Here is a 226107-nt window from a genome sequence, read left to right as displayed (position 1 = left end):
CAGAAGGAACTGCACGCGATCATTGAATTCCTGCAGGTTTTCACCCGGCCTGGCCAACCGCTGGTGCTGTTCTTTGACGACCTGCAATGGGCCGACGACGCCACCCGACAACTGTTGGCCCAACTGCTGGCTGAAGCGCCGGCCAACCTGCTGCTGATTTTTACCCGGTGCAACGATACGCCCACCACCAGCGCACCGCTGGCCATACCTGCAACGGTGCGCAGCACCACGCTGAACCTGCGGCCGCTGGCCGTTGGAGCGGTGGCCGAGCTGATTGGCGAGCGCTACCACGTTGCCCCCGAGGAGGCATTTCAGCTAGCCGAACTGGTGCACGACAAAACGGCGGGCAACCCGTTTTTCATCAACCAGATCCTCAGGGCCATGGTCGAGGACCAGCTGTTCATCTTCGACACCCAGGCCATGCGCTGGTCGTGGTGCCTGCAGGCTGTGGCCCGGCACTGCTATTCCGACAATGTGGCCGACCTGATGGTCCACCGCCTGGGGCGCCTGCCGGCACCGCAACGCGACCTTGTGCGGGTCGTCAGCGCGGCGGGCAGCCACTGCGATGAGCGCCTGCTTCGCCAGCTGCTCGCCCAGCCGCCAGGCGAACCGTTGAAAACCTTGATTGGCGCCGGTTTCGTGCAACCGGGCCAGAACGGCTTGGGCTTTACTCATGACCGGGTGATGGAGGCCGCTTATGCACTAACGCCCGAGCACGAGCGCGCCTCGCTGCATGCACGCATCGCCCTGGCCATGCGCCAGGCTTGGCCAGACTACATGCAGGAGGGGCTGTTCGAGCTCGCCAGCCAGCTGCAACGTGCCGCCCCCTGCGGGTTTACAGCGGATGACTGCGAAGCGTTCCTGCAGCTTTTACGCGAGGCCGCATCACGCGCACGCGACGCCGGCGCCTTCGAGCAGGCCGCAGGCTACCTGCACACCGCCGAGCAGTTGCTGCACCACGGCGCCACGCTTGAAAGCCGCGCCACGCATGGCTTTGCCATCGCCTGCATGGCGACGGAGTGCGACATGCAACTGTCACGAACGATCGCGGCCGAGGCACGCCTCACTGAATGCAGACAGCGTGCCCGCTCGGCGTTGCAGCAGGCGCGAGCGTGCCGGCTGCAGGCACTGCTGTATACCTTGCGCGGTGACTATCAGGCAGCCATCGACAGCGCCCTGAGCGGCCTGGACTTACTGGGTATAAGCCCGGTGCGGGGCGTCGACTGGCAACAGGTCGAGGCCAGTCACGCCCATGTACAGGCGTTGGTCGAACAGAAAGGTCGGCATTGCCTGGAGTCGCTACCGCGCACCGAATCGGAGGAAGTGACGGTTGCCACTAGCCTGTTGGCCACCCTGTCATCATCGTTCTTCGTGAAGGATGACATCTGCTTCCTGCACCTGGCCAAGCTGATGGAAATGTCGCTGCTACACGGCGTTGCCCCAGGTAGCACCTACGGCATGGCCTGGTACGGGGTGATGATTGCAGAACGTTTCGGCGCTTACCATGATGGCCATGCCTGTTGCCTGGCCGCGCTCAAGCTGATCGAGCGACACGGTTTCGAAGCTGATTTGACCAGTGCGCTGCTGGCCCTGGACCAGGTCAGCGCCTGGACCTCACCCATGGAATTCGCCCGACGTACCACGTTGGATGCCATCGACTCGGCGCGCCTGAGCGGCGACCTGGCGATGAGCTGCTACGCCTGCAACCATCTGGTATCAGATTCGCTGTTCATGGGCCGCTACCTGCCGGACGTGGTCGAGGAAGTGGCGCAAGGCCTGGCCACTGTGCGTCACCACGGCTACCGCGATGTCGAGCAGATCCTGCAGGCCCAGCAAGCGTTCGTCGCCAACCTGAGTGGCCTGCCCTGCCCGGCCCCGGCCGCCCCCTCCAGGTCGCCCACCACGCGGTTCTTCCAACACCTGTTCGCCGCCATGTGTGCCTTTTACATGGGCAATATCCCGAAGGCCATGCGCGACCTGGCATTGGCCGGTGACAACAGCTGGGCGGCACCGGCGCACATCAACCTGGCCGACTATCATCTGTTCCGCGGCCTGGCCTTGGGCAGCCCCGAAGCCCACGGCAGCCTTGCCGACAAGCTGCGCGAGCTACAGGCCCTGCGCGAGCGCTTCAGCCGCTGGGCCGGCTTCAACCCGGCCACCTTCCGCAGCAAGCAGTTGCTGATCGAGGGCGTCATCGCCAAGCTCGAAGGCGACGGCCTGGGCGCGATCCGCTGCTTCGACCAGGCGCAAATCGCCGCCACCGCTGCCGGTTTCATCCACGAGCAGGCACTGGCCCATGAACAGCTGGCCGAGGTGTGCATCCCCAACGGCCTGATCTCCGGCGCCAACCTGCACCTGCGCATCGCCCGCGACTGCTTCCATATCTGGGGCGCGACCGGCAAGGTGCACCAGCTTGAGACGTTGCATCCGTTTCTGCGCACCCAGCCGGTTCAGGAAACTTATCGCGCCACCCACCAGGCCAGGCTGGACCTCGAAGCCGGCATCGAAGCTGCGCGGGCGCTGTCCGAGGAAGTACTGCTCGAAGGCCTGATCGAAACCCTGATGGGCCATCTGACCCAGCACTCCGGTGCCGATCATGGCGTGTTGCTGATTGTAAGCGGGGCCGAATTCCAGATGGCTGCCCTGGCCCACATCGACGACGCCGGGCTGCACGTGAGCATGGACAACTGCCAGAAGTTCATGACCCAGGCACCGCTGTCAGTCATCAACGCCACCATGCGCACCCGCAAACCGCTGGTGCTCAACGATGCCCTTGATGAGTGCCCTGAGGCCTTCCGCCAACAACTGCAGGCACGCAACGCCCGCTCGGTGCTGTGCCTGCCGCTGGTGATCCAGGGCGTGCTGATCGGCCTGGTGTACCTGGAAAACCGGCTTGTGCCGAACCTGTTCGGCAGTCAGCGCCTGGCCATGCTGGAGATCCTCGCCTCGCAGGCGGCGGTATCGCTACAAACGGCCAAGTTCTACACGCGTCTGGCCGAGGAAAACCAGATCCGCGCACAGATGGAAACTGAGTTGCGCCGCTCGCGTGCGGAACTGGCACGCAGTGCGCACTTGCAGGCGATGAATGAGCTGTCAGCGTCCATCGCTCACGAGATCAGCCAGCCGCTCCTGGGCATCGCCTCCAATGCCGCGGCCAGCCTGCGCTGGCTGAAACGCGCCAAACCCGACCTGGAAGAAGCGATTGCCGGCCTGGAAGATATCCGCAACGACAGCGAACGGGCCGCCAACATCGTGCGGGCGCTACGGTCCCTGGCCAAGCAGTCGCCGATGCAACTCAAGGCGGTGAGGCTGGACGAGTTGATCCGCGAGGTGGTGCGCCTGACCTCGGCCGATGCCGCCAAGGGCAAGGTGAATGTGCAGACGCAGCTACAGGCCGGGGTCTGCGTGACAGCCGACCCGGTGCAGTTGCAGCAGCTGGTGTTCAACCTGATTACCAATGCTCTGGAAGCATTGGCTGGGTATCGCAGTGACGGGGTGCTGAAGATTGGATCGGCGGTGGTCAAGGATGGGGTGGAAATCTGCGTGGACGACAACGGACCGGGGATCGTAGCGGACGAGCGGGAGCGTGTATTCGATGCGTTTCATACCACCAAGACCGGTGGCATGGGGATGGGCTTGGCGATCTGCAGTTCGGTGGCTCAGGCCCACGGCGGGCAGTTGCAGGCGCTGGTGTCGCAGTTGGGTGGATGCCGGATTCGCTTCTTTCTGCCTGTGAGTCACTCATAACCTGTGCCGGCCTCTTCGCGGGTAAACCCGCTCCTACAGTCGGCGCAGCCATGGTAGGGGCGGGTTTACCCGCGAAGAGGCCGATACAGGTTTACATCATCGCGAGGCGAGCGCTGCGTAGCTGTTCATCAGGTTGCGGTAGTTGGGAATACGCTGCGACAGCAGGTTGCCCAGCCCTTCGATATCGTTGCGCCAGTCGCGGTGCAGTTCGCAGGCCACCGAGAACCAGTTCATCATCTGCGCACCCGCCTGGGTCATGCGCACCCAAGCCGCTTGCTGCACGGTTTCGTTGAAGGTGCCCGAGGCATCGGTCACCACGAACACTTCAAAGCCTTCCGCCAGCGCCGACAGGGTCGGGAAAGCCACGCACACATCGGTCACCACACCAGCGATGATCAGTTGCTTGCGGCCCGTGGCCTTGATTGCCTTGACGAAATCTTCGTTGTCCCAGGCGTTAATCTGGCCCGGACGGGCAATGTACGGCGCATCCGGAAACATTTCTTTCAGCTCGGGCACCAACGGGCCATTCGGGCCTTGCTCGAAGCTGGTGGTGAGGATGGTCGGCAGGCCAAAGAATTTGGCGAGGTCGCCCAAGGCCAGCACGTTGTTCTTGAATTCGTTGGGCGAAAAATCCTGCACCAGCGAGATCAGGCCAGTCTGGTGGTCGACCAGCAGCACCACGGCGTCGTCTTTGTTCAGGCGCTTGTAATCGGGTTGGCTCATGGGGGTGACTCCTTGGGTTGGGATAACGGGCCGGCACTGTCCGCAGGGGGTTATACCGGTGGATAGCTTCGGCTTAAGAAAGTACCTGCGCCTGCCGCCAGGCCTTGGGTGGCTGGCCGACCAGGCGGCTGAACGCGCGGGTGAAATGGGCCTGGTCACAAAAGCCGCATTCCAGACTCACATGGGTGATAGGTGCCTCAGTGGCGAGCAAGCGCTTGGCCTTTTCCATGCGCGCCAGCAGGCGCCAGGCTTGCGGCGAAAGGCCGGTGTTGACTTTGAAAGCGCGAGAAAAATGGCTGCGGGTAAGGTTGCATACCGCGGCGATCTCAATGATCGACAACGGGCTGTGCAACATCAGCTCCTTGGCCCGGCGCAGCCGCGCGGGCGTGAGTGCGCCGGGGGTTTGCAGCGGCGCTTCGGGCGTCCCAGGGTACATGGCGACTCTCCTGTTCAATGCAGAAAGTCTCGCCCCCGGCACATGACGAAGTCCTGAGCCAAACCTGAATTATTGTTAATTGTGCGCTGCTGGCCCTGAGCGTTTTGCCGATACCTTAAGATGCGTTTCGTATTCAGCTTCTGGCCGCTACCCGCGGCCGGCATTCAAGGCGACAGAGGTATGCAGGAAAAACCCGCCCACCGCACCGTGGCCATGGTGCTGTTCAACGATGTGCTACTGCTGGATGTCACCGGCCCCATGGATGCATTCGCCATCGCCAACCGGTTCTTGCCAGCAGAACGGCAATATCGGCTGCTGACCTTGGCCGAGGGACAAGCGGTGGTACGCGGCTCATGCGGCCTGAAGGTAGTGGCAGACCGGCGCCTGGAAGACTTGCCGGAAGCCGTCGACCTGTTGCTGGTGCCCGGCGGCCCAGGAGCCTATGCCGTCGCATTGCCAGGGATCGAGCGCTGGCTACCCAAGGCCGTGCGCCAGGCCAGACGCTTCGGTGCCATCTGCACCGGAGTGTTCCTGCTGGGGCGGGCCGGGTTACTCAATGGCTATCGCTGCACCACCCACTGGAATTACGTGGAGCGCCTGGCACAAGCGTTTCCCGAGGCCAAGGTGGAGACCGAGCAGATTTATGTGATGGACCGCTGCCTGATCACCTCGGGCGGTATCACTGCGGGGATCGACCTGGCACTGGCGGTGGTTGCCGAGGACCATGGCAAGGCGCTGGCCCTGGAAGTGGCCAAGGTGCTGCTGGTTGCCCGTCATCGTCAGGGCGGGCAGACACCTTACGGGCCGTTGCTGGCTGCGGTACCACGCGACGACTCGCCGATTGCCCGGGTGCAGGCCTATATAGTCGACCACATCGAGCAGGCGTTCACCGTGCAGAAAATGGCCGAACTGGTGGCCATGAGCGGGCGTAACTTTGCCCGGACGTTTCTGCGGGAGGTGGGAATGACGCCGCTGCAGTACCTGCAGAATGCGCGCATCGACCGCGCGCGCAAGCTGCTCGAAGGCAGCGACCTGCCGTTAAAGGTTGTGGCGGCGCAGTGCGGGTTTGGCAGCGACCGGCATTTGCGCAAGGTGTTCTGTGAGCGGATAGGCATGACGCCGGCGCAGTATCGCACGCAGTTTGGTGGGGGTTGAGCGCGGGCCACTCACACAACTGACCACAGCCACCGTCTCTTTTTTCAGGACAATGTTTCTTCCCGACATCAGATTGTCTAATGCCACCCCAGCCTCCAGAATCGTCGGCCAACCTGTAATAACGCTGCCCCGGCAGCTCATGGAGTAAGAGCCAATGCCACACGAAGGCAGCCTTCTGCAAACTGCAGTGATCTTCCTGCTTGCCGCCGTCCTCGCCGTACCCCTGGCCAAGCGCTTACAACTGGGTGCCATGCTCGGCTACCTGCTCGCCGGTGTGGTCATCGGCCCGCAGGCACTTGGCCTGGTCCACGACACAGAAAGGGTGGCGCACATTTCCGAACTGGGCGTGGTCTTGCTGCTGTTCATCATCGGCCTGGAGCTGTCGCCCAAACGCTTGTGGCTGATGCGCAAGTCGGTGTTTGGTGTCGGCACTGCCCAAGTATTGCTGACCGGCGCGGTTATCGGCGCCATCGCCCTGTTCGGCTTCAGCCAGACGCTGCCCGCGGCCATCGTGCTCGGTCTGGGCCTGGCGCTTTCGTCTACCGCCCTTGGCCTGCAGAGCCTGGCCGAGAACAAACAGCTCAATGCCCCGCACGGCCGTCTGGCGTTCGCCATCCTGTTGTTCCAGGACATCGCCGCGATCCCGCTGATCGCCTTGGTACCACTGCTGGCCGCCACTGGCCCGGACACCAGCAGTGGCGACAGCCTGGAGAATGGCCTGAAGGTATTCGCCAGCATCGCCGTGGTCATCATCGGCGGCCGCTACCTGTTGCGCCCGGTGTTCCGCACCGTGGCTCGCACCGGCCTGCCGGAAGTGTCCACTGCCACCGCCCTGCTGGTGGTGATCGGCACCGCCTGGCTGATGGAACAAGCCGGTATTTCCATGGCCCTGGGCGCCTTCCTCGCCGGCCTGCTGCTGGCAGACTCGGAATACCGCCACGAGCTGGAATCACAGATCGAACCCTTCAAGGGCCTGCTGCTGGGGCTGTTCTTCATCAGCGTCGGGATGGGTGCAAACCTGCACCTGCTGCTGGAGATGCCGCTGGTGGTGCTGGGCCTGACCCTGTTGCTGGTGGCCGTGAAGCTGGTGCTGCTGGTCGGCACCGGTCGCCTGGCCGGCGGCCTGAGCGGCGCCAGCGCGCTGCAACTGGGCATGGTGCTGGCCGCCGGCGGCGAGTTTGCCTTTGTGGTGTTCAAGCTGGGCAAGGACCAGGGCCTGTTCGATACCCAGACCTACGACCTGCTGCTGATGACCATTACCCTGTCGATGGCCATCACCCCACTGCTCATGATTGGCTGCGCCCGTGCCCTCAAACGCGCGCAGCCAGTGCGTGAAGTGCCCGAACATTACAAGGCCATCGACGCCGGCACGCCGCGGGTGGTAATCGCCGGCATGGGCCGCATGGGCCAGATCGTCGCGCGTATCCTGCGAGCACAGAAGATCCCGTTCGTTGCCCTGGAAACCTCGGTGGATGCCATCGAGATGACCCGTATGTTCGAACAGGTGCCGGTGTTCTACGGTAACCCGCTGCGCCCCGAAGTACTGCATGCGGCCAAGGTGGGTGAGGCGGAGTACTTCATCATCACCATCGATGACCCGGAAGCCGCCATTCGTAGCGCTGAACGGGTAAAACGCCTGTACCCGCACCTGAAAGTGCTGGCCCGGGCGCGTAACCGCCAGCACGTACACAAACTGGCGGATGTGGGCGCCGAGCCGATTCGCGAGACATACCACTCCAGCCTGGAAATGGCCCGCCGGGCACTGGTGGGGTTGGGCCTGAGCGATGAACAGGCGGCGGACCGCATTGCACGGTTTACCCAACATGACGAAGAGGTGCTGGAGGCCCAGGGGCAGGTACGTGATGACCGGGCCAAGGTGATGCAGACGGGCAAGGAGGCGCGGGTGGAGCTGGAAAGGTTGTTTGAATCGGATGCGGGTTGAGGCCTTTTGGCGCATGCCTTGAGGGTTGTAGTGCCTGTGAGATCGAGCGCCGCCCGCGCGGCGCATCGCGAGCAAGCTCGCTCCTACATTTGTTTCGGGCCAGTATCGCCTGTGCCTGCGCGCGCGACCGCCCTGTTTGTCCCTCACGATATCGAGGTGAGCGCCAAGGGGACGTGCGCGTCTGCCCCAGGAATAATTGGCCCGAAACAAATGTAGGAGCGAGCATGCCTTGAGGGTTGTAGAGCCTGTGAGATCGAGCGCCGCCCGCGCGGCGCATCGCGAGCAAGCTCGCTCCTACATCTGTTTCGGGCCAGTATTGCCTGTGCCTGCGCGCGCGACCGCCCTGTTTGTCCCCCACGATATCGAGGTGAGCGCCAAGGGGACGCGCGCGTCTGCCCCAGGAATAATTGGCCCGAAACAAATGTAGGAGCGAGCTTGCTCGCGATGCGCCGCGCGGGCGGCGCTCGATCTCATGGGCGCCCAAAAACTATCGCCAGGCACCTGGAAGCCATCCTGCAATTTCCTGACGATCACCTCGCCGCCATTACGCGAACTCACAAAAACCATCACAAATCGTCTAGTTCTCAGCTGGGTCCTACTTCCCCGCGAACCATTTCCTACGTTCACGCCAATCCCAAGGAATTATCCTACACACCGTGTCGACACCCGTCTGATTGTCCGGGGAAGGCCTGCTCTCTAGGCTGACCGGGTCGCTGTCGGTTCAGCGATCGGGTGTGGAAACCCGGCAGGTAATCGGAATGGCAGTTGTCATGGCAGCTGCGCGCGGGAGGCCGAATGGCCTGCCGGGGTTCCGATAGCCCGGATTTCCACCCCGCGTGCAGCCGCCACCCTTCGCGTGGAAACGGATGGTGCCGGCCAACCTCTATCGGAGTTTGGCTATGAAAAAGATTGTCCCCGATCCCCCGCACTGGCGTTGAATCTTGCGCGATCCCTGTGGGAGCGGGCTTGCCCGCGAAAAGGCCGGTACAGCAAACAAAAAAGGCCGGCTCCCTATAGAGAGAGCCGGCCTTTGTGCGCGTTGCTGATGGTTGATTACTTACCCGCAGTCAGCGCGTTATAGCTGGTCATCAGGTTGCGATAATCCGGAATGTGGTTGGAGCAAAGTGCAGCCAGCCCTTCGACATCGTTGCGCCAGTCGCGGTGCAGCTCGCAGGCCACGCCGAACCAGGTCATCAGTTGCGCACCCGCCTGGCTCATGCGGTCATGGGCAGCATCGCGGGTCATTTCGTTGAAAGTGCCGGAAGCATCAGTCACCACGAACACGTCAAATTCTTCCTCCAAGGCCGACAGCGCCGGGAACGCCACGCAAACCTCGGTCACAACACCGGCAATGATCAGCTGCTTCTTGCCGGTCGCCTTCACCGCCTTGACGAAATCCTCGTTGTCCCAGGCGTTGATCTGGCCAGGGCGGGCAATGTACGGCGCATCCGGGAACAGGGCTTTCAGTTCCGGCACCAGCGGGCCATTGGGGCCTTGCTCGAAGCTAGTGGTGAGGATGGTCGGCAGGTTGAAGAACTTGGCCAGGTCAGCCAGCGCCAGCACGTTGTTCTTGAACTTGTCCGGCTCGATATCGCGCACCAGGGACAGCAGGCCAGCCTGGTGGTCCACCAGCAGTACGGCAGCGTCGTCTTTGTTCAGGCGGTTGTAGGTGAATTTGCTCATGGTCTGTGCTCCTAAGGGTTATGAACTTTTCAGCAATCCGGGGTGTTTCGCGTTGATGGGCACAGATTAAAATCATCACCTTTGCGGCGGTAGTTAGCAGAATCTGGCTTTAGCGTTCTGATTTAGGAACGATGGATTTGTAAGGGCTGTGCTGGCCTCTTCGCGGCTAAAGCCGCTCCTACAGGGACCGCGCAGGCCTCGGGCCTTTGGTGTCCTGTAGGAGCGGCTTTAGCCGCGAAGGGCCGGCAAAGGCAACCAAATACCCGGAGACCGATCATTGGAAGACCTCAACTCCCTCTACTACTTCACCCAGGTCGTCGAACATGGCGGCTTCGCCCCGGCCGGGCGGGCGCTGGACATGCCCAAGTCAAAACTCAGCCGGCGAATCGCCGACCTTGAAGACCGTCTGGGCGTGCGGCTGCTGAACCGCACCAGCCGGCACTGCTCGCTGACCGAGATCGGCCAGGCCTACTACAACCGTTGCCTGGCCATGCGCGTGGAGGCCGAGGGCGCGGCGGAAATAATCGAGCGCAACCGCAGCGAACCGCGCGGCCTGGTGCGCATCAGTTGCCCGACCACCCTGCTCAACTCCTGGGTCGGGCCGATGCTGACCCGCTACATGCTCAAGTACCCGCAGGTGGAGCTGTTCATCGAAAGCACCAACCGCCGCGTCGACCTGCTGCATGAGGGCTTCGACATCGCCCTGCGGGTGCGCTTTCCGCCGCTGGAGAACACCGACATGGTGATGAAGGTGCTGAGTAACAGCACCCAGTGCCTGGTTGGCCAACCTCAATACCTGGCGCAACTGCCCAAAGGGTTTGACCCACAGTTGCTGGGCACGCTACCCAGCGTGCATTGGGGCAGTGCCCAGCGCGAGTACCAGTGGGAACTGTTCCAGGGTGAGGACAACAGCCGCAGCATCGTCATCCCGCATACACCACGCATGGTGACTGACGACCTGTTTGCCCTGCGCCATTTCGTGGTGGCCGGAGTGGGGATCGCCCACTTGCCGCGGGTGGCAGTGCGTGAGGATCTGGCGGCGGGACGTCTGGTTGAGCTGATTCCGGACTGGCACCCGCGCTGCGGTATCGTGCATGCAATCTTCCCATCGCGGCGAGGGTTGCTGCCGTCGGTGCGGGCACTGATCGACCATCTGGCTGAGGAATTTGCCATCAGCGACATGGCTTGAGGTCCCGACTGGCTGACCCGGCCTATTCGCGGGCATGCCCGCTCCCACAGGTATTGCACAAGGCTCGGGGCCGGTGGTGGCCCTGTAGGAGCGGCTTTAGCCGCGAAAGGGCCGGTACAGGTAATGCAAATCCCCACCCAGCACACCCTTACAAGACCTTGGGTCTACTCTTCTTCCACACTCCCGGATCATCCCCCGGAGCCCCTCATGATCCGCGCCACTCACGGACCAAGCCGCGCCCTGCTCGCCACCCTCGCCCTCTGGCCGGCGCTCAGCCAGGCCGGTGAACCCGGCTGGTCGCTGCTCAGCCGCAACTATTTCCTGCACAGTGACTTCCGCTCGCCCTCCGGCAGTGGCCAGAACTACCGCCAGGAATGGGCCCAAGGCTTCATCGGCGAGGTCCGTTCCGGCTTCACCGAAGGCACTGTCGGCGTCGGCATCGATGCCCATGGCTTTCTTGGCCTCAAGCTCGACGGCGGCCGCGGCCATGCCGGCACCGGCCTGATGCCGCGCGACAGCGATGGCCGCGCCGAATCCGAGTCCTCCAGCGCCGGTGCCGCGCTCAAACTGCACCTGAGCAACACCCGGCTGCGCTACGGCGAGATGATGGTGGAAACCCCGGTGTTCGACACCGGTGACAAACGCCTGCACCCGGAATACGCCACCGGCTGGCTGGTGGAAAACACCGACCTGCCCGACTGGCGCCTGCAGGCCGGGCGTTTCACTGCCTTCAACAACCAGGACAACAGTTCCACCCACGACGACTTCAGCGGCTACGGCGCCAGCACCCACAACCGGGCCATCAGCCTGGCCGGTGCCACCTTCGCGCCCAACGGGCCGTTCGGCGCCGCACTGTATGCCGGGCAGCTGGAAAACACCTGGCGCCAGGCCTACCTCAACCTGAACCTGGCGGAGGGCAACTGGCGCCTGGACGGCAACCTGTACAAAACCCGCGACACCGGCAACGCCAGCGCAGGGGTGATCGACACCCTCGCCTACAGCCTGCTGGCCAGGTACAGCTTCGGCGCCCAGGCGCTGAGCCTGGCCTACCAGAAGGTCGAGGGCGACACCCCGTTCGACTTCGTCGGCGGCGACTCCATCTACCTGGCCAACGCGATCAAGTACGCCGACTTCAACGGCCCGGGCGAGCACTCGTGGCAACTGCGCTACGACCTGGACTTCGCCACCCTTGGCGTACCTGGCCTGAGCCTGATGGGCCGCTATGTCAGCGGCCGCGGCATCGACGGCAGCCATGCGCCTGCGGGCGGCGCCTATGTGAACCAGTACGGTGACGGCGGCAAGCACTGGGAGCGCGACATCGACCTGAAATACGTGGTGCAGTCGGGGGCTGCCAAGGACCTGAGCCTGTCGTTCTCCCACGTCAGCCACCGCGCCAACCAGGCCCAGGCGGGCGGTGATATCGACCGCATCTACCTGATCATCGAATACCCACTCAAAGGCAGCTTCTGACATGAGTACATCCCCTTCAGGTGCCTGGAGCCCGTTGCGTAACACCACCTTCCGCATGCTGTGGATCGCCACCATCGCCTCCAACATCGGCACCTGGATGCACGAGGTGGGCGCCGGCTGGCTGATGACCACGCTGTCGGCCAGCCCGCTGCACGTGGCGTTGATCCAGGTAGCCGGCTCGCTGCCGATGTTCTTCCTGGCCCTGCCGGCCGGCGCAGCGGCGGACATCGTCGACAAACGCCGCTACCTGTTGCTGGTGCAACTGTGGATGTCTTGCGTAGCGGTTGTGCTGGCGGCCTTGACCTTGCTCGGGATGATGAACGTCACCTTGTTGCTGGTGCTGACCCTGGCACTGGGCATTGGTACAGCGCTGATGATGCCAGCGTGGAGCGCACTGACACCAGAACTGGTGGGCAAGGAGGACCTGGCCAACGCGGTGGCGCTTTCCAGTGTCGGCATCAACGTGTCACGGGCCATCGGCCCGGCACTGGCGGGGGTGGTGGTGAGCATGGTCGGCCCGTGGCTGACCTTCGCCCTGAATGCCATCTCGTTCGCGGGTGTGATTCTGGTGCTGTTCCTGTGGAAGCGCGAGGTGAAGGAACCACTGCTGCCGGCCGAGCGCTTCGTTGGCGCCATGCGCACCGGGTTGCGCTTTGCCCGCAGTGCCAAGCCGTTGCAGGCCGTCATGCTACGCGCGTTGGCGTTCTTTTTCTGCGCCAGCGCCGGCACTTCACTGCTGCCGCTGATCGTGCGTGGCGAGATGCGCGGCACCGCAGCGGACTTCGGCCTGCTGCTGGCGGCCATCGGTATTGGCGCAGTGGCGGGTGCCACCTTGCTGCCGCGCCTGCGTGAGCGCATCAGCCGGGACCGCCTGGTGTTTCTGGCCAGCCTGCTGTATGCCCTGTTCCTGCTGGCCCTGGCGCTGGTGCGCAACTTCTATGTGCTGCTGCCAGCGATGCTGCTCAGCGGCGCGGCGTGGATCGCGGTGCTGTCCAACCTGCAAGTGGCTGCGCAGACTTCGGTGCCAGCCTGGGTAAGGGCGCGGGCTTTGTCGGTATACATTCTGATCTTCTTCGGTGCCATGGCCTGTGGCGGCCTGTTGTGGGGCACGCTGGCCAGCCATGCAACGATCACCTTCAGCCTGCTGCTGGCCGCAGGCGGCCTGGCGCTGGGTACCTTGCTGACCTGCAAGGTGACGCTGCCGGAAACCGAGGCAGAAGAGCTGACGCCGTCGCTGCATTGGCCGGTGCCGGTGCTGAGCGATGACATGGACAAGGAAGTCGGACCGGTGATGGTCACCGTCGAGTACCATATCGCCCCCACCAAGGCCGAGGCCTTCCAGCAGGCGGCGCGAGAGCTGGAAGCGATGCGCAAGCGCAATGGCGCACTGTCGTGGGGGTTGATGCGGGACAGTGCTGATCCGGCGTTGTGGCTGGAGTTCTTCTTCGAGGAATCATGGCTGGAGCATCTGCGGCATCATCATCGGGTGACCCGTGGTGAGCTGAAGATCGAGGCGCGGGTCAGGATGCTGCAGACCGATGGAATTGAAGTGCGAATTCGGCATTTGTTGGCTGGCGGGGAGCATAAGGCTCACCATTGATGCTGGCCTTTGCGGCCCTTTCGCGGGTAAACCCGCTCCTACAGGGACCGCGCAGCCCCTGCAGGCGCGGGCTGGCCCGCGGAAAGACCGCAAAGACCCTGTATACTCGCGAAAAGGCAGCAAAGGCCCCGTAGGAGCGGGTTCACCCGCGAAAGGGCCGGCACTGAAGACACAAAAAAGGGGCCAGTTATTGGCCCCCGTTCTTCAAATCAGCTCACCTTAGAAAGCGAAGCACGAACAGCCCAGCGCCCCCCAGAAGCCCTGGAAGTCATTGACCGGAACACTCGATTTGCGCGCCTTGTCATGGCTGTGGGCATGCACCCCGCACGGCCCCGAGCACTGGTGCACAGCGGCTGCCAACGATGGCGTACCGACACGCCAGTGCCCAGGTACCTTGGTCACCGGCGACCACTCCGGCAGCACCGGCACCTGCGGCGGGCCAAGCTTGTCGAACTCGCCAGCACCGTACACCACCTTGCCATCAACGATGGTCAGCACCGACTCGATGCCCTTGATCGCTTCTTCATCGACACTGAAGAAGTCCAGCGACAATGCTGCCAGGTCAGCCAGCTGGCCCACCTTGATCTGGCCTTTCTTGCCTTGCTCGCTGGAAAACCAGGCGCTGCCCTGGGTGAACAGTTGCAGCGCGGTGTCACGGCTCAAGCCTTCCGGGTACAGCTCCATGCCACCGACCGTCTTGCCGCTGACCAGCCAGTACAGTGAGGTCCACGGGTTGTAGCTGGACACGCGAGTGGCGTCGGTACCCGCGCCCACCGGCACGCCCATTTCAAGCATGCGCTTGATCGGCGGGGTCTGCTCGGCGGCCTTGGCGCCGTAGCGGTCGACGAAGTACTCACCCTGGAAGGCCATGCGGTCCTGGATGGCGATACCGCCGCCCAGCGCACGCACGCGTTCGATGTTCTGCGGGGTGATGGTCTCGGCATGATCGAAGAACCAGGGCAGGCCGTTAAATGGAATGTCGCGGTTGACCTTCTCGAACACGTCGAGCATACGCGTGATCGATTCGTTGTAGGTGGCGTGCAGGCGGAACGGCCAGCGCTGCTCGACCAGGTGGCGCACCACCGGCTCCAGCTCTTCTTCCATGGTCTGCGGCAAGTCCGGGCGCGGCTCAAGGAAGTCCTCGAAGTCGGCGGCGGAGAATACCAGCATCTCACCGGCGCCGTTGTGGCGCAGGAAGTCGGTGCCACTGTGCAGCTTGACGCTGGACGTCCACTTCTTGAAGTCGTCCAGCTCTTCCTTGGGCTTCTGGGTGAACAGGTTGTAGGCGATGCGCACGGTCAGCTGGTTATTGTCGGCCAGTTCCTGGATAACCGAGTAGTCATCGGGGAAGTTCTGGTAGCCGCCGCCAGCATCGATGGCGCTGGTCAGGCCCAGGCGGTTCAGCTCACGCATGAACTGGCGGGTGGAGTTGACCTGGTACTCCAGCGGCAGTTTCGGCCCCTTGGCCAGCGTTGCGTACAGGATCATCGCGTTCGGGCGGGCGATCAGCATGCCGGTCGGGTTGCCGAACTTGTCGCGCTGGATCTCACCACCCGGCGGGTTCGGTGTGTCCTTGGTGTAGCCAACGGCCTTGAGTGCGGCGCGGTTGAGCAACGCGCGGTCGTACAGGTGCAGCAGGAACACCGGGGTGTCGGGTGCGGCCTGGTTGATTTCTTCAAGGGTGGGCATGCGCTTTTCGGCGAACTGGAACTCGTTCCAGCCACCGACCACGCGCACCCACTGCGGGGTAGGCGTGCGCGCAGCCTGGTCCTTGAGCATGCGCAGGGCATCGGCCACAGACGGCACCCCTTCCCAACGCAGCTCGAGGTTGTAGTTCAGACCGCCACGGATCAGGTGCAGGTGCGAGTCATTGAGGCCCGGGATCACCGTGCGTTGCTTGAGGTCAATGATCTGCGTGGCGGCGCCCTTGTGGGCCATGGCCTCGGCGTCGCTGCCCACGGCGATGAAACGGCCGTCCTTGATGGCGACCGCAGTCGCGGTGGGCTTTTCGCGGTCAACGGTGTGCAGTTTGCCGTTGAACAGAATCAGGTCGGCGGTCATGGAACCTCCTTGCGTGGATGCGTGAGCGAAACCGGCTTGGCCGGTAAAAGGCAATGCGGACCAGAGTGCGCCGGCGGCACCGAGCACAGAGCTGGTGGCGAGGAACTGGCGACGGGTCTTGTCGTTGCGATCCTGGGACATGGGCTCCTCCGACTAGGGGCCGGCAGGGGTACTGCGAAGCATGCCGGTTGATGCAAGGCCTGGGCTTGAATGGATGTGCGGTGGGTTGAAGAAGGTTAGTCCTGGTCAAGCTTTTTGCTGCCTGGGCCGGCCTCTTCGCGGGTAAACCCGCTCCTACCACGTCTGCAGGAGCGGGCTCACCCGCGAATGTTTCCCACAATTACCGCTGAAGGAACGCCAGCAGGTCCTCATTCAGTTGCTGTGCATGAGTCACTGCAAACCCGTGCGGCGCCCCGGCATACACCTTCAGCTCGGCGCCGCGAATCAGCTCCGCCGCCTGCTTGCCAGTGGTCTCGAACGGCACGATCTGGTCGTCATCGCCATGGATCACCAACGTCGGCACATCGACCTTGGCCATGTCCGGACGGAAGTCGGTCTCCGAGAAGGCCGTGACACAATCCAGGGTGCCCTTGATCGACGCCATCAGCGCAATGTTCAGGGTCTGCGTCTGCACACCCTGGGACACCTGCTGCCCATGGTTCAGGCCGTAGAACGGCGTGGCGAAATCGGCGATGAACTGCGCGCGGTCTGCACGCAGGCCGGCCTGGATGCCCTCGAACACCGACAGGTCGACACCGTCAGGATTATCGTCACGCTTGCCGAACACTGGCGTCACCGCGCCCAGCAACACCAGCCCGGCCACCCGCTCGCTGCCGTGGCGGGCGATGTAGCGGCTGACATCACCGCCCCCCATCGAGAAGCCCACCAGGGTGACGTCGCGCAGGTCGAGGTGTTCGATCAGCTGGGCAATGTCATCTGCGAAGGTGTCGTAGTCGTAACCGCTCCACGGCTGGCTCGAGCGCCCGAAACCCCGGCGGTCGAAGGCGATGGCGCGGTAACCGCGGCTGGCCAGGAACTCCATCTGCGAATCCCACATGTCGGCGTCCAGCGGCCAGCCGTGGCTGAACAGCACAGGCTTGCCGCTGCCCCAGTCCTTGAAGTAGATCGAAGTGCCATCGCGGGTAACGAACGTGCTCATAGCGGTATCTCCTTGAAAGTTTCCAGGTGAAGGCGTCGGCTCAGCCGCGCAGCCAGTTGGCGCAGCGGCGGGTTACCCAAGGCATGATGTAGAACACCACGGGCAGGATGACGAACAGGTTGACGATCAGGTTGCCGGTAATCACGCCGCCCAGCTGCGGGAAGCGCGCAAACAGCGGCGCCAGCAGTTGCGGGATGACCATGGTCATCGGGCAGATCACCAGGTAGGTCAGCAGTGCCTGCTTCCAACGCGGCGGTTGCGCTGCCGGGGTGCCCGGCGAACTATCAAGCACCTTGTGTTGCAGGCATACGGTCACCACTTCGCGGTTGTCATGGAGTGCGGTGTTCATCGGCGTTCCTTGGGATGAGCTTGCCCGCATTCACTGTGCAACGGCGAACGGGCGGAGGATTGGATGGGTGTGCTGCCCTGCGCGGGCACCGACTCACGGCGCCCGAGGCGGGTCGGCTTACTTGCCAGCGTTGAAAGCGTTGTAGCTGGTCATCAGGTTGCGGTAGTCCGGGATATGGTTGGAGCACAGCGCGGCCAGGCCTTCGATGTCGTTGCGCCAGTCGCGGTGCAGCTCACAGGCCACGCCGAACCAGGTCATCAGTTGCGCACCTGCCTGGCTCATGCGGTCGTGGGCGGCGTCGCGGGTCATGGCGTTGAAGGTACCGGAGGCATCAGTGACCACGAACACGTCGAACTCTTCTTCCAGGGCCGACAGGGCCGGGAAAGCTACGCACACTTCAGTCACAACGCCGGCGATGATCAGTTGCTTCTTGCCAGTGGCCTTCACTGCCTTGACGAAGTCTTCGTTGTCCCAGGCGTTGATCTGGCCAGGGCGGGCAATGTACGGGGCGTCCGGGAACAGGGCTTTCAGCTCTGGCACCAGTGGGCCGTTGGGGCCTTGCTCGAAGCTGGTGGTAAGAATGGTCGGCAGGTTGAAGAACTTGGCCAGGTCGGCCAGGGCCAGCACGTTGTTCTTGAACGCATCCGGCTCGATGTCGCGCACCAGCGACAACAGGCCAGCCTGGTGATCGACCAGCAGCACAGCGGCGTCGTCTTTGTTCAGGCGGTTGTATTTGAAGTTGGTCATGGTCGTTGCTCCTAAGGTTTTGATGTTCAGTCAGCTGGGTGTTTCGCGTTGATGGGAGAAGATTAAAACCATCACCTTTGGAGCGGTAGATAGTGGTTTTTGGCTTTAGCGTTCTGTTCTAGGAACGATGAAGAACGTAATGGGTTGACTGGCCGAATTCCACACGCTGACCAACTGCGTGCTGTAACGGATCGACAAGGAGCAGATGAAGAGTTGTTTGCAGCAGCGTGAAGAGCTGCCGACGGCGTGAGCAAGTTGCAGCGGTTCGGCGACAGAGCCGGGAGTCGTTGTCGCTGCAGAAGCCGGCTTCAATCAAGATGGGCGGCTTCCATGGTTGGTCGCACACGTGAGCCTGTGCTGGCTTCTTCGCGGGTAAACCCGCTCACATGTTCACCACAGACCTCTCAGGCGCTAAACAGGCGCAACTGTCTTGCTCAAAATTTGAACAACCTGCGCGGTCGCCTGTAGGAGCGGGTTTACCCGCGAAGACGGTAGCGGCGGCAACGGTGATCGGCCTTTGGAAATTGGCCAGCAGGCCCGGCCCTTTCGCGGGTGAACCCGCTCCTACACAATGGCCTGCGCCGGGCCACCGATGTGTGCCCCCCGCTCCGCGCGTAGGAGCGGGTTTACCCGCGAAGAGGCCAGCAGCTACAACACAACCCTCAGGCACTGACCCGCGTGGTACAGCGAGAACCCGGACTCGTAGAACGCCGTGCGCAGCGAAGGCGCGCTCACACCGCTCATCGGCGAGAACGGAATGGGCAGGCTGTCCGCCTCGCCCTTGAGCAGGAACTCGGCAAACGCACGCCCGATCACGGTGCCGGTTGTGTTACCCCGCCCGTTGTACCCGGTTACCGCCACCAGCCCCGGCGCCGGCTCGAACAGGCGCATCAGGTGGTCGGGGGTGAAGTCGATGCAACCGGTCCAGTGCATTTCCCACTCGACTTTGCCCAGCTCGGGGTAATAGTGGCTCTGGATGCGGTCGGCCCAGCTACGCACGAACCAGGCTGGCTTGTTGTCTACCCGGCCCAGGCTGCCGAGCAGCAGACGGCCCTGATCGTCGCGGCGAATGCTGCTGAGCACGGTGCGGGTGTCCCACGAACCTTGGCCATGTGGCAGCACCTTGTCGGCTGCAATACCCTTCAGCGGTTTGGAGGCTACCTGATAGTAGTAACCACGGAAGAACTGCTTCTGCAGGTTGCTCCAGTCGCCTTCGGTGTAGGCGCCGGTGGAAATGACCACCTTTTCGGCGCGCACAGCGCCACGCGCAGTCTTCACCTGCCAGCCATCCCCCTCACGCTCCAGGCCTTCGACCGAAGACTGCTGGAAAATCTTGCCGCCCAGGCGCGCCACGGCAGCCGCCAGGCCTTGGGTGTAGCCCATGGGGTTGATGGTGCCAGCACGGCGATCAAGCAGCGCAGCGGAAATCTTGTCGGTACCGCAGTATTCCTGGCACTGGGCGCCGGTCAGCAGCTCGACGTCGGCACCTCGGCGGCGCCATTGTTCGTGACGCGCTTCGAGGTCGGCGATGCCGGTGGCGTTGTGCGCCATGTGCAGCGTGCCTTTGTGCTGGGCCTGGCAATCGATGCCGAGGCGCTCGACCATGGCGAATACTTCAGCCGGGGCTTCGCCAAGCACCTTGTTCAGGCGGCTGCCCTGCTTATGGCCAAGGGTGGCCTCGACGTCGTCGGGGCGGATCCAGGTGCCGGCGTTGACCAGGCCGACGTTGCGCCCGGAGCCACCATGGCCGATCTTCCAGGCCTCTAGCACGATCACCGACTTGCCCTGTTCGAGCAGGTGGATGGCCGCCGACAGGCCGGTAATACCGCCGCCGATCACGCAGACATCGGCCTTGTGCTCACCGGCCAGGGCCTGGGCGGCGACGGTCGGTTTGCTGACGTGTTCCCACAAGCATTGTTGACGCAGTTCGGACATGGCCGGCTCCAGCAATTTGTTCTTGTTGGGGCCGCAGGGCGGCCCATTCGCGGGTAAACCCGCTCCTACAGGGGTCGGTGTCGCTTGTGCGATCCCTGTAGGAGCGGGTCTACCCGCGAACCGGGGGCCAGGCCCCCGGCCATGCAGCATCAATACATCAGTCGAACACGATACCCTGCGCCAGCGGCAGTTCACGCGAGTAGTTCACGGTGTTGGTCTGGCGACGCATGTAGCCTTTCCAGGCATCCGAGCCCGACTCACGGCCACCGCCAGTTTCCTTCTCGCCACCAAACGCACCGCCGATCTCGGCGCCGCTGGTGCCGATGTTGACGTTGGCGATGCCGCAGTCGCTTCCCGAGGCGCTCTGGAAGCGCTCGGCCTCACGGATGTCGGTGGTGAAGATGCAGGACGACAGGCCTTGTGGCACTTCGTTGTTCAGGCGCAGGGCCTCTTCGAAGTCGTCATAGGCCAGCACGTACAGGATCGGGGCGAAGGTTTCGTGGCGCACCACGTCACTTTGCGCCGGCATTTCAGCAATGGCTGGCGAAACGTAGTAGGCGTTCGGGTACTGGTCGGCCAGCTGACGCTCGCCACCAAAGACCTGGCCACCTTCGTCGCGGGCCTTGGCCAGTGCACCTTGCATGGCGTCGAACGACTGCTTGTCGATCAGCGGGCCTACCAGGTTGTCTTTACGTGGGTCGCCGATGCGCACTTTGCCGTAGGCAGCTTTGACGCGGGCAACCACTTCGTCCTTGATAGAGCGGTGCACGATCAGGCGACGCAGGGTGGTGCAACGCTGGCCGGCAGTGCCAACAGCCGAGAACAGGATGCCACGCACGGCCAGGTCCAGGTCTGCGCTCGGGGCCAGGATCATGGCGTTGTTGCCACCCAGCTCCAGGATGCTGCGGCCGAAGCGGGCAGCAACGCGTGGGCCGACTTCGCGACCCATGCGGGTGCTGCCGGTAGCGCTGACCAGCGGTACGCGCGGGTCATCAACCATGGCTTCGCCAGCTTCACGGCCGCCGATAACCAGTTGTGCCAAGCCAGCCGGGGCATCGCCGAAGGCTTTCAGGGCTTTTTCGAACAGCGCCTGGCAGGCCAGGGCGGTCAGAGGAGTTTTCTCGGACGGCTTCCATACCACCGAGTTGCCGGCCACCAGCGCCAGCGCGGTGTTCCAGGCCCACACGGCAACCGGGAAGTTGAAGGCGCTGATGACGCCGACCACGCCCAGCGGGTGCCAGGTTTCACGCATGTGGTGGCCAGGGCGCTCGGAAGCGATGGTCAGGCCATACAGCTGGCGCGACAGGCCAACGGCGAAGTCGCAGATGTCGATCATTTCCTGCACTTCGCCCAGGCCTTCCTGGGTGATCTTGCCGGCTTCGATCGAGACCAGCTCGCCGAGGTCGGCCTTGTGCTCACGCAGCACTTCGCCGAACAGGCGCACCAGTTCGCCACGGCGCGGAGCCGGCACACTGCGCCAGGCTTCGAAGGCGCTTTGGGCCTGATCGATGCGGGCGATGGTCTCGGCCTTGCCGAGCAGTTTCACCGAGGCGATCTGGCTGCCGTCGATCGGCGTGTGAACAGGGTAGTCGCCCTGGGTGTAAGCCTCGGCGGCAACGCCAAGGCGCTCGAGCAATCCAGCAACCATTTGTGCATCTCCTACATCGGTGATGGGGTGGAAAAATGATGTGGATCAGTATTAATCCGATCACATAGGTACAACAAACGACCTTTATTCCGCATATCATTCCTTCAGGTAATGATTTGAGCCGCAGAGACCGCTATGTCAAAACGCCTGGTACCCTCCATGACCGCCCTGCAGTGCTTTGAAGCTGCAGCCCGCCATCTGAGTTTTACCCGTGCTGCCGAAGAACTGCACCTGACCCAGAGCGCGGTCAGCAAGCAGGTGGCGCAGCTGGAGGACATGCTGCGCCACCACCTGTTCCTGCGCATCCGTCGGCGCTTGCAGCTTACGCCGGCCGGCAGCCTGTACCTGGCCGAGGTCAACAAGATCCTCACCCAGGTGGACATGTCCAGCCGCTACGTACTCACCTACGGCGAGCAGACCGAGATATTGAAGGTAGCCACTCAACCGAGTTTTGGCGTGCGCTGGTTGATCCCGCACCTGAAGGGTTTTGGCAAACGGCACAGCAATATCCACCTGGACATTCGCAACGAGATGGAGCCGTTCGCCCTGCTGCAAGGCTCGGCCGACGTGGTGTTCTTCTATGGCCAGGGCACCTGGCCGGGGGCCACTTGCGTGGAGCTGTTCCGTGAGGAGGTGGTGCCGGTGTGTGCGCCAGAGCTTCTGGCCGGACGCAGGCTGGCCGGTGCCGAGGAACTGGCCGAGCTGGTGCTGCTGCAAAGCACCTCGCGGCCGGAGGCCTGGCATGAGTGGTTCCTGGAGCAAGGCCTGCAAAGCGTCAGCGCCTACCACGGGCCGCGCTTCGATACGTTCTATATGGCGTTGAGCGCGGCGCAGGCCGGGTGCGGGGTGGCGCTGGTGCCGCGCTACCTGGCGGCGAAGGAACTGGCCGACGGTAGCCTGGTGGTGCCGTGGAACCATGCGATGCGCAGTGCCGGGGCGCATTACCTGGCGTATGCCGAGCATGCGGCGGAAGTGCCCAAGGTGCGGGCGCTGGTGGAGTGGATCCACGAACAGCTCCAGGCTTGAGGGCCTCTTCGCGGCTAAAGCCGCTCCTACGGGGACCGCGTAGGAGCGGCTTTAGCCGCGAAAGGGCCGTCGAGGTCGATCAAAAAAGGAATGACACACTCACTTTTTTTCGCTTGTGAGCAAAGTGCATTCCCAGCTTTCATGTAAGCGTCCGAACCCAACCAGGAAGCTAGCGATGCCAGCCCACGATTTCGTCAGCCCAGACAGCATCCGCGCGCAGTTCTCTGCCGCCATGTCGCTCATGTACAAACAGGAAGTGCCGCTGTACGGCACGCTGCTGGAGCTGGTGAGCGAAATCAACCAGCAGGTTATGGCCCAGCAACCCGAAGTGGCAGAGGCCCTGCGCTGGACCGGCGAAATCGAGCGCCTGGACCAGGAACGTCACGGCGCCATCCGCGTCGGCACCGCCGAAGAACTGGCCACCATCGCCCGCCTGTTCGCCGTCATGGGCATGCAGCCGGTCGGCTACTATGACCTCAGCTCCGCTGGCGTACCGGTGCATTCCACTGCCTTCCGCGCGGTGCACGAGCAATCGCTGCATGTCAGCCCGTTCCGTGTGTTCACCTCGCTGCTGCGCCTGGAGCTGATCGACAACCCGCAGTTGCGCGAGCTGGCACAGGGCATCTTGGCCAAGCGCCAGATCTTCACCGCCCGCGCCCTCGAACTGATCGCCCAGTGTGAGCGCGAGGGTGGCCTTGACGCCGCGGATGCAGAGACGTTCGTGCAGGAAGCGCTGCACACCTTCCGCTGGCACCAGGACGCTACCGTCACGGCCGAGCAATACCAGCAGCTGCACGACCAACACCGCCTGATCGCCGATGTGGTGGCCTTCAAGGGCCCGCACATCAACCACCTGACCCCGCGTACCCTGGATATCGATGCAATCCAGCTCGGCATGCCGGCCAAGGGCATCCCGCCGAAGGCCGTGGTTGAAGGCCCGCCCACCCGCCGCCACCCGATCCTGCTGCGCCAGACCAGCTTCAAGGCCCTGCAGGAAACGGTCGCCTTCAGCGACCAGCAAGGCAGCAAAGGCAGCCACACCGCACGCTTTGGCGAAATCGAGCAACGCGGCGCGGCGCTGACGCCGAAAGGTCGCCAGCTCTACGACAAGTTGCTCGACGCTACCCGCGCTGCGCTGGGTGGCGCTCCGGCCGAAGCCAATGCCGAGCGTTACATGGCGCTGCTGAAGGCAAACTTTGCCGAATTCCCGGATGACCTGGCGCAGATGCGCGAACAAGGTCTTGCATATTTCCGCTACTTCGCCACCGAGAAAGGCCTGGCCGCACGCGACCAGGAAGGCCGCCCGACCACCCTGCAAGGGCTGATCGACGCGGGCCATGTGCATTTCGAGGCGCTGGTGTACGAGGACTTCCTGCCAGTGAGTGCGGCGGGGATCTTCCAGTCCAACCTGGGCGACGATGCGCAGGCCGAATACGGCAGCAACGCCAACCGCGAAGCGTTCGAAGCCGCGCTGGGGTTGCAGGTACAGGATGAGCTGGCGCTGTATGCGCAAAGCGAGCGCCGGTCGCTGGAGGCCTGCGCACAGGCGTTGAACCTGGGCTCGATATAAAACTGTACCGGCCTCTTCGCGGGCTTGCCCGCTCCCCACAGGTACAGTGTCGGGCCAAGGCATACGATAGACCTGTGGGAGCGGGCGAGCCCGCGAAGAGGCCGGTGCAGGTGATCAAAGACGCGGCAGGATTTCCACATCCGGCAAATCCATCGCCGCCACCTCGTCTTCCAGAAACGCACTCAACCGCCGCAAACGCTCGCCACCCGGGCGTGTACGCGGCCACACCAGGTAGTAATCCATGCCGCTGGGCACCGCGGTGGGCCATGGCAGGCTCAAGCGTTTCTGCGCCACATCTTCGGCCACCATCAGCAAATCGCCCATGGATATTCCGTAGCCACGCGCCGCAGCAATCATGCCCAGCTCCAGGGTATCGAACACCTGGCCACCTTTGAGCGACACCTTGTCGCCAAGCCCCATACGCTCCAGCCATTCCCGCCAGTCACGCTTGTCCACCGTGGGGTGTAGCAGTTCGACAGAAGCCAGCCTGCACACATCCCAGGGTTCCTCGTCGAGCAGGTCCGGCGCGCCGACCGGGATCAACAACTCAGGAAACAGCTTGCGCACCTCCCACTCCGGCGGGAACACACCGTCACTGAGCAAAACCGCGCAATCGAACGGCTCCTGGTTGAAGTCCACATGGTCGACATCCATCCAGGCACTGGTCAGTTGCACCTCATTGCCCGGCTGCAGGTGGCGAAAGCGGCTAAGGCACGCCAGCAACCAGCGCATGGTCAGGGTCGAGGGGGCTTTCATGCGCAGAATGTCGTCTTCACCACGCAAGGTTTCGCAGGCCCGCTCAAACGCCGCAAAGCCCTCGCGCACGCCCGGCAGCAGTACCCGCCCCGCTTCGGTAAGTTGCAGGCTGCGGCCACTGCGCACGAACAGGCGGCAGGCAAAATGCTCTTCCAACGTACGGATATGCCGGCTGATGGCGCTTTGGGTGATAGAAAGCTCTTCGCCCGCACGGGTGAAGGAGCTTAGCCGCGCGGCAGCTTCGAATGCGCGCAGGGCATACAGCGGTGGTAGCTGGCGTGGCATGAGGCACCTGCAATATGGGCGTGTGAGGCAAATCACCGAAAAGCCTATATACATGAGTTCAACTCATGCCAACTATCGTTTTTATCCTTTTGTGCAAAGTTGACCGAAGCCTCAGAATCGCCGTTCGTTGATCACCCAGAATGAAGGACTGCCCCCATGCACGTCGCGCCCACAACAGAACTCAAGGCTTTGCTGCGCCTGGCCGGGCCGCTGATTGCCTCGCAGTTGGCGCACATGCTGATGGTGCTGACCGACACCCTGATGATGGCCCGCATCAGCCCTCAGGCATTGGCGGGTGGTGGCCTGGGGGCAGCCAGCTATTCGTTCGTATCGATCTTCTGCCTGGGCGTGATCGCCGCGGTCGGCACCCTGGTAGCGATTCGCAAGGGCGCCAACGACATCGAAGGCGCCACACGCCTGGCGCAGAACGGCCTGTGGCTGGCCTGGGCCTTGGCGCTGTTCGCCGCGCTGGTGCTGTGGAACCTTGAACCGGTGCTGCTGCTGTTCGGGCAAAAGCCCGAGAACGTGGCCTCGGCTGCGCAATTCCTTACCCTGCTGCCGCTGGCCCTGCCCGGCTACCTGACCTTCATGGCCTTGCGCGGCTTTACCAGCGCCCTGGGCCGCTCGACCCCGGTGATGGTCATCAGCCTGGTAGGCACGGTGCTCAACTACCTGTTCAACGTGGCGCTGATCGAAGGCATGTTCGGCCTGCCCAAGCTGGGGCTGATGGGTATCGGCCTGGTCACTGCGGTGGTGTCGATGGGCATGGCCATCGCCTTGGCGTTGTACATCCGCTGGCACCCAGCCTATGCCGCCTACCCGCTGCGCAAGGGCCTGTCACGCCCATCACTGGCGGCCCTGCGCGAACTGTGGCGGCTGGGCCTGCCGATTGGCGGTACCTACATGGTGGAAGTGGGCCTGTTCGCCTTCGCCGCGCTGTGCATGGGCGTGCTGGGCAGCACCGAGCTGGCAGCGCACCAGATTGCCCTGCAGATCGTGTCCACGGCGTTCATGGTGCCGACCGGGTTGTCGTACGCAGTGACCATGCGCGTAGGCCTGTACTACGGCGCTGGCAACCTGCTGGCGGCACGCAGCGCCGGGCGGGTGGGCATCGGGTTCGGGGCAATGATCATGTTTGCCTTCGCCGCCCTGTTCCTGCTGCTGCCCGAAGCGCTGGTGGGGCTGTTTATCGACCGTAATGACCCGGCCTTTGCCGCGATCTTCCAGGTGGCCGTGCAGTTGTTGATGGTAGCGGCGTGGTTCGAACTGTTCGACGGCATGCAGACGATTGCCATGGGCTCAATCCGAGGGCTGAAAGATGCCAAGACCACCTTCCTGATCGGGCTGGTGTGCTACTGGCTGGTGGGGGCGCCGAGCGCCTGGTTGTTCACCTTTACCCTGGGCGGTGGTGCAGTAGGGATCTGGTGGGGGCTGGCGCTGGGGCTGGCGTGTGCGGCGGTGGCGCTGACCTTTGGCTTTGAATGGCGGATGAAGCGGTTGCTGGGTAAGGCTTGGGCTTCCGGAAAGGCGACGGCTTCGGCCTGACTTGGGGGCCTATTCGCGGGTAAACCCGCTCCTACAGGATTGCGCAGGCTCAAAACTGCGCGGTCCCTGTGGGAGCGGGCGTGCCCGCGAAGAGGCCCTAAAGGACAGCCTCCAACTGGCGGCCGGGCGCCTGCAGCAAATACGCCATCAATTCCTCTATCGGTAGCGGCTTGCTGACCAAAAAGCCCTGCACCTGGTCGCAGCCAAAGCCGCGCAACAACGCCAACTGCTCTTCACTCTCCACACCCTCGGCCACCACCTCGAGGTTGAGGTTGTGCGCCAGGTTGATCATGGCGTGCACCAGCTTGCGGTTTTCTTCACGCATTTCCATTTCCGCAACAAAGCTGCGGTCCACCTTGAGCAAGGTGATCGGCAGGCTGTTGAGGTGCACGAACGAAGAAAACCCGGTGCCAAAATCATCGAGCGAGAAGCGCACGCCCAGGCGACCCAGCGCGTCCATGGTCTGGCGCACCACCTCGTTGCGGCGCATCACCGCCGTCTCGGTCAGCTCGAACTCAAGCCAGCGGGCATCCACACCGTGCTCAAGGATCAGGCGACTCAAGGTGGCCAGTAGCTGGCTGTCCTGGAACTGACGGAAACTCAGGTTGACCGCCATGTGCAACGGTTCCAGACCGCGCTCGCACAGTGCCTGCATGTCACGCAAGGCACGGGAAATAACCCAATAGCCCAAGGGCACGATCAGGCCGCTCTGCTCGGCCAGTGGCACGAACTCGCTGGGCGGCAGCAGCCCGCGCTCGGCATGGCGCCAACGCACCAGCGCCTCCAGGCCAACAATGCGCCCGTCGGCCAGGTTCAGGCGGGGCTGATAGTGCAGCTCCAGCTCGTCGCGGCGCAGGGCGCGGCGCAATTCGCCTTCCAGGTCGGCAAGGCTGCGGGCGTTGCGGTTGATGCGTTCGTTGAACACATGGAAGGTGCAGCCCTGGCTGCTCTTGGCCTGACGCATGGCGATATGCGCGTGCCACATCAGCGGATCGGCGCCGCTCCGTGCGCGAGCATGGGCCAGGCCCAGGCTGCAGCCCAGCAACAGGCTTTCGCCGTCGATCCAGTAAGGTTCGGCCAAGGCCTCGACGATGCGTTCGGCCATCCATTCGGCGCGGTTGGCATCGCGGCGGGTGTCGATCAGCAGGGCGAACTCGTCGCTGCCCAGGCGTGCCAACTGGTCGCCCGCTTCCAGCTGATGCTTCAGCCGTGCCACCACCTGCAGGATCAACCGGTCACCGCACTGGTGGCCGAGGGCATCGTTGACGTGGCGGAAGTTGTCTAGGTCCAGGTGGCCAAGCGCAACACCACGCCCGTCGTTTTCGGCCAGGCGTGCATTGAGCAAAGCCTGGAAGCCCTGGCGGTTGGCGATGCCGGTCAGCGGGTCCTGCTCGGCCAGGCGCTGCAAGGTGGCGACCAGCACCCCACGCTCTCGCACATGGCGCAGTGAGCGGCGCAGGGTATCGGCGCTGAGCTGGTCGCGCACCAGCCAGTCGCTGACAGCGCTGGGCGCGGCCTCAGGCTCGTGGTCAAGCAGCAGGATGGTCGGCAGTTCGCAACGCCCGGCGGCGGGTTGCAAGCCTGGCGTTGCCAGCACGACGGCCTGGCGATCATGACTGAACAGGCTGTCGATCGCCTCCCAGTTTGGCGCAGTCAGTAGCACGGCGCTGCCACCCAGTGCAGGCATGCAGGCTTGCAACAAGGCGGCCCATTCCGGCTCATCGGCCAACAGCAGCAAACGCAGAGGTTCGACAGGCGTGGACAAGCGGGCTCCTTAGGGCTTCACGGTGCAACGAGACTGGCGGGTATGCCACTGCATTCAATGAAAATGATTTTCAATTTTATACATGTTTTTCGGGCGTAGCATCCCGACGTATTTTGTCGTGCATCCTGCGCGAAACAGCACAAACCGGCAAATATGATTTTTTCAGCTACTAGCATTAGTGGCACTAATAGTGAGACGGACAAAAGTCTGACTCAGACGTCAGACGGTCGCGCCACAACGGCCCCATGCCTGTTAGAATGCGCGGCTATTTTCTGGCGACCCCCGGTTTCTAGCATGTCCCGACTCAATCCCCGGCAGCAGGAAGCCCGTGACTATGTCGGCGGCCCTCTTTTGGTGCTCGCCGGTGCAGGTTCGGGCAAGACCAGCGTGATCACGCGCAAGATTGCCCACCTCATCCAGAACTGCGGCATCCGCGCCCAGTACATCGTGGCGATGACCTTTACCAACAAGGCCGCGCGCGAGATGAAGGAGCGGGTTGCCACCTTGCTGCGCCCGGGGGAAGGCCGTGGCTTGACCGTGTGTACGTTCCACAACCTGGGCCTGAACATCATCCGCAAGGAACACGAGCGCCTGGGCTACAAGCCGGGTTTCTCGATCTTCGACGAGTCCGACATCAAAGCGTTGCTGTCGGACATCATGCAGAAGGAATACTCCGGCGACGACGGCATCGACGAGATCAAGAACATGATCGGTGCCTGGAAGAACGACCTTATCCTGCCACCAGAGGCCCTGGAAAAAGCGCGCAACCCACGCGAGCAGACTGCCGCCATCGTCTACACCCACTATCAGCGTACGCTCAAGGCGTTCAACGCGGTGGACTTCGATGACCTGATCCTGCTGCCGGTCAAACTGTTCCAGGAGCACCCTGAGGTGCTGGAGCGCTGGCAAAACCGTGTGCGCTACCTGCTGGTAGACGAATATCAGGACACCAACGCCAGCCAGTACCTGCTGGTGAAGATGCTGATCGGCATGCGCAACCAGTTCACCGTGGTAGGCGACGACGACCAGTCGATCTACGCTTGGCGTGGTGCACGCCCTGAGAACCTGATGCTGCTCAAGGAGGACTACCCCTCCCTGAAGATCGTCATGCTCGAGCAGAACTACCGCTCCACCAGCCGCATCCTGCGCTGTGCCAACGTGTTGATCGCCAACAACCCGCATGCGTTCGAGAAACAGCTGTGGAGCGAAATGGGCGTGGGCGACGAGATCCGCGTGATCCGCTGCAAGAACGAGGAAGCCGAGGCCGAACGCGTGGCCATGGAAATCCTCACCTTGCACCTGCGCACTAACCGCCCGTACAGCGACTTCGCCATCCTCTACCGCGGCAACTACCAGGCCAAGCTGATCGAACTGAAGCTGCAGCACCACCAGGTGCCGTATCGTCTGTCGGGTGGTAACAGTTTCTTCGGCCGCCAGGAGGTCAAGGACCTGATGGCCTACCTGCGCCTGCTGGTGAACCCGGACGACGACAACGCCTACCTGCGTGTGATCAACGTACCGCGCCGGGAAATCGGCTCCACCACCCTGGAAAAGCTCGGTAATTACGCCACCGAGCGCGGTATATCGATGTACGCCGCCAGCGAGGAGCTGGGCCTGGGCGAGCATCTGGACGCCCGCTACACCGAGCGCTTGCAGCGCTTCAAGCATTGGCTGGATGGGGTGCGCCACAAGGTCGCCCTGGAAGATCCGATTGCCGCGCTGCACGAGATGATCCGCGACATCGACTACGAGAACTGGATCCGCCAGCAGACCGCCAGCGACAAGGCCGCAGAGTTCCGCATCAGCAACGTCTGGTTCCTGGTGGAAGCGCTGAAAAACACCCTCGAGAAGGACGAAGAGGGTGACATGACCATCGAAGACGCCATCGGCAAGCTGGTGCTGCGCGACATGCTCGAGCGCCAGCAAGAAGAAGAAGAGAACGCCGAAGGTGTGCAGATGATGACCCTGCATGCCTCCAAGGGCCTGGAGTTCCCGTACGTGTTCATCATGGGCATGGAAGAGGAAATCCTCCCGCACCGCTCCAGCATCGAGGCCGACACCATCGAAGAGGAACGCCGCCTGGCCTACGTGGGCATCACCCGCGCGCGCCAGACCCTGGCCTTCACCTTCGCCGCCAAGCGCAAGCAGTACGGTGAAATCATCGACTGCACGCCCAGCCGGTTCCTCGACGAACTGCCTCCGGACGACCTGGCCTGGGAGGGCCTGGACGATGCGCCGGTCGAGGTGAAGGCCGCTCGCGGCAACAACGCCTTGGCCGATATCCGGGCAATGCTCAAACGCTGATCAACCATTACTCTTTAACTTTGCCGCTGTTAGCGGCCACGGTGGTTTGTATGGCCGATTTGAGCTCACAGATCGGCCATACAGCCCACTATCTACATCGAGGAAATCACAGTGGAAGCACTGCATCAGAAGATTCGCGAAGAAGGCATCGTGCTTTCCGATCAGGTTCTCAAAGTCGACGCGTTTCTCAACCACCAGATCGATCCGGCGCTGATGCAGCTGATCGGTGACGAGTTCGCCCGCCTGTTCGCCGACGCCGGCGTGACCAAGATTGTCACCATCGAAGCCTCGGGCATTGCCCCAGCCGTGATGACCGGCCTGAAGCTTGGTGTACCGGTGATTTTCGCCCGCAAGCACCAGTCGCTGACCCTGACTGAAAACCTGCTGACCGCCTCGGTGTATTCCTTCACCAAGCAGACCGAGAACACCGTGGCCATTTCGCCGCGTCACCTCAACAGCAGCGACCGCGTGCTGGTGATCGACGACTTCCTGGCCAACGGCAAGGCCTCGCAGGCGCTGATCTCGATCATCAAGCAGGCTGGCGCCACCGTGGCGGGCCTGGGTATCGTGATCGAGAAGTCGTTCCAGGGCGGCCGTGCCGAGCTGGATAGCCAGGGCTACCGCGTTGAATCGCTGGCCCGGGTGAAGTCGCTGGAAGGTGGTGTAGTCAGCTTCATCGAATAAGGCCTCACCGCCCCGGCGTAGGAGCGGGTTTACCCGCGAATGCGATATTGAATCTGCCATCGCATTCGCGGGTAAACCCGCTCCTACACGGGGCCAGTGTGCGCAAACGATTATCCTGTCGCCTGTAACCCTGCCAGCAGTAGCCGCTGATAAAGCTCCTCTTTCAACCCTTGCGGAACCTCCAGCCCCATCCGCGCCAAATGCCGCTCATACCCCTCCGGCCCCGGTGCATCCAACGCTGCCTTGCCCAGCTCCAGCACCTCGCTCAGCTTGAACTTGCTCTTCAACCAGTTCAGCGCCCGCAATAGATCCCGTTCCTCGGCCGTAAAGTCCGTGCCCAGCGGGTACTCCGGGAATAACCGCGCATGCCGCGTCCGGATCGCTTCCAGCCGCTGCGGCGTATTGTCGGTGAAGCGAGCGTCCAGCTGAAAGCCCTTGGCCAGCTTGCCGGCCTCTTTTGCCTGCTCGATGAGCCCCTGCTGGAACCGCGAATCGCTCACCGCCAGCAACCGCGCAATCACCTCGCTGTCGGTCTGCCCACGTAAGTCCGCGATACCGTACTCGGTCACCACGATATCGCGCAGGTGCCGGGGGATGGTGCAGTGGCCATAGGTCCAGAACAGGTTTGAGGTCACCTCCCCGCCTGCCTCGCGCCAGCTGCGCAAAAGCAGAATCGAACGTGCGCCTTCCAGCGCATGGCCCTGAGCGACAAAGTTGTACTGCCCGCCCACGCCGCTGAGCACGCGGCCGTCTTCAAGTTGATCGGCCACCCCGGCACCGAGCAAGGTCATGGCAAACGCCGTGTTGATAAACCGCGCATCACGGCGTTGGCGGCGCTTGAGTTCCTCCTGCCCATATAGCTCGTTGATGAAGCTGATACGGGTCATGGCAAACTGCGCGCGCTGCTCCAGCGGCATCTCGCGCAAGCGCTGATAGAACGCTTGCGGGCCGAGGAAAAAGCCGCCGTGCAGTATTGTGCCCTGCTCGTCCGCCGGGCGTCGTAGCAACCCTGCTTCGGCCAGCACCAACAGGCCGTTGACGAACATCTCGCTGCAGCCGTAAAGGCCTTGAGCAAACATCCCCAGCCCCCCTTCGCGTTCGATCAGCGCATGCCAGGGGCCTACATCCAGCTCATCAAGCACGGCTCGGTAGCCTGCGTTGTCACCTTGGCGGGCCAGCAACGCGGCGGCGACTGCATCGCCCATGGCCCCGATGCCGATCTGCAGGGTGCCGCCATCGCGCACCAACGTGCTGGTGTGCAAGCCGATGCAGTGGTCCTGGATGCCGACCGGCATGTTCGGCGTAGAGAACAGCCGGCGCTGCTCCGTTTCATCGATCAGCAGGTCGAATGCCTCCATGCTCAGTTCCGAATCGCCTGGCATATAGGGCAGTTCGGCATGCACCTGGCCCAGCATGAGGATGGTTTCGCCAGCCGCGCGCCGCTTGGCAATCATCGGCAGCAGGTCGAGGGTGATGTCTGGGTTGCAGGCCAGGCTCAGGTGCACGGGCTTTTCAGGGGTGGCGGCTACCAACTGGGCGATCAGGTTCAGGCCCTTGGCGTTGATATCGCGTGCGGCGTGGCTGTAGTTGCTGCTGACGTAGTCCTGCTGCGCCGATTCGCTGTGCAGCAGGCTACCGGGCTGCATGAAGAACTGTTCGACACGGATGTTTGGCGGCAGGCTGTCGTTGCGCAGGTCTGCGAGGTAGCTGAGCTCTTCGTAGTCAGCGAACACTCGCTCGACGAAGGGTTCGAGAAAGCGCCGCTGCAGGCCATTGCCCAGTGGCGGGCGCCCGAGGGAAAGTGCGGTATAGATGGTCAGGCGCCGTTCGGGCAGCTCGCGTACGCGGGCGTAAAGCGCGTTGACGAAGGCGTTGGGTTTCCCCAGGCCCAAAGGCAGGCCCATATGGATATGGGTTGGCAGCCGGGACAAGACCTGCTCGACAGCCTGGTCGATGGAGCAGAGGTGCATCTGGGCCTCCTGAAACATCCACGGGTTCAGGGGTTGGACATAGGGCTGAAGTAATTGGTTGCCTGTACCGGCCCTTTCGCGGGCAAGCCCGCTCCCACAGGATTAACACAACCTTCAGGTCCTGTGGAGTACCTTTGGGAGCGGGCTTGCCCGCGAAAGGGCCGGCCCAGGCAACAAAAAACAAAGCCCGCCATCAACGGCGGGCCTCATGCAATTCAGCTGTAAATCACAGCCCGGACATTTTCTTGATCGCCCCTTTCAGGTCTTCATCCGTACAGTCTGCACAGGTGCCCTTCGGCGGCATGGCGTTGATGCCGGTAATGGCCTTGGCCAGGATGCCATCCAGGCCGCCTTGGTGGTCGGCGCGTTCTTTCCACGCGGCGGTGTCACCAATTTTAGGCGCACCGAGCAACCCGCTACCATGGCAGGCATTGCAGTGCTTGGCGATGATTTCATCCGGCGTCTTGGCTCCCCCGCCACCCGCTGCAGCGGCCACTTCCATGCCTTTGCACTCTTGGCCCTGGACACACACCTGGCCAACCGGCTCCAGGCGTTTGGCGATGTCGTCATTGGTCGCAGCGGTTGCGCTCATTGCCCAGAGGGCGAATACGGCTGCTGGTACGGCCAGCATCTTCTTGATTTGATTCACGCGAACACCCTCATGGTGGCTAATCACGCTCGCGGCCACGGATCGGCGAGCGTTGAAAAGTATAGCGGGAACCCAGAGGCCGTGAAACGACCCCACACAGGAAAGGGGTATTGCCGACTCAATGCACTGCGCTGGATCAAAAGTTTGAAGGCGTCGCCGCACTGATCAGCCGCGCCGGCTGGTCGAACGGGTTGCGAAAGCGGTGCGGGCGGGTGCTTTCGAAGTAGTAGCTGTCGCCCTCTTCGAGAACGAAAATCTCGTTGCCGACCACCAGTTCCAGGCGGCCTTCAAGCAGGATACCGGTCTCCTCGCCGTCGTGGGTCAGCATTTCGGCACCGGTGTCGGCACCTGGCGGGTACACCTCGGTCAGAAAAGCGATGGCACGGTTGGGGTGCGACTTGCCAACCAGCTTCATGGTTACCGCACCGTCCGAGATATCAATCAGCTCGTGGGCCTTGTAGACGATCTGAGTGGGGCTTTCGGGCTCCAGCTCGACCGAAAAAAATTCGACCATGGACATGGGAATGCCGCTCAGCACTTTGCGCAGCGAGCTGATAGAGGGGCTTACGCTGTTCTTCTCGATCATCGAGATGGTGCTGTTGGTCACGCCTGCACGCTTGGCGAGTTCGCGCTGGGACAGGCCCTTGAGCTTGCGGATGGCTTGCAGTCGTTCGCCGACGTCCAAAGCTGGAGCCTCCTGAGACAGTGGGAAAGGGGTGGTTGTGAACGATATCATGGCAATGCCGTTCAGTATTTACAACACACCGCCCCCAACCTGTCCGCTTCAGCGTGTCATTCGCCGATGTAGTCCCGTGGTACTCGCTTCAGGTTGCAGAAGATCTGGTACGGAATGGTGCCCGCATGCGCGGCCACCTCACTGGCCAGCACCTGCTTGCCCCATAGTTCTACCGGGCTGCCGACAGCGGCTTCCGGTACGTCGGTGAGGTCGATGCTGAGCATGTCCATCGACACCCGGCCGATCAGCTGAGTGCGCTTGCCGGCGACCAGCACCGGAGTGCCGTTGGGCGCCTGGCGCGGGTAGCCATCGGCATAGCCCATGGCAACCACACCCACGCGGGTCGGCCGAGGGCTGACGAACTTGGCACCATAGCCCACCGGCTCGCCGGCAGGCAGCTCGCGCACGCTGATCACCCGCGATTGCAGGGTCATCACCGGTTGCAGGCGCGCGGCCTCGGCCTGCGCCACTTCGAACGGCGTGGCGCCGTACAGCATCAGGCCTGGGCGCACCCAGTCGCTGGGCGCTTGCGGCCAGCCCAGCACGCCGGGCGAGTTACGCAGGCTGCATTCGGCGGCCAGGCCCTGTCGGGCAGCTTCGAACACGGCGATCTGCTGGGAGGTGGCGTCAGCGTCCAGTTCATCGGCGCGAGCGAAGTGGCTCATCAACACGATGCGCGAAACCTTGCCACTGGCCAGCAGTCGCTGGTAGGCGTCGTGGTAGTCCTTGGGGTGCAGGCCAACGCGGTGCATGCCACTGTCCAGCTTCAGCCAGACGGTGAGCGGCTTGTGCAGCGGGGTTTTCTCGATGGCTTCCAGCTGCCACAGCGAGTGCACCACGCACCACAGGTCGTGCTCGGCGATCAGCGCCAGTTCGCTGGCTTCGAAAAAACCTTCCAGCAGCAGCACCGGGGCTTTGATACCGGCAGCGCGCAGCTCCAGCGCCTCTTCGATGCACGCCACGGCAAAGCCGTCGGCTTCGGCCTCCAGGGCCAGGGCGCAGCGCACGGCGCCGTGGCCATAGGCGTCGGCCTTGATCACGGCGAGGGCTTTGGCACCCGTCAGTTCACGGGCCAGACGGTAGTTATGGCGCAGGGCCTGGAGGTCGATCAGGGCGCGGGCGGGACGCATGGCGGCTGCCTTATGGTGTTCGGGTTGAAATCGGTGGTGGATTCTTCGCGGGCTTGCCCGCTCCCACAAGTACTGCACAGCTTTCAAAAGCTGTGGTGTTCCTGTGGGAGCGGGCAAGCCCGCGAATGGGCCGGCACAGGCTGTTACTGCTGGTGAGCCGGCGCGCTTTGCCCGTGCTTGGCCACTTCCCGGCTATTGCCATAACGGGAAATATCCAGGCCTTCGGCACTGATCTGCGGCTTCTTGCGCGCAATCAGGTCGGCCAGCAAGCGACCGGAACCGCACGCCATGGTCCAGCCCAAGGTACCGTGACCGGTATTCAGGAACAGGTTGCGGAACGCCGTGGCACCCACGATCGGCGTACCGTCCGGGGTCGCCGGGCGCAAGCCGGTCCAGAAGCTGGCCTGGCTCAGGTCACCGCCGCGAGGATAAAGGTCGTTGACGATCATCTCCAGCGTTTCGCGCCGGCGCGGGTTCAGCGACAGGTCAAAACCGGCGATTTCAGCCATGCCCCCAACGCGGATGCGGTTGTCGAAACGGGTGATGGCAACCTTGTAGGTCTCGTCGAGAATGGTCGAAGTAGGGGCCATGTCGCTGTTGGTGATCGGCACGGTCAGCGAATAACCTTTCAGCGGGTACACCGGGGCCTTGATGCCCAGCGGCTTGAGCATCTGTGGCGAGTAGCTGCCCAGCGCCAGCACATAGCGGTCTGCCGTCTCCAGCTTGCCGTCGATCCATACGCCATTGATGCGGTCACCGGCGAAGTCCAGGCGCTGGATATCCTGGCCGAAGCGGAACTCCACGCCCAGCTTCAACGCCATGTCGGCGAGCTTGGTGGTAAACAGCTGGCAGTCGCCAGTCTGGTCGTTCGGCAGGCGCAGGGCGCCGGCCAGGATATCTTTCACGCCGGCCAGGGCGGGTTCGACGCGGGCAATGCCGTCGCGATCGAGCAGCTCGTAGGGCACACCGGACTGTTCGAGTACGGCAATATCCTTGGCCGCAGCATCGACCTGGGCCTGGGTGCGGAACAGCTGGGTGGTGCCCAGGCTGCGGTTTTCGTAGTTGATGCCGGTTTCGGCGCGCAGCTCGTCGAGGCAGTCACGGCTGTACTCGGACAGGCGCACCATACGCTCCTTGTTCACCGCGTAACGGCTGGCGGTGCAGTTGCGCAGCATCTGTGCCATCCACAGGTACTGATCGACGTCGCCCGTGAGCTTGATGGCCAAGGGGGCGTGACGCTCCAGCAGCCATTTGATGGCTTTGAGCGGTACACCTGGGGCAGCCCAGGGCGAGGCATAGCCGGGCGAGATCTGGCCGGCGTTGGCAAAGCTGGTTTCCATGGCCACCGCCGGCTGGCGGTCGACCACCGTGACTTCGAAACCTTGCCGGGCCAGGTAGTAGGCACTGGCGGTTCCGATTACACCGCTACCAAGTACCAGAACTCGCATCGTTTTATCCCTCACACGCGGCGCGCCGCACACTTTTATTGAAATGGCATGAATGAGCGCAGTATAGGAATTTGAGACCAGTGCAATTCACTATATAAAAGCCTATTATTGGCGAGAATTCTCGGCAAAAACGCCTTTCACGGAGGGGCATCCCCTATGAGAACCCAGCACCAGACCAAGCGTGAACTGGACAAGATCGACCGTAACATCCTGCGTATCCTGCAGAATGACGGGCGTATTTCCTTCACCGAACTGGGCGAGAAAGTTGGGCTGTCCACCACCCCTTGCACCGAGCGGGTTCGCCGCCTGGAGCGCGAGGGCATCATCATGGGCTACAACGCCCGCCTGAACCCGCAGCACCTCAAGGGCAGCCTGCTGGTGTTCGTGGAAATCAGCCTGGACTACAAGTCGGGCGACACCTTCGAGGAGTTCCGCCGCGCGGTCTTGAAGCTGCCCCACGTGCTGGAATGCCACCTGGTGTCGGGCGACTTCGACTACCTGGTAAAAGCGCGTATTTCGGAAATGGCCTCGTACCGCAAGCTGCTCGGAGACATCCTGCTGAAACTGCCGCACGTGCGCGAATCGAAGAGCTACATCGTGATGGAAGAGGTGAAGGAAAGCCTCTGCCTGCCGATCCCGGACTGAGGCTAGACCAGCACCTGGCGGGTGGTGGCAATGAATTGGTGGACCAACTGTTCAGCGGCAGGGTCGATCATCGGTTCAGGGCCACGACCACGCGGGCAGGCCATGCGCGGGGTGGTACCGAACAGCCGGCAGATCATCGGCCGCTCTTCATACACCGTGCAGCCGTTGGGGCCCAGGTGCACGCAGTCCAGGCGCTCCAGAGCAGCGTCCTGCTCCGCCTGGGACTTGCGCGGCAGGCGGGCCATTTCCTCCGCCGAGGTGGTGACCGGGCCGCAGCAGTCATGGCAACCGGGCTCGCACTCGAATGAAGGGATGAGTTCGCGCAGGAAGTGGATCTTGTGGCGGTTACAGGACATGACGGGATACAAGCTGACAAAAGTGATTGGATTATAGGCTTATTCTCGGCTCCACCCGCGAACGAGGATGCAGCCCTCGCTGGTTGCCCGGCCGCGATGGCACAGCTTATCCTCGTCCCCCCTCCATTTTTCAGGGCCGCCCCGATGATCCACAGCGCGCAGCACGCCGCCTCCTATTACGCCGCCAGCAGCGCGCCACACCCCGACCACGCCTTCCTGCAAGGCGAACACAACGCCGACGTGTGCATCATCGGCGGCGGCTTCTCGGGCCTGAACACCGCCATCGAGCTGGCCGAGCGTGGTTTCTCGGTCATACTGCTGGAAGCGCGCAAACTTGGCTGGGGCGCCAGTGGGCGCAATGGCGGGCAACTGATCCGTGGGGTCGGCCATGGCCTGGAGCAGTTTCTCCCGGCCATCGGCGAGGAAGGCGTGCGCACCTTGAAACTGATGGGTCTGGAGGCCGTACAGATCGTGCGCGAGCGGGTGGAAAAGCATGCCATCGCCTGCGACTTGGCCTGGGGCTACTGCGACCTGGCCAACAAACCCGCCGAGCTGCTGGGCTTTGCCGAAGACGCCGAGGAACTGCGCAGCCTGGGTTATGCGCATGAGCTGCGGCTGGTCGGCAAGGACGATATCCACAGCGTGGTCGGCGCCGATTGCTATGTGGGCGGGCTGATCGACATGGGCTCTGGGCACTTGCACCCGCTCAACCTGGCGCTGGGTGAAGCGGCCGTGGCGAGCCGTCTGGGCGTGAAGCTGTTCGAGCAGTCCGAGGTTACCCGCATCGACTATGGCCCTGAAGTGCAGGTACAGACCGCACAAGGCCGAGTACGCGCCAAGACCTTGGTAATGTGCTGCAACGCCTACCACAACGACCTCAACCGCGAACTGGGCGGCAAGGTGCTGCCGGCCGGCAGCTACATCATCGCCACCGAGCCGCTGGGCGAAGAACGCGCACGCACGTTGCTGCCGCAGAACATGGCGGTGTGTGACCAGCGTGTGGCGCTGGACTACTACCGCCTGTCCGCCGACCACCGACTGCTGTTTGGCGGTGCCTGCCACTATTCAGGCCGCGACCCGAAGGACATCGCCGCCTACATGCGGCCGAAGATGCTCAAGGTGTTCCCGCAGCTTGCCGACGTGCGCATCGACTACCAGTGGGGCGGCATGATCGGCATTGGTGCCAACCGCCTGCCGCAGGTTGGCCGCCTGGCCAGCCAGCCGAACGTGTATTACGCCCAAGCCTACTCGGGCCATGGGCTCAACGCCACCCACCTGGCCGCGCGCCTGCTGGGTGAAGCAATCAGTGGCCAGGAAAGCGGGCGCTTCGACCTTTTCAACAAGGTGCCGCACATCACCTTCCCTGGCGGCAAGCACCTGCGCTCGCCACTGCTGGCGCTGGGGATGCTGTGGCATCGCCTCAAAGAGCTGACTTGAGAGCTGTGCCGCCCCTGTAGGAGCGGGTTCACCCGCGAACACCGGCGAAGCCGGTGCCATGCACCGAGCTGCCTGCTTCGCGGGTGGCCTTGCTCCCACATGGACCGCGCAATCTTCCAGGCTTGAGCAAAACCAGGCTAACCCTGTCAGTCCTTCCAGAAGGGTTTCCGCCCTTCGATCCGGGCCTGCTCCCAGCTCAGCCCGACATCGCGCAACTCGTCATCGGTCAGCTGCAGCAACGCCCTGCGGGTATGCCAGCGATGCAGCATCAGCCCCCAACGCCCCAAACCCTCCGGCGCGTTGAACACCTTGGCCTGCTGCCCGGCTTCCAGCTCCTTGGCCAACAGTTGCAAGCGCACATCGCTCATGCCACCCATCACCGCATCCTCCCGTTCAGTTGTTACCGTGGAGAAAGCATGCGCGTCGGCACCGTCAGCAATACAGATCCAATACAGCCTTATTATTCCCATACAGAATTGGCCGACGGCCGACTGAATGCTGTATTTTCGGGCCAACTGTACCGGTCGCTATGCCAATGCAGCGCAGGAGTATGCCGTGACCCTCTACCTGAATCTCGCCGAAATACTCGGCGCCCGCATCGAGCAGGGCCTCTATCGCCCCGGCCAGCGCCTGCCGTCTGTGCGCGCACTGAGTGAGGAGCACGGGGTCAGCCTGAGCACCGTGCAGCAGGCCTATCGCATGCTCGAGGACAGCGGCATGGTCTCGCCACGGCCCAAGTCCGGCTACTTTGTCAGCGACCACCGTCACCTGCCGGCCCTGCCGGCGGTCAGCCGCCCGACCCAGCGCCCGGTGGACATCTCGCAGTGGGAACAGGTACTGGAACTGGTGCGCAGCACGCCGCGCCAGGATGTGGTGCAACTCGGCCGCGGCATGCCCGACATCGACAGCCCTACCCTGAAGCCGCTGCTGCGCAGCCTCGCCCAGTTGAGCCGGCGCCAGGACATGCCTGGCCTGTACTACGACAACATCCACGGCCACCTGGCCCTGCGCGAACAGGTGGCCCGGCTGATGCTCGACTCCGGCTGCCGACTGGGGCCGGCCGACCTGGTGATCACCACCGGCTGCCATGAGGCGCTGTCTTGCAGCATCCGCGCGGTCTGCGAGCCAGGCGACATCGTCGCGGTCGACTCGCCCAGCTTCCACGGCGCCATGCAAACCCTCAAGGGCTTGGGTATGAAAGCGCTGGAAATCCCCACCGACCCGGTCACCGGCATCAGCCTGGAAGCGCTGGAGCTGGCCCTGGAGCAGTGGCCGATCAAACTCATCCAGATCACCCCAAGCTGCAACAACCCGCTGGGCTACATCATGCCCGAGGCACGCAAGAAGGCCCTGCTGAGCCTGGCCCAACGCTATGACGTGGCGATACTGGAAGATGATGTGTACGGCGACCTGGCGTATACCTACCCACGCCCACGCACCCTCAAATCGTTCGACGACGATGGCCGCGTGCTGCTCTGCAGTTCGTTCTCCAAAACCCTCGCGCCCGGCCTGCGGATCGGCTGGGTCGCGCCCGGGCGCTACCTGGAACGAGTACTGCACATGAAGTACATCAGCACCGGGAGTACGGCCAGCCAGCCTCAGCTGGCCATCGCCGACTTCATCGCCGGCGGGCACTACCAACCTCACGTACGGCGCATGCGCAGTCAGTACCAGCGTGGCCGCGACCTGATGAGCGACTGGGTAACCCGCTATTTCCCGGCGGGCACCCGGATCAGCCGGCCCCAGGGTGGCTTCATGCTGTGGGTGGAGCTACCCGAACATCTCGACACGCTTCGGCTGAACCGCGCTTTACTGGAGCAGGGCGTGCAGGTTGCCGTGGGCAGCATCTTTTCGGCCTCGGGCAAGTTCCGCCACTGCCTGCGCATGAACTTTGCCGCCAGGCCAACGCCGCAAATCGAAGCCTCCGTGCGCAAGGTAGGTGAAACCGCCCTTCGTCTACTGGATGAAGAAAGCGCCGACGCGTAACTTTGCGCCGCCCGTCACGGTCAAACCCCTAAAGCCCTTGCTGCACAGGACGGTCCACCCTTGAGACTCCAGCGAGCCTTGCCTCTGCTGCTGGTGCTGTTGCTCGGCCTTGCCGGCTGCACAAGCATCAGTGCGCCCCGCGAAACCAGTCAGGCGCTGCCTGCCAACGACTCGGCCTTTGGCCGCTCGGTATTGCGCCAGGCCGCGCCCTATGGCGGCCGCTCGGGCTTTCGCCTGCTGCCCAACAGCAACGAGGCATTTCGCGCCCGCGCCGAACTGATCCGCAACGCCCAGGCGAGTATCGACCTGCAGTACTACATCGTCCACGACGGCATCAGTACCCGCGCCCTTGTGCATGAACTGCTGCGCGCCGCCGACCGTGGCGTGCGCGTGCGCATCCTGCTCGACGACACCACCAGCGACGGCCTGGACACCATCATGGGCACCCTCGATGCCCACCCGAACATCCAGATCCGCGTGTTCAACCCGCTGCATCTAGGGCGCAGTACCGGCGTTACGCGCGCCCTGGGCCGGCTGTTCAACTTGTCGCGCCAGCACCGGCGCATGCACAACAAGCTGTTCCTGGTGGACAACAGCATGGCCATCGTCGGCGGGCGCAACCTTGGCGACGAGTATTTCGATGCCGAGCCCAACCTCAACTTCACCGACATCGACCTGCTGGGCGTGGGCCCGGTGGCCGAGCAGCTGGGGCACAGCTTCGACCAGTACTGGAACAGTGCCCTCAGCCGGCCGATCACCGACTTCCTCTGGCAGGCCCCGGATGCCAACGACCTGCGTGCCAGCCGCCATCGCCTGGAAGTATCGTTGGCCGAAGCCAGAACCCAGCGCAAGGCCCTGTACGACCGCTTGATGGCCTACCAGTCGCAGCCGCGCCTGGCCGTGTGGCGCAACGAGCTGATCTGGGCTCACGCCCAGGCGCTATGGGATGCACCCAGCAAGGTGCTGGCCGAAGACGAACCGGACCCGCAATTACTGCTGAGCCAGCAACTGGCACCGGACCTGGCTAACGTGCACCATGAGTTGGTCCTGGCATCGGCCTACTTTGTGCCGCGCGAACCGGGGCTGCTGTACCTGACCGGCCGCGCCGACGCTGGCGTTTCGGTGAAGCTGCTGACCAACTCGCTGGAAGCCACCGACGTGCCGGCGGTGCATGGCGGCTATGCACCCTATCGTCGTGCCTTGCTTGAGCACGGGGTGCAACTTTACGAGCTTCGCCGCCAGCCAGGCGACCCCAGCGCAGGGCGATTGAGTTTCCGTGGCAGCTCGGATTCGAGCCTGCACACCAAGGCGATCGTGCTCGACCGGCGCAAGACCTTCATCGGCTCGTTCAACTTCGACCCGCGCTCAGTGTTGTGGAACACCGAGGTTGGGGTACTGGTGGACAGCCCGGAGCTGGCCGAGTACACCCGCGAGCTGGCCCAGCAGGGTATGGCGCCCGCGCTGAGCTATCAGGTGAAACTGATAGGTAACAAACTGGTGTGGGCGACCGAGGACAATGGCCAACGGCACATGCTGACGTCTGAGCCGGGTGGGATCTGGCGGCGGCTCAATGCCTGGATCAGCAAGGCGGTTGGCTTGGAGAAGATGCTGTAGCTGAGATTGCCGAGGGGCCTTGCAGCCCCAAAAACCATCAGGCAGAAACCGGCTCAAAGGCTCCGCGCCGTCGGGTCAATACCACCAACCCCGCAGCCCCGGCCGCCATCAGGAACAGCAACGCATGCCCGCTGATCCACTGGCTCCCCGCACCCGCCAACAACGGCCCGAGCAAACAGCCAATACCCCACAGCTGTGCTACGTGGGCATTGGCCCGCACCAGCTCATCATCGCGGTAGCGCTCACCGATCAGCACCAGCGACAAGGTGAACAAGCCGCCGGCACTGGCGCCGAACAACACCCACAGTGGCCAGATAACCGGTGTGTGCAACAGCAGTGGGATCGCCAGGCTGGACACCAGCAGCGTCACCGCACAGCCAGTGAACAGGGTGCGTCGCGACATATGGTCGGCCAGCGCACCGATGGGCAACTGCAGCACCGCATCACCCACCACCACGGTACTTACCATGAACAAGGCGATTTCGGTGGTGAAGCCCTGCTGCAGGCAATACACCGGCAGCAAAGTGAGGATCATCGCCTCGAACGAGGCGAACAGGGCAATGGCCCAGGCAATTACCGGCAAGCGTCGGCAGAAGCCGAACAAGTCGCCAAAGGTGACACTGCAGGCCTCTGTGCTCGGTGCTCCACCACGCCCTAGCAGAACCAGCGGCGCGGCCAGCAGCAGGCCGGTCGCTGCCCAGAAGCCGAAGTCGTCATCAGAGCCGAGGAAGCCCAGCACCAACGGCCCGGCCAGTTGGCTCAGGGCGTAGCTGCTGCCATACAGCGCCACCAACCGGCCACGCCACTGTTCGACCACCAGTTGGTTGATCCAGCTTTCGCCGAGGATGAACACCACGGTCAGAGACATGCCGATCATCAGCCGCAGCAGCAGCCACAACGGGTAACTAGGCAGCAGCGCGAGCAGGCCAATCGACAGCGCCCCGCCCCACAGGCACAGGCGCATCGCCGAAGGCACACCAACCCAGCCAGCCAGGCGGCTGGCCAGGCTGGCCCCTGCCAGCACACCCAACGCCGGCATTGCCGCCATTACGCCGATGGCGAAGCTGCCGTAGCCCCAGGCCTCCAGGCGCAGGGACACCAGCGGCATGCTCACGCCGAGCGCCAGCCCGACACTGAGCACCGATGCCAGTACGGCGAAGTAGGTACCCCAACGCATTGCAGCCTCCCAGCCAATATTTCTAGAGGCCCATTCGCGGGCAAGCCCGCTCCTGCAACGGTCGCGAAGACCTGCAGGAGCGGGCTTGCCCGCGAAAAGGACCTACTGGATTACAGCTTGATCCAGGTCGCCTTCAGCTCAGTGTATTTCTCCAGCGCGTGCAGCGACTTGTCACGGCCGTTACCCGACTGTTTGAAACCACCGAACGGCGCGGTCATGTCGCCACCATCGTACTGGTTGACCCAGACGCTGCCTGCACGCACGGCACGGGCGGTCTTGTGGGCTTTGGAAATATCCGAAGTCCAGATACCCGCCGCCAGGCCATACGGCGTGTCGTTGGCAATGGCCACGGCCTCTTCGGCGGTGTCGAAGGCAATCACCGACAGCACCGGGCCGAAGATTTCTTCCTGGGCAATGCGCATGGCGTTGGTCACGCCGTCGAAGATGGTCGGCTCAACGTAGGTGCCGCCGGTCTCTTCCAGGGTGCGCTTGCCGCCAGCCAGCAGCTTGGCGCCATCCTTGTGGCCAGCCTCGATGTACGACAGCACAGTGTTCATCTGCTGAGTATCGACCAAGGCACCGACAGTGGTCTGTGGATCCAGCGGGTTGCCTGGTTTCCAGCCTTTCAGGGCCTCTACCACCATCGGCAGGAACTTGTCCTTGATCGAACGCTCGACCAGCAGGCGGGAGCCTGCGGTGCACACTTCGCCCTGGTTGAAGGCGATGGCGCTGGCAGCAGCCTCGGCGGCAGCCTGCAGGTCCGGGGCGTCGGCAAAGACGATGTTCGGGCTCTTGCCGCCGGCTTCCAGCCAGATGCGTTTCATGTTCGACTCGCCCGCATAAACCATCAGCTGCTTGGCGATTTTGGTCGAACCGGTGAACACCAGGGTATCGACGTCCATGTGCAGGGCCAGCGCCTTGCCCACGGTGTGGCCGTAGCCTGGCAGCACGTTCAGCACGCCAGCCGGGATGCCAGCTTCGATCGCCAGCTGGGCGATGCGGATGGCGGTCAGCGGCGATTTTTCGGACGGCTTGAGCACGACCGAGTTACCGGTGGCCAGCGCCGGGCCGAGCTTCCAGCAGGCCATCAGCAGCGGGAAGTTCCACGGTACGATGGCACCGACCACACCCACTGCTTCGCGGGTAACCAGGCCAAGCTGGTCGTGCGGGGTCGGGGCGACTTCGTCGTAGACCTTGTCGATGGCTTCGGCTGTCCAGTGGATGGCATTGGCCGCGCCCGGGATATCGATACTGGAGGAGTCACCGATCGGCTTGCCCATATCCAGCGTTTCCAGCAGTGCCAGCTCTTCGACGTTCTTGCGCAGCAGGTCGGCAAAGCGGATCAACTTGGCCTTGCGCTTGGCGGGGGCCAGCTGCGACCACACGCCGGAGTTGAAGGTGGCACGGGCATTTTCCACAGCGCGGTTGGCATCGGCCAGGTCGCAGCTGGCAACCTTGGCCAGGAAGCGTCCGTCGACCGGGCTCAGGCACTCGAAGGTTTCACCGGATGCGGCATCGGTGTATTCGCCGTTGATGAAGGCACGGCCTTCGATCTTCAGTTGCTGGGCACGTTGTTCCCAGTCCGCACGGGTCAGGGTGGTCATACGAAACTCCTCCTCTTGTTTAGGTGCAACGCCGCACTGAGGACTCACAGGCGTTGTCAGAATTCTGGCCGTGCGCCGAGCGCACACTGGCAAGCGATACCCTAAACCAGCCGGTGTAAACTATCAATATATTTGACACGGAAGGCTCAAAAGCCTACTGATGTTCATTTTATTAAACAACAACAGGAGCCGAACCATGAGTATTGACAGCATCATCGACTTCGCGCAGGTCATCACCGAAGCCGAACGCTACCGCCCGGCTGCAGAGAAAATTCTCAAGGGCGAGCCGGACCAGGCGGTCTACAACCATTATTCCAGCCCGTGCGGGCAGTTTGCCGCCGGCGTATGGGAAGGTGAGGTGGGCCAATGGGTGGTGAATTACACCGAGCACGAATACTGCGAGATCATCCATGGTGTTTCGGTGCTGCGCGACCAGGACGGCGGGTCGAAAACCTTGCGTGCCGGCGATCGGTTTGTCATCCCCGCCGGCTTCAAGGGCACCTGGGAAGTGCTGGAGCCGTGCCGCAAGATCTATGTGATGTTCGAGCAGAAGTAACCGCAGAAGTATCTATGTAGCGCAGGCAGTCCGCAGGCATGCGTGAGGATGGCCCTGCCCATGTCGGGCCATCCAACTTCATCAGGAAGAACACCATGACCAACGAAGAAGTGCTGCGAACCCTTGCTCACCTGGTCGGCACCCCTTACGCGCCAGCGCTCAAAGACACCATCCGCACCCTCACCGGCCGCCCCCGGGTAGTTGGCCCCAACGAGATGTCCACCCGCGAGTACGACGTCGAGCGCATCCAGATCAGGGCCGGCGCCGACTTACTGATCCAGGGCTTCGACTTCAACTGACCCCGCAGCAGACATAAAAAAACCCGCCTCCTTTCGGATGCGGGTTTTTTCAGGTCGCCGATCAATTACTTGATCTTGGCTTCCTTGTACACCACGTGCTTGCGAACAACCGGATCATATTTCTTGATCTCGATTTTGTCCGGGGTGGTGCGCTTGTTCTTGTCGGTGGTGTAGAAGTGGCCGGTACCGGCACTCGAAACCAGACGGATCAATTCACGCATGATGCTCTCCCTTAAACCTTGGCGCCAGCTTTACGGATGTCAACCAGAACGGCGTCGATGCCGCGCTTGTCGATGATACGCATGCCTTTGGCGGAAACGCGCAGACGCACGAAACGCTTCTCGGATTCAACCCAGAAACGGTGGTGCTGCAGGTTCGGCAGGAAACGACGACGGGTTTTGTTGTTTGCGTGGGAAATGTTGTTCCCGGTTACTGGACCCTTACCAGTAACTTGACAGACTCTCGACATGACTCAGCCCTCTAAAACCACATGCCCAACCCGGCATGGGTTGGCCGCTTAATCTCTCAGTCTTTGGCGCCTGGGCGCCGTGATTCTGGAGGTCTTATCGACCGGATCCGCTTATGCGACAGGCCGAGCCCCTAGAAAAGAGCGCTGCTTTATACCAGAAAGACTTGGCTGCAACAACAGTAGATGCACATTGCCGCAAGCCAGAACGCGCCGGGCCAGCATAGCGGCAGGCCCCGCCAGTCGTCGACCGCTCGTCGCAAGATTTGCAAAAAAGGGTGTGGTCATTTGCCGGCGGGCGCACTAGGGTAGGCTTTTTCCAGACTGCACTGGCAGATGGGCCACTGACAGCCAAGGAGCCACCATGCGTGCCGCCGCACTTTCCTTATTGTTCACCTCCCTGTTCGCCGCCGGCGTTGCCCAGGCCGCTCCGCTGAGCGTTTGCAGCGAGGCCAGCCCCGAAGGCTTCGACGTGGTGCAGTACAATTCGCTCACCACCACCAACGCCACCGCCGACGTGCTGATGAACCGCCTGGTGGAGTTCGACGCGGCGCAAGGCAAGGTGGTGCCCAGCCTGGCGACCAGCTGGACGGTGTCGGACGACGGCCTGGTGTATGACTTCACCCTGCGCGATGACGTGAAGTTTCACAGCACCGCCTATTTCAAGCCAAGCCGCAAGCTGAATGCCGACGATGTGCTGTTCAGCTTCCAGCGCATGCTCTACCCGGCCCATGCCTGGCACAAGACTGCGCCGGGCGGCTACCCGCACGCCCAGTCACTGCAGCTGGGCAGCCTGATCAAGGCGATCGATGCACCGGCGCCGAACACCGTGCGCTTCACCCTCAGCCACCCGGACGCCACCTTCCTGGCCACCCTGAGCATGGGCTTCGCCTCGATCTACTCCGCCGAATACGCCGACAAACTGCTGAAGGCCGGCACGCCGGAGAAGCTGAACAGCCAACCGATCGGTACCGGGCCGTTCGTGTTCCAGCGTTTCCAGAAAGACGCCGTGGTGCGCTACCGCGCCAACCCGGACTACTTCGCCGGCAAGCCGGCGGTCGACCCGCTGATCTTCGCCATCACCACCGATGCCAACGTTCGCCTGCAGAAGCTCAAGCGTGGCGAATGCCAGGTTGCCTTGTCGCCCAAGCCGCTGGACATTGCCGAAGCGGGCAAGGACGGCAATCTCAAGGTGGCCACTACACCGGCATTCATGACTGCCTTCGTCGCCATCAACAGCCAGCACCCACCCCTGAACAAGCCGGAAGTGCGCCAGGCCATCAACCTGGCCTTCGACAAGCAGGCCTACCTCAAGGCCGTGTTCGAAGACTCTGCAGTGGCGGCCAACGGCCCCTACCCGCCCAACACCTGGAGCTACGCCAAGGACCTGCCCGGCTACCCGCTGGATGTGAAGAAAGCCAAGGCCCTGCTGGCCAAGGCCGGCCTGGCAGAAGGCTTCAGCACCACCATCTGGACTCGCCCATCGGGCAGCCTGCTCAACCCCAACCCCAGCCTTGGCGCGCAGATGCTGCAAGCCGACCTGGCCAAGATTGGTATCAAGGCGGAAATCCGCGTGATCGAATGGGGCGAGCTTATCCGCCGCGCCAAGGCCGGCGAGCATGACTTGCTGTTCATGGGCTGGGCAGGTGACAACGGCGATCCGGACAACTTCCTCAGCCCGCAGTTTTCCTGTGCGGCGGTCGAGTCAGGGACCAACTTCGCACGCTTCTGCGACAGCCGCCTCGACCAACTGATCAGCGCCGGGCGCACCACCAACGACCAGAGCGTACGCAGCCGGCTGTACCAGCAGGCGCAGACACTGATCCAGCAGCAGGCGCTGTGGGTGCCACTGGCGCACCCGACGGCGGCGACCTTGCTGCGCCAAGGCGTCGAGGGGTACCAGGTGAGCCCGTTCGGGCGGCTGGATTTCAGCAAGGTGACAGTGAGCAAGTAAGTTCTGGAGGGCCCGCCTTGAGGTTTGTGGCGCCTGGGAGATCGAGCGCCGCGCGGGCGGCGCTCGATCTCCCAGGCGCCACAAACCTCAAGACAGGCGCCTGCTACCCCTGACCCCATTGACCTGCCTACGCCACAATCCACCCATGCTCGACCATCGACAACGGCTCCCCATCACCAATGATGATGTGATCCAGCACCCGCACATCGATCAACGCCAGCCCCCGCTTCAACGACAGGGTCAAATGCACATCGTCCTGACTCGGCTCACTGATCCCTGAAGGATGGTTGTGGCACAGGATCAATGCCGCAGCGTTGTGCACCAACGCCCGCCGCACCACCTCTCGCGGATAGACACTCGCCCGATCTATCGTGCCCCTGAACAGGATCTCAAATGCCAGTGGCCGGTGCTTGGTATCGAGAAACAGACACCCGAACACCTCGCTGGCCTCATGCCTGAGCATGGCTTTCAAGTAGCGTCGCACCGCTGCCGGGCTGTCCATGGCAGACTCCCGCTCAATCGACGTTGCAAGGTGCCTGCGGCCGATCTCAAGCAGTGCCTGCAGTTGGCTGTACCTCACCGGGCCCAACCCAAGCTCGCCGACGAAGGCCTCGCGGTCGGCCTCCAGCAACCGGCGCAAGCTGCCGAACTTCACCAACAAGCCTCGCGAAAGCTCCACGACATTACGCCCACGTACGCCTGAGCCGAGAAAAACGGCCAGCAGCTCCGTATCTGTCAGGCTCCCTGCCCCTCGCTGCAACAACTTCTCCCTCGGCCGTTCTTGCGCCGGCCACTCCCTGATATTCATCCCGCCCCTCTGCCTTTGCTGCGGCCCATTTCGGCCGTGTGTTAATCTATTTCGCCTCGTACATGCGACGTTCCGCCGCAGGCATTTCAAACGTCGTCGCCCGCTCTCACTGGAAAAAGGCAAGCCTATGCAGCGGCTGTATCGCAAGCGCATCGTTCTCGGCGTGGGTGGCGGCATTGCCGCCTACAAAAGCGCCGAGCTGATTCGCCGTCTCCTGGAGCACGGCGCGCAGGTGCGCGTCGTCATGACCCGCGGTGGTGCCGAATTCATCACCCCGCTGACCCTGCAGGCGCTGTCGGGCCACCCGGTGCACATGGACCTGCTCGACCCGGCCGCCGAAGCTGCCATGGGCCATATCGAACTGGCCAAGTGGGCGGACCTGGTGCTGATCGCGCCAGCCACCGCCGACCTCATGGCACGCATGGCCCAGGGCATGGCAGACGACCTGCTGACCACGCTGGTGCTGGCCACTGACGCCACCGTCGCCGTGGCGCCGGCGATGAACCAGGCCATGTGGCGTGACCCGTCCACCCAGGCCAACCTCGAGCTGCTCAAGAGCCGTGGCATTCAGGTGTTCGGCCCGGCATCCGGCAGCCAGGCCTGTGGTGACGTGGGCCTGGGGCGCATGCTCGAAGCCGCAGACCTGGCCTGGTGCGCCGCAGAAAGCTTCAAGCGCCAGGCGCTGACCGGCAAGCACGTGCTGATCACCGCCGGGCCGACCCAGGAAAACATCGACCCAGTGCGCTACATCACCAATCATAGCTCCGGCAAGATGGGCTTCGCCTTGGCCGAAGCGGCCGCCGAAGCAGGGGCTCGGGTAACCCTCGTCACGGGTCCGGTGCACTTGCCAACCCCTGACCGGGTCAGCCGTATCGACGTCGTCAGCGCGCGGGACATGCTCGCGGCCTGTGAAGCGGCCATGCCGTGCGACCTGTTCATTGCCTCGGCAGCGGTTGCGGACTACCGCCCAGAAGTGGTTGCCACACAAAAACTGAAGAAAGATCCTACGACCGGCGACGGCATGCTGCTGCAGATGGTGCGCAATCCCGATATCCTTGCCACCATTGCTGGTCGCGCCGACCGCCCGTTCAGCGTCGGCTTTGCCGCCGAAACCGAACACTTGCTCGATTACGCCACGCGCAAGCTCAAGGACAAGAACCTCGACCTGATCGTCGCCAATGATGTGGCCAACCCCAGCATCGGCTTCAACAGCGAAGAAAACGCCTTGACCGTGATCGACCGCCAGCAGCACCAGACTCTCTTCGCGCAGACCAGCAAGGGCAAGATTGCCCGGCAACTGGTCGCCTTCATCGCCGAACGGCTCAACCAGGTTCAATAAGTTACATGCACGCTCTTCAAGCCAAGATCCTCGACCCACGCCTGGGCAACGAATTCCCGCTACCCGCATACGCCACCCCCGGCTCCGCCGGCCTCGACCTGCGCGCCCTGCTCAAGGAAGACACCATCCTCGAACCGGGCCAGACCGTTCTGATTCCTACTGGCCTGTCGATCTACATCGGCGACCCGGGCCTGGCGGCAGTCATCCTGCCGCGCTCAGGCCTGGGCCATAAGCACGGCATCGTGCTGGGCAACCTGGTCGGCCTGATCGATTCGGACTACCAGGGCGAGCTGATGGTGTCGTGCTGGAACCGCGGCAACACGCCGTTCACCATCGCGGTTGGCGAGCGCATCGCCCAGCTGGTGCTGGTACCGGTGGTGCAGGCTCACTTCGACATCGTCGAAGCGTTCGACGAAAGCCAGCGTGGCGCTGGCGGCTTCGGTCACTCCGGCAGCCACTGAGCCGGCAAATGACCGTTCAGGCCAAGGATGGCGAACTCTCTGGCGAAACCACCGTCCAAGCGTTCAGTTTGCGCCTGCCCAGAAAGCCTTTGACTAATGGAGTTTCCAGAGATGAACGACATGGCCCACCTGGTCCCCGCCGCATTGCCCGACAGCATTTTCCGCGCTTATGACATACGCGGCGTGGTCGGCAAGACCCTTCACGCCGAAACCGCCTACTGGATCGGCCGCGCCATCGGCGCGCAAAGCCTGGCCCAGGGCGAACAGCAGGTTTCGGTAGGGCGCGATGGCCGCCTGTCGGGCCCGATGCTGGTGGAACAGCTGATCAAAGGCCTGGTCGATGCGGGCTGCCATGTCAGCGACGTCGGCCTGGTGCCCACTCCGGCGCTGTACTACGCCGCCAACGTGCTGGCCGGCAAGTCTGGTGTGATGCTGACCGGCAGCCATAACCCGTCGGACTACAACGGTTTCAAGATCGTCATCGCCGGTGACACCCTGGCCAACGAACAGATCCAGGCCCTGCTGACCCGCCTGAAAACCAACGACCTGACGCTGGCCCAGGGCCGCGTGGAGAAGGTCGAGATCCTCGACCGCTACTTCCAGCAGATCGTCGGCGACGTGAAGCTGGCGAAAAAGCTCAAGGTGGTGGTGGACTGCGGCAACGGCGCCGCCGGTGTGATTGCACCGCAATTGATCGAAGCCCTGGGCTGCGAAGTGATCCCGCTGTTCTGCGAGGTCGACGGCAACTTCCCCAACCACCACCCGGACCCGGGCAAGCCAGAGAACCTCGAAGACCTGATCGCCAAGGTCAAGGAAACCGGTGCCGATATCGGCCTGGCCTTTGACGGTGACGGCGACCGCGTCGGCGTGGTGACCAACACCGGCAGCATCGTCTACCCCGACCGCCTGCTGATGCTGTTTGCCCAGGATGTGCTGTCGCGCAACCCGGGCGCCGAGATCATCTTCGACGTCAAATGCACCCGCCGCCTGACCCCGCTGATCGAACAGCACGGTGGCCGCGCCTTGATGTGGAAAACCGGCCATTCGCTGATCAAGAAAAAGATGAAGCAGACCGGTTCGCTGCTGGCAGGCGAGATGAGCGGTCACATCTTCATCAAGGAACGCTGGTACGGTTTTGACGACGGTATCTACAGCGCCGCGCGCCTGCTGGAGATCCTCAGCAAGACCGAGCAGAGCGCCGAAAACCTGTTCGCCGCCTTCCCGAACGATATTTCTACGCCGGAAATCAATATTGATGTGACCGACGAGGGTAAATTCAGCATCATTGATGCACTGCAACGCGACGCCGACTGGGGCGAAGCCAACCTGACCACCATCGACGGTGTGCGGGTCGACTACGCCAATGGCTGGGGCCTGGTTCGTGCTTCCAACACCACCCCGGTGCTGGTGCTGCGTTTCGAGGCCGACAGCGACGCCGAATTGCAACGTATCAAGGATGTTTTCCGCACCCAGTTGCTGCGGGTAGAGCCTGAGCTGCAACTGCCGTTCTGACCGACTATCTGTTCCTTACAGGAGCCCTGCATGACCCTCGATCGCGATGCCGCTTCCCATGTAGCCGAGGTTTTGTCCGAAGCACTGCCTTACATCCGCCGCTTTGTCGGCAAGACCCTGGTAATCAAGTACGGCGGCAACGCGATGGAGAGCGAGGAGCTCAAGACGGGCTTCGCCCGTGACATCGTGCTGATGAAGGCTGTGGGCATCAACCCGGTGGTGGTCCACGGTGGTGGCCCGCAGATCGGTGACCTGCTCAAGCGCCTGTCGATCGAAAGCCACTTCATTGACGGCATGCGCGTCACCGATTCGGCGACCATGGACGTTGTGGAAATGGTGCTGGGTGGCCAGGTCAACAAAGACATCGTCAACCTGATCAACCGCCACGGCGGCAGCGCCATCGGCCTGACCGGCAAGGACGCGGAGCTGATTCGCGCCCGCAAGCTGACTGTCAGCCGCCAGACGCCCGAGATGACCACTCCGGAAATCATCGACATCGGCCACGTGGGCGAAGTGGTGAGCGTGAACACCGACCTGCTGAACATGCTGGTGAAGGGCGATTTCATTCCGGTGATCGCGCCGATCGGCGTGGGCGCCAACGGTGAGTCGTACAACATCAATGCCGACCTGGTGGCGGGCAAGGTGGCCGAGGCACTGAAGGCCGAGAAGCTGATGCTGCTGACCAACATCGCCGGCCTGATGGACAAGCAGGGCCAGGTGCTGACTGGCCTGACCACCGAGCAGGTCAACGAACTGATCGCTGACGGCACCATCTATGGCGGCATGCTACCGAAGATCAAGTGCGCGCTGGATGCGGTGCAGGGCGGAGTGAACAGCTCGCACATCATCGATGGCCGCGTGCCGAATGCGGTGCTGCTGGAGATTTTCACCGACAGCGGCGTGGGCACCCTGATTACCAACCGCAAGCCGCGCTGATTGATCGGTTAGCCTGCACTGGCCTCTTCGCGGGTAAACCCGCTCCTACAAAGGGAATCGCCAACCTCGGGTCTGGCGCTGCCCCAATGTAGGAGCGGGTTTACCCGCGAAAGGGCCAGATCAGGCAGCACAAAAAAAGGCGACCCTCTGAAGAAGGTCGCCTTTTTCATTCCTGGGCCAGGATCAGATCCCGTACTGCGCCCGGTAGGCCTCGACAGCCGGCAGGTGCTGTTTCAGCTCTGGGTCATCAGCCAGGAACTCCAGCACCTGGGTCAGCGAAACAATGCTGACCACCGGGATACCGAAGTCGCGCTCCACCTCCTGGATCGCCGACAGTTCGCCATTGCCACGCTCTTCACGGTTCAGCGCGATCAGTACACCGGCGGCCTTGGCCTGCTGGGCGTTAATGATCTGCATGACTTCACGAATGGCGGTACCGGCAGTAATCACGTCGTCGATGATCAGCACGTCACCGGCCAGCGGGGCGCCGACCAGGCTGCCACCTTCGCCATGGTCCTTGGCTTCCTTGCGGTTGAAGCACCATGGCACGTCGAGCTGATGCTGGTCGGCAAGGGCCACGGCGGTAGTCGCCGCCAAAGGGATACCCTTGTAGGCCGGGCCGAACAGCACATCGAACGGGATCTTGCTGTCGACGATGGCGGCGGCGTAGCAACGCCCCAGCTCAGCCAGTGCGGAGCCGGTGTTGAACAAGCCGGCATTGAAGAAATACGGGCTGGTACGCCCCGATTTCAGGGTGAATTCACCGAAACGCAGTACCCCGCGATCGATGGCAAAACGGATAAAGTCGCGCTGATACGGCTGCATGAATAGTCCCGGACACCACGGATTTAGCTAAATGGGTTGAGCTCGGGTATCATACACGCACGAGATTTATGGGGCCATTTATGCGGATCATCAGTGTGAACGTAAATGGCATTCAGGCTGCGGCCGAGCGTGGTTTGCTCAGCTGGCTGCAAGCCCAGAATGCCGACGTCATCTGCCTTCAGGATACCCGCGCCTCGGCCTTTGAACTCGACGACCCAGCTTTCCAGCTCGATGGCTATTTCCTTTATGCCTGCGACGCGGAGGTGCCTGCCCAAGGTGGTGTGGCCCTTTACTCGCGCATGCAGCCCAAGGCAGTCATCACCGGCCTGGGCTTCGAGACAGCCGACCGCTACGGGCGTTACCTGCAAGCAGATTTCGACAAAGTCAGTATTGCCAGCCTGCTGCTGCCTTCGGGCATGAACGGCGACGAAGACTTGAACCAGAAGTTCAAGTTGATGGACGACTTCGCCAAGTACCTGGACAAGCAGCGTCGTAAGCGTCGCGAATACATCTATTGCGGCTCGTTCTACGTTGCGCAGCAGAAGCTCGACATCAAGAACTGGCGTGACAGCCAGCAGTCGCCGGGCTTCCTGGCGCCAGAACGCGCCTGGATGGATGCGATCACTGGCGAGATGGGGTATGTCGATGCCTTGCGCGAAGTCAGCCGTGAAGGTGACCAGTACAGCTGGTGGCCGGACAACGAGCAGGCCGAGATGCTCAACCTGGGGTATCGGTTCGACTACCAGATCCTCACCCCAGGCCTGCGCCGCTTCGTGCGCAACGCCCGCCTGCCGCGTCAGCCACGCTTCTCCCAGCATGCGCCGTTGATCGTCGACTATGACTGGACGCTGACCATCTAAAAGGCCATTGGGGCTGCATTGCAGCCCCAATGGTTATTTGATCGGCCGCCAGATCATCGGGTAGCGATAAGGCTTGCCCTCATTCGCCCGCACCGCCGCAATGATGATCAGGATCATCACGGCCACTGCGAGCATGGCAAACAGCACCAGCCCGATGACCACGAACATCAGCAGGAAGCAGATGAGCCCGGCAATGGTCACGCTGATCTGAAAGTTCAGCGCCTCTTTGCCTTGGGTGTCGATAAAAGGATCTTGCTCGCGCTTGAGGTGCCATAGCACCAGCGGGCCCAGCAGGTGGCCAAGCGGCACTACCAGGCCCAGAAGTGCGGAGAGGTGGCAGAGCATCGCCCATTGCCGCACTTCGGCATTGGGCGGGGGGACCGACAGGTTCGAATCGCTCATGCCCCGCACCTCCTGGGCTGGCTTCAGTCAGCCAGTGCCGCCTGCTGCAGCTCGAAAATCTCGTCCATGCCCTTCTGCGCCAGGGCGAGCATGGCGTTGAAATCTTCCGGCTGGAACGGTGCGCCTTCGGCAGTACCCTGCACTTCGATGAAACCACCGGCGCTGGTCATGACCACATTCAGGTCGGTTTCGGCTGCGGAGTCTTCCAGGTAGTCCAGATCGAGCACGGCTTCGCCTTGGTACATACCTACCGACACGGCAGCGATCATGTGCTTGAGCGGGTTGCCGCCCTTGAGGCCGCCGCGCTTCTTGATCACTGCCAAAGCGTCGCACAAGGCGACCATGGCGCCGGTAATGGACGCGGTGCGGGTACCGCCATCGGCCTGGATCACGTCGCAATCGACGTACAGGGTGATGTCACCGAGCTTGCTCATGTCCAGCGCGGCGCGCAGCGAGCGGCCGATCAGGCGCTGGATTTCCAGGGTGCGGCCGCCCTGCTTGCCACGGCTGGCTTCACGCTGGTTACGTTCACCGGTGGAGCGCGGCAGCATGCCGTACTCGGCGGTCAGCCAGCCTTGGCCCTGGCCTTTGAGGAAGCGCGGTACACCGTTTTCAACGCTGACCGTGCAGATGACTTTGGTGTCACCGAACTCGACCAGTACCGACCCTTCGGCGTGCTTGGTGTAGTTGCGGGTGATGCGGATCGAGCGGAGCTGATCGGCAACGCGACCACTTGGACGTTTCATCTGGGATACCTGTACTGGGACTTTGAATCTGCCGAGCATTATAGAGCCCGTAGCCCAGGGAAGACATGCCTATTGTCGCGCCCGGCACAGCCCGTCGCCTTTTCCTACCCCAGTAGCCACCCGTCGGTAACATAGGTGGATTGGGCGCCACGGCGACACTGCGCTACAATCCTGCGCCTTGCAGCCGAGAGGCTCCCACCGTTCATTCATCTACGCGAGGTACTCCCCATGGTGCACAGCATGACCGCTTTTGCTCGTGTCGAGCGCGCCGGCAGCCAAGGCACCCTGGTCTGGGAGCTGCGCTCGGTCAACCACCGTTACCTGGAGCCGCATTTGCGCCTGCCTGAGGCCCTGCGCGACCTCGAAGGCGGCGTACGTGAAGGCCTGCGCCAGGGCCTGTCACGCGGCAAGGTGGAATGCACCTTGCGCCTCAACGAAGACAGCAACGGCAAACCGCTGAAAGTGGACCGTGAGCGCGCCGCGCAATTGGTTGCCGCCGCCGAGGAAGTGGCCAGCCTGATCAAGCAGCCGGCCCCCCTGAACCCGCTCGAAGTGCTGTCATGGCCAGGTGTGCTGGTGGCCGACACCAGCGACCCACAGGCACTGAATGCCGAAGCCATGGCGCTGTTCGACGAAGCGCTGGCCGAACTCAAGGCCGGGCGCCAGCGCGAAGGCCTGGAGCTGGCCCGGCTGATCAACGAACGCCTGGACAACATGGCCAGCGAAGTCACTACCCTGCGCGCCCTGGTGCCGCAGATGCTGGCGGCGCAGCGGCAGAAGATTCTCGACCGCTTCGGCGACATGCAAGCCGAGCTCGACCCGCAGCGCCTGGAGCAAGAGATGGTCCTGCTGGCCCAGAAAAGCGACGTGGCAGAGGAACTCGACCGCCTCAGCACCCACGTCACCGAAGTACGCCGGGTGCTCAAGGGTGGCGGTGCCGCTGGCCGGCGCCTGGACTTCCTGATGCAGGAACTCAACCGCGAGGCCAATACCCTCGGCTCCAAGGCCTTCGACCCACGCAGCACGCAAGCGGCGGTCAACCTGAAGGTATTGATCGAACAGATGCGTGAACAAGTACAGAACATCGAGTAAGGCCACCCCGACCATGAACCACAGCAGCGGCACCCTCTACATCGTTTCGGCCCCTTCGGGCGCCGGCAAGACCAGCCTGGTCACCGCCCTGACCAAGGACGACCAGCAGATCCGCGTCTCGGTCTCGCACACTACCCGCGCCATGCGCCCGGGCGAGCAGCACGGGGTGAACTACCACTTCGTCGTCCACGAGGAATTCAAGGCGCTGATTGCGCAAGGTGACTTTCTGGAGCATGCTGAAGTGTTCGGCAACTTCTACGGTACTTCGCGCAGCGCGCTGCAGCAGACCCTGGACCAAGGCTACGACCTGATCCTGGAAATCGACTGGCAAGGTGCCCAGCAAGTGCGCAGGCTGATGCCGCAGGCGCTGTCGGTGTTCATCCTGCCGCCAAGCCAGGAGGCGCTTCGCCAGCGCCTGGACGGACGCGGGCAGGACAGCGAAGAGATCATCGCCGGGCGCATGAAGGAAGCGGTCAGCGAGATGGTGCACTACGACGAGTATGACTACGTGATCATCAACAATGATTTCGACGTGGCGCTGGAAGATTTGAAGGCAGTGTTCCGCTCGAATCGGCTGCTGTTGAAGAAGCAGCAGCAGCGTCATGCGGCGTTGCTGAAGCAAATGATCGGCTAAAGATCGATGGGGCTGCATTGCAGCCCTTCGCGGGCACGCCCGCTCCCACGGGTTAATCACTGCCTTGAGGCTTGTGCCGTACCTGTGGGAGCGGGCGTGCCCGCGAAGGGCCGCAAAGCGGCCCCAATTATTTATTCCTGCAGCGGCAAGGTAGCCTGCTGGCGCAGGGTAGCCCCGAGGAAGTACGCCGGCGCACGCATGCGCGACAGGATCATCAGCCCGATACCCAGCACCGAGATGATCGCGGCAATCACGAACACCAGCCCCACCCCACCCACATGCGAGCCGCTGCCGAAGTCCGGCGAGGCGCTGTCGATGGCGGTACGCACGAAGATCACCGACAAGATCACCCCACCCACCAGCGGGCACAGGCCGCGCATGATGAAGTGGCGCAGGCTGTCAAACAGGCTGTCGCGGAAATACCAGACGCAGGCAAACGCGGTCAGCGAATAGTAGAAGCAGATCATCATGCCCAGTGCAGTGATGGTATCTGCCAGTACGTTCTCGCTCAGCGTACGCATGGTCACGTAGAACAGGCCTGCGGCCACGCCGGCGCAGATGGTGGCATAGCGTGGCGTTTGCGAGCGCGGGCAGACGCTGGCGAACTTCTGCGGCACCGCACCGTAATAACCCATGGCCAACAGGGTGCGCGCCGGCGCCACGAAGGTGGACTGCAGCGACGCCGCCGTACTGGCCAGCACGGCGATGGACATCAGGATCGCCAGCGGCCCCATGACCGGGCCGGCCAGGTGGGCAAAGACGTTCTCCTGGATGCGCGGGTTGTTCAGGCCAAGCCCCGTCTCGCTGATACCGGCAAACTGCAAGGTGGCGATGGCGGTGAACAGGTACAGACCAAGGATCAGCATCACCGTCCAGGTAGCGGCCTTGCCCGGCACCTCTTCGCTGCCCACCGACTCTTCACTGACGGTCAGGCATGTGTCCCAGCCCCAGAAGATGAAGATCGACAACGACAGGCCAGCAGCAAAGGCCGAGAAAGACTCGACACCAAACGGGTTGAACCAGGCGAAATCGAACGCCAGTGGTGGAGGCGCGGTGGTGCCGCCGAAAGCGGCGAAAGCAAAGCCGATCAACACCAGCAACTGCAGGGCCACCAAGCCGTACTGCACAGTCATTGTGGTGGCGATACCCCGACAGCAGATCCACACTGCCAAGCCAATGAACACGCAACAGGTAATGATGTTGATCAAAAGATTGTCGGCCAACGCTGCCAGTTCGTGCTTGCCGGTGATCTGCCCAAGGAACAGGTAGAAGAAGTCCACCGCCACCCCTGCCAGGTTTGACAGCACGATCGTGGTGGCAACCACCAGTCCCCAGCCGCCGATCCAGCCGATCATCGGGCCGAACGCACGCGCCGACCAGGTAAACGAAGTACCACTGTCCGGCTCCGCCGAGTTCAGCTCGCGATAGCCCAGGGCCACCAGCAGCATCGGCAGGAAGCCCACAATGAACACGGCAGGCAGGTGGGCACCCACCTCACGCACGGTAGGGCCAAGGGCGCCGGTCAGGGTATAGACCGGGGCGATGGTGGAAATGCCCAGCACCACGCTGGCCAGCAGGCCCAAGCGGCCCTTGGCCAGGCCTTTGCTGCGCTGAGTGTTGCCCGCGTCGGCCGCCACATCGGGTGGGCGACCGGCTTCTGTGTAATTGCTCATGAGTATTTGCCGTAGATTTTGGAATTGTTTTCACAAGCCTTGAGTACAAGGCTCGCTTTCACTCATTGAAAGTTTGCTATCGGGGACGAGTCATCCGAGACCTTCGGCTGACGTCAGAATCATTCCTGCCGTAAGCCCTCCCGTGCTGCGTAGGCAATGCAGGCCTCGCGAAACGCCTGAAACAGACGCAGCGAGACCGGGTTTTCGTTGAAGCGCCATTCCGGGTGCCACTGCACGCCGAGCACAAAGCCCGGCGCCGCCGGCATGGACACCGCCTCAATCAGGCCATCCGGAGCCCGCGCCTCAGCGCGCAGGCCAGGGGCCAGACGGTCGATGCCCTGGCTGTGCAGCGAATTGACTTCGAACTGCGCCGCCAGGCCCAGGCGCTCGAACAACCCGCCAGGCTCAATACTGACCGAGTGGCGAGGGCTGTATTGCACCTCCAGGGGGGCGTCCTCAGGTTCGCGGTGGTCAAGGTAACCAGGCAGTTCCTGCACACGCTGGTGCAGGCTGCCGCCAAGGGATACGTTCAGTTCCTGGTAGCCACGGCAGATGCAGAATACGGGCACCCCGGCGGCAATGGCTGCCTGTAGCAACGGCAGGGTCAGGCGATCACGCGCCAGATCATGCCGGGTACCCGCCACACTGGGGGCGCCATTGTAATGATGCGGCTCGATATTTGAAGGCGAGCCGGTAAATACAATGCCGTGCAGGCTGGCCAGCAGCGCTTGCGAGTCGCTGCCACCATCACGGGCCGGCAAGATCAACGGCAAGCCGGCAAAGCCGGCTGCCTCGACATATTTGTCACCGACCGTGTGCGATGAGTTCTTCCCTACCTGCTGACGGCAGGCGCTGACACCGATCAAAGGGACCGCATTTGCGCTCATGGGCTTACACCGTGTGCAGGTACCAGTTGTACTCGAGGTCGGAAATCGACACTTCGAACTCGGCCAGTTCGCTTTCCTTGCAGGCCACGAAGATATCGATGTAGTCCGGGCTGATGTATTGGTTGAGGACTTCACTGTCATCCAGCGCGCGCAGGGCATCGCGCAGATTGTTCGGCAGGCTTTGCTCCAGTTGCTCGTAGGAATTGCCTTCGATCGGCGCCTCGGGCTCGACCTTGTTGGTCAGGCCGTGGTGAACCCCGGCAAGGATCGCTGCGAGCATCAGGTACGGGTTGGCATCGGCGCCAGCTACACGGTGTTCAAGGCGCACATTGTCGCTGCTGTCGGTGGGCACGCGTACAGCCACGGTGCGGTTGTCCAGGCCCCAGCTCGGTGCATTGGGCACGTAGAACTGCGCACCAAAGCGGCGGTAGGAGTTGATGTTAGGGCAAAGGAAGGCCATTGACGCCGGCATGGTTTCCAGCACGCCACCGATGGCGTGCCGCAGCGTATCGCTTTGCAGCGGATCGTCACTGGCGAAGATGTTCTTGCCAGTTTTCTTGTCCAGCAATGAAATGTGCACATGCAGGCCGTTGCCTGCCTGGCCCGGGTAGGGCTTGGCCATGAAAGTGGTGTCCATTTCATGGTCGTAGGCGATGTTCTTGATCAGGCGCTTGAGCAGGATCGCATAGTCGCAGGCCTTCAGCGGATCAGCCACGTGGTGCAAGTTGACCTCGAACTGCGCCGGTGCGCTTTCCTTGACGATGGCGTCGGCGGGCAGGCCCTGTTCCTTGGCCGCTTCGAGCATGTCCTGCAAGCAGTCGGCGTACTCGTCGAGGTCGTCGATCAGGTACACCTGGGTGGAATGCGGGCGCTTGCCGGAGATCGGCGAGCGCGGCGGCTGCGGGCGGCCGTTGAGGTTGTCCTGGTCGATCAGGTAGAACTCCAGTTCGAACGCGGCGCAAATATCCAGGCCCAGGTCGTCGAACTTGCTCACCACCTGGCGTAGCACTTCACGCGGGTCGGCGAAGAACGGCTGGCCATCCAGCTCGTGCATGGTCATCAGCAGCTGGGCGGTGGGGCGCTTCTGCCACGGCTCGTCCGACAGCGTGCCGGGGATCGGGAAACAGATGCGGTCGGCGTCGCCGATGTCCAGGCCAAGGCCGGTGCTTTCGACAGTGGAACCGTTGATATCAAGGGCAAACAGCGATGCGGGCAGGTTGATGCCCTTCTCGTACACCTTGTGCAGGCTGGCCCGCTCGATGCGCTTGCCACGCACCACGCCGTTCATGTCGGAGATCAGCAGGTCTACGTACTGCGTGTCCGGATGGGCCTGGAGGAAGTCATTCATCTCGCTGGAAGAACTGGCGCACGGGGTTACCGACGTCATGGTGTACATCCTTTGATGTGCTGCGGCGATGTGGGGATACGGCTGGCGCCTCACGGGCGACGATGGTTGCAGCTGTTGTTGTTTTCACTTTCCCATCGTGGGGACTGGTTACCCGACCGGGCGCATTGATTCCGGGGGGCCGTTTCACTATAAAATGGCCCAGACGCAACAGACATTGGCAATTTGGCAAGCAGAGCGTGCATCAATGCAATATCAGATTACCCACGCCGACCTCTCTCTGGTCCTGGCACTGGAACGTGGCCGCTCGCTGGCCAAAGCCGCCGAACTGCTCAAAGTCGACGTTTCGACCGTGTTCCGCTCGATCCGCCGATTGGAGTCGGCGCTGGGCACCGCCTTGTTCGTCAAGAGCCGAAAGGGCTATCTGCCGACTGACACCGCCCAGGCCTTGGCTGAGCAGGCCGAACGTGCCGAGCAGGCGCTGGAAGCGGCGCGCATTGCCATGACCAGTGGCGAGCAAGTGGTCAGCGGCACGGTGCGCCTGACCTGCACCGAGGCGGTGATGCACAGCCTGTTGCTGCCGGCGCTGGCCGAGTTCATGCCCAACTACCCGGCCTTGTCGCTGGAGATGGGCACCTCCAACACCTTCGCCAACCTCAGCCGGCGCGACGCCGATATTGCCCTGCGCCTGACCAACACGCCACCAGAGCACCTGGTGGGCCGCAACCTGGGTTCTACCTCCTATGTAGTCTGCGGCCACCCACAGTGGCGCGAGCGCCTGAGCGAGTCGCCCGCCAGCGCGCCGTGGATCGCACCTGACGACTCGATGCAGGACCACCCTACGGTGGTCTGGCGCAACCAACAATACCCGGGCCTGAGCCCGCGCTACCAGTGCAGCAGCATGTCGACCATCGCCCAGTTGGTCACGGCCGGCCTGGGCGTGGCAGCACTGCCGGACTACATGGTGCATGCGCTGCCCGGGGTGGATGCACTGAGCGGCCCCCTGCCCGGCTGCGACACCCAGTTGTGGCTGCTGACCCGGCCGGATTGCCGGGCGTTGCGCTCGGTGCAGACCTTGTTCGAAGAGCTGACCCCGCGGTTGCGTGACGCGATGCTCTGAGGTTATCGTCAAGCTCATGCACTGAGTGTGTCTGTTCCGGCTCTTTCGCGGGTAAACCCGCCGCTACAAGCTACGCGGTCCCTGTAGGAGCGGGTTCACCCGCGAAGAAGGCATCGCAGAGTTTGCAGGTACCGCCCGGCAAAACAGCGCTTCCCTATTGGCTGGTGAATTTTTATACTATCGAGTCCGCCTGCCCACTAATGGGCTGCACGCCCACCGCAATTGCTACTGAGGAAGACCATGGCCCGCGTAACTGTTGAAGACTGCCTGGAACACGTGGATAACCGCTTTGAGCTGGTCATGCTCTCGACCAAGCGCGCTCGCCAGCTGGCGACCGGCGGCAAAGAGCCACGCGTTGCGTGGGAAAACGACAAGCCAACCGTTGTTGCCCTGCGTGAAATTGCTGAAGGCATCGTCACCAACGAGTTCATCGCCGCTGAAGAGATCGTCACCGAGGATCCGGTGTTCGCCGCGTTCGAGGACGAGAACAACGAGGCTGTCTGATTGATGCCAGGTCGACGTCGTACGGCGCAAGGCCCTCTTCCTCGGCAGGAGGTGAACCCATGCCGGGTATAGAAGCCTTGGCCGAACGGCTGTCGACCTATCTTGGCCCCGAACAGGTCAACCTGGTCCGGCGTGCCTATTTCTACGCCGAACAGGCCCACGATGGGCAACGCCGCCGCAGCGGCGAGCCCTACGTGACCCACCCGCTGGCCGTGGCCAGCATCCTCGCCGACATGCACATGGACCATCAGAGCCTGATGGCGGCCATGCTGCACGATGTGATCGAAGACACCGGCATCGCCAAGGAAGCCCTCAGCCAGCAGTTTGGCGAGACCGTGGCCGAACTGGTCGATGGGGTCAGCAAGCTGACCCAGATGAATTTCGAAACCAAGGCCGAGGCGCAGGCGGAAAACTTCCAGAAGATGGCCATGGCCATGGCCCGCGACATTCGCGTGATCCTGGTCAAGCTGGCCGACCGTCTGCACAACATGCGCACCCTGGAAGTGCTGTCTGGCGAAAAACGCCGGCGCATCGCCAAGGAAACCCTCGAGATCTACGCCCCCATCGCCAACCGCCTGGGGATGCACAATGTGCGCGTGGAGTTCGAAGACCTTGGTTTCAAGGCCATGCACCCGATGCGCTCGTCGCTGATTCACCGTGCAGTGAAGAGCGCACGCGGCAACCGCAAAGAGATCGTCGCCAAGATCGAACACTCGCTGGCCAACTGCCTGGCCGCCGACGGCATCGAGGGCGAGGTCAGCGGTCGACAGAAACACCTCTATGGCATCTACAAGAAGATGCGCGGCAAGCGCCGTGCCTTCAACGAGATCATGGACGTGTATGCCTTCCGCATCATCGTCGACAAGGTGGACACCTGCTACCGCGTGCTCGGCGCCGTGCACAACCTCTACAAGCCGCTGCCCGGGCGCTTCAAGGATTACATCGCGATCCCCAAGGCCAACGGCTACCAGTCGTTGCACACCACCCTGTTCGGCATGCACGGCGTGCCCATCGAAATCCAGATCCGCACCCGCGAAATGGAAGAGATGGCCAACAACGGCATCGCCGCGCACTGGCTTTACAAGTCCAACGACGACGAGCAGCCCAAGGGCAGCCACGCACGTGCCCGCCAGTGGGTCAAGGGTATCCTCGAACTGCAGCAACGTGCCGGCAACTCCCTGGAATTCATCGAGAGCGTGAAGATCGACCTATTCCCGGACGAGGTCTACGTGTTCACGCCCAAAGGCCGGATCATGGAGTTGCCCAAAGGCTCCACGGCCGTCGATTTCGCCTACGCGGTGCACACCGACGTTGGCAACAGTTGCATCGCGTGCCGCATCAACCGCCGCCTGGCGCCGCTGTCCGAACCGCTACAAAGCGGCTCGACAGTGGAAATCGTCAGCGCCCCGGGCGCTCGGCCAAACCCGGCCTGGCTCAACTTTGTGGTCTCCGGCAAGGCGCGCACGAATATCCGCCACGCGCTCAAGCAACAGCGCCGCTCGGAGTCCATCAGCCTGGGCGAGCGCCTGCTGAACAAGGTGCTCACCGGCTTCGACAGCAGCCTGGAGAAAATCCCCCAGGAACGCATCCAGTCCATTCTCGCCGAGTACCGCCTGGAGCTGATAGAAGACCTGCTCGAAGACATCGGCCTGGGCAACCGCATGGCCTACGTGGTCGCGCGCCGCCTGCTGTCGGCCGAAGGCGAACAGCTGCCTGCGCCAGAAGGCCCGCTGGCGATCCGCGGTACCGAAGGCCTGGTGCTGAGTTACGCCAAGTGCTGCACGCCGATCCCGGGTGACCCGATTGTCGGCCACCTGTCGGCCGGCAAGGGCATGGTCGTGCACCTGGAGAACTGCCGCAACATCAGTGAAATCCGCCACAACCCCGAAAAGTGTGTGCAGCTCTCCTGGGCCAAGGACATCACTGGCGAGTTCAATGTCGAACTGCGTGTCGAACTGGAACACCAGCGCGGGCTGATCGCCCTGCTGGCCAGCAGCGTCAACGCCGCCGACGGCAACATCGAAAAGATCAGCATGGACGAACGCGACGGCCGTATCAGCGTGGTCCAACTGGTGGTCAGCGTGCACGACCGCGTGCACCTGGCGCGTGTGATCAAGAAGCTGCGTACCCTGACCGGTGTGGTCCGCATCACCCGCATGCGTACGTAGTCCGCCAACCGCAAGGAGTCATCATGAGCAAAACCGTCATCAACAGCGACAAGGCCCCTGCCGCCATCGGCACCTACTCGCAGGCGATCAAGGCCGGCAACACCGTGTACATGTCGGGCCAGATCCCTCTGGACCCGAAGACCATGGAACTGGTCGAAGGCTTCGAGGCCCAGACCGTGCAGGTGTTCGAGAACCTCAAGGCCGTGGCTGAAGCCGCTGGCGGTTCGTTCAAGGACATCGTGAAACTGAACATCTTCCTCACCGACCTGAGCCACTTCGCCAAGGTCAACGAGGTGATGGGCCGCTACTTCGAACAGCCCTACCCAGCCCGCGCCGCCATCGGCGTTGCCGCGCTGCCAAAAGGCTCTCAGGTCGAAATGGACGCCATCCTGGTCATCGAATGATGCCCTGGTGACGGGCCCCTGCCCGTCACCCTTCTTACTCCGCAAGGTTACCCCGTCATGCGTCAAGCACTGCCCTTCGCGCTGGCAGCCCTGCTACTGGGCGGCTGCACCAGCCACAAACCCGAAGACTTCAACGGCATCTGGATCAACCAGGAAGCAATCACTGCGGCGGTCAAAGCCGGTAGCCTGCGCCAGGCCCTGAATGAGCATGGCCCAGTGTTCGAGTGGAAGCTCGACGTGGCCAATCAGCAAGCCAGCTATAGCAATGGTTTCGAGGCCGCTGACGGCCAGCTGAGCGCCAGTGACAAGCAATGGCAGGCCCGCTTCCAAGGCGGCCAGACCGAGCAGCTTTCGCTCGATGGCGACGAGCTGCTGGCCGTCGACCAGAGTGGCGCCAAGCAAACTTTCGTACGCGCCAAGGCGCCGGCGGCAGCCAATGCACCACTAGGCAGCAGCTTCGAGAAGGCGCTGTACCAGGCCTACCTGGGTGGTAACTGGAAGATCGTCGAAGGCCAGGGCAAAGGTGCCAGCGTGCGCTTCAGCGACACCGGCAACGTCACCGGCCTACCCGGGCCGGACCGCTTCGCCCTGTGCCTGGCGGGTGATTGTGCGACCATGGGTGGCAGCAATGACAGCCTGTGGCTGGAGCGCAACCAGCGTGGTGCACCGTTCATCATCAAGCGCGATGGCGACAAGCTGGAGATTTTCCAGGCAGTGAACCGTGCGCAGCCGGATGAAATGCCGGAGCTGGCAGCCGGCAAGCGTCAGTGGACGCTGGAGCGCACCTGAGATGATGCGCGGCCCCTGTAGGAGCGGGTTTACCCGCGAAGAAGACACCACGGTGGATGGCACGGGCTTCGCCCGTGTTCGCGGGCAAGCCCGCTCCCACAGGGATCGCGCCAGCTTTTAGAAATTGAGCAAGACAGTTGCTCCCACAAGGCATCGCGCCAGTTGCCAGCTAGGCTTTTCCTGCCAGGATCGCGGCGTAGCCTTCCTTGTAGCTCGGATATACCGGCGCCCAACCCAGCGCCCGCGCCCGGGCATTACTGCAGCGCTTGCTGCCGGTACGCCGCACCCGCTGCTCATCAGACCATTCGGTAACCCCCATATAAGCCCGTAGCCAGGCCACCACATCGGCCAGCGGCGCCGGGTCATCGTCGACACCGATGTAGCAATCATCCACTGCCTTGCCATCAGCATCGGCTTGCAGCAGAAACGCCAGCAGGCTGGCGGCATCTTCGGCATGAATGCGGTTGCCATACAGCGGCGGCTCCTCGGCCACGCGGTAACCCTGACGCACCTGGCTCAGCAACCACTCGCGCCCCGGGCCATAGATACCGGTCAGGCGGACCACGCTCGCCGGGATGCCGCTGCCCAATGCCAACCGTTCAGCCTCCAGCATCACCCGCCCGGAATAGCCCTCAGGCTCGGTGGCAGCGCCCTCCTCTATCCACTCGCCGCCCTTCTGCGCATACACGCTGCTGCTGGAGACGAACAACAGGCGACGCGGGCGCTGACCACGCTCGGCCAACCAGGCCAATACATGGCGCAAACCATCAACATAAGCTGCCTGATAACCCTCTTCATCGTGCTGGCTGGCCGCCACGCAATACACCAGGTAGTCCAGCGCCCCCTGTGGCCAGGCCGGCGGCATCGACGGTTCGGCCAAATCTGCGGCAACCGGCTGAACCCCTGCAGGCAGTTGACCGACCGAACGGCGCAGGCCACTCACCTGCCAGCCTTTAGCCAACATCTGCCTGGCCAGCCGCCCACCCACATCACCACAACCCACCACCATCACGGAAAGGTCTGACATCTCTAAACTCCCTAGACCAATTGATCAGCCAGGCCACGCTACACGATAGGCGGCTAGACCATAGGCGAAAAAAGCTACAATATTACTTTTGTTAACAAGAATTACTTGCAATAATGGCCGCCAATTTGTTCTCGGCCTGCATCGAGGCCTTGGAGAACGTTCACTTTTTCTTCATCAGGTCCGGCCAGCATGACACGTACTCAATCTTCCGCTTCGCCAACCCCGTCGCGCGCCTGGCGCGCCATCGCCGCGCTGACACTTAGCCTGGTGCTGGCCCCGGTGGCCATGGCCGATGAGCCAACCACCAACGCCGCCACGCCTGCTGCTGCCACTGCCCCGGCCGCACCCGCTGCTGCCCCAGCCGATGCGCCGGCGCCTGATGCCACTGCCACCAACCCGGCAGATGCACCGGCCGCGGCAGACCCGAGCGTTCAAGCCCTGGTCGAAGACACCTCGCTGGGCATGGCCCATGACCTGTCCCCATGGGGCATGTACAAGAACGCCGACATCGTGGTGAAGATCGTCATGATCGGCCTGGCCATCGCCTCCATCATCACCTGGACCATCTGGATTGCCAAAGGCTTCGAGCTGATGGGCGCCAAGCGCCGCCTGCGTGGCGAAATCGCCCAGCTGAAGAAGTCCACCACCCTGAAGGAAGCCAGCGAAGTCTCCAACAAGGAAGGCACCCTGGCCCATACCCTGGTCCATGATGCCCTCGAAGAGATGCGTCTTTCGGCGAACGCTCGCGAAAAAGAAGGCATCAAGGAACGCGTCAGCTTCCGTCTGGAGCGCCTGGTGCATGCCAGCGGCCGTACCATGAGCAGCGGCACCGGCGTCCTCGCAACCATCGGCTCCACCGCGCCGTTCGTCGGCCTGTTCGGTACCGTATGGGGCATCATGAATAGCTTCATCGGCATCGCCAAGACCCAGACCACCAACCTGGCCGTCGTTGCCCCAGGTATCGCCGAAGCGCTGCTGGCCACTGCTCTGGGCCTGGTCGCGGCAATCCCGGCCGTGGTCATCTACAACGTCTTCGCCCGCTCCATTGCCGGTTACAAGGCGCAGGTGTCCGATGCCTCCGCCCAGGTACTGCTGCTGGTCAGCCGTGATCTGGACCACCAGGGCAGCGAGCGCGCCGCCCCGCACATGGTGAAAGTGGGGTAAGCCATGGGCCTGCATCTCAACGAAGGTGGCGACGACCTCGCCGAAAACCACGAAATCAACGTTACGCCGTTCATCGACGTGATGCTGGTGCTGCTGATCATCTTCATGGTCGCCGCTCCCTTGGCCACGGTCGACATCAAGGTCGACCTGCCGGCCTCAACCGCCAAACCGGCGCCAAGGCCAGAGAAGCCGGTGTTCGTCAGCGTCAAGGCCGACCAGAAGCTGTATGTCGGCGACGACCAGGTGGCTGCACCCGACCAGCTTGGCCCGATGCTCGACGCCAAGACCAAGGGCGACAAGGAAACCACCATCTTCTTCCAGGCTGACAAAGGCGTGGATTACGGCGACCTGATGGAAGTGATGAACAACATGCGCGCGGCCGGCTACCTGAAAGTCGGTCTGGTAGGTCTCGAGACGGCAGCCAAGAAATGATGAAAACGCGCTCTAACATGGCGCGCTACGGTGGCAGCCTGGCGATCGTGCTGGGCGTGCACGTGGTCGCCGTGCTGCTGACGCTCAACTGGTCGGTGCCCCAGGCCATCGAACTGCCCCCGGCAGCGATGATGGTCGAACTGGCACCGTTGCCGGAGCCTGCGCCACCACCACCCCCAAAGGCAGCTCCGCAGCCACCGGCCCCGGTCGAGGAACCACCGTTGCCGAAGCTGGCAGAAGCGCCCAAGCCCAAGATCGCCATCCCCAAGCCGCCCAAGCCGAAGGCCAAGCCCCAGCCGCCCAAGCCCGAGAAAAAGCCTGAGCCGCCGAAGGAAGCGCCACCCACCGAGCAAACGGTGGACGCACCACCCAGCAACACGCCACCGCAGAAGTCCGCGGCACCGGCTCCGAGCATTGCGTCCAACAGCAAAGCACTGCCAACCTGGCAGAGCGACCTGCTGCGCCACCTGGCCAAGTACAAGCGCTACCCGGAAGACGCGCGCCGTCGCGGCCTGCAAGGCATGAACCGCCTGCGCTTCGTGGTCGACGCCGAAGGCAAGGTCGTGTCGTACTCCATGGCCGGTGGTTCAGGCAGTGCCTCACTCGATCGGGCGACCCTGGAAATGATCCGTCGGGCCGGCAAGGTACCCAAGCCGCCACCCGAGTTGCTGAACAATGGCACGATTGAAGTCGTGGCACCGTTCGTCTACTCACTGGACCGCCGCTGAGACTTTTGCTTCTGTCACAATTCGGCAAGTCTGATAACGTGCGTCTATCGATTGCAGCCGCTATGCTGGGCCCGCAACTTCATGGACGCACGTTATGACCCTCACCGAATTACGCTACATCGTCACACTCGCCCAGGAACAGCACTTCGGCCATGCCGCCGAGCGCTGTCACGTGAGCCAACCAACTCTGTCGGTCGGTGTGAAGAAGCTCGAGGACGAGCTTGGCGTTCTGATCTTCGAGCGCAGCAAAAGCGCAGTACGTCTGACCCCGGTCGGCGAAAGCATCGTCGCCCAAGCGCAGAAGGTACTGGAGCAGGCCCAAGGCATTCGCGAACTGGCCCAGGCCGGCAAGAATCAGCTGACCGCCCCGCTCAAGGTCGGCGCCATCTACACCGTCGGCCCCTATCTGTTCCCGCACCTGATCCCGCAGCTGCACCGCGTGGCGCCGCAAATGCCGCTGTACATCGAAGAAAACTTCACCCACGTACTGCGCGAAAAGCTGCGCAACGGCGAACTGGACGCGGTGATCATCGCCCTGCCGTTCAACGAAGCCGACGTGCTGACGCTACCGCTCTACGACGAACCGTTCTGCGCCCTGATGCCTGCCGACCACCCATGGACGGCGAAGAAGACCATCGACACTGCCATGCTCAACGACAAGAGCCTGTTGCTGCTCGGTGAGGGCCACTGCTTCCGCGACCAGGTACTGGAAGCCTGCCCTACCCTGAACAAGGGGGGTGAAGGCTCAAGGCACACCACGGTCGAGTCCAGCTCGCTGGAAACCATCCGTCACATGGTGGCTTCGGGCCTTGGCGTATCGATCCTGCCGCTGTCGGCCGTGCACAGCCATCACTACGCCCCCGGCGTCATCGAAGTGCGCCCGCTGACGGCACCGGCACCATTCCGCACGGTAGCCATCGCCTGGCGCGCCAGTTTCCCCCGGCCAAAGGCCATCGAGATCCTCGCCGATTCGATCCGCCTGTGCTCGGTCGCCAAAAACCCTGCGGAACAACCGGCCTGAGTCATGAGTGAGCTGTCGAAGGTCCCGGTCACAGTACTGAAAGGTGTGGGCGAGGCAATGGCGGAGAAACTCGCCAAGGTCGGCCTGGAAAACCTGCAGGACGTGTTGTTCCACCTGCCCCTGCGCTACCAGGACCGCACGCGCGTGGTGCCAATCGGCCAGCTGCGTCCGGGCCAGGATGCGGTTATCGAGGGTGTGGTCAGTGGTACCGATGTAACCATGGGCAAGCGCCGCAGCCTGGTGGTGCGCCTGGGCGACGGCAGCGGTGTACTGACATTGCGCTTCTACCACTTCAGCAACGCGCAGAAGGAGGGCCTGAAGCGGGGCACCCACCTGCGCTGCTATGGAGAAGCCCGCCCCGGCGCTTCCGGCCTGGAAATCTACCACCCGGAGTACCGCGCGCTGAACGGCAGCGAGCCGCCGCCACCGGTGGAACAGACACTGACGCCGATCTATCCGTCCACCGAAGGTCTTACCCAGCAACGCCTGCGCCTGTTGTGCCAGCAGAGCCTTGCCCTGCTTGGCCCGCGCAGCCTGCCCGACTGGCTGCCTGACGAACTTGCCCGGGACTACCAACTAGCACCCTTGGACGAAGCCATCCGCTACCTGCACAACCCGCCGGCCGACGCCGACCTCGACGAGCTCGCCGAAGGCCAGCACTGGGCCCAGCACCGCCTGGCCTTCGAAGAATTGCTGACCCACCAGCTGTCGCAGCAACGCCTGCGCGAAAGCCTGCGCAGCCTGCGTGCGCCGGTACTGCCCAAGGCCACGCACCTGCAGGCGCAGTACCTGGCCAACCTGGGCTTCCAGCCGACCGGCGCGCAGCAGCGGGTAGCCAACGAAATTACCTACGACCTTAGCCAGCACGAACCGATGATGCGCCTGGTGCAGGGCGACGTGGGTGCCGGCAAGACCGTAGTCGCTGCACTGGCGGCGCTGCAGGCGCTGGAAGCAGGCTATCAGGTAGCATTGATGGCACCCACCGAGATCCTCGCCGAGCAGCACTACATTACCTTCAAGCGCTGGCTGGAACCGCTGGGCATCGAAGTCGCCTGGCTAGCCGGCAAACTCAAGGGCAAGGCCCGGGCCGCGTCCCTGGAGCAGATCGCCAACGGTGCACCCATGGTGGTCGGCACCCACGCGCTGTTCCAGGAGGAGGTAAGGTTCAAGCACCTGGCCCTGGCGATCATCGACGAACAGCACCGGTTTGGCGTGCAGCAACGCCTGGCCCTACGCAAGAAGGGCGTGGCCGGCGAGCTGTGCCCACACCAGCTGATCATGACCGCCACGCCTATTCCGCGCACCCTGGCCATGAGCGCCTACGCCGACCTGGACACTTCGGTGCTCGACGAATTGCCGCCAGGGCGCACGCCGGTGAACACCGTGCTGGTGGCCGACAGCCGCCGCTTCGAAGTGGTCGAGCGGGTACGCGCCGCCTGCGCCGAGGGGCGCCAGGCCTATTGGGTATGCACGCTGATCGAAGAGTCCGAAGAACTCACCTGCCAGGCCGCCGAAAGCACTTTCGAGGAGCTTGGCAGCGCGCTGGGTGAGCTGAGGGTGGGGTTGATCCATGGGCGCATGAAACCGGCAGAGAAAGCCGAGATCATGGCCGAGTTCAAGGCTGGCAACCTGCAGCTTCTGGTCGCCACCACGGTCATCGAGGTGGGCGTGGACGTGCCCAACGCCAGCTTGATGATCATCGAGAACCCCGAGCGCCTGGGCCTTGCACAGTTGCACCAGCTGCGTGGCCGGGTTGGCCGGGGCAGCGCCGTGAGCCATTGCGTGCTGTTGTACCACCCGCCGCTGTCGCAGATCGGCCGCGAGCGCTTGGGGATCATGCGCGAAACCAACGACGGCTTCATTATCGCCGAGAAAGACCTTGAACTGCGTGGCCCGGGCGAGATGCTCGGCACCCGCCAGACCGGTCTGCTGCAGTTCAAGGTCGCCGACCTGATGCGCGACGCGGACCTGCTGCCGGCCGTGCGCGACGCGGCCCAGGCCCTGGTATCACGCTGGCCGGAACACGTCAGCCCGCTGCTGGACCGCTGGCTGCGCCATGGCCAACAATATGGCCAAGTGTGACGCCAGTCCCAGAATGGATCCAGATTTGCTCGCAGGCTGGTTATACTTCGCGTTTAAAAGAATCAGTGGATACGGACCATGACTGAAGTTGCCCTGGACACCGCAACCCCACACGCCCCCTCCGTCATCAGGCTGCTGCTCGACAAACTTGGCGTGCCCTACCGCCAGGTGGTCGAACACCCGCACCTGCCTGCGGCTTCGCGGGTGCAGGCTGTCCTTCTCGACGACGAGGTCGGCGCCCTCATGGTGCTGTTCCCGCAGAGCCACCTGCTGGACCTCAACCGCTTGGCCGAGCTGACCGGGCGCAAGCTGACAGCCGTGTCGGTACCGCGACTGAAGCAGATGCTCGACAAGCACCACCTCAAGGCGCTGCCGGGCATCCCGGCTCTGACCAGCTCGCCATGTCAGTACGAAAAGGCCCTGCTCGACGCCGAAACTGTCTTTATCCAGTCCGGCGAAGCCGGCCTGTTGCTGGAAATCGAACGCGCACACTTCAAGCGCATGCTGGCCAAGGCCAGTGCCAGCAGCTTCGGCCAGCAAGTCGAAGCGATCAGCCCCAACCTCGACCGCCCCGATGACGACACCCGGGAAATCACCAATGCCGTCCAGGCCTTCACTGCCCGACGCATTCAGAAGCGCCTGGAAGAAACCATCGAAATTCCACCGCTCGCCGACACCGCGCAGAAGATCATCAAGCTGCGGGTAGATCCCAACGCCAGCATCGACGATATCACCGGCGTGGTCGAAACCGACCCGGCGCTGGCAGCACAGGTGGTGAGCTGGGCTGCATCGCCCTACTATGGTTCGCCGGGCAAGATTCGCTCGGTGGAAGACGCCATCGTGCGTGTGCTGGGTTTCGACCTGGTGATCAACCTGGCCCTGGGCCTGGCGTTGGGCAAGACCTTGAGCCTGCCCAAAGACCACCCGCAGCAGGCAACGCCATACTGGCAACAGTCGATCTACACCGCCGCGATCATCGAAGGCCTGACCCGCGCCATGCCTCGCGCAGAACGCCCCGAGGCAGGGCTGACCTACCTGGCCGGGCTACTGCACAACTTCGGCTATCTGCTGCTGGCGCATGTGTTCCCGCCGCACTTCTCGCTGATTTGCCGCCACCTTGAGGTCAACCCGCATCTGAACCACACCTACGTGGAACAACACCTGCTGGGTATCAGCCGCGAACAGATCGGTACCTGGCTGATGAAGCTGTGGGACATGCCGGAAGAGCTGTCGACGGCCTTGCGCTTTCAGCACGACCCGGCCTACGAAGGCGAATATTTCGCGTTCCCCAACCTGGTATGCCTGGCCACCCGCCTACTGCGCTTGCGAGGTATAGGCTCAGGGCCGCAGGAAGAGATTCCTGACGAGCTGCTGGAACGCCTGAGCATTACCCGGGACAAGGCCGAGGATGTGGTGAACAAGGTGCTCGAAGCCGAGAACCTGTTGCGTGAGCTGGCTTCGCAGTTCCACGCACCGCATTAAGCATTAACGCATACCCTGTGGGAGCAACTGTCTTGCTCAACTTCTAAAAGCTGGCGCAATCCCTGTGGGAGCGGGCTTGCCCGCGAACACCGGCGAAGCCGGTGCCATGCACCGCGTCGCTTGTTTCGCGGGCACGCCCGCTCCCACAGCATCCCCGTCGGGTTTCAGCCTTTCTTCTTCGGTTTCAGGTATTTCATCAACCCTTGGAACCACATCACCAACGCCGGGTTGCCCTTGATCTGGATGTGCTTGTCCTGAATTCCCTGCATGAACGCCAGCTGCTTGTTACCCGCCTGCATGGTGGCGAAGCCATAGGCGGCGTCCTTGAAAGCAATGGCGAACGCCGGCTGTGAGTGTGCGCCGCCCTTGCTGCTGATGCGCTCATTTTCGACGATGAAGTGCCGGGCGACCTTGCCGTCCAGGGTTTGCATCTGGAATACCAGGTTCTTGCCTTTGAGCTGCTGCTGGAATGCGGGGTTATTACGGCTGGCCCTGGCCATCAACAGCCCCATGGCCCAGAGAAGAAAGCGGAACTTCATCAGCGCGCCTCGAACAAAAAGTGACTAAGGCGCGCAGTTTATCCTTTTCCAGAACTATTTATGCAAGTTAGAAACATCTTGCCTGCAGAAAGCACAACGGGCGCCCCCAGGCGCCCGCTTGGCTGACACTGGGTTGTCAGGGAGCGATTACTTGCCCTTCTTGGCAGGTTTGGCCTCGTTAACTTCATCGCGCAGGTTCTTGCCCGGCTTGAAGGCCACCGTGTTGCTGGCTTTTATCTTGACCGGCTCCCCAGTCTGCGGGTTCTTGCCGGTACGCGCGCCGCGATGACGTTTTTCGAAGGTGCCGAAACCGACCAGGGTCACAGTGTCCTTGTCCAGGGCACCGGTGATGCTGTCGAGAATCGCGTTCAAAACCTGATTGGCCTTTTCCTTGGTCAGGTCCGCCTTGTCGGCGATGACGGCGGCGAGTTCTGGTTTGCGCATAGTGAAGCCTCTTTGACGGAATTCTTGTTGTTATGCCGTGCTGCCTCTGGGAGCAGCGCTCAAGGCACCGCAGGCTCTAATCTGCGGCAGACCGGAGTGAGAATGGCACGAGCTCAGGGGCCGCGCCAGTATCTGGGCGGCCATTGTGCAGGCAACAACAGGATAAATCCGACAGAACGTGCGCTATTTACGCCATAACCGCTGGCAACTGACGATTCAGCGCCAGCTTCTCCATCACCGCCGCCCCGGTAAGGGCGTAGCCCAGCAGTTTGCCGTCTGCATCAAGGCAGAGCACCTTGAGGTCACTGCCCTGCCCCTCTACCTGCCAGATGCCTTCGCAGCCCTGTGGCGCTGGCGAGACCACCAGCGGACAGGCCGGGGTTTTCACGGTGATAGGCATCGGCCCGTAGGAAACGGCCGTCGGTTTGCCGGCCAAGGTTTGCGCCAGCGCCCGGGCACAGCTCATCAGCGGCATCACGTACAGCAGGTTGATGCCATCGACTTCGGCACAGTCGCCAAGGGCGAAGATGTTGGCGTGTGAAGTACGTAGCTCACGGTCTACGCTTACGCCACGGTTGGTCTGCAGGCCGGCCGCGGCAGCCAGGTCGGTACGTGGGCGCAGGCCGATGGCCGAAACCACCAGGTCGCAGGCAATCACACTGCCGTCCGACAGGTGCGCTTCCAGGCCTTGGGTCACCTGCTGCAGGCGGGTCAGCACCGGCCCCAAGTGGAAGCGTACACCCAGGCCCTCCAGCCCACCCTGCACTGCCGCTGCAGCGGCCGGGTGCAGCAGGGTCGGCATGACCTGTTCGCACGGTGCCACAACGTCGACCTTGAAGCCGCCCAGGCTCATGTCGTTTGCGAATTCGCAGCCGATCAGGCCGGCACCGAGAATCAGCACACGCTGCTTGCCAGCGGCGGCCGAACGGAAGCGCGCGTAGTCTTCCAAGTCGTTGATCGGGAACACCAGATGGCCGCCATCACCCTCGATCGGCACCTGCACGGTCTGCGCCCCCCAGGCCAGCACCAGGTCGCGGTACTCCACGGTCTCTTCGCCGATCCACAGCCGCTTGTGGCCCGGGTCGATACCGCTGATGCGGGTATGGGTGCGGATCTCGGCGTTCAGTTGCTCGGCCATGGCGCCCGGCTCAGCCATGCACAGGCCGTCGGCGTCCTTCTGCTTGGCAAAGCCCATGGAAAGCATCGGCTTGGAGTACGAACGACCATCGTCGGCGGTGATCAGCAACAACGGCGTCTGCGCATCGAGCTTGCGAAATTCACGGGCCAGGTTGTAGCCCGCAAGGCCGGTACCGATGATTACCACAGGGGACGTCATGTCGTGCTTTCCTCGATTAACCGATGGAGATCATTTCAAAGTCGCTTTTGCCGACGCCGCAGTCGGGGCACAGCCAGTCTTCAGGCACATCCTCCCAACGGGTCCCGGGGGCGATGCCGTCGTCGGGCCAGCCTTCGGCTTCGTCGTATATCAGGCCACAGACAATACATTGCCACTTTTTCATCAGGTCTATTTCCTCGGTTCAGGCTGGGGCTTGTGCTGCTGACGGTCTCTTCGCGGGTAAGCCCGCTCCTGCAGCGACCGCAAATGGGGCCAGTGCTCAATTCGTGGGGGCTTTGTAACGGCCCTGCCGGCAGTATGCAAGCAGTTGGGGCAATCATGCTAAGCTCGCCGCCTCTCTGGCTGTAACAAAGCATACCGACGTGTCGTACGAATCCCCGCAAGCAGCCGCTGTCGCGTGGCTGCCGTATTCACAACTGGCGACCGACATCGACCAGCCCACCCTTGACTGGCTGTTCGACGAGGGCTCGCTGACCCGCCGCCTGACCCGTCTGTCCATCGATCACTTTTCCGTCACCCCGCTGTTCGAGGGCTGGCAGCCGCTGCGCGATGACGAATGCCAAGCGCTGGGCATCGCTGCCGGCGCCGAAGGCTGGGTGCGCGAGGTGTATCTGCGCGGCCATGGCCAACCTTGGGTATTCGCCCGCAGCGTGGCCAGCCGCAGCGCCCTGGAACGTGGTGGCCTTGACCTGGAAACCTTGGGCAGCCGCTCGCTGGGCGAGTTGCTGTTCTGCGACCAGGCGTTCATCCGTCATCCACTCGAAGTGTGCAGTTATCCACAGGCCTGGCTGCCGTCCGAAGCTGCACATGCAGCGCTTTGGGGCCGCCGCTCGCGCTTCGAGCGTGACGGCCTGGACCTGCTGGTGGCAGAAGTATTCCTGCCGGCATTGTGGCAAGCGGCCAAGGAGGAAAACCGCTGATGTACCTGCAACTGCTCAAGTCGCTCAACCGCCTGCACCCGCGGGCCTGGGACTTCGTCCAGCTCAGCCGCATGGACCGACCGATAGGCATCTACCTGCTGTTGTGGCCGACCCTGTCGGCAGTGTGGATTGCCGGCAACGGGTCACCAACCCTGGCCAATGTGCTCATTTTCGGCCTTGGTGTGGTGCTGATGCGCGCGGCCGGCTGCTGCATCAACGACTTCGCCGACCGCAAGGTGGACGGGCACGTCAAGCGTACCGCCGATCGGCCCTTGGCCAGTGGCCGAGTGCGGCCACGCGAGGCGCTGACACTGTTCGCGATTCTGGTAGGAGTGAGTTTCCTGCTGGTGCTGTGCACCAACAGCCGAACCGTCTGGCTGTCGTTCGGGGCGGTGGCGTTGGCGTTCTGCTACCCGTTCATGAAGCGCTACACCTACTACCCGCAAGTGGTGCTGGGAGCGGCGTATTCGTGGGGCATTCCGATGGCGTTCACGGCGGCCGGTGGCGACCTGCCGGCCAGTGCCTGGCTTCTGTATATCGCCAACCTGCTGTGGACGGTGGGTTATGACACCTACTACGCCATGGTCGACCGCGATGACGACCTGAAGATTGGCGTGAAATCGACCGCGATCCTGTTCGGCGACGCCGATCGCAGCATCATCCTGACCCTGCAGCTGCTGTCGCTGGGCTGCCTGTTGCTGGCCGGTAGCCGCTTCGACCTGGGTGGCTGGTTCCACCTCGGGTTACTGGGTGCGGCGGTGTGCTTTGCCTGGGAATACTGGTCGACGCGCAAGCTGGACCGGGAGTCGTGCTTCAAGGCGTTTCTGCACAATCACTGGGCTGGGTTGCTGGTGTTTATCGGGGTGGTGCTGGATTACGCGTTGCGCTGAGTGTTTTGGGGCCGCTGTGCGGCCCCGGCTATCTCAAGGCTTGGCAACGTGCCAGACGTCCTTCACGCCGTCACCGGTCATGTCGCCGGCCTTCTTGTCCTTGATGAAGGTATACAGCGGCTTGCCGTCGTAAGCCCACTGCATCGAACCGTCGTCACGCGTCACATGGGTCCATTTATCCTTCGGTGCTTCGTCTTCTTTCTTGACCATCAACGGTGGCCAGTTCTTGGCGCAATCGCCATTGCACATCGACTTGCCACCCGCATCCTTGTCAAAGGTGTACAGGGTCATGCCGGCATGATCGACCCACATGCCGTCCTTCTCCATGGCATGGTGGGCCAACGCCACCCCCGGGAGCGCCAGCGCAGTGAAAAGGGCCATCCAGCTCAGCGTATGTCGTGTCATTGGAATCACCATTGTTTCCGGGGGAAATGAGTTCGGGTTGCCATTAAAGCGGCCCTCTGTAGCCTAGTTCAGTCACGGAATGTCGCCAGAACGGCCAACACCCTGTCACACAGCTGCAATAATTCCGTTATCTAATGCGGGCCAAGACACCGAATCCAGGAGAGGTTTTGAGCATGGTAGGCAGGAACATTCTGATCGTCGACGACGAAGCGCCCATTCGCGAGATGATCGCCGTTGCCCTGGAAATGGCCGGCTATGACTGCCTGGAAGCGGAAAACTCGCAACAGGCCCATGCGATCATCGTCGACCGCAAACCGGACCTGATCCTGCTCGACTGGATGTTGCCGGGCACCTCCGGCATCGAGCTGGCCCGTCGCCTGAAGCGCGACGAGCTGACCGGTGATATCCCGATCATCATGCTCACCGCCAAGGGTGAAGAGGACAACAAGATCCAGGGCCTGGAAGTGGGCGCCGACGACTACATCACCAAGCCGTTCTCGCCGCGTGAACTGGTGGCGCGACTGAAAGCCGTGCTGCGCCGCACTGGCCCGAGCGACAGCGAAGCGCCGATCGAGGTCGGTGGCCTGCTGCTCGATCCGATCAGCCACCGCGTGACCATCGACGGCAAGCCGGCCGAGATGGGCCCGACCGAATACCGCCTGCTGCAGTTTTTCATGACCCACCAGGAACGCGCCTATACCCGAGGCCAACTGCTGGACCAGGTGTGGGGCGGCAACGTCTATGTCGAGGAACGTACCGTCGACGTGCACATCCGTCGCTTGCGCAAGGCACTGGGTGAAGCTTACGAGAATCTGGTACAAACCGTCCGGGGCACTGGCTACCGCTTCTCGACCAAGAGCTGATCGAGTTCCAGAGCGCCAAGCTGCACGTCGTTGTACAAGGACCGTCAATTGAACCAGAACTGGCACGCAACCCTGATTCGCCATCTGCTGTTGCTGATTACCGTCTGCCTGATCGGCGGACTGGTAAGCGGCTACTACGGCTGGAGCCTGGCCATTGGCCTGGCGCTTTATCTGGGCTGGACCCTCAAGCAACTGCTGCGCTTGCACGATTGGCTGCGCAATCACCAACCCGACGAAGCACCGCCCGATGGCTACGGCCTGTGGGGCGAGGTATTCGATAGCATCTACCACCTGCAACGCCGTGACCAGCGCGTGCGGGGCCGCCTGCAGGCAGTGATCGACCGGGTGCAGGAGTCCACCGCCGCGCTGCGTGACGCGGTAATCATGCTCGACAGCGACGGCAACCTGGAATGGTGGAACCGCGCCGCCGAGACCCTGCTGGGCTTCAAGACCCCACAGGACGGTGGCCAGCAAGTGACCAATCTGGTGCGCCACCCGCTCTTCAAAGAGTACTTCGAGGCAGAAAACTACCTCGAACCGCTGGAAATCCCTTCGCCGATCAATGATCGCATGCGCGTGCAGTTGCACATCACACGCTACGGCAACAATGAACACCTGATGCTGGTGCGCGATGTCACACGCATCCACCAGCTGGAACAGATGCGCAAGGACTTCGTCGCTAACGTTTCCCACGAGCTGCGCACGCCGCTGACGGTGATCACCGGCTACCTGGAAACCCTGCTGGACAACGTCGAAGACGTGAACCCGCGGTGGAGCCGCGCCCTGCAGCAGATGAGCCAGCAAGGCTCGCGCATGCAAACCCTGCTCAACGATTTGTTGCTACTGGCCAAACTGGAAGCCACCGATTACCCATCGGACAACCAGCCGGTGGCAGTCGATGCCCTGCTCGCCGCCATAAAGAACGACGCCCAGGCCCTGTCCGGGCCGCGCAACCAGCACATCAGCCTGGAAGCTGCGCCCGGCGTGAAGCTGAAGGGCAGCGAGTCGGAACTGCGCAGTGCCTTTTCCAATCTGGTGTTCAATGCAGTCAAGTACACCCAGGACGAAGGCAATATCCGCATTCGCTGGTGGGTCGATGCCCAGGGCGCTCATCTGTCGGTGCAGGACTCGGGGGTGGGCATCGATGCCAAGCACTTGCCACGCCTGACCGAGCGTTTCTACCGGGTAGACTCCAGCCGTGCATCGAATACCGGCGGGACCGGGTTGGGGCTCGCAATCGTCAAGCATGTGCTGATGCGCCACCGCGGCAAGCTGGAAATCAGCAGTGTACCGGGGCATGGCAGCACTTTTACCTGTCACTTTGCGCCAGCACAATTGGCCAACGAAAAGGCTTGAGATTGGCGCTGCTGCGCAGCCCTTCGCGGGAACGCTCGCTCCCGCAGGGACCGTAATAAATCCGCTGCCCTTTGCTTTTACGGTCCCAGCCGCTACATTGGATTCCCCGTGCCAGCAAAAGCTGGCACTTTTTTTCTCTCTATCTCAAAGACGGACCCCGTAAAAACTCCATCATGGACCCTTCCTCTGGTATCAGCCTCACCTCGTTATTCGCCGACTTCGGCATGATCATCTTTGCCTTCCTGCTGGTGCTGCTCAACGGCTTCTTCGTTGCTGCGGAGTTCGCCATGGTCAAGCTGCGCGCCACACGCGTGGAGGCCATCGCCGAACAGCACGGCTGGCGTGGCAACATACTGCGCAAGGTTCACAACCAGCTCGACGCCTACCTGTCGGCCTGCCAGTTGGGCATCACCCTCGCCTCGCTGGGCCTGGGCTGGGTGGGTGAGCCAGCCTTCGCTCACCTGCTGGAGCCATTGCTGGCCTATTTCGGCGTGGACAGCGCCGAGGTGGTCAAGGGGGTCTCGTTCTTCGTTGCCTTCTTCGTCATCTCGTACCTGCACATCGTGGTCGGCGAGCTGGCACCCAAGTCCTGGGCCATCCGCAAGCCAGAGCTGCTGTCGCTGTGGACTGCCGTGCCGCTCTACCTGTTCTACTGGGCGATGTACCCGGCCATCTATCTGCTCAATGCCAGTGCCAACACCATCCTGCGCATTGCCGGCCAGGGCGAGCCTGGCCCGCACCACGAGCACCACTACAGCCGCGAAGAGCTCAAGCTGATCCTGCACTCCAGCCGTGGCCATGACCCAAGCGACCAAGGCATGCGCGTGCTGGCCTCGGCTGTGGAAATGGGCGAGCTGGAAGTGGTCGACTGGGCCAACTCGCGTGAGGACATGATCAGCATCGACGCCCATGCGCCTCTGAAGCAGATCCTGGCCTTGGTGCGCCGCCACAAGTTCAGCCGCTACCCGGTGTACGACGCCGAACGCGAAGAGTTCACCGGCTTGCTGCACATCAAGGACTTGCTGCTGGAGCTGGCTGAGCTGGAGCACTTGCCAGAGACCATCGACCTGGAGGACCTTGCCCGGCCACTCGAACGCGTGTCGCGGCACATGCCCCTGGCCCAGCTGCTGGAGCAGTTCCGTAAGGGCGGGGCGCACTTCGTGCTGGTAGAAGAGGCCGATGGCAAGGTGATCGGCTACCTGACCATGGAAGACGTGCTGGAAGTGCTGGTGGGCGACATCCAGGACGAGCACCGCAAGACCGAGCGTGGCATTCTCGCCTACCAACCGGGCAAGCTGCTGGTGCGCGGCGACACCCCTCTGTTCAAGGTCGAGCGCCTGCTGGGTATCGACCTCGACCACATCGAGGCGGAAACCCTGGCCGGTCTGATCTACGAGACGCTCAAGCGCGTGCCTGAAGAAGAGGAAGCGCTGGAGGTCGAAGGGCTACGCATTATCATCAAGAAGATGAAAGGGCCCAAGATCGTACTGGCCAAGGTGCTGAAGCTGGATTGATGGCCCACTCGGTCAGGGGTTGCCGGCAGTGAAATCCGGCATCCCGCTGATCGGCCTGGCGAAGCGGTAAGGTATCGACTCCAGCGCCAACCCCACATTGCGCTGCACCACAAAATGCAGGTGCGGCCCAGTGCTGTTGCCGGTATTGCCCGACTTAGCCAGCATCTGGCCCTGCCGTACCCGTTGCCCCTCCGCCACCACCACCGAACCGCGCATCAGGTGAAGGTATACGCCCATGGTGCCATCCGGGTGCAAAATCCTGACAAAGTTGCCCGAGGGGTTTGGGCCGCGCCCGCTCTGGCTGTTCTCCGTCTTCACCACCACCCCCTCCCGCGCGGCGATGATGGTGGTGCCTTCGGGCATGGCGATATCCATGGCGTAGCGCCCTTTGGGCCCAAAATGACTGACACGGCCATTGGGGCCCTGAGTGACGCGGAACGGCCCGCCAATCCACGGGAACGCATAGCGGAAGCCCTGGGGCCGCTTGCCCGGGTCACCCATGGCCTGCAGCAGGGTCGAACGGTAGTTCAGCAGCAGCCCGGGCCGCCCCCTGAGCACACTGAGCATCTGCGTGCTGCGCGGCGGCAGCAGCCGGCGCACGATACGCGGGGCATCGCCGCCTTGTGCGTTGACCAGGTTGTCCAGCCGCAACTCTACCTCTACCGGCACATGCAGCTCGTTACGTGCGGAAAAGCTCACGCCACCGTCGAAGGTTTTCGCATTCAGCCGCACTTGGCCTTCGAGCGTTTCGACCATGGGCTCGCGCAGCACCAAGGGCTTGGCGCCGGGGCCAGGCCGGTCGGAATAGGAGATGACACCGGCATCGTCGGTGATCTTGTATAGCGTCACGCCCTGGCTCGACGCTGAGGCCATGAGCAATGCACAGAACAGCAACAGGCGGACGGGCATGATAGTGGCTTTTTGACAGTTATGATCTGTCGAAGCCTAGCAGCGGGTTTTACGGTAGGTATTACAGTTGGTCGGATGGGCGACGCGGGCTTTTGCCAGGAGCACCTTGTGCTGCTCCTGCCAAAAGCATGGCGCGGGGCCGGGGTCAGGCACCAGGGGTAAAGTGCTTCTGCGCAGTGCCGCGGGCGATCAACCGAGAAAGGTAGTCGAGCTTCTGGGCATCCTGGTCGACAAACTTGAACGTCAACTGCAACCAGTCACTGTCTGGTTTTGGCTCCAGCGCCGCGACAGCATGCAGATAGCCGTTCAGGCGAGCGACTTCGGCATTCTCGCCCTGCTCCAGGTCCAGCACTGCACCTTCCAGCACCTGTGGCAGCGCTTCGCTGCGGCGTACCACCAGTAGCGCCTCTTTCAGGCTCAACGCCTTGATCACACATGGCTGCGTACCGCTGGCCAGGCGCAGCTGGCCCTGGCCACGGCCGCTCGGCGCGGGGGCAGAAGGTGTAGGAGCCGCGACCAAAGGCTTGGCCGACGCCGGCGCTGGCGTCGCAACCTTGACCGCTTCCGGCTTGCCTGCGGTCAGCGCGTTCAACGAATCGTTGGCAAACGCCGAATTGGCTCGTGCCGGGCCGATGGCCATCAGGCTGTCGAGCTTGCCGATCTTGGTCAGGGCTTTCTTTACCTTGGTCAGCAGTTGCTCGTTGGTGAACGGCTTGCCTACAAAATCGGAAACGCCCGCCTGGATCGCCTGAATGACGTTTTCCTTGTCACCACGGCTGGTCACCATGATGAACTGCAGATTTTTCAGTGCAGGCTGCTGACGGCACCAGGTCAGCAATTCCAAGCCTGACATTTCCGGCATTTCCCAGTCGCACAGGACCAGATCGAACGCTTCCTTACCGAGCATGGCCATGGCCTTGCGACCGTTGACCGCGTCGTCGATGGCCATACCCGGGAAGGCATTGCGCAGACACTTGCGGACCAGATCACGGATAAACGGGGCGTCATCCACGACCAGCACATTCACTTTACTCATCGATACTCCTTACGAATCCCGTCTAGCCTACTGCCAATGATGGCCACTTGCTACAACCTGGTCACGCCGGGACCTCTTCACATCGTTCGCGGGTGCCTGCCGGCTCTCGACCGCAAACGAAAACGCCCGGGCAAGGCCGGGCGTCGATGCTCGGGAGCAACCTTACTTATCGTCAGATTCGCCCGGAACATTAGCCTTTTCGCCGTTGGCGACAGCAGTGCCCTGCACTTCTGCCGTCATGCGCTTGAGCCCCATGTGGCGCACATCGGTGCCGCGCACCAGGTAGATCACCAGTTCGGAGATGTTGCGCGCATGGTCGCCAATACGCTCCAGCGAGCGCAGCACCCAGATCACGCTCAGCACCCGCGAGATAGAGCGCGGGTCTTCCATCATGTAGGTCACCAGCTCACGCAGTGCGGTCTTGTACTCGCGGTCGATGGTCTTGTCGTACTGGGCCACCGACAGCGCCAGGTCGGCGTCGAAGCGGGCAAAGGCGTCCAGCGCATCACGGACCATGTTGCGCACCTGGTCGCCGATGTGGCGCACCTCGACATAACCACGCGGCGACTCGCCCTCTTCGCACAGCTGGATGGCGCGGCGGGCGATCTTGGTCGACTCGTCACCGATGCGTTCCAGGTCGATCACCGACTTGGAAATGCTGATGATCAGGCGCAGGTCGGAGGCCGCCGGCTGTCGGCGAGCGAGGATGCGCAAGCACTCCTCGTCGATGTTGCGCTCCATCTGGTTGATCTGCTCATCGACTTCGCGCACCTGCTGGGCCAGACCAGAGTCGGCTTCGATCAGCGCGGTAACCGCGTCGTTGACCTGCTTTTCCACCAGCCCGCCCATGGCCAGCAGGTGGCTACGCACCTCTTCGAGCTCGGCGTTGAACTGCTGGGAAATGTGATGGGTAAGGCTATCTTTGTTGATCATCTTTTTGTCCTTTGGTAGCGCGGCCCTGTAGGAGCGGGTTCACCCGCGAACACCGGCAACGCCGGTGCCAGACACCGAGGTGCCTGTTTCGCGAGCGGCGCTTAGCCGTAGCGACCGGTGATGTAGTCTTCGGTCTGCTTCTTCGCCGGGTTGGTGAACAGGGTATCGGTATCCCCGAATTCGACCAGCTTGCCCATGTACATGAACGCGGTGTAGTCCGAAACACGCGCCGCCTGCTGCATGTTGTGGGTCACGATGACGATGGTGTACTTGGATTTCAATTCGTAGATCAGTTCTTCGACCTTCAAGGTCGAGATCGGGTCCAGCGCCGAGCACGGTTCGTCAAGCAGCAGCACCTCTGGTTCAACGGCAATGGTGCGGGCGATGACAAGGCGCTGCTGCTGGCCACCGGACAGGCCCAGCGCCGACTCGTGCAGGCGGTCCTTGACTTCGTCCCACAAGGCCGCGCCCTTCAACGCCCACTCGACTGCCTCATCAAGCACGCGCTTCTTGTTGATGCCCTGGATGCGCAGGCCGTAGACCACGTTCTCGTAGATGGTCTTGGGGAACGGGTTCGGCTTCTGGAACACCATGCCCACACGCCGGCGCAGCTCGGCAACGTCTTCGCCCTTGCGGTAGATGTTGTTGCCATACAGGTTGATGGCACCTTCCACACGGCAACCGTCAACCAGGTCATTCATCCGGTTGAAGGTACGCAGCAGGGTCGACTTGCCGCAGCCGGACGGGCCGATGAAGGCGGTCACACGCTGCTTTGGGATGTTCATCTGTACGTCGAACAGCGCTTGCTTGTCACCATAGAACAGGCTCAGGCCCGGCACTTCGATGGCCACGGTTTCTTCAGCCAGGCGCAGGCTCTGCTTGTTGCGGCCCAAGGCAGACATGTCGATGCCATGGGTGTGGGAATCTTGCTGCATGGTCAACTCCATACGCTATCAATTCGTTTCAAAGGCCCGCCCGGCTTCCGGGCGGCACGCTTGCAATCAGGGTCAGCTGTCCAGCGCCTTGTACTTCTCGCGCAGGTGGTTGCGGATCCACACGGCAGAGAGGTTGAGGGTCGCGATCACCAGCACCAGCAGCAACGCAGTGGCATATACCAGCGGCCGCGCGGCTTCGACGTTCGGGCTCTGGAAGCCGACGTCATAGATGTGGAAGCCCAGGTGCATGATCTTTTGGTCCAGGTGCAGGTACGGGTAGTTACCATCCACGGGCAGCGACGGCGCCAGCTTCACCACACCCACCAGCATCAGCGGCGCCACTTCGCCGGCGGCACGGGCCACGGCGAGGATCATGCCGGTCATCATGGCCGGGCTGGCCATGGGTAGGACGATTTTCCACAGAGTCTCGGCCTTGGTTGCGCCCAACGCCAACGAGCCTTCACGCACGGTGCGCGGGATACGCGCCAGGCCTTCTTCGGTGGCCACGATCACCACCGGCACCGCCAGCAATGCCAGGGTCAGCGATGCCCACAGCAGGCCCGGAGTACCCAGCGTCGGCGCCGGCAGTGCTTCCGGGAAGAACAGGCGGTCAATCGAGCCACCCAGTACGTAGACGAAGAAACCCAGACCGAACACACCGTAGACGATCGCAGGAACACCGGCCAGGTTGTTCACCGCAATGCGGATGAGCCGGGTGACCGGGCCCTGCCTGGCGTATTCACGCAGGTACACGGCAGCCAGCACGCCGAACGGGGTAACGATCACGGCCATGATCAGGGTCATCATCACGGTACCGAAAATGGCCGGGAAGATACCGCCTTCAGTGTTGGCTTCCCGCGGGTCTTCGCTGAGGAACTCCCACACTTTGGTGAAGTAGCTGCCCAGCTTGGTGAAGCCCGACATCGCGTTCGGCCGGATGGCATGCACCACCTTGCTCAGGTTGATTTCCACTTCTCGGCCGTTGGCATCGCGGGCCACCAGGCTGTCACGGGCAAAGGCCTGGTGCAGGCCGGTCAGGCGGTCTTCAATGGCCTTGTAGCGGCTATTCAGTTCGGCACGATCGGCGTCCATGTCGGCCTGTGCGGCGGCATCCAGCTTGCCGTCCAGCTCCAGCTTGCGCGCCTGCAAGCGCAGGCGCTCGAGGCCATGGTTGATGGCACCGATGTCCTTCTTCTCGAGGCTTTGCAGCTCGTTGTTGAGTTGGTTGGCGCGTTTGAGACGGGCCTGCAGTTCGTTCCAGGCGGCAGGCCCCTCGGCGACTACGCGGCCTTCTTCCTTGACGCTGACCAGGTAGCCGTAGAAATTGCCCCACTCGCGGCGCTCCAGGGCCATCAGGTCGGCCGGGTGCTGTTCATCGACCAGCCAGTCGCCGACCACCCAGGTGAAGTCGCTACCATTGAGGTCGCGGTTACCCACCTTGATCAGCTCCCGGGTCATGAACTCCGGGCCTTGGTCAGGCACCGGCAGGCCTGCACCCTTCAGACGAGCTCGGGGTACTTCCTCCTTCTGCACCACTTCACCAATGACGACGTGATCGGCCTGGCCCGGCACCTTGTAGGTGGCCTGGACAAGATCGGCTGGCCAGAAGTGGCCCAGGCCGCGCACGGCGATCACCGCCAGCAGGCCGACAGTCATGATCACGGCCATGGCCACCGCGCCGCCGCTCATCCAGACGCCTGGGGCGCCGCTCTTGAACCAGCCTTTGAGGGAATCCTTTTTCACGGATCGCTACCTTTCTATCAAAGCGACGAGTATTTCTTGCGCAGACGCTGGCGAATCAGCTCGGCCAAGGTGTTCATGACGAAGGTGAACATCAGCAGCACCAGGGCGGCCAGGAACAGCACGCGATAGTGGCTGCCACCGACTTCCGATTCCGGCATTTCTACGGCCACGTTGGCGGCCAGGGTGCGCATGCCCTCGAACAGGTTCATCTCCATCACCGGTGTGTTGCCGGTGGCCATCAGCACGATCATGGTCTCGCCGACCGCACGGCCCAAGCCGATCATCAGCGCTGAGAAGATGCCCGGGCTGGCGGTGAGGATCACCACACGGGTCAGGGTCTGCCAAGGCGTCGCGCCCAAGGCCAGTGAGCCCAGGGTCAGACTACGCGGCACACTGAACACGGCGTCTTCAGCAATCGAGTAGATGTTCGGGATGACCGCGAAGCCCATGGCGATACCGACTACCAGGGCGTTGCGCTGGTCGTAGGTGATACCTAAGTCGTTGGTGATCCACAGGCGCATGTCGCCGCCGAAGAACCAGCTTTCCAGGTGCGGGCTCATGGTCAGGGCGAACCAGCCGGTAAACAGGATGACCGGAATCAGGATCGCCGCTTCCCAACCATCCGGCACGCGCAGGCGGATCGACTCCGGCAGCCGGCTCCAGACAAAGCCGGCCAGCAGGATACCGATCGGCATCAGCAGGAACAGGCTGAACACACCGGGCAAGTGGCCTTCCAGGTACGGGGCCAAAAACAGGCCGGCGAAGAAGCCAAGGATCACCGTCGGCATCGCTTCCATCAGCTCGATCACCGGCTTGACCTTGCGACGCATGCGCGGGGCCATGAAGTAGGCGGTATAGATGGCTGCGGCAATGGCCAGCGGGGCAGCCAGGATCATGGCATAGAACGCGGCCTTCAAGGTACCGAAGGTCAGCGGCGACAGGCTCAGTTTGGGCTCGAAGTCAGTGTTCGAAGCGGTCGATTGCCAGACGTATTTCGGCTCGTCATAGTTCTCGTACCACACCTTGCCCCACAGCGCGCTGAACGAAACCTCCGGGTGCGGGTTGCGCAGGCTCAACGGCAACAACTTGCCGCCTTCTTCGATGATGATGCGGTTGGCGCGTGGCGACAGGGCCAGCGTGCCAGGGCCTTCGGCAGCCTGCTCAACCAGCAGGGTTCGGTGTGCAGTGCTGTGGAACACGCCCAGTTTGCCTTCGGCGTCCAGGGCGATGAAGCCCTTGCGGCGCTCTTCGGCGTCGATCTGCACGATTGGCGCCTTGCCCATCTGGAAGGTACGGATCTGCTTGAAGCGCGATTCGCCATCCGGATCACGGGCCATGAACCATTGGGCCAGCCCCCCCTTGGAGTCACCGATGATCAGCGAAATGCCACCAACCAGCTGGGCGGTGGCGGTAATTTCGGTGTCGGCGCTTTCAGACAGCTTATAACGGCCGTTGAGGCTCTTGTCGCGCAGGCTGAACACATCGGCCGTGGCACGGCCGTTGATCACGTAAAGCCAGTGCTGGCGTGGGTCGATGAAGATATTCTTCACCGTTTCGGTCATTTGCGGCAGTTCGATGCGGTTCTGCTCGGTGGTGACCTCTTCGGTCATCATGTTTTCCGTGCGGGTCAGCTCGACCACCTGCAACTGAGCACCAGTAGAGCCGGCCAGCAGCAGGGTGTCCCCATTGACGTTGACGCTGACATGGTCCAGCGCACGCCCCTGCTCGTCGAGCACGAACGATTGCTCGCCGTACGGATAGTCGATGCCTGGGGTGATGGTTTTCTTGTTGTCCGGGTAGGTGATCTTGTAGGTGTGGTGGAACACCAGGGCCTGACCATTGGACAAGCCCAGTACCACCAGCGCGCTGCCCGGCTGGTCAGTACTGATGGAAGTAACCTGGGTGTCCGCCGGCACTGCCAGATCGACACGCTTGAGTTCGTTACCGGTCTTGGTATCGAAGAACAATGCCTGGCCCTTGTCCGAAACACGCATCCCCACCTGATTCTGCTCTTCAAGCGCGATCATCAGTGGCTTACCGGCATCCTGCTGCAGCCATGTCGGCTCCAGGGCTTTCTTGCTGGTCAGCTCGGCGCCTTGGAACAGTGGCAACACCACATAAGCCAGGTAGAAGAAGATCAGCGTGATTGCCGCCAATACGGCAAGCCCGCCTACCAGTACATACCAGCGGGTCAGGCGATCCTTGAGCGCGCGCATGCGACGCTTGCGTTGCAACTCGGGCGTATTGAAATCAATGCGCACGGGCTGGGAGTTTTGGGTCATGTTGGAATTGGCCAGATCATTCATGCGCACACCCTAGCGGTCCCGTGTGACAAAAACATTACAAAGTGGTGACGCGCGAAAGCCCGCCGCACAGGGAACCTGGCTTCGGACTGGAAATTCGTGGAAGAGGCCGGGCAGCGGCACCGGCCTCTTCTTAATTACTTACTTCTTTGCAACGTTACCGGCGTGCGACAGGCCCAGGTCAGCCAGGGTCTTGTCGACGACTTTGGCTGGCAGCGGGATGTAGCCATCCTTCACCACTACCTGCTGGCCCGCTTGCGACAGCACCAGCTTGACGAACTCGGCTTCCAGCGGGGCCAGAGGCTTGTTCGGCGCCTTGTTGACATAGACGTAAAGGAAGCGCGACAGCGGGTAGGTGCCGTTCAGGGCATTGGCTTCATTGTCTTCAATAAACTCACCGCCGTCTTTCTTGGCCAGGGCTACGGTCCTGACGCTGGCGGTCTTGTAACCGATGCCCGAGTAGCCGATGCCGTTCAGCGAGGAGCTGATCGACTGAACGACCGAAGCCGAGCCAGGCTGTTCGTTGACGTTAGGCTTGAAGTCGCCTTTGCACAGTGCTTCTTCCTTGAAGTAGCCGTAGGTGCCCGATACCGAGTTGCGGCCGAACAGCTGGATTGGCTTGTTGGCCAGGTCGCCGGTCACACCGACGTCGCCCCAGGTCTTGATCTCGGCCTTGCCACCGCACAGGCGAGTGGAGGAGAAGATGGCGTCAACCTGAGCCATGGTCAGGCCCTTGATTGGGTTGTCCTTGTGCACGAACACAGCCAGGGCGTCAACGGCGACCGGGATGGCGGTCGGCTTGTAGCCGTACTTCTGCTCGAAGGCTTGCAGCTCGACATCCTTCATCTTGCGGCTCATCGGGCCGAGGTTGGCGGTGCCTTCGGTCAGCGCGGGTGGCGCAGTAGAGGAGCCGGCAGCCTGGATCTGGATGTTTACGTTCGGATATTCCTTCTTGTAGGCCTCGGCCCACAGAGTCATGAGGTTCGCGAGGGTGTCGGAACCGACGCTGGAGAGGTTGCCCGAAACACCGGTGGTCTTGGTGTAGGTCGGGATCGCAGGATCGACAGCGGCTACCGCGTTGGCGGTTGCAACGCCAGCGGCGGCAAAGGTAAGGGCCGCCATCAAACGCTTCAGTTTCATGCCTTGCTCCTAGCAGGAATATGGGGGTGTTGGATGGAACGGGCCCAAGTATCGGCAGGCCGCATGAATACGATATGACTTGAATATGACAAATAGATGAAAGGCCATCACCAATAATCGGGATGGCCATGGCAAAAATGCTGCCTCAAAGCTCGCGGCGGTCCCTGAACATGATGTACAGAGGCGCCACGCCAGCATCGGGAGGAAACACCACCACGTAGTCGTCGAACTCAACCTGGGACAAGTCCGCAAAACGATCTATCAAAGGTACTTTCGGCATATGGAGGAAGGCGATGCTCGGGGGGCTCGCGAGATCCTTGAGCGCATTCGGCGCGCCGCCCTTCTGCCACAACACGGTCACAGGCGCCTTGCCCTCGCTGGTGAACGCAAAAACCTGCCGCGTGGCATCCCAGCCAGCCGCCCGAACTCGCACGCCTGAGGGGACAACCGCCCCCTGAGTGACTGTCATGACGACATGGGAGTATAGGGTAAACGGCTTGACGCCCACACTAGCACCAAAACTAGTGCTGTGTACTGTTGAGCACAAGCGCACGGGCAATTCCACTTCAGCCCTTTCTGCCGCCAAGGCTGCCCAGTCCAGATCCTCGCCAGAGAACATTTCAACCAGCGGCACCGTCATCGCAAAGCGGGGGTCATCGCTTGGCGTACCCAGCACGAATTCGACAACATCCGCATAGGTGCCGGGGTGTTGGCCTTCTACAGAGGTGGCCTGCCATGCCAGTTCTGCTGCTGCGGAGCGAAAAGTCTTGATCAGATGATGCTGCTGTTGGGCCACCTCACGGCTCAGGCCCTGCGCAGTCAGCAATGCCGGATGCAAACCTGCCGCATGTGCATGCGCCTTTAACGTCAGTGGCCCATGGCCTGGTCCGGTTGCCGTGGTTCTGGCCAGTTGGGCGATACGCGCTTCCAGAGATTCAATCAGCATCACAGCTCGGGCGTACAAGCCAGGGTGGCGCGCTTGTGCCGCTGCCAATGCTTGGGCATGTAGTTGGCTACCTGCCGTGATTTCCTGCAGCACCACGGCCTGTATCGCCGCATTGAGAAACGGCCTGGAAGCATCCCGAACGGCGCCATCCCGAGCGAACCCGACCGACATCTTTAGTCGCTTGAGCTGGCTGACTGCACGCTTGGCCTGGTGCTGGGTGCTTTCCAGTGCACGCAGCGTGGCATGGCTTACGGTCAATTGCTGCTCTGGCGTGCTCGCGACAGGGTCAATGCCTAACTGCTGTTCAAGTGCTGTGAGTTGCAGCGCTGCCTGCTGCTGCGCAGCATGGACCTCTGCCACCAATTTGCGCACTTTCTCCAGGTTTTGGTTGGACGACTGGCTGGCACGCTGCTCGCGGGTCAGGTTCTGCTGGGGCGGTAGCGGCTGCACGGTCTGGCCCAGGAAGGCCGCGCGGCCGTTTTGCCGGTGCCATGCCTTTACCGTTTCAACGATGTAATCGGGAGAGTTGATGTTGCCAGTTTCGTCAGCGTTTGAGTAGAACAGGAGATCGCTGCCGGCGGGGTGGCCGACAATGTTGTTGAAGTGGGCGATCCACGCGTCATGCGAGGGCTTGTCGACATCTGCCTGCCAAATAGCTTCGACCAGACCAAGAAAGGAATGCTCTTCGTACTGACTCAGCTGGGGTCTGAGCTCCATATCCTTACCTCATCATTTATATACGATTGAATATTCATTCGTCAGCTTGCTGCTGAAAATCATCATTACTGCGGTCATAGCCTGTTTGTTTCAACGAAAACATCAGGCCAGTCACATTCATGTTCACACCATATTCAAAGAGGACATATAATTTTTCAAAACCCAAACCCACAAGGTCAAATTTGTCCCAGCCTCCTGACTCACCTAAAGGAAAAGGCTTTTTATGAGGCGCTTTTGACTCAATTGGATCACCTAGAACCTTCAAAGTTGCCTCACGAGTTATACACCTGTTGTAGGGGGCAGGAAGGTCATGCTGATATACCACTTTCAAAACAGGCGTCTTGACAAGTGATATATTCACAGACTCGAAATTTTGATTTTCTGCCCAGAATCTCAACTCCACGCCAGGCAACAAATCCCGATAAACTGATAGTGCCCCCGGGTAAATCTCTATAAATTTACCAGGCGGTAAAACACCATCATCTACAAGCTCACTATGTGACTTGCCAAGGCCCGCCAAATAAGATTCCAGTTCTTTTGCATTCATTTGTAGAGTCCTAGCTTTTGGTGGAGTGCATGCAACTGTTGTCGAGCATTTTCTATGTCGATATCGCTGCAACCATACTCAAGCAACCCAGGCTTCAGGGCATCCATATTATTATCAACGGCTGCACGCAGGTCCGATGCGTCCTTGATCTGTCTAGCCGCAGTATTCCTACCACCGTATGTCTGGCTAAATTTCCTGTGCACTTCGGCAGGGATGACTATACTCGGCGCGGCTTCCAGCAAGGCTTTAATCTCAGGACCGCTCAATCTAGGGTTGTTCTTAATCAAAAAGCGTTCATAGGCTTTTCGTGAAACGATATGATCCACGTCCATCTTGTCATTGATACTTCGCCGCCTCAGGTCTCTAAACCATCCTACCTCAAGCAGCTTTGCCGGCTCGTGGTTGACCAGCCCTGGCTGCGGCAGATCTGTATCGCTACCAAACCCAGGAATTATGGCCCCAATTTCACTTGGATTTTCGCCCGGAAGTATTTCAAGACTTGGCCCCACGGGATCGGTGGGCGCGCCCGGGAGGATTCCCGGTAGCGACGGCGCCACCGGCAAGCGCGTCGGACCGAGCAGTTCTGCACCAGGTGCCACCAGAGGTGTCCAGGTGCGCGTTGGCTGGCCTTGTAAAACTGCCGGGTCAAAGGCCAGTGCCACACTGGAAGCGAACCAGGGCTGAAACGGCTGAACGACTGTCAGCAAGCCCTGGGCATCGGTAGGCCTGTGGATACTCAGTTGGTCGAGGTTATAGAGGCCGGAGCCAACGCCAACGGCAGATAGATGCCGTAGTTCGAACGACTGCCGTGCCCCGCTCCAACTTGCCCTCGGCGCAATAGGAGGAAAACCGCTGAGGATGCGCCGCTGGTTCAGTTCATCGAACTGCCCGAACAACGCCTGCTCCGCTGCGATAGCCCGCCATACCGCACTTTCGAACGCCGGCATATCGGTGAACTGGCGGCCGCGCAGCTGGTTGCCAACCTGTGCCGGCACTGCCACGCCAGCAGCGGCCCCGTTGCCGGACCACCAGTTGCCAGCAACCGCTTGCCCTCTTCCGCTGACCACTCCGGTACCGGCTGGCGGCAGCACGAAAGAGAAATACTGAGGGGGTTGGCCAGGAATACAGACAATGCAGTCGTCAAAGCGCAGGTCCACGCCTGCGCCAACCGGAACCACCTCCGGCGCAAGTGACAGCACTTTCCCCGTCGACCCACCTTCTACCGGCACGGCAGAACCACCGAGGACGATGGATTTGCCAGAGGGCGTGTCGCTCTGGAGTCGGTAGGTTTCGGTCAGAGGATCGAAAACGGCATTTCTGACCCGTACCTCGGGCGCGACCCCGGCGCCTGTCGACGCCACCGCGACACCACTGCCTCCCAGCAGGTGCTCGATCTTTATGCGACTCAAGAGACGGGCCGAACCACCAGCATTGGCGATAGCCTGGAGGTCCTGCCCAGCCTCAACGCCCAGCAGATCAGCACGTACCCCCAGCCCTTCGAGTCGTCGCCGACGCTGGTCGGCAGTCAACTCGCCATCGCCCAGCACCGGGGAGTGCACCATAGCTGTAACCGACAGGCTAATGGCCTGACCGGCGCGGATCGCTGCGACCCTGAACACTTCCTTGGCCGCATTGGCGATGGCCTGCTGGATGGCAGTGGCCACTTCCAACGCTACCTGTGCGCCGCCCTGGGTGAGCAACACACCACCGGCCTGGGCTGCACCAACTGGAGCCGTCAGCGTGGCGGCATCTCTCAGCCGCTGCAGCCGCTGGTCTTCATCCGCCTGTTGCTTGTAGCGAATCCGCGCTTCGCGCTGTTCAGCGTACTGTCGCTGCTGCTCCCGACTTGCCTCCCGCGCCTTCCAGACCTGCTCCTGCGCGGCATGTTCCACCAGCAACGCGGCCGAGCGCTCTGACAATTGCCTGATGGCCTCTTGCAGCAACCGGGCCTCCTGGGATGCCAGATAGGCTGCTTCCCAGTCGCGATGCAGTTGTTGCATCTGCTCTGCGGTCGCCAGGTCTGACAGCCGCGCGGCATAGGCGTCCGCGCTTACACCCTGGTCAGCGAAAGCAGCCGCTCGTGCCTGATACTCGGTCAGCGCGCCTTGCTTTGCCGCAATGAGCCCTTCTGTCTCGTTACGTGCCTTGGTGATCTGGTAGAGCTGCCAGCGTTCGCTACCGTCATATTCTGGGCGCTTGCGTGCTGCATCGATTTCGCCTCGAAGCGCCTGGGTCAACCCCTGAGCCAGGCCTGCGAAGTGGGCGTCAAGCTGCACGCGCCGGTCTTCTCGTGCCTGGCTGTAGGCAGCTACTCGCTGCCGATGAGCGAGCGCTTGCGCTTCGGCGCGTTCAGCCGCTGCCGCGGCCTGGCGTGCTTGTTGTTCGGCCTGCGCCTTGGCCAGCGCAGCAGCGCGAGCTCTCGCCCGCTTTTTCCGGCGACGCCGGCTGGAACCACCAAAGCCACCACCGAAGCCACCGCCGCCGCCAATGCTGAAGAAGCCACCCCCGCCACCGCTTGAACCGGAAGAGCCTGGGGTGATAACAACGTCACCTGTTGAATTGTCGTTAAAAGTGTTCTGAGCCATACAGAGTCTCCTTGTCTGTATGGCCGAACGTTGTGAAAAAGCCGTATGACGCTGCGTTACATATTTATCAACTCATATTTGAAACCCAACCCCTTCTACTTATTCACCAGTACCAAAAAAGAAATTTCTTACTGGTTAGATTGATTCTTCTTACAGAGACAAAAAAAACAGCACACAATGAAACAAATCTGCACTGGCGCAGAAAATCATTAAATGCAACGCTATAGATGAAGCATTTGCCACTTACACTTTAATTATTAGCAGGGAACACCCATGCCTGAAAACATCACTCATGAGAAGACCTTCACCATGCCAACCATTTGGCCAGAGATCCTCATCAAGACACTAATAAAAAAATACCCAAAACTCAGCTTTGCCAAGACCAAAGAAATATTACTGCAAACACCCTCGATCGTTTTGCCCGAAGCCATACTGCCAAAATTCGATTTGGCATTTCACCTCATCAAGAACAAGAGGCATGCCTCAGGCGATCAGCCTGGAGAGATATTGGCTGAGGTCGACCTTTTTTTCACCGCTTTAAAAATAGCTTGGCCGGACAACGCTACACAACTCGAGTGCTCCAAGCAGAAGATAATCAGCCTTTATCAGAACGGGGGATGGGTAGAATGAACCAATCAATAATTGATTCCTGGATAGAGCGACTTGGCCACCCGCACGCGTCATTAGTAACGCTGAACCATTTGCCAGATATACCTCTTGAAGTGGTATTCATGGGGCAAGAATCAGAAACTGCCACTCCTCTGCCCGGCCTCGAACTGGAGTTTTCAACTGAGCCGTTAATTTTGAAGTGCGTGCATGTCAACATGATCAGAACAATCCCTCAGGACCAACCCTATCAAGGCACGCTGCCCGATCGATTACAGGGACTTACAACCAGAAAAGAAGTCACCGAGAGATTCGGCCCTTCGTCCATGTCGCAGCCGCCCTTGCGAATGCCCTCCCCCTTGGGCGATACCGGAGGTTGGGACGTGTTTGCCTGGGAAAACACAAACAACGTCCCCACATTCGTGATGGTCCAATACAACACCGATCTACAGGTTTGCGACTTGGCCTTCTTCAGGGAAGGCATCTGACCTGAAGCTCAACGTTTTTTCGCCAGCAAATAGAGGCCAACGAGCAAGCCGAGAACACACAAGCCAGCCACATAGTAGGCAGGCGCCATCGGGCTCACTTTCAGCAGAGCAGTCACTGCCATCGGCGTCAGCCCACCAAAGATCGCGTAGGCCACGTTGTACGAGAACGACAGCCCGCTAAAGCGGACCACCGCCGGGAATGCCTTGACCATCACATAAGGCACCGCGCCGATCACGCCCACGCACAGGCCGGTCACCGCATACAGCGGGAACAGCAGCTCGGGCCGGGTCGGCAGGCTGTGGTAGAAAGTCCAGGAGCTGGCCAGCAGCAGCAGGCTGCCGATCACGAACACGCGGCCTGCACCAAAGCGGTCGGCCAGACTGCCGGCACCTATACAACCGAAGCTGAGCAACACGATGGCCAGGCTGTTGGCCTTGAGCGAGTCGGTCGGGCTGATGTGGTAGAAGCTCTGCAGCAGCGCCGGGGTCATCAGGATGACCACCACGATGCCGGCTGAAAGCATCCAGGTCAGCAACATCGACAGGATGATCGGGCCACGGTGGTCGCGCAGCACAGCGCGCAGCGGCAGCTCCTCGGCCAGTGCCTTGCGTTGCTGCATTTCGGCGAACACCGGGGTTTCGTGCAGCCAACGGCGCAGGTACACCGAGAACAGGCCGAACACACCGCCAAGCAGGAACGGAATACGCCAGGCGTAGTCAGCCACTTCTTCCGCGCTGTACACGCTGTTGATCAGGGTCGCTACCAGCGAGCCCAGCAGAATGCCGCCAGTCAGGCCGGCGGTCAGGGTGCCGCAGGCATAGCCGGTGTTGCGAGCCGGCACGTGCTCGGAGACGAACACCCATGCGCCCGGTACTTCGCCGCCAATTGCCGCGCCCTGGATCACGCGCATCAGCAACAGCAGGATCGGTGCCCACATGCCGATCTGCGCATAGGTCGGCAGCAGGCCCATGATCAGCGTCGGCAGGGCCATCATGAAGATGCTCAGGGTGAACATCTTCTTGCGCCCGAGCAAGTCACCGAAGTGGGCCATGATGATGCCGCCCAGCGGCCGCGCCAGGTAGCCGGCGGCGAAGATGCCGAACGTTTGCATCAGCCGCAGCCACTCGGGCATGTCGGCCGGGAAGAACAACTTGCCCACCACCGTGGCGAAGAACACGAAGATGATGAAATCGTAGAACTCCAGCGCACCGCCCAAGGCGGACAGTGAGAGGGTCTTGTAGTCGCTGCGGGTCAGCGGCCGCGAAGGCTGCTCGATACTGCTGGGCACGGAAGTCATCGCTCGTTGTTCTCTTTATAGGGCATGCAGGCCGCTTGGCGCACGGCTTCTGGATTGGACACAGGCGAAGATAGCAAATTGCCGAGCTACGCCGAAAGCGATACAAAATCCACACAGATATTCGTGAATGCGCGGTCGTCGCTGGCCGTTATGCCCTATATACTGGCAGATCGTAGGATTAGGTTGCTCCTAACGTGGGATGTTGTGCGAAAACGCCGGTCACTATTGTCAGGCGGTTTCGCAGAGTTTCCCTACGGCCGCCCAGTGAAACGAAATCGGCGTAGTATGTTTCAAGCTGAATCGTTTACCCGGCCTTTGCGCCACACCAACGAAAAGCGTCACGGGTCAGAGGCCCCATCGCATGATTGAGCTCGAACAAGAAGATCCAATCCCGCAAGGCGACCTGGCCTTGCAAATCACCGCATTGCCGCGAGAAACCAACGGATTTGGCGATATTTTCGGCGGTTGGCTGGTTGCGCAGATGGACCTGGCAGGCACGGCCATGGCCAGCCGTGTCGCCGGCGGCCGCGTAGCCACCGTAGCCATCGACCGCATGGCCTTCCTGGTACCCGTCGCGGTAGGTGCACAACTGTCTTTCTATACCCAGACCCTGGAAATCGGCCGCAGCTCGATCCAGATGATGGTCGAAGTGTGGAGCGACGACCCGCTGTCCAGCGAATGGCGCAAGGTCACCGAAGCGGTATTCGTCTTCGTCGCCATCGACGGCAGTGGCCGTACCCGCTCCGTGCCTCGTCGCTGAGCCTCGCTGGCGGTAAACTCATTGCATGTGCCCGGGTCCAAGGCCCACTGGCAATCAATGGGACGAACGCAATGGCTACCTTTCAGGTCGTAACCGAGCAACATGGCGAACTCAACTGCTGGCGTATCAGCAGTGACCGCGCCGAACTCCTGATCGCCCAGCAGGGCGCACAGGTCCTCAGCTACCAGCAGGTAGGCGAACCGCCACTGCTGTGGCTGAGCGACCAGGCCATCTTCCGCCAGGGCAAGTCGGTACGCGCCGGGGTACCGGTGTGCTGGCCATGGTTTGGCAACCTGCAGCGCAACCCTCAGGCTGTCCAGGCCATGTACCAGGGAACACCGGCGCCTGCCCACGGGCTTGCGCGCACGCGTGACTGGAAATTGCTGGGTATCGAGGAAGTGGGCGAGTTCCTGCGGATCGAGTTCGAGCTACCTGAAGCGCGGGGCGACCTGCCTTGTTGGCCTCATGATGTCGAGCTGAAACTGGTGGTGGAGATGGGCGCAGAGCTAAAACTGAGCCTGACCAGCCGCAACATGGGCAATACCCCCGTGACCATCAGCCAGGCCCTGCATAGCTACTTCGCGGTCAGCGATGTGCGCCAGGCGCGGGTCGAGGGTGTCGACGGGCTGGGTTATATCGAGACCCTGGCGGGCTGGGAACAGCGCCAGCAGCAGGGGGCACTGACGTTTGCCGGGGAGACGGACCGGATCTACCTGAACACCCCGCAGACCCTCAGCATCGTCGACCCGCATTGGAATCGGCGGATTACCTTGACCAGCAGCGGCTCGCGCACGGCGGTGATCTGGAACCCCTGGACCGAGCGGGCCAAGGAGCTGGCAGACATGGCGGATGATGGCTGGCAGCGGATGCTGTGCATCGAGACGGCGAATGTGTGGGATGACCTGGTGGAGTTGGAGCCTGGGCGCAGCAGTTCGCTAGGGGTCAGGATTGTCAGCGAAATGATCTGAGTTTTACGGTGCCTGTGCCGGCCTCTTCGCGGGTAAACCCGCTCCTACAGATACCCCGCGGCATGCAAGGCCTGTGGAGGTTCCGTAGGAGCGGGTTTACCCGCGAAGAGGCCAGCACAGCCATTCAAAGATCAGCATCCTCCACTACCCTCACCTTCCCCGCATCCAGCGCATAGGCCGCATCGGCCAGGTCATTGCTGACCTTTTCCACCTTCAGCTTGCCGCTGACCCACAGCGGGGTGTAGATGTCATCGATCTTCAACCCTTTCGGGTAGCGCACCAGTACCAACTGGTTGGGCGGCGGTGGCGGCACATGGATGCACGCACCCGGGTACGGCACCAGGAAGAACAACGTGCTGTTGCCCTTGGCGTCACTCTCCAGCGGTACCGGGTAGCCGCCCAGGCGGATATCCCTGTTGTTCATGGCCGCCACGGTCTTGGTCGAGTACATCACCGCCGGCAAACCCTTGCCCTGCTTGAGGCCGCCCTTGTCAGTGAAGGTGCCCATGGCTTCCGGCGAGTTGTGGTCGATTTCAGGCATTTGTTCGAGTGCCTTCTGGTCCGACTTGGGCATCAGCTCCAGCCAGTCGGTCTCGGGCAGTTCGGCATGGGCCAGGGTACTGGCCAACAGCAAGGGGACGAGGAAAAAGGCACGCATGAAAATGCTCGGCAACTCGAATGAATTGCCGAGCATTCTAACCAGTAATCAGCGTTTCTTGATGAATCCGTAGATCACCAGCAGCACCACGGCACCGACCAGCGCGCCAAAGAAGCCTGCCGCTTGCCCAGCCTGGTATATACCCAGCGCCTGGCCGCCATAGGTAGCCACCAAGGAGCCGGCAATACCCAGCAGGATGGTCATGATCCAGCCCATGCTGTCATCGCCCGGCTTGATGAAGCGGGCCAGCAGGCCGACGATGAGGCCGATGAAGATGGTTCCAATGATACCCATGGCAATCCCTCTGCAGTGAAGTTGGAACAAGCCAAAGCCTAGACGGGCTTCGGCTTGCTGCCATATTCAGAGGGCGTGCCGCTTGCAGAAGTTCGATTCGATGCCCGATCAGTTGCTGATCAGCGCCTCTACTTCGGCAATCTTGCGCTCGAGGGTGGCCATATCAGCGCAGCGCAGGGTGGCGTGTCCAACTTTGCGGCCAACCTTGAAGGCTTTGCCGTAGTGGTGCAGGTGGCAGTCCCCGATGGCGAGAACCTTGTCCACGGCCGGCACTTCACCGATGAAGTTGAGCATCGCGCTCTCGCCCACCTTGGCGGTCGAGCCCAGTGGCAGGCCGGCAACGGCACGCAGATGGTTCTCGAACTGGCTGCACTCGGCACCTTCGATGGTCCAGTGCCCGGAGTTGTGCACGCGCGGGGCGATTTCGTTGGCCTTCAAGCCACCATCAACTTCGAAGAACTCGAAGGCCATCACGCCAACGTAATCCAGCTTCTGCAACACGCGGCCGACGTAATCTTCGGCCAGCGCCTGCAGCGGGTGTGCCTGGCTGGCTACCGACAAGCGCAGGATGCCGCTCTCGTGGGTGTTGTGCACCAGCGGGTAGAAGCGGGTTTCGCCATCGCGGCCACGCACGGCCACCAGCGATACTTCGCCAGTGAACGGCACGAAGCCTTCCAGCAGGCATGGCACGCTGCCCAGCTCGGCGAAGGTACCCACCACGTCTTCTGGCGTGCGCAGCACCTTCTGGCCCTTGCCGTCGTAACCCAGGGTGCGGGTTTTCAGCACGGCCGGCAGGCCGATGCTGGCCACTGCGGCATCCAGATCTGCCTGCGAGAGGATGTCGGCAAAGGCCGGGGTGGGAATGCCCAGGTCGCGGAACATGCTCTTTTCGAACAGGCGGTCACGGGCGATGCGCAGCGATTCGGCGCTGGGGTACACCGGCACGAACTGCGAGAGGAAGGCGACGGTCTCGGCCGGGACGCTTTCGAACTCGAAGGTGACCAGGTCGACTTCGTCGGCCAGCTGACGCAGGTGGTCCTGGTCGCCGTAGTCGGCACGCAGGTGCTCGCCCAGGGGCGCAGCACAGGCGTCCGGTGCCGGGTCGAGGAAGGCGAAGTTCATGCCCAGCGGGGTACCCGCCAAGGCCAGCATGCGGCCCAGCTGGCCGCCACCGATTACACCGATCTTCATGGGTTTAGCCTCAAGCCTGGCGCGGGTCTGGGTTGTCCAGCACGGTGTCGGTCTGTTCCGTGCGGAACTGCTTCAACGCCGCGTGGTACTGCGGGTACTTGGCGCCCAGAATGCTGGCCGACAACAGGGCAGCGTTGACCGCACCGGCACGGCCGATGGCCAGGGTGGCAACCGGCACACCGGCAGGCATCTGCACGATCGATAGCAGCGAATCGACGCCCGACAGCATCGACGACTGCACCGGCACGCCCAGCACCGGCAAGTGGGTTTTGGCGGCGCACATGCCTGGCAGGTGGGCTGCGCCACCGGCACCGGCGATGATCACCTCGATGCCACGGCCCTCAGCCTCCTCGGCATACTGGAACAGCAGATCCGGGGTGCGGTGGGCGGAAACCACCTTCACTTCGTAGGGAATGCCGAGTTTTTCCAGCATATCGGCGGTGTGGCTAAGGGTGGACCAATCGGACTTGGAGCCCATGATCACGCCAACCAGTGCACTCATCGTCGAGCCTCTCCTGCAAGCGCCTTCTGGCGCGCTAAAAGCAACAAGCCACGCAGGTGGGCCGGCGTGGCTTGTCATACGGATTCTGAATCGACCAGTCGGCCGAAGGCGCGGGATTGTAACGTATTTAAAGGCTGGCCGCCCACCCCTACAAGCACATGCCGGATCAAAGGGCAAGCTGTCTCGTGGGACAACTTTTTCCTGCTGCCTCGGGGTCGACGAGTGCTGCACGCTCGCAGCCCTTCCTCGAGCACTTTGGTACGTCTACATGAAAACTCCATGCTTCTTCGCACTTTCGTTTGGTCTGGCACTCAGCATGCAATTGCCTAGTGCTTCGGCAGCCCAAGCGCTCACCGTCACCGTCTATGTGCACGACGACCTGGCCGATATGCACGACGGGCAATTGAACGAAGACTTCTTCCAGCATTGGCTGAACGAAATGCGCAGTTTCAGCCAACATCCCATTGAAGTGATATTTCAACGCAATATAAAACACATAACCGATATTGCTTATGCAGGAATGCCGTCCGAAAAGCTCCTGGATGCTTTCAGCCGGCAGGTGTATGCACAAAAGCGACACCGACTCTACTCTCTCATGGATAAACATCTCCTGCTCACCCGCAACAGCTACGATCATCGCGGCCTGAACTACAACGCCGGCTTGGCCTATTTAAAGCAGAAAACGGCCATTGCCTCTGTGGCCGGATACGGTGCTGCAGCTCATGAAATTGGCCATCTGCTAGGCGCCACCCATGAAGACGCCGAACTGAAGTTCAATGGTTGGGTGTGTGAAACGTACACGCACCCCCGTGTACCGGCACGGTCCAACTGCTACCGCTACAGCGACAGGAATCGTGCAAATATCACTGATTACCTGAAGGAGAATTCAAAGTGACGCTTCACCTTGTGCTCCAGACGACTCCAGCTTGCGCCATAGCAAGCGGACGTTAGCCTTACGCACCAGCGCGCAGCGGTACAGGCGGATTTCCAGCGGCACATGCCATTGGCTACCGCCGCAGATCGCCAGTTCACCGCGTTCGAGCTCGCCACGCATGGACAGGCGCGGCACCCAGGCGATGCCCATCCCTTCCAGGGCCATGCTCTTGAGGCTGTCGGCCATGGCGGTTTCATAGACGGTGGTATACCGCAGGTTGCGCTGGCGCAGCAGTAAGTTGACCGAGCGGCCGAGGAATGCGCCGGCGGTATAGGCCAACAATGGCACGCTGCCCTCGCCTTCCAGGTCGAACAACGGCTTGCCATCGGCATCCACGGCGCACACCGGCAGCATTTCAGTGTTGCCCATGTGCAGTGACGGGAAGATTTCGGCATCCATCTGCAAGGCCGCGTCCGGATCGTAGAACGCCAGCATCAGGTCGCAGCCGCCCTCGCGCAGTGCATGTACGGCATCTCCGACGTTGGTCGCAACAAGGCGGGTGGCGATGTTCAAACCGTCGTTGCGCAACTGGGCCACCCAACGGGGGAAGAAGCCCGACGCCAAGGAGTGTGCCGCAGCGACTTGCACCACTTCGCCCTGCCCGCCTTCAAGATGATGCAAATGGCGGAGAATTTCGCTCAACTGGTCGACAACAGTACGCGCCGTGACGAGAAATAGCTGCCCGGCCTCGGTCAGCTCGATGGGTGTGCGAGAGCGGTTAACCAGTTGCAGGCCCAACGCCGCCTCAAGGCTGCGAATGCGCCGGCTGAAGGCCGGTTGGGTAACGAAACGCCGCTCTGCCGCCTGGGAAAAACTGCGGGTAGCGGCCAGAGCGCTGAAGTCTTCCAGCCATTTGCTTTCAAGGTTCACAAAGCACATCTCCCGGCGTGCACCAAAATGGAACACGCTCGAATATCAATTGGCGTCACATGAAACACTATGCCGTTTGTGCATAGGTTAGCGTGCAATAGCATTGGCCGCAAAAACACCTTCAGGCCTAGGATTGGCGCCATTCCGGCATGTGCCGGGTCAAAATCGAGATGATATACATCATGTCCTCTGCTGCATCGTTCCGCGTCGAAAAAGACTTGTTGGGTACCCTTGAAGTTCCTGCAGATGCCTACTACGGCATCCAGACCCTGCGCGCTGCCAACAACTTCCACCTCTCCGGTGTTCCGCTGTCGCACTACCCGAAGCTGGTCGTGGCCCTGGCCATGGTCAAGCAGGCCGCTGCCGACGCCAACCGTGAGCTGGGTCACCTGAGCGATGCCAAGCACGCTGCCATTTCCGCAGCCTGTGCCCGCCTGATCAAAGGCGATTACCACGACCAGTTCGTAGTTGACATGATCCAAGGCGGCGCTGGTACTTCTACCAACATGAACGCCAACGAAGTCATTGCCAACGTTGCGCTGGAGGCCATGGGCCACCAGAAGGGTGAGTACCAGTACCTGCACCCGAACAACGACGTGAACATGGCGCAGTCGACCAACGACGCCTACCCGACCGCAATCCGCCTGGGCCTGTTGCTGGGTCACGACGCGCTGCTGGCCAGCCTTGATAGCCTGATCCAGGCCTTTGCTGCCAAGGGTAAAGAATTCGACCACGTACTGAAGATGGGCCGTACCCAGCTGCAGGACGCCGTACCAATGACCCTGGGCCAGGAATTCCGCGCCTTCGCCACCACCATGAACGAAGACCTGCAGCGCCTGCGCTCGCTGGCTCCGGAACTGCTGACCGAAATCAACCTGGGTGGTACCGCCATCGGTACTGGCATCAACGCCGACCCTGGCTACCAGGCCTTGGCCGTACAGCGCCTGGCTACCATCAGCGGCCATCCGCTGGTACCGGCTGCCGACCTGATCGAAGCCACCTCCGACATGGGCGCTTTCGTGCTGTTCTCCGGCATGCTCAAGCGCACAGCGGTCAAGCTGTCGAAGATCTGCAACGACCTGCGCCTGCTGTCCAGCGGCCCGCGTACCGGCATCAACGAGATCAACCTGCCGGCGCGTCAGCCAGGCAGCTCGATCATGCCAGGCAAGGTCAACCCGGTTATTCCAGAGGCTGTAAACCAGGTGGCCTTCGCCATCATGGGCAACGACCTGGCCCTGACCGTCGCCGCCGAAGGTGGCCAACTGCAGCTGAACGTGATGGAGCCGCTGATCGCCTACAAGATCTTCGACTCGATCCGCCTGCTGCAACGCGCCATGGACATGCTGCGCGAGCACTGCATCGTCGGCATCACCGCCAACGAACAGCGCTGCCGCGAACTGGTCGAGCACTCGATCGGCCTGGTTACCGCACTGAACCCGTACATCGGCTACGAAAACGCCACCCGTATCGCCCGCGTTGCCCTGGAAAGTGGCCGCGGCGTACTGGAACTGGTGCGCGAAGAGAAGCTGCTGGACGACGCGATGCTCGACGACATCCTGCGTCCGGAAAACATGATCGCTCCACGTCTGGTTCCGCTGAAGGCGTAATCAGGCCGCTGTAAACAGTCTCACCAGGTCGAGGGACTAGACACCTCTCAACCTTTCCAAGGCCCGAGCGCTTGCTTCGGGCCTTTTTTTTGCCTGAAGGTTTTGGGGGCCGCTTTTGCGGGCCTTAGCGACACCAGACCGCGCCTGCAGAGTATGTGGTTTACCTGCAGCCCCGGATATCGGCACACAACTTGCTCCATAATGCGTCCCAGCCCCACGGGATTACCCAGCATGCTGCACAGCCACCTGACCACCCTCAACGCAGTTTCGCTGATTCTCAACGTCTTCCAGGCAGACGGTTGCGAGGCTTCAGCGCTGCTGGCCGGCAGCGGCATTGGCCCGGCAGACCTGGGGCATGCCGATGCGCGCATCACCACCCAGCAGGAGTTGCAGGTTTGCGCCAATGCCGTGGCCCGGCGCAAGGACATTGGCCTGGAACTGGGCCAGCGCATGCATGTGTCGTGCTACGGCATGCTCGGTTACGCACTGCTCTCCAGTGCCACTTTGGGTGACGCATTACGCCTGGCGCTGCAGTATCCGGCACTGCTGGGAACAGTCTTCAAGCTGCGCTTGCTCGACGACGGCCAACGTGTCTGGTTCAGCGCCAGCGATTACCAGGACAGCCCGGCGCTGAGCGCTTTCAACGCCGAGTTCTGCCTGGTGTCGCTGAAAGTCATCTGCGACGACCTGCTTGGCCGTCCGTTGCCGCTGCTTGGCGCACGCTTTGAGCACCCTCGCCCTGGTTACCACGCGCTCTATGCCGGAGCGTTTCAATGCCCGATCGGTTTCGCCGCCGAGGACAATGCCTTTGCCTTCGAACGACGATGGCTGGATATGCCGCTGCCGCTGGCCGACCCGATTACTCACAAAGCCATGAGTGAGCGCTGCCGGCGCCTGAACCTTGAATTCACCGGTCGCCAGGCATGGCTGGGACGGATTCGCCAGCTGCTGGCGCAGCAACTGGACGCAGCCCCCGGGCTGGAAGGGCTTGCGCGGCAGATGAACTGCTCGTCGCGCACCCTGCGCCGGCATTTGCAGGCGCTGGGCTGCAGTTATCAACAACTGCTGGACGAGCTGAGATTCGAGCGGGCCAAGCAGTTGCTGACTGATGAGCAGATGCCCATTTACCGGATTGCCGAGACACTGGGGTTCAGTGAGACGGCCAGCTTCCGGCACGCCTTCCAGCGGTGGAGTGGCGTGGCGCCCAGCCATTTTCGTGGTTGACCTGTCCTGGCCTCTTCGCGGGTAAACCCGCTCCTACAGGGGCGCCCTGGTGGCCATTGTAGGAGCGGGTTCACCCGCGAAAGGGCCGGGCCTGCCGGCCAATGTCCAAAGGCCGTTTACCGTTGCCGCCGCTGCCTTACCCGCGACGAGGCTGGGATAGGTCACCGCCCATCTGGCCATAGACCTTGGCCATATCGATCCCCTTTTGGCCGTTTGCGTCGTTCTCCCCTACTGATCAGCCCGTGACAATGGACCCACGCCAGTCCCAACCGGAGAACAACAATGCTGACGATCTATTCCGATGACCACCGCCTGCACCACGGCCGCTGCGAGCTGATCGATGGCAAGCTGATGCCCTGTTTCGAAATGCCTTCGCGCGCCGACCATGTGCTCGACCAGGTGAAAAAACGCGACCTCGGCGATATCCAGGGCCCCACCGATTTCGGCCGTGCGCCGTTGCTGCGCATCCACAGCGCCGACTACCTGAATTTCTTCGAAGGCGCCTGGGCCCGCTGGGCTGCACTGGGCCACGAGGGTGACCTGCTGCCCTTCACCTGGCCGGCCCGCACACTGCGCCAGGTCAAACCGACCGGCCTGCATGGCGAACTGGGTTACTACAGCTTTGATGCCGGCGCTCCCATCACCGCGGGTACCTGGCAGGCGGCCTATAGTGCTGCACAAGTTGCCCTGACCGCCCAGGCAGCGATTGAGCAAGGCGCCCATGCGGCGTTCGCCCTGTGCCGTCCGCCAGGACACCACGCTGCCGGTGAAGTAATGGGCGGCTACTGCTACCTGAATAACGCCGCCATCGCCGCCCAGGCCTTCCTCGACCAAGGCCGAAGCAAGGTCGCCATCCTTGACGTCGACTACCACCACGGCAACGGCACCCAAGACATCTTCTACAGCCGCGACGACGTGTTCTTCGCTTCGATCCACGGCGACCCGCAGGACGAATTCCCGTTCTTCCTAGGCTATGCCGATGAAACCGGCGAAGGCGCAGGCCAGGGCTACAACATCAACTACCCCTTGCCGGCCGGTAGCGACTGGGCCGCCTGGAGCGCAGCCCTGGAAGATGCCTGCAAGCGCATCGCCAGCTATGACGCCGACGTGCTGGTCATCTCCCTGGGTGTGGACACCTTCAAGGACGACCCCATCTCGCAATTCAAGCTGGACAGCCCGGACTATCTGGAAATGGGCAAGCGCATCGGCCAACTCGGCAAGCCGACCCTGTTCGTGATGGAAGGCGGCTACGCTGTGGAAGAAATCGGCATCAACGCGGTCAATGTGCTGGAAGGCTTCCAGCGCGCCCAGCCAGGAGCCCGATAATGGTCCGACTCAAACGTCTGCTCGCCCCGCTCATCGCTGCCACCCTGTTCGCGGGCGCGCTACACGCACAAGCCGAGCAGCGTACCCTGCGTGTATACAACTGGTTCGATTACATCACCCCGCAGACCTTGACTGCGTTCCAGAAGGACAGTGGCGTCAAGCTGGTGTACGACATCTTCGACACCAACGAGGCGCTGGAGGCCAAGCTGCTAACCGGCAACTCCGGTTATGACGTGGTAGTGCCGTCCAACGTGTTCCTCGCCAAACAGATCGAAGCCGGGGTGTTCCAGCCGCTGGATCGCAACAAGCTGCCAAACTGGAAACACCTGGACCCGGCGCTGATGAAGCTGATCGAAGCCAATGACCCGGGCAACAAGTTTGCCGTGCCGTATATGTACGGCACCGTGCTGATCGGCTTCAACCCGGCCAAGGTCAAGGCTGCACTCGGCGACAACGCGCCGGTGGACAGCTGGGACCTGATTTTCAAGGAAGAGAACATCGCCAAGCTCAAGCAGTGCGGCGTGGCCCTGCTCGACTCGCCGTCGGAGATTCTACCGGTGGCCCTGCAGTACCTGGGCTTGCCGCCGAACAGCGACAAACCGGCCGACTACAAGAAGGCCGAGGCGCTGATGCTGAAGATTCGTCCGCATATCACGTACTTCCACTCCTCGAAGTACATGGCAGATATCGCCAATGGCGACATCTGCGTGGCGGTGGGCTACAGCGGCAGCTTCTCGCAGGCTGCCAACCGCGCCCGCGAGGCGAACAACGGCGTGGTGGTGGACATGCGCCTGCCCAAGGAAGGCGCGCCGATCTGGTTCGACATGCTGGCAATTCCAAAGGGCGCAGCCAACCCGGAGGATGCGCATACGTTCATCAACTACCTGCTGCGGCCAGAGGTCATTGCGCCGATCAGCGACTTCGTTGGGTATCCGAACCCGAACAAGGATGCGACCGACAAGGTGAATCCGACGATTCGCAACAACCCCAACCTGTATCCGACGGCAGAGGCGATGGCCAAGCTGTATACCCTCAAGCCTTTGACACGAAACGCCGAACGGGCCAGGACCCGCGCCTGGACGCGGATAAAGTCCGGTACCTGATATTGAACCTGGGGCTGCTTTGCAGCCCCATTCATTTTCTCCAGACTTTGCGTAGTTTCATCAAGGCCTCGGCTATCTCGCCCTCCGGCACCGCAGCAAAGCCCAACACCAGCCCTGCCCGTTTATCCACAGGCTCCTCGCTGTCCGCCAACCAGAAATTGCTCAGTGGCGTCACCTCCACCCCCACCGACTCGGCCTTGGCCACCAGCTCCTGTTCCCGAGCAAAGTTATCCACATCGACCTTCACATGCAGCCCAGCCGCCACTTCCAGCATTGCGCCCAACCCCGGAATATCCACAGGCCAACCGGCCATGAGCACATCGCGCCGCTTCAACGCCGCCTTGCGCATGCGGCGGATATGCCGCTGAAAATGGCCTCGCGCCATGAACTCGGCCATCACGCACTGGCTGCTGACCTCCGAATGCCGTACCGCCAACGCTTTGCCCTGGCTGAACGCCTGCACCAGACTTGGTGGTAGCACCAGGTAGCCCAGACGCAACGCCGGGAAGGCTATCTTGCCGAAAGTACCGACATACAGCACCCGCCCGTGCCGGTCGAGCGCCGCCAGCGGCGCCAGCGGGGCACCGCTGTAGCGATACTCGCCGTCGTAGTCGTCCTCGATGATCCAGCCGCCACTGCGTTCAGCCCAGGCCAGCAATGCCAGGCGGCGCGCAAGGCTCATGGTCACCCCGGTCGGGTATTGGTGCGCAGGCGTGACATAGGTCAGCCGACAATCCGTCAACTGTTCGAGCCGGTCGCAGTCCAGCCCGTCTTCATCCACAGGTACGCCAACCACCCGCCCCCCCGCAAGCGTGAAGGCATGCGCGGCCGCCCGATAGCCTGGGTTTTCCACAGCCACACCGTCGCCCGATTGCAGCAGCAACTGTGCACAAAGGCTGATGGCCTGCTGCGCACCGCTTGTGATCACAATTTGTTCAGCTGTGCAGTTCAGCCCCCGCGAGCGGCGTAAATAGGCCGCAATCAGATCACGCAAAGCCGGTTCACCTGCCGGGTCACCATAGCCCAGTTGCGCAGGGGACGGGTTGCGCCAGAAACCCGCCTGTAGCTTGGCCCATACGTCAAACGGGAACAGGTCGAATGCCGGAATGCCGACTCGAAATGCACGCGGCGCGCCACTTCTGGGAGGTGGCAAATGGTTGCATTTCAGGCGCTGCAGAGGCTCACGGAAAAGTCTTTCGCTGGATAAATCCTCAGTATTTTCTTCAGGAAATGTGGATAAACCTGTTGATAAGCATAGGGATAACCCTGTGGATACTTCTGTGGACAGTTTGGGCAGTAGGCTAACGTAAGTGCCATCGCCGACCCGACTTTCGATGAAGCCCTCGGCATACAGCTGATCATAGGCGCGCACCACGCTGTTGCGTGAAAGCGCCAACATGGCAGCCAGGTCGCGCGTGGCCGGCAGCCGCGTACCACTGCTCAGACGCCCATCCAGTACCCGCGCTCGCAACGCCTGATACAGCTGCTGGCTAAGCCCGCGGCGGCGATCAAGGGCGATCCCGGCAGGGTCGAAAGGCAGTATGAGGGGGGACTCACTCATGGTATTGGACCTATAAAAACAGGCAGAAATGGCTCTTACATAGAACCAATAGCCTGCCTAGGATGGAGCCATTCGACAAGGATCCCGCCATGTACACCAGTAAGCCCCACCAGGAACACGACCTCACCCGCCTGCACCAGCACATGCTAGACACCCGCCTGGCCGTTCTGATCAGCCAAGGCGAGCAGGGCCTTCTGGCCACGCACCTGCCGGTGCTGGTCGATACCGCCGAGGGCGTTTACGGCACTGTGTATGCTCACCTGGCCCGGGCCAACCGCCAATGGCAAGACCTGCAGCAAGGCGCAGACGCGCTGCTGGTATTCCCCGGCGCCGATGCTTATGTCAGCCCCAGCTATTACCCAAGCAAGGCCGATAACCCCAGGGTGGTGCCTACCTGGAACTACCTGGCGGTGCACGCTTATGGCTCGGCCGAAGTCATCCATGAGGCCGAGCCGCTACTGGCTATCGTAAGCCGCCTGACCGACCGCCACGAACAGGGTCGCAGCGAACCATGGAAAGTCACCGACGCACCTGCCGACTACATCGAGGGCATGCTGCGCGCCATCGTCGGCATCCGCCTGCCCATTGCGCGCCTTCAAGGTGCACGCAAGCTCAGCCAGAACCGCTCCGGGCAAGACGTCGCTGGCGTGCGCGAAGGCCTGACCGCCAGCCCCGATCAACTGGACAAACAACTCGCGGCGCACATGCGCCAAGCCTGAAGGAATAGCCCCATGACCAGCGTTACTCTGCGCCCTGTCACTGCCCAGGATCACGCCGCCTGGCACGCCCTGTGGCAGGCCTACTTGCACTTCTACGAGACCAAGCTGGCCGATGCCGTCAGCCTGAGCAGTTGGCAACGCCTGCTCGACCCCAACGAGCCAACCCATTCGGCACTGGCCTGGGTCGACGGCAAGGCGGTGGGGATGGTCAACTTCATCTACCATCGTTCCAACTGGAGCATCGAGAATTCCTGCTACCTGCAGGACCTGTATGTGGACAGCACGCAACGTGGCCTGGGTATTGGTCGACAACTGATCGAGTACGTCTTCACCACTGCCAAGGCCGACAACTGCATCAAGGTGCACTGGCTGACCCACGAAACCAACGCCACTGCCATCAGCCTGTACCAGCAGGTTGCAGAGCGCTCGGGTTTCATCCAATTCCGCAAAGGCTTGTAGGTTGAACATGACAGACGCATTGAACTGGAAACCCGCCGCCACCCCCAAGGCCGAGCCAATTGAAGGCCGCTTCATCCGCCTGGAGAAGCTCGATCCAGGGCGCCATGGCGAAGACCTCTGGGAGGTGCTGCAGGGCCCTGCCTCCGATCCAGTGCTGTGGGACTACCTGCCCTACGGCCCGTTCGCCGAACGTGCCGCCTTTGACCGCTGGCTGGAAGGCAATGCTGCTGGCCGCGACCCGCTTTTCTATACCGTCATCGACCGCGCCAGTGGCCAGGCCCAAGGCATTCTCAGCCTGATGTCGATCGTGCCTGACCACGGCCGAATAGAGATCGGGCACATCGCCTTCGGCGCCGCCATGCAGCGCACGCCCAAGGGTACCGAGGCGGTGTATCTGCTGGGCAAGCTGGGCTTCGAGCTGGGTAATCGACGACTGGAGTGGAAGTGCAATAACGCCAATGCCCGCTCCAAACGCGCGGCAGAACGATTCGGCTTCGTCTACGAAGGGGTGTTCCGCAAGCACCTGGTGGTCAAGGACCATAATCGCGATACGGCTTGGTACTCGATTACCGATGATGAATGGCCGGCGGTAGCTGCCGGGTTTGAGCGATGGCTGAGCGAGGAGAACCAGCAGCCGAGTGGCCAGGTGGATAGCCTTGAGGTGTGCCGCAAAGGTTGAACGGTGTGCTGAATCAGCTGGCCTTTTCGCGGATGAACCCGCTCCTGCGGGGGAAGCGCGTCATGAGGTGGACTACCCGCGAAGAGGCTAGTGAATCCGGCACAAAAAAAGGGGAGCATCCGCTCCCCAGAGGTTAACCACTTGTAGATGAGGGCTTAAATCAGCCCTCGATCTCGATCAGGATCTCACCCGGCGTCACGCGATCACCCTTGGCCACATGGATGGCCACGATCTTGCCGGCGATGGCTGCCTGCACTTCGGTTTCCATCTTCATGGCTTCGGTGATCAAGACCGCCTGGCCGGCCTTGACCATGTCACCTTCCTTGACCAGCACATCAACGATGTTCCCTGGCATGGTGGTGCTTACGTGGCCAGGGTCAGTAGCTTGTTTGCGCTTGCTACCGCCACCGCTGACGAACTCGTTGAGCGGCTCGAATACCACTTCTTCCGGCATGCCGTCGATCGACAGGTAGAAGTGACGCTTGCCCTCGGCCTTAACGCCCACACCGGTGATGTCGACGCGGTAGGTTTCGCCGTGAACGTCGATGACGAACTCGGTCGGCACGCCTTCACCACCTGGGGCAGCCACGGCACCGGCTTCCGGAATCGGCAACAGAACTTCAGGCGTCAGCGTGCCAGCTTCGCGTTCTTCAAGGAACTTGCGGCCAATGTCCGGGAACATGGCGAAGGTGAGCACGTCTTCTTCGCAACGGGCCAGGGCACCGATGTCGCTACGCAACTTGGCCATTTCCGGCTTCAGCAGGTCAGCCGGGCGCACATCGATCACTTCTTCGCTGCCGATAGCCTGGCGACGCAGTTGTTCGTTGACCACACCCGGGGCCTTGCCATAACCACCTTGCAGGTACAGCTTCACCTCATTGGTGATGGTCTTGTAGCGCTCACCCGCCAGCACGTTGAAGAACGCCTGGGTGCCGACGATCTGCGAGGTCGGGGTGACCAGCGGCGGGAAGCCGAGGTCTTCACGCACACGCGGGATCTCGGCCAGCACTTCGTTCATGCGGTTGAGGGCGCCCTGCTCCTTGAGCTGGTTGGCCAGGTTGGAAATCATGCCGCCCGGTACCTGGTTGACCTGCACGCGGGTGTCCACCGTTGTGAACTCGCTTTCGAACTGGTGGTACTTCTTGCGCACGGCGTAGAAGTACAAGCCGATTTCCTGCAGAAGCTCCAGGTCCAGGCCGGTATCGAACTCGCTGCCCTTGAGTGCAGCAACCATCGACTCGGTACCCGGATGGCTGGTGCCCCAGGCGAAGCTGGAGATGGCGGTGTCGATGTGGTCGGCGCCATTTTCCACAGCCTTGAGCTGGCACATGGCAGCCAGGCCGGCGGTATCGTGGGAGTGGATGAACACCGGCAGCGACTGTTCAGCCTTCAGCGCCTTGACCAGCTCGCCAGTGGCGAACGGGGTCAGCAGGCCAGCCATGTCCTTGATCGCCACCGAGTCGCAACCCATGGCTTCCATCTGCTTGGCCTGCTTCACGAAGGCTTCGATGGTGTGTACCGGGCTGGTGGTGTAAGCGATGGTGCCCTGGGCGTGCTTGCCGGCAGCCTTGACCGCTTCGATGGCCACGCGCAGGTTACGCACGTCGTTCATGGCGTCGAAAATGCGGAAAACATCGATGCCGTTGACCGCAGCCTTGGCGACGAAGGCCTTGACCACATCGTCGCTGTAGTGGCGGTAGCCCAGCAGGTTCTGACCGCGCAGCAGCATTTGCAGGCGGGTGTTTGGCAGCGCTGCGCGCAGCTTGCGCAGGCGCTCCCACGGGTCTTCCTTGAGGAAGCGCACGCAGGCGTCGAAGGTGGCACCACCCCAGACTTCCAGCGACCAGTAGCCAACCTTGTCGAGCTTGTCGCAGATCGGCAGCATGTCTTCGGTACGCATGCGGGTGGCCAGCAGGGACTGGTGAGCGTCGCGCAGGATCGTGTCGGTTACGTGAATTTTCTTGGACATTATGGGATTCCTCACAGGCCTGCGTGGGCGGCGATGGCGGCAGCGATGGCCAGGGCCAGCTCTTCGGGTTTGCGCTTGATCGAGTAATTGGTCAATTCAGGGTGGCTTTCGACGAAGCTGGTATTGAACTGGCCACTACGGAATTCCGGATTGCGCAGGATTTCCTGGTAGTACGCGGCGGTGGTCTTCACCCCTTGCACGCGCATGTCGTCCAGGGCCCGCAGGCCGCGGTCCATGGCTTCTTCCCAGGTCAACGCCCACACCACCAGCTTCAGGCACATGGAGTCGTAGAACGGCGGAATGGTATAGCCGGTATAGATCGCCGTGTCGGTACGCACGCCTGGGCCGCCGGGGGCGTAATAACGGGTGATCTTGCCGAAGCTGGGCAGGAAGTTGTTTTTCGGGTCTTCAGCATTGATACGGAACTGCAAGGCGTAGCCACGGTGCTGAATATCTTCCTGCTTGACCGACAGTGGCAGCCCCGAGGCAATGCGGATCTGCTCACGAACGATGTCGATCCCGGTGATTTCCTCGGTGATGGTGTGTTCCACCTGCACTCGGGTGTTCATTTCCATGAAGTACACCTCGCCATCGGCGAGCAGGAACTCCACAGTACCGGCGTTCTCGTAATTCACTGCTTTGGCCGCACGCACCGCCAGGTCGCCGATGTAGGCACGCTGTTCGGGAGTGAGCTGTGGGCTCGGGGCAATTTCGATGAGCTTCTGGTTACGGCGCTGAATAGAGCAGTCGCGCTCGAACAGGTGCACTACGTTGCCGAAGCTGTCACCGAGAATTTGCGCCTCGATGTGCTTTGGGTTGACGATGCACTTCTCCAGGAACACTTCGGCAGAACCAAAGGCCTTGGTCGCCTCGGAAATGACCCGCGGGAAGTTCTGTTCCAGTTCTTCACGGCTATTGCAACGGCGAATGCCGCGGCCGCCACCACCGGAGGTGGCCTTGAGCATCACCGGATAACCGATGCGGTCACCTTCGCTCAGGGCTTCATGAATATCGGCAACGTTGCCTTCGGTGCCAGGGGTTACCGGCACACCGGCGGCAATCATGGTGCGGCGCGCTTCGGTCTTGTCGCCCATACGGCGGATCACGTCGGCGGCCGGGCCAATGAACTTGATCCCGCGCTCGGCGCAAATCTCTGCCAGTTCGGCGTTTTCCGAAAGGAAACCATAGCCCGGGTGCAGGGCATCACAGCCGGTTTCCACAGCCAGGTTCACCAGCTTGCGCGGGTTCAGGTAACCGGCCAGCGGCTCGGCACCGATGCTGTGGGCTTCGTCAGCGCGCTTGACGTGCAAGGCATGCCGATCGGCGTCGGAAAAGATCGCGACCGAGCGAATGCCCATCTCGGCGCAAGCACGCACGATCCGAACTGCGATTTCACCTCGGTTGGCGATCAGGATTTTTTTTATCACTGGAGTCTTCCCAAAGCCGTAGGAACAGTCGAGCCGGTTCTACCGGTCGGCGCGTGACCAGACGTTGCTGGCCAGTCGCGTATTCACCCTAGCGCTGTAGGTCGATAAACAAAAATCAATATTTGTTAGAGGCTGTATTAGTAAAAGCTTATAGTTGGGTAACAGGGTGTTGCCGAAGAGCCGATTAAAATGCGTAAGTCCTTGATGCGTATGACATTGCGTCAACTCCAGATCTTCAATGAGGTGTGCGATTTGCGCTCGTACAGCCGTGCTGCGGAGGAGATGGCGCTGACGCAACCCGCCGTTAGTCTACAGATTCGCCAGCTTGAAGAGCTGATCGGCCAGCCACTGTTCGAGTACGTGGGCAAGAAGCTCTACCTGACCGAGGCGGCCGAGGCCCTTCAGCGCGCCAGCCACGATATCTTCGGACGCCTGGAAAGCCTGGACATGCAGCTGTCTGACATGCAGGGCTCATTGCAGGGTCAGTTGAAACTGGCGATCGAGTCCAGTGCCAAGTACTTCGTGCCACACCTGTTCGCCGCCTTCAAGCAGCGTCACCCGGAGGTCAACCTGACCCTGACGGTAGTCAACCGTGCCCAAGCCATCCGCCGCCTTTCCGATAACCGCGACGACCTGATCATCATGTCGATGGTGCCGCAAGACATGGGCCTGGAGTTTCTGCCGTTCCTCAACAACCCGATCGTTGCGGTTGCCCCGCCGCAGCACCCGCTGTGCAAGCTGGAGCAGTTGCGCATGCAGGACCTGGAGCCTCATACCCTGTTAGTCCGCGAGCAGGGTTCGGGAACACGCAAGGCGTGCGAAGAGTACTTCAAGGACAAGCGCGTGCATTTCGCCCAGACGCTTGAGGTAGCCTCGGCCGATGCCCAGCGCGAATGCGTGATCGCCGGCTTGGGGATCGCCCTGCTGACCCGTCACGCAGTCAACCTGGAACTGGCCACCGGTGTGCTGAAGGAATTACCGGTCGAGGAACTGCCGCTGTACCGTAGCTGGTGCGTGGTGCAGGCCAAGGCCAAGCGGCAGTCGCCGGTGGCCTTGGCGTTCCTGGCATTCATACGCGGCGAACGTGCGTTGATCAGCGCGCTTGTTGAACGTTTTTCGGGGAAGTTGCCGCCGATGACTGCCATACCGTGAGTGCTTGCAGCTCAGGGTAGTCCGCCAGGTCGCGGAGCAGTTGACGTTGGTCGCAATAGCTTTCGATCGCGCGGCGGTATTCCATGCGGCGCTGATCCTTTTCCTGTTGCTTGCGAGCCTTGGCGTTAGGTTGGTACGTACCGTCGAAGTCACGAGCCATTGCCTGTCTCCCAGATAGGATGCGGGAGTTTCAGACTGGCCTTGATGGTTTACCGTTTTGCGGTGGAATGGTGACAGAATCGTGAATTTTCACTGCCTGTACCGGCCTCTTCGCGGGCTTGCCGCTCCCACAGGAATTGCACCGATTTATAGAGGTGCACAGTACCTGTGGGAGCGGGCAAGCCCGCGAGGAGGCCAGTACAGGTTGAATTCAGTCGTCTGTAGCCTTGATCGACTTGGGCGACAGACGCAGGCTGCGCAAGCTGCGCTTCACGCTCTTCAGGTGGTTGACCAGACTAGGCCCGCGCGCCATGGCAACGCCCATGGCCAGCACGTCGATCACCACCAGGTGGGCAATACGCGAGGTCAGAGGGGTGTAGATCTCGGTGTCCTCATGCACGTCGATCGCCAGGTTGACCGTTGACAGCTCGGCCAGCGGCGTCTGGCTGGGGCACAGGGTAATCAGGTTGGCGCCGCTCTCACGCACCAGGTTGGCAGTGATCAGCAGGTCCTTGGAACGGCCCGACTGGGAAATACACACCGCCACATCACCGGGTTTCAGGGTAACCGCCGACATCGCTTGCATGTGCGGGTCGGAATACGCTGCCGCGCTGAGCAGCAGGCGGAAGAACTTGTGCTGGGCATCGGCTGCAACCGCACCGGACGCGCCAAAGCCATAAAACTCTACCCGCTGCGCCTGGGCCATGGCGCTCACTGCTTGTTGCAGCGCCTGCGGATCAAGGTGCTCGCGCACTTCCATCAGGGTGTGCAGGGTGGTGTCGAAAATCTTCAGACTGTAGTCGGCGACCGAGTCATCTTCGTGGATGGCGAACTGACCGAAACTGGCCCCTGCAGCCAGGCTTTGTGCCAGCTTCAGCTTCAGGTCCTGGAAGCCCGAGCAGCCAATGGCCCGGCAGAAACGCACAATGGTCGGCTCACTGATACCCACGCTGTGCGCCAAGTCGGCCATGGAGCTGTGCATGACGGCAGCCGGGTCGAGCAGCACGTGGTCGGCCACTTTCAGTTCCGATTTGCGCAGCAGATGGCGCGATTGGGCGATATGTTGCAACAGATTCACAGGCTGGACTCGGTTATGATCGGCTTGCCGGGTTGTAGCTTTCTTGTAGTTATACTACATGGACGCCAACCCGCCCAGTTAAACGAACGTGGAGAGTGGTGGTTTGACTATTCCTTGCGACATTCTGGTCTTCGGCGGCACCGGTGATCTGGCCCTGCACAAATTGCTTCCGGCGCTCTACCACCTGTTTCGCGAGGCCCGTCTGAACCCAGCCGTGCGGGTCATCGCACTGGCCAGGCGCAACCTGCCACGCATCGACTATCTGAAGCTCGCCGAACGCCATTGTCGGGCGCAGATTGCCCGCAACGACTTCGACGAAGAGGTGTGGCAGCGGTTTTCTGCACGGGTCGACTACTTCCCGATGGATGCTTCACAGAGCGCCGATTTTGGCCGCCTGGCACGCTACCTGGGCGAACCCGGTGGGCTGAGCCGCATCTTCTACCTGGCCACCGCCCCCAACCTGTTCGTGCCTATTGCCAACCACCTGCGCATTGCCGGACTGGCCGACACCGAAGCGCGTATCGTGCTGGAAAAACCGATCGGCCATTCGCAGGAATCCGCCACTGCCATCAATGAAGCGATTGGCACGGTGTTCGAAGAAAGCCAGGTGTTCCGCATCGACCACTACCTGGGCAAGGAAACCGTGCAGAACCTGATGGCCCTGCGTTTTGCCAATGCCCTGCTGGAGCCGGTGTGGCGCAACAACCAGGTCGACCATGTCCAGATCAGCGTTTGCGAGACGCTGGGCGTAGAAAACCGCGGTGCCTACTACGATCGCGCCGGGGCTATTCGCGACATGCTGCAGAACCATCTTCTGCAACTGCTGTGCCTGGTGGCCATGGAGCCACCCGCGCAGTTCGAGGCCGAAGCGGTACGCGACGAAAAGGTGAAAATCCTGCGCGCCCTCAAGCCGATCACTGGCCAGGATGTGCAGGACAAGACAGTACGCGGCCAATATGGCGCCGGGCGTATCGGCGGCCAGGAAGTGCCGGCCTACTACTTTGAAAAGGATGTCGACAACGACAGCGATACCGAGACTTTCGTGGCCATCGAGGCGCACATCGACAACTGGCGCTGGGCGGGCGTGCCTTTCTATCTGCGCACCGGCAAACGCATGGCGCGGCGCGCTTCGCAGATCGTCATCCAGTTCAAGCCGGTGCCTCACGAACTGTTCAGCGGCGGCCAGGTCAACCAGCTACTGATACAGCTGCAACCGGACGAACGTATCAGCCTGCGCATGATGACCAAGAGCCCAGGCAAGGGCATGCGCCTGGAGCCCGTGGAGCTGGACCTTAATCTGGCCCAGGTGTTCAGCCAGACTCGCCGCTGGGAAGCCTACGAGCGCTTGCTGCTGGATGTGCTCGAAGGTGATTCGACACTGTTCATGCGCCGCGATGAAGTGGAGGCAGCCTGGGCCTGGGTAGATCCAATCATCAAGGGCTGTGAAGAACACTTCCAGGCACCCCGCCCCTACCCGGCTGGCAGCTTTGGGCCCGAGCAAGCCAACAGCCTGCTCGCCAGGCATGGCAGGCACTGGCATGGCTGAATTACCTGCGCGCTGACGCTACCTTCAATCTGAAACAGACGCAGATAAAGTTCAAAGGGGCGAAGTCCTTTGCCTTGAAGGCCATTGACTGACCATGCGTCAGCCAGCTTGCGCAGGCCGTAAGCTGACCCCGGACCGATGAGCGGGATGCAGCCAGGTGAATATTCATACAGTAGATATTTGCCCCTTACCCGGCATCGCCCTAGAATGGCCCGATGCGCACAGACGACCTCTCTCTCCTGCTGAACTCCCTCAACGATGCCCAACGCCAGGCCGTAGCGGCCACGCTCGGGCGTCAACTGGTGCTTGCCGGTGCCGGTTCCGGTAAAACCCGCGTGCTGGTACACCGTATCGCCTGGCTGATCCAGGTCGAGCAGGCATCGCCGCACTCAATCCTGTCGGTGACGTTCACCAACAAGGCCGCAGCAGAAATGCGCCAGCGGATCGAACAACTGCTGGGCATCAACCCGGCAGGCATGTGGGTCGGCACCTTCCACGGCCTGGCCCATCGCCTGTTGCGGGCCCACTGGCAGGAAGCACGGCTGGTGCAGAATTTCCAGATCCTCGACAGCGACGACCAGCAGCGCCTGATCAAGCGGGTGATGCGCGAGTTGGGCCTGGACGAGCAGAAGTGGCCGGCACGCCAGGCCCAGTGGTTCATCAACGGGCAGAAAGACGAAGGCCTGCGCCCGCAGCATATCCAGGCGGGGGGCGACCTGTTCCTGGCGACCATGCGCGAGGTCTACACCGCCTACGAGCAGGCTTGCGAGCGCGCCGGGGTCATCGATTTCTCCGAGCTGCTGCTTCGCGCCCTGGACCTGTGGCGTGACCACCCGGGCCTGCTGGAGCACTATCAGCGACGCTTCCGCCACGTGCTGGTGGACGAGTTCCAGGATACCAACGCCGTGCAGTACGCCTGGCTGCGGCTGCTGGCACGGGGTGGCGATAGCCTGATGGCGGTAGGCGATGACGACCAGTCGATCTACGGCTGGCGCGGCGCCAAGATCGAAAACATTCACCAGTACACCGCCGACTTCCCCGACGCCGAAATGATCCGCCTGGAGCAGAACTACCGCTCCACCGGTGGCATCCTCAAGGCGGCCAACGCGCTGATTGCCAACAACAGCGGGCGCCTGGGCAAGGAACTGTGGACCGACATGGGCGAAGGCGAACCACTGACCCTGTACGCGGCCTACAACGAGCACGATGAAGCACGCTATGTAGTGGAAACCATCGAGAGCCTGGTCAAGCAGGGCAATGCGCGCAACGAGATCGCCATCCTGTACCGCTCCAACGCCCAGTCGCGAGTGCTGGAAGAGGCCCTGCTGCGTGAGCGTATCCCCTACCGCATCTATGGCGGCCAGCGCTTCTTCGAGCGCGCCGAAATCAAGAATGCCATGGCGTACCTGCGCCTGATCGAAGGGCGTGGCAACGATGCCGCTCTGGAGCGGGTGATCAACGTGCCGCCGCGCGGTATTGGCGAAAAAACCGTCGAAGCCATCCGCGAGCACGCCCGCCACAGCCAGCTGTCCATGTGGGAGGCCATGTGCCAGCTGCTCGCCGCCAAGGCCCTGAAGGGTCGCGCCGCCAGTGCCCTGGGGGCCTTTATCGAGCTGATCGAGGGGCTGGCCGCCAAGGTCGTGGACATGCCGCTGCATACCATGACCCAGACCACCATCGAACAGTCCGGCCTGATCACCTATCACCAGGAAGAAAAAGGTGAAAAGGGCCAGGCACGGGTAGAAAACCTTGAGGAACTGGTCAGTGCGGCACGCAACTTCGAGTCCACCGACGAAGACGCCGACCTGTCCCCGCTCTCGGCCTTCCTTGGCCACGCCTCACTCGAAGCTGGCGATACTCAGGCTGACGAGCATGAAGACAGCATCCAGCTGATGACCCTGCACAGCGCCAAAGGCCTGGAATTCCCCTATGTGTTCCTGGTGGGCATGGAAGAAGGCTTGTTCCCGCACAAGATGAGCCTGGAAGAACCCGGCCGCCTGGAAGAGGAACGACGCCTGGCTTATGTAGGCATCACCCGCGCCATGCGCCAGCTGGTCATGACCTACGCCGAAACACGCCGCCTTTATGGCAGCGAGACTTACAACAAGGTGTCGCGTTTCGTGCGTGAAATTCCGGCAGGCCTGGTTCAGGAAGTACGCCTGTCCAACAGTGTCAGCCGCCCGTTCGGCGGGGCCAAGACGGCCACCAACAGCAACCTGTTCGCCAATGCCAGCATTCCGCAGACCGCGTTCAACCTGGGTCAGCGTGTGCAGCATGCGGTATTTGGCGAAGGCGTGATCCTCAACTTCGAGGGTTCTGGCGCTCAGGCGCGGGTGCAGGTGAATTTTGCCGAAGGTAGCAAATGGCTGATGCTGGGGTATGCCAAGCTCGAGGCTGTCTAAAGCCCACAAGGGTCGGGCCTGCCAACTTTGTAACATCAGGCAAAAGCTCGAAACACTATGTCGCTGGTCATGTGCCCGGGAACCTGTGCACCATGACGCGCGTGCAATCCACAACAGGGGATATCCCACTTATGCAACGTTTTCTTAGCATCGCACTGGCGCTCTGCGTCGGCCTGACGCTGAGCCTGGACGCCAGCGCCAAGCGTTTCGGCGGCGGCAAGAGCTCGGGCTCCGCGCCTATCCACCAGACCCGCCAGGCTACGCCAACCACGCCTGCAGCCGCGCCGACCGCACCTGGCCGTGCACCGGCTGCCGCCAGCGGTGCTTCGCGCTGGTTGGGCCCACTGGCCGGCCTCGCCGCCGGTGGCCTGCTGGCTTCCATGTTCATGGGCGACGGTTTCGAAGGCTTCCAGATCATGGACTTCCTGATCGTGGCGCTCATCGCCTTCCTCGTGTTCCGCTTCATCGCCGCACGCCGCCGCCAGCAGCAGCCACAAATGGCCATGCCGGGCCATGCGCCGATGCAGCGTGAGGCTCACGCTCAGCCTGCGCAACCGTCGATTTTCGGTGGTTCGGCCGCACCTGCTGCCGCAGCAGCCCCGGTGATCAACGCGCCGGCCTGGTTCAACGAGCAGAGCTTCCTGGCTGCAGCCCGTAGCCATTTCCAGTCGCTGCAGCAGCACTGGGATGCCAACGAAATGGACAAGATCAGCGAGTTCGTTACCCCGCAAATGCTCGAGTTCCTCAAGCGTGAGCGTGCTGAACTGGGTGATGGCTTCCAGTCTACCTACATCGATAACCTGGAAGTGCAGCTGGACGGTGTCGATGATCGCGCCGACCGCACCGACGCTACCCTGACCTTCCGTGGCGTGTCGAAGAATTCGCGCTTCGACCAGGGCGAAGTGTTCAGCGAAAGCTGGCACATGGTTCGCGCCCAAGGCGAGAACCAGCCTTGGCTGGTAGCCGGTATCCGTCAAAACGGCTAATCGCTGCGTGCTAAACAGAGAACCCCGGGCTTGCCCGGGGTTTTTGCTTTTGCCAAAGTGGGCTACTAGGGTATAAGGCGCAGCGTTGTCATCTAGGTTAGAGGAAGTGAACCGTGGAAGAAGTGATCGAACAACTCCGTGAAGCGAATGAGCCGGTACCGGTGCCCTTGGAGCTTCCCGACGAAGACCAACTGGTAGAGATCGAAGAGCAGCTGTTCATCAATATTCCATTCGTGTTCAAAGAGTTTCTGCTGACCGTAAGTGATGTGGTTTACGGCTCCCTTGAGCCTGTTACCGTCACTGATCCGCAGTCGCACACCTACCTGCCAGATGTGGCCTCCAACGCCTGGGATGCCGGCGTACCGCGTGACCTGATTCCGCTGTGCCAGGACGGCGACAATTACTATTGCGTCGAAGAAGACGGCACCGTGGTGCTGTGGGATGCCGAAGAGGAAATTGTCGGCGAAGACAGCTGGGAATCGGTGTGGCACTGGGCGCGAGATGTTTGGCTGGAGAGCTGATCGCTAGAGCCTATAGAGAAGCTCGCGATCTGAGGCAGGAAAAATGACGTCTTAGCGCGTCAAGGTCGTTAAATCGCCAGGCTTTCTGCGCCTGGCGACGTCGCTATAGCCCCATCTTCTCGGGCGAACGGGAGATCTTGCCTAGGGCGTAGCCCCTCAGTGCGAGTTTTCGCGACTGTTCTCCAGCGTCTCCAACAACGCGATCTGCATGCGCGTATGCACGCGGATGAACCAGCGCCACAACAACGCCACCACCACCGCAGCCACCACGGCAATCACCAGCAGCAATTCGCTGGTGGGCAGAATGCTGGCGGACAATGCCGACAGCAGCAGGAAAATCACCAGCAGCGACAACAGCGGAATCACTTCGGCGATCACACGGCGCACGCGCTGGGTATGTCGCCCGGCCATTTCCGGCTTCACGCCCATCTCTGCCAGTAGCATCGAGAGTGCCTTTAGCTTGCGGTACGCGGCGATCAGGAAAGGCAGTGACAGCAGCAATGCAGCCCCCCAAATGATGGCCTTCTGCTGGCTTACATCGCTGACCCACTCACTGAGCCAATTGCCGATACGCCCTGCAAAGTAGCCGCCACTGAAGAAGATGGCGATCACCAGCGCCAGGTTCACCCCAACCTGCAACAGGATGCGCCGGATCATCGCCGCCAGCATGGCACTCTCGCCCTGCGGCTGGATGTTGCGCAACCACTCACCATACAAAGACAGCACGCGTGCGAGGCGAGCGGGCACCACATTGCCCAGTTTTTGCGACAACGGGTCAGCCGCGCGGATCAGGTAGGGTGTCAGCAGCGTAGTGATTGCCGATACTGCCACCGCCACCGGGTAAAGGAAGTCGCTGGTCACCTGCAGGGTCATGCCCAGCGCGGCAATGATGAAGGAGAACTCGCCGATCTGCGAAAGCCCCATGCCAACACGCAGTGACGTGCGCCCATCATTGCCGGCAATGAACGCCCCCATGCCACAAGACAGCATCTTGCCCAGTACCACCGCCAACGTAATGACCACGATCGGCCAGGCATAGTCGAGGAGCACCTGAGGGTCAATCATCAGACCAATGGCGACGAAGAAGATGGCGCTGAAAAGGTCGCGTACAGGCTCGATCAAGCGTTCAATTTTCAAAAGCTGCCGTGATTCGGCCATGATCGCGCCAATCAGGAAAGCGCCCAGTACCATGCTGTATTCCAGCTTCACAACCAGCAGGCAGAAGCCGAAACACAGGCCCAGAACGGTGATCAGCAACATTTCGTTGCTTTCGAACCTGGCGACATAGGCCAATAACCGCGGCACCAGCAAAATACCGATGACCAGAGCGACGATCATGAACAGCGACAGCTTGCCGACAGTGGAGAACACCTCGCCCGAGCTGACCGTGCCACTGACCGCGATGCCTGACAGCAGGGCAATGATACCGATGCCAAGAATGTCCTCGACGATCAACACGCCAAAAATCAGCTGGGCAAAGCGCTCGTTCTTCATCTTCAAGTCGTTGAGCGCTTTGACGATGATGGTGGTGGAGGAAATGGCCAGGATGGCGCCCAGGAACAGTGAATCCATGGTGCTCCAGCCAAACCAGCGGCCAATCTCGAAGCCGATCCAGATCATCAGCACGATTTCCAGAAACGCTGCGATAAATGCCGTGGCGCCGACCTTGAACAGCTTGCGCAGGCTGAACTCGAGCCCCAGACAGAACATCAGGAATATCACCCCTAGTTCGGCGAGGATCTTGATGGTTTCTTCGTCATGAATCAGGCCGAACGGAGGGGTGTGCGGGCCAATGATGAAGCCGGCGACAATGTAGCCCAGCACCACCGGTTGCTTGAGGCGGTGAAAAAGAATGGTGACGACGCCAGCGATCAGCATGATGACTGCCAGGTCCTGGATGAAGCTGATGGCATGCATGGCGTGATACTCCTTATCTCGTCTTTTTATGAATGCCTGGGCAGACCGCTCCTGCCGAGGCATACCTGAGCGAGCAGCAAGTACATACTGTATTGAATGCAGCGACGCCCATGTTGCATGGGCGCACTCAGGTTAACATCGCACTCCGCCGCTAAAAGTCGGTGCAATATGCCGAAACAGATCGGCTGGAAAAGCGCTCGTGATGGCATGATCAGCGTGACGACAGCGCGCCAGCCAACGTCCCGTATCAGCAAGGCAAATTCAAAGAGGGGAACAGAAGTGTCAGCAGATAACGCCCTCCATTCGCCCGATTCAGCGCAACCTCACCGTGAGCACACTATGGAACCTGGAAACGCCCAGCTGAGCATGACCGTCCTGATGACCCCGGACATGGCCAACTTTTCTGGCAACGTACATGGCGGCACCCTGCTCAAGTACCTCGACGAAGTGGCTTATGCATGCGCCAGTCGTTATGCCGGCAGTTATGTGGTGACCCTGTCGGTCGACCAGGTGATCTTCCGTGAACCCGTACATGTGGGTGAACTGGTGACCTTCCTGGCGTCAGTCAACTACACCGGCAACACTTCGATGGAGGTTGGCATCAAAGTCGTGACCGAGAACATTCGCGAGCGCTCGGTGCGCCATTCCAACAGCTGCTTCTTCACCATGGTCGCGGTCGATGACAACCGCCGCCCAGTGCCGGTGCCGCCGCGCCAGCCGTACAGCAGCGAAGAAAAGCGTCGCTTCCTGCAGGGCCAGCAGCGTCGGCAGATCCGCCAGGAACTGGAAAAGCGCTACCAGGACCTGAAAACCGACGCCATTTAAAGCGCCAGCAACTGCGCCTCGAAGCGCACCCGTGGGTGCGCAATGCGGTCCTGGGCCCGTACCAGCTGCAATTCGTAGCTGGCGCAGGCCTGGGTTTCCAGCAGCACTTCATGCACTGCCGCAGCGGTGAACTCGAATGCCTGCACCCAGCTGTCGCCGAGCAGCACGCGGGCCAGGAACAGACCTGAGGTCAGGTCACCCACCCCAACCGGCTGACGCGGGAACGCCAGCAGCGGGCGGCGCAGGTGCCAGCTGTGCTCGGCGGTCACCAGCAACATTTCGAACTGTTCTTCGGCCCGCCCGGGGTACGCCAGGTGCTTGACCAGTACAACCTGCGGCCCACGCTGCAGCAGGCTACGCGCCATGTTCACGCAATCCTCCAGCGACTGGGCGCGGCGCCCACAGAAGCTGTCCAGCTCCAGCTGGTTGGGGCACAGGATGTCCGCCGTGGCTGCCGCCTCGTCAAGCAGGAACTCACTGACTTCCGGCGGCACGATGCAGCCTTTTTCCGGGTGCCCCATGACCGGGTCGCACAGGTACAACGCTTTTGGGTTTACCGCCTTGATCCGTTCGACGCCGGCCAGGATCGCTCGCCCTTGTTCGGCGCTGCCCAAATAGCCGGAAAGCACTGCATCGCAGTGGCCGAGTTCGCCGATATTGGAAATACCTTCCACCAACGCAGGAATTTGCGCTGGGGCAAGCACTTCACCCGCCCACTGGCCATACTGTGTGTGATTGGAGAACTGCACGGTATTGAGTGGCCAGGCATTGACCCCGATACGCTGCATGGGGAATACCGCGGCGCTGTTGCCGGCGTGGCCGAACACCACGTGGGACTGAATGGCGAGCAGGTGCGGGGTACGTTTCATGCGGGAGGTTTCCAAAGCTGTTTCAAGGATTGTGCGCAGCGCAGTATGAACTCGATTGCTACCTGTACGACAGGCCAGGAACGCAGTTAAGCTGGATCTATCTGTTTGGAGCATATGCAAATGTTGACCCTGGAGAACCTCTTCGTCCTGATGCTGGTAGCCACGGCAGGCGCTTGGTTGTGGCACAACCATGGGTTGCGTGAAAAGGCCTTGGAACGGGTCAAACAGCATTGCGCCAAACTCGACCTCGAGTTGCTTGACGATGCCGTAGCGCTCAAGCGCATCGCCTTTGTCCGGGATGCCAATGGCCGCAAGCGCCTGGCACGCGTCTATGCCTTTGAATTCACCGTCACGGGTGAGCAACGTCACCCCGGCACCGCGACCCAGTTCGGCGCCCACAGCGTGCAGATCGAACTGGCGCCCTACCCGTTCGAAATCAAGACCCCACCACGCTCCGACAACGTCATAGAGATGCAGCAATGGCGCCAGGAGCACAACCGCTGGCGCAACTGATCAACTGACGCGACATTCATTCAACCCGGCTTGCAACGCGGGTTGCGGTTGCGGCTGATCGAAAATCAGCTCGATACGGCTGTCCCTGCGCCAGTCGCTGGGCTGCCAAGCGGGCATATCCCCATTCAGCCCATTGAATGACCACCAGCCCTCTATGCTGTGGATAACTCCCTTGGCCCGTCGCCATGGCAAAGCACACAAGAAAGCCTTCAGCCGCTGTGGATAAAACTCTTGGCCAGGGTGCCACCGCCAGCCAATACTCCAACCGCCCTCCCCTTGCTGGGTAAGGCAGATAGGCTGACGGGGGTCTGTCCACAATACTGCGGGGGCTATTCCAAGATTGTCGACAATCTGGTTTTCCAGTAATGAGCTGTCAACAATCTGTGGAGATGCCGGCGGGAGGCCGGACAGCGGCAGTTGCCCTTGCACGGTCCACATGATGCTCTTTTCTTTAAATTTATTAGTTATCAACAACTTATGTTGTTCATCCACAGCCTCTGATTTATTGAAAACCACGTGTTCAGAGGCATTGAAAGCCTGCTGTTGAGCCTCTGGAAGCGGCTCGTTTCGAGCCATGGCCTGGGCATCCACAACCATCAAGAGTGGCTGAATTGTCAGCACTCCAACCCAAGGCGCTTGTTGCAACTGAGCCAGCAGCTGCAACGGATGGCCCAAGCCGGAAGGTTCGATAAACAGCCGGTCAGGCCGCGATTTGCGTAGCAATCGGCCCAGGCCCACCTGGAACGGCATGCCGTTGACGCAGCACAGGCAGCCGCCTGCAACCTCGCCGATGGCGATGCCGTCCTCGTCACGGCTAAGTAAGGCTGCATCCAGGCCGACAAGGCCGAACTCGTTGATCAATACCGCCCAGCGCTCGTTTGCGGGTCGCTGGGCCAGCAATTGACGGATCAAAGTGGTCTTGCCAGCACCCAGCGGGCCAGCAATTACATGGGTTGGAATGTTCTGCAACATGGCGTGGCTTCAGGCGGCGGTGATGCCTCACTATGCGCTGTCAGGCCAGCCAGTCAAGGCTGAGCAGCAAACGCCCCTGCTGTGCCGAAGGGGACCGATGAACCAGGCCTGCCCCTTCATTACCCTGCCATTTTTCACCTTTGAGTATCGCCACCTCACCGGCTTGCAGTTGCTGGATGTTATCCACAGATGGTTCAGCTGTGTGTAACTCACCACGACCGCTATCCCGTTCTTGCAACCATTCGCTACCTGGGCCGACGTAGGTGGTGAGCAGGCGCAAAGGTACGTTATCCACATGGAAGCGTGGACACATGGGACCGTCCAGAACGCGCAAGCGCAAACCGACCCGACGTGCGCCAACCAGGCAGGTATAAGCCGCCACCAACCAGGTCACATCAGCAACGAAAGCTTCATATCCATGCAAGTCCGCCGCTTCACGCAGCAGATCTGGCAATACCGGCTTCTGCTCCTCGTCCACATCAATTACCCGCTGATCAGCCAAGGGCTGGCCAAGGCTGATCACCAGTGCGGCAAAGTCCTCCAGTTGGGCCGGCAAGCGCCGCCGCCATACGGCCAGGTTCACGCCATCCTGCAGCACTTCGGCCAGCACCTGGGGCGTCTCGCCAAACACCTGAAAGATATCCACAGGTCGGTGCGCCAGGTTCATGCTGCCGCCTCCTCATGCCATGGGCCAAATGGGTCAGGTAGGCGCAACCAGCCCATGTGGCCCAAGTCCATTTCTTGATCCGTCAACAGGCATGCATCGAGCGCTGTGGATAATTTTTCGAAGTCGATATTCTGCCCGATAAACACCAACTCCTGGCGGCAGTCACCGGTCTCAGCGGTCCAGTGTTTCAAGATCTCGCTGGTGTTATCCACATCCTGTGGCCACTGCTCGCGTGGCACGAAGCGCCACCAGCGGCCAGCCAGACCATGGCGCATCATGCCGCCCGCTTGCGACCAGCTGCCAGCTTCCTGATATTTGCTGGCCAACCAGAAAAAGCCTTTGGAACGCAGCAGCCTTCCGTTTTCCCAGTCCTTGTGGATAAAGTCGTAAAAGCGCTGTGGATGAAGCGGGCGTCGGGCCTGCCAGGTCATGGCCGCGATACCGTACTCTTCGGTTTCTGGTACATGTTCACCGCGCAGCTCCTGCAACCAGCCTGATGCCTGGGCCGCCTGATCGAAGTCGAACAGCCCGGTGTCGAGGATACGTGCCAACGGCACTTGGCCCATGACCATGGGTACGATCTGCGCTCGGGCATTGAGACTGCGCAAAATAGCGATGAGTTCTTCGCGCTCATGTTGGCTGATCAGGTCGATCTTGCTCAGCAGCAGCACATCTGCGAACTCGACCTGCTCGATCAGCAAATCACTGATCGACCGCTCGTCTTCTTCGCCCAACGTTTCGCCGCGGCTGGCTAGGCTGTCTGCTGCTTGATAGTCGCGCAGGAAGTTCAAGCCATCGACCACGGTGACCATGGTGTCCAGTCGCGCCATATCGGACAGACTGCGACCCTGCTCGTCGCGGAAAGTGAAAGTCTCAGCCACTGGCAGTGGCTCAGAGATACCGGTGGACTCGATCAGCAAATAATCGAAACGCCCCTCTTCGGCCAGTCGCGCAACCTCCTCAAGCAGGTCTTCGCGCAACGTGCAGCAAATGCAGCCGTTGCTCATCTCGACCAGTTTCTCTTCAGCGCGGTTGAGGCTGACATTGCGCTGCACCTCGCTGGCATCTATGTTGATTTCACTCATATCATTAACGATAACCGCGACCCGCAAATTGTCGCGGTTGCGCAGCACATGGTTGAGCAGCGTGCTCTTGCCGGCGCCGAGAAAGCCGGACAGCACGGTGACGGGAAGACGATTGGACATGGCGAACCTCTTCAGGCAGACGCATTCGAAACGATGCATTGCATGATGTTATAAAGTAACAATACACTTTCGCCAAGTGGTTCTCGACGGACGAGTGCTCACAGAGGATGAAAAATGAATCTGCCACGCGTCATGGCATTGCTGCTGCTCACCATGCCTGCCTCGCTGTTGGCCACGCCGCAAGACAGTAAATTGGCCCTTTGTACGCGAAGCGCGACGCTGCTCGCTTGCCAAGACGGCAAGGGCAACTACTACAGTGTGCGCACCGAAGGCAGCACGCTCTACCTTCGGGGCTACGACTTCACCAGCCGCCGACTATGGGCACAAACCAACAGCCGCTATGGCATGTTGACTTTTTTTACAGGCCTGGCCAGCGATGGTGAGGCCTGGGTGGGTTACAGTCGCCGCGTAGGCTGGACCACCTTGAACCGCGTATCCAGTTCCAGCGGGGAGCGCTTCAAGGTGCATTGCAGCTTGATCGAGGGTTGCCGTTGACGCCTTCTTTTGTTTGGAAGGCTTTTCCTCTGCTGCCTATCTGCACGTCAGCTTCGAGCGCTTGCTGAAAACGCCGGCCTTGATCAGCTATCCGTCAGGCCGAAAAGCTAAGCCGCAACCACATCGAGGCAAGGACCGAAAATGAAATGTTCCACGTGGAACTATTCGTTTCCCGACCGACTCCTGGAACTACCCAGGCTCGGCTGCTCGAACGACAGCAGAGGCCTGCATGCCCCCGACGGGGTTGCCACCAGCCATTGGTAATGGAACTTCAGCTGCGCGGTTTGACCGCCCCGCAGTCATTGCCTAACCACACCGCACGCGTGTTCATGCTGCCTTGCTGCTGCACACCCGAAGCGTTGAACGTGCCACTGACCTGGGTGGTGAATTCCCGATCACTGAGGAATGTAGCCTGACCACTTCCTTGCGCCTTCGGGCAGCTGAACTGGAACTTCCAAACGTTACCGGTACGATCGGTAATCTTCTGCGTGCAGCCCGATTTCGGGTCTTGCAGAGGAATGTCATTCGTTGCCACCTGTTCTGGTGTCAGGCACGAACGCACACCCTTGCCACCTACACTGACCCCTTGTTTGGCCAACACCCCTTCCATCATTGCGCGCTGCTCGGGCGGCAGGTTTTTCAACTGGCCGAGCATGAATTCCATGTCGGGTAGCGGTTTGCCATCGACCTGCATGTTGCTGGTGGTCAGCTCCCACAAACCCGGTTGCAGCATCTGGGCTTGCACCAGCGGACTGCTCATGCCTAGGGCCAACGCCAACAGTGGCAGACGAATCTTCATGGATGAACGCTCCTGGAAAAAAGCCGGTCAAACGGGCCGGACTGAGCCTTAGACGCCAAATCCACCTGCAGGTTGCAGGCGGACCGGGAACGTGTTCTGTTACCTCAAGTGTACTCGGCAAGCAGGATGCATATGGATTACCACAGCCCCTACTTCTTTGGTTACCTACTCGGCCTGATCCACCTGCTGGGTATGGTCGCCGCACTGCATGCGCTGTTCACGGTGCGGACAGCTCAGGGGGCCATTGCGTGGGCGATGCCCTTGCTCTTCATCCCCTACCTCACCTTGATCCCCTATCTGATTTTCGGCGCCCGCTCGTTCTATGCCTACATCAAGGCTCGGCGTCAGGCCAACCAGGAAATGCACGTGGCCATGGCCAACCTCAACTGGCGGCCCTGGGTTGAAGAAGCCCTTACCGCCCGCGAGTCCGAAAGCTACACAGCCTTGCGCGCCATGCCCAAGCTGGGTCGCATGCCATGCCTGGCAAATAACCAGGTAAAACTGCTGATCAATGGCAAGGCCACCTTCGATGCCATCTTCGCAGCCATCGAAAAAGCACGCGATGTGGTATTGGTGCAGTTCTTCATCATTCATGACGACAACCTCGGCAAGGCACTGCAGCAACTCTTGCTACGCAAAGCCGCCGAAGGCGTGCGGGTGTTCGTGCTGTACGACCGTGTCGGCAGCCACGCCTTGCCGGCCAGTTACAGCCAGGTGCTGCGTGACGGTGGTGTGCAGATCCATGCATTCGCCACCCGTCGCGGCTGGTTCAACCGCTTCCAGGTGAACTTCCGCAACCATCGCAAGATTGTGGTGGTGGATGGCTTGCTCGGCTTCATCGGCGGTCACAATGTGGGAGACGAGTACCTGGGTGAACATCCACAGCTTTCCCCCTGGCGTGACACCCACGTACAGATCAGCGGGCCGGTACTGGCCTGCTTGCAAGAGTCGTTTGCCGAGGACTGGTACTGGGCCACGCGCCAACTACCGCCGCTGATCCTGCCCGATACGTACCCTGACAACGGCGTGCTGTGTCAGGCCTTGGCCAGCGGCCCGGCAGACCCACAAGAAACCTGCTCGCTGTTCTTCCTTGAAGCGATTCATTCGGCCACCCGCAGGGTGTGGATCACCAGCCCCTACTTCATCCCTGACGAGGCCGTGTTCGCCGCCTTGCGGCTGGCGGTGCTACGAGGAGTCGATGTGCGGGTGCTGATCCCGTCACGGCCTGACCACCGCATCGTCTACGCTGCCTCCAGCCTGTTTGCCTTCGAAGCGGTGCGCGCGGGGGTACGTATGTTCCGTTACCAACCCGGGTTTCTGCATCAGAAGGTGGTACTGGTGGATGACGACATCAGCGCCATTGGGAGCGCCAACCTGGACAACCGCTCGTTCCGCCTGAACTTCGAGATCACCCTGCTGACAGTCGATCGCGGCTTCGCCGACCAGGTCGAGCACATGCTCCACGAGGACTTCGAACAAGCGCGGGAAATTACTGCAGAAGACACCCAGGACACCCATCGACTACAGCAATTGGGGATGCGGATTGCGCGACTGATATCGCCGATTCTTTAGGGTGAGCACACCCGTTGGAAGCGGCCTTTTCGCGAAAAAGGCCGCTCCTGCAAAGCCATATCAGGGCTGTGACGCTTACGATTTCAGCGGTACAAGTCTTCCCGCGTCCAAGGCAGGTCATGATGCCCGTCGGCGTATGGCTTCACTGCCAATATCTGGTGCAGGTTGATCCAGCCCTTCTGAAAGGCGTAGGCACACCCGGCCAAGTACAAACGCCAGATCCGCAGGGTCTTCTCAGGCACCAGCGCTGCTGCCTTGTGCAACTGGTTCTCCAGGTTCTCGCTCCAGTGGTGCAAGGTTTTAGCGTAGTGCAGGCGCAGGCTCTCCACGTCCACTACCTCCAGCCCGGCTTCACAGATACTGGCGCTGATCATCGACAGGTGCGGCAGTTCGCCGTGGGGGAATACATAGCGATCGATGAACTCACCCGCCCCGCGCCCGACCGGTCGGCCATCGACGTGCTTGGCAGTGATGCCGTGGTTCATCACCAGGCCCCCTTCCCTCACCGCCCCGAACAGCTTCTGGCAGTACAGCGCCAGATTGGCATGCCCGACATGCTCGAACATACCCACGCTGACAACCTTGTCGAAGCGACCATCCTGGGGCAGATCGCGGTAGTCGAGAATCTGCAGGTCGACCTTGTCAGCAAGCCCTTCCGCTTGCACTCGCTTGCGGCCTAACTTCAATTGCTCCTTGCTCAGGGTAATGCCGAACACCTTGGCGCCATACTCACGGGCAGCGAACCGCGCCAGCCCACCCCAGCCACAGCCGACATCGAGCAGGTAGTCACCGGCATCCAGACGAAGCTTGCGGCACAGGTGGTCGAACTTGTCCTGCTGCGCCTGGTCGAGCGTATTGTCCGGCTCACGGAAGTAGGCGCAAGAATAGGCCATGTCCTGGTCCAGCCAAAGCTGGTAGAAGGCGTTGGACACGTCATAGTGGTAGGAGATCGCTTTGGCGTCGGTGCTCTTGTCATGAGACAAACGTTGCGGTGGCCTTTCATCCTCATCCGCCAGCAGCGCTTCGCTCAGCTCGTCGCACACGCGGATGGCCTCACCGATATCGCCTTCCAGCTCAAGCTTGCCTTCGACGAATGCAGTGCCCAGCTGGTCCATGCTTGGGTGGGTCAACTGGCTGATCAGCTGTGGTTCCTTCACCAGAATGGTGACCTGAGGACTAGGCCCAAGATCAAAATGGTTACCGTCCCACAGCTTCAGCCTCAGCGGCAGATGCAAGCTCTGCAATGCAGGTGGAAGTTGAGCAAGCATGAAACACCCCTCCTGTCCGTAATTGGCCACGACGCCTAATATTTCGAACGTCACCGGATCAGAGTAGTTCATCTGTAGGATGTTTCCTCTAAGCAAGACCATGGTCTAGAACCAACTGATCTTATCCATACAGCAGATTGTATACAATTTCTGCATCTCAGCTTAACCTTGTGCCCCTCTCGCGCTTCTACATCCTGGAGTTGAACCCATGAAAGTCTATGACGTGGTGATCATCGGCGGTGGCCCTGGCGGCTACAACGCAGCCATCCGTGCTGGCCAGTTGGGCATGAGCGTTGCCTGCGTGGAAGGCCGCTCGACCTTGGGCGGTACCTGCCTGAACGTCGGCTGCATGCCATCCAAGGCACTGCTGCATGCTTCGGAGCTTTACGAAGCTGCCAGCGGTGACGAGTTCGCCCACCTTGGTATCGAAGTAAAGCCCACCCTCAATCTCGCCCAGATGATGAAACAGAAGGATGAGAGCGTGACAGGCCTGACCAAGGGCATCGAATACCTGTTTCGAAAGAACAAGGTCGAGTGGATCAAAGGCTGGGGCCGCCTGGATGGCATCGGCAAGGTCGTGGTCAAGGCCGAAGACGGCAGCGAAACCGCGTTGCAGGCCAAGGACATCGTCATTGCCACCGGCTCTGAGCCCACCCCTCTGCCAGGTGTGACCGTCGACAACCAGCGCATCATTGACTCGACCGGCGCGCTGTCGCTGCCGCAAGTGCCCAAGCACCTGGTCGTCATCGGTGCTGGCGTGATCGGTCTTGAGCTGGGTTCGGTCTGGCGCCGCTTGGGTAGCCAGGTCACTGTCATCGAATACCTGGACCGCATCTGCCCCGGCACTGACACGGAAACGGCCAAGACCCTGCAGAAGGCTCTCGCCAAGCAAGGCATGGTGTTCAAGCTGGGCAGTAAAGTGACTCAGGCTACCGCAGGTGCCGATGGCGTCAGCCTGACGCTGGAGCCTGCCGCTGGGGGTACCGCAGAATCGCTGCAAGCCGATTACGTGTTGGTGGCTATCGGCCGTCGCCCTTATACCAAAGGGCTGAACCTGGAAAGCGTGGGCCTGGAAGCCGACAAGCGCGGCATGCTCGGCAACGAGCACCACCGTACCTCGGTGCCGGGTGTCTGGGTGATTGGCGACGTCACTTCGGGCCCGATGCTGGCGCACAAGGCCGAAGACGAAGCGGTGGCCTGTATCGAACGCATCGCCGGCAAGCCCCACGAGGTTAACTACAACCTCATCCCTGGCGTGATCTATACCCGCCCGGAGATGGCCACCGTGGGCAAGACTGAAGAGCAGCTCAAAGCAGAGGGACGTGCCTACAAGGTTGGCAAGTTCCCCTTCACCGCCAACAGCCGTGCCAAGATCAACCACGAGACCGAAGGCTTCGCCAAGGTCATCGCCGATGCCGAAACCGATGAAGTACTGGGTGTGCACCTGGTGGGCCCAAGCGTCAGCGAGATGATTGGTGAGTTCTGCGTGGCTATGGAGTTCTCGGCCTCGGCAGAAGATATCGCCCTCACCTGCCACCCACACCCGACGCGCTCCGAGGCCCTGCGCCAGGCGGCGATGAATGTGGATGGCATGGCCATGCAAATCTGACGAGCCCCATTCGCTGCGACAGGTCATGACCATGACCATGACCATGACCATGACCATGACTATGACCATGACCATGACTATGATCTGGATCTGGATCTGGATCTGGATCTGGATCTGGATCGTATGAGTTAGTGGCCGTTTTCTGACAATCAGAAAAGAAAAACCCTCCGGTTGGAGGGCTTTTCATCAACACCTGACTACCCGTTACTCGACAGTCACCGACTTGGCCAAATTACGAGGCTGATCAACGTCGGTCCCCTTAAGCACGGCCACGTAATAAGACAGCAACTGCAGCGGGATGGTGTACAGGATTGGCGCTAGGGCATCGGCAATGTGCGGCACCTTGATCACGTGGGTGCCTTCGCCATTGGTCATGCCAGCGTGCTCGTCGGCGAACACTACCAGCTCGCCACCACGGGCACGCACTTCCTGCAGGTTGGACTTGAGCTTCTCCAGCAGTTCGTTGTTCGGTGCAACGGTAACCACCGGCATGTCGTTGTCCACCAAAGCCAGCGGGCCGTGCTTCAGCTCGCCTGCTGGGTATGCTTCGGCGTGAATGTAGGAGATCTCTTTAAGCTTGAGAGCACCTTCCATCGCCACCGGGTACTGCGCGCCGCGGCCGAGGAACAGGGTATGGTGCTTGTCGGCGAACAGCTCGGCAATTTTCTCGACGGTGGCATCCATGGCCAGGGCTTCGCCCAGGCGGGTTGGCAGTCGACGCAGCTCTTCAACCAGCTCAGCTTCGACACCGGCTTCCAGCGTACCGCGCACCTGACCCAGGGCCAGGGTCAGCAGCATCAGCGAAACCAGCTGGGTGGTGAACGCTTTGGTCGAAGCCACGCCGATTTCAGGGCCGGCCAAGGTCAGCAGGGTCAAGTCCGACTCGCGTACAAGCGAGCTGATACCCACGTTGCAGATCGCCAGGCTGCCAAGGAAACCCAACTCCTTGGCGTTGCGCAGTGCGGCCAAGGTATCGGCGGTTTCGCCGGACTGCGAGATGGAAACGAACAGAGTGTCAGGCTGCACCACCACCTTGCGGTAACGGAACTCGCTGGCCACTTCTACCTGGCAAGGGATGCCGGCCAGGCTTTCCAGCCAGTAACGCGCAACCATACCGGCGTGGTAGCTAGTGCCACAGGCAACGATCTGCACGTTGCGCACCTTGGCAAACAGGTCGGCAGCTTGCGGGCCAAAGGCCTGCACCAGCACGTTGTCCTTGCCCAGGCGGCCTTCAAGCGTGCGCTGAACAACGCTTGGTTGCTCGTGAATTTCCTTGAGCATGAAGTGACGGTAAGCGCCCTTGTCGGCAGCCTCGGCACCTTCGTGATACTGCACGGTTTCGCGCTGGACCTTGTTGCCCTGCTGGTCCCAGATGGAGACCTGATCACGGCGAATTTCAGCGATATCGCCTTCTTCCAGGTACATGAAGCGGTCAGTAACCTGGCGCAGCGCCAGTTGATCGGACGCCAGGAAGTTCTCGCCAAGGCCTAGGCCGATTACCAGCGGGCTGCCACTGCGTGCGGCGACCAGGCGGTCCGGCTGCTTGGCACTGATCAGCGCCAGGCCGTAAGCACCATGCAGGCGCTTCACCGCCGCCTTCAGGGCGTCGGTCAGGTCTGGAATGCTCTTCAGGGTGTGGTGGATCAGGTGGACGATGACTTCGGTATCGGTCTGGGAATTGAAGACATAGCCCAGCCCCTTCAGCTCTTCGCGCAGTTCCTCGTGGTTCTCGATGATGCCGTTGTGCACCACGGCCACGTCATTGCCCGAGAAGTGCGGGTGGGCGTTGCCTTCAGTCGGCGCGCCGTGGGTAGCCCAGCGGGTGTGGGCAATACCCAGCTGGCCTGCCAATGGGTCATCAGCAACAGCAACCTCCAGCTCGCTGACCTTGCCGATGCGGCGGCGGCGCTGCAGTTCACCGTTCTGGGTGAGTACAGCCAAACCGGCGCTATCGTAACCGCGGTATTCAAGACGCTTTAGGCCTTCGATCAGGATGGCTGTGATATTACGCTCGGCGACAGCACCAACGATTCCACACATGTTTTATTGCTCCTGGCTGATCGCGGCGCAGATCAGGTTGATGCCGCGGGCTTGAATTTGTTCGCGCGCTGCTGCTGGCAGGCGTTCATCTGTAATAAGGGTGTGCACGCTGCCCCAGGGCAGCTCGAGGTTAGGGATCTTGCGCCCCACCTTGTCCGACTCGACCATCACGATCACTTCACGGGCAACTTCCGCCATAACCCGGCTCAGCCCGAGCAACTCGTTGAAGGTAGTGGTACCCCGGCCGAGGTCGATACCGTCGGCACCGATGAATAATTGGTCGAAATCGTAGGAGCGCAGTACCTGCTCCGCGACCTGGCCCTGGAACGATTCGGAATGCGGGTCCCAGGTGCCACCGGTCATCAGCAGCACCGGCTCGTGTTCGAGGTCGCAGATTGCACGGGCCACATTGAGTGAATTGGTCATCACCACCAGGCCTGGCTGGCGCCCCAGTTCGGGGATCATTGCCGCCGTGGTGCTGCCGCTGTCGATGATAATGCGCGCATGTTCGCGGATACGTCCGACGGCGGCACGCGCAATGGCCTTTTTATAGGAAGAGACGGGTTGCGCCGGTTCACCGAGCAACTCTTGCGGCACCGGCACCGCGCCACCGTAGCGGCGTAACAACAAGCCGTTGGTTTCCAAGGCGGCGAGGTCTTTGCGAATGGTCACTTCCGAGGTGGCGAAACGCTTGGCCAACGCGTCCACACTTACCTCACCCTGCTCGCTGAGCAAAGCCAGAATATTGTGGCGACGTTGTGGTGTGTTTCGTTTCGACATGTGCGTTTAAGTTTCGATTCGAAAGTTAGTGGTTGCAATCAAAACCTAAGACGAGCGATTCGTCAAGCTGTCGCTGACCTGTGGATTGTTTCCTCTGCTTTGGCGCGGTCCTGTAGGCGCGGGACAGCGCCAATAAAAAAGCCGACTTATTCACATAAGTCGGCTTTTGATCGAAATGGCTGTGAATAACTCAGCTCTTCTTGATCTTCTCCGGGCGCTTCCAGCCCGATATGTTGCGTTGGCGCGCACGGGCTACAGCCAGGTCACCGGCTTCTACAACCTGGGTGATGGTCGAGCCGGCAGCGGTGGTCGCGCCGGCCTTGATTTCCACAGGCGCCACCAGCGAGTTGTTCGAACCGATGAACACGTCTTCACCCATCACGGTCTTGAACTTGTTGGCGCCATCGTAGTTGCAGGTGATGGTGCCGGCGCCGATATTAGTGCGCGCACCGATTTCGGCATCCCCCAGGTAGGTCAGGTGACCAGCCTTGGCCCCTTCACCCAGGTGGGCGTTTTTCAGTTCGACGAAGTTACCCACATGGGCCTTGGCGTCCAGTACGCTGCCCGGGCGCAGGCGGGCGAACGGGCCAGCATCGCTACCTTCTCCCATCACGGCGCCTTCGAGGTGGCTGTTGGCCTTGACCACCGCGCCTTTGCGCAGGGTCGTGTTCTTGATCACGCAGTTAGGGCCGATCTGCACATCGTCTTCGATGACCACCTTGCCTTCGAGAATCACGTTGATGTCGATCAGCACGTCACGGCCAACACTTACTTCACCACGAACATCGAAGCGTGCCGGATCACGCAGGGTAACCCCCTGAGCCATCAGACGGCGGCCTTCACGCAACTGGTAGTGACGCTCCAGCTCGGAGAGCTGGCGGCGGTCGTTGGCGCCCTGCACTTCCATAGGGTCGTGTGGCTGTTCAGTTGCCACCACCAAACCGTCGGCCACTGCCATGGCGATTACGTCAGTCAGGTAATACTCGCCCTGGGCGTTGTTGTTCGACAGCCGGCCCATCCAGTCAGCCAGACGCGCGGCTGGGAGCGCCAGAATTCCGGTGTTGCCTTCCTTGATCGCCTTTTGCGCGTCGTTGGCGTCCTTGTGCTCAACGATGGCAGTTACCTTGCCCTGTTCGTCACGCACGATCCGGCCATAGCCGGTCGGATCATCGAGGGTGACTGTAAGCAGTCCCAGCTGCTGATCGTTGGCCTTCGCCAACAGACGCTGCAGGGTCTCCACTTCGATCAACGGCACGTCGCCGTACAACACCAGCACAGTGTCAGCGGTCAGCGCCGGCAGCGCCTGGGCAACAGCATGACCGGTACCCAGCTGTTTATCCTGCATGACGAAATTCAGGTCGTCAGCGGCCAGGCGCTCGCGAACCAGTTCGGCACCATGGCCAATGACCACATGAATACCTTGCGGCTGAAGTTGGCGCGCGCTGTGGATAACATGGCCGAGCATGGAATTGCCAGCTACCGGGTGCAACACTTTGGGCAGCGCCGAGCGCATGCGGGTGCCTTGGCCGGCGGCGAGAATAACGATATCGAGTGACATTACTGGCTACCAATCCTGGGCGGTCAGTGAAAGACCGTGGGGGGAGAAAACAGAAAAAGAAAAAGGGTAGCCGAGGCTACCCTTTTACTCAATCGCAACAGAAGTTATCAGCCGTAGCCGATTACTTGCCTCTGCGCATTTGCTGGACGGTACGCAGCTGAGCTGCGGCCTCGGCCAGACGTGCGGCGGCGGCGCCGTAGTCGAAGTCCGCGCCTTTCAGATTCAGGGCGTTCTCGGCAGCCTTGAGGGCCTCCTGAGCCTGAGCTTCATCCAGGTCTGCAGCACGTTGCACGGTATCGGCAAGCACCTTGACCATGTTCGGCTGAACCTCGAGGAAACCACCAGAGATGTAGAACACCTCTTGTGCGCCACCCTGCTTGGTCAGCGTGATCGGACCAGGCTTGAGATTGGTGATCAGTGGCGCATGGCCTGGAGCGATACCAAGATCACCCAGGTTACCGTGCGCAACCACCATCTCGACCAGGCCGGAGAAGATCTCTCCTTCCGCGCTGACGATATCGCAATGGACTGTCATAGCCATCTGCTTGCCTCAACCTGATAGCGCCCCTTGCGGGGCGCAGGAATTACAGTTTCTTGGCTTTCTCGATCGCTTCGTCGATGCTGCCGACCATGTAGAACGCTTGTTCTGGCAGGTGGTCGTAGTCACCTTTGAGGATGCCGCTGAAGCCAGCGATGGTGTCTTTCAGGGAAACGTACTTGCCTGGCGAACCGGTGAAGACTTCTGCCACGAAGAACGGCTGCGACAGGAAGCGCTGGATCTTACGAGCGCGGGCTACCAGTTGCTTGTCGGCTTCGGACAGTTCGTCCATACCCAGGATCGCAATGATGTCCTTCAGCTCTTTGTAGCGCTGCAGAACATACTGAACACCACGAGCGGTCTCGTAGTGCTCGTTGCCGATCACGTTCGGATCCAGCTGGCGCGAAGTCGAGTCCAGTGGGTCGACCGCTGGGTAGATACCCAGGGAGGCGATGTCACGGGACAGAACGACGGTGGCGTCCAAGTGGGCGAAGGTGGTCGCTGGCGACGGGTCGGTCAAGTCGTCCGCAGGTACATATACGGCCTGTACCGAGGTGATCGAACCTTCCTTGGTGGAGGTGATGCGCTCTTGCAGAACGCCCATCTCTTCAGCCAGGGTCGGCTGGTAACCTACTGCCGAAGGCATACGGCCCAGCAGTGCGGATACTTCGGTACCGGCCAGGGTGTAACGATAGATGTTGTCGACGAACAGCAGAACGTCGTTACCTTCGTCACGGAACTTCTCGGCCATGGTCAGGCCGGTCAGCGCTACACGCAGACGGTTTCCTGGTGGCTCGTTCATCTGACCGTAGACCAGCGCTACCTTGTCGAGAACGTTGGAGTCCTTCATCTCGTGGTAGAAGTCGTTACCCTCACGAGTACGCTCACCCACACCAGCGAACACGGAGTAACCGCTGTGTTCCATGGCGATGTTACGGATCAGTTCCATCATGTTTACGGTCTTGCCGACACCGGCACCACCGAACAGACCAACCTTACCACCCTTGGCGAACGGGCAAACCAGGTCGATAACCTTGATGCCGGTTTCCAGCAGGTCGTTGCCGCCCGCCTGGTCAGCGAACGAAGGCGCTGGCTGGTGGATACCGCGACGCTCTTCTTCGCCGATCGGGCCGGCTTCGTCGATCGGGTTGCCCAGTACGTCCATGATACGGCCCAAGGTGGCCTTACCAACTGGAACGGAAATGGCAGCGCCGGTGTCGACGACATCCAGACCGCGCTTCAGGCCTTCGGTCGAGCCCATCGCAATGGTACGAACCACGCCGTCGCCCAGCTGCTGCTGAACTTCCAGGGTGGTTTCCGCGCCTTGTACTTTAAGCGCGTTGTATACACTCGGCACGACGTCACGTGGGAATTCCACGTCGATGACGGCGCCGATGATTTGAACGATACGTCCGCTACTCATAGCTGGATCCTCTGAATATGTGAACCGTTAAACCGCGGCAGCGCCGCCGACGATTTCCGAGATCTCCTGGGTGATCGCAGCCTGACGCGCCTTGTTGTAGATCAACTGAAGCTCTTTGATCAAATCACCGGCGTTGTCTGTGGCGTTCTTCATGGCGATCATCCGGGCCGCTTGTTCAGCAGCGTTGTTCTCGACCACCGCCTGGTATACCTGCGACTCCACGTAGCGCACCATCAAGCCGTCCAGCAGCTCTTTTGCGTCGGGTTCGTACAGGTAGTCCCAGTGATGCTTGAGATCCTGATCCGGGGTTGCCACCAACGGTACCAATTGCTCGACCGTCGGCTTCTGGGTCATGGTATTGATGAACTTGTTCGAAACCACCGAGAGGCGATCGATACGGCCGTCCAGGTAGGCGTCCAGCATCACTTTGACGGAGCCGATCAGATCGTTGATCGATGGCTCTTCGCCCAAATGGCTGATCGCTGCTACGACGTTGCCGCCAAAGATGCGGAAGAAAGTCGCACCCTTGCTGCCGATCACGCACAGGTCGATTTCAACGCCCTGTTCGCGGTTTGCGCTCATGTCCTTGACCAGGGCCTTGAACAGGTTGGTGTTCAAGCCACCGCACAGACCACGGTCACTGCTCACCACGATATAACCGGCGCGCTTTACAGGGCGCTCGATCATGAACGGGTGGCGGTATTCCGGGTTGGCGTTGGCCAGATGACCGATCACCTGGCGGATACGTTCCGCGTAAGGACGGCTAGCAGCCATGCGCATTTGTGCCTTGCGCATCTTGCTGACCGCCACTTTCTCCATGGCGCTGGTAATTTTTTGCGTGCTTTTGATGCTCGCAATCTTACTGCGAATCTCTTTTGCGCCTGCCATGTATCACCTATCAGGTTAGCAAGCGGGGGCCTGAGCCCCCGCTGCGGCTTACCAGGTCTGGGTGGCCTTGAACTTCTCGATACCGGCTTTCAGGCCTGCGTCGATTTCGTCGTTGAAGTCACCCTTCACGTTGATCTTCGCCATCAGTTCAGCGTGATCACGGTTGAAGAAGGCGATCAGTGCTTGCTCGAAGCTGCCGATCTTGGAGACCTCTACGTCGGTCAGGAAGCCACGCTCAGCGGCGTACAGCGACAGAGCCATGTCCGCGATGGACATCGGCGCGTACTGCTTCTGCTTCATCAGCTCGGTAACGCGCTGACCATGCTCCAGCTGCTTGCGGGTCGCTTCGTCCAGATCGGACGCGAACTGGGCGAATGCAGCCAGTTCACGGTACTGAGCCAGAGCGGTACGAATACCACCGGACAGCTTCTTGATGATCTTGGTCTGAGCGGCACCACCTACGCGGGATACCGAAACACCGGCGTTAACTGCAGGGCGGATGCCCGAGTTGAACATGGCCGATTCCAGGAAGATCTGACCGTCGGTGATGGAAATCACGTTGGTCGGAACGAACGCAGAAACGTCGCCAGCCTGGGTTTCGATGATCGGCAGAGCGGTCAGGGAACCAGTTTTGCCAGTGACAGCACCGTTGGTGAACTTCTCGACGTACTCTTCCGAAACGCGCGATGCACGCTCCAGCAGACGGGAGTGGAGATAGAACACGTCGCCTGGGTATGCTTCGCGTCCTGGTGGACGGCGCAGCAGCAGGGAGATCTGACGGTAGGCAACGGCCTGCTTGGACAGGTCATCGTAAACGATCAGTGCGTCTTCACCGCGGTCGCGGAAGAACTCGCCCATGGTGCAACCGGCGTATGGCGCCAGGAATTGCAGTGCGGCGGATTCCGAAGCACTGGCAACAACCACGATGGTGTTGGCCAGGGCGCCGTTTTCTTCCAGCTTGCGAACGATGTTGGCAACGGTGGAACGCTTCTGACCGACAGCAACATAAACACAGAAAATACCGGAGTCTTTCTGGTTGATGATGGCGTCGATGGCCATGGCGGTCTTGCCGATCTGACGGTCGCCAATGATCAGCTCACGCTGGCCACGGCCGACAGGGATCATGGCGTCGACGGATTTGTAACCAGTCTGTACAGGCTGGTCTACCGACTTACGCCAGATCACGCCTGGAGCAACTTTCTCGACTGCGTCGGTCTCGGTGTTGCCCAGAGGACCTTTGCCATCGATAGGGTTGCCCAGTGCGTCGACGACGCGACCCAGCAGTTCCTTACCAACCGGAACTTCCAGGATGCGGCCGGTGCACTTGGCGCTCATGCCTTCGGCGAGGGTGTCGTATGCACCCAGGATCACTGCACCTACGGAGTCTTGCTCCAGGTTCAGGGCCATGCCGTAGACGCCGCCAGGGAACTCGATCATTTCGCCGTACATGACGTCGGCCAGACCGTGGATCCGCACGATACCGTCGGATACCGAAACAACGGTACCTTCGTTACGGGCTTGGGAGCTCACATCGAGGTTATCGATGCGGCCCTTGATGATTTCACTAATTTCGGAAGGATTGAGTTGCTGCATTGCTCTGCTGCCCCTTCAAACTCAAGATTTCAATGCTTCGGCCAGTTTCGCGATTTTGCCGCGAACAGAGCCATCGATTACCAGGTCACCGGCGCGGATGACGACGCCGCCAATCAGGCTGGCATCCTCCGACGCGTGCAGGCGCACTTCCTGGCCTAACCGTGCACTGAGAACCTTGGCGAGTTTGTCTTGCTGTTCTTGGTTCAACGCGAAGGCACTGGTGACTTCCACGTCCACGGATTTCTCTTGCTCGGCCTTGTACAGGTCGAACAGGGCGGCAATCTCCGGCAGAAGCAGGAGACGGTCGTTTTCCGCGGCAACATGAATGAAATTCTGTGCCTGTGCATTGAACTTGTCACCGCACACGTCAATGAACGTGGCGGCCTTTTCTGCGCTCGTCAGTCGCGGGGCCTTGAGCAGGCGCTGCATGGTGTCGTCTTGCGACACCGCAGCAGCCAGGCCGAGCATGGCTGACCAATTGGCCAGTTGCTGATGGGCCTGGGCATGCTCAAAGGCAGCCTTAGCGTAAGGTCGGGCCAACGTGGTCAGTTCTGCCATGATCGCCCTCGCTTAAATTTCAGCGGCCAGTTTGTTAACCAGCTCCGCATGCGCGTTTTGATCGATTGTGGCGCCAAGGATCTTTTCAGCACCACCAACGGCCAGAGCACCCACTTGGGCACGCAGGGCGTCTTTAGCGCTGTTCAGTTCCTGTTCGATCTCGGCCAGAGCCTGAGCCTTCACACGGTCAGCTTCGACGCGGGCCTGTTCACGGGCTTCGTCGACAAGCTGAGCAGCGCGTTTCTTGCTTTGCTCGATGATTTCGGCTGCCTGTGCTTTAGCTTCACGCAGTTGCTGACCCGCTTTCTCTTGGGCCAGCTCCAGGTCGCGAGCTGCGCGGTTGGCAGCGTCCAAGCCGTCGGCAATCTTCTTTTGGCGCTCTTGCAGGGCAGTGATGACCGGTGGCCATACATACTTCATGCAGAAGAGTACAAAAATCAGGAAAGCAACGGATTGGCCAATCAGGGTTGCATTAATGTTCACGCCAACACCTCGCTCGGTCTTAATTCATACAGCCATCAACTCGTGGTGACGAGTGATTAGCCGGCGATCTGACCAACGAACGGATTCGCGAAGGTGAAGAACAGAGCGATACCAACACCGATCATGGTTACGGCGTCGAGCAGACCGGCAACGATGAACATTTTGACCTGCAGCATCGGAACCATTTCTGGCTGACGAGCAGCGCCTTCCAGGAATTTGCCACCCAGCAGGCCGAAACCAATGGCGGTACCCAGAGCACCCAGGCCGATCAGCAGAGCAACAGCGATAGCGGTCAGACCAACTACAGTTTCCATCTTTCCTCCCGACTTTTACGTCGTATTGGTTAGGTTTTTAGTTTGAAGCGGTAAAACAAATCGTTTGGTACAGCATGCCCTTGCGGACTTTTTAAGCCCTCCCCCCGTACAGGCAGGGAAGGCTATCAGACACGCCAGGCGGTCTTAATGGTTATCTTCGTGAGCCATCGACAGGTAGACGATGGTCAGCATCATGAAGATGAAAGCTTGCAGAGTGATGATCAGGATGTGGAACACAGCCCACGCCCATTGCAGCACCACACCCAGGCCGCTGAGCCACAGCAGGCCGGAGCCGAACATTACAGCGATCAGGATGAACACCAGCTCGCCAGCATACATGTTGCCGAACAGACGCAGTGCCAACGAGATCGGCTTGGCGATCAGGGTGACGAATTCCAGCAGGAAGTTGACAGGAATCAGCAGGATCTGCACGAAGATATTCTTGCTGCCAAACGGGTGCAGGGTCAGCTCACCGATGAAGCCGCCCAGGCCCTTGACCTTGATGCTGTAGAAGATGATCAGGGCGAAGACGCAGAAGGCCATTGCCAGGGTCGCGTTCGGGTCGGTGGTCGACACGGCGCGGAACGGAATGTGCGGGTCACCGGAAATCAGGATGGCCAGCTGAGGAATCCAGTCGACCGGTACCAGGTCGACGGCGTTCATCAGGAATACCCAGACGAAAATGGTCAGCGCCAGCGGTGCGATTACCGGGCTACGGCCGTGGAAGGAGTCCTTCACGCTGCCGTTGACGAAGTCGACCATCACTTCAACGAAGTTCTGCAGACCGCCAGGTTGGCCGGAAGTCGCCTTCTTGGCCGCCATGCGGAAGATCAACAGGAAGATCAGACCCAGTGCGACGGACCAACCCAGGGTGTCCAGGTGGAACGCCCAGAAGCCCATTGCCTTGGCTTCTGCAGCCGAATGGGCGAAGCCCCAGCTGCCGTCTGGTAGTTGACCGTAGGTCAGGTTCTGCAAGTGGTGCTGGATATAGCCCGAAGCGGTTTCTGCTGCCATGGTTGCCTCAAACGCCCTAAGGTCTCGAAAGTCTTTTATTCATCAGCAGGGGCGCGAACCAGCTGACCAAAAGGGTCAACACGAAGACGCCGAATACTGCTAGCGGCGCCAGTGGCTTCACTCCTGCAAAGGTCAGTGCAAAAAGCACTGCCGTCAAAATCATCTTGCCTGCCTCGCCAGCGTAAAACGACTTGACGATAGCTTGTGCCGCCCGAGCCCCGCTGAAGCGAAAAGCCTTCCAGGCGAAATACATATTGGGCAGCCAGGCAATCAAACCTCCGCAAAGGCCTGAATATCCACTGACCGACCCTTTCCACTGCCACAACACCAAGGTTGCCAGCAGCAGTACGACAAATTGAGCCAGCAGTACCGGAAAAACCGCCCAGCGATGGAAAGGCAGGCGGTTTGGCGTGCGTATTTCCATCACAACTGCTCCTCGGAAGTCGACCAACAAGTCAGCTATGACTTGGCATAATTTGTGCCGACAAAATGCGCGCAGAGTATAGGGGTGGATTAACCCCTATTCAACTCTTCGGTAGTGATTTCCGACTTCGCGCTACAACAGGAATTGTTTCAGCGGATGTGAGCGAGCACGCCTTGCAACTCATCAAGCGAGTTGTAGCGGATAACCAACTGGCCTTTGCCCTTGTTGCCATGACGGATCTGGACGGCCGAGCCCAGGCGCTCTGCGAGCCGCTGTTCAAGGCGTGCGATATCCGGATCAGGTTTGCTCGGTTCGACCGGATCAGGCTTGTCGCTGAGCCACTGACGGACCAGTGCCTCGGTTTGGCGCACGGTGAGGCCGCGTGCGACAACATGACGCGCCCCCTCCTCCTGACGATTTTCATCCAGGCCGAGCAATGCACGGGCGTGCCCCATCTCCAGATCACCGTGGGCGAGCATGGTCTTGATCGCATCGGGCAAGGTAATGAGGCGCAGCAGGTTGGCCACAGTCACCCGCGATTTGCCCACAGCGTCAGCCACCTGCTGCTGGGTGAGCTCGAATTCCTGTTGCAGCCGCTGCAGCGCCATGGCCTCTTCCAGTGGGTTGAGGTCTTCGCGCTGGATGTTCTCGATCAATGCCATGGCGATGGCGGCTTCGTCGGGCACTTCGCGGACCATGGCCGGGATCGTGTCCAGGCCGGCCTGCTGGGTAGCGCGCCAACGGCGCTCACCGGCGATGATCTCGTATCGGTTGTCGCCAATCGGGCGCACCACGATCGGTTGCATCACACCATGGTTGCGAATCGAGTGCGCAAGCTCTTCCAGCGCCTCCGGGTCCATGTCCCGGCGAGGCTGATACTTGCCACGCTGGACCAGCTCGACCGGCAGGTGTTGCAGTTCTTTCTGGTCGATCTTCACAGCCTGCTCCTCGAGCGCGCTGACGGAAGGACCACTGAGCAGTGCATCCAACCCACGTCCGAGACCCCGTTTCTTGACGGCCATACGGATTCCTTAAGTTGTTTGTGCAGTGCGTGATGGACGGCGTTGACGGCGTACCAGTTCCCCTGCCAGGGCCAGGTAAGCCAGCGCGCCCCGTGATTGCTTGTCGTAAGCAAGGGCTGGCATGCCGAAGCTGGGGGCCTCGGCCAAGCGAATGTTGCGCGGAATGACTGTGTCGTACAGCTGAGGGCCAAAGTGCTCCTTCAACTGCGCCGAAACATCGTTGTTCAGGCTCAGACGCGGATCGTACATGGTCCGCAGCAGGCCCTCGATCTTCAACTCCGGGTTCAACCGGGCGGCGATGCGCTTGATGTTATCCACAAGGTCGCTGAGACCTTCCAGCGCGTAGTACTCACACTGCATGGGGATAATTACGCCATCGGAAGCGACCAGCGCATTGAGCGTGAGCATCGACAGCGACGGTGGGCAGTCGATGAGGATGTAGTCGTAGTTATCGCGGATGGGCGCCAGCGCGTTGCGCAGACGGCTCTCCTTGACCTGCATTTCCAGCAGCACCACCTCAGCGGCGGTCAGGTCACGGTTGGCCGGCAGCAACTGGAAGCCTCCGTGCTCGGAGTAGTGCATAGCCTGGGCCAAGTCGCACTCCCCGATCAGCAGGTCGTAGACCGAGTGCTCGAGCTCGTGCTTGTCCACACCGCTGCCCATGGTGGCGTTGCCCTGCGGATCGAGGTCGATCAGCAGGACACGACGCTTGGTCGCAGCCAGCGAGGCGGCGAGATTGATACAGGTGGTTGTCTTGCCCACACCACCTTTCTGGTTCGCGATTGCGAATACCTTAGCCATTGTTGCGAGTGTTCCCAGTCATGCCTTGCGGCGCAGTATCAGCAGATGGCGCTGGCCCTGGCAACCCGGAACGGTCAGGGCCTGTTCGCTTTCCACTGTGAAGTCTGCGGGCAATGCTACCAGTTCATCGGCAGGATGCAGCCCCTTCATTGCAAGCCATTGCGTCCCGGTGTCGCCCAAGTGGCGGGTCCAATTGGTGAAGTTCTCCATGCTGCTGAAGGCGCGGGAGATGATTCCGTCGAACGGTTGTGGCGGCTGGAAGGCCTCGACCCGGCTGTGGATAACCGTGAGGTTGTCCAGCTTGAGTTCCATTTTCACCTGTGTCAGGAAACGGGTCTTCTTGCCATTGGCGTCCAGCACGGTCACCCGCTTGTGCGGATGCAAAATTGCCAACGGGATCCCCGGCATCCCTCCACCGCTGCCGACGTCCAGCCAACTGTCACGTTCGCTGTGGATAAACGACATGACACTGAGGCTATCCAGGAGATGGCGTGAAACCATCTCGTCCGGGTCACGCACGGCAGTCAGGTTGTACGCTTTGTTCCATTTGATCAGCAGGGCCAGATAGCCGAGCAGCTTTTCGTGATGCTCGGCGCTCAGCTCGACTCCGAGTTTGCACGCACCTGTGGACAACTCTTCAGCGTGTTGCGGGGTGACCAGGGAACTCAAGCGCTTTGCTCCAATTCGCGGCCAGCGCCGCGTTTTTTCAAGTGTATCAACAACAGGGAAATCGCCGCCGGGGTCACGCCAGGGATGCGCGAAGCCTGCCCCAAGGTTTCCGGACGGGTCTGGCCCAGCTTGCCCTGGATCTCCTTGGACAGGCCGGAGATCGTCGAATAGTCGATATCCACAGGCAGCCGGGTGTCTTCGCTGGCGCGCAGACGGGCGATTTCATCCTGCTGGCGGTCGATATAACCCGCGTACTTGGTGCGGATCTCGACCTGCTCGGCGACCTGTTGATCGATCGCTTCACCACCGGTCGCCTCAATCAGGCCGGCGTAATCGATTTCCGGCCGCGCCAGCAGGTTGAGCAGGCTGTATTCGTGGCTAAGCGGGGTACCAAACTTATCCACAATAGCTTGGCCTTGCTCGGTGTTCGGCCGCACCCAGGTCGACTTCAGGCGCTGCTCCTCACGCTCGATACCGTCGCGCTTGGCGCAGAACGCGGCCCAGCGCTGGTCGTCGATCAGGCCCAGTTCACGGCCCTTTTCGGTCAGGCGCAGGTCGGCGTTGTCTTCGCGCAGGATCAAGCGGTACTCGGCGCGCGAAGTGAACATGCGGTACGGCTCCTGAGTACCCAAGGTGATCAGGTCGTCGACCAGTACACCGATGTACGCTTCATCGCGGCGCGGGCACCAGCTGTCGCGACCTTGCGCACGCAGTGCAGCGTTGGTCCCGGCCAGCAGACCTTGGGCACCGGCTTCTTCGTATCCGGTAGTGCCATTGATCTGCCCGGCGAAGAACAGGCCGTCGATGACTTTGGTCTCGAGGCTGTACTTGAGGTCACGGGGATCGAAGTAGTCGTACTCGATGGCATAGCCCGGGCGCACGATGTGGGCGTTTTCCATGCCGCGGATCGAACGGACCAGCTCCAGCTGCACGTCGAACGGCAGCGAAGTGGAAATACCGTTGGGATACAACTCATGGGTGTTCAAGCCTTCCGGCTCAATGAACACCTGGTGGCTTTCCTTGTCGGCGAAGCGGTGGATCTTGTCTTCGATCGACGGACAGTAGCGCGGACCGACACCTTCGATCACGCCCGAGTACATCGGTGAACGGTCGAGGTTCGAGGCAATGATCTCGTGGGTGCGCGCATTGGTGTGGGTAATCCAGCAACTCACCTGACGCGGGTGCATTTCGGCATTGCCCATGAACGACATCACCGGGATCGGCGTATCGCCTGGCTGTTCGGTCATTACCGAGAAATCCACCGAGCGGCCGTCAATGCGTGGCGGGGTACCGGTTTTCAGGCGGCCGACGCGCAGCGGCAGTTCACGCATGCGGTGGGCCAGGGCAATCGAAGGTGGATCACCGGCGCGACCACCGGAATGGTTTTGCAGACCAATGTGGATAAGGCCGCCGAGGAAGGTACCGGTAGTCAGCACCACCGATTCGGCAAAGAAACGCAGGCCCATCTGGGTCACCACGCCTTTGACCTGGCCCTGCTCGACGATCAGGTCGTCGCAGGACTGCTGGAATATCCACAGGTTTGGCTGGTTTTCCAGGATTTCACGTACCACTGCCTTGTAGATGGCGCGGTCGGCTTGCGCACGGGTGGCACGTACGGCCGGGCCCTTGCGGTTATTCAGAACGCGGAACTGGATGCCGCTCTTGTCGGTGGCCAGCGCCATGGCGCCGCCGAGCGCATCGATCTCTTTGACCAGATGGCTTTTGCCAATACCGCCGATGGCGGGGTTGCAGCTCATGTGACCGAGGGTTTCCACGTTATGGGTCAGCAGCAGGGTTTTCACACCCATGCGAGCAGACGCAAGCGCAGCCTCGGTACCGGCATGGCCGCCGCCGATGACGATCACGTCAAAACGGGAAGGGAAATCCACCACGCACCTCGTGCCTGTTTTTTGCGAATAGAGAAGGTAAGCGGACAAGTATAGGGACTTCACCCCCAGTAAAGAAACCGTCTGAGCAAATTTTGACCAGTCTGTGGATGAGTGGCAAACAACAGAAATCAGAGAGAAGAAATTTAAAAAGCTTTGTTTTTATGTTTATTCTTATGCACAGCGATATCTGTGGATAAAGCCTCCTATCCCACGAATGCCGCTATGTAGAGAGAAATTAAACCCTGTGTCTGGAGTGGCATGAGGGCTATGGATAACGCCATTTAGCCTGTGGATTAAATGGCTATTTACCCACAGGCGGTTTTTTCCTCAGAAAAAAAGCCCGCTTATCAACTGAGCTGAAGGCGACTTTTCCACAGGGCTCCTGAGCACAGTTTTCAAGCCGGGCATGAAAAATTCATCGCGCTGGCGGGCAGACATGATCAGGTTGAAGTGGTCGAGCCCGCGAAAGGATGGGGACATCCGCAGAGATCTGGTGCTTGTAAGGGCTTCTTCGCGGGCCCGCCCGCCCACATGGGTGCTTGGGTCATCGGCCTGCATTCAGCTTCTGCAACGAATTTCAGGCAAAAAAAAGCCGCTCCCTAAGGAGCGGCGCTTGACCTTGCCAGGCTGTGGATTACTTGCCGATGCAGAAACTGGAGAAAATCCGCCCAAGCAGGTCATCCGAGCTGAATGCTCCTGTGATTTCCCCCAGCGCATGCTGTGCCTGGCGTAAGTCCTCAGCCAGAAGCTCTCCTGCGCCCGCCAAGGTCAATTGAGCACGGCCGTGCTCCAGGTGCTCGCTGGCCTGGCGCAAGGCATCCAGATGGCGCCGACGGGCGCTGAAGCCACTCTCTGCAGTCTGCTCGTAACCCATACAGCCCTTCAGATGGTCGCGGAGCAGTTGCAGCCCTGTGTCGTCGCCCTTGGCGCTCAGGGTAATGGTCACATGGCCGTCATCGCACTGTTCCAGCGCGACCTGCTCACCACTCAGGTCGGCCTTGTTGCGAATCAGCGTGACTTTGGCCGGATCCGGCCGCTGAGCGAGAAACTCAGGCCACAGAGCGAACGGGTCGCTGGCCTCGGGCGCAGTGGAGTCGACCACGAGCAGAACGCGGTCTGCCTCGCCAATTGCCTTCAGGGCGCGTTCCACACCGATCTTTTCCACATGGTCATCTGTATCGCGCAAGCCAGCAGTATCAACAACGTGCAGCGGCATGCCGTCGATGTGGATATGTTCGCGCAGGATATCCCGCGTGGTGCCGGCGATGTCCGTGACGATGGCTGCTTCCCGTCCGGCCAGCTGGTTCAGCAAGCTTGATTTACCGGCATTCGGCCGGCCGGCAATGACTACCGTCATACCGTCACGCAGCAAGGCGCCCTGCCCGGCCTCGCGCTGCACAGTGGATAACTCGCTGCGCACAGCATCAAGCATCGACAGCACGTGGCCATCGGCAAGGAAGTCGATCTCTTCCTCAGGAAAGTCGATCGCCGCCTCGACGTAAATACGCAGGGCAATCAACGCCTCAGTGAGGCTGTGCACACGCCTGGAGAATTCCCCTTGCAGCGAGCGCAGAGCGTTGCGCGCTGCCTGGCTGGAACTCGCCTCGATCAGGTCGGCGATGGCTTCGGCCTGAGCCAGGTCGAGCTTGTCGTTGAGGAAGGCGCGCTCGCTGAATTCGCCCGGGCGGGCCAGACGACAGCCGACTTGTACACAGCGCTGCAGCAGCATGTCCAGCACCACAGGACCGCCGTGACCCTGCAGTTCAAGCACGTCCTCGCCAGTGAACGAATTAGGCCCAGGAAAGAACAACGCAATCCCTTCGTCCAGCACCAGCCCCTCATCGTCGCGGAATGGGCCGTAATGGGCATGCCGCGGGGTCAGGGTGCGGCCGGTGATCAACAGGCCGGCCTTCGCAGCCAGAGGGCCGGACAACCTGACAATACCCACACCACCACGGCCCTGGGCCGTGGCGATGGCGGCGATGGTTTCACGCACAGTGTTCATGCTCGAAAGCCTCTACGACAAAACGACAGATAGCAAAAACGCCCCACTAGGGGGCGTTTTTATTCACAGGCTAGCGTATTAGCCCGTCAAGCAGCAGCTTTTTTGGTAGCTGCTTCGATACGGCGAGTGATGTACCACTGCTGCGAAATCGACAGGCAGTTGTTCACAACCCAGTACAGCACCAGACCGGCAGGGAACCACAGGAAGAAGAAGGTGAAGATGATTGGCATCATTTTCATCACCTTGGCCTGCATTGGATCCGGCGGTGTTGGGTTCAGGCGCTGCTGGATGAACATGGTGGCGCCCATGATGATCGGCAGGATGAAGAACGGATCCTTGATCGACAGGTCGGTAATCCACAGTATCCATGGGGCCTGGCGCATTTCCACGCTTTCCAGCAATACCCAGTACAGGGCCAGGAATACCGGCATCTGCACCAGGATCGGCAGGCAGCCGCCCAGTGGGTTGATCTTCTCTTTCTTGTACAGCTCCATCATCGCCTGGGACATCTTCTGGCGATCGTCACCGAAGCGTTCCTTGAGTGCGGCGAGCTTAGGTGCAACGGCACGCATACGCGCCATGGAGCGATAGCTGGCAGCCGACAGCGGGAAGAACAGGCCTTTGATCAACATGGTCAGCACGATGATCGACCAGCCCCAGTTACCCAGCAGGCTGTGGATATGTTGCAGCAGCCAGAAGATCGGCTGGGCGATAAACCACAGGAAGCCGTAGTCGACGGTCAATTCCAGACCTGGGGACAACTCTTTCAGCTTGGACTGGATCTTCGGACCAGCGTACAGCATGGCGCTGGTTTCGGCCTTGCCGCCAGCCGGTACGCTGATAACCGGGCCGGTGTAGCCGATGATGTAGTTGCCTTGGCTATCCTTGCGGGTCTGGACAACGTTGTTGTCCGACTTGGCTGGAATCCAGGCGGTCACGAAGTAGTGCTGCAGCCAGGCAACCCAGCCGCCGGACACATTTTCTTTCAAACTACCTTTGTCGATGTCCTTCATCGAGACCTTTTTGTAAGGCTCGGAAGCTGTCCACAGGGCGGCACCCAGGTAGGTAGCGGTACCGGTGGCAGTACTGGAGGACGGATCGCCGCTGGCATCACGCTTGAGCTGGGCAAACATGTTGCCGCTCCACGCCTGGCTGCTCTGGTTGTCGATCAGATAGCTGACATTCAGGTCGTACTCACCGCGCTTGAAGCTGAAACGCTTGATGTAGTTGACGCCGTTGTCACTGAACTTCAGATCTACCACCAGTTGTTCCTGGCCGTCGGCCAGCTGGTAGCTCTTCTGTTCGGCGGCATACAGGGGACGGCCACTGGCGCGGGCATCCGGACCGTCGGTGCCGGTCAGACCGCTTTGTGCCAGGTAAACACGCTCACCACCGTTGTCGAACAACTGGAATGGAATGTTCGGGTGGTCTTGACGGCGTGGGTACTTCGGCAGGTTCAGCTGAACGATGTCACCACCGACCGGATCGATAGCCAGTTCCAGAACGTCGGTCTTGACTCGGATCAGGTCCTTGCTGAGTGCGACCGGTGCCAGTTCGGCAGGGCTCGATTCGGCGTTGGCGCTCGGTACATCGGCGCTGGCACCGTTGTTACCGGCCGGCACGCCATCGGGCAAGCCCGGAGCAACAGTGCTGGCAGCAGTATTCTGAGTCGGCAGGGCAGCCTGGCCGTAGTCATCGTTCCACTTCAGGACCATGACGTAGGACACGACTGCCAGCGCGGCGATCAGGATCGTGCGTTTAATATCCATGATTACTCGGCTATCGAAGAAGTTCGGGAGGAAGGAGCGGGTGGAACGGGGTCGAAACCGCCGTCATTCCACGGATGACAACGCCCCAGGCGACGAACGGCCAGCCACCCACCACGCCAGATGCCATGGTTTTCGATGGCTTCATACGCGTAACAGGAGCAACTGGGGAAAAACCGACAGTGATTGGCCATCAGAGGACTAATGGCGTAACGGTAAAACTGGATCGGAACGAGTGCCAGTTTACGCATCTTGGCTGTCTACCCCTGCGGAATTGGCGGTGACTGCTGGTGTCGGCCGGCTGCGCGCCAGGCGTTTCCAGAGCTTGCCAAAGTGTTGGTGCAATTCCGGGTTTTCTATCTCACCCAATCCCTTGCGCGCGACGATCACGATGTCCAGGCCGGCAAGCAATTGCTGGTTCAGACGAAAGGAATCGCGCATCAAGCGCTTGAGGCGGTTGCGTTGAACGGCGAGCTTGACACTCTTCTTGCCGATTACCAAGCCAAGGCGTGGGTGATCGAGGCCGTTCTCGCGAGCAAGGATCAGCAGGTTTTTCCCTGGAACCTTGCCGGTTGGGGAGTCGAAGACCGCTTTGAAGTGTCGGGGTGTAAGCAGTCGCTTTTCCCGACTGAAGTCCTGACTCACCACCTGTGCCGAAAAATCAAATGGCCAGACGCTTACGGCCTTTGGCACGACGACGCGACAGAACAGCACGGCCGTTCTTGGTAGCCATACGGGCACGGAAACCGTGGGTGCGGGCGCGCTTGATGGTGCTTGGTTGGAAAGTACGTTTCATGGCGTGTTACCTGGTTTGTCGACGACGGGCCGGGATGGCCCCCTTTTTAAGAGACCGGCGATTCTAGAGAAAGCAAGCCCATAGGTCAATTTCCAACCAGTCATTCCATATAGAGCTGTGATGGACGGTGCCTCCTGGTTCGTGCCAAAGGGTGCTTGATCGGACACACGAATCGGGGACAACATGAAAAAAAAGAAGAGACATATAAAAAGCTTTTCTGAAGAACTTATAAATCTTAGGTGGATAACCTTCTGTGGATAACCATCGCTAGGCCATGAATTACGTGCTGTACAGAGTTTTACAAGTTTGTTCTGAACCGGTGCTGCGGCTGTTCCCATCATGAGCGAAAGCTGTGGACGAAAATGCAGTTTATCCACAGCGTAGTTATCAACAGGCTGGTACCCAGGGTTGTGCATAGACCTCAAGGTCCGTTATCCACAGGTCTTATTCACAGAGCCAGAAAGCCGTTTTGGTCGATAAATGGCTGTTTTGTCATGGTTCCTAACGTGTCCACATGTGGATAACTGAACGCTCGACCGGTACAATGGCGGTTTGTTTTTGCCTCATCCGGCTTTCAAACTCAGGGGATATCCGTGTCAGTGGAACTTTGGCAGCAGTGCGTGGAGCTTCTGCGCGATGAACTGCCTGCCCAGCAATTCAACACCTGGATCCGTCCGCTACAGGTCGAAGCCGAAGGCGACGAGTTGCGCGTCTATGCGCCTAACCGTTTCGTTCTCGATTGGGTCAATGAAAAGTACCTGGGTCGCTTGCTCGAGCTGTTGGGTGAGAACGGTAGCGGCATTGCACCTGCCCTTTCCTTATTAATAGGTAGCCGCCGCAGCTCGGCCCCAAGGGCTGCGCCCAACGCGCCGGTCAGCGCTGCCGTTGCGGCTTCGCTGGCGCAGAGCCAGGCACACAAGGCGGCCCCGGTAGCAGCGGTTGAACCCGTTGCCGTGGCCGCGGCCGAGCCTGTACTGGTCGAGACGTCTTCGCGTGACAGCTTTGATGCCATGGCAGAGCCCGCTGCGCCGCCGCCCAGTGGTGGTCGGTCTGAACAGCGCACCGTGCAGGTTGAAGGTGCGCTCAAGCACACCAGTTACCTGAACCGGACCTTTACCTTTGACACTTTCGTCGAAGGCAAGTCGAACCAGCTCGCCCGCGCGGCTGCCTGGCAGGTTGCGGACAATCCCAAGCATGGCTACAACCCACTGTTTCTTTACGGCGGCGTGGGCTTGGGTAAAACCCACCTTATGCATGCTGTGGGTAACCATCTGCTGAAGAAGAATCCGAACGCCAAGGTGGTGTACCTGCATTCGGAGCGTTTCGTCGCGGACATGGTCAAAGCGTTGCAGCTCAATGCCATCAACGAATTCAAGCGCTTCTACCGCTCGGTGGACGCGTTGTTGATCGACGATATCCAGTTCTTCGCTCGCAAAGAGCGCTCGCAGGAAGAGTTTTTCCACACCTTCAACGCCTTGCTTGAGGGTGGCCAGCAGGTAATCCTTACCTCTGACCGCTATCCCAAGGAAATCGAAGGCCTGGAAGAGCGTCTGAAGTCGCGCTTTGGTTGGGGGCTGACGGTGGCTGTCGAGCCGCCAGAGCTGGAGACCCGCGTAGCAATCCTCATGAAAAAGGCCGACCAGGCCAAAGTCGAGCTCCCGCATGACGCAGCCTTTTTCATCGCTCAGCGCATCCGATCCAACGTCCGAGAGCTGGAAGGTGCACTGAAGCGGGTTATCGCTCACTCGCATTTCATGGGGCGTGACATCACCATCGAGCTGATTCGTGAATCGCTCAAGGACCTGTTGGCGCTGCAAGACAAGCTGGTCAGTGTGGATAACATTCAGCGTACTGTCGCTGAGTACTACAAGATCAAGATCTCCGATCTGTTGTCCAAGCGTCGTTCGCGTTCTGTCGCGCGCCCGCGTCAGGTAGCCATGGCCCTGTCCAAGGAGTTGACCAACCACAGTCTGCCGGAAATCGGCGACATGTTCGGTGGTCGCGACCATACGACCGTGCTGCACGCCTGCCGCAAAATCAATGAACTGAAGGAATCCGACGCGGACATCCGCGAGGACTACAAGAACCTGCTGCGGACGCTGACGACCTGATGGCCGTCTGCGCAGCTAATTGAAGGCAAGGGACTAGACCATGCATTTCACCATTCAACGCGAAGCCCTGTTGAAACCCCTGCAACTGGTCGCCGGTGTCGTCGAGCGCCGTCAGACCTTGCCGGTCCTGTCCAACGTATTGCTGGTCGTACAAGGCCAGCAACTGTCGTTGACCGGTACCGACCTGGAAGTCGAACTGGTAGGCCGCGTGCAACTGGATGAGCCGGCCGAGCCTGGCGAAATCACCGTTCCGGCGCGCAAGCTGATGGACATCTGCAAAAGCCTGCCTAACGACGCCCTGATCGATATCAAGGTCGATGAGCAGAAATTGTTGGTAAAGGCCGGCCGCAGCCGCTTCACCCTGTCGACCCTGCCTGCCAACGACTTCCCGACTGTGGAGGAAGGCCCGGGTTCGCTGACCTGCAACCTGGAGCAGAGCAAGCTGCGCCGCCTGATCGAGCGAACCAGCTTCGCCATGGCTCAGCAGGATGTGCGCTACTACCTTAACGGCATGCTGCTTGAGGTTTCCCGCAACACGTTGCGCGCCGTATCCACTGACGGTCACCGCTTGGCGCTTTGCTCGATGAGCGCGCCGATCGAGCAGGAGGATCGACACCAGGTCATCGTGCCGCGTAAAGGTATCCTGGAGTTGGCGCGCCTGCTGACCGATCCTGAAGGCATGGTCAGCATCGTGCTGGGTCAGCATCACATCCGCGCCACTACTGGCGAGTTCACCTTTACCTCCAAGCTGGTGGACGGCAAGTTCCCGGACTACGAGCGCGTACTGCCCAAAGGCGGTGACAAGCTGGTTGTCGGAGACCGCCAGGCGCTGCGTGAGGCCTTCAGCCGTACTGCGATTCTTTCCAACGAAAAGTACCGCGGTATTCGCCTGCAACTGGCAGCCGGCCAACTGAAGATCCAGGCTAACAACCCCGAGCAGGAAGAAGCTGAAGAAGAAATCAGTGTGGACTACGAAGGTAGCTCGCTGGAAATTGGTTTCAACGTCAGCTACTTGCTGGACGTGCTGGGCGTGATGACTACTGAGCAAGTTCGTCTGATCTTGTCTGACTCAAACAGCAGTGCGCTGCTGCAGGAAGCTGGCAATGACGATTCTTCCTACGTTGTCATGCCGATGCGCCTGTAACCTGTAGCAGGCGAAATGTCCCTTCGACGTATCATGGTCACCGCGGTGCGCAACTTGCACCCGGTGACACTCTTACCCTCCCCCCGCATCAATATCCTTTACGGCTCAAACGGTAGCGGCAAAACCAGCGTCCTTGAAGCCGTGCATTTGCTTGGGCTGGCCCGTTCATTTCGCAGCACCCGCCTGAATCCGGTTATTCAGTATGAACAGGCTGCCTGTACTGTGTTCGGCGAGGTGCAACTGACGGAGGGTGGTACGAGCAACCTGGGTGTGTCTCGTGAGCGACAAGGGGAGTTCACTATCCGCATCGATGGGCAGAATGCGCGCAGCGCCGCGCAATTGGCTGAGTTGTTGCCGCTGCAACTCATCAACCCAGACAGCTTCCGGCTGCTTGAAGGTGCCCCCAAAATACGCCGCCAGTTTCTGGATTGGGGGGTGTTCCACGTGGAACCTCGTTTTCTGCCAGCCTGGCAACGCCTTCAGAAGGCGCTGCGGCAGCGGAACTCATGGTTGCGTCATGGTACACTTGACCCAGCTTCGCAAGCCGCCTGGGACCGGGAATTGTGCCTGGCTAGCGCGGAAATAGATGAATACCGTCGCAACTACATCAAGGCCTTGAAGCCCGTCTTCGAGCGAACCCTGAGCGAACTGGTCGAGCTGGACGGGTTGACCCTGAGCTACTACCGAGGCTGGGACAAGGACCGCGAACTGCAAGAAGTACTCGCCTCCTCTCTCCTTCGCGATCAGCAGATGGGCCATACCCAAGCCGGTCCGCAGCGTGCTGATCTGCGTTTGCGGTTGGCTGGCAACAACGCAGCCGACATCCTGTCGCGTGGTCAGCAAAAGTTGGTGGTATGCGCATTGCGCATTGCCCAAGGCCACCTCGTTAGTCAGGCTCGCCGCGGTCACTGTATTTATCTCGTGGATGACTTGCCGTCCGAACTGGATGACCAGCATCGCCGCGCACTGTGCCGCTTGCTTGAAGAATTACGCTGCCAGGTGTTCATCACCTGTGTAGATCACGAATTACTGAGGGAAGGCTGGCAGACGGAAACGCCAGTTGCTTTGTTCCACGTGGAACAAGGCCGTATCACCCAGACCCACGACCATCGGGAGTGAAGGCATGAGCGAAAATCAAACGTACGACTCCTCCAGCATCAAGGTGCTGAAAGGTTTGGATGCCGTACGCAAGCGTCCCGGCATGTACATTGGCGACACCGATGATGGTAGTGGCCTGCACCACATGGTCTTCGAGGTGGTCGACAACTCGATCGACGAAGCCCTCGCCGGTCACTGCGATGACATCACTGTCATCATCCACCCGGACGAATCTATCAGTGTGCGCGACAACGGGCGCGGCATTCCGGTCGATGTGCATAAGGAAGAAGGCGTTTCCGCAGCCGAGGTCATCATGACTGTGCTGCACGCCGGCGGTAAGTTCGACGACAACTCCTACAAAGTATCCGGCGGTCTGCACGGTGTAGGTGTGTCGGTTGTGAACGCCCTGTCCGAAAAGCTGGTTCTGACCGTTCGCCGTAGCGGCAAGATCTGGGAACAGACTTACGTTCACGGTGTTCCACAAGCACCTATGGCGGTTGTTGGTGACAGTGAAACCACGGGTACCCACATCCACTTCAAGCCATCGGCTGAAACCTTCAAGAACATTCACTTCAGCTGGGACATCCTGGCCAAGCGCATCCGCGAGCTGTCGTTCCTCAACTCGGGCGTTGGCATTCTGCTGAAGGATGAGCGCAGCGGTAAGGAAGAGTTCTTCAAGTACGAAGGCGGTCTGCGTGCGTTCGTCGAGTACTTGAACACCAACAAGACGCCGGTCAACTCTCAGGTTTTCCACTTCAACGTTCAGCGTGACGATGGTGTGGGTGTTGAAGTCGCCCTGCAATGGAACGACAGCTTCAACGAAAACCTGCTGTGCTTTACCAACAACATTCCGCAACGTGATGGCGGTACCCACCTGGTGGGTTTCCGTTCCTCGCTGACCCGTAGCCTTAACAACTACATCGAGCAGGAAGGCCTGGCCAAGAAGAACAAGGTGGCAACCACTGGCGACGACGCCCGTGAAGGCCTGACCGCGATCATCTCGGTAAAGGTACCGGATCCGAAGTTCAGCTCGCAGACCAAAGACAAGCTGGTCTCCTCGGAGGTGAAAACTGCCGTGGAACAGGAGATGAACAAGTTCTTCGCCGATTTCCTGTTGGAAAACCCGAACGAGGCCAAGGCCGTCGTTGGCAAGATGATCGACGCTGCTCGCGCCCGTGAAGCCGCCCGTAAAGCCCGTGAGATGACCCGCCGTAAAGGTGCGCTGGATATCGCTGGCCTGCCGGGCAAACTGGCGGACTGCCAAGAGAAGGATCCTGCTCTCTCCGAACTGTACCTGGTGGAGGGTGACTCTGCGGGTGGCTCGGCCAAGCAAGGCCGCAACCGTCGTACCCAGGCGATCTTGCCGCTGAAGGGTAAAATCCTCAACGTCGAGAAAGCGCGCTTCGACAAGATGATTTCTTCCCAGGAAGTGGGCACGCTGATCACCGCGCTGGGCTGTGGTATCGGCCGCGAAGAGTACAACATCGATAAACTGCGTTATCACAACATCATCATCATGACCGATGCTGACGTTGACGGTTCGCACATCCGTACACTGCTGCTGACCTTCTTCTTCCGTCAGCTGCCGGAGCTGGTCGAGCGTGGTTACATCTATATTGCCCAGCCACCGCTGTACAAGGTGAAAAGAGGCAAGCAGGAGCAGTACATCAAGGACGATGAGGCCATGGAAGAGTACATGACCCAGTCGGCTCTGGAAGATGCCAGTCTGCACCTGGACGAATCGGCGCCAGCAGTTTCCGGTGTGCAGTTGGAAGCGCTGGTGAATGAGTTCCGTAGCGTCATGAAGACCCTCAAGCGCCTGTCGCGCTTGTACCCGGAAGAGCTGACTGAGCACTTCGTCTACCTGCCTGAGGTGACTCTGGAGCAGTTGGGTGACCACGCTGTGATGCAAGCCTGGCTGGCCCAGTTCCAGGCGCGTCTGAACTCCAATCAGAAGTCTGGCTTGGCTTACAACGCCAGCCTGCGTGAAGACAAAGAGCGCAACGTATGGCTGCCTGAAGTGGAAATCACCTCCCATGGCTTGGCCAGCTACATCACGTTCAACCGCGACTTCTTCGGCAGCAACGACTACCGTACCGTAGTCAACATTGGTGCCAAGCTGTCGAGCCTGTTGGGTGAAGGTGCGTACGTACAGCGCGGTGAACGGCGCAAGGCAATCGTCGAGTTCAAAGAGGGCCTGGATTGGCTGATGAACGAGACCACCAAGCGCCATACGATTCAGCGATACAAAGGGCTGGGTGAGATGAACCCGGACCAGCTGTGGGAAACCACCATGGACCCGACCGTTCGCCGCATGCTCAAGGTCACGATCGAAGATGCCATTGCTGCTGACCAGATCTTCAACACCCTGATGGGTGATGCGGTCGAGCCGCGTCGTGACTTCATCGAAAGTAACGCGCTGTCGGTCTCGAACCTGGACTTCTGATCAGGTGTAATTCGCCAGACACTAAGAAGCCCGCTGATGCGGGCTTTTTAGTGTCTGCAAAAAATCAGTAGCCGGTGAGAATGTTCACGATCACACCGCTGGCAATAGTCACCAGCACATAGTCGCCATTCACATACAGCCATCGATGATCACGAGGTGGCGCATACAGGTGGCGCGCTTTCCAGTCGGTTACCCAGTAACGGTCACCACGGTAATGTGGATCAACGGCATGACCACGGTGCCACTGCTTATGAGGTATCGGCATGCCGTGCTTCGGGCGGAAGTTTGGATCTCGGTAAGCAGGACCGCGGCCGTTGTCATGGCGGCCCTGCTGGTGCGGCTGAGCATGTGGCGGGTTGCCTTGGTGCGATCGGCTGCCATCATGTCGATCAGGTGGGCCAGGCTGCGCGAAGCTGGCCAGCGGTACGCTGAGTATGAGCGCGGCGCAGATCACGGCTAGGGTTTTCTTCATTTGATGCGGTCCTCTGCGTGTTATCGCCTGGCACGTATTGATTGCCAGGTTCGGTTAACTGATCAGACCACGATTTTTCCCTTGTAATGTCAGGATGCAGGTAAAGGTCTGGTAAAGTCTGCCGTTCTTTCAGTGCAGCCCGAGCGCTTTCAAGCGGCGATACAGCGTGCGTTCACTCATGCCTAGGTGGCTGGCCAGTTCGCTACGCGACCCCTTGAACTGCTCCAGCGCCTGCGCCAATTCACCCAGGTCATTGCGACGGCCGCTTCCTTTAGCTGCGCCAGCCAGTCCGGTGTCTTCCGGCAAATGCTCCGGTCTGATCACACCGTCATCGGCAAACAAACGCGCGCGTTCCAGAATGTTGCGCAGCTCGCGGATATTGCCCGGAAACGGATGCAACGCAAGTTGCTGCAAGGCGTCTTCACTCAGCCTGGGCGTCGGCTGGCCGGCCATGCGCTGCAGCAGGCTCTGGGCGAGTAGCGGTAGGTCTTCCACCCGTTCGCGTAACGCAGGCAGACGAATCGGGAAGCCGCTGATGCGGTAGTAAAGGTCTTCACGGAAAGAGCCATCCGCGACCATTTTCTTGAGCGGTTTGTGGGTGGCCGATATCAGGCGGAAATCCGAATGCACAGTGCGCAGGCTGCCCACGGGACGGAAACTGCCGGACTCGATCAGGCGCAGCAGCTTCACCTGCATCGCCAGCGGCACTTCACCGATTTCGTCGAGGAACAGGGTGCCGCCATGGGCTGCCTCGGCCAAGCCTATCTTGCGCTGATTCGCCCCGGTGAACGCGCCCTTCTCATAGCCGAACAGTTCACTCTCGAACAACGACTCGGTCAGGCCGGTGCAGTCGACCACCACCAGCGGGCCGTTGGCCCTGGGGCTGCCCATGTGCACTGCACGGGCGAACAGCTCCTTGCCGGTTCCCGACTCCCCCTGCAGCAACACCGGGATCTGCGCCGGTGCCGCACGCTGCAGGCTGGCCAGGGCGGCCTTGAACATTGGTGCGCGGCCGACCAAACCTTGCTCCTGTGGCTGCGCCGAGGCGAGGGTGATGGTGGTGAGGCGTTCGACAAAGGCCACTACGTTGCCCTGTTCATCCAGGATCGGCCGCAATTCGACATCCACATGCTCAGGGCCACGTGGTGTGTGATGAATGTGCAATACCCGCTCCGGTACCTTGCTGTTCCACGCCTTGCGCATCGGGCAATGTTCGCCAGCCTGGTCGCACGGCACAGCGTAGTGATGCGAAACCCTGTGACACTTCTCGCCCAGTGGGGCCTGATCATGCCGGCCAAACTGACGGCGATAGGCCGCATTGGCGGCGAGGATGTTGTAGTCAGTGTCCAACACGATGGTCGGGAGGGCATCGTGCTCAAGGTAGGAAACCAGAGCTAGGATGAGGGGATGGGCTTCAGGCATGACGGCACCGTATGGATGACCGATGCAGGGTAACAAGGACTGCCAAACACTGCCATTGGCTGTCAGTCGACTGCCACCTGGGCTGCCAGTTTTATCGGCAGCTGTCTGCAACTGGCCGGTTTTATTGGCCAGTGAGTGGCAAAAAGCCTGGCATGCATCTTGATAAAGCTCCTGTCACTGCCTACGCCTGTACAAGGCGGGGCGGATAAATTGGAGAACGTGATGATCATCGGCAACAACCTTCACGTGGACGCCTTTTACGACGAGGCGACCTCGACCATCAGCTACCTGGTCATGGACCGTGAAACCCGACAATGCGCATTGATCGACAGCGTGCTGGATTACGACCCCAAGTCCGGACGCACCTGCAGCGCTTCGGCTGATCGCCTGATCGAGCGTGTGAACGAGCTGAATGCCAGTGTGCGGTGGGTGCTGGAAACCCATGTACACGCCGACCATCTTTCAGCCGCTGCCTACCTGAAGGAAAAGCTGGGCGGTCATACCGCTATCGGCGCGCACATTACCCAGGTGCAGAAAGTGTTTGGCGCCTTGTTCAATGCAGAGCCCGGCTTCGCCCGTGATGGCAGCCAGTTCGATGTGCTGCTCGAAGACGAGGAAGGTTTCCGGATTGGCAACCTGCAGGCCCGGGCGCTGCACACACCTGGGCACACGCCCGCGTGCATGAGTTTCATGATCGAGGATGCCGGCGAGATTGCGGTATTCGTTGGAGACACCTTGTTCATGCCCGACTATGGCACCGCCCGCTGTGACTTCCCCGGGGCCGATGCCCGCACCTTGTACCGCTCAATCCGTCGCCTGCTGGCTTTCCCCGATCAGACGCGGTTGTTCATGTGCCACGACTACCTGCCAGGTGGCCGCGACATGCAGTACGTCACTACTGTCGCCGAGCAGCGCGCCCACAACATTCACATCCACCAGGGTATCGACGAGGACAGCTTCGTGGCCATGCGCGAAGCCCGCGACAAGACGCTCGAAATGCCGGTGCTGATATTGCCTTCAGTGCAGGTGAACATGCGCAGCGGCCAACTGCCCCCACCGGAGGCGAATGGTGTGAGCTATCTGAAGATCCCGCTGAACAAGCTGTAACCGCCCTGCCCTCCATAATCAGATTTCCAGGATTTACCGCCATGCCTGCCTCGTTGTCCCCTGCCAATACCGACCACCACAAGGTGGTCATCGTCGGTGCCGGTGCCGCCGGTACCGCCACTGCTTCCAGCCTGATCAGCCGCGACCCGTCGTTGGACGTCGCCTTGATCGACCCTGCCGAAGTGCACTATTACCAACCCGGCTGGACCATGGTCGGTGCAGGTGTGTTCAAGGCACCAAGCACGGCCCGCACCATGGCGTCGACCATTCCTCGTGGTGTGCGCTGGGTCAAGGCACGGGTAAAGGGATTCGACCCGTTGGGCCAGCTGGTCATCCTCGATGATGGTCGCACCATCAGCTATGAACAGCTGATCGTCTGCCCCGGCCTCAAGCTGGACTGGGCGGCCATCGATGGGCTCAGCGAGACCCTGGGCCGCAACGGTGTCACCTCCAACTATCGCTACGACCTGGCGCCCTATACCTGGGAACTGGTGCAAAAGCTCAAGCAAGGACGCGCGGTGTTCTGCCAGCCGCCCATGCCGATCAAGTGCGCCGGTGCACCCCAGAAGGCGCTGTATCTGTCTTGCGACCACTGGCTACGCCATGGCCATTTGGGGGCGGTGAAAGCCAGCTTCTACAATGCGGGTGCCGTGCTGTTCGGTGTCGCCGACTACGTGCCCGCGCTGATGAAATACATCGAGAAATACGCCGTCGATCTGAACTTCTCCCACAGGCTGGTTGCCGTAGACGGCCCGGGCAAGCGCGCTACATTCTTGCGTACCTTGCCCGATGGCAGCAGCGAAACGCGCATCGAGGCCTTCGACATGCTGCACGTGGTGCCACCACAGGTGGCGCCAGACTTCATTCGCGAAAGCCCCTTGGCCGATAGCTCCGGCTGGGTCGACGTCGATCCGCATACCCTGCGCCATCGCAAATACACCAATGTTCATGCCCTGGGTGACGTGGCTAACACCAGCAATGCCAAGACCGCCGCGGCGGCCCGCAAGCAGGCACCGGTGGTCGCCAACAATGTGCTGGTGGCATTGGGCAGGCTGGCAACCCTGGCCCAGTACGACGGCTATGGCTCGTGCCCGCTTACCGTCGAGCGCGGCAAGATCGTCCTGGCCGAGTTCACCTATGGTGGCAAGCTGGCACCGAGCTTCCCCAGCTGGTTGCTGGATGGCCGCAAGCCGACACGCTTGGCCTGGCTGCTCAAAGCACAGGCGCTACCACCGTTGTACTGGCAAGGCATGCTCAAGGGGCGCGAGTGGTTGGCACGTCCGCAACTGGTAGCCGAGGGTGGGCAGTGATCGAGCATCAACTGTTAGGGGCGGGCCTGGGCGCGATCATCGGCGCGGTGCTGGCACTGACCGGCGCAGGCGGTGGCATTCTCGCTGTACCCTTGCTGGTGTTCGGCCTGGGGTTATCGATAGTCGAGGCGGCCCCGGTCGGCCTGCTGGCTGTTGGTTTGGCTGCGGGGGTTGGCGCAGTGCTGGGCTTGCGCCAAGGGCTGGTGCGTTATCGGGCTGCGCTGTTCATTGCGTCGGTTGGTGTGGCAGCAGCGCCGTTCGGGCTGATGCTGGCGCACCGCCTGCCAAATACACCGTTGCAGCTGGTATTCGCCGGGGTGCTGGTTTATGCCTGCCTGCGTATCTGGCGCAAGGCGGCCAAAGAACTGCGTGGCGAAGCCAATGAAGCTCATCGCTTTATCGAGCCGTGTGTGCTGAACCCGCTGCAGGGTCGTTTGCGCTGGACCCTGCCCTGCGCGCGCGCATTGGCATTCACGGGTGTCTTGTCCGGGTTGTTGTCCGGCCTGCTCGGCGTGGGTGGGGGGTTCGTCATCATCCCGGCCCTGAACCGCTACACCAATCTGCGCATGGCCAGCATCGTCTCCACCTCGCTGGCGGTGATTGCCCTGGTCTCTACAGGCAGTGTGGTCAGCGCCAGCCTTGCGGGCGTCATGCACTGGCAGGTTGGCGCCCCGTTTGCCGTCGGCGCGGTGCTCGGCCTGTTGCTGTCGCGACCATTGGCAGCCAGGTTGGCCGGGCCGCGCCTGCAGCAGATGTTTGCCTTGGCAGGTTGGGCCGCTGCCTTGTTGTTGGCCGGCAAGGCGTTACTGGGCTAGCAACTCGCTCTGTTCGGCCGCGCACAACGCCAGCAGGTAGTCCCACACCACCCGCAGGCGCACAGACTTGTGCAGCTCGCGGCGGGTGCAGATCCAGTAGCTGCGCTGGATGGTCTCACCCGGCAGCACGCGCACCAGTGTCGGGTCGTGGCGGGCCATGTAATTGGGCAGCACGGCGATGCCCAGCCCCGCGCGGGCGGCGGCTTGCTGGGCGATCACGCTGGTGCTGCGAAACACCACGTTGGGTGCTCGGCAGAAACTGTTGAGAAACAGCAGTTCCTGGCTGAACAGCAAATCGTCGACGTAGCCAATCCAGCAGTGCCGAGCCAGGTCTTCGCGGTGGCGCAGTGGCGGCGCGCGGTCCAGGTAGTCCTGGCTGGCGTATAGCGCCAAGCGGTAGTCGGTGAGTTTGCGGGTGATCAGCAGGTCGGCGTTGGGTCGCTCCAGATGGATACTGATTTCCGCCTCGCGGTTGAGGATGCTGACGAAACGCGGCACCGCTACCAGCTCCACTTCCAGGCCGGGGTAGCGCTCGAACAACGCGTTCATGCGCGGGGTGAAGAACATGATGCCGATGCCTTCGGTTACCCCCAGGCGAATCTTGCCCAGCGGGGTGATGGCCTGGGTGATTTCTTCCTGCGCCAGCAGGGCGACATTCTCCATGGCTTCGGCATGCTTGAGCAGGGCTTGGCCCGATGGGGTCAGCTCGTACCCCTGGGCATGCTGCACGAACAGCGCGGTCCCCAGGCTCTGCTCGATGCTCTCGATGTGCCGGGCCACGGTGCTGTGGGTAGTGTTGAGGCGCTTGGCGGCGGTCAGCAGGCGGCCGCTGCGCTGCAACTCGAGGAAAAACCGCAGATCGTTCCAGTCGAACATGCTTGTCCTTTTTGGCAGTTCGTTCCGGCCTCTCCGCGGGCAGTCCAGGTGCGCTGAACATCCTGCAGGCAACGTGGTCCCGGTGGGAGCGGGCGAGCCCGCGAAGGGGTCGGTACAGGCTTGCCACTGTGCTAAAACGCACAGCGGCTGCGCGAAATCTCGTGTTTCATCCACGAAATTACTCACTAAGATGGACCGGGACAAGAATAAAAAACAGGCGCGAGGTTGCACATGCCATCAGCCGATTCTGTCTTCGACTACGTGGTCGTAGGGGCCGGCCCCGCCGGATGCCTGCTGGCCAATCGTTTGTCCGCCGACCCTTCCTGCCGCGTGCTACTGCTGGAGGCGGGTGGCCGTGACAATTATCCCTGGATCCACATCCCCGTTGGTTACCTCTACTGCATCGGCAACCCGCGCACAGACTGGTGCTTCAAGACCGAGGCACAGCCTGGCCTCGGTGGTCGCGCTTTGGGTTATCCAAGGGGCAAGGTGCTAGGTGGCTGTTCTTCGATCAACGGCATGATCTACATGCGGGGCCAAGCCGCCGACTATGACCATTGGGCCGCGCAAGGCAACGACGGCTGGGCGTGGAAAGATGTGTTGCCGCTGTTCAAGGCCAGCGAAAACCACTTTGCCGGCGCCAGTGAGCACCATGGCGCGGAGGGCGAATGGCGGGTCGAGCGCCAGCGCTACAGCTGGCCGATCCTTGATGCTTTCCGTGATGCCGCCGAGCAGAGCGGAATTGGCAAGGTTGAAGATTTCAACACCGGCGACAACCAGGGTTGTGGATATTTTCAGGTCAACCAGCGCAGTGGTGTGCGTTGGAACGCTTCCAAAGCCTTCCTGCGGCCGATCAAGGATCGCGCCAACCTCACTGTGCTGACTGGCGTGCAGGTTGACCAGGTACTGCTCGACAACACCCGCGCAAGGGCTGTGAAAGCGCTCTGGCAAGGGGCCTGGCATGAGTTTGCGGCGCGTCGCGAGATCATCCTCTGTGCTGGGGCGGTTGGTTCACCGGGCATCCTCCAGCGCTCGGGCATCGGTCCGCGTCAGTTGCTGGAAAGCTTGGGCATTGGTGTTCGCCACGATATGCCCGGCGTTGGTGGCAACTTGCAGGACCACCTGCAACTGCGCCTGATCTACCAGATCCGCAACACCCGTACCTTGAACCAGATGGCCAACAGCCTGTGGGGCAAGATGGGCATGGGCCTGCGTTACCTCTACGACCGCAGCGGGCCGCTGGCTATGGCGCCGAGCCAGTTAGGCGCGTTCGTGCGTTCAAGCCCCGAACAGGCCACCGCCAACCTTCAGTATCACGTGCAGCCGCTGTCACTGGAACGCTTCGGTGAGCCGTTACATCAGTTCCCGGCCTTTACTGCCTCGGTGTGCAACCTGCGCCCGGCCAGCCGCGGGCGTATCGATATCTGCAGCACCGACATGAACAGCACGCCGCTGATCGACCCCAATTACCTCAGTGCTCCGCAGGACTTGCGTGTTGCTGCCGATGCCATTCGCCTTACCCGGCGCATCGTCCAGGCCCCTGCCCTCGCCGCTTTCGAGCCCAAGGAATATTTGCCGGGCTCGGCGCTGCAAAGTGAGGAAGACCTGTTCGAGGCCGCTGGCAAGATCGGCACCACCATCTTCCACCCGGTCGGTACCTGTCGCATGGGCAACGGTGCCATGGACGTTGTGGATAACCAACTGCGTGTACATGGCATCCCCGGTCTTCGCGTGGCAGATGCTTCGATCATGCCGCAGATTACTTCCGGCAATACATGTTCCCCCACCCTGATGATCGCCGAAAAGGCGGCGCAACTGATCCTCAAAGGAGCTGCTACCCAGACCAACCTGAACGAAGACGCGTTACCGACGCCCTGACCCGGGTGCGTGCAGTACCGGCGGCTTGCGGTCAGAAGTCGCCGACAGTGGAACAACAAGAATAATCACTGTGGCCTACGGGCCGAGGACAGCAACGATGTCGGATTACATCCAAGAGCAGGATGCGGTGGCCAGCAGCCCCAGCCGCCGTGAAGAACGCAAGATCATTTTCGCGTCATCCCTCGGGACGGTTTTCGAGTGGTATGACTTTTTTCTCTATGGTGCGTTGGCAGCGGTCATCAGCAAGCAGTTCTTCGCTGGCGTGAACGATACCACCGCTTTTATCTTCGCCCTTATGGCCTTTGCTGCAGGCTTTCTGGTGCGGCCGTTTGGCGCGCTGGTGTTCGGCCGCCTGGGTGACATGATCGGGCGCAAGTACACCTTTCTGGTCACCATCGTGCTGATGGGCCTGTCCACTTTCGCTGTTGGGTTGTTGCCCACCTACGCCAGCATCGGCATCGCCGCACCGATCATCCTGGTGGTCCTGCGCATGCTTCAGGGGCTGGCGCTGGGCGGTGAGTATGGCGGTGCCGCCACTTACGTGGCCGAGCATGCGCCGCCCGGCAAGCGTGGCTTGCACACAGGTTTCATCCAGTCCACCGCAACGCTGGGCCTGTTGTTGTCGCTCTTGGTGGTGCTGGGTAGTCGCTACGTCAGTGGCGACCAGTTCGAAACCTGGGGCTGGCGCTTGCCGTTCCTGCTGTCGATCGTGCTGCTGGCGATCTCGACCTGGATTCGCATGAGCATGCACGAGTCGCCGGCCTTTGTGAAAATGAAGGCTCAGGGCAAGGTCAGCAAGTCGCCCATCCGCGAGTCCTTCACCTCCTGGCCAAACCTGAAAGTGGTGCTTACCGCCCTGTTCAGCATCAACGCGGGGCAGGCGGTGACCTTCTACACGGCGCAGTTCTACGTTCTGTTCTTCATGACCCAGATGCTGAAAATGGACTCGGCTCAGGCCAATACCCTGCTCATCATCAGCGTTGTGATTGGCGCGCCGTTCTTCGTGTTCTTCGGCTGGTTGTCCGACCGTATCGGCCGCAAGCCGATCCTGATGCTCGGCCTGTTGCTGGCTACGGTACTGTACTTCCCGCTGTTCAAGGCACTGAGCCACTACGCCAACCCACAGATCGACGCCGCCAGCCGTCAGGCGCCGATCGTGGTCACCGCCGACCCGCAAGGCTGCACATTCCAGTTCGACCCAGTGGGCAAGGCTCGTTTTGACAGCCCGTGCGACAAGGTCAAGACCTTCCTGGTCAAGCAGGGCCTGCCGTACAGCTCGGTAAGCGTGGCCGGCAGTGAAGTGGTGGTGAACATCGGTGACAAGACCATCAACGGATTTGACGAAACTGCCATGCGTGCTGCAATCGAGCAGGCTGGTTACCCGGCCAAAGCCGACCCTGCGCAGGTCAACCAGGTAATGGTGGTGGTACTGATCGTGGCGATGATCCTGATCGCGACCATGACCTATGGCCCGTTGGCGGCGGTGATGGTCGAGCTCTTCCCGACCCGCATCCGCTACACCTCGATGTCACTGCCCTACCACATTGGTAATGGCTGGTTCGGTGGTTTCCTGCCTACCGTATCGTTCGCGCTGGTGGTCTATACCGGGGATATCTTCTACGGGCTGTGGTACCCGGTGCTGGTGACCGGGATCAGCCTGGTGGTAGGGATCTTCTGTCTGAAGGAAACCAAGGATGTAGATATCGACAAAGTCTGATGCATGTCCACATGCCATAAAAAAACCGGCTGTAAAAGCCGGTTTTTTTATGCCTCAAAAAAACTTATGCACGATTTTCAGAAAAAATTCATACAGAAAAATAAATAGCAAATTCAAATACTTAGCTATCAATTCAAGCATTTAATCCAAAAACTGCACACAAGTTATCCACAGAAGGTCATGCCATCTGCTCCTGAGGTTTTTCCTCTGCTGGCGGCAGCGATCCCATGGCCCGCTGGGTCGCTTCGTTCCAGGCTGCAGCGCGGTCGTTGAGTTCGGCGATGGCCCGTGGCCCAGTGCCGTTGGCGTACATCGGTTCGCCAATTACCACTTCGATTGTACCGGCACGCTTGCCCCAACCGGTCTTGGGCCAGAACTTGCCGGCGTTGTGGGCAATCGGCAGCACCGGCAGCCCGGCATTCACGGCCAGTGCGGTACCGCCGCGGGAGAACTTGCCGATGGTGCCGAACGGCACACGGGTGCCTTCTGGAAAAATCAGCACCCACGTCTTCTGCTTGAGCAGTTCGTCACCCTTGCTCGCCACCTGGCGCAGCGCTTCCTTGGGGTTGTCGCGGTTGATCGCGATGGGCCGCAGCATGGCCATGGCCCAACCGAAGAACGGTACATACAGCAGTTCGCGCTTGAGCACCTGGCTAAGCGGCGAGAAGTACTGCGACAGGAAGAAGGTTTCCCAGGTGCTCTGGTGATTGGACAGAATCACGCAAGGCTCAGCTGGCACGTTCTCGGCGCCAGTGATCTTGTAGTCGATGCCCAGGATGGTGCGCACCAGAAACAGCGCGCAGCGGCACCAGTACACGTTGATGAACCTGTAGCGCTTGGGGAACGACAGGAACGGCGCGACGAAGAAGCTCAGCGAGCACCACAGCAGCGAACTGGTGCCCAGCAGCAGGTAAAAAAGAAAGATTCTGATCGCCTGCAGGATCGACATAGTGGCTTGTACCATTGCGGGCATGCCCGCCTGAGAAAAATGCGCCAGAAGGCGCACTGTTTAAATTAGTTCTCTGGCGATAGCTGCCAGATCGTCGAAAATCAGTGTAGTTTCCGGGACGCCTTTTTCCAGGGTCCGTTCGCCCTTGCCGGTCTTCACCAACACAGGTTGTGCACCGACGGCCAGGGCGGCCTCCAGGTCACCTTTGCTGTCGCCGACGAACCAGACGCCTTCAAGGCCAATCTGGTAATGCTCGGCGATTGCCCGCAGCATGCCGGGCTTGGGCTTGCGGCAATCGCACCCTTCGTCCGGCCCATGCGGGCAATACACGATATGGCCCACCTCGCCGCCCTGCTCGGCCACCAGCGCGCGCAGGCGCGCGTGCATGGCCTCGAGGGTTGCCAGCGGGTAGTAGCCACGGGCAATGCCGGACTGGTTGGTGGCCACCGCCACCGTCCAGCCCGCCTTGCTCAACTGCGCGATCGCATCGACCGAACCGGGGATCGGCACCCATTCTTCCAGCGTCTTGATGTACGCATCGGAGTCGTAGTTGATCACCCCGTCACGGTCGAGAATCAGCAGTTTCAAGGCTTACCCCAGCAGCGAAATGTCAGCCACGCCCAGGAACAGGCCGCGCAGGCGGCTGAGCAGGGCATAACGGTTGGCACGTACCTTGGCGTCTTCGGCGTTGACCATGACCGCCTCGAAGAAGGCATCGACCGGGTCACGCAGGGCCGCCAGGCGGGCCAGCGATTCGCTGTACTGACGTGCTGCAGCCATCGGTTGCACGGCCTGGTCGGCCTGCTGGATGGCCGAGTACAGGGAAAACTCGTTGGCATTGTCGAAGTACTTCGGCTCGACCTGCTCGGCGATGGCACCTTCGGCCTTGCTCAGCAGGTTCGACACGCGCTTGTTTACCGCGGCCAGGGCCTCGGCTTCCGGCAGTTTGCGGAACGCCTGTACGGCTTGTACGCGCTGGTCGAAGTCCAGCGCGGAGCCTGGCTGCAGTGCGCGTACCGACAGGTACGTGGCCACATCGATGCCTTCGTCTTCGTAACGCGCGCGCAGACGGTCGAAAATGAACTCCAGTACTTGCTCGGCCAGGCCGGCGGCCTTGACCTTGGCGCCGAACTGCTTGACCGCAAACTCGACCGCGCCGGTCAGGTCCAGGTCCAGTTGCTTCTCGATCAGGATACGCAGCACGCCCAGAGCAGCACGGCGCAGGGCGTACGGGTCCTTGCTGCCGGTAGGCAGCATGCCGATGCCGAAGATGCCCACCAGGGTGTCGAGCTTGTCGGCGATGGCCACGGCAGCACCGGTCAGGGTCTGCGGCAGCTCTGCACCAGCACCGCGCGGCATGTACTGCTCGTTCAGGGCCAGGGCTACGTCTTCCGGCTCACCGTCGTTGAGCGCGTAGTAGTAACCGGCAACACCCTGCATTTCAGGGAATTCGCCGACCATCTCGGTGGCCAGGTCGCACTTCGACAGCAGGCCGGCACGGCCAGCGCGCTGGGCATCGCCGCCGATCAGCGGGGCAACGAAGGCGGCCAGCCTGGAAACACGTTCGGCCTTGTCGTACACGGTGCCGAGCTGAGCCTGGAACACCACGTTCTTGAGGCGCTCGTTGAAGGTTTCCAGTGGCTGCTTCTTGTCCTGCTTGAAGAAGAACTCGGCGTCGGTCAGGCGCGGGCGCACGACCTTTTCGTTGCCTTGCACGATCTGCTTCGGGTCGCGGCTTTCGATGTTGGCCACGGTAATGAAGCGCGGCAGCAGCTTGCCTTCGTTGTCCAGCAGGCAGAAGTACTTCTGGTTGTCCTGCATGGTGGTAATCAGGGCTTCCTGCGGCACCTCAAGGAAACGCTCTTCAAACGAGCACACCAGCGGCACTGGCCATTCGACCAGAGCAGTCACTTCGTCCAGCAGCGCCGTTGGCACGATGGCAGTGCCTTCCTGCTGCATGGCAAGCTCGGCGGTGCGCTTGCTGATCAGCTCGCGGCGCTCGGCGAAGTCGGCCAGCACGTACGCTTTACGCAGGTCTTCGACATAGTTGGCCGGTGTGGTGATGACCACGGCTTCCGGATGGTGGAAGCGGTGACCACGGGATTCACGGCCGGCCTTCTGCGACAGAATGGTGCAATCGACCACTTGGTCGCCCAGCAGCATTACCAGCCATTGGGTCGGGCGTACGAACTCTTCACGGCTGGTCGCCCAACGCATGCGCTTGGGGATCGGCAGGTCGTTCAGCGAGTCTTCGACGATGGTCGGCAGCAGGTCAGTGGTGGCCTTGCCCGGGATGTGCTGGGAGAAGCGCAGCTTGGGGCCGCTCTGGTCGATTTCGGCCAGTTCAACACCGCACTTCTTGGCGAAGCCCAGCGCAGCCTGGGTCGGCTCGCCTTCGGCGTTGAAGGCTGCCTGCAGGGGCGGGCCGTCGATGTTGATGCTGCGGTCAGGCTGCTGCACGTCCAGCTGGCGAATCAGTACGGCCAGACGACGCGGCGCGGCGTACACCTGCTTGGCGGTGTAGTTCAGGCCAGCAGCCTGCAGGCCTTTTTCGATACCGGCCAGGAAGGCGTCGCCGAGGTTGGCGAGGGCCTTGGGTGGCAGCTCTTCGGTGCCCAGTTCTACCAGAAAATCTTGAGCACTCATTGTGCAGCCTCCAGCTTAGCCAACACTTCGTCACGCAGTTCAGGGGTGGCCATCGGGAAGCCCAGGCGTGCGCGGGCTTGCAGATAGCTTTGCGCCACGTCCCGGGCCAGGGTACGTACACGCAGGATGTAACGCTGGCGCTCGGTTACCGAGATGGCGCGGCGGGCGTCCAGCAGGTTGAAGGTGTGCGAAGCCTTCAGGACCATTTCATAGGTCGGCAGCGGCAGCTCCAGCTTGATCAGCCGGTTGGCTTCGCTTTCGTAGAAATCGAACAGTTCGAACAGCTTGTCGACGTTGGCATGTTCAAAGTTGTAGGTCGACTGCTCCACCTCGTTCTGGTGGAACACGTCGCCGTAGGTGACCTTGCCGAACGGGCCGTCGGCCCATACCAGGTCGTACACCGAATCGACGCCCTGGATGTACATGGCCAGGCGCTCCAGGCCGTAGGTGATTTCACCGGTGACCGGGTAGCACTCGATGCCGCCTACCTGCTGGAAGTAGGTGAACTGGGTGACTTCCATGCCGTTGAGCCAGATTTCCCAGCCCAGACCCCAGGCGCCGAGGGTCGGCGATTCCCAGTTGTCTTCGACGAAACGAATGTCGTGCACCAGCGGATCCAGGCCGATGGCTTTCAGCGAGCCGAGATACAGCTCCTGGAAGTTGGCCGGGTTCGGTTTGAGCACCACCTGGAACTGGTAGTAGTGCTGCAGGCGGTTGGGGTTTTCGCCATACCGCCCGTCGGCAGGACGACGGCTAGGCTGCACATAGGCGGCGTTCCAGGTTTCTGGACCCACGGCGCGCAGGAATGTAGCGGTGTGGAAAGTGCCGGCGCCTACTTCCATATCGTAGGGCTGAAGTACCACACAACCTTGAGCTGCCCAGTAGTTCTGCAGGGCGAGGATCAGGTCTTGGAAGGTACGCACGGCTGGCGTAGGCTGGCTCACGAAATTCACCTGTATCTGGGGATGCGGATGTAAAGAGCGGGAGTATAACCTGATTCGCCTCGCCCTCTACTCATTGGAGCCTTATGCCACGCTGCTTTTGGTGTACCGACGATCCGTTGTACCAGGCCTACCACGACCAGGAATGGGGAATGCCACAGCGCGACCCGGCGTTGCTCTTCGAGATGCTTTTGCTCGAAGGGTTCCAGGCGGGGCTTTCGTGGATTACCGTTTTGCGCAAACGCGAGCGTTATCGCCAGGTGATGTACGGCTTCGACCCCGTAAAGCTGGCGGCCATGAGCGACGAACGTATCGAAGAATTGATGCAGGATGCAGGCATCATCCGCAATCGCCTCAAGCTCAAGGCTGCGCGGCGCAACGCCCAGGCCTGGCTGGCTGTGGATAACCCTACCGAATGGCTGTGGTCGTTCGTCGGCGGCTCGCCGAAGATCAACCACTTCAAGGCGCGCGGCGAGGTGCCGGCGGTTACCGATGAAGCCAAGGCAATGAGCAAGGCCCTGCAGAAAGCTGGCTTCACGTTCGTCGGTCCGACCATTTGCTACGCCTTCATGCAGGCCACCGGCATGGTCATGGACCACACCACCGACTGCGATCGCTACGCCGCCTTGTTGCGCTGAGGGGTTACAATGCGCGCCTTGCTGAAATAAGGAATTCGCCTGTGGAAAAGTTCAAGGGCGCCCTGATGGTCGGGGTGCTGCGCCTGTTTGCCAAGCTGCCCTGGGGCGCTGTGCAGCGTGTCGGTGCCGGTATTGGCTGGCTGATGTGGAAAATCCCCAACAGTTCGCGCAACGTGGTACGGATCAACCTGGCCAAATGTTTCCCGGAGATGGACCCGGTTGCCCGTGAGCAACTGGTGGGCCAGGCGCTGCGGGATATCGGTAAATCCTTTGTCGAAAGTGCCTGTGCCTGGATCTGGCCGCCACAGCGCTCGCTGGAGCTGGTCAAGGAAGTGCATGGCCTGGAAGTGCTGGAGCAGGCCCTGGCCTCGGGTAAAGGCGTGGTCGGCATCACCAGCCACCTGGGCAACTGGGAAGTGTTGAACCACTTCTACTGTAACCAGTGCAAACCGATCATCTTCTACCGCCCGCCGAAGCTGAAGGCGGTGGATGATCTGCTGCGCGAGCAGCGCGTGCAGATGGGCAATCGCGTGGCGCCGTCGACCAAGGAAGGCATCCTCAGCGTGATCAAGGAAGTGCGTCGTGGTGGCCAGGTGGGTATTCCTGCCGACCCGGAGCCGGCGGAATCGGCGGGGGTGTTCGTGCCGTTCCTCGGCACCCAGGCGCTGACCAGCAAGTTCGTGCCTAACATGCTGGCCGGTGGCAAGGCGGTAGGCGTGTTCCTGCATGCGCTGCGGTTGCCGGATGGCTCGGGCTTCAAGGTGTTCCTCGAAGCTGCTCCGGAAGAGATGTACAGCACCGATGTAAACGTATCGGCGGCGGCGATGAGCAAGGTGGTCGAGCGCTATGTGCGCGAGTACCCGAGCCAGTACATGTGGAGCATGAAGCGCTTCAAGAAGCGCCCGGCTGGCGAGCCGCGCTGGTATTAAGCCATTCACCGCCCTCTGGTAGGAGCGGGTTTACCCGCGAATGCGATGTTGGATTCACCGACGCATTCGCGGGTAAACCCGCTCCTACAAGGGCCGCGTCAACCCGCTGCTTTGTTGAGCTTCTTCAGGAATACGGTCATCTCTTTTTCGGCCTGCTTGTCACCATGGGCCTGCGCCGCCACGATCCCGTCCTCCCACGCTTTGCGCGCCGCCGCCAGGTCGCCCTGCAACTGATAGGCCTTGCCCAGCAGCTTCCACGCTGCCGAGTATTTCGGATCCTGCTCTACACAGCGCGCCAGGTGCACCGCTGCTTCAGCGCCGTTGCCTTCATCCAGCCAGGCCTTGCCCAGGCCAAACCTCAGCAGCGGGTTATCCACACCTTTGGCCAGCATCTTCTCCAGCGACTCGCGCATGCCCTCTTCTCCTAGAAGAAACTCAAGCCGACGTGGAACAGCTTCTCCACATCGCGAATATGCTTTTTATCCACAACGAAGAGGATCACATGGTCCCCTGATTCGATCATGGTGTCGTCATGGGCAATCATCACCTCTTCATCACGGATGATCGCACCAATCGTGGTGCCCGGTGGCAGCGTGATGTCCTCGATTGCCTTGCCGACCACCTTGCTCGACTTCGAGTCCCCGTGTGCCACTGCCTCGATAGCCTCGGCTGCACCACGGCGCAGCGAGTGCACACTGACGATGTCGCCGCGACGGACGTGCGCCAGCAGGGTGCCGATGGTGGCGAGCTGCGGGCTGATGGCAATGTCGATTTCGCCGCCCTGCACCAGGTCGACATAAGCCGGGTTGTTGATGATGGTCATCACCTTGCCTGCGCCCAGGCGCTTGGCCAGCAGCGACGACATGATGTTGGCTTCGTCATCGTTGGTCAGGGCCAGGAAAATATCAGCGTCGGCGATGTTCTCTTCGAGCATCAGGTCTTTGTCCGAGGCGCTGCCTTGCAGGACTACAGTGCTTTCGAGGGTATCGGAGAGGTGGCGACAACGCGCCGGGCTCATCTCGATGATCTTCACCTGATATCGGCTTTCGATGGCTTCCGCCAGGCGCTCGCCAATCTGCCCGCCGCCGGCGATGACAATGCGTTTATTGGTCTCGTCGATGCGGCGCAGTTCGCCCATCACCGCGCGGATATCTTTCTTCGCGGCAATGAAGAACACCTCGTCGTCGGCTTCGATCACCGTGTCGCCACGCGGGGTGATCGGCCGGTCGCGGCGGAAGATGGCTGCCACGCGGGTGTCGACGTTGGGCATGTGCGCACGGATCTGGCGCAATTGCTGGCCGACCAGCGGGCCGCCATAGTAGGCCTTCACTGCCACGAGCTGGGCCTTGCCTTCGGCGAAGTCGATCACCTGCAGCGAGCCTGGGTGTTCGATCAGGCGCTTGATGTAATTGGTCACCACCTGCTCGGGGCTGATCAGAACGTCGACCGGGATATGGTCGTTGTCGAACAGCTCTTCGCGGGTCAGGTAGGACGATTCGCGCACCCGTGCAATCTTGGTCGGGGTATGGAACAGCGAATAGGCCACCTGGCAGGCAACCATGTTGGTCTCGTCACTGTTGGTTACCGCCACCAGCATGTCGGCGTCGTCGGCACCGGCCTGGCGCAGCACCGTCGGCAGTGAGCCGCGGCCCTGGACAGTGCGGATGTCCAGGCGGTCGCCGAGGTCGCGCAGGCGGTCGCCGTCGGTGTCGACCACGGTAATGTCGTTGGCTTCGCTGGCCAGGTGTTCAGCCAGCGTACCGCCTACCTGCCCTGCGCCGAGGATGATGATCTTCATGCGCTACTCCCTATCCTTTGTTCTTATCCGCGCGAGGCGGCGATCTTGATCAGCTTGGCATAGTAGAAACCGTCGTGGCCGCCTTCCTGGGCCAGCAATTGACGGCCGTGGGGCTGGCGCAGGCCGGCTTCGGTCGCCAGGTCCAGCTCACGGGCGCCCGGGGTGCGCGCGAGGAAGGCTTTGATCACTTCAGTGTTCTCGGTCGGCAAGGTGGAGCAGGTGGCGTATAGCAGCATGCCGCCCACTTCCAAGGTCGGCCACAGGGCATCGAGCAGCTCGCCTTGCAGCGTGGCCAAAGCCGGGATGTCGTCGGCTTGGCGGGCCAGTTTGATGTCCGGGTGGCGGCGAATTACGCCGGTGGCCGAGCACGGCGCGTCGAGCAGAATGCGCTGGAATGGCTTGCCGTCCCACCAGCTGGCAGTGTCGCGTGCATCGCAGGCGATCAGCTCGGCATCCAGTTGCAGGCGGTCGAGGTTTTCTCGCACGCGGGTCAGGCGCTTGGCTTCGAGGTCGATGGCCACCATGTGCGCCAGGCCAGCCTCGGCCTCCAGCAGGTGGCAGGTTTTGCCGCCCGGTGCGCAGCAAGCATCGAGCACGCGTTGGCCGGGGGCCAGTTCCAGCAGGTCGGCAGATAGCTGCGCAGCTTCGTCCTGCACGCTCACCCAGCCTTCGGCGAAGCCTGGCAGGCCGCGCACGTCGCAGGCTTCGGCCAGCACGATGCCATCCCGGCTGTACTGGCATGCGCTGGCGCCAATGCCGGCTTCGGCCAGCAGTGCCAAGTAGGCATCGCGGCTATGGTGACGGCGATTGACCCGCAGAATCATCGGCGGGTGGGCATTGTTGGCGGCGCAGATGGCTTCCCACTGCTCTGGCCAGAAGGCTTTCAGCGCTTTTTGCAGCCAGCGCGGGTGCGCGGTACGCACCACCGGGTCGCGCTCCATGCCGGCGAGCAGCTCCTCGCCTTCGCGCTGTGCACGGCGCAGTACGGCATTGAGCAGGCCCTTGGCCCACGGCTTCTTCAGTTTGTCGGCACAGCCCACGGTCTCGCCGATGGCGGCATGGGCCGGAATGCGTGTGTAGAACAGCTGGTACAGGCCGACCAGCAGCAGCGCCTGAACATCGGCATCGGCTGCTTTGAACGGTTTTTGCAGCAGCTGTGCGGCCAGCAGGTCGAGGCGTGGCTGCCAGCGTGCGGTGCCGAACGCCAGGTCCTGGGTCAGGCCGCGGTCGCGTTCATCTACCTTGTCCAGTTGCGCGGGCAGCGAGCTGTTCAGCGAAGCCTTGCCGCTGAGCACAGCAGCAAGCGCACGAGCGGCGGCGAGGCGTGGGTTCATTGGCCCAGCACCTTGCCGGCGGCGAACTTCTCGCGGCGGCTGTTGAACAGGTCACTGAAGCTCAATGCCTTGCCACCAGGCAGTTGCAGGCGGGTCAGGCTCAGGGCTTGGTCACCGCACGCAACTACGAGGCCGTCCTTGCTGGCGGAAAGTATCTCGCCCGGGGCGCCTTGGCCTGTGGACAGGTTGGCGGCCAGCACCTTGACGCTTTCACCATCCAGGGTGCTGTGGCACACCGGCCATGGGTTGAAGGCGCGGATCAGGCGTTCCAGTTCGATCGCCGGGCGGGTCCAGTCGATACGCGCTTCGTCCTTGTTCAGTTTGTGCGCGTAGGTGGCCAGGGCATCATCCTGTACTTCACCTTGCAGCGAACCGTCTGCCAGGCCGGCGATGGCCTGAACGACTGCGGGCGGGCCCATTTCGGCCAGGCGATCGTGCAAGGTGCCGCCGGTGTCCTCGGCGCTGATCGGGGTGACTACCTTGAGCAGCATCGGGCCGGTGTCCAGGCCGGCTTCCATGCGCATCACGGTCACGCCGCTTTCGGCGTCGCCGGCTTCCACGGCACGCTGGATCGGCGCCGCACCGCGCCAGCGTGGCAGCAGGGAGGCGTGGCTGTTGATGCAACCCAGGCGCGGGATATCCAGCACCACCTGCGGCAGGATCAGGCCGTAGGCGACCACTACCATCAGGTCGGGTTTCAGTGCGGCCAGTTCGGCCTGCGCATCGGCGTCGCGCAGGGTCTGCGGCTGGAACACCGGGATGTCATGGGCCACTGCCAGTGCCTTGACCGCACTTGGCATCAGCTTCTGTCCACGACCGGCCGGGCGGTCGGGCTGGGTGTAGACGGCCACGATCTCGTAGGGGCTGTCGAGCAGGGCCTTGAGGTGTTCGGCGGCAAACTCTGGAGTGCCTGCAAAGACGATGCGCATGGAGTTCTCGCTTCAAAAAAGAAAAAGGCTTGCCGGAGCAAGCCTTCAGGAAGGTGGGGATCAGGCTTGCTGGCGATGCTGCTTTTCCAGCTTCTTCTTGATCCGGTCGCGCTTGAGCTGCGACAGGTAGTCGACGAACAGCTTGCCGTTGAGGTGGTCGAATTCGTGCTGTACGCACACCGCCAGCAGGCCTTCGCATTCCAGTTCGAACGGCTTGCCGTCGCGGTCCTGGGCCTTGACCCGGACACGCAGCGGGCGGTCGACGTTTTCGTAGAAGCCCGGTACCGACAGGCAGCCCTCCTGGTACTGGCCCATGTCATGGGTCAGCTCTTCGACCGACGGGTTAATGAAGACGCGCGGTTCGCTGCGGTCTTCGCTGAGGTCCATGACCACAACCTGCTTGTGCACGTTCACCTGGGTAGCGGCCAGGCCGATGCCTGGGGCTTCGTACATGGTTTCAAACATGTCGTCGATCAGCTGACGCAGGGCGTCGTCGAACTCCGTCACCGGTTTGGCGAGGGTGCGCAGGCGCGGGTCCGGGAATTCGAGAATGTTCAAGATGGCCATAAGGTCAGGCAGTCACTGTGCGTTCGGTTGAAAACTGAGCACACATAATAAAGGGAAACGGGGATTTCGGCACCTGGCAAGCTCGTCTAGGGTGACTATGGGCTTGATAGCCCCCAGTCAATGGACAGCTTTTCAAAGTGTTACTCACAGAGTTATCCACAGCTTGTACCACGTAAATGGCCCTGTTTCGATCAAGGATGATCTCAATGCCCAGTCACCATTCGTCGCCCTGCCCGCCTGCCGAACTGGAGGCACGCTTACGCCTGCATCGCCTCCCCGAGGCTGGACTGCGACGCTTTCGAACGTTGCTCGAAGCCTTCGGCAGTGCCTCCTCCGCGCTCAGTGCTCCCGCTTCGGCCTGGCGAGCGTTGGGCATCCCCCAAGCTACCATCGATGCCCGGCGCAGTGCCGAGGTACGCGATGGCGCACTGGCCGCAATGGCTTGGCTGGAGCGCCCTGGCCAGCATTTGCTGATGTGGGACGGCCCAGACTACCCAGCCTTGCTGGCAGAAATCGACGATGCCCCGCCGCTGCTTTTTGTCGCTGGCGAACCTGCCTTGCTCGATCGTCCTCAGCTGGCGATCGTGGGCAGCAGACGTGCTACACCCCCGGCGCTCGACACCGCCCGGGCATTTTCCCGCTACCTCGCACAGGCTGGTTTCACCATTACCAGCGGGCTGGCGGTTGGTGTCGACGGTGCCGCTCATCGGGCCGCGTTGCAGGCTGGCGGCGGCACGATTGCCGTGCTCGGTACGGGCTTGCAAAAACTTTATCCACAGCGGCATCGGGACCTTGCGCAGGCGATGATCGACAACGGCAGTGCGCTGGTTTCCGAGTATCCCCTGGATGCCGGTCCGCTGCCCGGCAACTTCCCGCGGCGCAACCGCATCATCAGTGGCCTGTCGTTAGGTGTGCTGGTGGTCGAGGCGAGCCTCGCCAGCGGCTCGCTGATTACGGCGCGCCTGGCGGCGGAACAAGGCCGCGAGGTGTACGCCATTCCGGGCTCCATTCATCACCCGGGGGCCAAGGGCTGTCACCAGCTGATTCGTGATGGGGCGCTGCTGGTGGAAACTGTGGAGCAGATCCTGGAAAGCTTGCAGGGTTGGCAGAACCTGCCGCCTGCGGTTGTGGACAGGTTCGACCATCCCCTGCTTGCCCTGCTGCATGCCGCCCCCCAGACCAGTGAAAGCCTGGCCCACTGTAGCGAGCAGCCGCTGGCCGACGTGCTGGCGCAGTTGACCGAGCTGGAGCTGGAAGGCCGGGTCAGCAATGAAGCCGGGCGTTGGTTTGCCCGCGCGGGCTAAGTACACTGCTCACATGCAAGGTATATAGGCGGAGAAACAGCAATGGTGAGCAGTTTTCGTGTGCAACAAGCCGCACGTGAGATCCGGGCGGGCGCGGTGATCGCCTACCCGACGGAAGCGGTCTGGGGCCTGGGCTGCGACCCATGGAACGAGGACGCGGTGTATCGTCTGCTGGCGCTGAAATCGCGGCCTGTGGACAAAGGGCTGATTCTGATCGCTGACAACATCCGCCAGTTCGACTTCCTGTTCGAGGACTTCCCCGAAGACTGGATCGACCGCATGGGCAGCACCTGGCCGGGGCCGAATACCTGGCTGGTGCCGCACCAGGACCTGCTGCCCGAGTGGGTGACGGGGCAGCATGACACCGTGGCGCTGCGGGTCAGTGACCACCCGGTGGTGCGTGAACTGTGCGCGCTGGTGGGGCCGCTGATTTCCACCTCGTGCAACCCCGGCGGTCGCCCTGCGGCGAAGACCCGGTTGCGGGTGGAGCAGTACTTCCACGGCCAGCTGGACCTGGTGCTTGGCGGGGCGCTGGGGGGGCGGAAGAACCCGAGTGTGATTCGCAACCTGGCAACCGGCGAAGTCGTTCGCCCGGGCTGAATCTATCCACAGTGGTGGCGGGTGGGCTCGGGTCCCTGTGGGAGCGGGCGTGCCCGCGAAGAATCCACCGCGGTGCCTGGCACGGGCTTCGCCCGTGTTCGCGGGCATGCCCGCTCCCACAGGGTAGAGCCAAGTCCCCGCAGATTTTTCTGATTTTGTCTCGAATGGCTGTCCAGTTTGCGGCTTGGGAAATATCCTACGAGCCGCGTCCCCTGCCATCACCTTCTCACCGGGAACCTCTGCCCTTAGGCTTAAAGCGTCGCCGAATAACTTGGCGATCGGGTGTGGTAACCCGGGGTTCAGAGAGATCTTGGCAGTCCATGGCGGCTGTTCGCAGGAGGCTTCGTGCCTGCTGGGTTTTAGATCTCTCACCCGGTTTACCACCCTGCGTACAGCTGCCACCCATTCGTGTGGTAACGACTGGGGTGCCATGAAGCGAGATCTAATGATGAAGAAAATTGTTCCAGATCCACCCCTACCCTGCACCTCCACCCGCCCCTTCGGCCGCTGCGACGCCGGCCATGACCCTCTCTTCACCGTCAACCCGAACATTTCCGCCGAGGACGCTCTGGTCCACGTAGCCCTGTATCTGCGCAGCGCCTACGAAACCGGCTACAAAGCCCTGGACCATATGCGCGAAGAAGGCCGCGGAATGTTCTGGTCGAACCTGCATGCGATTGAGATGGCAGAGGGTGTGATTCAGGCGATACTCGATGGCATCGAGTCGACCCCTCCACCGACAAACCGGCCCTCACAGGCATAGCGCAGCTATTGAAGCCGACGTAGTACCTGTGGGAGCGGGCGTGCCCGCGAACACCGGCAGAGCCGGTGCCATCCACCGCGGTGGCTGCTTCGCGGGCATGCCCGCTCCCACAGGGAACGTGTGTGGCTCAGGGGATTAGTACAGTCGACCCCACAGTCCGCCGCGCCGACAGCTCCGCCTGTGCCTTGGCCGCCTCGCTCAATGGATACCGCTGCTGGATATCCACAACCAGCTTGCCACTCGCAATCATCGCAAACAGGTCATCGGCCATGGCCTGGGTGTTCTCGGCATTATTGGCATAAGTCGCCAACGTCGGCCGGGTGACGTACAACGAGCCCTTCTGCGCCAGGATCCCCAGGTTCACCCCGCTCACCGCGCCCGAGGCATTGCCAAAGCTCACCATCAACCCGCGTGGCTGCAGGCAGTCCAGCGAGGTCAGCCAGGTATCGGCGCCCACGCCGTCATACACCACCGGGCATTTCTTGCCGTCGGTCAGTTCCAGTACCCGCTTGGCCACATCTTCGTGGCTGTAGTCGATGGTTTCCCATGCCCCCAGCGCCTTGGCCCGCTCGGCCTTCTCGGCAGAACTCACGGTGCCGATCAGCTTGGCGCCCAGGGCCTTGGCCCACTGGCAGGCCAGCGAACCGACGCCACCCGCTGCGGCGTGGAACAGGATCACATCGCCCGCCTTCACTTCATAGGTCTGCTTCAACAGGTACTGAACGGTCAAACCCTTGAGCATCACCGCTGCCGCCTGCTCGAAGCTGATGTTGTCGGGCAGCTTGACGAGGTTGGCCGCCGGCAGCGTATGCACCTCGCTGTACGCACCCAGCGGGCCACCGGCATGGGCCACGCGGTCACCCACCTTCAGGCGGGTCACACCCTCGCCCACGGCCTCGACCACGCCGGCCGCCTCGGTACCCAAGCCAGAAGGCAGGGACGGCGGGGCATACAGCCCGCTGCGAAAGTACGTGTCGATGAAGTTCAGGCCGATGGCGTGGTTACGCACGCGCACCTGCTGTGGGCCGAGCGGGGTCGGGGCGAATTCCACCAGCTGCAATACTTCCGGGCCGCCATGCTGAGTGAACTGGATACGCTTTGCCATCACACGCTCCTTTAGTTGGATCGAAATCTGTAGATACTAAATAGTAGTCCCTTAACACAGCTGCTTGGTTATAGTCAACTGAGTTTTCTGTCAGTTGTTATAAGAAAAATGAAGGTTCAAGATCTTATTCGCAAGACAACTAATTAAGAGGGAGTTGAAAATGGATATTGAGTATACTATGACTATGATCCTAGAAAACGGTGAACCTGAGAGGGTGTACCTACCGCAAGAACAATTGAAATACATTTTTGAGCATATGGAAATAGGCACCCATGTTTGGACAACGAATAATTATTATCAAACTGGAAAACTTATTTACAAGGATTTCCGTGGGGAGACAGCTCATCTGCTGATTTCAGTTCCCGACCAAGATTCAAAAAAATCATATTTCTAAATCAACGGCTGTTTTTGCATTGATCTGGAAGTTTGGAAAGGCTACATCTTCTTAATTTCCAGATTTTTTTGTTAGATGCAATGTTTTCGATATATTCACGGCGTAAGAAACTTTAGGCTCTGTACTAAACGCCTTTACACTTAGTCATGCTGTGCTGAAAATAGCTCAGGAATACTCATTTACTCCAGTAAAACTCCGCTTCCTCGGCTGTTTTCGTCATGCCTGAGCGGCGTCTCAAGACGTTTCATACAGAGCTTGGGTCGTAATGATCGGATCGGTAAGCATGTACCCATAAGCAAAATGACATCATTTTGAGTTTAGTGTGCCTCAAGATAACTCAATGCCCTCTTTGCTTGACCATCGTCAACTACGACGCGGCGTCGGCCGGTGTTATGCTACGTGGCGAATTTTCCTCGCTCCTTCCTGGTGACCCGATGACTAGCCGCACCGAGGCCGTGAAAGCCTACCTGCTCGACCTGCAAGACCGCATCTGCTCTGCCCTCGAAACCGAAGACGGCGGTGCCCGTTTCGTCGAGGATGCCTGGGTGCGCGAAGCCGGTGGCGGGGGGCGCACGCGGGTTATCGGTGAGGGCAAAGTGATCGAAAAAGGCGGGGTCAACTTCTCCCATGTGTTTGGTAGCGGCCTGCCGCCGTCGGCCAGTGCCCACCGTCCCGAACTGGCAGGCCGTGGCTTCGAAGCCTTGGGCGTGTCGCTGGTGATCCACCCGCACAACCCGCATGTGCCTACTTCCCACGCCAATGTCCGGTTCTTCATCGCCGAAAAGGAAGGTGAAGAGGCCGTATGGTGGTTCGGCGGCGGTTTCGACCTGACGCCGTACTATGGCAACGAAGAAGACTGCATCCACTGGCACCGCGTGGCCGAACAGGCCTGCGCACCGTTCGGCGCCGACGTGTATCCGCGTTACAAGGCCTGGTGCGACCGCTACTTCCACCTCAAGCACCGTGGCGAGCCACGCGGCATCGGCGGCCTGTTCTTCGATGACCTGAACGAGTGGGACTTCGACACTTGCTTCGCCTTCATCCGCGCCATCGGCGATGCCTACATCAACGCCTACCTGCCGATCGTCCAGCGCCGCAAGAACACGGCCTACACCCCGCAGCAGCGTGAGTTCCAGGAATACCGCCGTGGCCGGTACGTGGAGTTCAACCTGGTCTACGACCGTGGCACCCTGTTCGGCCTGCAATCCGGTGGCCGCACCGAATCCATCCTCATGTCGCTGCCACCGCAGGTGCGTTGGGGCTATGACTGGAAGGCCGTGCCTGGCAGTGAAGAGGCGCGCCTGACAGAGTATTTCCTGCAGGACCGTGACTGGCTCGGCCAGTAAGCCTGTGGATAAACAAGGAGCCGTCATGGACCAGTACGTCGTTTTTGGTAACCCCATCGGCCACAGCAAGTCGCCGCTGATCCACCGCCTGTTCGCCGAGCAGACCGGTCAGGACCTGGAATATGCCACGCTGCTGGCGCCGCTGGACGAGTTCAGCGACTGCGCGCGCGGCTTCTTCAAGCAAGGCAGTGGCGGCAACGTCACCGTGCCGTTCAAGGAAGAGGCTTACCGCCTGTGCGACAGCCTGACCCCGCGTGCCCGGCGTGCTGGCGCAGTGAACACGCTGAGCAAGCTGGCTGATGGCACCCTGCAGGGCGACAACACCGATGGTGCTGGCCTGGTGCGCGACCTGACGGTGAATGCCGGGGTCGAGCTGGCGGGCAAGCGCATTCTCATCCTCGGTGCCGGTGGCGCCGTGCGCGGTGTGCTGGAGCCTATTCTGGCGCACAAGCCGCAGTCGCTGGTGATTGCCAACCGTACCGTGGAAAAGGCCGAGCAGCTGGCGCGCGAGTTCGATGAACTGGGGCCGGTGGTGGCCAGCGGGTTTGCCTGGTTGCAGGAGCCTGTGGATGTGATCATCAACGCCACCTCGGCGAGCTTGGCCGGGGAAATGCCACCGATTGCCGACAGCCTGGTCGAGGCGGGTCGTACGGTTTGCTACGACATGATGTATGGCAAAGAGCCGACGCCGTTTTGCCAGTGGGCTACCAAGCTGGGGGCTGCCAAGGTACTGGATGGGTTGGGGATGCTGGCTGAACAGGCGGCTGAAGCCTTCTTTATCTGGCGTGGCGTGAGGCCGGATACGGCGCCGGTATTGGCCGAACTGCGTCGGCAACTTGCCAGGGGCTGAGATTGCAGGGCCGCTTTGCGGCCCCAATCAATCCTCAAACCGGATCGGGCACAACTCCACCCCTTCCAGCTTCTGCAATTCCTCTATCACCTGCGGCCTGGCCCGGTGCAAGGTCAAACTCCCCCCCAATCGCCGCAACCGCCGCGCCTCGCGGTGCAACATGTCCACACCCGAGTAATCGATGAAATTCACCTGCCGGGCATCGATCACTACATGCGGTCCTTGGCAGCGCTGCAAGCGCACCTGCAGGTAATGCGCAGCACCAAAGAAAATCGACCCACCTACCCGCAGTACATCCGCATCCCCTTCACGGCTTTGTTGGATCCGTGGTCGTGAGGTGCGCTTCAAATAGAAGAACAGCGAAGCCAAGACCCCGGCATAGATGGCTGTCTGCAGCTCCAGCAGCAATGTCGCTGCCGCCGTCAGCGCCATCACCAGAAACTCCGAGTGGCTGACCCGGAACAATGCACGGATCCCTCGGTGGTCCACCAACCCCCAGCAGATCAGCAGAATGCTGCCAGCCATGGCCGGTATCGGCAGGTGCGCGATCAGGCCGGCGCCGGTCACCGCGAACAACGCCACCCACAGCGCCGAAAATACCCCGGCCATGGGCGAGCGGGCGCCCGCCTCGTAGCTCAGGCCCGAGCGGGTGAAGGAGCCGGCAGAGAGGTAGCCAGAGAAAAATGCACCGGCAATGTTCGACAGGCCCTGTGCGCGGATTTCCTGGTCCGGGTCGATCAGTTGTTCTGAACGTGCCGATAGCGAGCGGGCAATCGACAGGCTGGTGACCAACCCCAGCATGCCTACCGCAACGGCGCTGGGCAGCAGACGCAACATGAGTTCCACGTCCAGCAAAGGCAGCGGGCTGAAAGGCGGGAGTTGCCCGGTGAACGCTGCCACCCGCGGCACATGGCCAAAGAAGCCCGGCATCAGCCAGGCCAGCAAGCTGACCAGGATCAGGCTTATCAACAGGCTCGGCCAGCGTGGGCGCCAGAGTTTGAAGGCCACACCGATCACGACGGTGGCCAGGCCCAGCAGCAAGGAAGGCACGTCGACCTCGCCTGCGTGGCTGGCCAGGTCCTGTACGGTCTTCAGCGCGGTGGACTGGCTGGGCAGGGCCATGCCCAGCAGGTTGGGCAGTTGGCCCAAGGCAATGACGATGGCGGCACCCAGCGTGAAGCCGAGCACCACGGAATGGGAGACGAAATTGACCAGCGCGCCGAAGCGCAACAGCCCGAGCAGCAGCTGGAAAATGCCGCCAAGAAAGGTCAGCAGCAACACCAATGTGATGTAGTCAGCGCTACCGGCCACGGCCAGCGGGCTGATGCTGGCGTAGAGCACGATGGAAATGGCGGCGGTCGGGCCGCAGATCAGGTACCAGGAAGAGCCCCACAAGCAGGCGATCAGTACCGGCACGATGGCAGCGTAAAGCCCATATTCGGCGGGCAGGCCGGCGATCAGGGCGTAGGCGATGGACTGCGGCAGGGCGAGGATGGCGCCGCTCAGGCCTACCAGCAGGTCCTGGCGCAGGCTGCGGCCCGATTGGCGGGGAAGCCAGCTGAGGAAGGGCAGCAGGTGGATGATGCGATGCATGAGATATTCACATTTCCGAAGGTCCACTGTCCCCGTGTAGGAGCGGGTTTACCCGCGAATACGGCGGTACATTCACTGCAGCATTCGCGGGTAAACCCGCTCCTACAAGGGGGCGCGTCGTGTCTGAGATTACAGTTTGGCTTTGACGGCCTCCAGGGCATCCCCATCGGCCTTGGTGGTAACCCCGGCCAACCACCCATCCAACCGTTCAGGATGCGCTTTCACCCAGGCCTTGGCCGCTTCATCGAAACTGATCTTCTTGTCCACCACCTCGGCCATGATGCTGTTTTCCATGTCCAGTGTGAACTTAAGGTTACCTAGCAGCTTCGCCGCATTCGGGCAGGCTTGTGGATAACCCTTGCGGGTCAGCGTGTATACCTCGCCTTTGCTGCCGAACCACTTTTCCCCACCGGTCAGGTAGTGCATTTTCAGCTTCACGTTCATGGGGTGCGGGGTCCAGCCAAGGAAGGTGATGAATTGCTGCTTCTTCACCGCCCGGTCGACCTGGGCCAGCATCGCCTGCTCGCTGGACTCCACCAGCTTCCACTGGCCGAGGTTGAATTCATTCTTGTCGATGATTTTCTTGAGCGACAGGTTGGCCGGGGCGCCGGAGCCGATTCCGTACAGCTTTTTGTTGAACTGCCCGGCGTGTTTTTGCAGGTCAGCGAAGTCCTTCACCCCGGCATTCCACACGTAGTCGGGCACTGCGAGGGTGAACTCGGTTCCCTCCAGGTTGCGCGACAGCTGCTGCACATCGCCGTTGGCGATGAACTTGTCATGGAAACCTTGATGTGCGGGCATCCAGTTGCCGAGGAAGGCGTCGACCTGGCCGTCCTTGAGGCCGCCATAGATGATCGGTACGGCCAGGCTGTCGATCTTCACCTGGTAACCCAGGCTTTCCAGTAACAGGCGTGCCACGGCATTGGTCGAGGCAATATCACTCCAGCCGGGGTCGGCCATTTTCACGGTACTGCATTGCGTATCGCTGTCTGCGGCGTGGGCCGTGGTGGCGCTCAGGGCCAAGACGAACACGGCGGCGGAGAACTTGTGCATGGCGGCCTCTCTTCTCAATCCAGGGGGGCGGGCTGTGGATAACGTGCCTTGCGTTCGAGGTCATCGAGATCGATGTGGTTGCGCATGTACTGCTGGCTGGCGTCCACCAGTGGTTGGTGGTCCCAGCTTTTCAGCTTGCCGATGGCCAGCGCTTCAGCCACCAGCCGGCGGCGGCGCTGGCTGGCCAGTACCTGCTGGCGCAGGCTGGGGATGTCCCAGCGCTGTTGCGCTTCATCGACAAATGCCTGCAGCAGCGTCTGGTGGTCCGGGCTGCCGGTGAGGTTCTCCCGCTCGTGCGGGTCGCGGCTCAGGTCATAGAGTAGACATGGGTCGTCTTCGCTGTACACGAACTTGTAGTGCCCGCGGCGGATCATCATCAGCGGGCCGACGGTGCCTTCGGCCATGTACTCGCCGATCACCTCGTCGTGACCGCCCTGCCCTTGCAGGTGGCCCAACAGTGAGCGGCCATCCAGATGCAGGTCTTTATCCACAGCGCCGCCAGCCAGTTCGACCAAGGTTGGCAGCAGGTCGCAGGTCGACACCGAGGCAGTTACCCGGCCCGCTGCAAAGCGCTTCGGCGCATGGATCAGCAACGGTACCCGCGCCGACATTTCGAACCAGTGCATTTTGTACCAGAGGCCACGCTCGCCAAGCATGTCGCCGTGGTCGCCGGAAAACACGATCAGTGTGTCATCGGCCAGGTTGCATTCCTCCAGGGTCTGCAGCAGCTGGCCAATGTTGTCATCGATATAGCTGCACGCGCCGAAGTAGGCACGGCGGGCATCGCGAACCTTGTCCACAGGCAGTGGCTTGTTCCACAGGTCGTAGACCTTCAGCAGGCGCTTCGAATGCGGGTCGAGTTCTGCCTGGCCGAACTCGGCCCGGGGCATGGGGATATCCACACCTTCGTAGCGGTCCCAGTAGCGTTTGGCAATGGTGTAGGGGTCATGCGGGTGAGTCATCGAAACGGTCAGGCAAAATGGCCGGCCATCGTTTTCGCGCACATGGTCGTACAGGTACTGGCGAGCCTTGAACACCACCTCCTCGTCGAAATCCAGCTGATTGGTGCGCACGCACGGACCGGCCTGCAGCACCGAGGACATGTTGTGGTACCAGCTTGGACGCACATCGGGTTCGTCCCAGTTCACCGCCCAACCGTAGTCGGCCGGGTAGATGTCGCTGGTCAGGCGTTCTTCATAGCCGTGCAACTGGTCGGGGCCGCAGAAGTGCATCTTGCCTGACAGCGCGGTGCGGTAGCCCAGGCGACGCAGGTAATGGGCGTAGGTTGGCACATCGGCAGGGAAGTCGGCCGCGTTATCGTAGGCGCCAATACGGCTGGGCAACTGACCGCTGACCAGGGTGAAGCGTGATGGCGCGCACAGCGGGCTGTTGCAGTAGGCCGAGTCGAACACCACGGCTTGCTCGGCCAGGCGGCCGAGGTGCGGCATCTGGATGGGCGAAGGGCCGTAGATCGGCAGCAAGGGCGCGGCCATCTGGTCGGCCATGATGAACAGGATATTCGGACGCGTCATGGTGGCTTCCATCGTTGAGGGTTATGCGAACCGCTTGCCTACCAAGATGCGACTGTGGATAACATGGGTAAAGCCCATGGCGGGCAATGACTGGGATTAGCTACGCTTATGTTTGACCACCTTGCCGGATTGTCGCTGGATACCTTGCGTGTATTCGAGGCTGCCGCGCGCCTGCGTGGCTTTACCGCTGCGGCGCTGGAGTTGGGTACCACGCAGCCGGCAGTGAGCCAGCAGGTGAAGCGCCTGGAGGCACAGTTGGGCACGCGCTTGTTTGACCGCATTTACCGGGGCATCGAGCTGACCGAGGCTGGCCTGGTGCTGTTCGAGCAGGTGCAACAGGGGCTGCAGGCCATGGATGACGGTATCGCCCAGGCCAGCGGGCGTGGCCAGCATGAAGTGCTGCAGGTGGCCACCGACTTTGCCTTTGCGGCGTTCTGGTTGATGCCGAGGCTGCAACGCTTTCATGAGGCTTATCCACAGGTGGATGTGAGCCTGGTGACGGGTGAGCGCAGCCAGGGCATGTTGCGCCCGGACATCGATGTGGCGGTGCTGTTTGGCGATGGACGCTTTCACCAAGGAGAAAGCCGGTGGCTATTCGATGAGGAAGTCTTCCCGGTGTGCAGCCCACGCCTGAATCATGGCAAAGCCTTGTCAGCTGTGGCTTTGCAACGATTGCCGCTGCTGCATTTGAAGGGCGAGCAGGCCAGCCGCTGGTTTGACTGGGCGGGGGTATTTCGTGGGTTTGGTGTGACCAGCCCACCGCCGGCGGGGCAGTTGCGGTTTGATAACTATACCTTGCTGATTCAGGCCGCGATTGCCGGGCAAGGGGTGGCGATTGGCTGGGGGCACCTGGTGGATGGGTTGGTGGAGCAAGGGTTGCTGTGTCGGCCATTGGAGGGGAGCTTGCGTTCGCAACGCGGCTATTACGCGGTGTTGCCACCGCGCAAGCGGCGTGGAGCGTTGATCGAGCGGTTCGTGGATTGGTTGGAGCAGGAGCGCAACCGCTGAGCCCGAGGCTGCGCGGTCATCTAGACCACGAAGTTCAGGTGCTCGCCCCGGTGCAGGTCCAGCTCCAGCATATCCACGATCCCCGCCGCCACGCGCGCCCACGCCGCGTCCGGCAGCGCCTGAGGCGTATTGATCAAGGTCCAGCGCAGCGCGCTGCGCTGCAACCCATCAACTACCTGATCCACGTTCCCCCGCTCTGCTGGGCTGTACTTGTTCGGCTCATCCAGCACAGCGAAATCGCCCACCAGCAACAGCCGGCGTATAGTCGTACGCTCAAGCCCCGTCACCAGCGCCTCGCTCAGGCGTGCTTGCCCTGGCAGGTCACCTGGCGCCAGCGTCGATAGAAGGGCGATTACCGCTGAGCCGCCTGCCGCGCCCTGCTCCGCCTGGTCGGCACTGTTCAGCCCGCCTATCTTGAAGTGCAGGCCGGGGCGGGCGGTGTGGCGGTTGAGGTCATCCACCACGGCGGTGACTTCGTGTTGGCGCGATAGCAGTTCGGCCACCAGGGCATTGCCCAGGCTGCTTTCAGGCCCGAACAGGACCAGTTTGAATACTGGGGTTTCGGCGTTTTTCACTGCATCACTCCCTTTACAGGTGGTGATGGTTGGACCGCAATCAGGAGTTATCGTGCAGAGGATCAAGGGTTACCACGCCCACGTTTATTACGACGCAGCCACTATGGAGCAGGCCCGGGAACTGTGCGAGGAGGCGGCGCGGCTGTTTCCCGTGACCATGGGGCGCATGCACCAGAAACCGGTTGGGCCGCATCCGGACTGGAGTTGCCAGCTGGCGTTCGGGCCGGAAGTGGTGGGGGTGGTTTTGCCTTGGTTGGCGCTGTACCGCAAGGGCCTGGTGGTATTCATGCATCCGGAAACCGGGGATGAACTGGCGGATCACCGGGATCATGCGATCTGGATGGGGGCCGTGCGGCCATTGAATCTGTCGGTTTTTGGGGGCTAGGCGGGGGTAGCCTGTGCCGGCCTATTCGCGGGTGAACCCGCTCCTACAACGATATCGCAGAGCCAGAGGGTGGCGCTGGCCCCGTAGGAGCGGGTTTACCCGCGAAGCAGACGACGCGGTTTAGCGGCGTGCGGCGCGCACCCCTTCAGCCAATGCCGAGCACAAGCTCAATACATCGGTCACCGCCTGATCGGCGCTTTTGGCCTGGGCGATCTTGTCGACCAGTGCCGAGCCCACCACCACACCATCCGCCAGGCGGGCAATGTTCGCAGCCTGTTCCGGCGTGCGAATGCCGAAGCCAACGCTGATCGGCAGATCGGTATGCCGGCGCAGGCGGGCAATGGCTTCGGTCACATGCTCGGTGGTCGCCGAACCGGCACCGGTCACGCCGGCCACCGACACGTAGTAGACGAACCCGGAGCTGCGCTCCAGCACGCGCGGCAGGCGCGCGTCGTCGGTGGTCGGGGTGGTCAGGCGGATGAAGTCGATGCCTGCGGCCTGGGCCGGGGTAGCCAGTTCGGCGTCGTGCTCTGGCGGAAGGTCGACGATGATCAGGCCATCGACGCCCGCTGCCTTGGCTTCAGCCACGAACGTGTCCACACCAAAGCGGTGGATCGGGTTGTAGTAGCCCATCAGCACGATTGGCGTGGTCTGGTTATCCACACGGAATTCGCGAACCATCTGCAAGGTCTTGGCCAAGGTCTGGCCAGCTTCAAGGGCGCGCAGGGTGGCCAGCTGGATGGCCACGCCATCGGCCATCGGGTCGGTGAACGGCATGCCCAGCTCGATCACGTCGGCGCCAGCAGCCGGCAGGCCCTTGAGGATCTGCAGCGAGGCGTCGTAGCCCGGGTCGCCAGCTGTGACGAAGGTGACCAGTGCCGAGCGGCCTTCGGCCTTCAGCTCGGCGAAGCGTTGTTCAAGACGGCTCATGCTTGTTTCTCCTGGGCGGCCATGTGGTTCATGACGGTTTGCATGTCTTTGTCGCCGCGGCCCGACAGGCACACGACCATCAGGTGGTCCTTGGGCAGCTTCGGTGCGCGCTTGATCGCTTCGGCCAAGGCGTGGGAGCTTTCCAGGGCTGGGATGATGCCTTCCAGACGGCAGGTTGCGTGGAACGCATCCAATGCTTCGTCGTCGGTGATGCTGACGTACTCGACGCGCTTCACCTCATGCAGATAGGCGTGCTCCGGGCCGATGCCCGGGTAGTCCAGGCCTGCGGAAATAGAGTGGGCATCGGTGATCTGGCCGTCTTGGTCCTGCAACAGGTAGGTGCGATTGCCGTGCAACACGCCCGGTACGCCGCCGTTCAGGCTGGCGGCGTGCTTGTCGGTGTGTACGCCATGGCCACCGGCTTCAACGCCGATGATCTGCACGCTCGGCTCCTCGAGGAATTCATGGAACAGGCCCATGGCATTGGAGCCACCGCCGACGCAGGCAACCAAGCTATCAGGCAGGCGGCCTTCCTTCTCTTGCAACTGGGCACGGGTTTCTTTGCCGATGATCGACTGGAAGTCGCGCACCATGGCGGGGTACGGGTGTGGGCCAGCCACGGTGCCGATCAGGTAGAAGGTGTCTTCGACGTTGGTAACCCAGTCACGCAGGGCTTCGTTCATGGCGTCTTTCAGGGTGCCGGTGCCGGCGGTAACCGGCACGATCTCTGCGCCCAGCAGCTTCATGCGGAACACGTTCGCCTGCTGGCGCTCGATGTCGGTGGCACCCATGTAGATTACGCAAGGCAGGCCGAAGCGCGCGGCGACGGTGGCGGTGGCGACACCGTGCATGCCGGCGCCGGTTTCGGCGATCAGGCGCTTTTTGCCCATACGCTTGGCCAGCAGCACCTGGCCGATGCAGTTGTTCACCTTGTGCGCGCCGGTATGGTTGAGCTCTTCACGCTTGAAGAAAATCTTCGCCCCGCCGCAATGCTCGGTCAGGCGCTCGGCGAAGTACAGCGGGTTAGGGCGGCCGATGTAGTCGCGCTGGAAGTACGCCAGCTCTTCAAGGAACTTGGGGTCTGCCTTGGCCGATTCGTATTCGCGGGCCAGGTCCAGCACCAGTGGCATCAGGGTTTCGGCCACATAGCGGCCGCCAAACGAGCCGAACAGGCCATTGGCGTCGGGGCCGGGGCGGTATTGGGACTGGGACATGGGGCGCTCCAAGGCGTAGTGAATGAGTGATGGGCTTTACTCTAACCACGGCAAGCTCGGCTGAAAACCGATAAGATTGCGCAAACTTGTCAGAAAAACTCACAGGTAAAATGGCCCACGACCTCCCTCCCCTTAATGCCCTGCGTGCCTTCGAGGCTACAGCCAGGCTGAACAGTGTCAGCCAGGCGGCGGAAGCGCTGCACGTGACCCACGGCGCCGTTAGCCGGCAGATCAAGGTGCTTGAGGAGCATCTGGGCGTCGCCCTGTTCGTCAAGGACGGGCGCGGCATCAAACTCACAGATGCGGGCGTTCGTCTGCGCGATGCCAGCGGTGAGGCCTTCGACCGGCTGCGCAGCGTGTGTTCCGAACTAAGCCGTGATGTGAGTGAGGCGCCGTTCGTACTGGGCTGCTCGGGCAGCTTGCTGGCGCGCTGGTTTATCCCGCGGCTGGGGCGGTTGCAGGCGGATTTGCCTGAGCTGCGCTTGCACCTGTCGGCGAGTGAGGGCGACCTTGACCCGCGACGGCCTGGGCTGGATGCGTTGCTGGTGTATGCCGAGCCACCGTGGCCGGCGGACATGCAGGTGCATGTGCTGGCCGAGGAATGTATCGGACCGGTGCTCAGCCCGCATTTCGCAGGGTTCCAGCGCTTGCGGGGGGCGCCAGCCGAGGCACTGCTGGGCGAAGCCTTGCTGCACACCACTTCACGCCCGCAAGCCTGGCCGACCTGGGCGGTGCAACAGGGCCTGGACCCGGCGGCCATTCACTATGGGCAGGCCTTCGAGCACCTGTATTACCTGCTGGAAGCTGCCGTGGCCGGATTGGGCGTTGCGATTGCACCGCAGCCACTGGTCGCCGATGACCTGCGGGCGGGCCGTTTGAGTGCGCCATGGGGTTTTTCACCTACCCAGGCGGCGCTGGCATTGTGGGTGCCACGGCGCGCCGCAGACGGGCGCGCCGAGCAACTGGCGCAGTGGTTACGGGCGGAACTTGCGCGGCAGGGCGCTTAGTTTCGCTTGCACATCAGGTAGGCCGCCAGCAGGCCCAGCGCACCAATGGCCACACCAGCGGTTGTGTAGGGGTGTTCCTGGGCGTAGTCCCGGGTGGCTATGCCGGTCTGGCGGGTGCGCTGCTTCACTTCCTCGTACGCATCGCTCAGTAGGCTGCGCGAATGACGCAGTGCGCTTTCAGCGTTGCTGCGGATTGCCTTCACCGACTTCTGGGACTCTTCCGACGCATCATGCTTGAGGTTTTCCAAGCTTTTCAGAAGGCTCTCGATCTCCGCTTCCATGCTTTCCAGGGACGTTTTACGCAGCGAGTTACGGTGCATGTTGACTCTCCTTTGCAGTATGGGCTCTAAGGATTGCGACCCTTGGCCTGCGAGAAAGTGCGATCGAACTTTCGCTGACAGTGGCCGCTCGCAGGTAAACCAGGCCTGCGCTGCTAGGCTGAAACTCACTGTCACCCATGGAGAGCACTCATGACCGATCATCACACCTACAAGAAAATCGAACTGGTAGGGTCTTCGCCCACCAGTATCGAAGACGCCATCAATAATGCTCTGGCTGAAGCCGGCAAAAGCATCAAGCACCTGGAATGGTTCGAAGTGGTCGATACCCGTGGCCATATCCGTGACAACAAGGCGGCGCACTTCCAGGTCACGCTAAAGGTCGGCTTCCGTATCGCCAATAGCTGAAATAGCGTCGGGCTGCATGATCTCGGCGTGATGAGGTATTCAGGAACGGGGCGCCTTGTTGGGGGCCCCCTTCTGATTTCATCTGCACAAGGAACGCGAGTGATGAACAAACTGATTCTGGCGCTGGGCCTGATGACCCTGGCCGGTGGTGCGCTGGCAGCGGGCAAACCGTGCGAGGAGTTGAAGGCGGAAATTGCGGCCAAGCTGGATGCCAAGGGCGTCACTGGCTACAAGCTGGAGATCGTCAAAAAAGGCGAGCCGGCGGGCAAGGTCATTGGTAGCTGCGAGGCCGGTACCAAGGAGATTGTGTACCGCCGCGGCTGATGGCCCCGCTCATTCGCGGGCTTGCCCGCTCCCACAGGTACAGCGCAGGCCTTGAAGGCTTCAGTCAACCTGTGGAAACGGGCGAGCCCGCGACGAGGGTCACTCGGTCTTGAGGGCCTGCGCCATCAGCTCATATGACCGAATGCGGTCCGCATGCTCATACAAGTCACAGGTAAAGATCAGTTCATCCGCACCCGTCTGCTCCAGCAGCACTTCTACCTTGGCCCTTACCTTCTGCGGGCTGCCGATCATGGCCAGCCCCAGGAAGCTGCTCACCGTCTCCCGCTCATGGGGCAACCAGAGCCCATCCATGCTTTCCACGGGTGGCTTCTGCATCAGGCTCTGTCCGCGAATCAGCGCCAGGATGCGCTGATAGACCGAGGTGGCCAGGTATTCGGCCTTTTCGTCGGTCTGCGCCACCACCATGGGAATGCCCAGCATCACATACGGCTTATCCAGCGTGGTCGAGGGCTTGAAGTGGTTGCGGTACACGCGAATCGCCTCGTGCATGTAGCGTGGCGCGAAATGCGAGGCGAAGGCGTACGGCATGCCGCGCATGCCAGCCAGCTGGGCACTGAACAGGCTGGATCCCAGCAACCACATCGGGACGTCGGTGTCGTGCCCCGGTACGGCGATCACTTTTTGATCATCGGTGCGTGGCCCGAGGTAGCGCGAAAGTTCCTCGACATCGTCCGGGAAGTCATCCGGGCCGCCAGCGCGGTCGCGTCGCAGGGCATAGGCCGTCATCTGGTCCGAACCCGGTGCACGGCCCAATCCAAGGTCGATCCGCCCCGGATACAGGCTGGCCAAGGTGCCGAACTGCTCGGCGATCACCAGCGGCGCATGGTTGGGCAGCATCACCCCGCCAGAGCCCACGCGAATACGTGAGGTTCCGCCGGCCAGGTAGCCGATCAGCACCGAAGTCGCCGAACTGGCGATGCCGTCCATATTGTGGTGCTCGGCCACCCAGAAGCGGTTATAGCCAAAGCGCTCGACATGCTGCGCCAGGTCCAGCGAGTTGCGCAGCGATTGCGCGGGGCCAGCGTCGGCGCGTACGGGCACCAGGTCCAGGGTGGAAATCTTCAGGTCACGCAGCTGCGTCATGGAGCCTCCGCAAGAGTGATTGGCCAGAGGCCTTTTTGATTCTGTATGGGCGCATTCGTTGGATTCAATGCCTGCAAGCATATTGCTCTGAACTTGCGGCAGGCGGCGGGCCTCTGAACCGTATGTAAGCAACCCAGTGATCAGGAGGCATCATGAAAAAGACAGCATCGGCGATCTGGCAAGGTGGCCTGAAGGATGGGAAAGGTCTGCTTTCTACCGAAAGCGGCGCACTCAAGCAGAACCCTTATGGCTTCAATACACGTTTCGAGGGCACACCCGGTACCAACCCGGAGGAGCTGATCGGCGCGGCGCATGCCGGTTGTTTCTCGATGGCGCTATCAATGATGCTCGGCGAGGTGGGGCTTACCGCAGAGCGGATCGACACGGCTGCAGAGGTGACGCTCGACAAGCAAACGGACGGTTTTGCCATTACTGCCGTGCACCTGGTGCTCAGGGCCAAGGTACCCGGGGCCAGCGAGGCTCAATTCCTGGAGATTGCCAACAAGGCGAAGGAAGGCTGCCCGGTGTCCAAGGTTTTGAATGCGAAGATCAGCCTGGATGCCGCGTTGGTGGGGTGAAGCGGTGCAACGGTAGTGGTTTGCTGTAGTCTAAAGAACGTCGGCAGCGCCACTGCCCTTTCCAGGAGCCGTTCCATGATTCGCGTAGCTATCGCTGTGTTGGCTACCCTTGTCGCCACGTCTACGCTGGCGGCCGTCAAGCCATGCGAGGAGCTGAAAGCCGAGATCGAGGCCAAGATCCAGGCCCAAGGGGTTACGTCCTACACGCTGGAGATCGTGCCCAACAGCGAGGTCGAGGACCAGAACATGGTCGTCGGGACCTGCGATGGCGGGACGAAGAAGATCATCTATCAGAAGAACGATCGATAAGCATCAGGGCTCGGGGCTGCAAGGCAGCCCCGAATTCACGGTATGCAGAACACTTCGCTAGGCTCGTTCACCACTACCTTGCGGTTGGCGTCATACAGCAGCACCTGCGGCTCCATCACTGGCGCTCGCGCCTCCAGGCGATAGCGCTCGCCGGCCTTGAAGTTGTCAAAGCGCACGGTCAGGTAGCAGGTTCGGTCCCTGGGGTCTGACATGATGCCGCCCGAGTAGATTTCATAATCGAAGCGCACCACCAGTTCGTGCTTGCCCGGCGTTACCTGAAAGTAACGGCCATCCTCCAGGCGCTTGCCATCGAGGCGGTCGGCCATGATCACCCGGCCGGGGGTCATGGTGTACAGGTCGACCCACGCCTGCTTCGGGTCGACGGGCGGCAAGGGGCTGGCGCAAGCCCCCAGTGTACTGAGGGCGATCAGCATCATGGGCTGGCGCATGGCGAAACTCCCACTTGCGATTTACAAGTAACAAGCATAGCGCCGTTTGTGCGGTTCAGGTGCGCTGACAACCCGCCGGCAGCCCTTGACCCAGCAGTTTTTGCTGGTGGTCGTAGAGTTTTATCCAAGGGCGGAAGCCAATGCTGCCAGCCTGCAGCTGATAACGCTGCCCGGCGCTGAAGTCCTTGAAGGTCAGCTTGACCTGGCAATCGCGCCACAGTGGCTCATTGACGGGGCCGATATTGCTAGGATTAACCGGAAACTGATAGCGCACGGTCAGTTCGTGGCTGCCGGGTTGAACCTCGAAATAGCGGCTGTCAGCCCAGTCACGCTCATCTACCTGCACGGCGTCCAGCGAGGTGTTGTCGTAGCGCGTGAGGTCGACCCAGGCCTGGTTCGGGTCTGGGTCTGGCAATGTTGAACAGGCAGAGATCAACAACAGTGAGCCGGCGACCAACAATGCACGCATGGCGAAACTCCCCCTTGGCGAGATAGTCTTGGAGCGAAATGGTCTTGAGCGAGTCAGACAGTACCGGATGCTTCGACTTTTTCTTATGCAGCGCTCAGGCCCTGGGGCACTCGACCGCAGTTTCTCCCGTTTGGTTCCGCTGCTTGCGGCGCTTCTGCTGAACGGTTGCAGCAATGTCGCCTACTATGGGCAACTGGCGCAGGGCCAATGGCAGTTGCTGCGGGCGCGGCAGCCTGTGGAGCAGGTATTGGCCGACCCTGCTACCCCTGCACCCTTGCGCGCGCACCTGCAACAGGCCGAACAGGCGCGGGTGTTTGCCAGCCAGCAATTGAAACTGCCAGACAACCGCAGCTACCGGGTATACGCCGACCTTGGCCGCCCCTACGTGGTGTGGAATGTTTTCGCCACGCCCGAGTTGTCGTTGCAACCGGTAACGCACTGCTTTCCGATAGCCGGGTGCGTGGCGTACCGCGGCTACTACCAGCAAGGCGCGGCGCGGGGCGCGGCGGCGTTGATGCGCCAGGATGGCGTGGATGTTTACGTCGGCGGCGTGGAAGCTTATTCGACCCTGGGTTGGTTCGATGACCCGATTCTGTCGTCGATGGTGGGCTGGGGCGATGAGCGCCTGGCTACGTTGATCTTTCATGAACTGGCCCACCAGCGCTTCTACGTGCAGGACGATACCGAATTCAATGAATCCTTCGCCTCGTTCGTCGAGCAGGAGGGCACGCGGCAATGGCGGGCGGCGCGTGGGCTGGCGGCGGTTGGCGCAGGGCAGAGGCAGCAGCAGCGTGACCAGTTCATCCGCCTGGTGCTGGCCTGTCGTGAGCGATTGCAGGCCATTTATGACGGGCCTTTGGATGATGCGCACAAGCGGCTGGCCAAGCGGGCGGAGTTCGACCGGTTAAGGCTGGAATACCGGCAGTTGCGTGATGGCCAATGGGGTGGGGACAAACGCTATGACGCCTGGATGCATGGGCCGATGAATAATGCCAAGTTGTTGCCGTTCGGGCTGTATGACCAGTGGGTGCCGGCGTTTGCCGCGCTATTCCATGAGGTTGATGGTGACTGGGCCCGGTTTTATGAGCGAGTCGAGCAATTGGGGCGTTTGCCGATTGATGAGAGAAAGGCAGCGCTACAGGGGTTGATGGCTGGCCGGTAAGATCCTGGGGGCCGCAAAGCAGCCCCCAGGGCCGTCACGCCTTGAGGAATGCCTGATGCATCTCGGCCAAGGTGGCAAAGTGGAAGGCAGGCTCCTCTGCCATCAACTCTTCCCGGCTGCCAAACCCGTACCCCACCGCTACTGCCTGCAGCCCGTTGCTGCGCGCGCCGATCAGGTCATGCTTGCGGTCACCGATCATCAGCGTCTGTGCAGGGTCCAGCCCTTCTTCATCCAGCAAATGGCGAATCAGCTCGACCTTGTTGGTGCGCGTGCCGTCCAGCTCACTGCCGTAGATCACCTTGAAGTGATTATCAAAGGCGAAGTGCCGGGCGATTTCGCGGGCGAACTCCCACGGTTTTGACGTGGCAATGTACAGCGTGCGGCCCTGGCCGTTCAGGGCTTCGAGCAATTCGGGCACGCCGGCGAACACCAGGTTTTCGTACAGCCCGGTCACGCGGAAACGCTCCCGGTAGAAGTTCACCGCATCCCAGGCCTTGGCTTCGTCGAAGCTGTAGAACTGCATGAAAGCCTGCAGCAGGGGTGGCCCGATGAAATGCTCGAGGCGGGCCAGGTCCGGTTCGTCGATGCCCAGCTTGGCCAGGGCGTACTGGATCGAGCGAGTGATGCCCAGGCGTGGGTCGGTCAGGGTGCCGTCGAGGTCGAAGAGGATGTTTTGCTGATGCATGTACAGGGTTCCACTTGAGTGCTGCGTGGCCTTCTTCGCGGGCATGCACGCTCCCACAGGTACAGCGCAGGCCTTGATGGCTCCACTGAACCCGTGGGAGCGGGCGCGCCCGCGAATGCGGTCATTCAGGTTGATCGTAGCCTTCGGCCAGGTGCTGGTCCTTGAGCTTCACGTAGTTGCCGGCGCTGTAGGAGAAAAATGCGCGCTCCTTGTCATTCAGCAGCCGGGCCTGTTTCACCGGGCTACCCATGTACAGGTAGCCACTGACCAGGCGTTTACCTGGCGGCACCAGGCTGCCAGCGCCGATGATCACTTCGTCCTCGACGATGGCACCGTCCATGATGGTGCTGCCCATGCCCACCAGGATGCGGTTGCCCAAGGTGCAGCCATGCAGCATCACTTTGTGCCCGATGGTCACTTCGTCGCCGATGATCAGCGGGAAACCGTCCGGGTTGAAAGGCCCCGCGTGGGTAATGTGCAGCACGCTGCCGTCCTGCACGCTGGTGCGCGCGCCAATGCGGATGCGGTGCATGTCGCCGCGCACCACGGTCAACGGCCAGACCGAACTGTCTTCACCGATCTCCACGTCGCCCAGCACCACCGCCGAACGGTCGACGAAGGCCCTGGGCCCAACTTTCGGAGTGTGTTGCTGGAAGCTGCGAATGGCCATGATAGCGTCTCTCATCTGTGCCGATAGGCAGGCTGCCTGCTGCGGTCGGCGTCGATTGTAATTAAGATGGGGCAGTGTTTCTTCTGCCAAGGTATCCAAACCGTGACTGCGAACAACCCGCTTCTGCAATCCCACGATCTGCCGCCCTTCTCGCAAATTCGTGCCGAACACGTATTGCCGGCGATCGAAGCGATCTTGGCCGACAACCGTAAAGCTATTGCCGAGATCCTAGAAAAGCAGGGCAAGAACCCTACATGGGCCGGCCTGGTGCTGGCCATGGACGAACTGAACGACCGCCTGGGTGCGGCCTGGAGCCCGGTCAGCCACCTCAATGCGGTGTGCAACAGCGCCGAGCTGCGCGAGGCTTACGAGTCTTGCCTGCCAGCCCTGAGTGCCTACTCTACCGAACTGGGCCAGAACCGCGCGCTGTTCGAAGCCTACCAGGCGCTGATCAACAGTCCGGAGGCCGCCAGCTTCGACGTGGCGCAAAAGACTATCCTCGAGCACGCCCTGCGTGACTTCCGCCTGTCGGGTATCGACCTGCCAGCGGACAAGCAGCAGCGTTACGCCGAGGTGCAGAGCAAGCTCAGCGAGCTGGGCAGCCGTTTCTCCAATCAGTTGCTCGACGCCACCCAGGCATGGACCAAGCATGTCACCGACGAAGCTGCGCTGGCCGGCCTGACCGATTCGGCCAAGGCGCAGATGGCCGCTGCAGCCCAGGCCAAGGGCCTGGACGGCTGGTTGATCACCCTCGAGTTCCCTAGCTACTACGCGGTGATGACCTACGCCAGCGACCGCGCCCTGCGCGAAGAGCTATACGCCGCCTACTGCACCCGCGCCTCCGACCAGGGCCCGAATGCCGGCCAGTTCGACAACGGCCCGGTGATGCGCGAAATCCTCGACCTGCGCCAGGAACTGGCCGAACTGCTGGGCTACAAGAACTACGCAGAGCTGAGCCTGGCCACCAAGATGGCCGAGTCCAGCGACCAGGTGCTGAGTTTCCTGCGTGACCTTGCCAAGCGTTCCAAGCCGTTCGCCGCCCAGGATCTGCAACAGCTCAAGGCCTACGCTGCCGAACAAGGCTGCCCCGAGCTGGCCAGCTGGGACGCCGGCTACTTTGGCGAGAAGCTGCGCGAGCAGCGCTACAGCGTGTCGCAGGAAGCCCTGCGCGCCTATTTCCCGATCGACAAGGTGCTGGGCGGCCTGTTCAGCATCGTGCAGCGCCTGTATGGCATCGAAATCGCCGAGCTCAAAGGCTTCGACAGCTGGCACCCGGACGTACGCCTGTTCGAGATCAAGGAAAATGGTCAGCATGTTGGCCGTTTCTTCTTCGACCTGTACGCCCGCGCCAACAAGCGTGGCGGCGCCTGGATGGACGGCGCCCGTGACCGTCGCCGCACTGCCGGCGGCCAGCTGCAGAGCCCGGTGGCCAACCTGGTGTGCAACTTCACTCCGGCCGCGCCCGGCAAGCCCGCGTTGCTGACCCACGATGAAGTCACCACCCTGTTCCACGAGTTCGGTCACGGCCTGCACCACATGCTGACCCGCATTGAGCATGCCGGCGTGTCCGGCATCAACGGCGTGGCCTGGGATGCGGTCGAGCTGCCAAGCCAGTTCATGGAGAACTGGTGCTGGGAGCCGGAAGGCCTGGCACTGATTTCGGGTCACTACGAAACCGGCGCCGCCCTGCCCCAGGACCTGCTGGACAAGATGCTGGCCGCGAAAAACTTCCAGTCGGGCATGATGATGGTGCGCCAGCTGGAGTTCTCGCTGTTCGATTTCGAACTGCACGCCAGCCATGGCGACGGCCGCAGCGTATTGCAGGTGCTCGAAGGTGTGCGTGACGAGGTGTCGGTCATGCGCCCGCCGGCTTACAACCGCTTCCCCAACAGCTTTGCGCACATTTTCGCGGGCGGTTACGCGGCGGGCTACTACAGCTACAAGTGGGCCGAAGTGCTGTCGGCTGACGCCTTCTCGCGCTTCGAGGAAGAAGGCGTGCTGAACGCCGAGACCGGCCGCGCCTTCCGCGAGGCGATCCTGGCCCGTGGGGGTTCGCGCGAGCCGATGGAGCTGTTCGTCGACTTCCGTGGGCGTGAGCCTTCCATCGATGCATTGCTGCGCCACAGTGGTCTCACCGAGGACGCTGTAGCATGAGTGAGGTAGTTGTGAACAAGACCAAGAAGCGCTTCATTGCCGGTGCCGTGTGCCCGGCGTGCAGCGAGCCCGACAAGCTGATGATGTGGAACGAAGACGGTGTACCGCACCGTGAGTGTGTGGCTTGCGGCTTTACCGACACCCTCAACGAGCAGGGCTTGTCGGTGCCGAAGGAACTGGGCACCCGGGTCAACCACCTAGCGCCGAAAGCCGCGCCGGCCAAGGTGCAGACCGTGCAGTTCTTCCCAAATCCGAAGCTGAAAAAGCCGGCTGAGTAATACGGTCATGCCACCCGGGCGCAATGCCCGGGCAGGCATGGACAGGTGTTAGATAGTCAGGCCACCTGGCGCACGTTGGCCATGCAAGCTCTCTTGCTCATTTCTACCAGCAAGGTGTGCGTCATGGCCAACCATCTTCTGCAAAATAGCCATATCCCCGTCGATTACTCCTCCATCACCCTCGAAAACATGCAGGCGGCATTCGCTCACGTGCTGCTGGCACACGAGAACGGTGTAGAACGCATCATCCGTGATCAACGAACCATGCCCACCTGGGATGACATGGTGCTGGCGGTGGATGGGCTGGATAGCCGACTGCTGGCAGTGTTGTATGCCGCCTCACCACTGGTCGGCAGGGATACGGCCTGGGCCAACGCCATCATCGATTTCTACGGCAGAGTGACGGCACGCTTCGAGCAGAAGTTCGCCAACACTGGCTTGCATGAGCTGTATGAACGCTTGGCCGGCAGTGACATTGGCAAACAACTGGATGCCGGGAAGCGCGCCACCTTGCGTTGGCATCTGGACAAGTTCGCCGCTGGCGGCGCGTTACTCGACTCCGCAGGCAAAGCGCGTCTGGCAAACCTTCAGGCGCAGATTGGCACCGCACGCGAGGCGTTCCGCAGCAACATCAACCGGCCTGGGTTGAATATCACCGATGAAGCCGAACTGAGCGGCATACCACAGCGGGTACGCGACGAATTGGCTGCAGGAGCACAACAAGCAGGTAAGCAGGGGTGGTTGATTGCGTGTGACACGGTGACTACTCGTGAGGTGCTCAAACATGCTGGCAACCGCCAGCTCCGTGAGCGTGTGTACCGGGCTTTCCACGCCCGCGGCGTCAGCCATGATCCGCAACAGGACAACGGCACGTATCTACAGCAACTGGCGCAGTTGCTTGAGGCGAAGGCCCTCCTGCTCGGTTATTCCGGCCATCTGGAGCAGAGCTTGCAGGTGAAGAGTGCGGGTTCGGTAGCCCAGGTGTGCGGTTTTCTCCACGATTTGGCCGAGCATGTGCGACCTGCCATGTTGCGGTGGCGTTCGCAGGTGGAGCGCGGGGCTGCCGAGCAGGGCCTGGGCAAACCCCTACCCTGGGATTTCGAGTACCTGCGGCGTGCTTCGCGCAGTGAGTATCCTGCCGAAGCGCTGCGCGATTACTTCCCGCTGAATACCGTTGTCAGTGCGTTGCAGCAATTGGCGCAGAAGTTGTTTGGTGTAGTACTGCAGCCCAAAGCGCTGCCTGCTTGGGATGACAGCGTGCAGCCGTTCGAGGTGTGGCAGGACAGCGCTTTCATTGGCTTTCTGTATCTGGATGCCGTGCAACACGCAGGCAAGCAGCCAGACGCGGTGTTTACCACCTATGTAAGGAATCGCCGGGTCGATGCAGAGGGTATCTACCAGGCAGCCTCGGTGGTGGTGTTCAGTGATGTGCCGCAAGCGCTGTCAGGTTTACAGCCGTTGCTCGATCATTTGTCACTGCGCAAGCTTTTTCATGAATTCGGCCATGCCCTGCACCACCTGCTGGTACGTACGACGAACCACGTCATGTCCAACGTGACCGAGTTGGGTACCGATGGTGTGGAGTTGTTTGGCAAGCTGTTCGAGCGTTGGGTCTGGGACGCGGACTACCTGGTGGCGATCTCGGCGCGCACGCAGGATGGCCGCCAACTATCCCGCAAGCAAGCCGATGAGTGCCTGCGGCAGCTACGACAGCAGGGCGTGGAGGAGATCGCGAGTGATCTGTGCCTGGCGTTGTTCGACATGGACCTGCATGGCACACCAAACGATGGCAGGTCCTTGGAACAGCGACTGGGTGATGCCCGCGAACGTTGTGGTTATTGGCCGCTGGCTGATTTCGAACATCCGGCGCATGCCTTCGACCACCTTGTGAACGGCTACGATGCTGGTTACTACGCCTACCTGTGGTCGGATGTGCATGCCTTCGATTTGTTCACCCGCTTCGAAGCCGAGGGCCTGTTGAACGAAGCCACGGGTCGGGCACTGCAGGAAGCACTGTTCGCTCCAGGGGCATCACGCCCGTTACGTGAAGGCATCGAGGCGTTTCTTGGGCGGCCATCGAGCCAGGCAGCGTATCTCAGCTGGCATGGCCTGAAGTAGTCAGACCAGAGGTGCTGGAAAGATCCCGGCATGCACGATACTGTATATGGATACAGTATATAGGTGAGCCATGATTCCTCCAGCACCGCAAAAGGGCCGTGGCACGGCGCACAACCCACACAACCGCTTTGCCCCTGGTCATTCGGTGGCGGAAGATGATGGCTGGTACCAGGAAGTGCCGCAAACCCAGGGCACCGAGGTGCGGATCGAGACAGCCAAGTCGGTGATCAGCCGCAACACTTCACCCGACCTCCCTTTCGATCGCTCCATCAACCCTTACCGTGGCTGCGAGCATGGCTGCATCTACTGCTATGCCCGCCCCTCGCACGCCTACTGGGACCTTTCTCCCGGCCTGGATTTCGAGACCAAACTGATTGCCAAGACCAACGCCGCCGAGGTGCTGGCACAGCAATTGAGCAAACCAGGCTACGTGTGCGCGCCGATCAATCTGGGCTCCAACACCGACCCCTACCAGCCGATCGAGCGGGAACAGTTATTGACCCGGCGCTTGCTTGAAGTGTTACTGCGTTTTCGTCATCCGGTGACCATTGTCACCAAGGGTTCACTGGTGCTGCGCGACCTCGACCTGCTGGCCGAGATGGCCCGCCAGCGCCTGGCACGGGTGATGATCAGCCTGACCACATTGGACGACGGCCTCAAGCGCGTGCTCGAACCCCGAGCGGCCTCACCCGGTGCGAGGTTGAGGGCCATCCGGGTATTGCGTGAAGCGGGCGTACCGGTGGGTGTTTTGTGTTCGCCGATGATTCCAATGATCAACGACAGTGAACTGGAGCGCCTGCTGGAGGCGGCCAGGGAGGCTGGCGCACAGAGTGCGGCCTACATGATGCTGCGCCTGCCGCTGGAAGTGGCGCCGTTGTTCGAGCAGTGGTTACAGGACCATTACCCGCAGCGGGCGGCGCATGTGTTGAGCCTGATCCGCCAGAGCCGCAGTGGCGCGCTGTATGACAGCCGGTTCGGCGTGCGCATGCGTGGCGAAGGGGTGTTTGCCGAGTTGCTGGCGCAGCGCTTTGCCAAGGCAATGAAGCGGCTGGATTTCGAAGGGCGCGAGGCGCAGGCGCTGGATTGCTCGGCGTTCTGCCCGCCGGGTGGGCAAATGGCGCTGTTCTGACATGAACCCGCTCACACAGGGGCTGCGCATTGCTCACAACGCTACTAATAACAACCAATAATTGCGCTAATACATATTGGCAGCTGATGTTTTTTTGCTATTATCCAACTCCCGTCTTTTTCTCTGGAACGCCCGTTCTAGAGCCTTCTAATTAAGTTTCAGTTAAGTTTTCCCCGCTAGCGTAGGTAATAAGTCCACACCGACTGTGATCTATGGCCCGTGCGTGTCATCTAAAACCGTGCATAGCCTGAATCTTTCACCGGTAAAATGGATTTACCTACACACCGTCAAGAGGATGAATCATGCCCGTCAAGGACCCATCCAAGGTCGTACCGCAGGTCCCCGCGGAAAGCGCCGATGCTGCCCTTAAGCACATCGTCGACGGCTTCCTGCGCTTTCACCATGATGTTTTCCCTGATCAGCAAGAGCTGTTCAAGAAGCTCGCCACCGCGCAAACACCACGCGCCATGTTCATCACCTGTGCCGATTCGCGCATCGTTCCCGAGCTGATCACCCAAAGCTCGCCAGGCGACCTGTTCGTAACCCGTAACGTGGGTAACGTGGTACCGCCTTATGGCCAGATGAACGGGGGCGTTTCCAGCGCCATCGAGTACGCCGTGATGGCGCTTAAAGTGCACCACATCATCATCTGTGGCCACTCCGACTGCGGCGCCATGCGTGCGGTACTCAACCCGCAGTCGCTGACCAAGATGCCTACCGTTGGCGCCTGGTTGCGCCACGCTGAAGTGGCCCGCACCGTGGTCGAGAACAACTGCTCCTGCGGCAGCGAACACGAGACGATGCAAGTGCTGACCAAAGAGAACGTCATCGCCCAGCTGCATCACTTGCGCACCCATCCTTCGGTGGCCTCGCGCCTGGCAGCCGGTGAGCTGTTCATTCATGGTTGGGTGTACGACATCGAGACCAGCAAGATCGAAGCCTACGACGCCGCCAGCGACAGCTTCCTGCCCTTGGCCGCGGGTGAACCCGTTCCCTGCGCCACTCCGAGAGGCCGCTACTAAGCGACCCGTCCGCCGCTAGAACCTTGATAGCCGGCTGCACCCTGCAGGGGTGTGGCGCGGCCTTCGGCTGCCTTGAATTCCCTGACTGCCCTGCCGGCGTGCTCGCTGGCGGCCCGCGCCTGCGCGCTTGTCAGGGGCAAACGTGCCCACGGCCAGGGGAATGGCCGTGCGACTAGAGAAAGGAGAAACACGGTGAACATTACACAGTTGAAAGCGGCCCTGCCGCGTGAGTTGTTGGCGTCGGTGGTGGTCTTCCTGGTGGCCCTGCCGTTGTGCATGGGCATTGCGATCGCCTCGGGCATGCCACCGGCGAAAGGCCTGATTACTGGGATTATCGGCGGCATTGTCGTCGGGTTCCTTGCCGGATCGCCGCTACAGGTCAGCGGCCCTGCTGCTGGTCTGGCGGTACTGGTGTTCGAGCTGGTACGCCAGCACGGCATGGCCATGCTTGGGCCTATCCTGCTGTTGGCCGGCTTGCTGCAGTTACTGGCCGGGCGCCTGCGCCTGGGCTGCTGGTTCCGCGTCACTGCGCCGGCGGTGGTGTACGGCATGCTGGCGGGGATTGGCGTGTTGATCGTGCTGTCTCAGGTGCATGTGATGTTCGACACGGCGCCGCAACCGTCAGGCCTGCAGAACCTGCTGGCGTTCCCGACAACCGTGGCGGCAGCCTTGCCACAGGAAAGCGTTGGCTCAGGCTGGATGGCCGGTGCGCTAGGCTTGGGGACCATCGCCATCATGTGGGGCTGGGAGCGCCTTCGGCCGCAGCGGCTGCGCTTTGTGCCGGGTGCCCTGCTTGGCGTCGCAAGCATGACCGCCATCAGCATGTGGCTGGTCCTGCCGGTAAACCGCGTGCAAGTGCCGGCAGACCTGACCGAGGCCATTGACTGGATTCGCCCGGGTGACCTGATGCAACTGGCTGACCCTGCTCTGCTGGTCGCCGCCTTTGCCCTGGCTTTCATCGCCAGCGCCGAAACCCTGCTGTCGGCAGCAGCGGTCGATCGCATGCACAGTGGTCAGCGCTCGGATTTTGACCGTGAGCTTTCAGCCCAAGGCATTGGCAACATACTTTGCGGGGTGCTGGGCGCCTTGCCGATGACCGGGGTGATCGTGCGCAGTTCGGCCAATGTCCAGGCCGGAGCGCAGACCCGGGCCTCGGCGATTTTCCATGGCCTATGGCTGTTGGCGTTCGTGGTGGCGCTTAGTAGCGTGCTGCAACAGATACCGGTAGCGAGCCTGGCGGGTGTGCTGGTGTTTACCGGGCTCAAGCTGGTCGACTTCAAAGCGTTTCGTGGGCTAGGCCGTTATGGCCGCATGCCGATGTTCACCTATGCGGCGACGGCGCTGGCGATCATCTTTACCGACCTGTTGACTGGGGTACTGCTTGGCTTTGCCCTGACCTTGCTGAAACTGGCGTTCAAGGCTGCGCGGCTGAAGATCAACCTGGTCAGCCTGGAGAAGCCGGGGCATATGGAGCTGCGGCTCAGCGGTGCGGCGACGTTCCTCAAGGTGCCGGCGTTGACCCAGGTGCTTGATAGCGTTCCGGCGGGCACCACGTTGCACGTCCCGCTGGGTAACCTGAGTTATATCGACCACTCGTGCCTTGAGTTGCTGGAGGACTGGAGCCGCAGCAATTCTGCCAATGGATCACGGTTGCTGATAGAGCAGCGGCGCCTGAAGCGTCGGATCGAGGGGCGGTTGCGGACTACAGCGGGGGTTGGGGCGTAGGAGCGGGTTTACCCGCGAATACGGTAGCGGCGGCAACGGTGATCGGCGGGTGGAGATTGGCCAGCAGGGCCGGCCCTTTCGCGGGTAAACCCGCTCCTACGACGGCCTGTGGCGAACCACCGATGCGTGTGTAAGGGCGGGTTTACCCGCGAATACGGTAGCGGCGGCAACGGTGATCGGCGGGTGGAGATTGGCCAGCAGGGCCGGCCCTTTCGCGGGTGAACCCGCTCCTACGACGGCCTGTGGCGAACCACTGATGCGTGTGTAGGGGCGGGTTTACCCGCGAATACGGTAGCGGCGGCAACGGTGATCGGCGGGTGGAGATTGGCCAGCAGGGCCGGCCCTTTCGCGGGTAAACCCGCTCCTACGACGGCCTGCGCCGAACCACCGATGCACCTACGCCGTGACAGGTATATCAGGCCGGCTGACCCAGCTCCACACCCAGCTGGCGCGACAGGCACGGCCAGCGCTTCCAGGCCTCGCCAGTTGCCGGGCTGCTCAGCTTCTCTCGATAAGCCTCCACCGATTCAACCGCAAAGCTCTCGTCATTGAGCATTTCGTCGACCGAGTGGTGCACCACTTCATCCAGCTGGTTGGCAAAGCTTTCGCCAATCAACTGGTGGGCAATCAGGTTGGCGACCGTGGTATCGACCGGGATCAACGGCTGCTGGAAGTGGCGGATGTACAAGTCATTCACCTCTTCCACCAAGCGGTGCGCCAGGTAGGCCTCATCCAGTAGGCAGTCCAGGCCCACATGCCCTTGCATCACACTGGGTGGCTGCAGGAAGTAGGCCTCGGCAATTTTCAGTACCGGTTTGATCTGGGCTTCGATACCGGCCTCGCGGGCGACCTCGTGGGCGGCCTCCAGCAGTTCCGGAACCTGATCGATGTAGGCGCTGACGAAGCGCGCCAAAGTACCCTGGGCGTCCTGCTCAGGCAGTTGGATCGAGGGGTGCAGGTGGGGCAGTTGCAGCTCGAGACGCTGTTTCAATTGGCCGGTCTGGCCTTCATGTTGATGGGCTTGGCTTACCTGCTCGCGTACAGCAGCGATGTTCATGACAACTCCAGGGACATTACGTTTCAAACGGAAGACACTAAATTAGCTCGGTATACAGAATACCTAAGACGTATTTGTTATAAGCCACGCAAACGTGTGCGCTATCAGGCATATGGCTGTGCCATTATTGCGCCATGCCCTGTCAAGCACGCGGTTTTCAGGCCATTCAGCCATTTCGTGAAGTTCATTTCACAGGCGTCATTGCGTGCCATTGGTCGCTGTCTATACTCCCGTTGAACGTGATTCGTTGATGAGGCCCGACTGCTTTTAGCAGGGGCTCGGTCGTCGAAGCCAGGCAGTCTTGACCGCCGTTCCCTCTTGCCGCAGGCCACGCCTCCGGGACAACAAGAATTAGAAGGGGAACCCGCAATGATGCGACATCCACATGTCTGGATGGGCCTCCTGTTGTGGTCGGTTTTTGGTCAGGCGAACGCCGCCTGGACCGTGAACATGCACCCAGGGGCGACGGAAGTTTCCAACGCCGTCTTCGACCTGCACATGACTATCTTCTGGATTTGCGTGATCATTGGCATCGTGGTGTTTGGCGCGATGTTCTGGTCAATGGTCATCCACCGCCGCTCCACCGGCCAGCAGGCTGCGCATTTCCACGAGCACACCTGGGTGGAAATCCTCTGGACCGTAGTCCCCTTCCTGATCCTGGTGGCCATGGCCATCCCGGCCACCAAGACGCTGATCGACATCTACGATGCCAGTGATTCGGACATCGACATCCAGGTCACTGGGTACCAGTGGAAATGGCATTACAAGTACCTGGGCCAGGACGTCGAATTCTTCAGCAACCTGGCTACCCCCGTCGACCAGATCCACAACAAGACACCCAAGGATGAGCATTACCTGCTGGAAGTCGACCAGCCGCTGGTGCTGCCGGTGGGCGCGAAAGTGCGCTTTCTGGTCACCGCTGCCGACGTGATCCACTCCTGGTGGGTGCCGGCCTTCGCGGTCAAGCGCGACGCCATCCCGGGCTTCGTCAACGAAGCCTGGACCCGTATCGAAAAGCCCGGCATCTACCGTGGTCAGTGCACCGAGCTGTGCGGCAAGGACCACGGCTTCATGCCGGTGGTGGTCGACGTCAAGTCCAAGGCCGATTACGAGACCTGGCTGGGCGAGCGCAAGGCTGAAGCCGCCAAGCTCAAGGAGCTGACCAGCAAGGAATGGACCCTGAACGAGCTGGTGGAACGAGGCGACAAGATCTACCACACCACCTGCGTGGCCTGTCACCAGGCCGAAGGCCAGGGCCTGCCGCCAATGTTCCCGGCGCTCAAAGGCTCGAAGATTGCCACCGGGCCCAAGGAAGACCACTTGAGCATTGTCTTCCATGGCAAGCCCGGCACGGCCATGGCCGCTTTCGGCAAGCAGTTGTCGGAAGTCGACATCGCCGCTGTGGTCACCTACGAGCGCAACGCCTGGGGCAACAACAAAGGCGACATGGTCACGCCGAAGGACGTGCTGGCGCTGAAGCAGGCAGAAGCCAAGTGAACCGGGTTACTCGCGGCAATCATTGGATTGCAGGAGACAGGACATGAGTGCAGTGATCGACGACCACGCCCACGGCCACGACCATGCGCACGGCCCGGCCAAGGGCCTGATGCGCTGGGTACTGACCACCAACCACAAAGACATCGGCACGATGTACCTGTGGTTCAGTTTCATCATGTTCCTGCTCGGTGGCTCGTTTGCCATGGTGATCCGCGCCGAGCTGTTCCAGCCGGGATTGCAGATCGTGGAGCCGGCGTTCTTCAACCAGATGACCACCATGCATGGCCTGATCATGGTTTTTGGCGCGGTGATGCCGGCCTTCGTCGGCCTGGCCAACTGGATGATCCCGCTGATGATCGGCGCACCTGACATGGCACTGCCACGGATGAACAACTTCAGCTTCTGGCTGCTGCCGGCGGCCTTCCTGCTGCTGGTATCGACCTTGTTCAGCCCGGGCGGAGGGCCGAACTTTGGCTGGACGTTCTACGCGCCGCTTTCCACCACCTATGCGCCAGCCAGCGTCACCTTCTTCATCTTCGCCATCCACCTGATGGGTATCAGCTCGATCATGGGGGCGATCAACGTGATTGCCACCATCCTCAACCTGCGTGCCCCTGGCATGACCCTGATGAAAATGCCGCTGTTCGTCTGGACCTGGCTGATTACCGCGTTCCTGCTGATTGCGGTGATGCCGGTGCTGGCCGGCGTGGTAACCATGATGCTGATGGACATCCACTTCGGTACCAGCTTTTTCAGTGCCGCAGGTGGCGGTGATCCGGTGCTGTTCCAGCATGTGTTCTGGTTCTTCGGTCACCCTGAGGTTTACATCATGATCCTGCCCGCCTTCGGTGCGGTCAGCTCGATCATCCCGGCGTTCTCGCGCAAGCCGCTGTTCGGTTACACCTCGATGGTGTACGCCACCGGCGCCATCGCCTTCCTGTCATTCATCGTCTGGGCCCACCATATGTTCGTGGTAGGCATCCCGGTGGTCGGCGAGTTGTTCTTCATGTACGCCACCATGCTGATTGCCGTGCCCACCGGGGTGAAGGTATTCAACTGGGTCAGCACCATGTGGGAAGGTTCGCTCACCTTCGAAACGCCGATGCTGTTCGCCATCGCCTTTGTCATCCTGTTCACCATCGGCGGATTCTCCGGGCTGATGCTGGCGATCGCCCCGGCGGACTTCCAGTACCACGACACTTACTTCGTGGTGGCGCATTTCCACTACGTACTGGTGCCTGGTGCAATTTTCGGCATCTTCGCCTCGGCCTACTACTGGCTGCCGAAATGGACCGGCCACATGTACGACGAAACCCTCGGCAAACTGCATTTCTGGCTGTCGTTCATCGGCATGAACATGGCCTTCTTCCCCATGCACTTCGTAGGTTTGGCCGGCATGCCGCGGCGCATCCCCGACTACAACCTGCAGTTCGCCGATTTCAACATGGTGTCGTCGATCGGCGCGTTCATGTTTGGTGCCACGCAGATCTTCTTCCTGTTCATTGTCATCAAGTGCATCCGCGGTGGCGCGCCGGCACCGGCCAAACCCTGGGATGGCGCCGAGGGCCTTGAGTGGTCGATACCCTCACCTGCGCCCTACCACACCTTCCAGACACCCCCGGAAGTGAAATAGGAACCTGCCATGAACGGCCTGTCGCTGAAACGCCTGGTAACGCGCCTGCTGATGCTGACGGTGGTGATGTTCGCCTTCGGCTTCGCGCTGGTGCCGATCTACGACGTGATGTGCAAAGCCTTCGGTATCAACGGCAAGACCGGCGGCCAATACGAAGGCAGCCAGGTCAGCGACCCGACGCGTGCGGTGCGGGTGCAGTTCATGTCGACCAATGCCGGCGACATGGTCTGGGACTTCTACTCCACTGCCGACCAGCTGGAGGTCAACCCGGGGGCGGTGAACCAGATGATCTTCATTGCCCACAACCCGACCGACCGGCCGATGAGTGCACAGGCAATACCCAGCATTACCCCGGCCGAGGCCGCGGCCTACTTTCACAAGACCGAGTGCTTCTGCTTTACCCAGCAGGTGCTGCAGCCCGGCGAACGCATCGAGATGCCGGTGCGCTTCATCGTCGACCGCGACCTGCCGGCCAGCGTGAAGCAACTGACACTGGCCTATACCTTGTTCGACATCACCGCTCGCCACCCGCCGGTCGCGCACGTTGCGGCGCAGGACGTCCAGGGCTCCCGTTAAGGGAAGGAGAACAGCAATGGCAAGTCATGAGCACTACTACGTTCCGGCGCAGAGCAAATGGCCGATCATCGCCACCATCGGCATGTTCATCACGGTGTTTGGCCTGGGCACCTGGTTCAACGACATGAAGGCGGGCCACCCGGATTCGCACGGGCCGCTGATCTTCTTCGTGGGTGCGTTGTTTCTGGCCTACATGCTGTTCGGCTGGTTTGGGTCAGTGGTCAAGGAGAGCCGCGCCGGGTTGTACAGCCCGCAGCTGGATCGCTCGTTCCGCTGGGGCATGAGCTGGTTCATCTTCTCTGAAGTGATGTTCTTCCTGGCCTTCTTCGGTGCGCTGTTCTATGTGCGCGTACTGGCGGGGCCGTGGCTGGGTGGCGAAGGGGCCAAAGGTGTTGCACATATGCTCTGGCCAACCTTCGAATTCACCTGGCCGCTGCTGCACACCCCCGACCCCAAGCTGTTCCCGCCGCCCAAGGAAGTGATCGACCCGTGGCACTTGCCGCTGATCAACACCATCCTGCTGGTCAGTTCCAGTGTGACAATCACCATTGCCCATCACGCCTTGCGCCGTGACCACCGCGGCCCACTGAAATTCTGGATGGCGCTGACCATTGTCCTGGGCATCAGCTTTATCGCGCTGCAGGCCTTCGAGTACCACGAGGCCTATACCAAGCTGGGACTGACACTGGGCTCAGGGATCTACGGTGCGACGTTTTTCATGCTTACCGGCTTCCACGGTGCCCACGTGACATTGGGCACGATCATTCTGATTGTGATGTTCGTGCGCATTCTGCGCGGGCATTTCAACCCGGAAAAACACTTCGGCTTCGAGGCGGCCAGTTGGTACTGGCACTTCGTCGATGTGGTGTGGGTGGGGTTGTTCATCTTTGTCTATGTGTTGTGAACACGAGAACGCTGTAGGGGCGGTTGAGAACTTCAGAAAGGGGCGTGGGAGACCAGTTGACCGCTGATCAAACCCCAGGCGACCAGGCCTATGGTCAGGGCTGCCAGGGTTACCCGTACGGTCAGGGCCTTGAGCAGACGGGTCGAGTTTTCATCATCTTTGACCAGAAACACCAGGCCACTGAACAGGCTGGCAATGGTGGCCAACAGCATCAGGACAATCGCGGCCTTGAGCATGGCGTTACTCCGGGGGGATGCGGTGATGTGGATAAGTATAGCGAGGCGCCCGTGAGGCCGTTTCGCCCAGGCTGGGTACCGACGCTGGTAGTGCTTACGCTGCTGCCGGGGCTGATTGCGCTTGGTTGCTGGCAACTCGGCCGTGCCGAGGAAAAGCGCGTGCTGCTGGCCACTTATGCAGAACGGCGGATTGAAGCGCCGATCACCACCGCCCAGCTCCTCTCGAAAGAAGACAACGCCTTCCGCCGCGTGCATTTGTATGGCCGCTTCGACGCCGAGCACAGCGTGCTGCTGGACAACCGCATGCGCGACGGCAAAGCCGGTGTCGAGCTGCTGCAGCCCTTTCACGACCAAGCCAGCGGCCTGTGGTTGCTGATCAATCGTGGCTGGCTGCCATGGCTGGACCGCCGGGTGCCGGTGCACTTCGAAACCCCTGCCCAGGCCTTGGCGCTGGATGCCTCTGTGTATGTCGCGCCTGGCAGCACCTTCCAGCTGCACCCAGACCCCATCGGCGGGCAATGGCCACATCTGTTGACCGCTATCGATGCCGCGCTGCTATGGCAACAGCTTGATCGCGAGGGCTTCGCCCAGGAATTGCGCCTGGAGCCGGGCCCGGCGAGCTATCGCCTGGACTGGCCGGTTGTCGCCATGAGCCCCGAAAAACACGTGGGTTACGCCGTGCAGTGGTTTGCCCTGGCGACCGCTCTGGTTCTGCTCTACCTCTTCTTCGGCTGGCACCAAAACAAGGAGAAACGCCATGGCCACCGCCACTCCACTGGACGCGCATGAACGTAGCAAACCCAGAGCCCGTGGGCGTTTGCAGCTGTTGCTTATCCTGCTGGTGGTGCTTGGGCCGATGGTTCTGGCCACCAGCATGTACAAGCTCAAATTCTGGGTGCCGGAAGGCCGCAGCTACCATGGCTCCATGATTGGCAATGGGGAAAGCCGTGCCGATCTCGGCGTGGCGGGGCAGGACGATCGCTGGCAGTTGCTGGTCAGCGCACCCCAGGCTTGCACCGAAGACTGTCAGCGCCTGGTGTACCTGGCTCGGCAGATTCAGGTCGGGCTGGGGCGTGATGCCAGCCGCGCCAGCCACGCGCTGGCCGCCGCCCAGCCGCTGAGTGCCGACTACCAGGCACTGCTCGGCCGCGAGTACCCGCAGTTGCAGCGCTACCCGCTGGATGCGCAACGTTACCAGCAGAAGGTTGTCGAGCCCGGCCCGCAGCTGTGGATCGTCGACCCGCACGGCAACCTGGTGCTGCGCTACGACGGCAAGGTCAACGGCAAGCATGTGCTGGATGACCTGCGCCACCTGCTCAAGCTGTCCAATATCGGCTAGGAGCCTGCCATGGCCAGACCTGGATTTCGCCTTGCTGTGTTCGCTACGCTGCTGGCACTGCTGGTCGTTCTGCTTGGTGCCTATACCCGCCTGACCCACGCCGGCCTCGGTTGCCCCGACTGGCCAGGGTGCTATGGCTTTATCAGCGTGCCCAAGAGTGACGCGCAGTTGGCCCATGCCGAGCTGCACTTTCCTGAGCACCCGGTGGAGGCTGCCAAGGGCTGGGCCGAAATGGTCCACCGCTATTTCGCCGGTAGCCTGGCCGTGGTGATCGCCCTGCTCGCCTTTCAGGCGGTGCGCCGGCATGCCCGCGATGGGCAGCCTTATCGCCTGCCCATGCTGCTACTGGGTGTGGTGCTGGCCCAGGCAGCCTTCGGTATGTGGACCGTCACCCTGAAGCTATGGCCGCAGGTGGTCACGGCGCACTTGCTGGGTGGCTTTACCACGTTGAGCCTGCTGTTCCTGTTGTCTCTGCGTCTGTCCCGGGCCTTTGCGCCCTTGCCGAAACTGCCGCTGAGCCTGCGCCGGATCGCTGCGCTGGCGCTGCTGGTGGTAATCGGCCAGATCGCCCTGGGCGGTTGGGTCAGCGCCAACTACGCCGCCGTGGCCTGCATCGACCTGCCGACTTGCCATGGCCAGTGGTGGCCAGCGGCGGACTTCAGCAACGGCTTCCACCTGACCCAACACGTCGGGCCCAATTACCTTGGCGGGCAGCTGGACAGTGATGCGCGTACGGCCATCCACATCAGCCACAGGCTGGGCGCGCTGCTGGTGACCGGCGTGCTGCTGATGCTCAGCTGGAAGTTGCACCGCTGTGGTCTCCCCGGCCTGGCACGGCTGGTGCTGCTGGCGTTGGCCCTGCAAGTGGGCCTGGGCATCAGCAATGTGGTGTTCCACCTGCCGCTGGCGGTGGCTGTTGCGCACAATGCCGGCGGGGCGATGCTGCTGCTGAGCATGGTGCTGGTGAACTACCGCATTCGAGTGGTCGACAAGGTTCGAGTGGGCGTCGGCCATGGCTGGCGTCTGCGGCCCGTGGTCGGGGTGGGCATTTCCCATCATATGAGGAACGACTCGTGGCGACGCTTCTAAGCGTACGACGGGCTCGCTGGCGCGATTACCTTGAGCTGAC

212 protein-coding genes and 2 pseudogenes (2 of these 214 running past the window's edge) are annotated in these 226107 nt (G+C 61.3%); 103 read left to right on the top strand and 111 right to left on the bottom strand.

Annotation, left to right across the window (positions count from 1 at the left end):
- A protein-coding gene (locus INQ47_RS05935) for an AAA family ATPase (protein ID WP_404701320.1) crosses the window boundary here: on the top strand, window positions 1-3747 show its 3' portion. The gene continues 1302 nt to the left of window position 1, outside the view; only the last 3747 of its 5049 coding nucleotides appear in the window; its start codon lies off the left edge, out of view; the stop codon is at window positions 3745-3747.
- 96 nt (window positions 3748-3843) lie between these two features.
- Here INQ47_RS05935 and ycaC (INQ47_RS05930) read toward each other — a convergent pair whose 3' ends face one another.
- Both ycaC (INQ47_RS05930) and INQ47_RS05925 read right to left on the bottom strand, forming a co-directional pair.
- Entirely contained in the window at window positions 3844-4470 is a 627-nt protein-coding gene (gene ycaC, locus INQ47_RS05930; protein ID WP_003253573.1) for an isochorismate family cysteine hydrolase YcaC, read from the bottom strand.
- Between the two features lie 73 nt (window positions 4471-4543).
- Window positions 4544-4906 carry an AraC family transcriptional regulator gene (locus INQ47_RS05925; protein WP_012054076.1) on the bottom strand — a complete coding sequence of 121 codons (363 nt, stop codon included), beginning with the start codon at window positions 4904-4906 and terminating at the stop codon, window positions 4544-4546.
- Between the two features lie 180 nt (window positions 4907-5086).
- Between INQ47_RS05925 and INQ47_RS05920 the strand changes: the two genes are divergently transcribed.
- Both INQ47_RS05920 and INQ47_RS05915 read left to right on the top strand, forming a co-directional pair.
- A complete protein-coding gene (locus INQ47_RS05920) occupies window positions 5087-6061 on the top strand; it encodes a GlxA family transcriptional regulator (protein WP_404701319.1) in 975 nt (324 codons plus the stop codon).
- Window positions 6062-6215: 154 nt separating this feature from the next.
- Complete coding sequence (locus INQ47_RS05915) at window positions 6216-8003, top strand: monovalent cation:proton antiporter-2 (CPA2) family protein (protein WP_404701318.1); 1788 nt, start codon at window positions 6216-6218, stop codon at window positions 8001-8003.
- A gap of 1053 nt (window positions 8004-9056) precedes the next feature.
- Here the strand turns inward: INQ47_RS05915 and ycaC (INQ47_RS05910) are convergent.
- The gene (gene ycaC / locus INQ47_RS05910; protein ID WP_012274792.1) at window positions 9057-9686 is read right to left on the bottom strand and encodes an isochorismate family cysteine hydrolase YcaC; all 630 of its coding nucleotides are present in this window, start codon (window positions 9684-9686) and stop codon (window positions 9057-9059) included.
- A gap of 277 nt (window positions 9687-9963) precedes the next feature.
- Here ycaC (INQ47_RS05910) and INQ47_RS05905 point away from each other — a divergent pair, with 277 nt between their 5' ends.
- The 3 genes from INQ47_RS05905 (at window position 9964) to INQ47_RS05895 (ending at window position 13945) form a co-directional block, all read left to right on the top strand.
- On the top strand, window positions 9964-10875 hold the full coding sequence (locus INQ47_RS05905; RefSeq protein WP_010955764.1) for a LysR substrate-binding domain-containing protein: 912 nt from the start codon (window positions 9964-9966) through the stop codon (window positions 10873-10875).
- A gap of 207 nt (window positions 10876-11082) precedes the next feature.
- On the top strand, window positions 11083-12345 hold the full coding sequence (locus INQ47_RS05900) for an OprD family porin (protein WP_404701317.1): 1263 nt from the start codon (window positions 11083-11085) through the stop codon (window positions 12343-12345).
- Between the two features lies 1 nt (window position 12346).
- On the top strand, window positions 12347-13945 hold the full coding sequence (locus tag INQ47_RS05895; RefSeq protein ID WP_404701316.1) for an MFS transporter: 1599 nt from the start codon (window positions 12347-12349) through the stop codon (window positions 13943-13945).
- Between the two features lie 219 nt (window positions 13946-14164).
- Here the strand turns inward: INQ47_RS05895 and INQ47_RS05890 are convergent, their stop codons facing one another.
- The 4 genes from INQ47_RS05890 to ycaC (INQ47_RS05875) all read right to left on the bottom strand — a co-directional run bounded on the left by INQ47_RS05890 (window position 14165) and on the right by ycaC (INQ47_RS05875) (window position 18261).
- Window positions 14165-16006, bottom strand: a complete 1842-nt coding sequence (locus tag INQ47_RS05890) for an amidohydrolase (RefSeq protein WP_404701401.1) — start codon at window positions 16004-16006, stop codon at window positions 14165-14167.
- 340 nt (window positions 16007-16346) lie between these two features.
- A complete protein-coding gene (locus tag INQ47_RS05885) occupies window positions 16347-17165 on the bottom strand; it encodes an alpha/beta fold hydrolase (RefSeq protein WP_404701315.1) in 819 nt (272 codons plus the stop codon).
- A gap of 40 nt (window positions 17166-17205) precedes the next feature.
- Entirely contained in the window at window positions 17206-17514 is a 309-nt protein-coding gene (locus tag INQ47_RS05880) for a hypothetical protein (protein WP_003253554.1), read from the bottom strand.
- 117 nt (window positions 17515-17631) lie between these two features.
- Entirely contained in the window at window positions 17632-18261 is a 630-nt protein-coding gene (gene ycaC / locus INQ47_RS05875) for an isochorismate family cysteine hydrolase YcaC (protein WP_019096461.1), read from the bottom strand.
- Between the two features lie 148 nt (window positions 18262-18409).
- Here ycaC (INQ47_RS05875) and INQ47_RS05870 point away from each other — a divergent pair.
- Window positions 18410-18611 (top strand): annotated as a pseudogene (locus tag INQ47_RS05870) (mechanosensitive ion channel protein MscS); the annotation flags it as partial.
- 298 nt (window positions 18612-18909) lie between these two features.
- Here INQ47_RS05870 and INQ47_RS05865 read toward each other — a convergent pair.
- Both INQ47_RS05865 and INQ47_RS05860 read right to left on the bottom strand, forming a co-directional pair.
- Window positions 18910-20196 carry an NAD(P)/FAD-dependent oxidoreductase gene (locus tag INQ47_RS05865; RefSeq protein ID WP_404701314.1) on the bottom strand — a complete coding sequence of 429 codons (1287 nt, stop codon included), beginning with the start codon at window positions 20194-20196 and terminating at the stop codon, window positions 18910-18912.
- A gap of 157 nt (window positions 20197-20353) precedes the next feature.
- Window positions 20354-21844 carry an aldehyde dehydrogenase family protein gene (locus INQ47_RS05860; RefSeq protein WP_003253547.1) on the bottom strand — a complete coding sequence of 497 codons (1491 nt, stop codon included), beginning with the start codon at window positions 21842-21844 and terminating at the stop codon, window positions 20354-20356.
- A gap of 135 nt (window positions 21845-21979) precedes the next feature.
- Here INQ47_RS05860 and INQ47_RS05855 point away from each other — a divergent pair, with 135 nt between their 5' ends.
- Both INQ47_RS05855 and INQ47_RS05850 read left to right on the top strand, forming a co-directional pair.
- On the top strand, window positions 21980-22870 hold the full coding sequence (locus INQ47_RS05855; RefSeq protein WP_101196330.1) for a LysR family transcriptional regulator: 891 nt from the start codon (window positions 21980-21982) through the stop codon (window positions 22868-22870).
- A 175-nt stretch (window positions 22871-23045) separates the two neighbouring features.
- Entirely contained in the window at window positions 23046-24440 is a 1395-nt protein-coding gene (locus tag INQ47_RS05850; protein ID WP_404701313.1) for a VOC family protein, read from the top strand.
- A gap of 114 nt (window positions 24441-24554) precedes the next feature.
- Here the strand turns inward: INQ47_RS05850 and INQ47_RS05845 are convergent, their stop codons facing one another.
- On the bottom strand, window positions 24555-25481 hold the full coding sequence (locus INQ47_RS05845; protein WP_252458709.1) for a LysR substrate-binding domain-containing protein: 927 nt from the start codon (window positions 25479-25481) through the stop codon (window positions 24555-24557).
- A 156-nt stretch (window positions 25482-25637) separates the two neighbouring features.
- On the opposite strand from INQ47_RS05845, the gene INQ47_RS05840 reads away from it, so the two are divergent.
- On the top strand, window positions 25638-27026 hold the full coding sequence (locus INQ47_RS05840; RefSeq protein WP_252458708.1) for a NorM family multidrug efflux MATE transporter: 1389 nt from the start codon (window positions 25638-25640) through the stop codon (window positions 27024-27026).
- 97 nt (window positions 27027-27123) lie between these two features.
- Here the strand turns inward: INQ47_RS05840 and INQ47_RS05835 are convergent, their stop codons facing one another.
- Window positions 27124-28791, bottom strand: a complete 1668-nt coding sequence (locus INQ47_RS05835) for a bifunctional diguanylate cyclase/phosphodiesterase (protein ID WP_252458707.1) — start codon at window positions 28789-28791, stop codon at window positions 27124-27126.
- A gap of 294 nt (window positions 28792-29085) precedes the next feature.
- Here INQ47_RS05835 and rep point away from each other — a divergent pair, with 294 nt between their 5' ends.
- Both rep and INQ47_RS05825 read left to right on the top strand, forming a co-directional pair.
- A complete protein-coding gene (rep, locus tag INQ47_RS05830; protein WP_021785228.1) occupies window positions 29086-31095 on the top strand; it encodes a DNA helicase Rep in 2010 nt (669 codons plus the stop codon).
- A 111-nt stretch (window positions 31096-31206) separates the two neighbouring features.
- Window positions 31207-31779, top strand: coding sequence for a xanthine phosphoribosyltransferase (locus INQ47_RS05825; RefSeq protein WP_003253535.1), 573 nt, complete (start codon window positions 31207-31209; stop codon window positions 31777-31779).
- Window positions 31780-31889: 110 nt separating this feature from the next.
- Here the strand turns inward: INQ47_RS05825 and INQ47_RS05820 are convergent, their stop codons facing one another.
- From INQ47_RS05820 to dadA, 5 genes are all read right to left on the bottom strand, one after another.
- Window positions 31890-33749 (bottom strand): acetyl-CoA hydrolase/transferase C-terminal domain-containing protein, encoded by a 1860-nt coding sequence (locus tag INQ47_RS05820; RefSeq protein ID WP_404701312.1) that lies wholly within the window; start codon window positions 33747-33749, stop codon window positions 31890-31892.
- A gap of 226 nt (window positions 33750-33975) precedes the next feature.
- Window positions 33976-34380, bottom strand: a complete 405-nt coding sequence (locus tag INQ47_RS05815) for a cytochrome c5 family protein (protein ID WP_103469650.1) — start codon at window positions 34378-34380, stop codon at window positions 33976-33978.
- 154 nt (window positions 34381-34534) lie between these two features.
- The gene (locus INQ47_RS05810) at window positions 34535-35083 is read right to left on the bottom strand and encodes a cupin domain-containing protein (protein ID WP_021785230.1); all 549 of its coding nucleotides are present in this window, start codon (window positions 35081-35083) and stop codon (window positions 34535-34537) included.
- Between the two features lie 107 nt (window positions 35084-35190).
- Window positions 35191-36264 carry an alanine racemase gene (gene alr, locus INQ47_RS05805; protein ID WP_275966550.1) on the bottom strand — a complete coding sequence of 358 codons (1074 nt, stop codon included), beginning with the start codon at window positions 36262-36264 and terminating at the stop codon, window positions 35191-35193.
- 143 nt (window positions 36265-36407) lie between these two features.
- The gene (dadA, locus tag INQ47_RS05800) at window positions 36408-37712 is read right to left on the bottom strand and encodes a D-amino acid dehydrogenase (protein ID WP_010955780.1); all 1305 of its coding nucleotides are present in this window, start codon (window positions 37710-37712) and stop codon (window positions 36408-36410) included.
- Window positions 37713-37868: 156 nt separating this feature from the next.
- Here dadA and INQ47_RS05795 point away from each other — a divergent pair, with 156 nt between their 5' ends.
- Window positions 37869-38357, top strand: coding sequence for an Lrp/AsnC ligand binding domain-containing protein (locus INQ47_RS05795; protein WP_003253520.1), 489 nt, complete (start codon window positions 37869-37871; stop codon window positions 38355-38357).
- Between the two features lie 2 nt (window positions 38358-38359).
- Here the strand turns inward: INQ47_RS05795 and INQ47_RS05790 are convergent, their stop codons facing one another.
- Window positions 38360-38713 carry a YkgJ family cysteine cluster protein gene (locus tag INQ47_RS05790; protein ID WP_003253518.1) on the bottom strand — a complete coding sequence of 118 codons (354 nt, stop codon included), beginning with the start codon at window positions 38711-38713 and terminating at the stop codon, window positions 38360-38362.
- Window positions 38714-38857: 144 nt separating this feature from the next.
- Between INQ47_RS05790 and INQ47_RS05785 the strand changes: the two genes are divergently transcribed.
- On the top strand, window positions 38858-40150 hold the full coding sequence (locus INQ47_RS05785) for an NAD(P)/FAD-dependent oxidoreductase (protein ID WP_404701311.1): 1293 nt from the start codon (window positions 38858-38860) through the stop codon (window positions 40148-40150).
- Window positions 40151-40296: 146 nt separating this feature from the next.
- Here INQ47_RS05785 and INQ47_RS05780 read toward each other — a convergent pair whose 3' ends face one another.
- Window positions 40297-40527: a DUF1127 domain-containing protein gene (locus INQ47_RS05780; protein WP_003253515.1), complete on the bottom strand. Its 231-nt coding sequence runs from the start codon at window positions 40525-40527 to the stop codon at window positions 40297-40299.
- Window positions 40528-40705: 178 nt separating this feature from the next.
- Here INQ47_RS05780 and INQ47_RS05775 point away from each other — a divergent pair, with 178 nt between their 5' ends.
- Entirely contained in the window at window positions 40706-42136 is a 1431-nt protein-coding gene (locus tag INQ47_RS05775) for a PLP-dependent aminotransferase family protein (protein WP_252461166.1), read from the top strand.
- Window positions 42137-42196: 60 nt separating this feature from the next.
- The gene (locus tag INQ47_RS05770) at window positions 42197-43750 is read left to right on the top strand and encodes a phospholipase D family protein (RefSeq protein ID WP_404701310.1); all 1554 of its coding nucleotides are present in this window, start codon (window positions 42197-42199) and stop codon (window positions 43748-43750) included.
- A 37-nt stretch (window positions 43751-43787) separates the two neighbouring features.
- Here the strand turns inward: INQ47_RS05770 and INQ47_RS05765 are convergent, their stop codons facing one another.
- Together INQ47_RS05765 and INQ47_RS05760 are read right to left on the bottom strand one after the other, a co-directional pair.
- A complete protein-coding gene (locus INQ47_RS05765) occupies window positions 43788-44927 on the bottom strand; it encodes an MFS transporter (RefSeq protein WP_021785236.1) in 1140 nt (379 codons plus the stop codon).
- Window positions 44928-45037: 110 nt separating this feature from the next.
- Window positions 45038-46531: an aldehyde dehydrogenase gene (locus INQ47_RS05760; protein WP_021785237.1), complete on the bottom strand. Its 1494-nt coding sequence runs from the start codon at window positions 46529-46531 to the stop codon at window positions 45038-45040.
- Window positions 46532-46727: 196 nt separating this feature from the next.
- Between INQ47_RS05760 and INQ47_RS05755 the strand changes: the two genes are divergently transcribed.
- Both INQ47_RS05755 and INQ47_RS05750 read left to right on the top strand, forming a co-directional pair.
- Entirely contained in the window at window positions 46728-47087 is a 360-nt protein-coding gene (locus tag INQ47_RS05755; RefSeq protein ID WP_021785238.1) for a cupin domain-containing protein, read from the top strand.
- A 95-nt stretch (window positions 47088-47182) separates the two neighbouring features.
- A complete protein-coding gene (locus INQ47_RS05750; protein ID WP_021785239.1) occupies window positions 47183-47386 on the top strand; it encodes a hypothetical protein in 204 nt (67 codons plus the stop codon).
- Between the two features lie 65 nt (window positions 47387-47451).
- Here the strand turns inward: INQ47_RS05750 and rpmG are convergent, their stop codons facing one another.
- Both rpmG and rpmB read right to left on the bottom strand, forming a co-directional pair.
- Complete coding sequence (rpmG, locus tag INQ47_RS05745) at window positions 47452-47607, bottom strand: 50S ribosomal protein L33 (protein WP_003253507.1); 156 nt, start codon at window positions 47605-47607, stop codon at window positions 47452-47454.
- Window positions 47608-47618: 11 nt separating this feature from the next.
- Window positions 47619-47855 carry a 50S ribosomal protein L28 gene (gene rpmB / locus INQ47_RS05740; RefSeq protein WP_003253504.1) on the bottom strand — a complete coding sequence of 79 codons (237 nt, stop codon included), beginning with the start codon at window positions 47853-47855 and terminating at the stop codon, window positions 47619-47621.
- 361 nt (window positions 47856-48216) lie between these two features.
- On the opposite strand from rpmB, the gene INQ47_RS05735 reads away from it, so the two are divergent.
- Window positions 48217-49806: an ABC transporter substrate-binding protein gene (locus INQ47_RS05735; protein WP_404701309.1), complete on the top strand. Its 1590-nt coding sequence runs from the start codon at window positions 48217-48219 to the stop codon at window positions 49804-49806.
- Between the two features lie 127 nt (window positions 49807-49933).
- Here the strand turns inward: INQ47_RS05735 and radC are convergent, their stop codons facing one another.
- Window positions 49934-50614, bottom strand: coding sequence for a DNA repair protein RadC (gene radC / locus INQ47_RS05730; protein WP_004575218.1), 681 nt, complete (start codon window positions 50612-50614; stop codon window positions 49934-49936).
- Between the two features lie 127 nt (window positions 50615-50741).
- Here radC and coaBC point away from each other — a divergent pair, with 127 nt between their 5' ends.
- The 4 genes and pseudogenes from coaBC (at window position 50742) to argB (ending at window position 54862) form a co-directional block, all read left to right on the top strand.
- Complete coding sequence (coaBC, locus tag INQ47_RS05725) at window positions 50742-51953, top strand: bifunctional phosphopantothenoylcysteine decarboxylase/phosphopantothenate--cysteine ligase CoaBC (RefSeq protein ID WP_404701308.1); 1212 nt, start codon at window positions 50742-50744, stop codon at window positions 51951-51953.
- Window positions 51954-51958: 5 nt separating this feature from the next.
- Entirely contained in the window at window positions 51959-52414 is a 456-nt protein-coding gene (gene dut, locus INQ47_RS05720; RefSeq protein WP_252461168.1) for a dUTP diphosphatase, read from the top strand.
- Window positions 52415-52558: 144 nt separating this feature from the next.
- A pseudogene (locus tag INQ47_RS05715) lies at window positions 52559-53926 on the top strand (phosphomannomutase/phosphoglucomutase); the annotation flags it as partial.
- Between the two features lie 30 nt (window positions 53927-53956).
- Window positions 53957-54862: an acetylglutamate kinase gene (gene argB, locus INQ47_RS05710; protein WP_004575216.1), complete on the top strand. Its 906-nt coding sequence runs from the start codon at window positions 53957-53959 to the stop codon at window positions 54860-54862.
- Between the two features lie 183 nt (window positions 54863-55045).
- Here the strand turns inward: argB and pyrE are convergent, their stop codons facing one another.
- Window positions 55046-55687, bottom strand: coding sequence for an orotate phosphoribosyltransferase (gene pyrE / locus INQ47_RS05705; protein ID WP_021785244.1), 642 nt, complete (start codon window positions 55685-55687; stop codon window positions 55046-55048).
- A gap of 80 nt (window positions 55688-55767) precedes the next feature.
- Between pyrE and INQ47_RS05700 the strand changes: the two genes are divergently transcribed.
- Window positions 55768-56547, top strand: coding sequence for an exodeoxyribonuclease III (locus INQ47_RS05700; protein ID WP_003253401.1), 780 nt, complete (start codon window positions 55768-55770; stop codon window positions 56545-56547).
- 33 nt (window positions 56548-56580) lie between these two features.
- Here the strand turns inward: INQ47_RS05700 and INQ47_RS05695 are convergent, their stop codons facing one another.
- Together INQ47_RS05695 and rph are read right to left on the bottom strand one after the other, a co-directional pair.
- Window positions 56581-56949: a DUF4870 domain-containing protein gene (locus INQ47_RS05695; RefSeq protein WP_103443638.1), complete on the bottom strand. Its 369-nt coding sequence runs from the start codon at window positions 56947-56949 to the stop codon at window positions 56581-56583.
- 23 nt (window positions 56950-56972) lie between these two features.
- Entirely contained in the window at window positions 56973-57695 is a 723-nt protein-coding gene (rph, locus tag INQ47_RS05690; RefSeq protein ID WP_021785246.1) for a ribonuclease PH, read from the bottom strand.
- Between the two features lie 228 nt (window positions 57696-57923).
- Here rph and INQ47_RS05685 point away from each other — a divergent pair, with 228 nt between their 5' ends.
- Together INQ47_RS05685 and gmk are read left to right on the top strand one after the other, a co-directional pair.
- On the top strand, window positions 57924-58787 hold the full coding sequence (locus INQ47_RS05685; protein WP_404701307.1) for a YicC/YloC family endoribonuclease: 864 nt from the start codon (window positions 57924-57926) through the stop codon (window positions 58785-58787).
- A gap of 13 nt (window positions 58788-58800) precedes the next feature.
- Window positions 58801-59421: a guanylate kinase gene (gene gmk / locus INQ47_RS05680; protein ID WP_252461171.1), complete on the top strand. Its 621-nt coding sequence runs from the start codon at window positions 58801-58803 to the stop codon at window positions 59419-59421.
- Window positions 59422-59552: 131 nt separating this feature from the next.
- On the opposite strand, the gene INQ47_RS05675 is transcribed toward gmk, so the two are convergent.
- The 3 genes from INQ47_RS05675 to INQ47_RS05665 form a co-directional block, all read right to left on the bottom strand.
- A complete protein-coding gene (locus INQ47_RS05675; protein WP_176682886.1) occupies window positions 59553-61094 on the bottom strand; it encodes an APC family permease in 1542 nt (513 codons plus the stop codon).
- A gap of 119 nt (window positions 61095-61213) precedes the next feature.
- Entirely contained in the window at window positions 61214-61981 is a 768-nt protein-coding gene (locus INQ47_RS05670) for a gamma-glutamyl-gamma-aminobutyrate hydrolase family protein (RefSeq protein ID WP_404701306.1), read from the bottom strand.
- A 4-nt stretch (window positions 61982-61985) separates the two neighbouring features.
- Window positions 61986-63368, bottom strand: coding sequence for a glutamine synthetase family protein (locus tag INQ47_RS05665; RefSeq protein WP_021785251.1), 1383 nt, complete (start codon window positions 63366-63368; stop codon window positions 61986-61988).
- A 205-nt stretch (window positions 63369-63573) separates the two neighbouring features.
- Between INQ47_RS05665 and INQ47_RS05660 the strand changes: the two genes are divergently transcribed.
- The 5 genes from INQ47_RS05660 to INQ47_RS05640 all read left to right on the top strand — a co-directional run bounded on the left by INQ47_RS05660 (window position 63574) and on the right by INQ47_RS05640 (window position 68311).
- Window positions 63574-64446 carry a LysR family transcriptional regulator gene (locus INQ47_RS05660; RefSeq protein ID WP_252461173.1) on the top strand — a complete coding sequence of 291 codons (873 nt, stop codon included), beginning with the start codon at window positions 63574-63576 and terminating at the stop codon, window positions 64444-64446.
- Window positions 64447-64686: 240 nt separating this feature from the next.
- Window positions 64687-64950 (top strand): DNA-directed RNA polymerase subunit omega, encoded by a 264-nt coding sequence (rpoZ, locus tag INQ47_RS05655; RefSeq protein WP_003253383.1) that lies wholly within the window; start codon window positions 64687-64689, stop codon window positions 64948-64950.
- 59 nt (window positions 64951-65009) lie between these two features.
- Window positions 65010-67118: a bifunctional GTP diphosphokinase/guanosine-3',5'-bis pyrophosphate 3'-pyrophosphohydrolase gene (gene spoT / locus INQ47_RS05650; protein WP_021785253.1), complete on the top strand. Its 2109-nt coding sequence runs from the start codon at window positions 65010-65012 to the stop codon at window positions 67116-67118.
- 23 nt (window positions 67119-67141) lie between these two features.
- A complete protein-coding gene (locus tag INQ47_RS05645) occupies window positions 67142-67522 on the top strand; it encodes a RidA family protein (protein WP_003253379.1) in 381 nt (126 codons plus the stop codon).
- A 57-nt stretch (window positions 67523-67579) separates the two neighbouring features.
- Complete coding sequence (locus tag INQ47_RS05640) at window positions 67580-68311, top strand: hypothetical protein (protein WP_404701305.1); 732 nt, start codon at window positions 67580-67582, stop codon at window positions 68309-68311.
- A gap of 169 nt (window positions 68312-68480) precedes the next feature.
- Here INQ47_RS05640 and INQ47_RS05635 read toward each other — a convergent pair whose 3' ends face one another.
- Window positions 68481-69338, bottom strand: coding sequence for an SDR family oxidoreductase (locus INQ47_RS05635; RefSeq protein ID WP_404701304.1), 858 nt, complete (start codon window positions 69336-69338; stop codon window positions 68481-68483).
- Window positions 69339-69527: 189 nt separating this feature from the next.
- Between INQ47_RS05635 and exbB the strand changes: the two genes are divergently transcribed.
- From exbB to INQ47_RS05605, 6 genes are all read left to right on the top strand, one after another.
- Window positions 69528-70502 (top strand): tonB-system energizer ExbB, encoded by a 975-nt coding sequence (gene exbB / locus INQ47_RS05630; protein WP_252461176.1) that lies wholly within the window; start codon window positions 69528-69530, stop codon window positions 70500-70502.
- A gap of 3 nt (window positions 70503-70505) precedes the next feature.
- The gene (gene exbD, locus INQ47_RS05625; protein ID WP_003253367.1) at window positions 70506-70934 is read left to right on the top strand and encodes a TonB system transport protein ExbD; all 429 of its coding nucleotides are present in this window, start codon (window positions 70506-70508) and stop codon (window positions 70932-70934) included.
- Entirely contained in the window at window positions 70931-71662 is a 732-nt protein-coding gene (locus INQ47_RS05620; protein ID WP_021785257.1) for an energy transducer TonB, read from the top strand. The genes exbD and INQ47_RS05620 overlap by 4 nt, the downstream gene beginning before the upstream one ends.
- A 94-nt stretch (window positions 71663-71756) precedes the next feature.
- Window positions 71757-72683, top strand: coding sequence for a hydrogen peroxide-inducible genes activator (locus INQ47_RS05615; RefSeq protein ID WP_012274839.1), 927 nt, complete (start codon window positions 71757-71759; stop codon window positions 72681-72683).
- Between the two features lie 3 nt (window positions 72684-72686).
- Entirely contained in the window at window positions 72687-74765 is a 2079-nt protein-coding gene (recG, locus tag INQ47_RS05610; protein WP_404701303.1) for an ATP-dependent DNA helicase RecG, read from the top strand.
- 78 nt (window positions 74766-74843) lie between these two features.
- Window positions 74844-76247, top strand: a complete 1404-nt coding sequence (locus tag INQ47_RS05605) for an HDOD domain-containing protein (protein WP_404701302.1) — start codon at window positions 74844-74846, stop codon at window positions 76245-76247.
- Window positions 76248-76411: 164 nt separating this feature from the next.
- Here the strand turns inward: INQ47_RS05605 and INQ47_RS05600 are convergent, their stop codons facing one another.
- From INQ47_RS05600 to INQ47_RS05585, 4 genes are all read right to left on the bottom strand, one after another.
- A complete protein-coding gene (locus INQ47_RS05600) occupies window positions 76412-76786 on the bottom strand; it encodes an SCP2 sterol-binding domain-containing protein (RefSeq protein WP_252461179.1) in 375 nt (124 codons plus the stop codon).
- Window positions 76787-76933: 147 nt separating this feature from the next.
- Window positions 76934-77230 carry an HU family DNA-binding protein gene (locus tag INQ47_RS05595; RefSeq protein WP_021785261.1) on the bottom strand — a complete coding sequence of 99 codons (297 nt, stop codon included), beginning with the start codon at window positions 77228-77230 and terminating at the stop codon, window positions 76934-76936.
- A gap of 187 nt (window positions 77231-77417) precedes the next feature.
- The gene (locus INQ47_RS05590; RefSeq protein WP_404701301.1) at window positions 77418-78566 is read right to left on the bottom strand and encodes an NAD(P)/FAD-dependent oxidoreductase; all 1149 of its coding nucleotides are present in this window, start codon (window positions 78564-78566) and stop codon (window positions 77418-77420) included.
- 16 nt (window positions 78567-78582) lie between these two features.
- A complete protein-coding gene (locus INQ47_RS05585; protein WP_003253349.1) occupies window positions 78583-78750 on the bottom strand; it encodes a rubredoxin in 168 nt (55 codons plus the stop codon).
- Window positions 78751-78949: 199 nt separating this feature from the next.
- Here INQ47_RS05585 and INQ47_RS05580 point away from each other — a divergent pair, with 199 nt between their 5' ends.
- Together INQ47_RS05580 and ubiA are read left to right on the top strand one after the other, a co-directional pair.
- Window positions 78950-79507 carry a chorismate lyase gene (locus INQ47_RS05580; RefSeq protein ID WP_252461181.1) on the top strand — a complete coding sequence of 186 codons (558 nt, stop codon included), beginning with the start codon at window positions 78950-78952 and terminating at the stop codon, window positions 79505-79507.
- Entirely contained in the window at window positions 79507-80397 is an 891-nt protein-coding gene (gene ubiA, locus INQ47_RS05575) for a 4-hydroxybenzoate octaprenyltransferase (protein WP_252461182.1), read from the top strand. The genes INQ47_RS05580 and ubiA overlap by 1 nt, the downstream gene beginning before the upstream one ends.
- Before the next feature lie 33 nt (window positions 80398-80430).
- On the opposite strand, the gene INQ47_RS05570 is transcribed toward ubiA, so the two are convergent.
- Complete coding sequence (locus INQ47_RS05570; RefSeq protein WP_176682902.1) at window positions 80431-80802, bottom strand: hypothetical protein; 372 nt, start codon at window positions 80800-80802, stop codon at window positions 80431-80433.
- Between the two features lie 173 nt (window positions 80803-80975).
- On the opposite strand from INQ47_RS05570, the gene phoB reads away from it, so the two are divergent.
- The 3 genes from phoB (at window position 80976) to INQ47_RS05555 (ending at window position 84535) form a co-directional block, all read left to right on the top strand.
- Window positions 80976-81665, top strand: coding sequence for a phosphate regulon transcriptional regulator PhoB (phoB, locus tag INQ47_RS05565; RefSeq protein WP_003253341.1), 690 nt, complete (start codon window positions 80976-80978; stop codon window positions 81663-81665).
- A gap of 48 nt (window positions 81666-81713) precedes the next feature.
- Complete coding sequence (phoR, locus tag INQ47_RS05560) at window positions 81714-83021, top strand: phosphate regulon sensor histidine kinase PhoR (protein ID WP_103469566.1); 1308 nt, start codon at window positions 81714-81716, stop codon at window positions 83019-83021.
- A gap of 173 nt (window positions 83022-83194) precedes the next feature.
- Complete coding sequence (locus INQ47_RS05555; protein ID WP_404701300.1) at window positions 83195-84535, top strand: hemolysin family protein; 1341 nt, start codon at window positions 83195-83197, stop codon at window positions 84533-84535.
- A 12-nt stretch (window positions 84536-84547) separates the two neighbouring features.
- Here INQ47_RS05555 and INQ47_RS05550 read toward each other — a convergent pair whose 3' ends face one another.
- From INQ47_RS05550 to INQ47_RS05505, 10 genes are all read right to left on the bottom strand, one after another.
- Window positions 84548-85444 carry a peptidoglycan DD-metalloendopeptidase family protein gene (locus INQ47_RS05550; RefSeq protein ID WP_404701299.1) on the bottom strand — a complete coding sequence of 299 codons (897 nt, stop codon included), beginning with the start codon at window positions 85442-85444 and terminating at the stop codon, window positions 84548-84550.
- Between the two features lie 145 nt (window positions 85445-85589).
- On the bottom strand, window positions 85590-86480 hold the full coding sequence (locus INQ47_RS05545; RefSeq protein WP_404701298.1) for a response regulator: 891 nt from the start codon (window positions 86478-86480) through the stop codon (window positions 85590-85592).
- A 162-nt stretch (window positions 86481-86642) separates the two neighbouring features.
- A complete protein-coding gene (gene phoU, locus INQ47_RS05540) occupies window positions 86643-87413 on the bottom strand; it encodes a phosphate signaling complex protein PhoU (protein ID WP_021785269.1) in 771 nt (256 codons plus the stop codon).
- A gap of 101 nt (window positions 87414-87514) precedes the next feature.
- Entirely contained in the window at window positions 87515-88348 is an 834-nt protein-coding gene (gene pstB, locus INQ47_RS05535) for a phosphate ABC transporter ATP-binding protein PstB (protein ID WP_021785270.1), read from the bottom strand.
- Between the two features lie 72 nt (window positions 88349-88420).
- Window positions 88421-90037: a phosphate ABC transporter permease PstA gene (pstA, locus tag INQ47_RS05530; protein WP_172402835.1), complete on the bottom strand. Its 1617-nt coding sequence runs from the start codon at window positions 90035-90037 to the stop codon at window positions 88421-88423.
- Window positions 90038-90108: 71 nt separating this feature from the next.
- Complete coding sequence (locus INQ47_RS05525; protein ID WP_021785272.1) at window positions 90109-92397, bottom strand: ABC transporter permease subunit; 2289 nt, start codon at window positions 92395-92397, stop codon at window positions 90109-90111.
- Between the two features lie 138 nt (window positions 92398-92535).
- The gene (locus INQ47_RS05520) at window positions 92536-93534 is read right to left on the bottom strand and encodes a phosphate ABC transporter substrate-binding protein PstS (RefSeq protein WP_021785273.1); all 999 of its coding nucleotides are present in this window, start codon (window positions 93532-93534) and stop codon (window positions 92536-92538) included.
- A gap of 145 nt (window positions 93535-93679) precedes the next feature.
- Window positions 93680-95197 carry an S-type pyocin domain-containing protein gene (locus INQ47_RS05515; RefSeq protein WP_404701297.1) on the bottom strand — a complete coding sequence of 506 codons (1518 nt, stop codon included), beginning with the start codon at window positions 95195-95197 and terminating at the stop codon, window positions 93680-93682.
- 34 nt (window positions 95198-95231) lie between these two features.
- Window positions 95232-95744 carry a DUF6392 family protein gene (locus tag INQ47_RS05510; RefSeq protein ID WP_404701296.1) on the bottom strand — a complete coding sequence of 171 codons (513 nt, stop codon included), beginning with the start codon at window positions 95742-95744 and terminating at the stop codon, window positions 95232-95234.
- Window positions 95741-98329, bottom strand: coding sequence for an S-type pyocin domain-containing protein (locus INQ47_RS05505; RefSeq protein WP_404701295.1), 2589 nt, complete (start codon window positions 98327-98329; stop codon window positions 95741-95743). Before INQ47_RS05505 ends, INQ47_RS05510 begins: the two co-directional genes overlap by 4 nt.
- Before the next feature lie 273 nt (window positions 98330-98602).
- Here INQ47_RS05505 and INQ47_RS05500 point away from each other — a divergent pair, with 273 nt between their 5' ends.
- Together INQ47_RS05500 and INQ47_RS05495 are read left to right on the top strand one after the other, a co-directional pair.
- Window positions 98603-98959 carry a hypothetical protein gene (locus INQ47_RS05500; RefSeq protein ID WP_404701294.1) on the top strand — a complete coding sequence of 119 codons (357 nt, stop codon included), beginning with the start codon at window positions 98603-98605 and terminating at the stop codon, window positions 98957-98959.
- Entirely contained in the window at window positions 98956-99423 is a 468-nt protein-coding gene (locus INQ47_RS05495; protein WP_404701293.1) for a hypothetical protein, read from the top strand. Before INQ47_RS05500 ends, INQ47_RS05495 begins: the two co-directional genes overlap by 4 nt.
- 8 nt (window positions 99424-99431) lie before the next feature.
- On the opposite strand, the gene INQ47_RS05490 is transcribed toward INQ47_RS05495, so the two are convergent.
- On the bottom strand, window positions 99432-100721 hold the full coding sequence (locus INQ47_RS05490) for an MFS transporter (RefSeq protein WP_404701292.1): 1290 nt from the start codon (window positions 100719-100721) through the stop codon (window positions 99432-99434).
- Between the two features lie 361 nt (window positions 100722-101082).
- Here INQ47_RS05490 and INQ47_RS05485 point away from each other — a divergent pair, with 361 nt between their 5' ends.
- Window positions 101083-101481 (top strand): acyl-CoA thioesterase, encoded by a 399-nt coding sequence (locus INQ47_RS05485; RefSeq protein WP_003253317.1) that lies wholly within the window; start codon window positions 101083-101085, stop codon window positions 101479-101481.
- A gap of 71 nt (window positions 101482-101552) precedes the next feature.
- A complete protein-coding gene (locus tag INQ47_RS05480; RefSeq protein WP_404701291.1) occupies window positions 101553-102449 on the top strand; it encodes a D-hexose-6-phosphate mutarotase in 897 nt (298 codons plus the stop codon).
- Window positions 102450-102573: 124 nt separating this feature from the next.
- On the opposite strand, the gene INQ47_RS05475 is transcribed toward INQ47_RS05480, so the two are convergent.
- From INQ47_RS05475 to purE, 4 genes are all read right to left on the bottom strand, one after another.
- Complete coding sequence (locus INQ47_RS05475) at window positions 102574-103143, bottom strand: DUF3299 domain-containing protein (RefSeq protein ID WP_252461192.1); 570 nt, start codon at window positions 103141-103143, stop codon at window positions 102574-102576.
- Window positions 103144-103155: 12 nt separating this feature from the next.
- Window positions 103156-103401, bottom strand: coding sequence for a GlsB/YeaQ/YmgE family stress response membrane protein (locus INQ47_RS05470; protein WP_225786796.1), 246 nt, complete (start codon window positions 103399-103401; stop codon window positions 103156-103158).
- A gap of 108 nt (window positions 103402-103509) precedes the next feature.
- On the bottom strand, window positions 103510-104592 hold the full coding sequence (locus INQ47_RS05465) for a 5-(carboxyamino)imidazole ribonucleotide synthase (protein ID WP_021785277.1): 1083 nt from the start codon (window positions 104590-104592) through the stop codon (window positions 103510-103512).
- A 10-nt stretch (window positions 104593-104602) separates the two neighbouring features.
- The gene (purE, locus tag INQ47_RS05460; protein WP_003253304.1) at window positions 104603-105094 is read right to left on the bottom strand and encodes a 5-(carboxyamino)imidazole ribonucleotide mutase; all 492 of its coding nucleotides are present in this window, start codon (window positions 105092-105094) and stop codon (window positions 104603-104605) included.
- A gap of 268 nt (window positions 105095-105362) precedes the next feature.
- Between purE and INQ47_RS05455 the strand changes: the two genes are divergently transcribed.
- The gene (locus INQ47_RS05455; protein WP_404701290.1) at window positions 105363-105989 is read left to right on the top strand and encodes a zinc-dependent metalloprotease family protein; all 627 of its coding nucleotides are present in this window, start codon (window positions 105363-105365) and stop codon (window positions 105987-105989) included.
- Here the strand turns inward: INQ47_RS05455 and INQ47_RS05450 are convergent.
- Complete coding sequence (locus tag INQ47_RS05450; protein ID WP_252461195.1) at window positions 105981-106898, bottom strand: LysR substrate-binding domain-containing protein; 918 nt, start codon at window positions 106896-106898, stop codon at window positions 105981-105983. The genes INQ47_RS05455 and INQ47_RS05450 overlap by 9 nt on opposite strands.
- Window positions 106899-107080: 182 nt before the next feature.
- On the opposite strand from INQ47_RS05450, the gene aspA reads away from it, so the two are divergent.
- The 4 genes from aspA (at window position 107081) to INQ47_RS05430 (ending at window position 112158) form a co-directional block, all read left to right on the top strand.
- Window positions 107081-108505 carry an aspartate ammonia-lyase gene (gene aspA, locus INQ47_RS05445; protein ID WP_028697462.1) on the top strand — a complete coding sequence of 475 codons (1425 nt, stop codon included), beginning with the start codon at window positions 107081-107083 and terminating at the stop codon, window positions 108503-108505.
- 231 nt (window positions 108506-108736) lie between these two features.
- Window positions 108737-109729 carry an AraC family transcriptional regulator gene (locus INQ47_RS05440; protein WP_252461196.1) on the top strand — a complete coding sequence of 331 codons (993 nt, stop codon included), beginning with the start codon at window positions 108737-108739 and terminating at the stop codon, window positions 109727-109729.
- A gap of 282 nt (window positions 109730-110011) precedes the next feature.
- Window positions 110012-111055: a histone deacetylase family protein gene (locus tag INQ47_RS05435; protein ID WP_021785282.1), complete on the top strand. Its 1044-nt coding sequence runs from the start codon at window positions 110012-110014 to the stop codon at window positions 111053-111055.
- Window positions 111055-112158, top strand: coding sequence for an extracellular solute-binding protein (locus tag INQ47_RS05430; protein ID WP_252461198.1), 1104 nt, complete (start codon window positions 111055-111057; stop codon window positions 112156-112158). The genes INQ47_RS05435 and INQ47_RS05430 overlap by 1 nt, the downstream gene beginning before the upstream one ends.
- A 31-nt stretch (window positions 112159-112189) precedes the next feature.
- Here the strand turns inward: INQ47_RS05430 and INQ47_RS05425 are convergent, their stop codons facing one another.
- Window positions 112190-113719 carry a PLP-dependent aminotransferase family protein gene (locus INQ47_RS05425; protein ID WP_404701289.1) on the bottom strand — a complete coding sequence of 510 codons (1530 nt, stop codon included), beginning with the start codon at window positions 113717-113719 and terminating at the stop codon, window positions 112190-112192.
- 89 nt (window positions 113720-113808) lie between these two features.
- On the opposite strand from INQ47_RS05425, the gene INQ47_RS05420 reads away from it, so the two are divergent.
- The 3 genes from INQ47_RS05420 to INQ47_RS05410 are packed head-to-tail and all read left to right on the top strand — an operon-like array spanning window position 113809 to window position 115576.
- On the top strand, window positions 113809-114438 hold the full coding sequence (locus INQ47_RS05420; RefSeq protein ID WP_404701288.1) for an FMN-binding negative transcriptional regulator: 630 nt from the start codon (window positions 113809-113811) through the stop codon (window positions 114436-114438).
- A gap of 12 nt (window positions 114439-114450) precedes the next feature.
- Window positions 114451-114897, top strand: coding sequence for a GNAT family N-acetyltransferase (locus INQ47_RS05415; RefSeq protein ID WP_404701287.1), 447 nt, complete (start codon window positions 114451-114453; stop codon window positions 114895-114897).
- 7 nt (window positions 114898-114904) lie between these two features.
- The gene (locus tag INQ47_RS05410) at window positions 114905-115576 is read left to right on the top strand and encodes a GNAT family N-acetyltransferase (RefSeq protein WP_404701286.1); all 672 of its coding nucleotides are present in this window, start codon (window positions 114905-114907) and stop codon (window positions 115574-115576) included.
- A gap of 160 nt (window positions 115577-115736) precedes the next feature.
- Here the strand turns inward: INQ47_RS05410 and oadA are convergent, their stop codons facing one another.
- Complete coding sequence (gene oadA / locus INQ47_RS05405) at window positions 115737-117545, bottom strand: sodium-extruding oxaloacetate decarboxylase subunit alpha (protein ID WP_404701285.1); 1809 nt, start codon at window positions 117543-117545, stop codon at window positions 115737-115739.
- A gap of 11 nt (window positions 117546-117556) precedes the next feature.
- Window positions 117557-118972: an acetyl-CoA carboxylase biotin carboxylase subunit gene (locus INQ47_RS05400; RefSeq protein WP_003253279.1), complete on the bottom strand. Its 1416-nt coding sequence runs from the start codon at window positions 118970-118972 to the stop codon at window positions 117557-117559.
- A gap of 189 nt (window positions 118973-119161) precedes the next feature.
- On the opposite strand from INQ47_RS05400, the gene INQ47_RS05395 reads away from it, so the two are divergent.
- Window positions 119162-120124 carry a LysR family transcriptional regulator gene (locus INQ47_RS05395; protein ID WP_289711642.1) on the top strand — a complete coding sequence of 321 codons (963 nt, stop codon included), beginning with the start codon at window positions 119162-119164 and terminating at the stop codon, window positions 120122-120124.
- Here INQ47_RS05395 and INQ47_RS05390 read toward each other — a convergent pair.
- Together INQ47_RS05390 and hexR are read right to left on the bottom strand one after the other, a co-directional pair.
- Window positions 120066-120284 (bottom strand): PA3496 family putative envelope integrity protein, encoded by a 219-nt coding sequence (locus tag INQ47_RS05390; protein WP_061405728.1) that lies wholly within the window; start codon window positions 120282-120284, stop codon window positions 120066-120068. The genes INQ47_RS05395 and INQ47_RS05390 overlap by 59 nt on opposite strands.
- A gap of 210 nt (window positions 120285-120494) precedes the next feature.
- Entirely contained in the window at window positions 120495-121361 is an 867-nt protein-coding gene (gene hexR / locus INQ47_RS05385; RefSeq protein WP_003253273.1) for a transcriptional regulator HexR, read from the bottom strand.
- 103 nt (window positions 121362-121464) lie between these two features.
- Between hexR and zwf the strand changes: the two genes are divergently transcribed.
- From zwf to INQ47_RS05365, 4 genes are all read left to right on the top strand, one after another.
- Complete coding sequence (zwf, locus tag INQ47_RS05380) at window positions 121465-122907, top strand: glucose-6-phosphate dehydrogenase (protein WP_404701284.1); 1443 nt, start codon at window positions 121465-121467, stop codon at window positions 122905-122907.
- Between the two features lie 215 nt (window positions 122908-123122).
- Window positions 123123-125309 carry a DNA helicase II gene (gene uvrD / locus INQ47_RS05375; RefSeq protein WP_004575197.1) on the top strand — a complete coding sequence of 729 codons (2187 nt, stop codon included), beginning with the start codon at window positions 123123-123125 and terminating at the stop codon, window positions 125307-125309.
- Between the two features lie 131 nt (window positions 125310-125440).
- Window positions 125441-126295 carry a Tim44 domain-containing protein gene (locus INQ47_RS05370; RefSeq protein ID WP_021785292.1) on the top strand — a complete coding sequence of 285 codons (855 nt, stop codon included), beginning with the start codon at window positions 125441-125443 and terminating at the stop codon, window positions 126293-126295.
- Window positions 126296-126408: 113 nt separating this feature from the next.
- Complete coding sequence (locus tag INQ47_RS05365) at window positions 126409-126816, top strand: SMI1/KNR4 family protein (RefSeq protein ID WP_003253266.1); 408 nt, start codon at window positions 126409-126411, stop codon at window positions 126814-126816.
- A gap of 156 nt (window positions 126817-126972) precedes the next feature.
- Here INQ47_RS05365 and INQ47_RS05360 read toward each other — a convergent pair whose 3' ends face one another.
- Complete coding sequence (locus INQ47_RS05360; RefSeq protein WP_021785293.1) at window positions 126973-128733, bottom strand: cation:proton antiporter; 1761 nt, start codon at window positions 128731-128733, stop codon at window positions 126973-126975.
- Window positions 128734-129072: 339 nt separating this feature from the next.
- On the opposite strand from INQ47_RS05360, the gene INQ47_RS05355 reads away from it, so the two are divergent.
- Window positions 129073-129558, top strand: coding sequence for an acyl-CoA thioesterase (locus INQ47_RS05355; RefSeq protein ID WP_021785294.1), 486 nt, complete (start codon window positions 129073-129075; stop codon window positions 129556-129558).
- Here INQ47_RS05355 and pdxY read toward each other — a convergent pair.
- Window positions 129555-130427, bottom strand: coding sequence for a pyridoxal kinase PdxY (gene pdxY, locus INQ47_RS05350; protein WP_003253261.1), 873 nt, complete (start codon window positions 130425-130427; stop codon window positions 129555-129557). The two genes, INQ47_RS05355 and pdxY, sit on opposite strands and share 4 nt — an antisense overlap.
- 120 nt (window positions 130428-130547) lie before the next feature.
- On the opposite strand from pdxY, the gene INQ47_RS05345 reads away from it, so the two are divergent.
- Window positions 130548-130940: a DUF3301 domain-containing protein gene (locus INQ47_RS05345; protein ID WP_404701283.1), complete on the top strand. Its 393-nt coding sequence runs from the start codon at window positions 130548-130550 to the stop codon at window positions 130938-130940.
- Here INQ47_RS05345 and INQ47_RS05340 read toward each other — a convergent pair whose 3' ends face one another.
- From INQ47_RS05340 to zigA, 3 genes are read right to left on the bottom strand one after another with little or no spacing between them, the layout of a single operon-like run.
- Window positions 130941-131912: a CobW family GTP-binding protein gene (locus INQ47_RS05340; protein ID WP_404701282.1), complete on the bottom strand. Its 972-nt coding sequence runs from the start codon at window positions 131910-131912 to the stop codon at window positions 130941-130943.
- A 40-nt stretch (window positions 131913-131952) separates the two neighbouring features.
- Window positions 131953-132579 carry a DUF1826 domain-containing protein gene (locus tag INQ47_RS05335; protein WP_209969072.1) on the bottom strand — a complete coding sequence of 209 codons (627 nt, stop codon included), beginning with the start codon at window positions 132577-132579 and terminating at the stop codon, window positions 131953-131955.
- A complete protein-coding gene (zigA, locus tag INQ47_RS05330; RefSeq protein ID WP_252461208.1) occupies window positions 132576-133784 on the bottom strand; it encodes a zinc metallochaperone GTPase ZigA in 1209 nt (402 codons plus the stop codon). Before zigA ends, INQ47_RS05335 begins: the two co-directional genes overlap by 4 nt.
- 114 nt (window positions 133785-133898) lie before the next feature.
- Between zigA and INQ47_RS05325 the strand changes: the two genes are divergently transcribed.
- Window positions 133899-134279: a glutamine synthetase gene (locus INQ47_RS05325; RefSeq protein ID WP_404701281.1), complete on the top strand. Its 381-nt coding sequence runs from the start codon at window positions 133899-133901 to the stop codon at window positions 134277-134279.
- A 271-nt stretch (window positions 134280-134550) separates the two neighbouring features.
- Here INQ47_RS05325 and INQ47_RS05320 read toward each other — a convergent pair whose 3' ends face one another.
- Complete coding sequence (locus INQ47_RS05320; RefSeq protein WP_010955846.1) at window positions 134551-135078, bottom strand: DUF3617 domain-containing protein; 528 nt, start codon at window positions 135076-135078, stop codon at window positions 134551-134553.
- A gap of 132 nt (window positions 135079-135210) precedes the next feature.
- Between INQ47_RS05320 and cls the strand changes: the two genes are divergently transcribed.
- Complete coding sequence (gene cls / locus INQ47_RS05315) at window positions 135211-136650, top strand: cardiolipin synthase (RefSeq protein WP_252461210.1); 1440 nt, start codon at window positions 135211-135213, stop codon at window positions 136648-136650.
- A gap of 83 nt (window positions 136651-136733) precedes the next feature.
- Here the strand turns inward: cls and cfaB are convergent, their stop codons facing one another.
- A complete protein-coding gene (gene cfaB / locus INQ47_RS05310) occupies window positions 136734-137918 on the bottom strand; it encodes a C17 cyclopropane fatty acid synthase CfaB (protein ID WP_252461211.1) in 1185 nt (394 codons plus the stop codon).
- A gap of 208 nt (window positions 137919-138126) precedes the next feature.
- On the opposite strand from cfaB, the gene lpdA reads away from it, so the two are divergent.
- Window positions 138127-139527 (top strand): dihydrolipoyl dehydrogenase, encoded by a 1401-nt coding sequence (lpdA, locus tag INQ47_RS05305; protein WP_252461212.1) that lies wholly within the window; start codon window positions 138127-138129, stop codon window positions 139525-139527.
- Between the two features lie 204 nt (window positions 139528-139731).
- Here lpdA and glmS read toward each other — a convergent pair whose 3' ends face one another.
- From glmS to rpmH, 21 genes are all read right to left on the bottom strand, one after another.
- Window positions 139732-141567 carry a glutamine--fructose-6-phosphate transaminase (isomerizing) gene (gene glmS / locus INQ47_RS05300; protein ID WP_020190289.1) on the bottom strand — a complete coding sequence of 612 codons (1836 nt, stop codon included), beginning with the start codon at window positions 141565-141567 and terminating at the stop codon, window positions 139732-139734.
- A 3-nt stretch (window positions 141568-141570) separates the two neighbouring features.
- The gene (locus tag INQ47_RS05295) at window positions 141571-142347 is read right to left on the bottom strand and encodes a DeoR/GlpR family DNA-binding transcription regulator (RefSeq protein WP_003253204.1); all 777 of its coding nucleotides are present in this window, start codon (window positions 142345-142347) and stop codon (window positions 141571-141573) included.
- 190 nt (window positions 142348-142537) lie between these two features.
- On the bottom strand, window positions 142538-143905 hold the full coding sequence (gene glmU, locus INQ47_RS05290; RefSeq protein ID WP_021785308.1) for a bifunctional UDP-N-acetylglucosamine diphosphorylase/glucosamine-1-phosphate N-acetyltransferase GlmU: 1368 nt from the start codon (window positions 143903-143905) through the stop codon (window positions 142538-142540).
- A 121-nt stretch (window positions 143906-144026) separates the two neighbouring features.
- A complete protein-coding gene (locus INQ47_RS05285; protein ID WP_003260039.1) occupies window positions 144027-144446 on the bottom strand; it encodes a F0F1 ATP synthase subunit epsilon in 420 nt (139 codons plus the stop codon).
- 43 nt (window positions 144447-144489) lie between these two features.
- Window positions 144490-145866, bottom strand: coding sequence for a F0F1 ATP synthase subunit beta (gene atpD / locus INQ47_RS05280; RefSeq protein ID WP_003253197.1), 1377 nt, complete (start codon window positions 145864-145866; stop codon window positions 144490-144492).
- A 27-nt stretch (window positions 145867-145893) separates the two neighbouring features.
- Window positions 145894-146754, bottom strand: a complete 861-nt coding sequence (gene atpG / locus INQ47_RS05275) for a F0F1 ATP synthase subunit gamma (RefSeq protein WP_003253195.1) — start codon at window positions 146752-146754, stop codon at window positions 145894-145896.
- A gap of 48 nt (window positions 146755-146802) precedes the next feature.
- Complete coding sequence (gene atpA / locus INQ47_RS05270; RefSeq protein WP_021785310.1) at window positions 146803-148347, bottom strand: F0F1 ATP synthase subunit alpha; 1545 nt, start codon at window positions 148345-148347, stop codon at window positions 146803-146805.
- 21 nt (window positions 148348-148368) lie between these two features.
- The gene (locus INQ47_RS05265; RefSeq protein ID WP_003253191.1) at window positions 148369-148905 is read right to left on the bottom strand and encodes a F0F1 ATP synthase subunit delta; all 537 of its coding nucleotides are present in this window, start codon (window positions 148903-148905) and stop codon (window positions 148369-148371) included.
- Window positions 148906-148917: 12 nt separating this feature from the next.
- The gene (locus tag INQ47_RS05260) at window positions 148918-149388 is read right to left on the bottom strand and encodes a F0F1 ATP synthase subunit B (protein ID WP_010955888.1); all 471 of its coding nucleotides are present in this window, start codon (window positions 149386-149388) and stop codon (window positions 148918-148920) included.
- 56 nt (window positions 149389-149444) lie between these two features.
- A complete protein-coding gene (gene atpE / locus INQ47_RS05255) occupies window positions 149445-149702 on the bottom strand; it encodes a F0F1 ATP synthase subunit C (protein ID WP_003097235.1) in 258 nt (85 codons plus the stop codon).
- A 144-nt stretch (window positions 149703-149846) separates the two neighbouring features.
- Window positions 149847-150716, bottom strand: a complete 870-nt coding sequence (atpB, locus tag INQ47_RS05250; protein WP_003253188.1) for a F0F1 ATP synthase subunit A — start codon at window positions 150714-150716, stop codon at window positions 149847-149849.
- Between the two features lie 16 nt (window positions 150717-150732).
- A complete protein-coding gene (locus tag INQ47_RS05245; RefSeq protein ID WP_252461714.1) occupies window positions 150733-151140 on the bottom strand; it encodes a F0F1 ATP synthase subunit I in 408 nt (135 codons plus the stop codon).
- Window positions 151141-151289: 149 nt separating this feature from the next.
- The gene (locus INQ47_RS05240) at window positions 151290-152162 is read right to left on the bottom strand and encodes a ParB/RepB/Spo0J family partition protein (protein ID WP_003253185.1); all 873 of its coding nucleotides are present in this window, start codon (window positions 152160-152162) and stop codon (window positions 151290-151292) included.
- 9 nt (window positions 152163-152171) lie between these two features.
- The gene (locus INQ47_RS05235) at window positions 152172-152963 is read right to left on the bottom strand and encodes a ParA family protein (protein WP_003253182.1); all 792 of its coding nucleotides are present in this window, start codon (window positions 152961-152963) and stop codon (window positions 152172-152174) included.
- Between the two features lie 18 nt (window positions 152964-152981).
- A complete protein-coding gene (gene rsmG, locus INQ47_RS05230) occupies window positions 152982-153632 on the bottom strand; it encodes a 16S rRNA (guanine(527)-N(7))-methyltransferase RsmG (RefSeq protein WP_252461715.1) in 651 nt (216 codons plus the stop codon).
- The gene (gene mnmG, locus INQ47_RS05225; protein ID WP_404701280.1) at window positions 153629-155521 is read right to left on the bottom strand and encodes a tRNA uridine-5-carboxymethylaminomethyl(34) synthesis enzyme MnmG; all 1893 of its coding nucleotides are present in this window, start codon (window positions 155519-155521) and stop codon (window positions 153629-153631) included. Before mnmG ends, rsmG begins: the two co-directional genes overlap by 4 nt.
- Before the next feature lie 634 nt (window positions 155522-156155).
- A complete protein-coding gene (mnmE, locus tag INQ47_RS05220; RefSeq protein WP_252461717.1) occupies window positions 156156-157526 on the bottom strand; it encodes a tRNA uridine-5-carboxymethylaminomethyl(34) synthesis GTPase MnmE in 1371 nt (456 codons plus the stop codon).
- An 86-nt stretch (window positions 157527-157612) separates the two neighbouring features.
- Entirely contained in the window at window positions 157613-159295 is a 1683-nt protein-coding gene (gene yidC, locus INQ47_RS05215) for a membrane protein insertase YidC (RefSeq protein WP_404701279.1), read from the bottom strand.
- A gap of 2 nt (window positions 159296-159297) precedes the next feature.
- The gene (yidD, locus tag INQ47_RS05210) at window positions 159298-159543 is read right to left on the bottom strand and encodes a membrane protein insertion efficiency factor YidD (protein WP_003253169.1); all 246 of its coding nucleotides are present in this window, start codon (window positions 159541-159543) and stop codon (window positions 159298-159300) included.
- Window positions 159536-159940, bottom strand: coding sequence for a ribonuclease P protein component (rnpA, locus tag INQ47_RS05205; RefSeq protein WP_003253166.1), 405 nt, complete (start codon window positions 159938-159940; stop codon window positions 159536-159538). The genes yidD and rnpA overlap by 8 nt, the downstream gene beginning before the upstream one ends.
- Before the next feature lie 13 nt (window positions 159941-159953).
- Complete coding sequence (rpmH, locus tag INQ47_RS05200) at window positions 159954-160088, bottom strand: 50S ribosomal protein L34 (protein WP_003253163.1); 135 nt, start codon at window positions 160086-160088, stop codon at window positions 159954-159956.
- Window positions 160089-160681: 593 nt separating this feature from the next.
- Between rpmH and dnaA the strand changes: the two genes are divergently transcribed.
- Genes dnaA through gyrB form a run of 4 tightly spaced genes read left to right on the top strand, consistent with a single transcriptional unit; the run spans window position 160682 to window position 166887 of the window.
- Window positions 160682-162199: a chromosomal replication initiator protein DnaA gene (gene dnaA / locus INQ47_RS05195; protein ID WP_252461719.1), complete on the top strand. Its 1518-nt coding sequence runs from the start codon at window positions 160682-160684 to the stop codon at window positions 162197-162199.
- A 40-nt stretch (window positions 162200-162239) separates the two neighbouring features.
- Complete coding sequence (gene dnaN / locus INQ47_RS05190) at window positions 162240-163343, top strand: DNA polymerase III subunit beta (protein ID WP_021785316.1); 1104 nt, start codon at window positions 162240-162242, stop codon at window positions 163341-163343.
- Between the two features lie 15 nt (window positions 163344-163358).
- Entirely contained in the window at window positions 163359-164462 is a 1104-nt protein-coding gene (recF, locus tag INQ47_RS05185) for a DNA replication/repair protein RecF (RefSeq protein WP_011953076.1), read from the top strand.
- A gap of 4 nt (window positions 164463-164466) precedes the next feature.
- Window positions 164467-166887 (top strand): DNA topoisomerase (ATP-hydrolyzing) subunit B, encoded by a 2421-nt coding sequence (gene gyrB / locus INQ47_RS05180; RefSeq protein ID WP_103469538.1) that lies wholly within the window; start codon window positions 164467-164469, stop codon window positions 166885-166887.
- A gap of 64 nt (window positions 166888-166951) precedes the next feature.
- Here the strand turns inward: gyrB and INQ47_RS05175 are convergent, their stop codons facing one another.
- Entirely contained in the window at window positions 166952-167359 is a 408-nt protein-coding gene (locus INQ47_RS05175; protein ID WP_135192409.1) for an RcnB family protein, read from the bottom strand.
- A 129-nt stretch (window positions 167360-167488) separates the two neighbouring features.
- On the bottom strand, window positions 167489-168781 hold the full coding sequence (locus tag INQ47_RS05170) for a sigma-54-dependent Fis family transcriptional regulator (RefSeq protein ID WP_135192410.1): 1293 nt from the start codon (window positions 168779-168781) through the stop codon (window positions 167489-167491).
- A 222-nt stretch (window positions 168782-169003) separates the two neighbouring features.
- On the opposite strand from INQ47_RS05170, the gene INQ47_RS05165 reads away from it, so the two are divergent.
- The 3 genes from INQ47_RS05165 to INQ47_RS05155 are packed head-to-tail and all read left to right on the top strand — an operon-like array spanning window position 169004 to window position 172013.
- Window positions 169004-169888 (top strand): MBL fold metallo-hydrolase, encoded by an 885-nt coding sequence (locus tag INQ47_RS05165; RefSeq protein ID WP_010951461.1) that lies wholly within the window; start codon window positions 169004-169006, stop codon window positions 169886-169888.
- Between the two features lie 41 nt (window positions 169889-169929).
- Complete coding sequence (locus INQ47_RS05160) at window positions 169930-171198, top strand: FAD/NAD(P)-binding oxidoreductase (protein WP_404701278.1); 1269 nt, start codon at window positions 169930-169932, stop codon at window positions 171196-171198.
- Window positions 171195-172013, top strand: coding sequence for a sulfite exporter TauE/SafE family protein (locus tag INQ47_RS05155; protein WP_135192412.1), 819 nt, complete (start codon window positions 171195-171197; stop codon window positions 172011-172013). The genes INQ47_RS05160 and INQ47_RS05155 overlap by 4 nt, the downstream gene beginning before the upstream one ends.
- On the opposite strand, the gene INQ47_RS05150 is transcribed toward INQ47_RS05155, so the two are convergent.
- Window positions 172002-172889: a LysR family transcriptional regulator gene (locus INQ47_RS05150; protein WP_135192413.1), complete on the bottom strand. Its 888-nt coding sequence runs from the start codon at window positions 172887-172889 to the stop codon at window positions 172002-172004. The genes INQ47_RS05155 and INQ47_RS05150 overlap by 12 nt on opposite strands.
- A 231-nt stretch (window positions 172890-173120) precedes the next feature.
- Between INQ47_RS05150 and INQ47_RS05145 the strand changes: the two genes are divergently transcribed.
- Both INQ47_RS05145 and INQ47_RS05140 read left to right on the top strand, forming a co-directional pair.
- On the top strand, window positions 173121-174767 hold the full coding sequence (locus tag INQ47_RS05145) for a GMC family oxidoreductase (protein ID WP_404701277.1): 1647 nt from the start codon (window positions 173121-173123) through the stop codon (window positions 174765-174767).
- A gap of 97 nt (window positions 174768-174864) precedes the next feature.
- The gene (locus INQ47_RS05140) at window positions 174865-176484 is read left to right on the top strand and encodes an MFS transporter (RefSeq protein ID WP_021784550.1); all 1620 of its coding nucleotides are present in this window, start codon (window positions 174865-174867) and stop codon (window positions 176482-176484) included.
- A gap of 178 nt (window positions 176485-176662) precedes the next feature.
- On the opposite strand, the gene INQ47_RS05135 is transcribed toward INQ47_RS05140, so the two are convergent.
- From INQ47_RS05135 to glyQ, 4 genes are read right to left on the bottom strand one after another with little or no spacing between them, the layout of a single operon-like run.
- The gene (locus tag INQ47_RS05135) at window positions 176663-177448 is read right to left on the bottom strand and encodes a 1-acyl-sn-glycerol-3-phosphate acyltransferase (RefSeq protein ID WP_103469532.1); all 786 of its coding nucleotides are present in this window, start codon (window positions 177446-177448) and stop codon (window positions 176663-176665) included.
- 45 nt (window positions 177449-177493) lie between these two features.
- A complete protein-coding gene (gmhB, locus tag INQ47_RS05130) occupies window positions 177494-178021 on the bottom strand; it encodes a D-glycero-beta-D-manno-heptose 1,7-bisphosphate 7-phosphatase (protein WP_003253129.1) in 528 nt (175 codons plus the stop codon).
- Between the two features lie 3 nt (window positions 178022-178024).
- Window positions 178025-180079: a glycine--tRNA ligase subunit beta gene (gene glyS / locus INQ47_RS05125; protein WP_404701276.1), complete on the bottom strand. Its 2055-nt coding sequence runs from the start codon at window positions 180077-180079 to the stop codon at window positions 178025-178027.
- Complete coding sequence (gene glyQ, locus INQ47_RS05120) at window positions 180076-181023, bottom strand: glycine--tRNA ligase subunit alpha (RefSeq protein WP_003253126.1); 948 nt, start codon at window positions 181021-181023, stop codon at window positions 180076-180078. Before glyQ ends, glyS begins: the two co-directional genes overlap by 4 nt.
- Before the next feature lie 83 nt (window positions 181024-181106).
- Between glyQ and INQ47_RS05115 the strand changes: the two genes are divergently transcribed.
- Together INQ47_RS05115 and INQ47_RS05110 are read left to right on the top strand one after the other, a co-directional pair.
- Window positions 181107-181658, top strand: coding sequence for a DNA-3-methyladenine glycosylase I (locus tag INQ47_RS05115; RefSeq protein ID WP_404701275.1), 552 nt, complete (start codon window positions 181107-181109; stop codon window positions 181656-181658).
- A 41-nt stretch (window positions 181659-181699) separates the two neighbouring features.
- A complete protein-coding gene (locus tag INQ47_RS05110) occupies window positions 181700-182587 on the top strand; it encodes a lysophospholipid acyltransferase (protein ID WP_003253121.1) in 888 nt (295 codons plus the stop codon).
- Between the two features lie 98 nt (window positions 182588-182685).
- Here the strand turns inward: INQ47_RS05110 and INQ47_RS05105 are convergent, their stop codons facing one another.
- Genes INQ47_RS05105 through def form a run of 5 tightly spaced genes read right to left on the bottom strand, consistent with a single transcriptional unit; the run spans window position 182686 to window position 187215 of the window.
- Window positions 182686-183000, bottom strand: coding sequence for a tetratricopeptide repeat protein (locus INQ47_RS05105; RefSeq protein WP_014589214.1), 315 nt, complete (start codon window positions 182998-183000; stop codon window positions 182686-182688).
- Window positions 183001-183011: 11 nt separating this feature from the next.
- Window positions 183012-184385, bottom strand: coding sequence for a Trk system potassium transporter TrkA (gene trkA, locus INQ47_RS05100; RefSeq protein ID WP_021784554.1), 1374 nt, complete (start codon window positions 184383-184385; stop codon window positions 183012-183014).
- 23 nt (window positions 184386-184408) lie between these two features.
- Window positions 184409-185719 carry a 16S rRNA (cytosine(967)-C(5))-methyltransferase RsmB gene (gene rsmB / locus INQ47_RS05095; RefSeq protein WP_021784555.1) on the bottom strand — a complete coding sequence of 437 codons (1311 nt, stop codon included), beginning with the start codon at window positions 185717-185719 and terminating at the stop codon, window positions 184409-184411.
- The gene (gene fmt, locus INQ47_RS05090) at window positions 185716-186648 is read right to left on the bottom strand and encodes a methionyl-tRNA formyltransferase (RefSeq protein WP_021784556.1); all 933 of its coding nucleotides are present in this window, start codon (window positions 186646-186648) and stop codon (window positions 185716-185718) included. Before fmt ends, rsmB begins: the two co-directional genes overlap by 4 nt.
- Before the next feature lie 60 nt (window positions 186649-186708).
- A complete protein-coding gene (def, locus tag INQ47_RS05085) occupies window positions 186709-187215 on the bottom strand; it encodes a peptide deformylase (RefSeq protein WP_003253111.1) in 507 nt (168 codons plus the stop codon).
- A 206-nt stretch (window positions 187216-187421) separates the two neighbouring features.
- Here def and dprA point away from each other — a divergent pair, with 206 nt between their 5' ends.
- The 3 genes from dprA (at window position 187422) to INQ47_RS05070 (ending at window position 189882) form a co-directional block, all read left to right on the top strand.
- Window positions 187422-188519 carry a DNA-processing protein DprA gene (gene dprA, locus INQ47_RS05080; protein ID WP_019436826.1) on the top strand — a complete coding sequence of 366 codons (1098 nt, stop codon included), beginning with the start codon at window positions 187422-187424 and terminating at the stop codon, window positions 188517-188519.
- A gap of 42 nt (window positions 188520-188561) precedes the next feature.
- Window positions 188562-189119 carry an L-threonylcarbamoyladenylate synthase gene (locus INQ47_RS05075; protein WP_011953122.1) on the top strand — a complete coding sequence of 186 codons (558 nt, stop codon included), beginning with the start codon at window positions 188562-188564 and terminating at the stop codon, window positions 189117-189119.
- Between the two features lie 445 nt (window positions 189120-189564).
- Window positions 189565-189882, top strand: a complete 318-nt coding sequence (locus INQ47_RS05070; protein ID WP_404701274.1) for a hypothetical protein — start codon at window positions 189565-189567, stop codon at window positions 189880-189882.
- 127 nt (window positions 189883-190009) lie between these two features.
- On the opposite strand, the gene INQ47_RS05065 is transcribed toward INQ47_RS05070, so the two are convergent.
- Window positions 190010-190987, bottom strand: coding sequence for an NADPH:quinone reductase (locus INQ47_RS05065; protein WP_404701273.1), 978 nt, complete (start codon window positions 190985-190987; stop codon window positions 190010-190012).
- A gap of 160 nt (window positions 190988-191147) precedes the next feature.
- Between INQ47_RS05065 and INQ47_RS05060 the strand changes: the two genes are divergently transcribed.
- From INQ47_RS05060 to aroE, 3 genes are all read left to right on the top strand, one after another.
- Window positions 191148-191381 carry a hypothetical protein gene (locus INQ47_RS05060; protein ID WP_404701272.1) on the top strand — a complete coding sequence of 78 codons (234 nt, stop codon included), beginning with the start codon at window positions 191148-191150 and terminating at the stop codon, window positions 191379-191381.
- A gap of 434 nt (window positions 191382-191815) precedes the next feature.
- On the top strand, window positions 191816-192727 hold the full coding sequence (hemF, locus tag INQ47_RS05055) for an oxygen-dependent coproporphyrinogen oxidase (RefSeq protein WP_404701271.1): 912 nt from the start codon (window positions 191816-191818) through the stop codon (window positions 192725-192727).
- Window positions 192728-192752: 25 nt separating this feature from the next.
- Window positions 192753-193577, top strand: coding sequence for a shikimate dehydrogenase (aroE, locus tag INQ47_RS05050; protein WP_021784560.1), 825 nt, complete (start codon window positions 192753-192755; stop codon window positions 193575-193577).
- 27 nt (window positions 193578-193604) lie between these two features.
- Here the strand turns inward: aroE and INQ47_RS05045 are convergent, their stop codons facing one another.
- The 3 genes from INQ47_RS05045 to betC all read right to left on the bottom strand — a co-directional run bounded on the left by INQ47_RS05045 (window position 193605) and on the right by betC (window position 197755).
- Window positions 193605-195170 (bottom strand): SulP family inorganic anion transporter, encoded by a 1566-nt coding sequence (locus INQ47_RS05045; protein ID WP_404701270.1) that lies wholly within the window; start codon window positions 195168-195170, stop codon window positions 193605-193607.
- Window positions 195171-195299: 129 nt separating this feature from the next.
- Window positions 195300-196223, bottom strand: coding sequence for a choline ABC transporter substrate-binding protein (gene choX, locus INQ47_RS05040; RefSeq protein WP_404701269.1), 924 nt, complete (start codon window positions 196221-196223; stop codon window positions 195300-195302).
- Window positions 196224-196237: 14 nt separating this feature from the next.
- A complete protein-coding gene (betC, locus tag INQ47_RS05035; RefSeq protein ID WP_404701268.1) occupies window positions 196238-197755 on the bottom strand; it encodes a choline-sulfatase in 1518 nt (505 codons plus the stop codon).
- Between the two features lie 108 nt (window positions 197756-197863).
- Here betC and INQ47_RS05030 point away from each other — a divergent pair, with 108 nt between their 5' ends.
- Window positions 197864-198763 (top strand): choline sulfate utilization transcriptional regulator, encoded by a 900-nt coding sequence (locus INQ47_RS05030; protein ID WP_404701267.1) that lies wholly within the window; start codon window positions 197864-197866, stop codon window positions 198761-198763.
- Between the two features lie 20 nt (window positions 198764-198783).
- Here INQ47_RS05030 and INQ47_RS05025 read toward each other — a convergent pair whose 3' ends face one another.
- A complete protein-coding gene (locus INQ47_RS05025; protein WP_404701266.1) occupies window positions 198784-199338 on the bottom strand; it encodes an NAD(P)H-binding protein in 555 nt (184 codons plus the stop codon).
- A 52-nt stretch (window positions 199339-199390) separates the two neighbouring features.
- Between INQ47_RS05025 and INQ47_RS05020 the strand changes: the two genes are divergently transcribed.
- The gene (locus INQ47_RS05020; protein ID WP_020189868.1) at window positions 199391-199723 is read left to right on the top strand and encodes a DOPA 4,5-dioxygenase family protein; all 333 of its coding nucleotides are present in this window, start codon (window positions 199391-199393) and stop codon (window positions 199721-199723) included.
- Between the two features lie 120 nt (window positions 199724-199843).
- Here the strand turns inward: INQ47_RS05020 and trpA are convergent, their stop codons facing one another.
- Window positions 199844-200653, bottom strand: coding sequence for a tryptophan synthase subunit alpha (gene trpA / locus INQ47_RS05015; protein WP_252461733.1), 810 nt, complete (start codon window positions 200651-200653; stop codon window positions 199844-199846).
- Entirely contained in the window at window positions 200650-201867 is a 1218-nt protein-coding gene (trpB, locus tag INQ47_RS05010) for a tryptophan synthase subunit beta (protein ID WP_404701265.1), read from the bottom strand. The genes trpA and trpB overlap by 4 nt, the downstream gene beginning before the upstream one ends.
- A 110-nt stretch (window positions 201868-201977) precedes the next feature.
- Between trpB and INQ47_RS05005 the strand changes: the two genes are divergently transcribed.
- Window positions 201978-202874 (top strand): LysR family transcriptional regulator, encoded by an 897-nt coding sequence (locus INQ47_RS05005; RefSeq protein WP_252461734.1) that lies wholly within the window; start codon window positions 201978-201980, stop codon window positions 202872-202874.
- Here the strand turns inward: INQ47_RS05005 and INQ47_RS05000 are convergent.
- Window positions 202871-203194, bottom strand: coding sequence for a YqjD family protein (locus INQ47_RS05000; RefSeq protein ID WP_016712811.1), 324 nt, complete (start codon window positions 203192-203194; stop codon window positions 202871-202873). The genes INQ47_RS05005 and INQ47_RS05000 overlap by 4 nt on opposite strands.
- A 150-nt stretch (window positions 203195-203344) precedes the next feature.
- Between INQ47_RS05000 and INQ47_RS04995 the strand changes: the two genes are divergently transcribed.
- Window positions 203345-203560 (top strand): dodecin, encoded by a 216-nt coding sequence (locus INQ47_RS04995; protein ID WP_012269893.1) that lies wholly within the window; start codon window positions 203345-203347, stop codon window positions 203558-203560.
- Between the two features lie 102 nt (window positions 203561-203662).
- On the top strand, window positions 203663-203884 hold the full coding sequence (locus INQ47_RS04990) for a DUF1161 domain-containing protein (RefSeq protein WP_020191565.1): 222 nt from the start codon (window positions 203663-203665) through the stop codon (window positions 203882-203884).
- A 99-nt stretch (window positions 203885-203983) separates the two neighbouring features.
- On the opposite strand, the gene INQ47_RS04985 is transcribed toward INQ47_RS04990, so the two are convergent.
- Window positions 203984-204988, bottom strand: a complete 1005-nt coding sequence (locus INQ47_RS04985) for an LLM class flavin-dependent oxidoreductase (protein ID WP_252461735.1) — start codon at window positions 204986-204988, stop codon at window positions 203984-203986.
- A 152-nt stretch (window positions 204989-205140) separates the two neighbouring features.
- Between INQ47_RS04985 and INQ47_RS04980 the strand changes: the two genes are divergently transcribed.
- Window positions 205141-205566, top strand: a complete 426-nt coding sequence (locus INQ47_RS04980; protein WP_252461736.1) for an OsmC family protein — start codon at window positions 205141-205143, stop codon at window positions 205564-205566.
- 75 nt (window positions 205567-205641) lie between these two features.
- Entirely contained in the window at window positions 205642-205875 is a 234-nt protein-coding gene (locus INQ47_RS04975) for a DUF1161 domain-containing protein (RefSeq protein ID WP_252461737.1), read from the top strand.
- A 35-nt stretch (window positions 205876-205910) separates the two neighbouring features.
- On the opposite strand, the gene INQ47_RS04970 is transcribed toward INQ47_RS04975, so the two are convergent.
- Together INQ47_RS04970 and INQ47_RS04965 are read right to left on the bottom strand one after the other, a co-directional pair.
- Entirely contained in the window at window positions 205911-206324 is a 414-nt protein-coding gene (locus INQ47_RS04970; protein ID WP_252461738.1) for a DUF2057 domain-containing protein, read from the bottom strand.
- A 55-nt stretch (window positions 206325-206379) separates the two neighbouring features.
- The gene (locus INQ47_RS04965) at window positions 206380-206793 is read right to left on the bottom strand and encodes a hypothetical protein (protein WP_404701264.1); all 414 of its coding nucleotides are present in this window, start codon (window positions 206791-206793) and stop codon (window positions 206380-206382) included.
- A gap of 85 nt (window positions 206794-206878) precedes the next feature.
- Between INQ47_RS04965 and INQ47_RS04960 the strand changes: the two genes are divergently transcribed.
- The gene (locus INQ47_RS04960; RefSeq protein WP_404701263.1) at window positions 206879-207955 is read left to right on the top strand and encodes an aminopeptidase; all 1077 of its coding nucleotides are present in this window, start codon (window positions 206879-206881) and stop codon (window positions 207953-207955) included.
- Window positions 207956-207989: 34 nt separating this feature from the next.
- Here INQ47_RS04960 and INQ47_RS04955 read toward each other — a convergent pair whose 3' ends face one another.
- Complete coding sequence (locus tag INQ47_RS04955; RefSeq protein WP_404701262.1) at window positions 207990-208640, bottom strand: HAD family hydrolase; 651 nt, start codon at window positions 208638-208640, stop codon at window positions 207990-207992.
- A gap of 121 nt (window positions 208641-208761) precedes the next feature.
- On the bottom strand, window positions 208762-209310 hold the full coding sequence (locus INQ47_RS04950) for a gamma carbonic anhydrase family protein (protein ID WP_004575263.1): 549 nt from the start codon (window positions 209308-209310) through the stop codon (window positions 208762-208764).
- A 102-nt stretch (window positions 209311-209412) separates the two neighbouring features.
- Here INQ47_RS04950 and prlC point away from each other — a divergent pair, with 102 nt between their 5' ends.
- The 6 genes from prlC (at window position 209413) to INQ47_RS04920 (ending at window position 217736) form a co-directional block, all read left to right on the top strand.
- On the top strand, window positions 209413-211464 hold the full coding sequence (prlC, locus tag INQ47_RS04945; protein ID WP_404701261.1) for an oligopeptidase A: 2052 nt from the start codon (window positions 209413-209415) through the stop codon (window positions 211462-211464).
- Entirely contained in the window at window positions 211461-211742 is a 282-nt protein-coding gene (locus tag INQ47_RS04940; protein WP_252461743.1) for a YheV family putative zinc ribbon protein, read from the top strand. Before prlC ends, INQ47_RS04940 begins: the two co-directional genes overlap by 4 nt.
- A 123-nt stretch (window positions 211743-211865) precedes the next feature.
- Complete coding sequence (locus INQ47_RS04935) at window positions 211866-213860, top strand: M3 family metallopeptidase (protein WP_404701260.1); 1995 nt, start codon at window positions 211866-211868, stop codon at window positions 213858-213860.
- 70 nt (window positions 213861-213930) lie between these two features.
- Entirely contained in the window at window positions 213931-214989 is a 1059-nt protein-coding gene (locus INQ47_RS04930; RefSeq protein WP_404701259.1) for a PA0069 family radical SAM protein, read from the top strand.
- Between the two features lie 302 nt (window positions 214990-215291).
- Window positions 215292-216011 (top strand): carbonic anhydrase, encoded by a 720-nt coding sequence (locus INQ47_RS04925; protein WP_003253046.1) that lies wholly within the window; start codon window positions 215292-215294, stop codon window positions 216009-216011.
- A gap of 192 nt (window positions 216012-216203) precedes the next feature.
- Window positions 216204-217736 (top strand): SulP family inorganic anion transporter, encoded by a 1533-nt coding sequence (locus INQ47_RS04920; protein WP_404701258.1) that lies wholly within the window; start codon window positions 216204-216206, stop codon window positions 217734-217736.
- Window positions 217737-218151: 415 nt separating this feature from the next.
- Here the strand turns inward: INQ47_RS04920 and INQ47_RS04915 are convergent, their stop codons facing one another.
- Window positions 218152-218793, bottom strand: coding sequence for a hypothetical protein (locus tag INQ47_RS04915; protein ID WP_404701257.1), 642 nt, complete (start codon window positions 218791-218793; stop codon window positions 218152-218154).
- Window positions 218794-219162: 369 nt separating this feature from the next.
- On the opposite strand from INQ47_RS04915, the gene coxB reads away from it, so the two are divergent.
- The 4 genes from coxB to INQ47_RS04895 are packed head-to-tail and all read left to right on the top strand — an operon-like array spanning window position 219163 to window position 223403.
- The gene (coxB, locus tag INQ47_RS04910) at window positions 219163-220290 is read left to right on the top strand and encodes a cytochrome c oxidase subunit II (protein WP_404701256.1); all 1128 of its coding nucleotides are present in this window, start codon (window positions 219163-219165) and stop codon (window positions 220288-220290) included.
- Between the two features lie 43 nt (window positions 220291-220333).
- Window positions 220334-221923 (top strand): cytochrome c oxidase subunit I, encoded by a 1590-nt coding sequence (ctaD, locus tag INQ47_RS04905; protein WP_003253037.1) that lies wholly within the window; start codon window positions 220334-220336, stop codon window positions 221921-221923.
- A 9-nt stretch (window positions 221924-221932) separates the two neighbouring features.
- Entirely contained in the window at window positions 221933-222499 is a 567-nt protein-coding gene (locus INQ47_RS04900; protein ID WP_404701255.1) for a cytochrome c oxidase assembly protein, read from the top strand.
- Between the two features lie 16 nt (window positions 222500-222515).
- On the top strand, window positions 222516-223403 hold the full coding sequence (locus INQ47_RS04895; RefSeq protein ID WP_003253033.1) for a cytochrome c oxidase subunit 3: 888 nt from the start codon (window positions 222516-222518) through the stop codon (window positions 223401-223403).
- A 32-nt stretch (window positions 223404-223435) separates the two neighbouring features.
- Here INQ47_RS04895 and INQ47_RS04890 read toward each other — a convergent pair whose 3' ends face one another.
- The gene (locus INQ47_RS04890) at window positions 223436-223639 is read right to left on the bottom strand and encodes a twin transmembrane helix small protein (RefSeq protein ID WP_003253030.1); all 204 of its coding nucleotides are present in this window, start codon (window positions 223637-223639) and stop codon (window positions 223436-223438) included.
- Between the two features lie 51 nt (window positions 223640-223690).
- Between INQ47_RS04890 and INQ47_RS04885 the strand changes: the two genes are divergently transcribed.
- The 4 genes in view from INQ47_RS04885 to cyoE are tightly spaced (at most 9 nt apart) and all read left to right on the top strand, a layout consistent with a single transcriptional unit that may run on beyond the window.
- Window positions 223691-224428 carry an SURF1 family protein gene (locus tag INQ47_RS04885; RefSeq protein WP_404701254.1) on the top strand — a complete coding sequence of 246 codons (738 nt, stop codon included), beginning with the start codon at window positions 223691-223693 and terminating at the stop codon, window positions 224426-224428.
- The gene (locus tag INQ47_RS04880; RefSeq protein WP_404701253.1) at window positions 224397-224978 is read left to right on the top strand and encodes a hypothetical protein; all 582 of its coding nucleotides are present in this window, start codon (window positions 224397-224399) and stop codon (window positions 224976-224978) included. The genes INQ47_RS04885 and INQ47_RS04880 overlap by 32 nt, the downstream gene beginning before the upstream one ends.
- 9 nt (window positions 224979-224987) lie before the next feature.
- A complete protein-coding gene (locus INQ47_RS04875) occupies window positions 224988-226067 on the top strand; it encodes a heme A synthase (protein WP_404701252.1) in 1080 nt (359 codons plus the stop codon).
- Window positions 226052-226107, top strand: the 5' portion of a protein-coding gene (cyoE, locus tag INQ47_RS04870) for a heme o synthase (RefSeq protein WP_021784589.1). Its footprint extends 838 nt past the window's final position; only the first 56 of its 894 coding nucleotides appear in the window; its start codon is at window positions 226052-226054; the stop codon falls past the right edge of the window. The genes INQ47_RS04875 and cyoE overlap by 16 nt, the downstream gene beginning before the upstream one ends.

The organism is Pseudomonas sp. 3HC3 (assembly GCF_044904505.1).
Taxonomy (GTDB): domain Bacteria; phylum Pseudomonadota; class Gammaproteobacteria; order Pseudomonadales; family Pseudomonadaceae; genus Aquipseudomonas; species Aquipseudomonas putida_Y.
Note: the sequence above shows the minus strand (reverse complement) of the source record. Positions and strands in the feature narration are given on the sequence as shown.

What these genes read in the sequence shown, in the direction of transcription:
- ycaC (WP_003253573.1), bottom strand. Translation starts at nt 4,470, where the DNA reads ATGAGCCAACCCGATTACAAGCGCCTGAACAAAGACGACGCCGTGGTG.
- INQ47_RS05925 (WP_012054076.1), bottom strand. Translation starts at nt 4,906, where the DNA reads ATGTACCCTGGGACGCCCGAAGCGCCGCTGCAAACCCCCGGCGCACTC.
- INQ47_RS05920 (WP_404701319.1), top strand. Translation starts at nt 5,087, where the DNA reads ATGCAGGAAAAACCCGCCCACCGCACCGTGGCCATGGTGCTGTTCAAC.
- INQ47_RS05915 (WP_404701318.1), top strand. Translation starts at nt 6,216, where the DNA reads ATGCCACACGAAGGCAGCCTTCTGCAAACTGCAGTGATCTTCCTGCTT.
- ycaC (WP_012274792.1), bottom strand. Translation starts at nt 9,686, where the DNA reads ATGAGCAAATTCACCTACAACCGCCTGAACAAAGACGACGCTGCCGTA.
- INQ47_RS05900 (WP_404701317.1), top strand. Translation starts at nt 11,083, where the DNA reads ATGATCCGCGCCACTCACGGACCAAGCCGCGCCCTGCTCGCCACCCTC.
- INQ47_RS05895 (WP_404701316.1), top strand. Translation starts at nt 12,347, where the DNA reads ATGAGTACATCCCCTTCAGGTGCCTGGAGCCCGTTGCGTAACACCACC.
- INQ47_RS05890 (WP_404701401.1), bottom strand. Translation starts at nt 16,006, where the DNA reads ATGACCGCCGACCTGATTCTGTTCAACGGCAAACTGCACACCGTTGAC.
- INQ47_RS05885 (WP_404701315.1), bottom strand. Translation starts at nt 17,165, where the DNA reads ATGAGCACGTTCGTTACCCGCGATGGCACTTCGATCTACTTCAAGGAC.
- INQ47_RS05880 (WP_003253554.1), bottom strand. Translation starts at nt 17,514, where the DNA reads ATGAACACCGCACTCCATGACAACCGCGAAGTGGTGACCGTATGCCTG.
- ycaC (WP_019096461.1), bottom strand. Translation starts at nt 18,261, where the DNA reads ATGACCAACTTCAAATACAACCGCCTGAACAAAGACGACGCCGCTGTG.
- INQ47_RS05865 (WP_404701314.1), bottom strand. Translation starts at nt 20,196, where the DNA reads ATGTCCGAACTGCGTCAACAATGCTTGTGGGAACACGTCAGCAAACCG.
- INQ47_RS05860 (WP_003253547.1), bottom strand. Translation starts at nt 21,844, where the DNA reads ATGGTTGCTGGATTGCTCGAGCGCCTTGGCGTTGCCGCCGAGGCTTAC.
- INQ47_RS05855 (WP_101196330.1), top strand. Translation starts at nt 21,980, where the DNA reads ATGTCAAAACGCCTGGTACCCTCCATGACCGCCCTGCAGTGCTTTGAA.
- INQ47_RS05850 (WP_404701313.1), top strand. Translation starts at nt 23,046, where the DNA reads ATGCCAGCCCACGATTTCGTCAGCCCAGACAGCATCCGCGCGCAGTTC.
- INQ47_RS05845 (WP_252458709.1), bottom strand. Translation starts at nt 25,481, where the DNA reads ATGCCACGCCAGCTACCACCGCTGTATGCCCTGCGCGCATTCGAAGCT.
- INQ47_RS05840 (WP_252458708.1), top strand. Translation starts at nt 25,638, where the DNA reads ATGCACGTCGCGCCCACAACAGAACTCAAGGCTTTGCTGCGCCTGGCC.
- rep (WP_021785228.1), top strand. Translation starts at nt 29,086, where the DNA reads ATGTCCCGACTCAATCCCCGGCAGCAGGAAGCCCGTGACTATGTCGGC.
- INQ47_RS05820 (WP_404701312.1), bottom strand. Translation starts at nt 33,749, where the DNA reads ATGCACCTCTGCTCCATCGACCAGGCTGTCGAGCAGGTCTTGTCCCGG.
- INQ47_RS05815 (WP_103469650.1), bottom strand. Translation starts at nt 34,380, where the DNA reads ATGCTGGCCGTACCAGCAGCCGTATTCGCCCTCTGGGCAATGAGCGCA.
- alr (WP_275966550.1), bottom strand. Translation starts at nt 36,264, where the DNA reads ATGCGTCCCGCCCGCGCCCTGATCGACCTCCAGGCCCTGCGCCATAAC.
- dadA (WP_010955780.1), bottom strand. Translation starts at nt 37,712, where the DNA reads ATGCGAGTTCTGGTACTTGGTAGCGGTGTAATCGGAACCGCCAGTGCC.
- INQ47_RS05795 (WP_003253520.1), top strand. Translation starts at nt 37,869, where the DNA reads ATGAGAACCCAGCACCAGACCAAGCGTGAACTGGACAAGATCGACCGT.
- INQ47_RS05790 (WP_003253518.1), bottom strand. Translation starts at nt 38,713, where the DNA reads ATGTCCTGTAACCGCCACAAGATCCACTTCCTGCGCGAACTCATCCCT.
- INQ47_RS05785 (WP_404701311.1), top strand. Translation starts at nt 38,858, where the DNA reads ATGATCCACAGCGCGCAGCACGCCGCCTCCTATTACGCCGCCAGCAGC.
- INQ47_RS05780 (WP_003253515.1), bottom strand. Translation starts at nt 40,527, where the DNA reads ATGGGTGGCATGAGCGATGTGCGCTTGCAACTGTTGGCCAAGGAGCTG.
- INQ47_RS05765 (WP_021785236.1), bottom strand. Translation starts at nt 44,927, where the DNA reads ATGCGTTGGGGTACCTACTTCGCCGTACTGGCATCGGTGCTCAGTGTC.
- INQ47_RS05760 (WP_021785237.1), bottom strand. Translation starts at nt 46,531, where the DNA reads ATGACCACCCTGACCCGTGCGGACTGGGAACAACGTGCCCAGCAACTG.
- INQ47_RS05755 (WP_021785238.1), top strand. Translation starts at nt 46,728, where the DNA reads ATGAGTATTGACAGCATCATCGACTTCGCGCAGGTCATCACCGAAGCC.
- INQ47_RS05750 (WP_021785239.1), top strand. Translation starts at nt 47,183, where the DNA reads ATGACCAACGAAGAAGTGCTGCGAACCCTTGCTCACCTGGTCGGCACC.
- rpmG (WP_003253507.1), bottom strand. Translation starts at nt 47,607, where the DNA reads ATGCGTGAATTGATCCGTCTGGTTTCGAGTGCCGGTACCGGCCACTTC.
- rpmB (WP_003253504.1), bottom strand. Translation starts at nt 47,855, where the DNA reads ATGTCGAGAGTCTGTCAAGTTACTGGTAAGGGTCCAGTAACCGGGAAC.
- INQ47_RS05735 (WP_404701309.1), top strand. Translation starts at nt 48,217, where the DNA reads ATGCGTGCCGCCGCACTTTCCTTATTGTTCACCTCCCTGTTCGCCGCC.
- radC (WP_004575218.1), bottom strand. Translation starts at nt 50,614, where the DNA reads ATGAATATCAGGGAGTGGCCGGCGCAAGAACGGCCGAGGGAGAAGTTG.
- coaBC (WP_404701308.1), top strand. Translation starts at nt 50,742, where the DNA reads ATGCAGCGGCTGTATCGCAAGCGCATCGTTCTCGGCGTGGGTGGCGGC.
- dut (WP_252461168.1), top strand. Translation starts at nt 51,959, where the DNA reads ATGCACGCTCTTCAAGCCAAGATCCTCGACCCACGCCTGGGCAACGAA.
- argB (WP_004575216.1), top strand. Translation starts at nt 53,957, where the DNA reads ATGACCCTCGATCGCGATGCCGCTTCCCATGTAGCCGAGGTTTTGTCC.
- pyrE (WP_021785244.1), bottom strand. Translation starts at nt 55,687, where the DNA reads ATGCAGCCGTATCAGCGCGACTTTATCCGTTTTGCCATCGATCGCGGG.
- INQ47_RS05700 (WP_003253401.1), top strand. Translation starts at nt 55,768, where the DNA reads ATGCGGATCATCAGTGTGAACGTAAATGGCATTCAGGCTGCGGCCGAG.
- INQ47_RS05695 (WP_103443638.1), bottom strand. Translation starts at nt 56,949, where the DNA reads ATGAGCGATTCGAACCTGTCGGTCCCCCCGCCCAATGCCGAAGTGCGG.
- rph (WP_021785246.1), bottom strand. Translation starts at nt 57,695, where the DNA reads ATGAAACGTCCAAGTGGTCGCGTTGCCGATCAGCTCCGCTCGATCCGC.
- INQ47_RS05685 (WP_404701307.1), top strand. Translation starts at nt 57,924, where the DNA reads ATGGTGCACAGCATGACCGCTTTTGCTCGTGTCGAGCGCGCCGGCAGC.
- gmk (WP_252461171.1), top strand. Translation starts at nt 58,801, where the DNA reads ATGAACCACAGCAGCGGCACCCTCTACATCGTTTCGGCCCCTTCGGGC.
- INQ47_RS05675 (WP_176682886.1), bottom strand. Translation starts at nt 61,094, where the DNA reads ATGAGCAATTACACAGAAGCCGGTCGCCCACCCGATGTGGCGGCCGAC.
- INQ47_RS05670 (WP_404701306.1), bottom strand. Translation starts at nt 61,981, where the DNA reads ATGAGCGCAAATGCGGTCCCTTTGATCGGTGTCAGCGCCTGCCGTCAG.
- INQ47_RS05665 (WP_021785251.1), bottom strand. Translation starts at nt 63,368, where the DNA reads ATGACGTCGGTAACCCCGTGCGCCAGTTCTTCCAGCGAGATGAATGAC.
- INQ47_RS05660 (WP_252461173.1), top strand. Translation starts at nt 63,574, where the DNA reads ATGCAATATCAGATTACCCACGCCGACCTCTCTCTGGTCCTGGCACTG.
- rpoZ (WP_003253383.1), top strand. Translation starts at nt 64,687, where the DNA reads ATGGCCCGCGTAACTGTTGAAGACTGCCTGGAACACGTGGATAACCGC.
- spoT (WP_021785253.1), top strand. Translation starts at nt 65,010, where the DNA reads ATGCCGGGTATAGAAGCCTTGGCCGAACGGCTGTCGACCTATCTTGGC.
- INQ47_RS05645 (WP_003253379.1), top strand. Translation starts at nt 67,142, where the DNA reads ATGAGCAAAACCGTCATCAACAGCGACAAGGCCCCTGCCGCCATCGGC.
- INQ47_RS05640 (WP_404701305.1), top strand. Translation starts at nt 67,580, where the DNA reads ATGCGTCAAGCACTGCCCTTCGCGCTGGCAGCCCTGCTACTGGGCGGC.
- INQ47_RS05635 (WP_404701304.1), bottom strand. Translation starts at nt 69,338, where the DNA reads ATGTCAGACCTTTCCGTGATGGTGGTGGGTTGTGGTGATGTGGGTGGG.
- exbB (WP_252461176.1), top strand. Translation starts at nt 69,528, where the DNA reads ATGACACGTACTCAATCTTCCGCTTCGCCAACCCCGTCGCGCGCCTGG.
- exbD (WP_003253367.1), top strand. Translation starts at nt 70,506, where the DNA reads ATGGGCCTGCATCTCAACGAAGGTGGCGACGACCTCGCCGAAAACCAC.
- INQ47_RS05620 (WP_021785257.1), top strand. Translation starts at nt 70,931, where the DNA reads ATGATGAAAACGCGCTCTAACATGGCGCGCTACGGTGGCAGCCTGGCG.
- INQ47_RS05615 (WP_012274839.1), top strand. Translation starts at nt 71,757, where the DNA reads ATGACCCTCACCGAATTACGCTACATCGTCACACTCGCCCAGGAACAG.
- recG (WP_404701303.1), top strand. Translation starts at nt 72,687, where the DNA reads ATGAGTGAGCTGTCGAAGGTCCCGGTCACAGTACTGAAAGGTGTGGGC.
- INQ47_RS05605 (WP_404701302.1), top strand. Translation starts at nt 74,844, where the DNA reads ATGACTGAAGTTGCCCTGGACACCGCAACCCCACACGCCCCCTCCGTC.
- INQ47_RS05600 (WP_252461179.1), bottom strand. Translation starts at nt 76,786, where the DNA reads ATGAAGTTCCGCTTTCTTCTCTGGGCCATGGGGCTGTTGATGGCCAGG.
- INQ47_RS05595 (WP_021785261.1), bottom strand. Translation starts at nt 77,230, where the DNA reads ATGCGCAAACCAGAACTCGCCGCCGTCATCGCCGACAAGGCGGACCTG.
- INQ47_RS05590 (WP_404701301.1), bottom strand. Translation starts at nt 78,566, where the DNA reads ATGACGTCCCCTGTGGTAATCATCGGTACCGGCCTTGCGGGCTACAAC.
- INQ47_RS05585 (WP_003253349.1), bottom strand. Translation starts at nt 78,750, where the DNA reads ATGAAAAAGTGGCAATGTATTGTCTGTGGCCTGATATACGACGAAGCC.
- ubiA (WP_252461182.1), top strand. Translation starts at nt 79,507, where the DNA reads ATGTACCTGCAACTGCTCAAGTCGCTCAACCGCCTGCACCCGCGGGCC.
- INQ47_RS05570 (WP_176682902.1), bottom strand. Translation starts at nt 80,802, where the DNA reads ATGACACGACATACGCTGAGCTGGATGGCCCTTTTCACTGCGCTGGCG.
- phoB (WP_003253341.1), top strand. Translation starts at nt 80,976, where the DNA reads ATGGTAGGCAGGAACATTCTGATCGTCGACGACGAAGCGCCCATTCGC.
- INQ47_RS05555 (WP_404701300.1), top strand. Translation starts at nt 83,195, where the DNA reads ATGGACCCTTCCTCTGGTATCAGCCTCACCTCGTTATTCGCCGACTTC.
- INQ47_RS05550 (WP_404701299.1), bottom strand. Translation starts at nt 85,444, where the DNA reads ATGCCCGTCCGCCTGTTGCTGTTCTGTGCATTGCTCATGGCCTCAGCG.
- INQ47_RS05545 (WP_404701298.1), bottom strand. Translation starts at nt 86,480, where the DNA reads ATGAGTAAAGTGAATGTGCTGGTCGTGGATGACGCCCCGTTTATCCGT.
- phoU (WP_021785269.1), bottom strand. Translation starts at nt 87,413, where the DNA reads ATGATCAACAAAGATAGCCTTACCCATCACATTTCCCAGCAGTTCAAC.
- pstB (WP_021785270.1), bottom strand. Translation starts at nt 88,348, where the DNA reads ATGCAGCAAGATTCCCACACCCATGGCATCGACATGTCTGCCTTGGGC.
- pstA (WP_172402835.1), bottom strand. Translation starts at nt 90,037, where the DNA reads ATGAGCGGCGGCGCGGTGGCCATGGCCGTGATCATGACTGTCGGCCTG.
- INQ47_RS05525 (WP_021785272.1), bottom strand. Translation starts at nt 92,397, where the DNA reads ATGAATGATCTGGCCAATTCCAACATGACCCAAAACTCCCAGCCCGTG.
- INQ47_RS05520 (WP_021785273.1), bottom strand. Translation starts at nt 93,534, where the DNA reads ATGAAACTGAAGCGTTTGATGGCGGCCCTTACCTTTGCCGCCGCTGGC.
- INQ47_RS05515 (WP_404701297.1), bottom strand. Translation starts at nt 95,197, where the DNA reads ATGGAGCTCAGACCCCAGCTGAGTCAGTACGAAGAGCATTCCTTTCTT.
- INQ47_RS05510 (WP_404701296.1), bottom strand. Translation starts at nt 95,744, where the DNA reads ATGAATGCAAAAGAACTGGAATCTTATTTGGCGGGCCTTGGCAAGTCA.
- INQ47_RS05505 (WP_404701295.1), bottom strand. Translation starts at nt 98,329, where the DNA reads ATGGCTCAGAACACTTTTAACGACAATTCAACAGGTGACGTTGTTATC.
- INQ47_RS05500 (WP_404701294.1), top strand. Translation starts at nt 98,603, where the DNA reads ATGCCTGAAAACATCACTCATGAGAAGACCTTCACCATGCCAACCATT.
- INQ47_RS05495 (WP_404701293.1), top strand. Translation starts at nt 98,956, where the DNA reads ATGAACCAATCAATAATTGATTCCTGGATAGAGCGACTTGGCCACCCG.
- INQ47_RS05490 (WP_404701292.1), bottom strand. Translation starts at nt 100,721, where the DNA reads ATGACTTCCGTGCCCAGCAGTATCGAGCAGCCTTCGCGGCCGCTGACC.
- INQ47_RS05485 (WP_003253317.1), top strand. Translation starts at nt 101,083, where the DNA reads ATGATTGAGCTCGAACAAGAAGATCCAATCCCGCAAGGCGACCTGGCC.
- INQ47_RS05480 (WP_404701291.1), top strand. Translation starts at nt 101,553, where the DNA reads ATGGCTACCTTTCAGGTCGTAACCGAGCAACATGGCGAACTCAACTGC.
- INQ47_RS05475 (WP_252461192.1), bottom strand. Translation starts at nt 103,143, where the DNA reads ATGCTCGGCAATTCATTCGAGTTGCCGAGCATTTTCATGCGTGCCTTT.
- INQ47_RS05470 (WP_225786796.1), bottom strand. Translation starts at nt 103,401, where the DNA reads ATGGGTATCATTGGAACCATCTTCATCGGCCTCATCGTCGGCCTGCTG.
- INQ47_RS05465 (WP_021785277.1), bottom strand. Translation starts at nt 104,592, where the DNA reads ATGAAGATCGGTGTAATCGGTGGCGGCCAGCTGGGCCGCATGCTGGCC.
- purE (WP_003253304.1), bottom strand. Translation starts at nt 105,094, where the DNA reads ATGAGTGCACTGGTTGGCGTGATCATGGGCTCCAAGTCCGATTGGTCC.
- INQ47_RS05455 (WP_404701290.1), top strand. Translation starts at nt 105,363, where the DNA reads ATGAAAACTCCATGCTTCTTCGCACTTTCGTTTGGTCTGGCACTCAGC.
- aspA (WP_028697462.1), top strand. Translation starts at nt 107,081, where the DNA reads ATGTCCTCTGCTGCATCGTTCCGCGTCGAAAAAGACTTGTTGGGTACC.
- INQ47_RS05440 (WP_252461196.1), top strand. Translation starts at nt 108,737, where the DNA reads ATGCTGCACAGCCACCTGACCACCCTCAACGCAGTTTCGCTGATTCTC.
- INQ47_RS05435 (WP_021785282.1), top strand. Translation starts at nt 110,012, where the DNA reads ATGCTGACGATCTATTCCGATGACCACCGCCTGCACCACGGCCGCTGC.
- INQ47_RS05430 (WP_252461198.1), top strand. Translation starts at nt 111,055, where the DNA reads ATGGTCCGACTCAAACGTCTGCTCGCCCCGCTCATCGCTGCCACCCTG.
- INQ47_RS05425 (WP_404701289.1), bottom strand. Translation starts at nt 113,719, where the DNA reads ATGAGTGAGTCCCCCCTCATACTGCCTTTCGACCCTGCCGGGATCGCC.
- INQ47_RS05420 (WP_404701288.1), top strand. Translation starts at nt 113,809, where the DNA reads ATGTACACCAGTAAGCCCCACCAGGAACACGACCTCACCCGCCTGCAC.
- INQ47_RS05415 (WP_404701287.1), top strand. Translation starts at nt 114,451, where the DNA reads ATGACCAGCGTTACTCTGCGCCCTGTCACTGCCCAGGATCACGCCGCC.
- INQ47_RS05410 (WP_404701286.1), top strand. Translation starts at nt 114,905, where the DNA reads ATGACAGACGCATTGAACTGGAAACCCGCCGCCACCCCCAAGGCCGAG.
- oadA (WP_404701285.1), bottom strand. Translation starts at nt 117,545, where the DNA reads ATGTCCAAGAAAATTCACGTAACCGACACGATCCTGCGCGACGCTCAC.
- INQ47_RS05395 (WP_289711642.1), top strand. Translation starts at nt 119,162, where the DNA reads ATGCGTAAGTCCTTGATGCGTATGACATTGCGTCAACTCCAGATCTTC.
- INQ47_RS05390 (WP_061405728.1), bottom strand. Translation starts at nt 120,284, where the DNA reads ATGGCTCGTGACTTCGACGGTACGTACCAACCTAACGCCAAGGCTCGC.
- uvrD (WP_004575197.1), top strand. Translation starts at nt 123,123, where the DNA reads ATGCGCACAGACGACCTCTCTCTCCTGCTGAACTCCCTCAACGATGCC.
- INQ47_RS05370 (WP_021785292.1), top strand. Translation starts at nt 125,441, where the DNA reads ATGCAACGTTTTCTTAGCATCGCACTGGCGCTCTGCGTCGGCCTGACG.
- INQ47_RS05360 (WP_021785293.1), bottom strand. Translation starts at nt 128,733, where the DNA reads ATGCATGCCATCAGCTTCATCCAGGACCTGGCAGTCATCATGCTGATC.
- INQ47_RS05355 (WP_021785294.1), top strand. Translation starts at nt 129,073, where the DNA reads ATGGAACCTGGAAACGCCCAGCTGAGCATGACCGTCCTGATGACCCCG.
- pdxY (WP_003253261.1), bottom strand. Translation starts at nt 130,427, where the DNA reads ATGAAACGTACCCCGCACCTGCTCGCCATTCAGTCCCACGTGGTGTTC.
- INQ47_RS05345 (WP_404701283.1), top strand. Translation starts at nt 130,548, where the DNA reads ATGTTGACCCTGGAGAACCTCTTCGTCCTGATGCTGGTAGCCACGGCA.
- INQ47_RS05340 (WP_404701282.1), bottom strand. Translation starts at nt 131,912, where the DNA reads ATGTTGCAGAACATTCCAACCCATGTAATTGCTGGCCCGCTGGGTGCT.
- INQ47_RS05335 (WP_209969072.1), bottom strand. Translation starts at nt 132,579, where the DNA reads ATGAACCTGGCGCACCGACCTGTGGATATCTTTCAGGTGTTTGGCGAG.
- zigA (WP_252461208.1), bottom strand. Translation starts at nt 133,784, where the DNA reads ATGTCCAATCGTCTTCCCGTCACCGTGCTGTCCGGCTTTCTCGGCGCC.
- INQ47_RS05325 (WP_404701281.1), top strand. Translation starts at nt 133,899, where the DNA reads ATGAATCTGCCACGCGTCATGGCATTGCTGCTGCTCACCATGCCTGCC.
- INQ47_RS05320 (WP_010955846.1), bottom strand. Translation starts at nt 135,078, where the DNA reads ATGAAGATTCGTCTGCCACTGTTGGCGTTGGCCCTAGGCATGAGCAGT.
- cls (WP_252461210.1), top strand. Translation starts at nt 135,211, where the DNA reads ATGGATTACCACAGCCCCTACTTCTTTGGTTACCTACTCGGCCTGATC.
- cfaB (WP_252461211.1), bottom strand. Translation starts at nt 137,918, where the DNA reads ATGCTTGCTCAACTTCCACCTGCATTGCAGAGCTTGCATCTGCCGCTG.
- lpdA (WP_252461212.1), top strand. Translation starts at nt 138,127, where the DNA reads ATGAAAGTCTATGACGTGGTGATCATCGGCGGTGGCCCTGGCGGCTAC.
- glmS (WP_020190289.1), bottom strand. Translation starts at nt 141,567, where the DNA reads ATGTGTGGAATCGTTGGTGCTGTCGCCGAGCGTAATATCACAGCCATC.
- INQ47_RS05295 (WP_003253204.1), bottom strand. Translation starts at nt 142,347, where the DNA reads ATGTCGAAACGAAACACACCACAACGTCGCCACAATATTCTGGCTTTG.
- glmU (WP_021785308.1), bottom strand. Translation starts at nt 143,905, where the DNA reads ATGTCACTCGATATCGTTATTCTCGCCGCCGGCCAAGGCACCCGCATG.
- INQ47_RS05285 (WP_003260039.1), bottom strand. Translation starts at nt 144,446, where the DNA reads ATGGCTATGACAGTCCATTGCGATATCGTCAGCGCGGAAGGAGAGATC.
- atpD (WP_003253197.1), bottom strand. Translation starts at nt 145,866, where the DNA reads ATGAGTAGCGGACGTATCGTTCAAATCATCGGCGCCGTCATCGACGTG.
- atpG (WP_003253195.1), bottom strand. Translation starts at nt 146,754, where the DNA reads ATGGCAGGCGCAAAAGAGATTCGCAGTAAGATTGCGAGCATCAAAAGC.
- atpA (WP_021785310.1), bottom strand. Translation starts at nt 148,347, where the DNA reads ATGCAGCAACTCAATCCTTCCGAAATTAGTGAAATCATCAAGGGCCGC.
- INQ47_RS05265 (WP_003253191.1), bottom strand. Translation starts at nt 148,905, where the DNA reads ATGGCAGAACTGACCACGTTGGCCCGACCTTACGCTAAGGCTGCCTTT.
- atpE (WP_003097235.1), bottom strand. Translation starts at nt 149,702, where the DNA reads ATGGAAACTGTAGTTGGTCTGACCGCTATCGCTGTTGCTCTGCTGATC.
- atpB (WP_003253188.1), bottom strand. Translation starts at nt 150,716, where the DNA reads ATGGCAGCAGAAACCGCTTCGGGCTATATCCAGCACCACTTGCAGAAC.
- INQ47_RS05245 (WP_252461714.1), bottom strand. Translation starts at nt 151,140, where the DNA reads ATGGAAATACGCACGCCAAACCGCCTGCCTTTCCATCGCTGGGCGGTT.
- INQ47_RS05240 (WP_003253185.1), bottom strand. Translation starts at nt 152,162, where the DNA reads ATGGCCGTCAAGAAACGGGGTCTCGGACGTGGGTTGGATGCACTGCTC.
- INQ47_RS05235 (WP_003253182.1), bottom strand. Translation starts at nt 152,963, where the DNA reads ATGGCTAAGGTATTCGCAATCGCGAACCAGAAAGGTGGTGTGGGCAAG.
- mnmE (WP_252461717.1), bottom strand. Translation starts at nt 157,526, where the DNA reads ATGAACACTGTGCGTGAAACCATCGCCGCCATCGCCACGGCCCAGGGC.
- yidC (WP_404701279.1), bottom strand. Translation starts at nt 159,295, where the DNA reads ATGGATATTAAACGCACGATCCTGATCGCCGCGCTGGCAGTCGTGTCC.
- yidD (WP_003253169.1), bottom strand. Translation starts at nt 159,543, where the DNA reads ATGCGTAAACTGGCACTCGTTCCGATCCAGTTTTACCGTTACGCCATT.
- rpmH (WP_003253163.1), bottom strand. Translation starts at nt 160,088, where the DNA reads ATGAAACGTACTTTCCAACCAAGCACCATCAAGCGCGCCCGCACCCAC.
- dnaN (WP_021785316.1), top strand. Translation starts at nt 162,240, where the DNA reads ATGCATTTCACCATTCAACGCGAAGCCCTGTTGAAACCCCTGCAACTG.
- recF (WP_011953076.1), top strand. Translation starts at nt 163,359, where the DNA reads ATGTCCCTTCGACGTATCATGGTCACCGCGGTGCGCAACTTGCACCCG.
- gyrB (WP_103469538.1), top strand. Translation starts at nt 164,467, where the DNA reads ATGAGCGAAAATCAAACGTACGACTCCTCCAGCATCAAGGTGCTGAAA.
- INQ47_RS05175 (WP_135192409.1), bottom strand. Translation starts at nt 167,359, where the DNA reads ATGAAGAAAACCCTAGCCGTGATCTGCGCCGCGCTCATACTCAGCGTA.
- INQ47_RS05170 (WP_135192410.1), bottom strand. Translation starts at nt 168,781, where the DNA reads ATGCCTGAAGCCCATCCCCTCATCCTAGCTCTGGTTTCCTACCTTGAG.
- INQ47_RS05165 (WP_010951461.1), top strand. Translation starts at nt 169,004, where the DNA reads ATGATCATCGGCAACAACCTTCACGTGGACGCCTTTTACGACGAGGCG.
- INQ47_RS05160 (WP_404701278.1), top strand. Translation starts at nt 169,930, where the DNA reads ATGCCTGCCTCGTTGTCCCCTGCCAATACCGACCACCACAAGGTGGTC.
- INQ47_RS05150 (WP_135192413.1), bottom strand. Translation starts at nt 172,889, where the DNA reads ATGTTCGACTGGAACGATCTGCGGTTTTTCCTCGAGTTGCAGCGCAGC.
- INQ47_RS05145 (WP_404701277.1), top strand. Translation starts at nt 173,121, where the DNA reads ATGCCATCAGCCGATTCTGTCTTCGACTACGTGGTCGTAGGGGCCGGC.
- INQ47_RS05140 (WP_021784550.1), top strand. Translation starts at nt 174,865, where the DNA reads ATGTCGGATTACATCCAAGAGCAGGATGCGGTGGCCAGCAGCCCCAGC.
- INQ47_RS05135 (WP_103469532.1), bottom strand. Translation starts at nt 177,448, where the DNA reads ATGGTACAAGCCACTATGTCGATCCTGCAGGCGATCAGAATCTTTCTT.
- glyS (WP_404701276.1), bottom strand. Translation starts at nt 180,079, where the DNA reads ATGAGTGCTCAAGATTTTCTGGTAGAACTGGGCACCGAAGAGCTGCCA.
- INQ47_RS05115 (WP_404701275.1), top strand. Translation starts at nt 181,107, where the DNA reads ATGCCACGCTGCTTTTGGTGTACCGACGATCCGTTGTACCAGGCCTAC.
- INQ47_RS05105 (WP_014589214.1), bottom strand. Translation starts at nt 183,000, where the DNA reads ATGCGCGAGTCGCTGGAGAAGATGCTGGCCAAAGGTGTGGATAACCCG.
- trkA (WP_021784554.1), bottom strand. Translation starts at nt 184,385, where the DNA reads ATGAAGATCATCATCCTCGGCGCAGGGCAGGTAGGCGGTACGCTGGCT.
- rsmB (WP_021784555.1), bottom strand. Translation starts at nt 185,719, where the DNA reads ATGAACCCACGCCTCGCCGCCGCTCGTGCGCTTGCTGCTGTGCTCAGC.
- fmt (WP_021784556.1), bottom strand. Translation starts at nt 186,648, where the DNA reads ATGCGCATCGTCTTTGCAGGCACTCCAGAGTTTGCCGCCGAACACCTC.
- def (WP_003253111.1), bottom strand. Translation starts at nt 187,215, where the DNA reads ATGGCCATCTTGAACATTCTCGAATTCCCGGACCCGCGCCTGCGCACC.
- dprA (WP_019436826.1), top strand. Translation starts at nt 187,422, where the DNA reads ATGCCCAGTCACCATTCGTCGCCCTGCCCGCCTGCCGAACTGGAGGCA.
- INQ47_RS05075 (WP_011953122.1), top strand. Translation starts at nt 188,562, where the DNA reads ATGGTGAGCAGTTTTCGTGTGCAACAAGCCGCACGTGAGATCCGGGCG.
- INQ47_RS05070 (WP_404701274.1), top strand. Translation starts at nt 189,565, where the DNA reads ATGATGAAGAAAATTGTTCCAGATCCACCCCTACCCTGCACCTCCACC.
- INQ47_RS05065 (WP_404701273.1), bottom strand. Translation starts at nt 190,987, where the DNA reads ATGGCAAAGCGTATCCAGTTCACTCAGCATGGCGGCCCGGAAGTATTG.
- INQ47_RS05060 (WP_404701272.1), top strand. Translation starts at nt 191,148, where the DNA reads ATGGATATTGAGTATACTATGACTATGATCCTAGAAAACGGTGAACCT.
- hemF (WP_404701271.1), top strand. Translation starts at nt 191,816, where the DNA reads ATGACTAGCCGCACCGAGGCCGTGAAAGCCTACCTGCTCGACCTGCAA.
- aroE (WP_021784560.1), top strand. Translation starts at nt 192,753, where the DNA reads ATGGACCAGTACGTCGTTTTTGGTAACCCCATCGGCCACAGCAAGTCG.
- INQ47_RS05045 (WP_404701270.1), bottom strand. Translation starts at nt 195,170, where the DNA reads ATGCATCGCATCATCCACCTGCTGCCCTTCCTCAGCTGGCTTCCCCGC.
- choX (WP_404701269.1), bottom strand. Translation starts at nt 196,223, where the DNA reads ATGCACAAGTTCTCCGCCGCCGTGTTCGTCTTGGCCCTGAGCGCCACC.
- betC (WP_404701268.1), bottom strand. Translation starts at nt 197,755, where the DNA reads ATGACGCGTCCGAATATCCTGTTCATCATGGCCGACCAGATGGCCGCG.
- INQ47_RS05030 (WP_404701267.1), top strand. Translation starts at nt 197,864, where the DNA reads ATGTTTGACCACCTTGCCGGATTGTCGCTGGATACCTTGCGTGTATTC.
- trpA (WP_252461733.1), bottom strand. Translation starts at nt 200,653, where the DNA reads ATGAGCCGTCTTGAACAACGCTTCGCCGAGCTGAAGGCCGAAGGCCGC.
- trpB (WP_404701265.1), bottom strand. Translation starts at nt 201,867, where the DNA reads ATGTCCCAGTCCCAATACCGCCCCGGCCCCGACGCCAATGGCCTGTTC.
- INQ47_RS05005 (WP_252461734.1), top strand. Translation starts at nt 201,978, where the DNA reads ATGGCCCACGACCTCCCTCCCCTTAATGCCCTGCGTGCCTTCGAGGCT.
- INQ47_RS05000 (WP_016712811.1), bottom strand. Translation starts at nt 203,194, where the DNA reads ATGCACCGTAACTCGCTGCGTAAAACGTCCCTGGAAAGCATGGAAGCG.
- INQ47_RS04995 (WP_012269893.1), top strand. Translation starts at nt 203,345, where the DNA reads ATGACCGATCATCACACCTACAAGAAAATCGAACTGGTAGGGTCTTCG.
- INQ47_RS04990 (WP_020191565.1), top strand. Translation starts at nt 203,663, where the DNA reads ATGAACAAACTGATTCTGGCGCTGGGCCTGATGACCCTGGCCGGTGGT.
- INQ47_RS04985 (WP_252461735.1), bottom strand. Translation starts at nt 204,988, where the DNA reads ATGACGCAGCTGCGTGACCTGAAGATTTCCACCCTGGACCTGGTGCCC.
- INQ47_RS04980 (WP_252461736.1), top strand. Translation starts at nt 205,141, where the DNA reads ATGAAAAAGACAGCATCGGCGATCTGGCAAGGTGGCCTGAAGGATGGG.
- INQ47_RS04975 (WP_252461737.1), top strand. Translation starts at nt 205,642, where the DNA reads ATGATTCGCGTAGCTATCGCTGTGTTGGCTACCCTTGTCGCCACGTCT.
- INQ47_RS04970 (WP_252461738.1), bottom strand. Translation starts at nt 206,324, where the DNA reads ATGCGCCAGCCCATGATGCTGATCGCCCTCAGTACACTGGGGGCTTGC.
- INQ47_RS04965 (WP_404701264.1), bottom strand. Translation starts at nt 206,793, where the DNA reads ATGCGTGCATTGTTGGTCGCCGGCTCACTGTTGTTGATCTCTGCCTGT.
- INQ47_RS04960 (WP_404701263.1), top strand. Translation starts at nt 206,879, where the DNA reads ATGCAGCGCTCAGGCCCTGGGGCACTCGACCGCAGTTTCTCCCGTTTG.
- INQ47_RS04955 (WP_404701262.1), bottom strand. Translation starts at nt 208,640, where the DNA reads ATGCATCAGCAAAACATCCTCTTCGACCTCGACGGCACCCTGACCGAC.
- INQ47_RS04950 (WP_004575263.1), bottom strand. Translation starts at nt 209,310, where the DNA reads ATGGCCATTCGCAGCTTCCAGCAACACACTCCGAAAGTTGGGCCCAGG.
- INQ47_RS04940 (WP_252461743.1), top strand. Translation starts at nt 211,461, where the DNA reads ATGAGTGAGGTAGTTGTGAACAAGACCAAGAAGCGCTTCATTGCCGGT.
- INQ47_RS04935 (WP_404701260.1), top strand. Translation starts at nt 211,866, where the DNA reads ATGGCCAACCATCTTCTGCAAAATAGCCATATCCCCGTCGATTACTCC.
- INQ47_RS04930 (WP_404701259.1), top strand. Translation starts at nt 213,931, where the DNA reads ATGATTCCTCCAGCACCGCAAAAGGGCCGTGGCACGGCGCACAACCCA.
- INQ47_RS04925 (WP_003253046.1), top strand. Translation starts at nt 215,292, where the DNA reads ATGCCCGTCAAGGACCCATCCAAGGTCGTACCGCAGGTCCCCGCGGAA.
- INQ47_RS04915 (WP_404701257.1), bottom strand. Translation starts at nt 218,793, where the DNA reads ATGAACATCGCTGCTGTACGCGAGCAGGTAAGCCAAGCCCATCAACAT.
- coxB (WP_404701256.1), top strand. Translation starts at nt 219,163, where the DNA reads ATGATGCGACATCCACATGTCTGGATGGGCCTCCTGTTGTGGTCGGTT.
- ctaD (WP_003253037.1), top strand. Translation starts at nt 220,334, where the DNA reads ATGAGTGCAGTGATCGACGACCACGCCCACGGCCACGACCATGCGCAC.
- INQ47_RS04900 (WP_404701255.1), top strand. Translation starts at nt 221,933, where the DNA reads ATGAACGGCCTGTCGCTGAAACGCCTGGTAACGCGCCTGCTGATGCTG.
- INQ47_RS04895 (WP_003253033.1), top strand. Translation starts at nt 222,516, where the DNA reads ATGGCAAGTCATGAGCACTACTACGTTCCGGCGCAGAGCAAATGGCCG.
- INQ47_RS04890 (WP_003253030.1), bottom strand. Translation starts at nt 223,639, where the DNA reads ATGCTCAAGGCCGCGATTGTCCTGATGCTGTTGGCCACCATTGCCAGC.
- INQ47_RS04880 (WP_404701253.1), top strand. Translation starts at nt 224,397, where the DNA reads ATGGCCACCGCCACTCCACTGGACGCGCATGAACGTAGCAAACCCAGA.
- INQ47_RS04875 (WP_404701252.1), top strand. Translation starts at nt 224,988, where the DNA reads ATGGCCAGACCTGGATTTCGCCTTGCTGTGTTCGCTACGCTGCTGGCA.